This is a genomic window from Streptomyces sp. CC228A (genome assembly GCF_021390935.1).
Taxonomy (GTDB): domain Bacteria; phylum Actinomycetota; class Actinomycetes; order Streptomycetales; family Streptomycetaceae; genus Streptomyces.
This window is the reverse complement of sequence record NZ_JAJPUI010000003.1, coordinates 1-229,583: the sequence shown is the minus strand read 5'-3', so window position 1 is coordinate 229,583 and position 229,583 is coordinate 1. Positions and strand designations below refer to the sequence as shown.

Annotated in this window: 180 protein-coding genes, 1 tRNA gene, 1 other RNA gene, 17 pseudogenes and 1 riboswitch (1 of these 200 running past the window's edge); of the genes and pseudogenes, 85 read left to right on the top strand and 114 right to left on the bottom strand. The window is 73.9% G+C overall.

The window, feature by feature from the left end:
* Both L6E17_RS10960 and L6E17_RS10955 read right to left on the bottom strand, forming a co-directional pair.
* On the bottom strand, positions 1 to 1,248 hold the 5' portion of the coding sequence (locus L6E17_RS10960; protein ID WP_236240589.1) for an acyl-CoA synthetase. The gene continues 306 nt to the left of window position 1, outside the view; only the first 1,248 of its 1,554 coding nucleotides appear in the window; the start codon lies at positions 1,246 to 1,248; its stop codon lies off the left edge, out of view.
* A 198-nt stretch (positions 1,249 to 1,446) separates the two neighbouring features.
* Positions 1,447 to 2,490 (bottom strand): rod shape-determining protein, encoded by a 1,044-nt coding sequence (locus tag L6E17_RS10955; protein WP_236240588.1) that lies wholly within the window; start codon positions 2,488 to 2,490, stop codon positions 1,447 to 1,449.
* A gap of 240 nt (positions 2,491 to 2,730) precedes the next feature.
* Between L6E17_RS10955 and L6E17_RS10950 the strand changes: the two genes are divergently transcribed.
* Complete coding sequence (locus L6E17_RS10950) at positions 2,731 to 2,979, top strand: SCO4226 family nickel-binding protein (RefSeq protein ID WP_236240587.1); 249 nt, start codon at positions 2,731 to 2,733, stop codon at positions 2,977 to 2,979.
* A gap of 313 nt (positions 2,980 to 3,292) precedes the next feature.
* Here the strand turns inward: L6E17_RS10950 and L6E17_RS10945 are convergent, their stop codons facing one another.
* Entirely contained in the window at positions 3,293 to 3,892 is a 600-nt protein-coding gene (locus L6E17_RS10945; RefSeq protein WP_236240586.1) for a hypothetical protein, read from the bottom strand.
* A gap of 1,438 nt (positions 3,893 to 5,330) precedes the next feature.
* Complete coding sequence (locus tag L6E17_RS10940) at positions 5,331 to 5,768, bottom strand: MarR family winged helix-turn-helix transcriptional regulator (RefSeq protein WP_236240585.1); 438 nt, start codon at positions 5,766 to 5,768, stop codon at positions 5,331 to 5,333.
* Positions 5,769 to 5,856: 88 nt separating this feature from the next.
* Here L6E17_RS10940 and L6E17_RS10935 point away from each other — a divergent pair, with 88 nt between their 5' ends.
* Complete coding sequence (locus L6E17_RS10935) at positions 5,857 to 6,876, top strand: NADP-dependent oxidoreductase (RefSeq protein ID WP_236240584.1); 1,020 nt, start codon at positions 5,857 to 5,859, stop codon at positions 6,874 to 6,876.
* A 65-nt stretch (positions 6,877 to 6,941) separates the two neighbouring features.
* Complete coding sequence (locus L6E17_RS10930) at positions 6,942 to 7,364, top strand: organic hydroperoxide resistance protein (RefSeq protein ID WP_236240583.1); 423 nt, start codon at positions 6,942 to 6,944, stop codon at positions 7,362 to 7,364.
* A 150-nt stretch (positions 7,365 to 7,514) separates the two neighbouring features.
* Here the strand turns inward: L6E17_RS10930 and L6E17_RS10925 are convergent, their stop codons facing one another.
* A complete protein-coding gene (locus tag L6E17_RS10925) occupies positions 7,515 to 8,681 on the bottom strand; it encodes a serine hydrolase domain-containing protein (RefSeq protein WP_236240582.1) in 1,167 nt (388 codons plus the stop codon).
* Positions 8,682 to 8,732: 51 nt separating this feature from the next.
* Between L6E17_RS10925 and L6E17_RS10920 the strand changes: the two genes are divergently transcribed.
* Positions 8,733 to 9,674, top strand: a complete 942-nt coding sequence (locus L6E17_RS10920) for an EI24 domain-containing protein (RefSeq protein ID WP_236240581.1) — start codon at positions 8,733 to 8,735, stop codon at positions 9,672 to 9,674.
* Positions 9,675 to 9,739: 65 nt separating this feature from the next.
* Positions 9,740 to 11,320, top strand: coding sequence for an IS1182 family transposase (locus L6E17_RS10915; RefSeq protein ID WP_236239647.1), 1,581 nt, complete (start codon positions 9,740 to 9,742; stop codon positions 11,318 to 11,320).
* A 59-nt stretch (positions 11,321 to 11,379) separates the two neighbouring features.
* Here the strand turns inward: L6E17_RS10915 and L6E17_RS10910 are convergent, their stop codons facing one another.
* Together L6E17_RS10910 and L6E17_RS10905 are read right to left on the bottom strand one after the other, a co-directional pair.
* Positions 11,380 to 11,562, bottom strand: coding sequence for a hypothetical protein (locus tag L6E17_RS10910; RefSeq protein ID WP_308315864.1), 183 nt, complete (start codon positions 11,560 to 11,562; stop codon positions 11,380 to 11,382).
* Between the two features lie 204 nt (positions 11,563 to 11,766).
* Positions 11,767 to 12,369, bottom strand: coding sequence for a TetR/AcrR family transcriptional regulator (locus L6E17_RS10905; RefSeq protein ID WP_236240580.1), 603 nt, complete (start codon positions 12,367 to 12,369; stop codon positions 11,767 to 11,769).
* Positions 12,370 to 12,679: 310 nt separating this feature from the next.
* Between L6E17_RS10905 and L6E17_RS10900 the strand changes: the two are divergent.
* Positions 12,680 to 15,263 (top strand): annotated as a pseudogene (locus tag L6E17_RS10900) (glycoside hydrolase family 3 C-terminal domain-containing protein).
* 112 nt (positions 15,264 to 15,375) lie between these two features.
* On the opposite strand, the gene L6E17_RS10895 reads toward L6E17_RS10900, so the two are convergent.
* A complete protein-coding gene (locus L6E17_RS10895; RefSeq protein ID WP_236240579.1) occupies positions 15,376 to 16,359 on the bottom strand; it encodes an aldose epimerase family protein in 984 nt (327 codons plus the stop codon).
* Positions 16,360 to 16,368: 9 nt separating this feature from the next.
* The gene (locus tag L6E17_RS10890) at positions 16,369 to 17,343 is read right to left on the bottom strand and encodes a GDSL-type esterase/lipase family protein (protein WP_236240578.1); all 975 of its coding nucleotides are present in this window, start codon (positions 17,341 to 17,343) and stop codon (positions 16,369 to 16,371) included.
* Between the two features lie 258 nt (positions 17,344 to 17,601).
* Between L6E17_RS10890 and L6E17_RS10885 the strand changes: the two genes are divergently transcribed.
* Entirely contained in the window at positions 17,602 to 18,096 is a 495-nt protein-coding gene (locus L6E17_RS10885) for a DUF3145 domain-containing protein (RefSeq protein ID WP_236240577.1), read from the top strand.
* A gap of 127 nt (positions 18,097 to 18,223) precedes the next feature.
* On the opposite strand, the gene fabF is transcribed toward L6E17_RS10885, so the two are convergent.
* The 5 genes from fabF to L6E17_RS10860 all read right to left on the bottom strand — a co-directional run bounded on the left by fabF (position 18,224) and on the right by L6E17_RS10860 (position 23,133).
* Positions 18,224 to 19,486, bottom strand: coding sequence for a beta-ketoacyl-ACP synthase II (gene fabF, locus L6E17_RS10880; protein ID WP_236240576.1), 1,263 nt, complete (start codon positions 19,484 to 19,486; stop codon positions 18,224 to 18,226).
* A gap of 64 nt (positions 19,487 to 19,550) precedes the next feature.
* A complete protein-coding gene (locus tag L6E17_RS10875) occupies positions 19,551 to 19,799 on the bottom strand; it encodes an acyl carrier protein (protein WP_236240575.1) in 249 nt (82 codons plus the stop codon).
* A 93-nt stretch (positions 19,800 to 19,892) separates the two neighbouring features.
* Positions 19,893 to 20,894 carry a ketoacyl-ACP synthase III gene (locus L6E17_RS10870; protein ID WP_236240574.1) on the bottom strand — a complete coding sequence of 334 codons (1,002 nt, stop codon included), beginning with the start codon at positions 20,892 to 20,894 and terminating at the stop codon, positions 19,893 to 19,895.
* Between the two features lie 35 nt (positions 20,895 to 20,929).
* The gene (locus L6E17_RS10865; protein WP_236240573.1) at positions 20,930 to 21,859 is read right to left on the bottom strand and encodes an ACP S-malonyltransferase; all 930 of its coding nucleotides are present in this window, start codon (positions 21,857 to 21,859) and stop codon (positions 20,930 to 20,932) included.
* Positions 21,860 to 21,948: 89 nt separating this feature from the next.
* Positions 21,949 to 23,133, bottom strand: a complete 1,185-nt coding sequence (locus L6E17_RS10860; protein ID WP_236240572.1) for a CdaR family transcriptional regulator — start codon at positions 23,131 to 23,133, stop codon at positions 21,949 to 21,951.
* A 138-nt stretch (positions 23,134 to 23,271) separates the two neighbouring features.
* Here L6E17_RS10860 and L6E17_RS10855 point away from each other — a divergent pair, with 138 nt between their 5' ends.
* A complete protein-coding gene (locus L6E17_RS10855) occupies positions 23,272 to 23,931 on the top strand; it encodes a pirin family protein (protein WP_236240881.1) in 660 nt (219 codons plus the stop codon).
* Between the two features lie 367 nt (positions 23,932 to 24,298).
* Here L6E17_RS10855 and L6E17_RS10850 read toward each other — a convergent pair whose 3' ends face one another.
* Positions 24,299 to 25,123, bottom strand: a complete 825-nt coding sequence (locus tag L6E17_RS10850) for a serine hydrolase (RefSeq protein WP_236240571.1) — start codon at positions 25,121 to 25,123, stop codon at positions 24,299 to 24,301.
* 70 nt (positions 25,124 to 25,193) lie between these two features.
* Between L6E17_RS10850 and L6E17_RS10845 the strand changes: the two genes are divergently transcribed.
* Together L6E17_RS10845 and L6E17_RS10840 are read left to right on the top strand one after the other, a co-directional pair.
* Positions 25,194 to 25,664: a MerR family transcriptional regulator gene (locus tag L6E17_RS10845; protein WP_236240570.1), complete on the top strand. Its 471-nt coding sequence runs from the start codon at positions 25,194 to 25,196 to the stop codon at positions 25,662 to 25,664.
* A complete protein-coding gene (locus L6E17_RS10840) occupies positions 25,661 to 26,695 on the top strand; it encodes an aldo/keto reductase (RefSeq protein WP_236240569.1) in 1,035 nt (344 codons plus the stop codon). Before L6E17_RS10845 ends, L6E17_RS10840 begins: the two co-directional genes overlap by 4 nt.
* A gap of 10 nt (positions 26,696 to 26,705) precedes the next feature.
* On the opposite strand, the gene L6E17_RS10835 is transcribed toward L6E17_RS10840, so the two are convergent.
* The 7 genes from L6E17_RS10835 to L6E17_RS10805 all read right to left on the bottom strand — a co-directional run bounded on the left by L6E17_RS10835 (position 26,706) and on the right by L6E17_RS10805 (position 34,409).
* The gene (locus L6E17_RS10835; protein ID WP_236240568.1) at positions 26,706 to 27,899 is read right to left on the bottom strand and encodes an acyltransferase; all 1,194 of its coding nucleotides are present in this window, start codon (positions 27,897 to 27,899) and stop codon (positions 26,706 to 26,708) included.
* Complete coding sequence (locus L6E17_RS10830; protein WP_236240567.1) at positions 27,896 to 28,930, bottom strand: alpha/beta hydrolase; 1,035 nt, start codon at positions 28,928 to 28,930, stop codon at positions 27,896 to 27,898. The genes L6E17_RS10835 and L6E17_RS10830 overlap by 4 nt, the downstream gene beginning before the upstream one ends.
* A gap of 154 nt (positions 28,931 to 29,084) precedes the next feature.
* Positions 29,085 to 29,765 carry a response regulator transcription factor gene (locus L6E17_RS10825; protein WP_236240566.1) on the bottom strand — a complete coding sequence of 227 codons (681 nt, stop codon included), beginning with the start codon at positions 29,763 to 29,765 and terminating at the stop codon, positions 29,085 to 29,087.
* Positions 29,766 to 29,784: 19 nt separating this feature from the next.
* On the bottom strand, positions 29,785 to 31,146 hold the full coding sequence (locus L6E17_RS10820; protein ID WP_236240565.1) for a sensor histidine kinase: 1,362 nt from the start codon (positions 31,144 to 31,146) through the stop codon (positions 29,785 to 29,787).
* A 254-nt stretch (positions 31,147 to 31,400) separates the two neighbouring features.
* Positions 31,401 to 32,267, bottom strand: coding sequence for a DUF4429 domain-containing protein (locus L6E17_RS10815; RefSeq protein ID WP_236240564.1), 867 nt, complete (start codon positions 32,265 to 32,267; stop codon positions 31,401 to 31,403).
* A 76-nt stretch (positions 32,268 to 32,343) separates the two neighbouring features.
* Positions 32,344 to 33,576: an alpha/beta hydrolase gene (locus tag L6E17_RS10810; protein WP_236240563.1), complete on the bottom strand. Its 1,233-nt coding sequence runs from the start codon at positions 33,574 to 33,576 to the stop codon at positions 32,344 to 32,346.
* A 140-nt stretch (positions 33,577 to 33,716) separates the two neighbouring features.
* Positions 33,717 to 34,409 carry a TetR/AcrR family transcriptional regulator gene (locus L6E17_RS10805; RefSeq protein WP_236240562.1) on the bottom strand — a complete coding sequence of 231 codons (693 nt, stop codon included), beginning with the start codon at positions 34,407 to 34,409 and terminating at the stop codon, positions 33,717 to 33,719.
* A gap of 117 nt (positions 34,410 to 34,526) precedes the next feature.
* On the opposite strand from L6E17_RS10805, the gene L6E17_RS10800 reads away from it, so the two are divergent.
* A complete protein-coding gene (locus tag L6E17_RS10800) occupies positions 34,527 to 36,134 on the top strand; it encodes an MFS transporter (RefSeq protein WP_236240561.1) in 1,608 nt (535 codons plus the stop codon).
* Between the two features lie 242 nt (positions 36,135 to 36,376).
* A complete protein-coding gene (locus tag L6E17_RS10795) occupies positions 36,377 to 36,769 on the top strand; it encodes a peptidase inhibitor family I36 protein (RefSeq protein ID WP_236240560.1) in 393 nt (130 codons plus the stop codon).
* Here L6E17_RS10795 and L6E17_RS10790 read toward each other — a convergent pair.
* Both L6E17_RS10790 and aceE (L6E17_RS10785) read right to left on the bottom strand, forming a co-directional pair.
* A complete protein-coding gene (locus L6E17_RS10790) occupies positions 36,750 to 37,586 on the bottom strand; it encodes a potassium channel family protein (protein ID WP_236240559.1) in 837 nt (278 codons plus the stop codon). The two genes, L6E17_RS10795 and L6E17_RS10790, sit on opposite strands and share 20 nt — an antisense overlap.
* Before the next feature lie 93 nt (positions 37,587 to 37,679).
* A complete protein-coding gene (gene aceE / locus L6E17_RS10785) occupies positions 37,680 to 40,427 on the bottom strand; it encodes a pyruvate dehydrogenase (acetyl-transferring), homodimeric type (protein WP_236240558.1) in 2,748 nt (915 codons plus the stop codon).
* 481 nt (positions 40,428 to 40,908) lie between these two features.
* On the opposite strand from aceE (L6E17_RS10785), the gene L6E17_RS10780 reads away from it, so the two are divergent.
* The 6 genes from L6E17_RS10780 to L6E17_RS10755 all read left to right on the top strand — a co-directional run bounded on the left by L6E17_RS10780 (position 40,909) and on the right by L6E17_RS10755 (position 45,668).
* On the top strand, positions 40,909 to 41,340 hold the full coding sequence (locus tag L6E17_RS10780) for a DUF3052 domain-containing protein (protein ID WP_236240557.1): 432 nt from the start codon (positions 40,909 to 40,911) through the stop codon (positions 41,338 to 41,340).
* A gap of 104 nt (positions 41,341 to 41,444) precedes the next feature.
* Positions 41,445 to 41,903: a peroxiredoxin gene (locus L6E17_RS10775; RefSeq protein WP_236240556.1), complete on the top strand. Its 459-nt coding sequence runs from the start codon at positions 41,445 to 41,447 to the stop codon at positions 41,901 to 41,903.
* A gap of 163 nt (positions 41,904 to 42,066) precedes the next feature.
* Positions 42,067 to 42,642, top strand: a complete 576-nt coding sequence (locus tag L6E17_RS10770; RefSeq protein WP_071271031.1) for a TerD family protein — start codon at positions 42,067 to 42,069, stop codon at positions 42,640 to 42,642.
* A gap of 221 nt (positions 42,643 to 42,863) precedes the next feature.
* A complete protein-coding gene (locus L6E17_RS10765; RefSeq protein ID WP_236240880.1) occupies positions 42,864 to 43,439 on the top strand; it encodes a TerD family protein in 576 nt (191 codons plus the stop codon).
* Positions 43,440 to 43,551: 112 nt separating this feature from the next.
* Complete coding sequence (locus L6E17_RS10760) at positions 43,552 to 44,697, top strand: DUF475 domain-containing protein (RefSeq protein ID WP_236240555.1); 1,146 nt, start codon at positions 43,552 to 43,554, stop codon at positions 44,695 to 44,697.
* A 230-nt stretch (positions 44,698 to 44,927) separates the two neighbouring features.
* Positions 44,928 to 45,668, top strand: coding sequence for a Tellurium resistance (locus tag L6E17_RS10755; protein ID WP_236240554.1), 741 nt, complete (start codon positions 44,928 to 44,930; stop codon positions 45,666 to 45,668).
* 347 nt (positions 45,669 to 46,015) lie between these two features.
* On the opposite strand, the gene L6E17_RS10750 is transcribed toward L6E17_RS10755, so the two are convergent.
* The gene (locus L6E17_RS10750) at positions 46,016 to 47,074 is read right to left on the bottom strand and encodes a TerD family protein (protein ID WP_236240553.1); all 1,059 of its coding nucleotides are present in this window, start codon (positions 47,072 to 47,074) and stop codon (positions 46,016 to 46,018) included.
* Between the two features lie 427 nt (positions 47,075 to 47,501).
* Here L6E17_RS10750 and L6E17_RS10745 point away from each other — a divergent pair, with 427 nt between their 5' ends.
* From L6E17_RS10745 to L6E17_RS10735, 3 genes and pseudogenes are all read left to right on the top strand, one after another.
* Positions 47,502 to 48,689 carry an HpcH/HpaI aldolase/citrate lyase family protein gene (locus tag L6E17_RS10745; RefSeq protein WP_236240552.1) on the top strand — a complete coding sequence of 396 codons (1,188 nt, stop codon included), beginning with the start codon at positions 47,502 to 47,504 and terminating at the stop codon, positions 48,687 to 48,689.
* 38 nt (positions 48,690 to 48,727) lie between these two features.
* Complete coding sequence (locus L6E17_RS10740; RefSeq protein WP_236240551.1) at positions 48,728 to 51,319, top strand: phosphoribosyltransferase; 2,592 nt, start codon at positions 48,728 to 48,730, stop codon at positions 51,317 to 51,319.
* Positions 51,316 to 52,152: pseudogene (locus tag L6E17_RS10735) on the top strand (HAD family hydrolase). The gene L6E17_RS10740 and the pseudogene L6E17_RS10735 overlap by 4 nt, the downstream one beginning before the upstream one ends.
* Before the next feature lie 449 nt (positions 52,153 to 52,601).
* On the opposite strand, the gene L6E17_RS10730 reads toward L6E17_RS10735, so the two are convergent.
* Entirely contained in the window at positions 52,602 to 52,823 is a 222-nt protein-coding gene (locus L6E17_RS10730) for a zinc ribbon domain-containing protein (RefSeq protein ID WP_236240550.1), read from the bottom strand.
* Positions 52,824 to 53,105: 282 nt separating this feature from the next.
* Positions 53,106 to 54,356: a hypothetical protein gene (locus tag L6E17_RS10725; protein WP_236240549.1), complete on the bottom strand. Its 1,251-nt coding sequence runs from the start codon at positions 54,354 to 54,356 to the stop codon at positions 53,106 to 53,108.
* Positions 54,357 to 54,520: 164 nt separating this feature from the next.
* Here L6E17_RS10725 and L6E17_RS10720 point away from each other — a divergent pair.
* From L6E17_RS10720 to L6E17_RS31420, 3 genes and pseudogenes are all read left to right on the top strand, one after another.
* Positions 54,521 to 54,592: transfer RNA gene (locus L6E17_RS10720), tRNA-Val, on the top strand.
* Between the two features lie 111 nt (positions 54,593 to 54,703).
* Positions 54,704 to 54,847 (top strand): annotated as a pseudogene (locus L6E17_RS10715) (IS5/IS1182 family transposase); the annotation flags it as partial.
* Positions 54,844 to 55,056: pseudogene (locus tag L6E17_RS31420) on the top strand (IS5/IS1182 family transposase); the annotation flags it as partial. The pseudogenes L6E17_RS10715 and L6E17_RS31420, both read left to right, overlap by 4 nt.
* A gap of 167 nt (positions 55,057 to 55,223) precedes the next feature.
* Here L6E17_RS31420 and L6E17_RS10710 read toward each other — a convergent pair.
* From L6E17_RS10710 to L6E17_RS30930, 5 genes and pseudogenes are all read right to left on the bottom strand, one after another.
* Positions 55,224 to 55,925, bottom strand: coding sequence for a hypothetical protein (locus tag L6E17_RS10710; protein WP_236240548.1), 702 nt, complete (start codon positions 55,923 to 55,925; stop codon positions 55,224 to 55,226).
* Positions 55,926 to 56,485: 560 nt separating this feature from the next.
* Positions 56,486 to 56,881 (bottom strand): hypothetical protein, encoded by a 396-nt coding sequence (locus L6E17_RS10705; protein ID WP_236240879.1) that lies wholly within the window; start codon positions 56,879 to 56,881, stop codon positions 56,486 to 56,488.
* A gap of 949 nt (positions 56,882 to 57,830) precedes the next feature.
* Positions 57,831 to 57,905, bottom strand: a complete 75-nt coding sequence (locus tag L6E17_RS31415; RefSeq protein WP_099048249.1) for a 50S ribosomal protein bL37 — start codon at positions 57,903 to 57,905, stop codon at positions 57,831 to 57,833.
* Positions 57,906 to 57,971: 66 nt separating this feature from the next.
* Positions 57,972 to 58,700: a hypothetical protein gene (locus tag L6E17_RS30935; RefSeq protein WP_236240547.1), complete on the bottom strand. Its 729-nt coding sequence runs from the start codon at positions 58,698 to 58,700 to the stop codon at positions 57,972 to 57,974.
* 571 nt (positions 58,701 to 59,271) lie between these two features.
* Positions 59,272 to 59,454, bottom strand: a pseudogene (locus L6E17_RS30930) (helix-turn-helix domain-containing protein); the annotation flags it as partial.
* A 181-nt stretch (positions 59,455 to 59,635) separates the two neighbouring features.
* On the opposite strand from L6E17_RS30930, the gene L6E17_RS10690 reads away from it, so the two are divergent.
* From L6E17_RS10690 to L6E17_RS10680, 3 genes are all read left to right on the top strand, one after another.
* The gene (locus L6E17_RS10690; RefSeq protein WP_236240546.1) at positions 59,636 to 60,262 is read left to right on the top strand and encodes a hypothetical protein; all 627 of its coding nucleotides are present in this window, start codon (positions 59,636 to 59,638) and stop codon (positions 60,260 to 60,262) included.
* Between the two features lie 110 nt (positions 60,263 to 60,372).
* Complete coding sequence (locus L6E17_RS10685; protein WP_236240545.1) at positions 60,373 to 60,741, top strand: hypothetical protein; 369 nt, start codon at positions 60,373 to 60,375, stop codon at positions 60,739 to 60,741.
* 22 nt (positions 60,742 to 60,763) lie between these two features.
* Positions 60,764 to 61,009 (top strand): DUF2277 domain-containing protein, encoded by a 246-nt coding sequence (locus L6E17_RS10680; RefSeq protein ID WP_236240544.1) that lies wholly within the window; start codon positions 60,764 to 60,766, stop codon positions 61,007 to 61,009.
* Positions 61,010 to 61,277: 268 nt separating this feature from the next.
* Here L6E17_RS10680 and L6E17_RS10675 read toward each other — a convergent pair.
* From L6E17_RS10675 to L6E17_RS10660, 4 genes and pseudogenes are all read right to left on the bottom strand, one after another.
* Positions 61,278 to 61,871: pseudogene (locus tag L6E17_RS10675) on the bottom strand (DedA family protein); the annotation flags it as partial.
* Between the two features lie 413 nt (positions 61,872 to 62,284).
* Positions 62,285 to 62,737, bottom strand: a complete 453-nt coding sequence (locus L6E17_RS10670; RefSeq protein ID WP_236240543.1) for a DoxX family protein — start codon at positions 62,735 to 62,737, stop codon at positions 62,285 to 62,287.
* Positions 62,738 to 63,071: 334 nt separating this feature from the next.
* Positions 63,072 to 64,709: pseudogene (locus L6E17_RS10665) on the bottom strand (alkaline phosphatase D family protein); the annotation flags it as partial.
* Between the two features lie 120 nt (positions 64,710 to 64,829).
* On the bottom strand, positions 64,830 to 65,486 hold the full coding sequence (locus L6E17_RS10660; RefSeq protein ID WP_236240542.1) for an HNH endonuclease family protein: 657 nt from the start codon (positions 65,484 to 65,486) through the stop codon (positions 64,830 to 64,832).
* A 357-nt stretch (positions 65,487 to 65,843) separates the two neighbouring features.
* Here L6E17_RS10660 and L6E17_RS10655 point away from each other — a divergent pair, with 357 nt between their 5' ends.
* From L6E17_RS10655 to L6E17_RS10645, 3 genes and pseudogenes are all read left to right on the top strand, one after another.
* The gene (locus tag L6E17_RS10655) at positions 65,844 to 66,449 is read left to right on the top strand and encodes a hypothetical protein (protein ID WP_268985053.1); all 606 of its coding nucleotides are present in this window, start codon (positions 65,844 to 65,846) and stop codon (positions 66,447 to 66,449) included.
* A gap of 287 nt (positions 66,450 to 66,736) precedes the next feature.
* Positions 66,737 to 67,477: pseudogene (locus tag L6E17_RS10650) on the top strand (ABC transporter permease); the annotation flags it as partial.
* 640 nt (positions 67,478 to 68,117) lie between these two features.
* Positions 68,118 to 68,702, top strand: a complete 585-nt coding sequence (locus L6E17_RS10645; protein WP_236240541.1) for a TMEM165/GDT1 family protein — start codon at positions 68,118 to 68,120, stop codon at positions 68,700 to 68,702.
* Positions 68,703 to 68,743: 41 nt separating this feature from the next.
* Here the strand turns inward: L6E17_RS10645 and L6E17_RS10640 are convergent, their stop codons facing one another.
* On the bottom strand, positions 68,744 to 69,424 hold the full coding sequence (locus L6E17_RS10640; RefSeq protein WP_236240540.1) for an HAD-IA family hydrolase: 681 nt from the start codon (positions 69,422 to 69,424) through the stop codon (positions 68,744 to 68,746).
* A 172-nt stretch (positions 69,425 to 69,596) separates the two neighbouring features.
* Positions 69,597 to 69,923 (bottom strand): peptidoglycan-binding protein, encoded by a 327-nt coding sequence (locus L6E17_RS30925; protein WP_236240539.1) that lies wholly within the window; start codon positions 69,921 to 69,923, stop codon positions 69,597 to 69,599.
* A 1,245-nt stretch (positions 69,924 to 71,168) separates the two neighbouring features.
* Here L6E17_RS30925 and L6E17_RS10630 point away from each other — a divergent pair.
* Complete coding sequence (locus L6E17_RS10630; protein ID WP_236240538.1) at positions 71,169 to 73,214, top strand: MFS transporter; 2,046 nt, start codon at positions 71,169 to 71,171, stop codon at positions 73,212 to 73,214.
* A gap of 277 nt (positions 73,215 to 73,491) precedes the next feature.
* Here the strand turns inward: L6E17_RS10630 and L6E17_RS10625 are convergent, their stop codons facing one another.
* Both L6E17_RS10625 and L6E17_RS10620 read right to left on the bottom strand, forming a co-directional pair.
* Positions 73,492 to 73,977 carry a GNAT family N-acetyltransferase gene (locus L6E17_RS10625; protein WP_236240537.1) on the bottom strand — a complete coding sequence of 162 codons (486 nt, stop codon included), beginning with the start codon at positions 73,975 to 73,977 and terminating at the stop codon, positions 73,492 to 73,494.
* 1 nt (position 73,978) lies between these two features.
* Positions 73,979 to 74,662, bottom strand: coding sequence for an O-methyltransferase (locus tag L6E17_RS10620; RefSeq protein WP_236240536.1), 684 nt, complete (start codon positions 74,660 to 74,662; stop codon positions 73,979 to 73,981).
* Between the two features lie 239 nt (positions 74,663 to 74,901).
* Between L6E17_RS10620 and L6E17_RS10615 the strand changes: the two genes are divergently transcribed.
* Positions 74,902 to 76,062: a steroid 3-ketoacyl-CoA thiolase gene (locus tag L6E17_RS10615; RefSeq protein WP_236240535.1), complete on the top strand. Its 1,161-nt coding sequence runs from the start codon at positions 74,902 to 74,904 to the stop codon at positions 76,060 to 76,062.
* 182 nt (positions 76,063 to 76,244) lie between these two features.
* Here the strand turns inward: L6E17_RS10615 and L6E17_RS10610 are convergent, their stop codons facing one another.
* The 8 genes and pseudogenes from L6E17_RS10610 to L6E17_RS10585 form a co-directional block, all read right to left on the bottom strand.
* Positions 76,245 to 76,652: a transglycosylase SLT domain-containing protein gene (locus L6E17_RS10610; RefSeq protein ID WP_236240877.1), complete on the bottom strand. Its 408-nt coding sequence runs from the start codon at positions 76,650 to 76,652 to the stop codon at positions 76,245 to 76,247.
* A 346-nt stretch (positions 76,653 to 76,998) separates the two neighbouring features.
* Positions 76,999 to 77,823, bottom strand: coding sequence for an ECF transporter S component (locus L6E17_RS10605; protein ID WP_236240534.1), 825 nt, complete (start codon positions 77,821 to 77,823; stop codon positions 76,999 to 77,001).
* Positions 77,820 to 79,693 (bottom strand): annotated as a pseudogene (locus L6E17_RS10600) (ABC transporter ATP-binding protein). Before L6E17_RS10600 ends, L6E17_RS10605 begins: the two are co-directional and overlap by 4 nt.
* Positions 79,690 to 80,801, bottom strand: a pseudogene (locus tag L6E17_RS10595) (energy-coupling factor transporter transmembrane protein EcfT). Before L6E17_RS10595 ends, L6E17_RS10600 begins: the two co-directional pseudogenes overlap by 4 nt.
* Entirely contained in the window at positions 80,798 to 80,989 is a 192-nt protein-coding gene (locus L6E17_RS30455; RefSeq protein ID WP_268985095.1) for a GPS-CTERM domain-containing protein, read from the bottom strand. The pseudogene L6E17_RS10595 and the gene L6E17_RS30455 overlap by 4 nt, the downstream one beginning before the upstream one ends.
* Before the next feature lie 187 nt (positions 80,990 to 81,176).
* Positions 81,177 to 81,518 (bottom strand): annotated as a pseudogene (locus L6E17_RS30920) (SCO2322 family protein); the annotation flags it as partial.
* A 42-nt stretch (positions 81,519 to 81,560) separates the two neighbouring features.
* Positions 81,561 to 82,844 (bottom strand): prenyltransferase/squalene oxidase repeat-containing protein, encoded by a 1,284-nt coding sequence (locus L6E17_RS10590; RefSeq protein ID WP_236240533.1) that lies wholly within the window; start codon positions 82,842 to 82,844, stop codon positions 81,561 to 81,563.
* Between the two features lie 126 nt (positions 82,845 to 82,970).
* Positions 82,971 to 83,040: riboswitch (cobalamin riboswitch) on the bottom strand.
* 447 nt (positions 83,041 to 83,487) lie between these two features.
* On the bottom strand, positions 83,488 to 84,099 hold the full coding sequence (locus L6E17_RS10585) for a TetR family transcriptional regulator (protein WP_236240532.1): 612 nt from the start codon (positions 84,097 to 84,099) through the stop codon (positions 83,488 to 83,490).
* A gap of 232 nt (positions 84,100 to 84,331) precedes the next feature.
* Between L6E17_RS10585 and L6E17_RS10580 the strand changes: the two genes are divergently transcribed.
* The 3 genes from L6E17_RS10580 to L6E17_RS10570 are packed head-to-tail and all read left to right on the top strand — an operon-like array spanning position 84,332 to position 87,522.
* Complete coding sequence (locus tag L6E17_RS10580; protein WP_236240531.1) at positions 84,332 to 85,681, top strand: glycosyltransferase family 4 protein; 1,350 nt, start codon at positions 84,332 to 84,334, stop codon at positions 85,679 to 85,681.
* 30 nt (positions 85,682 to 85,711) lie between these two features.
* A complete protein-coding gene (locus L6E17_RS10575; protein ID WP_236240530.1) occupies positions 85,712 to 86,446 on the top strand; it encodes a class I SAM-dependent methyltransferase in 735 nt (244 codons plus the stop codon).
* Complete coding sequence (locus L6E17_RS10570) at positions 86,443 to 87,522, top strand: prenyltransferase (protein ID WP_236240529.1); 1,080 nt, start codon at positions 86,443 to 86,445, stop codon at positions 87,520 to 87,522. Before L6E17_RS10575 ends, L6E17_RS10570 begins: the two co-directional genes overlap by 4 nt.
* A gap of 78 nt (positions 87,523 to 87,600) precedes the next feature.
* Here L6E17_RS10570 and L6E17_RS10565 read toward each other — a convergent pair.
* The 3 genes and pseudogenes from L6E17_RS10565 to L6E17_RS10555 form a co-directional block, all read right to left on the bottom strand.
* A pseudogene (locus tag L6E17_RS10565) lies at positions 87,601 to 88,460 on the bottom strand (hypothetical protein).
* Positions 88,461 to 88,557: 97 nt separating this feature from the next.
* Positions 88,558 to 89,214, bottom strand: coding sequence for an N-acetylmuramoyl-L-alanine amidase (locus L6E17_RS10560; RefSeq protein WP_374109035.1), 657 nt, complete (start codon positions 89,212 to 89,214; stop codon positions 88,558 to 88,560).
* A gap of 281 nt (positions 89,215 to 89,495) precedes the next feature.
* Positions 89,496 to 90,158 carry a class I SAM-dependent methyltransferase gene (locus tag L6E17_RS10555; RefSeq protein ID WP_236240528.1) on the bottom strand — a complete coding sequence of 221 codons (663 nt, stop codon included), beginning with the start codon at positions 90,156 to 90,158 and terminating at the stop codon, positions 89,496 to 89,498.
* 161 nt (positions 90,159 to 90,319) lie between these two features.
* Here L6E17_RS10555 and L6E17_RS10550 point away from each other — a divergent pair, with 161 nt between their 5' ends.
* Complete coding sequence (locus L6E17_RS10550; protein WP_374109034.1) at positions 90,320 to 91,780, top strand: MFS transporter; 1,461 nt, start codon at positions 90,320 to 90,322, stop codon at positions 91,778 to 91,780.
* Between the two features lie 209 nt (positions 91,781 to 91,989).
* Here L6E17_RS10550 and L6E17_RS10545 read toward each other — a convergent pair whose 3' ends face one another.
* The gene (locus L6E17_RS10545; protein WP_236240526.1) at positions 91,990 to 92,511 is read right to left on the bottom strand and encodes a DUF4188 domain-containing protein; all 522 of its coding nucleotides are present in this window, start codon (positions 92,509 to 92,511) and stop codon (positions 91,990 to 91,992) included.
* 85 nt (positions 92,512 to 92,596) lie between these two features.
* Here L6E17_RS10545 and L6E17_RS10540 point away from each other — a divergent pair, with 85 nt between their 5' ends.
* A complete protein-coding gene (locus tag L6E17_RS10540) occupies positions 92,597 to 93,235 on the top strand; it encodes a MerR family transcriptional regulator (protein ID WP_236240525.1) in 639 nt (212 codons plus the stop codon).
* Between the two features lie 353 nt (positions 93,236 to 93,588).
* Here L6E17_RS10540 and L6E17_RS10535 read toward each other — a convergent pair whose 3' ends face one another.
* Positions 93,589 to 94,761 carry a hypothetical protein gene (locus L6E17_RS10535; RefSeq protein WP_236240524.1) on the bottom strand — a complete coding sequence of 391 codons (1,173 nt, stop codon included), beginning with the start codon at positions 94,759 to 94,761 and terminating at the stop codon, positions 93,589 to 93,591.
* Between the two features lie 769 nt (positions 94,762 to 95,530).
* Between L6E17_RS10535 and L6E17_RS10530 the strand changes: the two genes are divergently transcribed.
* The 4 genes from L6E17_RS10530 to L6E17_RS10515 are packed head-to-tail and all read left to right on the top strand — an operon-like array spanning position 95,531 to position 99,447.
* Positions 95,531 to 96,370, top strand: a complete 840-nt coding sequence (locus L6E17_RS10530) for a Nif3-like dinuclear metal center hexameric protein (RefSeq protein ID WP_236240523.1) — start codon at positions 95,531 to 95,533, stop codon at positions 96,368 to 96,370.
* Positions 96,367 to 97,110, top strand: a complete 744-nt coding sequence (locus L6E17_RS10525) for a zinc ribbon domain-containing protein (protein WP_236240875.1) — start codon at positions 96,367 to 96,369, stop codon at positions 97,108 to 97,110. The genes L6E17_RS10530 and L6E17_RS10525 overlap by 4 nt, the downstream gene beginning before the upstream one ends.
* Positions 97,110 to 98,576, top strand: a complete 1,467-nt coding sequence (locus L6E17_RS10520) for a bifunctional RNase H/acid phosphatase (RefSeq protein WP_236240522.1) — start codon at positions 97,110 to 97,112, stop codon at positions 98,574 to 98,576. Before L6E17_RS10525 ends, L6E17_RS10520 begins: the two co-directional genes overlap by 1 nt.
* A gap of 10 nt (positions 98,577 to 98,586) precedes the next feature.
* Positions 98,587 to 99,447: a GNAT family N-acetyltransferase gene (locus L6E17_RS10515; RefSeq protein ID WP_236240521.1), complete on the top strand. Its 861-nt coding sequence runs from the start codon at positions 98,587 to 98,589 to the stop codon at positions 99,445 to 99,447.
* A gap of 291 nt (positions 99,448 to 99,738) precedes the next feature.
* Here the strand turns inward: L6E17_RS10515 and eda are convergent, their stop codons facing one another.
* Positions 99,739 to 100,383, bottom strand: a complete 645-nt coding sequence (gene eda, locus L6E17_RS10510) for a bifunctional 4-hydroxy-2-oxoglutarate aldolase/2-dehydro-3-deoxy-phosphogluconate aldolase (protein ID WP_236240520.1) — start codon at positions 100,381 to 100,383, stop codon at positions 99,739 to 99,741.
* Between the two features lie 255 nt (positions 100,384 to 100,638).
* The gene (gene yaaA / locus L6E17_RS10505) at positions 100,639 to 101,421 is read right to left on the bottom strand and encodes a peroxide stress protein YaaA (protein WP_236240519.1); all 783 of its coding nucleotides are present in this window, start codon (positions 101,419 to 101,421) and stop codon (positions 100,639 to 100,641) included.
* A gap of 142 nt (positions 101,422 to 101,563) precedes the next feature.
* On the opposite strand from yaaA, the gene L6E17_RS10500 reads away from it, so the two are divergent.
* Together L6E17_RS10500 and rnpB are read left to right on the top strand one after the other, a co-directional pair.
* Complete coding sequence (locus L6E17_RS10500; protein ID WP_236240518.1) at positions 101,564 to 103,009, top strand: RNB domain-containing ribonuclease; 1,446 nt, start codon at positions 101,564 to 101,566, stop codon at positions 103,007 to 103,009.
* 160 nt (positions 103,010 to 103,169) lie between these two features.
* An RNA gene (gene rnpB, locus L6E17_RS10495) (RNase P RNA component class A) lies at positions 103,170 to 103,573 on the top strand.
* 142 nt (positions 103,574 to 103,715) lie between these two features.
* Here the strand turns inward: rnpB and L6E17_RS10490 are convergent.
* The 8 genes from L6E17_RS10490 to L6E17_RS10455 all read right to left on the bottom strand — a co-directional run bounded on the left by L6E17_RS10490 (position 103,716) and on the right by L6E17_RS10455 (position 109,274).
* Positions 103,716 to 104,435 (bottom strand): hypothetical protein, encoded by a 720-nt coding sequence (locus L6E17_RS10490; protein WP_236240517.1) that lies wholly within the window; start codon positions 104,433 to 104,435, stop codon positions 103,716 to 103,718.
* 13 nt (positions 104,436 to 104,448) lie between these two features.
* On the bottom strand, positions 104,449 to 105,123 hold the full coding sequence (locus L6E17_RS10485) for a pentapeptide repeat-containing protein (protein ID WP_236240516.1): 675 nt from the start codon (positions 105,121 to 105,123) through the stop codon (positions 104,449 to 104,451).
* A gap of 68 nt (positions 105,124 to 105,191) precedes the next feature.
* Positions 105,192 to 105,410 (bottom strand): multiple cyclophane-containing RiPP AmcA, encoded by a 219-nt coding sequence (gene amcA, locus L6E17_RS10480; protein ID WP_236240515.1) that lies wholly within the window; start codon positions 105,408 to 105,410, stop codon positions 105,192 to 105,194.
* The gene (locus tag L6E17_RS10475) at positions 105,388 to 106,434 is read right to left on the bottom strand and encodes a radical SAM protein (RefSeq protein WP_236240514.1); all 1,047 of its coding nucleotides are present in this window, start codon (positions 106,432 to 106,434) and stop codon (positions 105,388 to 105,390) included. The genes amcA and L6E17_RS10475 overlap by 23 nt, the downstream gene beginning before the upstream one ends.
* Before the next feature lie 186 nt (positions 106,435 to 106,620).
* Positions 106,621 to 106,803, bottom strand: coding sequence for a hypothetical protein (locus L6E17_RS10470; protein WP_236240513.1), 183 nt, complete (start codon positions 106,801 to 106,803; stop codon positions 106,621 to 106,623).
* 144 nt (positions 106,804 to 106,947) lie between these two features.
* A complete protein-coding gene (locus tag L6E17_RS10465; protein ID WP_236240512.1) occupies positions 106,948 to 107,100 on the bottom strand; it encodes a hypothetical protein in 153 nt (50 codons plus the stop codon).
* A gap of 272 nt (positions 107,101 to 107,372) precedes the next feature.
* Positions 107,373 to 107,738, bottom strand: coding sequence for an ATP-binding protein (locus L6E17_RS10460; protein WP_308315871.1), 366 nt, complete (start codon positions 107,736 to 107,738; stop codon positions 107,373 to 107,375).
* A gap of 534 nt (positions 107,739 to 108,272) precedes the next feature.
* On the bottom strand, positions 108,273 to 109,274 hold the full coding sequence (locus tag L6E17_RS10455; protein WP_236240391.1) for an IS630 family transposase: 1,002 nt from the start codon (positions 109,272 to 109,274) through the stop codon (positions 108,273 to 108,275).
* A 252-nt stretch (positions 109,275 to 109,526) separates the two neighbouring features.
* Here L6E17_RS10455 and L6E17_RS10450 point away from each other — a divergent pair, with 252 nt between their 5' ends.
* Entirely contained in the window at positions 109,527 to 110,441 is a 915-nt protein-coding gene (locus L6E17_RS10450) for a hypothetical protein (RefSeq protein ID WP_308315863.1), read from the top strand.
* 600 nt (positions 110,442 to 111,041) lie between these two features.
* Here L6E17_RS10450 and L6E17_RS30445 read toward each other — a convergent pair.
* A complete protein-coding gene (locus tag L6E17_RS30445) occupies positions 111,042 to 111,173 on the bottom strand; it encodes a hypothetical protein (RefSeq protein WP_268985052.1) in 132 nt (43 codons plus the stop codon).
* A 202-nt stretch (positions 111,174 to 111,375) separates the two neighbouring features.
* Here L6E17_RS30445 and L6E17_RS10445 point away from each other — a divergent pair, with 202 nt between their 5' ends.
* A complete protein-coding gene (locus L6E17_RS10445) occupies positions 111,376 to 112,116 on the top strand; it encodes a class I SAM-dependent methyltransferase (RefSeq protein ID WP_236240510.1) in 741 nt (246 codons plus the stop codon).
* A 310-nt stretch (positions 112,117 to 112,426) separates the two neighbouring features.
* Here the strand turns inward: L6E17_RS10445 and L6E17_RS10440 are convergent, their stop codons facing one another.
* Positions 112,427 to 112,741: a MazG-like family protein gene (locus L6E17_RS10440; RefSeq protein WP_236240509.1), complete on the bottom strand. Its 315-nt coding sequence runs from the start codon at positions 112,739 to 112,741 to the stop codon at positions 112,427 to 112,429.
* Positions 112,742 to 112,839: 98 nt separating this feature from the next.
* Between L6E17_RS10440 and L6E17_RS10435 the strand changes: the two genes are divergently transcribed.
* Positions 112,840 to 113,163: a nuclear transport factor 2 family protein gene (locus L6E17_RS10435; RefSeq protein WP_236240508.1), complete on the top strand. Its 324-nt coding sequence runs from the start codon at positions 112,840 to 112,842 to the stop codon at positions 113,161 to 113,163.
* A gap of 429 nt (positions 113,164 to 113,592) precedes the next feature.
* Here L6E17_RS10435 and L6E17_RS10430 read toward each other — a convergent pair whose 3' ends face one another.
* Complete coding sequence (locus tag L6E17_RS10430) at positions 113,593 to 114,345, bottom strand: SDR family oxidoreductase (protein WP_236240507.1); 753 nt, start codon at positions 114,343 to 114,345, stop codon at positions 113,593 to 113,595.
* A 97-nt stretch (positions 114,346 to 114,442) separates the two neighbouring features.
* Between L6E17_RS10430 and L6E17_RS10425 the strand changes: the two genes are divergently transcribed.
* On the top strand, positions 114,443 to 116,068 hold the full coding sequence (locus L6E17_RS10425; protein ID WP_236240506.1) for an alkaline phosphatase: 1,626 nt from the start codon (positions 114,443 to 114,445) through the stop codon (positions 116,066 to 116,068).
* A gap of 208 nt (positions 116,069 to 116,276) precedes the next feature.
* Here the strand turns inward: L6E17_RS10425 and L6E17_RS10420 are convergent, their stop codons facing one another.
* The gene (locus L6E17_RS10420; protein ID WP_236240505.1) at positions 116,277 to 117,314 is read right to left on the bottom strand and encodes a Gfo/Idh/MocA family protein; all 1,038 of its coding nucleotides are present in this window, start codon (positions 117,312 to 117,314) and stop codon (positions 116,277 to 116,279) included.
* Positions 117,315 to 117,352: 38 nt separating this feature from the next.
* Between L6E17_RS10420 and L6E17_RS10415 the strand changes: the two genes are divergently transcribed.
* Genes L6E17_RS10415 through L6E17_RS10405 form a run of 3 tightly spaced genes read left to right on the top strand, consistent with a single transcriptional unit; the run spans position 117,353 to position 120,296 of the window.
* Positions 117,353 to 118,735: a multidrug effflux MFS transporter gene (locus L6E17_RS10415; RefSeq protein WP_236240504.1), complete on the top strand. Its 1,383-nt coding sequence runs from the start codon at positions 117,353 to 117,355 to the stop codon at positions 118,733 to 118,735.
* Positions 118,732 to 119,757, top strand: a complete 1,026-nt coding sequence (locus L6E17_RS10410; protein ID WP_236240503.1) for a small ribosomal subunit Rsm22 family protein — start codon at positions 118,732 to 118,734, stop codon at positions 119,755 to 119,757. Before L6E17_RS10415 ends, L6E17_RS10410 begins: the two co-directional genes overlap by 4 nt.
* 53 nt (positions 119,758 to 119,810) lie before the next feature.
* A complete protein-coding gene (locus tag L6E17_RS10405; RefSeq protein ID WP_236240502.1) occupies positions 119,811 to 120,296 on the top strand; it encodes a hypothetical protein in 486 nt (161 codons plus the stop codon).
* A 16-nt stretch (positions 120,297 to 120,312) separates the two neighbouring features.
* Here L6E17_RS10405 and ddaH read toward each other — a convergent pair whose 3' ends face one another.
* Positions 120,313 to 121,128, bottom strand: coding sequence for a dimethylargininase (gene ddaH / locus L6E17_RS10400; protein ID WP_236240501.1), 816 nt, complete (start codon positions 121,126 to 121,128; stop codon positions 120,313 to 120,315).
* A gap of 344 nt (positions 121,129 to 121,472) precedes the next feature.
* Here ddaH and L6E17_RS10395 point away from each other — a divergent pair, with 344 nt between their 5' ends.
* Positions 121,473 to 122,243, top strand: a complete 771-nt coding sequence (locus L6E17_RS10395; protein ID WP_236240500.1) for a bifunctional DNA primase/polymerase — start codon at positions 121,473 to 121,475, stop codon at positions 122,241 to 122,243.
* Between the two features lie 333 nt (positions 122,244 to 122,576).
* Here L6E17_RS10395 and L6E17_RS10390 read toward each other — a convergent pair whose 3' ends face one another.
* Positions 122,577 to 123,557: a hypothetical protein gene (locus L6E17_RS10390; protein WP_236240499.1), complete on the bottom strand. Its 981-nt coding sequence runs from the start codon at positions 123,555 to 123,557 to the stop codon at positions 122,577 to 122,579.
* A 122-nt stretch (positions 123,558 to 123,679) separates the two neighbouring features.
* Between L6E17_RS10390 and L6E17_RS10385 the strand changes: the two genes are divergently transcribed.
* Entirely contained in the window at positions 123,680 to 124,348 is a 669-nt protein-coding gene (locus tag L6E17_RS10385; RefSeq protein WP_236240873.1) for a PhzF family phenazine biosynthesis protein, read from the top strand.
* Positions 124,349 to 124,360: 12 nt separating this feature from the next.
* Here L6E17_RS10385 and L6E17_RS10380 read toward each other — a convergent pair whose 3' ends face one another.
* Together L6E17_RS10380 and map are read right to left on the bottom strand one after the other, a co-directional pair.
* Positions 124,361 to 124,963, bottom strand: a complete 603-nt coding sequence (locus tag L6E17_RS10380) for a heme oxygenase (biliverdin-producing) (RefSeq protein ID WP_236240872.1) — start codon at positions 124,961 to 124,963, stop codon at positions 124,361 to 124,363.
* Between the two features lie 221 nt (positions 124,964 to 125,184).
* Positions 125,185 to 126,042, bottom strand: coding sequence for a type I methionyl aminopeptidase (gene map / locus L6E17_RS10375; RefSeq protein WP_236240498.1), 858 nt, complete (start codon positions 126,040 to 126,042; stop codon positions 125,185 to 125,187).
* A gap of 58 nt (positions 126,043 to 126,100) precedes the next feature.
* Between map and L6E17_RS10370 the strand changes: the two genes are divergently transcribed.
* A complete protein-coding gene (locus L6E17_RS10370; protein WP_236240497.1) occupies positions 126,101 to 126,343 on the top strand; it encodes a hypothetical protein in 243 nt (80 codons plus the stop codon).
* A gap of 170 nt (positions 126,344 to 126,513) precedes the next feature.
* Here the strand turns inward: L6E17_RS10370 and L6E17_RS10365 are convergent, their stop codons facing one another.
* On the bottom strand, positions 126,514 to 127,779 hold the full coding sequence (locus L6E17_RS10365) for an MFS transporter (RefSeq protein ID WP_236240871.1): 1,266 nt from the start codon (positions 127,777 to 127,779) through the stop codon (positions 126,514 to 126,516).
* Between the two features lie 866 nt (positions 127,780 to 128,645).
* Here L6E17_RS10365 and npdG point away from each other — a divergent pair.
* Together npdG and L6E17_RS10355 are read left to right on the top strand one after the other, a co-directional pair.
* Positions 128,646 to 129,356 (top strand): NADPH-dependent F420 reductase, encoded by a 711-nt coding sequence (gene npdG / locus L6E17_RS10360; protein WP_236240496.1) that lies wholly within the window; start codon positions 128,646 to 128,648, stop codon positions 129,354 to 129,356.
* Between the two features lie 168 nt (positions 129,357 to 129,524).
* Positions 129,525 to 129,752: a hypothetical protein gene (locus L6E17_RS10355; RefSeq protein ID WP_236240495.1), complete on the top strand. Its 228-nt coding sequence runs from the start codon at positions 129,525 to 129,527 to the stop codon at positions 129,750 to 129,752.
* A 4-nt stretch (positions 129,753 to 129,756) separates the two neighbouring features.
* On the opposite strand, the gene L6E17_RS10350 is transcribed toward L6E17_RS10355, so the two are convergent.
* On the bottom strand, positions 129,757 to 130,581 hold the full coding sequence (locus L6E17_RS10350; RefSeq protein WP_236240494.1) for a site-2 protease family protein: 825 nt from the start codon (positions 130,579 to 130,581) through the stop codon (positions 129,757 to 129,759).
* A 156-nt stretch (positions 130,582 to 130,737) separates the two neighbouring features.
* A complete protein-coding gene (panB, locus tag L6E17_RS10345) occupies positions 130,738 to 131,616 on the bottom strand; it encodes a 3-methyl-2-oxobutanoate hydroxymethyltransferase (RefSeq protein ID WP_236240493.1) in 879 nt (292 codons plus the stop codon).
* 370 nt (positions 131,617 to 131,986) lie between these two features.
* Here panB and L6E17_RS10340 point away from each other — a divergent pair, with 370 nt between their 5' ends.
* Positions 131,987 to 133,522, top strand: a complete 1,536-nt coding sequence (locus L6E17_RS10340; RefSeq protein WP_236240870.1) for an MFS transporter — start codon at positions 131,987 to 131,989, stop codon at positions 133,520 to 133,522.
* Positions 133,523 to 133,740: 218 nt separating this feature from the next.
* Positions 133,741 to 134,766 (top strand): endonuclease/exonuclease/phosphatase family protein, encoded by a 1,026-nt coding sequence (locus L6E17_RS10335; protein ID WP_236240869.1) that lies wholly within the window; start codon positions 133,741 to 133,743, stop codon positions 134,764 to 134,766.
* 332 nt (positions 134,767 to 135,098) lie between these two features.
* On the opposite strand, the gene L6E17_RS10330 is transcribed toward L6E17_RS10335, so the two are convergent.
* From L6E17_RS10330 to L6E17_RS10315, 4 genes and pseudogenes are all read right to left on the bottom strand, one after another.
* Positions 135,099 to 136,853 carry an NAD+ synthase gene (locus L6E17_RS10330; protein ID WP_236240492.1) on the bottom strand — a complete coding sequence of 585 codons (1,755 nt, stop codon included), beginning with the start codon at positions 136,851 to 136,853 and terminating at the stop codon, positions 135,099 to 135,101.
* A gap of 187 nt (positions 136,854 to 137,040) precedes the next feature.
* Entirely contained in the window at positions 137,041 to 138,000 is a 960-nt protein-coding gene (locus tag L6E17_RS10325; protein ID WP_236240491.1) for a DUF4190 domain-containing protein, read from the bottom strand.
* A 312-nt stretch (positions 138,001 to 138,312) separates the two neighbouring features.
* Positions 138,313 to 139,994 (bottom strand): annotated as a pseudogene (locus tag L6E17_RS10320) (multicopper oxidase family protein).
* Positions 139,995 to 140,068: 74 nt separating this feature from the next.
* Complete coding sequence (locus L6E17_RS10315; protein WP_236240490.1) at positions 140,069 to 140,503, bottom strand: DUF6153 family protein; 435 nt, start codon at positions 140,501 to 140,503, stop codon at positions 140,069 to 140,071.
* Between the two features lie 67 nt (positions 140,504 to 140,570).
* On the opposite strand from L6E17_RS10315, the gene L6E17_RS30915 reads away from it, so the two are divergent.
* The gene (locus tag L6E17_RS30915) at positions 140,571 to 141,752 is read left to right on the top strand and encodes a DUF998 domain-containing protein (RefSeq protein WP_308315862.1); all 1,182 of its coding nucleotides are present in this window, start codon (positions 140,571 to 140,573) and stop codon (positions 141,750 to 141,752) included.
* Positions 141,749 to 142,600, top strand: a complete 852-nt coding sequence (locus tag L6E17_RS10305) for an alpha/beta fold hydrolase (protein WP_236240489.1) — start codon at positions 141,749 to 141,751, stop codon at positions 142,598 to 142,600. Before L6E17_RS30915 ends, L6E17_RS10305 begins: the two co-directional genes overlap by 4 nt.
* A gap of 12 nt (positions 142,601 to 142,612) precedes the next feature.
* Here L6E17_RS10305 and L6E17_RS10300 read toward each other — a convergent pair whose 3' ends face one another.
* From L6E17_RS10300 to L6E17_RS10280, 5 genes are all read right to left on the bottom strand, one after another.
* Complete coding sequence (locus tag L6E17_RS10300) at positions 142,613 to 143,032, bottom strand: CBS domain-containing protein (RefSeq protein ID WP_236240488.1); 420 nt, start codon at positions 143,030 to 143,032, stop codon at positions 142,613 to 142,615.
* A 178-nt stretch (positions 143,033 to 143,210) separates the two neighbouring features.
* A complete protein-coding gene (locus L6E17_RS10295; protein WP_236240487.1) occupies positions 143,211 to 143,927 on the bottom strand; it encodes a DUF305 domain-containing protein in 717 nt (238 codons plus the stop codon).
* Entirely contained in the window at positions 143,924 to 144,577 is a 654-nt protein-coding gene (locus tag L6E17_RS10290; protein ID WP_236240486.1) for a DUF3105 domain-containing protein, read from the bottom strand. Before L6E17_RS10290 ends, L6E17_RS10295 begins: the two co-directional genes overlap by 4 nt.
* A 208-nt stretch (positions 144,578 to 144,785) precedes the next feature.
* Positions 144,786 to 145,247: a hypothetical protein gene (locus L6E17_RS10285; protein ID WP_236240485.1), complete on the bottom strand. Its 462-nt coding sequence runs from the start codon at positions 145,245 to 145,247 to the stop codon at positions 144,786 to 144,788.
* A 324-nt stretch (positions 145,248 to 145,571) separates the two neighbouring features.
* On the bottom strand, positions 145,572 to 146,648 hold the full coding sequence (locus tag L6E17_RS10280) for a PP2C family protein-serine/threonine phosphatase (protein ID WP_236240484.1): 1,077 nt from the start codon (positions 146,646 to 146,648) through the stop codon (positions 145,572 to 145,574).
* Positions 146,649 to 146,788: 140 nt separating this feature from the next.
* On the opposite strand from L6E17_RS10280, the gene glnA (L6E17_RS10275) reads away from it, so the two are divergent.
* The 3 genes from glnA (L6E17_RS10275) to L6E17_RS10265 all read left to right on the top strand — a co-directional run bounded on the left by glnA (L6E17_RS10275) (position 146,789) and on the right by L6E17_RS10265 (position 149,232).
* Positions 146,789 to 148,150 carry a type I glutamate--ammonia ligase gene (gene glnA, locus L6E17_RS10275; RefSeq protein WP_236240483.1) on the top strand — a complete coding sequence of 454 codons (1,362 nt, stop codon included), beginning with the start codon at positions 146,789 to 146,791 and terminating at the stop codon, positions 148,148 to 148,150.
* A gap of 156 nt (positions 148,151 to 148,306) precedes the next feature.
* A complete protein-coding gene (locus tag L6E17_RS10270; RefSeq protein WP_236240482.1) occupies positions 148,307 to 148,549 on the top strand; it encodes a type II toxin-antitoxin system Phd/YefM family antitoxin in 243 nt (80 codons plus the stop codon).
* 68 nt (positions 148,550 to 148,617) lie between these two features.
* Entirely contained in the window at positions 148,618 to 149,232 is a 615-nt protein-coding gene (locus tag L6E17_RS10265; protein WP_236240481.1) for a dihydrofolate reductase family protein, read from the top strand.
* 121 nt (positions 149,233 to 149,353) lie between these two features.
* On the opposite strand, the gene L6E17_RS10260 is transcribed toward L6E17_RS10265, so the two are convergent.
* The 3 genes from L6E17_RS10260 to L6E17_RS10250 all read right to left on the bottom strand — a co-directional run bounded on the left by L6E17_RS10260 (position 149,354) and on the right by L6E17_RS10250 (position 161,406).
* The gene (locus L6E17_RS10260) at positions 149,354 to 149,743 is read right to left on the bottom strand and encodes a suppressor of fused domain protein (RefSeq protein WP_236240480.1); all 390 of its coding nucleotides are present in this window, start codon (positions 149,741 to 149,743) and stop codon (positions 149,354 to 149,356) included.
* 176 nt (positions 149,744 to 149,919) lie between these two features.
* Positions 149,920 to 160,563 (bottom strand): LamG-like jellyroll fold domain-containing protein, encoded by a 10,644-nt coding sequence (locus L6E17_RS10255; RefSeq protein ID WP_236240479.1) that lies wholly within the window; start codon positions 160,561 to 160,563, stop codon positions 149,920 to 149,922.
* Positions 160,564 to 160,797: 234 nt separating this feature from the next.
* Positions 160,798 to 161,406 (bottom strand): BMP family ABC transporter substrate-binding protein, encoded by a 609-nt coding sequence (locus tag L6E17_RS10250; RefSeq protein WP_236240478.1) that lies wholly within the window; start codon positions 161,404 to 161,406, stop codon positions 160,798 to 160,800.
* A gap of 260 nt (positions 161,407 to 161,666) precedes the next feature.
* On the opposite strand from L6E17_RS10250, the gene L6E17_RS10245 reads away from it, so the two are divergent.
* Positions 161,667 to 164,663: a bifunctional [glutamine synthetase] adenylyltransferase/[glutamine synthetase]-adenylyl-L-tyrosine phosphorylase gene (locus L6E17_RS10245; protein WP_236240868.1), complete on the top strand. Its 2,997-nt coding sequence runs from the start codon at positions 161,667 to 161,669 to the stop codon at positions 164,661 to 164,663.
* A 120-nt stretch (positions 164,664 to 164,783) separates the two neighbouring features.
* Here the strand turns inward: L6E17_RS10245 and L6E17_RS10240 are convergent, their stop codons facing one another.
* Together L6E17_RS10240 and L6E17_RS10235 are read right to left on the bottom strand one after the other, a co-directional pair.
* Positions 164,784 to 165,695, bottom strand: coding sequence for a phosphatase PAP2 family protein (locus L6E17_RS10240; RefSeq protein ID WP_236240477.1), 912 nt, complete (start codon positions 165,693 to 165,695; stop codon positions 164,784 to 164,786).
* A gap of 36 nt (positions 165,696 to 165,731) precedes the next feature.
* Positions 165,732 to 166,802 carry a LacI family DNA-binding transcriptional regulator gene (locus tag L6E17_RS10235; RefSeq protein ID WP_236240476.1) on the bottom strand — a complete coding sequence of 357 codons (1,071 nt, stop codon included), beginning with the start codon at positions 166,800 to 166,802 and terminating at the stop codon, positions 165,732 to 165,734.
* 740 nt (positions 166,803 to 167,542) lie between these two features.
* Here L6E17_RS10235 and L6E17_RS10230 point away from each other — a divergent pair.
* From L6E17_RS10230 to L6E17_RS10205, 6 genes are all read left to right on the top strand, one after another.
* A complete protein-coding gene (locus L6E17_RS10230; RefSeq protein WP_236240475.1) occupies positions 167,543 to 168,829 on the top strand; it encodes an extracellular solute-binding protein in 1,287 nt (428 codons plus the stop codon).
* Between the two features lie 95 nt (positions 168,830 to 168,924).
* Positions 168,925 to 169,911: a carbohydrate ABC transporter permease gene (locus tag L6E17_RS10225; RefSeq protein WP_236240474.1), complete on the top strand. Its 987-nt coding sequence runs from the start codon at positions 168,925 to 168,927 to the stop codon at positions 169,909 to 169,911.
* A complete protein-coding gene (locus L6E17_RS10220; RefSeq protein ID WP_236240473.1) occupies positions 169,908 to 170,828 on the top strand; it encodes a sugar ABC transporter permease in 921 nt (306 codons plus the stop codon). Before L6E17_RS10225 ends, L6E17_RS10220 begins: the two co-directional genes overlap by 4 nt.
* Positions 170,829 to 170,976: 148 nt before the next feature.
* Positions 170,977 to 172,647, top strand: coding sequence for a glycoside hydrolase family 13 protein (locus L6E17_RS10215; protein ID WP_236240472.1), 1,671 nt, complete (start codon positions 170,977 to 170,979; stop codon positions 172,645 to 172,647).
* Positions 172,632 to 173,708, top strand: coding sequence for a LacI family DNA-binding transcriptional regulator (locus L6E17_RS10210; RefSeq protein WP_236240867.1), 1,077 nt, complete (start codon positions 172,632 to 172,634; stop codon positions 173,706 to 173,708). Before L6E17_RS10215 ends, L6E17_RS10210 begins: the two co-directional genes overlap by 16 nt.
* 514 nt (positions 173,709 to 174,222) lie before the next feature.
* Positions 174,223 to 176,115, top strand: coding sequence for a hypothetical protein (locus L6E17_RS10205; RefSeq protein ID WP_236240471.1), 1,893 nt, complete (start codon positions 174,223 to 174,225; stop codon positions 176,113 to 176,115).
* A 192-nt stretch (positions 176,116 to 176,307) separates the two neighbouring features.
* Here L6E17_RS10205 and L6E17_RS10200 read toward each other — a convergent pair whose 3' ends face one another.
* The gene (locus L6E17_RS10200; RefSeq protein WP_236240470.1) at positions 176,308 to 176,670 is read right to left on the bottom strand and encodes a hypothetical protein; all 363 of its coding nucleotides are present in this window, start codon (positions 176,668 to 176,670) and stop codon (positions 176,308 to 176,310) included.
* A 145-nt stretch (positions 176,671 to 176,815) separates the two neighbouring features.
* Between L6E17_RS10200 and L6E17_RS10195 the strand changes: the two genes are divergently transcribed.
* Positions 176,816 to 178,159, top strand: a complete 1,344-nt coding sequence (locus L6E17_RS10195) for a hypothetical protein (RefSeq protein ID WP_236240469.1) — start codon at positions 176,816 to 176,818, stop codon at positions 178,157 to 178,159.
* Between the two features lie 478 nt (positions 178,160 to 178,637).
* On the opposite strand, the gene L6E17_RS10190 is transcribed toward L6E17_RS10195, so the two are convergent.
* On the bottom strand, positions 178,638 to 179,273 hold the full coding sequence (locus L6E17_RS10190; RefSeq protein ID WP_236240468.1) for a hypothetical protein: 636 nt from the start codon (positions 179,271 to 179,273) through the stop codon (positions 178,638 to 178,640).
* Positions 179,274 to 180,036: 763 nt separating this feature from the next.
* Between L6E17_RS10190 and L6E17_RS10185 the strand changes: the two genes are divergently transcribed.
* The 3 genes from L6E17_RS10185 (at position 180,037) to L6E17_RS10175 (ending at position 187,703) form a co-directional block, all read left to right on the top strand.
* Positions 180,037 to 181,734 (top strand): carbohydrate-binding module family 20 domain-containing protein, encoded by a 1,698-nt coding sequence (locus L6E17_RS10185; protein ID WP_236240467.1) that lies wholly within the window; start codon positions 180,037 to 180,039, stop codon positions 181,732 to 181,734.
* Between the two features lie 76 nt (positions 181,735 to 181,810).
* On the top strand, positions 181,811 to 187,246 hold the full coding sequence (pulA, locus tag L6E17_RS10180; RefSeq protein WP_374109033.1) for a pullulanase-type alpha-1,6-glucosidase: 5,436 nt from the start codon (positions 181,811 to 181,813) through the stop codon (positions 187,244 to 187,246).
* A gap of 106 nt (positions 187,247 to 187,352) precedes the next feature.
* Positions 187,353 to 187,703, top strand: coding sequence for a 5-carboxymethyl-2-hydroxymuconate Delta-isomerase (locus tag L6E17_RS10175; protein ID WP_236240466.1), 351 nt, complete (start codon positions 187,353 to 187,355; stop codon positions 187,701 to 187,703).
* Here L6E17_RS10175 and L6E17_RS10170 read toward each other — a convergent pair.
* A complete protein-coding gene (locus tag L6E17_RS10170; RefSeq protein WP_236240465.1) occupies positions 187,688 to 188,431 on the bottom strand; it encodes a TetR/AcrR family transcriptional regulator in 744 nt (247 codons plus the stop codon). The genes L6E17_RS10175 and L6E17_RS10170 overlap by 16 nt on opposite strands.
* A gap of 62 nt (positions 188,432 to 188,493) precedes the next feature.
* On the opposite strand from L6E17_RS10170, the gene L6E17_RS10165 reads away from it, so the two are divergent.
* Positions 188,494 to 188,820 (top strand): hypothetical protein, encoded by a 327-nt coding sequence (locus tag L6E17_RS10165; protein WP_236240464.1) that lies wholly within the window; start codon positions 188,494 to 188,496, stop codon positions 188,818 to 188,820.
* Positions 188,821 to 188,918: 98 nt separating this feature from the next.
* Here L6E17_RS10165 and L6E17_RS10160 read toward each other — a convergent pair whose 3' ends face one another.
* The 3 genes and pseudogenes from L6E17_RS10160 to L6E17_RS10150 form a co-directional block, all read right to left on the bottom strand.
* Positions 188,919 to 189,986, bottom strand: a complete 1,068-nt coding sequence (locus L6E17_RS10160) for a PDR/VanB family oxidoreductase (RefSeq protein ID WP_236240865.1) — start codon at positions 189,984 to 189,986, stop codon at positions 188,919 to 188,921.
* Positions 189,983 to 190,885, bottom strand: coding sequence for a metal-dependent hydrolase (locus L6E17_RS10155; RefSeq protein ID WP_236240463.1), 903 nt, complete (start codon positions 190,883 to 190,885; stop codon positions 189,983 to 189,985). The genes L6E17_RS10160 and L6E17_RS10155 overlap by 4 nt, the downstream gene beginning before the upstream one ends.
* A gap of 91 nt (positions 190,886 to 190,976) precedes the next feature.
* Positions 190,977 to 192,964 (bottom strand): annotated as a pseudogene (locus L6E17_RS10150) (hypothetical protein).
* A 122-nt stretch (positions 192,965 to 193,086) separates the two neighbouring features.
* On the opposite strand from L6E17_RS10150, the gene L6E17_RS10145 reads away from it, so the two are divergent.
* Positions 193,087 to 193,521 (top strand): hypothetical protein, encoded by a 435-nt coding sequence (locus L6E17_RS10145; RefSeq protein ID WP_374109045.1) that lies wholly within the window; start codon positions 193,087 to 193,089, stop codon positions 193,519 to 193,521.
* A 79-nt stretch (positions 193,522 to 193,600) separates the two neighbouring features.
* On the opposite strand, the gene L6E17_RS10140 is transcribed toward L6E17_RS10145, so the two are convergent.
* Both L6E17_RS10140 and L6E17_RS10135 read right to left on the bottom strand, forming a co-directional pair.
* Positions 193,601 to 195,061, bottom strand: a complete 1,461-nt coding sequence (locus tag L6E17_RS10140; RefSeq protein ID WP_236240461.1) for a DUF1996 domain-containing protein — start codon at positions 195,059 to 195,061, stop codon at positions 193,601 to 193,603.
* Positions 195,062 to 195,419: 358 nt separating this feature from the next.
* Positions 195,420 to 196,412 carry an NAD-dependent epimerase/dehydratase family protein gene (locus tag L6E17_RS10135; RefSeq protein ID WP_236240460.1) on the bottom strand — a complete coding sequence of 331 codons (993 nt, stop codon included), beginning with the start codon at positions 196,410 to 196,412 and terminating at the stop codon, positions 195,420 to 195,422.
* A gap of 212 nt (positions 196,413 to 196,624) precedes the next feature.
* Between L6E17_RS10135 and L6E17_RS10130 the strand changes: the two genes are divergently transcribed.
* A complete protein-coding gene (locus L6E17_RS10130) occupies positions 196,625 to 197,260 on the top strand; it encodes a hypothetical protein (RefSeq protein ID WP_236240459.1) in 636 nt (211 codons plus the stop codon).
* 43 nt (positions 197,261 to 197,303) lie between these two features.
* Positions 197,304 to 198,736 (top strand): annotated as a pseudogene (locus L6E17_RS31410) (PepSY-associated TM helix domain-containing protein).
* Between the two features lie 85 nt (positions 198,737 to 198,821).
* On the opposite strand, the gene glnII reads toward L6E17_RS31410, so the two are convergent.
* The 3 genes and pseudogenes from glnII to L6E17_RS10105 form a co-directional block, all read right to left on the bottom strand.
* Complete coding sequence (glnII, locus tag L6E17_RS10115; protein ID WP_236240457.1) at positions 198,822 to 199,853, bottom strand: glutamine synthetase; 1,032 nt, start codon at positions 199,851 to 199,853, stop codon at positions 198,822 to 198,824.
* 91 nt (positions 199,854 to 199,944) lie between these two features.
* On the bottom strand, positions 199,945 to 201,147 hold the full coding sequence (locus L6E17_RS10110) for a hypothetical protein (RefSeq protein WP_236240456.1): 1,203 nt from the start codon (positions 201,145 to 201,147) through the stop codon (positions 199,945 to 199,947).
* A pseudogene (locus tag L6E17_RS10105) lies at positions 201,144 to 202,552 on the bottom strand (hypothetical protein). Before L6E17_RS10105 ends, L6E17_RS10110 begins: the two are co-directional and overlap by 4 nt.
* A 202-nt stretch (positions 202,553 to 202,754) precedes the next feature.
* Between L6E17_RS10105 and L6E17_RS10100 the strand changes: the two are divergent.
* Positions 202,755 to 203,678, top strand: a complete 924-nt coding sequence (locus tag L6E17_RS10100; protein ID WP_236240455.1) for a Gfo/Idh/MocA family protein — start codon at positions 202,755 to 202,757, stop codon at positions 203,676 to 203,678.
* 117 nt (positions 203,679 to 203,795) lie between these two features.
* Here the strand turns inward: L6E17_RS10100 and L6E17_RS10095 are convergent, their stop codons facing one another.
* The 3 genes from L6E17_RS10095 to L6E17_RS10085 all read right to left on the bottom strand — a co-directional run bounded on the left by L6E17_RS10095 (position 203,796) and on the right by L6E17_RS10085 (position 205,597).
* Entirely contained in the window at positions 203,796 to 204,422 is a 627-nt protein-coding gene (locus tag L6E17_RS10095; RefSeq protein WP_236240454.1) for a septal ring lytic transglycosylase RlpA family protein, read from the bottom strand.
* 106 nt (positions 204,423 to 204,528) lie between these two features.
* Positions 204,529 to 205,095 (bottom strand): hypothetical protein, encoded by a 567-nt coding sequence (locus L6E17_RS10090; protein WP_236240453.1) that lies wholly within the window; start codon positions 205,093 to 205,095, stop codon positions 204,529 to 204,531.
* A gap of 139 nt (positions 205,096 to 205,234) precedes the next feature.
* On the bottom strand, positions 205,235 to 205,597 hold the full coding sequence (locus tag L6E17_RS10085) for an arsenate reductase family protein (RefSeq protein ID WP_236240452.1): 363 nt from the start codon (positions 205,595 to 205,597) through the stop codon (positions 205,235 to 205,237).
* Positions 205,598 to 205,753: 156 nt separating this feature from the next.
* On the opposite strand from L6E17_RS10085, the gene L6E17_RS10080 reads away from it, so the two are divergent.
* The 3 genes from L6E17_RS10080 to L6E17_RS10070 all read left to right on the top strand — a co-directional run bounded on the left by L6E17_RS10080 (position 205,754) and on the right by L6E17_RS10070 (position 208,581).
* On the top strand, positions 205,754 to 206,029 hold the full coding sequence (locus L6E17_RS10080) for a hypothetical protein (protein ID WP_236240451.1): 276 nt from the start codon (positions 205,754 to 205,756) through the stop codon (positions 206,027 to 206,029).
* Between the two features lie 675 nt (positions 206,030 to 206,704).
* Positions 206,705 to 207,976 carry a glycosyltransferase gene (locus L6E17_RS10075; protein ID WP_236240450.1) on the top strand — a complete coding sequence of 424 codons (1,272 nt, stop codon included), beginning with the start codon at positions 206,705 to 206,707 and terminating at the stop codon, positions 207,974 to 207,976.
* Between the two features lie 152 nt (positions 207,977 to 208,128).
* Entirely contained in the window at positions 208,129 to 208,581 is a 453-nt protein-coding gene (locus tag L6E17_RS10070; protein WP_236240449.1) for a hypothetical protein, read from the top strand.
* 390 nt (positions 208,582 to 208,971) lie between these two features.
* Here the strand turns inward: L6E17_RS10070 and L6E17_RS10065 are convergent, their stop codons facing one another.
* Both L6E17_RS10065 and glnA (L6E17_RS10060) read right to left on the bottom strand, forming a co-directional pair.
* Positions 208,972 to 210,672, bottom strand: a complete 1,701-nt coding sequence (locus tag L6E17_RS10065; RefSeq protein ID WP_236240448.1) for a hypothetical protein — start codon at positions 210,670 to 210,672, stop codon at positions 208,972 to 208,974.
* Positions 210,673 to 211,213: 541 nt separating this feature from the next.
* A complete protein-coding gene (gene glnA, locus L6E17_RS10060; RefSeq protein WP_236240447.1) occupies positions 211,214 to 212,623 on the bottom strand; it encodes a type I glutamate--ammonia ligase in 1,410 nt (469 codons plus the stop codon).
* A 265-nt stretch (positions 212,624 to 212,888) separates the two neighbouring features.
* Here glnA (L6E17_RS10060) and L6E17_RS10055 point away from each other — a divergent pair, with 265 nt between their 5' ends.
* Positions 212,889 to 213,359, top strand: coding sequence for an RDD family protein (locus L6E17_RS10055; protein ID WP_236240446.1), 471 nt, complete (start codon positions 212,889 to 212,891; stop codon positions 213,357 to 213,359).
* A gap of 446 nt (positions 213,360 to 213,805) precedes the next feature.
* On the opposite strand, the gene L6E17_RS10050 is transcribed toward L6E17_RS10055, so the two are convergent.
* From L6E17_RS10050 to lipB, 4 genes are all read right to left on the bottom strand, one after another.
* The gene (locus L6E17_RS10050; RefSeq protein WP_236240445.1) at positions 213,806 to 214,513 is read right to left on the bottom strand and encodes a DUF4191 domain-containing protein; all 708 of its coding nucleotides are present in this window, start codon (positions 214,511 to 214,513) and stop codon (positions 213,806 to 213,808) included.
* Between the two features lie 10 nt (positions 214,514 to 214,523).
* Complete coding sequence (locus L6E17_RS10045; RefSeq protein ID WP_236240864.1) at positions 214,524 to 214,739, bottom strand: hypothetical protein; 216 nt, start codon at positions 214,737 to 214,739, stop codon at positions 214,524 to 214,526.
* A gap of 238 nt (positions 214,740 to 214,977) precedes the next feature.
* The gene (lipA, locus tag L6E17_RS10040; protein ID WP_236240444.1) at positions 214,978 to 215,955 is read right to left on the bottom strand and encodes a lipoyl synthase; all 978 of its coding nucleotides are present in this window, start codon (positions 215,953 to 215,955) and stop codon (positions 214,978 to 214,980) included.
* Positions 215,956 to 216,078: 123 nt separating this feature from the next.
* Positions 216,079 to 216,894 carry a lipoyl(octanoyl) transferase LipB gene (gene lipB, locus L6E17_RS10035; protein ID WP_236240443.1) on the bottom strand — a complete coding sequence of 272 codons (816 nt, stop codon included), beginning with the start codon at positions 216,892 to 216,894 and terminating at the stop codon, positions 216,079 to 216,081.
* A 167-nt stretch (positions 216,895 to 217,061) separates the two neighbouring features.
* Here lipB and L6E17_RS10030 point away from each other — a divergent pair, with 167 nt between their 5' ends.
* Complete coding sequence (locus L6E17_RS10030; RefSeq protein ID WP_374109044.1) at positions 217,062 to 218,828, top strand: hypothetical protein; 1,767 nt, start codon at positions 217,062 to 217,064, stop codon at positions 218,826 to 218,828.
* A 216-nt stretch (positions 218,829 to 219,044) separates the two neighbouring features.
* Here the strand turns inward: L6E17_RS10030 and L6E17_RS10025 are convergent.
* Together L6E17_RS10025 and L6E17_RS10020 are read right to left on the bottom strand one after the other, a co-directional pair.
* A pseudogene (locus L6E17_RS10025) lies at positions 219,045 to 220,380 on the bottom strand (NAD(P)/FAD-dependent oxidoreductase).
* Between the two features lie 1,263 nt (positions 220,381 to 221,643).
* Positions 221,644 to 222,576 carry a TIGR01777 family oxidoreductase gene (locus tag L6E17_RS10020; protein ID WP_236240441.1) on the bottom strand — a complete coding sequence of 311 codons (933 nt, stop codon included), beginning with the start codon at positions 222,574 to 222,576 and terminating at the stop codon, positions 221,644 to 221,646.
* A gap of 35 nt (positions 222,577 to 222,611) precedes the next feature.
* On the opposite strand from L6E17_RS10020, the gene L6E17_RS10015 reads away from it, so the two are divergent.
* The gene (locus L6E17_RS10015; protein WP_236240440.1) at positions 222,612 to 223,133 is read left to right on the top strand and encodes a GNAT family N-acetyltransferase; all 522 of its coding nucleotides are present in this window, start codon (positions 222,612 to 222,614) and stop codon (positions 223,131 to 223,133) included.
* Between the two features lie 45 nt (positions 223,134 to 223,178).
* Here the strand turns inward: L6E17_RS10015 and L6E17_RS10010 are convergent, their stop codons facing one another.
* Positions 223,179 to 223,697, bottom strand: coding sequence for a DUF4240 domain-containing protein (locus L6E17_RS10010; RefSeq protein ID WP_236240863.1), 519 nt, complete (start codon positions 223,695 to 223,697; stop codon positions 223,179 to 223,181).
* 238 nt (positions 223,698 to 223,935) lie between these two features.
* Between L6E17_RS10010 and L6E17_RS10005 the strand changes: the two genes are divergently transcribed.
* Entirely contained in the window at positions 223,936 to 224,871 is a 936-nt protein-coding gene (locus L6E17_RS10005; RefSeq protein WP_236240439.1) for an SDR family oxidoreductase, read from the top strand.
* 199 nt (positions 224,872 to 225,070) lie between these two features.
* Here the strand turns inward: L6E17_RS10005 and L6E17_RS10000 are convergent, their stop codons facing one another.
* From L6E17_RS10000 to L6E17_RS09990, 3 genes are all read right to left on the bottom strand, one after another.
* On the bottom strand, positions 225,071 to 226,075 hold the full coding sequence (locus L6E17_RS10000) for a YafY family protein (RefSeq protein WP_236240438.1): 1,005 nt from the start codon (positions 226,073 to 226,075) through the stop codon (positions 225,071 to 225,073).
* A 78-nt stretch (positions 226,076 to 226,153) separates the two neighbouring features.
* On the bottom strand, positions 226,154 to 228,847 hold the full coding sequence (gene aceE / locus L6E17_RS09995; protein ID WP_236240437.1) for a pyruvate dehydrogenase (acetyl-transferring), homodimeric type: 2,694 nt from the start codon (positions 228,845 to 228,847) through the stop codon (positions 226,154 to 226,156).
* A gap of 114 nt (positions 228,848 to 228,961) precedes the next feature.
* Positions 228,962 to 229,531 carry an HD domain-containing protein gene (locus L6E17_RS09990; RefSeq protein ID WP_236240436.1) on the bottom strand — a complete coding sequence of 190 codons (570 nt, stop codon included), beginning with the start codon at positions 229,529 to 229,531 and terminating at the stop codon, positions 228,962 to 228,964.
* Positions 229,532 to 229,583 lie beyond the last annotated feature (52 nt).

Below are 229,583 nucleotides of genomic sequence, written 5' to 3'. Positions count from 1 at the left end.
CCGGCCCACGAGCCGTACGGAGCCGTCCGCCTCCAGCACCGCCATGTCGCCGGTGCGGAACCAGTCCCCGTCGAAGGCCGCTGCCGTGGCGTCCGGCCGGTTCAGGTACGCGGTGAACAGGTTCGGGCCGCGCACCTGCACCTCGCCGATCGTCTCCCCGTCGAGGGCGGTGACCGGCGTCCCGTCGTCGTGGACCAGCCGCAGGTCCACGCCCGGCAGCGGCAGCCCGACGGAGCCGGGGCGGTCCGGTTCGGCGCCCGCCCGGACGCTGGTCAGCATGAGCGTCTCCGTCATCCCGTACCGCTCCACGACCCGCCTGCCGGTCGCCGCGGTGAGCCGCTCGTGGTCGGGCAGCGGCAGCGCGGCCGACCCGGAGACCAGCAGCCGGGCGCCCGCGAGGGCCTTCCGCAGCTCGCGGTCGGTGTCGAGGGCCCGCGCCAGCCGGTGGTACATGGTGGGCACGCCGAAGAGCATCGTCCCACCGGACATGAGCTCCCGGGCGACGCCCTCCGCGGAGAAGCCGCCCAGGTGCCGCAGGCTCCCGCCCCGGCGCAGCGGGCCGAGGACGCCGAGGACGAGGCCGTGCACGTGGAACAGCGGCAGGGCGTGCACGAGGACGTCGTCGGCGGTCCACGCCCAGGCGTCCGCGACCGCGTCCAGCGTGGCGGCGAGGGCCCGCCGGGGGAGGACGGCGCCCTTGGGCGGGCCGGTGGTGCCGGAGGTGTAGATGACGAGGGCGGGAGCCGAGGGGCCGGGTTCCGTCCGTACGTCGGAGCCGGCCCCTGCGACGCCGTGCTCTGCGCGTACGTCGGACTCTGTGCGCACGTCGGACTCTGTGCGCACGTCGGACTCTGTGCTTGCGTCGGAGTCCGTCCGTACGACGCCGTGCTCCGTCCGTACGTCGATACGCGGCAGGTGCGCCAGGGACGCGGGCAGTTCGTCACCGGGGGCGGCGAGCACCGCGTCGGGGGCGCTGTCGGTGACGATGTGGGTCAGCTCGCGCGGTCCGGTCCTCGGATTGAGCGGTACGGCGGGGACTCCCGCGCGCAGCGCGGCGACCACCGCCACTGCCGTCTCCAGGGTGGGCGTCGCCCACACCGCGACACGGCGGGCACCGGCGAACCGGGGCGTCAGCGCGGCGGCGGCCGCATGGAGCTGACCGTACGACAGGGCGCGCTCGCCGAAGCGCAGCGCGGGCCGCGGGTCGTCGTCCGGTCCGGCGGCGAGGGCCGGGAAGAGAGCATCCACGGGTCGTCGTCCTCCTCGTGTCACGGCGGTCACGGCAGGGGCGGTGCGGCCCCCATGGTCGCAGCCGAAGACCCCGGCGGGGCGTGACGCCTACGCCGGGGCCTTGAGAGTCCCGTCACAGCTCCGCGGAGACCGGTGGACGGGCGAACCGCCGGCCCGTAGGCCTTGGGGCCTGGCCGCCTCCGTGAGCGGCGCTGCTCAGTCCGCTTCCGTGAGCGTCGCCATGGCCAGCGGCTCGGTGCGGCCTTCCAGCATCTCGCCCAGCCCGAGGACCGCGCACACGTCGGGCCGCTCCGCGATGGCCACTGGCATGCCGGTGGCGTCCCGCAGCATCTGGTCCAGCCCCGGCAGGCGGGCGCTGCCGCCGACCATGGTGATGCCCCGGTCGGCCAGATCCGCGACCAGGTCGGGCGGGCAGTCGCGCAGCACCTTCCCGATACCGTCGAGCACCGCCGTCAGCGGGGTGTGGATGGCCCGCCGGACGGCCGCCGTGTCCACGTGCACGGAGCGGGCCAGGCCCGTCGCCACGTCCCGGCCGTGGATCTCGGTCGAGGACGGGCCGTGCGAGGTGAGGCCGTTGCCGTGCAGGGCGATCTGGAGCGGCCGCACGGACTGGGACGGCAGCATCAGCTCGTGCTGGTGGCGCAGGTACTGGATGACGGCGTGGTCGATGGCGTTGCCGCCCACGGGGATGCGCTCGGCCGTGACGATGGAGCCGAGCGACAACACCGCGACCTGGGTGGTCGCCGCCCCGCACACCATGATCATGCTGGCGGTCGGCTGGGCCACGGGCAGCCCGCAGCCGACCGCCGCCGCGATCAGGGTGTCCACCAGCTCCACGCGCCGCGCCCCGAGCCCGACGAGCGTCTCGACGGTGGCGCGCTGCGCCAGGGGGTCGCTGTCGTGCGGGGTGCAGGCGGCGGCCCGCAGCACCGGCTTGCGGCGCAGCTGGCGGCGCAGCTTCTCGCCCAGGAGGTGGCGGAGCATCCGCTGGGCCATCTCGATGTCGACGACGGACCCGCCGGACACGGGGCGGGCCACGCGGATGTAGTCCGGGGTGCGACCGGTCATCTTCTCGGCGAAGTCCCCGACGGCGATCAGGGCGCCGGTGTGGGTGTTCACAGCGGCGACGCTCGGTTCGTCGACGACCAGCCCGGCGCCCTTGACGAAGACGCGGGTCCTCGCGGCCCCGAGGTCGACGGCGACATGGCAACGGCGCAACTGCTCAAGACTGACGGTCACGGCGGATCCTCCCGAGTGCGGTGTGTGTCTGCATCGTGCGGTCCGCGCGGGCGTCGCGCGCGCTGGGCTGCGCCGCTCGGGGGCTGCGCCGCTCGGGGGCTTCGGCGCGACGGGGCTTCGGCGCGACGGGGCGGGAGAGCGGGCGGAGCATGGAAGAGGGGGGTGTGGCGGGGGAGGCGCGGTGGGGAGGTCCAGGCCGAACCGAGGACCGGAGGGGGAGGGAACGGAGGTGCAGGCGCCATGGGCACGTTCATGGATGTGCACTACGGGATGAAGGGCATCACAGCGGATCAGCTGCGGGAGGCGCACCAGGCGGATCTGTCCCACGAGAAGGCGGAGGCCGTCCACTTCGAGAAGGCGTGGGCCGACCCGAAGGAGGGGGTCGTGTACTGCCTCTCCACGGCTCCGTCGGCCGAGGCCGTGCAGCGGGTGCACGAGAAGTCGGGGCACCTGGCGGACGAGATCCACGAAGTGCCGATCACGGTGTGACCGCTCATCGTCGCGGCGCGGGCCATCGGAGCCCGCGCCGTCGCCGGTCACGGGCCCAACAGCCCGGCCCCGAGCGCGGCAGGGTCGGGTGCCGCGCTCGGGGCTGGGTGCAGCAGCTTGGTCGGGTGCCGCGCTCGGGGCCGGGTGCCGCAGCTTGGTCGGGTGCCGCGCTCGGGGCTGGGTGCAGCAGCTTGGTCGGGTGCCGCGCTCAGGGTCGGGTGCCGCGGCAGGGCCGGGTGCCGCAGCCAGCGGCCAGCGGCCAGCAGCCGGCAGCCCGCCGCCAGCCGACCGCGCGCGGGCCGGGAGCCCGGCGTCAGCCGTCTGCACGCAGGCCGCCGGGCGGGTCCGCCAGGCGCTGGAACAGGCCCCAGGTGAAGTCCGCGATCCGCTCCCGCCCGCCCGGGGCCGTGAAGGCCAGCCGTGTCCGTGTCGGCGCGTCACCCGGCAGCGGCCGCGCGGGCGGGAAGGCGCGGGCCACCTCCTCGATCGTGCACGCCCAGGGCCGCAGGTCGGCGACGGTACGCAAGGTCGGTGCGGGCGCGCCCGGCGCACGGACCAGCCATTCGTTCCACACCGCACCGCTGCCGGCTGCCGCCAGCACCTCGAAGCGGAGGTCCGGCCACAGTGGCAGCCGCCACGCCAGGGCCTCGCACTCCAGGTCGCCGACGGTGCGCCGCGCCCTGCTCTCGGGCTGGCCCAGCACGGAGCGGTAGCGCGCGAGGGCGCCGCGGGTCCGGCGCGAGCGGACCATGGCCTGCCAGCGGCGGTTGGCCTCCCGCATGTCCCCGGCGGACGCCCCGAGCGCACGGCGGGCGTCATCCGCCAGCGACGGCTGGTGGTCGGCCAGACGGCGCAGCAGGACGAGCTGGAAATCGCGGGGGCCGAACGGGGCGGCGGGGGAGGCGGAGGCCATGACGCCATCCTGCCCCGATCCCGCCGGGGCTTGACTGGGCGGCATGCTCCCTGCTGTCCGTCCCGGAGCCTCGCGGTGACCCCTCGGCAAGGGCCGATCACCGTACGCCACACGCAGCACATGGGTCAGCACGTTTCACACAACACCCTCACATGCTCCCCTGCCGCGCAGGCCCGCGCGCCGCATACTCTGCGGGCGCCATGGATTACTGCCACCCGTGTCAGCGGCACCTGAACGGAGCTCTGGCATGCGCCGGGTGCGGCACGCCGGCCGAGCAGCTCCGACACCACGCCCCCGACACCCTCCCCCACACCCCCCACGCCGACCCCCACGGCGCCGCCCCTGACTCCCGCCCCCGTTTCGCCCCCGGTCTCCCCGACCTGCACACCGCAGCCCACTCCCACGACCCGTACGGCACCCCCACCGCCGAGTCCGCCACCGACGGGGGTGCCGGTGTGCACGGCGGCGCTGCCGGGGCAGCCGCCCACCACGCTGTGGACGCCGTCCCGCACGTACCGCCGGCCCCGACGTCCCCCGCTGCCCCTGAAGGGACCGGCGCCGAGCCGCCCGCCCACGAAGCGGACCAGGTCGTCGAGCTGGCCCGGCACGCGGAGGGGCGGACCGGCGCCTCGCGGAGGGCCGGGGCCTCGCGCGGGGCCGTACCGGCGGGTCCCCGGGGCGGGCGGGCCGCGGCGCGCTCGGCCGACCGGAGGGCGCGGCGGCGGCGCGGCCGGAACGTCCTGCTCGGCGTCGGAGGGCTGGTTCTGGCTCTGGTGGCCCTCGGGCTGGCCGGACTGGCGATGGACCGCTTGCCGTCGGACGGGGGCGCAGCGTCCGCCGTGCGGCAGGAGGACCGGCCGGCCGACCCGGCACCACTGCCCGTGCCGTCGGAGGGCGTGGCGGCGCCGTCGGAACCGGCCGGGGCGTCGCCGTCCTCCGCGGAGTCCGCGGAACCGTCCGACGACGCCTCCGCGACGGGCGGCTACAGCAGCGGCGGCGGGCCCGGCGGACCCGGCGGGGGCGGCCCCGCCTCGGGCGCTCCGCCGTGCCGGCGGACGCGTCGGCGACGTCCGGCGGCGAGGCGGGCGGCCAAGGCGCCGGGACCGGCGCCACGGGCGGTTCCGGGGCGGGCGGTACGGCCGGCGGAGGGCCGGAAGAGGACGGTGACGGGGACCAGGAGCCGGACGCGGGCGGGGAGAGGCCCAGCCGAGCGGCACGCCCCGTCCTTCCGGGTCCGCGTCCGACGGGGCCTCCCCGCCGCCGGGCGATCCCGATCCCTCGGCGACGAGCACGCCGGAGCCTGAGCCCTCGCCCACCGAGACGTGCACGCCGTGGCTGTGGTGGTGCTTCTGACGCGGCTCGGCCGCATGCGCTGGGGCGCTCCCGCTCCGGCGGCGCCGCCCGCTGACGGCGGCGCCGCCCGCTGACGGCGGCGCCGTCAGTCGGGGGCGTCGCCGAGCATGCGGCGCAGCAGGTCCCGCAGCAGGGTGCGCTCCGCGACGGACAGCCCGGCGAGGGGCTCGCGGGCGAAGTCCAGCGCGTCCCGCAGCCGCCGGGCCGTGGCGCGCCCCTCGTCCGTGGGCGCCGCCAGCTTGACGCGGCGGTCCGCTGGATCCGGGCGCCGCTCCACCAGTCCGCGGCCTTCCAGCCGGTCGACGATCCCGGTGATGTTCGAAGGCTCGCACCGCAGGGACACGGCGATGCGCCGCATCGGCATGGGCTCCAGTGCGAGCAGGCTCAGCACCCGTGCCTGCGCGCCGGTCAGCGAGTGCTGTGCGGCGGCCTGCTCGTACTCCTCGTGGTAGCGGGACACGACCGTGCCGATGAGTTCCACGACCTCGCGGGTGAGCGGATCCGTGCGTGTGCTGTGGGCCATGCACACAGCCTACCCGCTTTACTTGACAACCTGAAATATCAAGGAGCATGGTTGTTTCAGGTCATGAAGCATTCTTGGAGGCATCAGCATGTCCGGACTCCCCGCCACCAGCCGTGAATGGCACCTCGTCGCCCGCCCGCAGGGCTGGCCCGCACCGGAGGACTTCGCCCTGCGCGAGGCGCCGGTCTCCGCGCCGGGCGAGGGCCGCATCCTCGTGCGCAACCTGCACTTCTCGGTGGACCCGTACATGCGCGGCCGGATGAACGACGTGAAGTCGTACGTCGATCCGTACGCGCTCGACCGGCCGATGGAAGGCGGCGCCGTGGGCGAGGTCATCGCCTCCGAAGCCGAGGGCTTCGACGTCGGCGACCATGTGCTGCACGGCCTCGGCTGGCGCGAGTACGCGGAGGTGGAGGCCCGGCACGCCGCCAAGGTCGACGCTTGCCTCGCGCCGCTCAGCTATTACCTGGGCGTCCTCGGCATGCCCGGGCTCACGGCCTACGCGGGCCTCCTGGAGGTCGCCTCCTTCAAGGAGGGCGACGCGGTGTTCGTCTCCGGCGCCGCCGGCGCCGTGGGCAGCCTCGTCGGCCAGATCGCCAGGCTCAAGGGCGCCTCCCGCGTCGTCGGCTCGGCCGGGTCCGACGAGAAGGTCCGCAAGCTGGTCGAGGGCTACGGCTTCGACGCCGCCTTCAACTACAAGAGCGGCCCCGTCAAGGACCAGCTGAAGAAGGCCGCACCGGACGGGATCGACGTCTACTTCGACAACGTCGGCGGCGAGCACCTCGAAGCCGCCATCTCCGCGCTCAACGTGCACGGGCGTGCCGCGCTCTGCGGCATGATCGCCCAGTACAACGACACCGAGCCGGCGCCCGGCCCGCGCAACCTCATACAGGCCATCTCCAAGCGGCTGCGCCTCCAGGGCGTGCTGGTCGGCGACCACTACGGCATGCAGCAGCGTTTCGTCGAGGAGGTCTCCGGCTGGCTGCGGTCCGGCGAGATGACGTACGACGAGACCGTCGTCGAGGGCATCGAGAACGGCGTCGAGGCGTTCCTCGGCATGCTGCGCGGCGCCAACACCGGCAAGATGATCGTCTCGCTGACCCGCTAGGCTGCCTCCTGGCCGTCGCGATCGTGGGCGCGAGTCGCGGCGACGACACAGGAGGAAACTCTCACATGTCCATACAGCAGTCCGACGTCCTGTACACCGCCGTCGCCACCGCCGAGAACGGCCGCGACGGGCGCGTCGCCACCGACGACGGCAAGCTCGACGTGGTCGTGAACCCGCCCAAGGAGATGGGCGGCTCCGGGGAGGGCACCAACCCGGAGCAGCTCTTCGCCGCCGGCTACAGCGCCTGCTTCCAGGGCGCGCTCGGCGTCGTCGCCCGCCAGGAGGGCGCCGACATCGCCGGGTCGACCGTCACCGCCGAGGTCGGCATCGGCAAGAACGCCGAGGGCTTCGGCCTCATCGTCAGGATCTCCGCGAGCATCCCGAACGTGAGCACCGCCACCGCCAAGGAACTCATCGAGAAGGCCCACCAGGTCTGCCCGTACTCCAAGGCGACCCGCGGCAACATCACGGTCGAGCTCGCCGTCTGACGGCTGCGGCAGGACGAGGGCCGCACCCCGCGGGGGTGCGGCCCTTCGCCGTACCGCCGGAGCCACGGTGTGCCCCCGTGCGTCCGGCGCCCTGCCGTCCGCGCGCGGCTCCGCGAGGCCGCGTACGCGAGGCTCCGCGCGTACGCGGCCTCAGCGGGTCGCCGCGCGGTGCACCGCCGCCACCAGGTCCACGTTCTCGGGTGCGGCCCCGCCCGGGTAGGCGAACCGCCGCCGGGTGTAGCCGTACGCCAGGCCCGCCCGCGGGTCCGCGAAGGCCTGCGAACCGCCCGCGCCGCTGTGGCCGAAGGAGCCCGCGCCCAGCCACGGGTAGCGCACCGTCGGGTCCTGGAAGCCCAGGACGAACGCCCCGTGCACGCGGGTCACCACGTCGAAGCCGTGCGCGTGGACCTGGCCGAACTCCGCGACCGTGTCCGGTTTCAGCAGCGGCGCGTGGCCCCCGTCCAGGACTCCGACGGCCGCCGCGTACATCCCTGCCAGCCCGCGGGCGGACGCCACCCCGCCCACCGACGCGGGCCCCTTGGCCCGCACGAGACGGCTGTTCGGCAGCGACTCCAGGTCCGTCGGGTGATCGCCGTGCCTGTTGAAGGAGATGGCTTCCAGCGTGGCCGGCCCCTGCGGCCCGGACCCCGGCTCCGCCCGCTGCTCCGGAGTGGTGTCCATCGGCAGCAGCGAGCGGAAGCGGTGCTCCAGCTCCTCCGGCAGCCCGAGGAAGAAGCCGAGCCCGTACGGGGCGCGGATCCGCTCCTCGTACACCTGCTGCAGCGTCCGCCCGGTTGCCCGGAACACCACCTCACCGGTGAGCGCCCCGATCGTCAGCGCGTGGTAGCCGAAGGCCGCACCGGGCCGCCAGTACGGGCGGTGCCCGGCGAGCCGCGCGGCGAGTGCCCGGTCGTCGGCCAGCTCCCCGGGCGTGAAGCCGGTGTCCGTGCCGACCAGTCCGGCCTGGTGGGCAAGCAGCTGCCGCAGGGTGACGTCCTCCTTGCCGCCCGCCGCGAACTCCGGCCAGTACGACGCCACCGGGCGGTCCGGTTCCAGGACCCCGTCCTGCACGAGCAGGGCGACCACCAGGTGCGCGGCGCCCTTGGTGGAGGAGAACACCCCGAACAGCGTGTCACCGTCGACCTCGTCGGACTCCGGACCCGCCCACAGGTCGACGACCTTCCGCCCCCGGACGTACGCCGCGAGCTGGCCCGCGTAGTCGGGACGCTCCTGGGCCACCACGGCGGCGAATGCGTCCCGCACGTCCCCGTACCCCTCCGCCACGCCACCCCGGACTTCGTTCGGCACCCCGGACATACGCGTTCCCCTACTCGTCCGACTCTTCGCGACCCTCGATAGGGTGACCCCATGCGTGATCTTGCCAAGGGTTTCCGCCACCTGCTCGCCGGACAGCGGTGGGTCGCCCGGAACGGCCGCTGGTTCGGCATCGGGCTGCTGCCCGGGCTCATCACCCTCGTCCTCTACGCCGGCGCCCTCGTCGGGCTCGGGTACGGCGCGGGCGACCTGACCGCCTGGGTGACTCCCTTCGCCGACGACTGGGCGTCCCCGTGGCAGGGCCTCTTCCGGGGCTTCCTCACCGCGCTGGTCTTCGCCCTCGGCCTCTTCCTCGCCGTGGTCACGTTCACCGCGGTGACACTGATCGTCGGCCAGCCCTTCTACGAGTCGCTCTCCGAGGAGGTCGACCGCAGCGAGGGCGGGAAGGTGCCCGTCTCCGGGCTGCCGCTGTGGCGGGAACTGTGGATCTCGGCCTGGGACAGCCTGCGCGTGCTGCTGCGGGTGCTCCTGTGGGGCATCCTGCTCTTCGCCCTCGGATTCATCCCCGTCGTCGGCCAGACCGTCGTCCCCGTGGTCGGCTTCTGCGTGTCGGGCTTCTTCCTCGCGGAGGAGCTCACGGCCGTCGCGCTCCAGCGCCGCCGCGTGCGGCTGAAGGACCGCCTCGTCCTCCTGCGGGGCCGCCGCCTGCTGACCCTCGGCTTCGGCGTGCCGCTGGCCCTTGCCTACCTCGTGCCGTTCGCGGCCGTCTTCCTGATGCCGGGCGCGGTGGCCGGCGCCACCCTGCTGGCACGCGAACTGACCGGCGAGGACGGCGGGCCGCTGCCCGGCGTGGCGCCCGGGCAGCCGTCACCGCACGCCCAGCCGCTCCCGCCGCAGGCGCACCCCGACGCCCAGCCGACCCACCAGCAGCCCGCCCACCCGCAGCGGACGCACCAGCAGGACGCCCACCCGCAGCCGCCCGCCCACCCGCCGACACCGCAGGCGCCCGGGGCGTACGGCCTGCCGAAGGACTAGAAGACTGCTGAAAATGTTGGGTTCTGGCCTCGCCGCGTCAGCGGCGGGGCCAGACTCGTCTTGTGGTGCAAGGGGAGTGGGTTGGGGAGACGATCGGGCCGGATGTGTGGGAGACCTGCCGGGAGTTGATCCCGGCTGGGAGTGTCTTCGCGTTCCTGGCCGAGCATCGTGGGCAGCTGTTTCCCGCGGTGATGTTCGAGGACATGTATCCGTCGGCGAACGGCCGTCCGTCGATGCCTCCGCAGGTCCTGGCCGCGGCGATCACGCTGCAGGCCCTGCATGGGATGTCGGACTTCGAGACGGTCCAGGAATTACGCTGTGACCTGCGGTGGAAGGCCGCGTGCGGGCTCGGCTTGCACGATATGGCGTTCGATCCTTCGCTGCTGGCCTACTTCCGCCGTCGTCTGGCCCGCTCGGCTTGCCCGAACCGGGTCTTCGAGGCGGTGCGCGAGGTCGTGAAGGCCACCGGCGTGCTGAAGGGAAAGCACCGGCGGGCACTGGACTCCACCGTCCTCGATGACGCGGTGGCCACCCAGGACACCGTCACCCAGCTGATCTCCGCCGTGCGGGCGGTGATCCGTGAGGTCCCCGGCGCCGGACCTGCCGCGGCCGTGCAGTGCACCGCCCACGACTACAGCGACCCTGGCAAACCGAGGATCGCCTGGAACGACCGGCAGGCCAGGGCGGACCTGGTGGACGCCCTCGTCGGTGACGCACTGCGGCTGCTGGGCCACCTGCCCGAACAGGAACTCGGCGAGAAGGCCGCGAACGCGGCCGGCCTGCTGGCCCTGGTCGCAGGCCAGGACGTCGAACCGGCCCAGGAGTCCGACGGCCGTGACGGACGCTGGCGCATCACCCGGGGGACCGCACCCGACCGCGTGGTTTCCACGGTTGATCCCGAGGCCCGGCACATCCACAAGAACCGGACCCGCCACCAGGAGGGCTTCCGTGCGCATGCCGCGTTCGAGCCCGAGGCGGGACTGTTCACCGAGGTCGCTCTCACCGCCGGCAGCGGAGCCGGCAACCACGAGGCCGCCGTCGCCCAAGACCTCCTCGCCGACGAGGACCAGGACCTGACCGTCCTCGGTGACACCGCCTACGGAACCGGCGAACTCCGCGAAGCCCTCGAAGCCGACGGCCACACCCTCGTGATCAAGCCCCCGCCCCTGCGGCAGGCCATCCCCGGCGGCTTCACGACCGACGACTTCCACGTCGACACCCAGGCCGGCCACGTCACCTGCCCGGCCGGCCACACCAAAGCCCTCGGCCGCCCCCTCTCGGGCGGCAACCGCCAGGCCCAGTTCAAAAAACTCTGCCTCGATTGCCCTTTGCGCGAACGCTGCACCAGGTCCAAGACCGGACGCGTCTTCAGCGTCCATCCCCAGTACGACCTCCTCAAAACCGCCCGGGACCAGGCCGCCACCAGCCAGGAATGGCAGGACGAGTACCGCCGCTGGCGACCACCCGTCGAACGCGCCATCGCCTGGCTCGTCGCCAAAGGCAACCGCCGCGTCCCCTACCGAGGCGTCCTCAAGAACAACACCTGGCTCCACAACCGGGCAGCCGCCCTCAACCTCCGCCGCCTCATCAACCTCGGACTCACCCACACCGGCACCACCTGGACCCTCACCCCCACCACCACATAGACCAAAGGGCCGCCCGGCCTACGGCCGGACAGCCCCCCAACAAGATCTTCATCGGCCTTCTAGGCGGCGAGCGGCAGCCGGGCGCGCCCGACGCCCGGCCGCGTCCCGTCGGCCTCCGCGAGCAGCGCGCCGTCCCGCCCCCGCACCGCGCTGCACCCGCAGCCGGTCCACGGGCCCGCGGGCCCCACGCGGGCGGCGAGGACCACGAAGAGCCCGTGCTCCCGGGCGACCGCCGGGTACACCGCGGCCCGCCTGCCGGGCTGCTGCTACGAGCACGACGGCCCCCTGCCCCCTTGCCGCGACGGTGCCGCTCCTCCCTGCCGGCGGTGCCGCTCCTCCCTGACGGCGGTGCGACCGGCCCGCCCCCTGCGCGCCCCGACGCCCGCGCGCGGAGCGCCGTGCGCGGGCGGCCGCCGAGACCGACGCGGGCCGGCGCCCGTACGGTGCTACCGCCCGCCGGCGGGCGGGGCGGCGCTCCCTGCCGTGAGGAGGGCCAGGAAGTCGCGGAACGCCGCCGCCATGTCCACTGACTCCGGGTCCAGCAGCCACTGGTACTGCAGCCCGTCCAGCACGGCCGTCAGCAGCGGCGCCGCACGCTCGGGGGGCAGGCCGCCCGGCAGCCGGTCGCCGAACTCGGCGCGCAGCACGGCTGCCATGTCCTGCCGCACCTGCGCGTAGCGCCGGGTGAAGAAGTCGCGCGCCGGGTGGTCCTCGGTGACGCTCTCCCCGAGCAGCGCCGAGAAGGTCTGCACGATGCCGGGGCGCATCGCGTTGTACTCGACCAGGGAGGCCAGCAGGTCCAGCCGCCAGCCCTCGCGGCCCCGCGGCCCCGCGCCGCCGGTGTCCCACTGGTCGCGCTCCTCCAGCACCGCGACGAGCAGGGCCTCCTTGCTGGGGTAGTGGTGCAGCAGCCCCTGCTGGGTGAGCCCTGCCCGCTCGGCGACCGCCGCCAGTGACGCCCCCCGGTAGCCGCGCTCCGCGATCACCTCGAAGGCGGCGCGCAGGATGTCCGCGCGCCGCTCCCCGCTTCTGGGCCTGGCCCCCGCCATCCGCCGCTCCCTTCCTTCGCGCCGCGCCCGGCGGCGCCGTTCCCGGTGCCCGGGCGCCCGCCCGTCCGACAGGACCGTACGCCATACCCGCCCCCGCCAGATCACAAAAATGTCACGACACCTACCGTTCACCCGGTCCACGGGCCACGATGGGCGCCAACCGACGGCCGGGAAGCGGGAGGTGGCCATGGCGGCTGACAGGGCGGGCACCGGCGGGCGCGCACCGGGGGCGACCGGGCCCGGAGGATCGGACGCCGGGAAGGCGGGCCGGACCGGACGCGAGGACCCCGCCAACGGCCGGGCGGCGGGCCTGGCCGGAGGCGACGAGGCAGGGACCGGCCGGGCGGCGGGCCGGACCGGAGACGAGGGCGCGAAGACCGGCCGGGCGGCGGGTCGGGCACCGTCCGGAAGGAGGAGCGGCCGGACCGGGCCCCGCGAGACGCCGGCCCGGGGATCGCAGGCCCGCGCGGAGCGGCTCGGCGCGGCGGTCGACGCCGCGCTCCGCACGCTCGACCTGGACACCAAGGCCCGGCTCCTGGCCGGCCAGGACATGTGGAGCCTCCCCGCCGCGCCCGCCGCCGGACTCGCCTCCCTGGTGCTGTCCGACGGGCCCGTCGGTGTGCGGGGCGTGCGCTGGACCCCTGACGACCCCTCCCTCACCCTGCCGTCCCCCACCGCGCTCGCCGCCACCTGGGACCCCGCTCTCGCCCGCCGGGCCGGCCGCGCCCTCGCCGCCGAGGCCCGCCGCAAGGGCGTCCACGTGCTGCTCGCCCCGACGGTGAACCTGCACCGCTCGCCGCTGGGCGGCCGCCACTTCGAGGCGTACAGCGAGGATCCGCACCTCACCGGCGAGATCGGGACCGGCTACGTCCTCGGCGTCCAGGACGGCGGCGTCGCGGCCTGCGTCAAGCACTTCGTCGCCAACGACGCCGAGACCGACCGCTTCACCGTCGACAACGTCATCGCGCCCCGACCGCTGCGCGAGCTCTACCTCGGCCCCTTCGAGCGGATCGTCCGCGACGCCCGCCCCTGGGCCGTCATGGCCGCGTACAACCAGGTCAACGGCGTCACCATGACCGAGCACCGGCACCTCCAGCACGACGTGCTGCGCGGCGAGTGGGGCTTCGACGGCGTCACCGTCTCCGACTGGTTCGCCGCCCGCTCCACCTCCGGCGCGCTGCGCGGCGGACTCGACGTCGCCATGCCGGGCCCGCACACCGTGTACGGGGAGGCGCTGGCCGCCGCCGTACGGGCGGGGGAGGCCGACGAGGAGGCCGTCGACGCGGCCGTACGGCGCCTGCTGCGGCTCGCCGCCCGCGTCGGCGCGCTGCGCGGCGCGGACCCGGCGGTGCCCGAGCCTCCCGAGCCGGAGGACGGGCAGGCCCTCGCCCGCGAGATCGCCCACCGGTCCTTCGTGCTCCTGCGCAACCCCGGCGGGACGCTGCCGCTGGCCCGCGGCTCGCGGATCGCCCTCATCGGGGCGGCCGCGCGCGACGCCCGCATCCTGGGCGGCGGCTCCGCGCACGTCTTCCCCGCACGGACGGTCTCCCCGCTCGACGGCCTCACCGCCGCCCTGCCCGCCGGAACCGCCCTCACCTACGCCGTCGGCGCCGACCCCGACCGGGAACCGGCCCCCGCGGGAGCCGGTTTCACCCTGCGCGCGGTCTGCCGCGACGCCTCCGGCGCGGTGCTCGCCGACGTCCCGCTGCCCACCGGCCAGGTCCAGTGGATCGGCGCCGACCTGCCCGCGGGGGTCGGCCACGGCACCCTGCACAGCGTCGAGATCACCGGGACCTTCCTGCCGCGCGAGAGCGGCGACCACGTCTTCGGCACCCGCGGACTCGGCGCGTTCACCCTCGCCGTCGACGGCCGGGTCCTCTACGACGGGGTCCAGGAGGCGGGCGGGGAGACCGACCCGTTCGAGGCGTTCACCGGCGCCCCCACCGAACGCGGTACCGCGCGCCTCGCCGTCGGCGAGCCCGTCGAGGTGTCCCTGCGCCACACCGCTGACCGCGGCGTCCCGGCGCCGCTGCCCGCGGTCGCGTTCAGCCTCCTCCACCGGCCGCCCCGCCGCGACCCCCGGGAGCTCATCGAGGAGGCCGCCGCCGCAGCGCGGGCCGCCGACACCGCCGTCGTGGTGGTCGCCACCACCGAACGCGTCGAGTCCGAGGGCCACGACCGCGCCGACCTGCGGCTCCCGGGGGCCAGGACGACCTGGTCCGGGCCGTGGCCGCCGCGAACCCGCGCACGGTCGTGGTCGTCAACGCCGGGGCGCCCGTGGAGATGCCGTGGCGCGACGACGTCGCCGCGGTGCTGCTGACGTGGTTCCCCGGCCAGGAGGGCGGCGCCGCCCTCGCCGACGTCCTGCTGGGGGCGCGAGAGCCCGGCGGGCGACTGCCCACCACGTGGCCCGCCGCGCTCGCCGACGCACCCGTCAGCCGCGTCACCCCGTCACCCGACGGGACACTCCCGTACGAGGAGGGGCTGTTCGTCGGCTACCGCGCCTGGGACCGGAGCGGTGCCGCGCCGGCGTACCCCTTCGGCCACGGCCTCGGCTACACGACCTGGGAGTACGAATCCCTGGAGGCCACGCCCACCACGGCCCGCGTCGTCGTCCGCAACACCGGCACGCGGGCCGGCCGCGAGGTCGTCCAGCTGTACGTCGCGCCGCGCGCCGACCTCGTGGAGCGGCCCCGGCGGTGGCTCGCCGGGTTCGCGGCGGTCCGGGCGGAGCCGGGTGAGGCCGTCGAGGCGGTCGTGCGGCTCGCGCCCCGGCTCTTCGACGTGTGGGACGAGGAGGCGGGGAGTGGGCGGCGGTACCGGGGGTGTACGACGTCCACGCCGGCCGCTCCCTCACGGACAGCCGCCTGCGGGTCACCCTGGAACTCGACTGAGCGCCCGCGCGGGAGGCCGGGGTCCGCCCGCCGGGCCGCAGTGCCGCCCGGCGAGCCCGCCGCTTCCGCGGATCGGGCCCGGAGGAGCGGTGCGCGACCGCCCGCGCCCCGCTCAGTCCCGGTCGTCGAGGACGACGCCGAAGCCGTAGCGCGTCATCGAGCGGAACACCTCGCCCGGCCGCAGGACCGTGCTCGGGAACTCCGGCCGGTTCGGCGAGTCCGGGAAGTGCTGGGTCTCCAGCGCGACCCCGTCCAGGTGGTCCGGCGCGTACACCTGAAGCCCCGGCTCGGTGGTCCACACCGTCACCCGGCGCCCCGTCGCCGGCGCGTACAGCTCCGCGGCCGGCGCCGCGCCCGCGCCCGTCCCGGGTGCGTCCAGCACGAAGTTGTGGTCGAGGCCGGTGCCCGCCTCCCGGCGGGTGCGGAAGTCCAGCCGCGTGCCCGCGACGGGGGCGGTCCCGCCGGTGGGCACGCCCGTCGCGTCCAGCGGCGTGTGGTGCGCGGCGGCGACCCGCAGCTCGGGACGCGGGTCGCCGAGGCTCCAGTACGTGTGGTTCGTCAGGTTCACCACCGTCGGGGCGTCCGTCGCCGCCTCGTACGCGATGCACAGCGCGCCCTCGTCGTCGAGCCTGTACGTCGCCGACACCTCCAGGCGCCCGGGGAAGCCCTCCTCCCCGTCGGGGCTCACCCGTGTGAGCCGCACGCCGTCACCCGCCCCCGTCGCGGACGCGCTCCACACCCGTTTGTCGAAGCCGCGCGGGCCGCCGTGCAGGCTGTGCGGCCCGCCGTTGCGGGCCGGCCGGTACGCCCGCCCGTCCAGGGTGAACGCGCCGTGCGCGATCCTGTTCGCGTACCGGCCGACCAGCGCCCCGAAGTACGGCTCGGGGTGCGCCTCGTACCCGGCGGGACCGTCGAAGCCGAGCACCGCGTTCGCCTGCGTCCCGTGGCGGTCCGGGAACTCCACCGACTGCACGATGCCGCCGTAGGTCAGGATCCGCACCCGCACCGGGAGGGGCGCGTCGGTCCGCTCCAGCGTCCAGTGGTGCACCGCGGTGCCGTCGGCCAGCCGGCCCCACTCCTCAACCTTCGTGACCATGCCGCGAGCCTACGCGGGCGGGCGTGCCGCCGTGACGTTCCGGTAGGCGATGTCCGCCAGCCGGGCCTGGCCCTCCAGGCTCGGATGGAACCAGTCCCACGGGCTCAACTGGGCGGCGCCGAAGGGGTGGTCGAAGACGGCGCCGCCGTCGTGCCTGCACCGCTCGTCCCGTACGCACACCTCCTTCAGCACCTCGTTGTACGCGACGACCCGCTCCCGCACCGCGGACCTGCGCCGCTCGGCCGCCGGCCCCGTGTCGAGCGGGTCGGTCAGCATGGACGCGCAGACGCCCAGCGCCCACACCCGGCGGCCTGCGGCGTTGTCCCGCCCCGTCGCCCAGAGCCGCTTCAGGTCGGGCACGCTCGTCACGTAGACCCGTGTCGACGGCGACGCCTCCCACAGCCGGGCCAGGGCCGAGGCGAACGAGGCGCGGAAGTCGGCGACCGGCGTCATCAGCGCGGGGGCGGGGCGGCACGCGTCGTTGGCGCCGGCGGTGACCGTGACCAGACCGGGCCGGTGCTCCGCCGCCCGTGCCATCTGGCCGGGCAGGTCCGCGACGCGGGCCCCGGAGCGGGCGAGGTTCCAGCTGCGCTCGGCGGCCCCGGCCGTGCCCAGCAGCCGCAGCGCCAGGCTGTTCACCCGGGTGTCGGAACCTGTGGCCCAGGACGCCTCGGGGCAGTCCGCCAGCGCACCGCAGGCGTCGAAGGCCCGGGTGATCGAGTCGCCCACCGCCGCGACGGAGTCGGGACGGGCGTTCCACCCCGAGGGGTCCGGTGACGCGGAGGGCGGCGGCGGGGCCGGCGACGGGGCGGTGGTCCGCTGCGGGGCTTCGGCGCGGGTGGTCGGTGCCGGTTCGCCGCTGCTGCTTCCGGGCGACGCGACACACCCGGAGATCACGGCCGCGCAGACCAGCGCGGCGGCGGCCGGACGTCCGGTCGCGCGCCGCCGGGGCGGTTCGCGGAGCGCGGATGCCGCGAGGGGCACCGTACCGCTCGATTCCCTTGCGCGGTCGGCGTCCTGGCGAGTGAAAGCTTCGTGTCGACGGCCCACAGGACCGACCGTACGTCATCCCAATCGCCCCGGCGCACGATAGCTTTGCCCCGTCGAACCAGAGGCGCCTGGCCGACCGGCTCCGGTAAATTACATCACGTCACATGCTGTCCCTTTTGTGGAGTTTCGCTCCCGATGCTGTTTACTGAGGCCGCTGGGAAAGGCGAACCTCGTCCCACACTGGAGGTCCCGGTGACGACACGTGGAGTCCTGTACGTCCACTCCGCGCCGCGCGCGCTGTGCCCACACGTCGAATGGGCGGTGGCGGGAGTGCTCGGCACGAGGGTCCAGCTCGACTGGATCCGCCAGCCGGCCTCCCCGGGGACCTGGAGAGCGGAGTTCTCCTGGCAGGGCGAGCCGGGGACCGCGTCGAAACTCGCCTCGGCGCTCCGCGGCTGGCAGATGCTGCGCTTCGAGGTGACCGCCGAGCCCTGCTCCGCGGCCGAGGGCGAGCGCTACAGCGCCACGCCCGAGCTGGGCATCTTCCACGCGGTCATCGGGATCCACGGCGACATCATGATCCCCGAGGACCGGCTGCGCGCCGCGCTCGCCCGCTCCGCGCAGGGGGAGACGCAGCTGGAGGCGGAGATCGCCAAACTGCTCGGCAAGCCCTGGGACGACGAGCTGGAGCCCTTCCGCTATGCCGGCGAGGGCGCCCCGGTGCGGTGGCTGCACCAGGTGGTCTGAGCGTACGGAAGCGTCGTGTGCGGCCCTGAGCCACGCCCGGGAAGCAGCTCCGGCTGAGGGCATGAGTGAGGCCCCCGCCTTCCGGCGGGGGCCTCACTCATGCCCTGGGAGAGCGCCTGGCGGGCCGTCAGACGGAACGGAACGCCAGCACCACGTTGTGGCCGCCGAAGCCGAACGAGTTGTTCAGCGCCGCGATCGTGCCCTCGGGCAGCGCTCGGGCCTCGCCGCGCACGATGTCGGCGTCGACCTCCTCGTCCAGCTCGTCGACGTTGATGGTCGGCGGAGCCGTGCGGTGGTGCAGCGCCAGGACCGTGGCGACGGTCTCGATGCCGCCGGCGCCGCCCAGCAGGTGACCCGTCATCGACTTCGTGGCGGAGATCGCCACGTGCTCCAGATCGTCGCCGAGCACCTTGCGCAGGGCCTTGATCTCCGCGACGTCGCCCTGCGGGGTCGACGTGGCGTGCGCGTTCAGGTGCACGACCTCCGACGGCTTCAGGTCCGTGCCGTCCAGCAGGTGCTGCAGGGCGGCGGCGATGCCGCGGCCCGTCGGCTCCGGCTGGGCGATGTGGTGGCTGTCGGCGGACAGGCCCTGGCCCAGCGCCTCGCAGTACACGCGGGCGCCGCGCGCGGCGGCGTGCTCGGCCGACTCCAGGACGACCACACCGGCGCCCTCGCCCAGCACGAAGCCGTCACGGGCCTTGTCGTACGGGCGGGAGGCCTTCTCGGGCTCGTCGTTGTTCTTCGACATCGCCATCATGTTGGCGAACGCCGCGATGGGCAGCGGGTGGATGGCCGCCTCGGTGCCGCCCGCCACGACCACGTCGGCCCGGCCGGTGCGGATCATCTCGACGGCGTAGCCGATGGCCTCGGCGCCCGACGCGCACGCCGACACCGGGGTGTGCACGCCCGCCTGGGCGTTCACCTCCAGGCCGACGTTGGCGGAGGGGCTGTTCGGCATGAGCATGGGCACGGTGTGCGGGGAGACCCGGCGCGAGCCCTTCTCCTTCAGCACGTCGTACTGGTCGAGGAGCGTCGTCACGCCGCCGATGCCGGAGGCGATGACGGAGCCGAGCCGCTCGGGGCGCACCGCGGCGTCCTCGCCCGCCGGGGCGGTGAAACCGGCGTCGGCCCACGCCTCGCGTGCGGCGATCAGCGCGAACTGCGCCGACCGGTCCAGCTTGCGGGCCAGCGGCCGCGGCAGGACCTCGGCGGGTTCGACCGCCACCCGGGCGGCGATGCTGACGGGCAGGTCGGCGAAGCGCTCCCCCTCCAGGGGGCGCACGCCGGAGCGTCCCGCCAGCAGACCCTCCCAGGTCGAGGCGGAGTCGCCACCCAGCGGTGTGGTTGCGCCGATACCGGTGACGACCACGGTGCGATTGGTCGAGCTCACAGGAATTCTCTCTCCACGTGTCAGAGGTAAGGCGAGCGGCGCCACCGCCGGGTGGCGAACCGAATCAAGCCTGGTGCTTGAGGATGTAGTCGACAGCGTCGCCCACGGTCTTGAGGTCCTTGACGTCCTCGTCCGGGATCTTCACCTCGAAGCGCTCCTCGGCGGCGACGACGACCTCGACCATGGACAGCGAGTCGACGTCCAGGTCGTCGGTGAAGGACTTGCCCAGCTCGACGTCCTCCGTCGGGATACCGGCGATCTCGTTGACGATCTCGGCGAGACCCTCGAGGATCTCCTGCTGCGTGGCGGCCATGGTGGCGCTCCTTCAATGTGTAGCGGTGTGTAGCTCTGGGTTTCTCAGAGGCTGGACTGTCGGGTCGACCCCGCGGAAGATCCGCACGGTGCCCTAGGGGAGGGTAACGACCGTCGCGGCGTAGACGAGACCCGCCCCGAAGCCGATGACGAGCGCGGTGTCACCGCTCTTCGCCTGCCCGGTCGCCAGGAGCCGCTCCATCGCGAGCGGGATCGAGGCGGCCGAGGTGTTGCCGGTGGTCTCCACGTCACGGGCGACCGTGACGTGCTCCGGCAGCTTGAGGGTCTTCACCATCGAGTCGATGATCCGCATGTTGGCCTGGTGCGGGATGAAGACGTCCAGGTCGGCCGGGCTGATGCCGGCCGCGTCGAGGGCCTGCTGCGCGACCTTCGCCATCTCGAAGACGGCCCAGCGGAAGACCGCCTGGCCCTCCTGCGTGATCGCGGGGAACTTGTCGACGGTGCCGTCGCGGTAGTCCGTCCACGGCACGGTCTGCTTGATGGTCTCCGACTTGTCGCCCTCGGAGCCCCAGACCGTCGGGCCGATGGCCGGCTCCTTCGACGGGCCGACGATCACGGCGCCGGCGCCGTCACCGAACAGGAAGGCCGTCGCGCGGTCCTCCAGGTCGGTGAGGTCGCTGAGCCGCTCCACGCCGATGACCAGCACGTACTCCGCCGAGCCCTCGACGACCATCCCCTTGGCCAGGGTCAGCCCGTAGCCGAAGCCCGCACAGCCCGCCGAGATGTCGAACGCCGCGGGCCTGTGCGCCCCGATGCGGTCCGCGATCTCGGTGGCCACGGCCGGGGTCTGCTTGAAGTGGGACACGGTGGAGACGACGACCGCGCCGATCTGCTCCGGAGTCAGCCCGGCGTCGGCGAGGGCCTTGCCGGCCGCCTCCACCGACATCGCGGTCACCGTCTCCTCGGGGGACGCCCAGTGGCGCGTGGCGATGCCGGAGCGCGAGCGGATCCACTCGTCGGACGAGTCGATCTTCTCCAGGATCACCTCGTTGGGCACGACGCGGGTGGGACGGTAGCCGCCGACACCCATGATGCGCGCGTACGGGGCGCCTTTGCTGGGCCTGATCTTCGCCATGCTCTCTACGGCTCCTTGCTCGGTCGTCCCGGTCGTCACGCGGCGGCGTCGGCGCCGGCGTGCTCGGCGATGAGCTCGCGGGCCGCGTCCAGGTCGTCGGGGGTCTTCAGGGCGAGCGTCCGGACCCCCGGGAGGGCCCGCTTGGCGATACCGGTCAGCGTGCCGCCCGGGCACACCTCGACGAGCGCGGTCGCGCCGAGCCGCTGGAACGTTTCCATGCACAGGTCCCAGCGGACCGGGTTGGCGACCTGCCCCACGAGACGGGTGACGACGTCGGCACCCGAGGCGACGGTCTCGCCGTCCTTGTTGGAGACGTACGGAACCTTCGGGTCGGCCGGGGTGAGGGCCTTCGCGGCCTCCTCCAGCTTCGCCACGGCCGGAGCCATGTGGTGCGTGTGGAACGCGCCGGCCACGGTGAGGGGCACCACGCGGCGGACGCCCTCGGGCTTGTCGGCCTCCAGCGCCGCCAGCTGCTCCAGCGTGCCGGCGGCCACGATCTGACCCGCGCCGTTGACGTTCGCCGGGGTCAGGCCCAGCTTCTCCAGGTGCGGGACGGTGGTCTCGGGCGAGCCGCCGAGCAGCGCCGACATCCCGGTACGGGTGACGGCGGCGGCCTCGGCCATCGCCAGGCCGCGGGCGCGCACCAGGCGGAGCGCGGCCGTGTCGTCCAGGACCCCCGCGAACGCCGCCGCGGTGATCTCGCCGACGCTGTGGCCCGCGACCGCGTCCGGCGCGATGTCACCCAGTGCCGCGGCGGACAGCAGCCCGGCCGCGACCAGCAGCGGCTGCGCGACCGCCGTGTCGCGGATCTCCTCCGCGTCGGCCTTCGTGCCGTAGTGGACGAGGTCCAGGCCCAGCTCCTCGGACCAGGCGCCGAGACGGTCGGCGGCCCCGGGGAGGTCGAGCCAGGGAGTCAGGAAGCCAGGGGTCTGAGCACCCTGGCCGGGAGCGACGAGTACGAGCACCCTCACACTCTCTCTTGTGGACGGTCCGTGGCGCCCGTGGGGACTGGGACGAAGAACCGTCGGACGAATTGTTGATCCCCCACAAAAGACTAGAGCTGGCCGTCCGCGTCGGCCAAGCGCCCCAGAATGAGCGCGATCCGCAGCGTGAAAGCCGAGCGGACATCGGAGGGTGACCAGCCGGTGACGTCGGTCACACGGCGGAGGCGGTAGCGCACGGTGTTGGGGTGGACGAACAACATCCGCGCCGCGCCCTCCAGGCTGCTCGCCTGCTCCAGATACACACTCAGTGTCTCCAGCAGGGCCGAGCCCGCTTCCTTCAGCGGTCTGTAGATCTCCTCCACCAACTGCTCCCGGGCAGTCGGATCGGAGGCGATCGCCCGCTCCGGCAGCAGATCGTCCGCCAGCACCGGGCGCGGCGCGTCCTGCCAGGCGGAACAGGCCTTCAGGCCGGCCGCCGCCGCCTGGGCGGACCGCGTCGCCGTCTGCAGGTCCGAGACCACGGGCCCGGCCACCACCGGGCCGGCGGCGTACGGCCCGATCAGCGCCTTGGCGACCGCCAGCGGGTTGTCGCTGCCGCCCGCGATCACCACGAGGCGGTCCCCCAGCACCCCGGTGAGCACCTGGAGCTTCGCGTGGCGGGCGGCGCGCCGGATCGCCTCCACCGTCAGCTCGCTGTCACCGTCCGGGGCGGTGCCGAGGATCACGCACACGTGCTCCGGCGAGTTCCAACCGAGGGCCGCGGCCCGGCTGACCGCACCCTCGTCCGCCTCGCCCGACAGCACCGCGTTCACCACGAGGGACTCCAGGCGGGCGTCCCACGCGCCGCGCGCCTCGGCGGCCTGGGCGTACACCTGCGCGGTCGCGAAGGCGATCTCGCGGGCGTACACCAGCAGGGCTTCGCGGAGCACCGCCTCGTCGCCCGGCGCGGCGACCTCCTCGATCGCCGACTCCATCACCTCGATGGTGGTGCGCACCATCTCCACGGTCTGCCGCAGCGTGATCGCCCTGGTCAGCTCGCGGGGCGCGGTCCCGAACACGTCGGTGGAGATGGCCTGGGGGGTCTCCGGATGCCGGAACCACTCGGTGAAGGCCGCGATACCGGCCTGCGCCACCAGGCCGATCCAGGACCGGTTCTCCGGAGGCATCGCCCTGTACCACGGCAGTGTCTCGTCCATGCGGGCGATGGCGCTCGCGGCCAGCCGCCCGGAGGACTGCTCCAGGCGCTTCAGGGTCGCCGCGTGCGGGTGGGCGTCGTTTGCTGCGGGATCAGGCACGGAACAAGACTGCCTTATCGGGACGGCAGCCTGCCCAGCCGGTCCACCGTTGTCCCTTCTGCCCTGCTCTGCCCCCGGCGGGCGGAAGGCGGCCGCACCACGTGCGGCGTCTACGGTGGGTCCGTGACGTACACGCAGCTGGCCCTGCACAGGGCGGGGGACCGCTACCCCGGCGGCGACCCGGCAGCCGGGATCGACACCCGGCACGCCTTCTCCTTCGGGCCCCACTACGACCCGGACAACATCCGCTTCGGCGCGCTCATCGCCTGCAACGAGGAGCGGCTCGCGCCAGGCGCGGGCTTCGAGGAGCATCCGCACAGCCACACCGAGATCGTCACCTGGGTGGTGGAGGGCGAGCTGACGCACCGGGACTCCGCGGGGCACGAGACCGTCGTCCGGCCCGGCGGCCTCCAGCACCTGAGCGCCGCCGCGGGCGTGCGGCACGTGGAACGGAACGACGGCACCGTGCCGCTGACCTTCGTTCAGATGTGGCTGGCGCCGCGCGAGCCGGGCGGCGAACCGTCGTACGCCCACGTGCCCGGCCCCGCCGGCACCGCGTCCCACGCCGTGCCCGCCGCGGGAGCCGTCCTGCACGTGCGGCGCCCGGCCGCCGGCGAGCGCACGCCCCTCCCGGACGGCGACTTCCTGTACGTCCACGTCGTACGCGGCCGCGCGGAGCTCGACGGGCGCGGGCTCGGCCCGGGCGACGCGGCCCGGATCACCGGCGCCCGCGGGCTGGAGCTGACCGCGACGGAACCGGCCGAGATCCTCGCGTGGGCGATGGGCTCGCCCGCCTGATCCACTGCGGCGGCGCCCTCCGGGGGCGGGGCGGCGTTCTCTGGTCGCGGGTGGCGGCGGGGCGGCACCGGCCGGGGGCCGGGTGGGATGGTCCCCCCGGCGCGTCCCGGGGGCGGTCCGCCCGCGGAGTGCCGGCGCATCGGTGCGCCCATGCCCCACGGCGGCGGGCGCGCTGCCCGCGGCGGGCAGCGCGGGGGCGCAGGTACGGCGGGCGGAAGGGCGGCGGAGGGCGGCCGCTGCCGCCGACGGCTGCGCTGCCCCAGGGTGGCCCGGGGACGGCTGAAGGGCGGCCGCCCATGCCGAGGGGTTCGGGCTCCCCCGCCGCGCCCGGAGGGGAGCGTCGAGGGGGGACTGCTGCTCGCCGTGTTCAGGCGCCGGCGCCGCGCAGCTCCGCGAGGACCGCGTCCGTGAAGGGCGGCCACGCCTCGACGGCCCAGGGGCCGAACGCCCGGTCCGTCAGGGCCACGCACGCCGCCCCGGCGTCCGGGTCGACCCACAGGAACGTCCCGGACTGGCCGAAGTGGCCGAAGGTGCGCGGGGACGAGGAAACCCCCGTCCAGTGCGGTGACTTGCCATCCCTGATCTCGAAGCCGAGCCCCCAGTCGTTCGGCTTCTGGTGGCCGTATCCGGGCAGGACGCCGGTCAGGCCGGGGTGGACGACCGTCATGGCCTCCAGGACGGTCCGCGGATCCAGCAGCCTCGGCGCCTGGACCTCCGCCGCGAACCGTACGAGGTCGTCGACGGTCGACACCCCGTCCTTCGCCGGAGACCCCTCCAGCGTCGTCTGCGTCATGCCCAGCGGCTCCAGCACCGCCTGGCGCAGATACTCCCCGAACGGGATGTCCGCGGCCTTCGCCACATGGTCCGCCAGTACCTCGAACCCGGTGTTGGAGTAGATCCGCCGGGTACCGGGCGCCGCCATGACCCGCTGCTCGTCGAACGCCAGCCCCGAGGTGTGCGCCAGCAGGTGGCGCACGGTGGAGCCCTCCGGCCCGGCCGGCTCGTCGAGCTCGACCGCGCCCTCCTCGTAGGCGACCAGCACCGCGTACGCCGCCAGCGGCTTCGTCACCGAGGCCAGCGGGAACCGCCGGTCCGTCGGGCCGCGGGACCCGGCCACCGCGCCGTCCGCACGTACGACGGCCGCCGCGGCGGCGGGTACGGGCCAGTTCTCGATCAACGCCAGGCTCTGCATGCCGTCGAGCGTACTTGCTCGCCCGGCGGCCCTTGCCTGGAGTGCACTCCAACCTCCTAGCGTGGAGGACATGACGGTGATCGACAGCACTCCGACGACCACCCCCCGCACCGACGCGTGCGCGGACCGACCACCCGCACACCCCCGGCCCGACGGACAGGACCGCTACACCATCAGCGAGGTCGCGGCCTGGACGGGACTCACCGCCCACACCCTGCGCTGGTACGAGCGCATCGGCCTCATGCCGCACGTCGACCGCTCCGCCACAGGGCAGCGGCGGTTCACCAACCGGGACCTGGACTGGCTCGTCCTCGTCGGAAAGCTGCGGCTGACCGGCATGTCCGTCGCCGCGATGGTGCGCTACGCCGACCTCGTACGCCGGGGCGAGCACACCTTCGACGAACGCCGGGAACTCCTGGAAGCCACCCGCAGGGACGTGCTCTCCCGCATCGCGGAACTGCAGGACACCCTCGCCGTCCTCGACTACAAGATCGGTATCTACTCGGGCGCCGGCCGCGCCCCGGAAAGGCGCGACGCATGACCACGCACACCTCCCGGCCCGCTCAGCGCATCGCTCAGGTCCGCCTCGGCGCCGACGGGCCCCTGGTCGGCGTCCAGGGACTGGGCGCCATGGGGATGAGCGAGTTCTACGGCGACACCGACCAAGCCGCCGCCCGCGACACCCTCGACGCCGCCCTGGAGGCGGGCGTCACCCTCCTGGACACCGCCGACATGTACGGCCGCGGTGCCAACGAGGAGTTCCTCGCCCCGTTCGCCGCCGCCCACCGCGACGAGATCACCCTCGCGACCAAGTTCGGCGTCGTCCGCAGCGACGACCCCCGGGGGCGGGTCATCAGCAACGACCCGGCCTACATCCGGTCCGCCGTCGAAGGCAGCCTGCGCCGCCTCCGCGTCGACGTCATCGATCTCTACTACATGCACCGCCGCGACCCGGCCGTCCCGCTCGCCGAGTCCGTCGGCGCCATGGCCGAGCTGGTCAAGGAGGGCAAGGTGAGGCACCTCGGGCTGAGCGAGGTCACCGGAGCCGAACTGCGCGAGGCCCACGCCGTGCACCCCATCGCGGCCCTGCAGTCCGAATGGTCGCTGTTCTCCCGCGACGTGGAACGCAGCGCGGTGCCCGCCGCCGCCGAACTCGGTGTCGCCTTCGTCCCGTACTCCCCGCTCGGCCGCGGCTTCCTCACCGGAGCCTTCACCGACGCGGCCACGGAGCTGCCGCAGGGGGACTTCCGCCAGAGCCATCCACGCTTCTCCGGCGCCAACGCCCGCCGCAACGCCTCCCTCCTGGACCCCGTGCGCACCGTGGCGGCCGCACACGGCGCCACCCCCGCCCAGATCGCCCTCGCCTGGGTCCACCAGCAGGCCGCCGTCCACGGCCTGACCGTCGTGCCCATCCCCGGCACCCGCAAGCGCCGCCGGCTGCTGGAGAACACCGCCGCGACCCGCATCACCCTCACCGAGGCGGACCTCGCCCTGCTCGAACCGGTCGCCGCCCAGGTGGCCGGCGACCGCTACCCGGACATGTCCTCCACCTCCGCCGCCCGCGAGCTGTGAGGACCCGCGGTCACGCCAGGCCCAGGGCGAAGACCGCGAACGCGGCCGCCAGGATGCCCGCCACCGCCCGGCGGCTCCTGGTGGCCCCCCGCCAGGGCCCCTCCAACCGCCGGGCCGGCCGGGCTATGAGGACGAGCAGCCCGGCGAACACCGGCAGCCACGCCACGCGCGCCAGCAGCCAGCCCACCGAGTCGGGCGCCGTGGTCAGCCCGGGAACCCCGCCGGCGGTCAGCGACGCGGGCACGGCCGCGGCCAGCATCGCCGTCTGGTGCCAGCACAGCACCGTCATCGCCGACAGGTTCACCACCGCCACCGGCGCCCACAGGACGGGCCTGCGCAGCAGGGCCGCGACGCGGTCGCGCAGCAGGATCGCCGCCCCGCACTGCGCCGCGGCCAGGGCCGGCACCAGCAGCGACGGCGGATGCGAGTTGGTGCGGGCCTCACCGGGGACGCCGACCATCGACGCCGGATAGTGGAACACCGCCAGCAGCACCGCGAACAGCGCAGCGCCCCCCGCCAGCAGCGCCCACGCACCCCGTCGGCCGAGCCGCCGCACGGCCCACGCCGCGCCCAGCTGGTACGCGAACAACCAGCCAGGCAGCAGGTTCAGCGCGCCCACCCAGTCCGGCACGGCCGCCGAGTACGGCCCGTAGCGCAGGAAGTCGACCACCGCGACGCAGCCCGGCAGCGGCACCGCGGCCCAGACCCCTGCGGCTTCCGCCGCGCGCACGCAGTACGGGGTGAGTGCCGTCACCACCACGTAGACCCCGACGAACCACAGCGGCTGGACGACGAGCGTCGCCGCCGTGCGCAGCGTGTCCCCCGGCACGCCGACCGCGAAGCCCGCGGCTATGAGTGCGGCCCACACCGCCGTGACCCCCAGGACTGGCCGGCCGAGCCGGACCACCCTGCCGCGCAGCCACCGCCCGGTGCTGCCGGTACGGCGCCGGTAGGAGAGAGCCGACGCGTATCCGCCGACGAGGAAGAAGATCCCGAGCATTTGCAGCACCCAGCTGGCCGGCGCCAGGTACGCCAGTGTCGACAAGGGGCTCGCGTTGTGCAGGGCGCCCTGCTCGTCCAGCGTGAATCCGCCGATCAGCCAGTGCCCGACCGGAACTGCCAGCAGGGCCAGAGCCCTCAGCCCGTCCACGGCCCGGTCCCGGTGCTCCGGGGTCGCCCGCTCGATCCGCTCCACGAGGCTCATGCCGCACCGCCCGATTCCGCGATCGAGGCGAACGTGCGCAGCGATGCCGTGCCCGGGGCGAAGTAGCCGGAGTGGCCCCGGGCGTCGCGCGCCGGGACGTACCGGGCGCCGAACTCCTCCGATGCCGGGTCGGTGCCGTGCCCGAGCCCGAGGAACCGTATGTGCGGCACCTTCCCGATCCAGTCGCTCGGGTCCTTCGCCGCCCACACCCGTGCGGACGTACCCAGCTCCGCGGCGTTGTCGGCGCGCATGCCGGGAGATCCGAACACCACGAGGTCCTTCGCCTTCAGCCGCGCCGCCGCGAGCCCGCACACCACGGAGCCGTAGCTGTGGCAGAACACCGACGGCGTGACGACCCCCTCCGCGGCGAGCCCGTCGGCGAACCGCACGAGCCGGTCCGCCCCCGCCTCGGCCAGACCACCCGTCGCCGCGTCCAGCCCCACCCCCACGGGCGTCGTGTACCCGGCCCAGGCGATGACCGCCGTGCGCCCTCCGGTCGCGGCACGCAGCTGCCGCGCCATACCCGCCGGCGTGCCGTAGGGATTGCGGGGGTTGTCGTAGGAACCGGCGTCGATGTCGGAGCCGGGCACCACGACGGCCACCCGCCCACTGCGCTCCGGGTCCCCGAACACCTCCGCCACCAGGCCCCGCCCTCGGGGGTCGAACGCCAGCAGCCGGCGCCCTGCCAGATGCGCGAACCGGCCGTCGCGGCGCACCGACAGGGCGTTCGCCTCATACCGCAGGGTGAGCGGTACGCCGTCCAGGTTGCCGACCACCCCCGGGTGCCGCCGCAGCAGCGCCCGCTGGCGGGTGGCGGACAGGCCCTGGAAGAACGCCGAGACGTCCGACGGCGAGGCCGACTCCGGGTCCGGCAGCACCAGGCCCAGCGACCGGTCCGCCCGCCACGCCGCGCTGCCCGGCGGAGCATCCGTCATCGGCTGCTGCGCCGTCCCGGAAGCCCACCCCTCGGTGCCGGCCACCACCGCCGCCGCCAGCGCGGCGGCCCCCAGAGTCCTCCTGTAGCGGCGCATGGCGCCCCCCGTTCCTGCCCTCGTCCGGTGTGACGTGGAGGAAGGTAAGGAGCCGGGACCTGAGTGATCGTCACCCTACGGAGCCAACTGCGCGGTGATACCGGGGTAGGGGGTGGGTGAGGCCTTTGGTCCTTCGCGCCGTTCGGCGGCCGGGTCAGGCGGGCTCGCCGGGAGTCACGAGCCCGGACTCGTACGCGAACACCACCGCCTGTGCCCGGTCCCGCAGCCCCAGCTTGGCCAGTACCCGGCCGATGTGGGTCTTCACCGTCTGCTCGGCCAGCACCAGCCGCTCGGCGATCTCCTGGTTCGACAGGCCCCGCGCGACCAGCTCCAGTACCTCGGTCTCACGGGGCGTCAGCCCGTTCAGCCGTACGGACCGCGCACGACGGGAGGCAGGGCGCTGCGCCGCGAAGTCCTCGATCAGGCGCCGTGTCACCGAGGGGGCGAGCAGGGCCTCACCTCCCGCCACCACCCGCACCGCGGAGATCAGGTCGGCCGGCGGCGCGTCCTTCAGCAGGAACCCGGACGCCCCGGCGCGCAGGGCCTCGTACACGTAGTCGTCGACGTCGAACGTGGTCAGCATCAGGACCTTCGGCCGGTGCGTCACGCCCGGCGGCGGATTCAGCAGCTCCCGCGCTGCTGCCAGCCCGTCCATCTCCGGCATGCGCACGTCCATCAGCACCACGTCAGGATGCGCGGACCGGCCGGCTTCGACCCCGGCCCGGCCGTCCGCGGCCTCCCCGACCACGTCGATATCGGACTGGGCGGACAGCAGCGCGGCGAACCCCGCCCGCACCATGGCCTGGTCGTCGACGATGATCACGCGGATGGTCACGGGGCTTCCTCCGTACGGTTCAGGGCAGATGCGGGAACAGCGGAAGTCGCGCTGCCACCCGGAACCCTCCGTCCGGCAGCGGTCCGGTGTCGAGACTGCCGCCGATCAACCGTACGCGCTCCCGCATCCCCACCAGGCCGTGCCCGGTCCCGGAGGTCTCCAGTGGTGAACCCCGCTCAGCGGGCGCCCCGTTGACGACCAGGACGATCAGCCATTCCAGGTTGGGCGAGCGGGACACCGACACCCGCGTCCGCGCACCCGGCGCGTGCCGCACCACGTTGGCCAGCGCCTCCTGCACGATCCGGTACGCGGACAGGTCCACCGCCTGCGGTACGTGGCCCAGCTCCGCCGCGAGCCGCAGTTCGACCGGCACCCCGGCCCGTATGGTCGCCTCCACCAACTGCTGCACCCGGTCGATGCCCGGCTGCGGGGCCCGCTCTCCCTCCGCGTTCTCACTGCGCAGCACCGCGAGCAGCCGGCGCATCTCGGTGAGCGACTCGCGGGCGGACGCGGCGATCGCCGAGAACTCCTCTGAGGCGGCGGGCGGAAGGCCCTCGATCCTGTACGGCGCGGAATCGGCCTGCACCGTGATCACCGACATGTGGTGGGCCACCACGTCGTGCAGTTCCCGCGCGATCCGGGCGCGCTCCTCCAGCAGCGTTCTGCGGGCCCGCTCGGCCTCACTGATCGTCTCCTGCTCCACCAGCCGCCGCTGGGCGTCGCCGTGCTCCCGCAGCATGCCGGTGACGAGCAGGACGACACCGCTCAGTACGAACATCACCAAGTGGGTGCCCTGCCCTGTCGACGGGGGCGCCAACTGGAACGCGAACCCTGCCGCGCCGGTCACCAGCCAGACGCAGAGCAGTGTCCGCCGCTGCTCGCGCAGCCCCACGGCCAGCATCAGCCCGGCGTAGCCGATCACCACCATGGGCGTCCACGGCCACGGAAGGTCGTGGACGTTCCGGGCGTCCATCATCGCCAGCGCACCGAGGACATCGGCGGCGAACACGATCCACCACGCCTGCAGCGGCCGCGACACGGCCATCAGCAGCGGAGCCGTCTGCGCGGTGGCCAGCACCCCGGCGACGGCGCCGTTCACCCCGTAGGTGTGGATGAGGACGACGACGGTGACCGGAAGCAGCGAGGCGACCAGCGCGAGTGCCACGGCGTAGGGCAGCAGCCGCATCCAGCGGGAGCCCGCCTGTCCGAGCAGCGCCGTCCCCGGTTCCGTCGGCGTCGACAGGGCCGCGCCCAGTGAGTTCAGCCCCTGCCGGGCCGAGCGGAGCAGCCCCCGCGCCAGGCCGCCGGCGGCACGGGGGCCGCCCGGCTTGCCCTGGGGATCGGGCGCTGGGCTGCTCGGGGGTGCGGGGAGGCTGCTCATGGTCCCGTCAGCGTAGGCGCGCGGACGACGGCGCCGCGTCATACCGGGGAGCCAGTTCGCCACCCCATACCCCGGTATGACATGCGTGGCGGCCGTACCGTGCGGCCTGTGCCGCCTCGTCCGCCCCGCGGGCGGTGCCGCGCACGTCGGACAGGCGGGCGCCGCGGTGTCCGGACGGCGGGACCGGACGTCGCCGTACCGTCCGGTCCGGCCCGCTCACCGACGCGGAGGCCCCCGTACGGTCCGGTGCCGGCCTACAGCTCCGCGAGCAGCTCCGCCTTCTTCGAGGCGAACTCCTCGTCGGTCACGAGACCCGCCTGGTGCAGGTCACCGAGGTGCCGGATCCGGTCCGCGATGTCCGCGGGGTCCCGGCGCCCCGCGGCCACCCGCGCCGGCACGGGCACCGGTACCGCCGCGCCCGGCCTGCGGGCCGCCTCCAGCACCGCCGCCGCGAAGGGCAGCGACTCGTGTACCGGGCCGTAGCCGCGGCCGAACACGACCGCGGCCGGGTCCTGGTCGGGCTGCGTACCGCCTTCCTCGCGGCCCCGCAGCAGCAGCCGGAGGTGGCCGTCCGCGATGTCCGGCGACCGCCACTCCACCCCGCTCAGCTCGCTCACCGCGAAGCTCTGGTCACCCGCCTTCCACTTCGCGGACGACGCGCCCGTCCAGAACCAGCGGAACGAGACGGTCCTGCCGTCGAACGACGCCTTTCCGTCATACGCCTTGAACTGCACCGGCGCTTCGGGCGCGGGGACCATGAACCGCTCGGCGCGCTCGGCGCGGTCGGGCCCCAGCCGGGCCCGCAGCTCGTCGGCGTAGTGCTCGGCGAGGGGCTCCAGGTCCGCGGGCAGCACCAGGCGGTACGGGTCGCAGCCTTCCTTCAGCTGGCCCGCGGCAGCGTCCATCAGCGGGTCGGCACCCGCGCGCGGTACCGCGTGCAGTACCACGGTGTCCCGCTTGCCAGGGGAGAGGACGACCGACGCCAGGGCTTCGTGGGGGATGCGTCTCTCGCGCAGCGCCTGGTACAGCTTCGGCGCGCGGATCCCCCGTTCGAAGCGGATGAGCACGGCGTCGGGTTCGAACTCCCAGGTGGCATGAATTCCGGCCAGCACATCACCCATGCGGCTCATCGTATGCGGCGTACGCCCGCGCGTCGCCCCTGCAAGAGGTGCGGGAACGCACTACCCTCACCGCCTTCTACGCGGGTCGGGCCGGTCCGGTACCGGAAATTCCGCTTCTACAGGCGTCGTCGGCGTCCGCGCAGCGCAGGAGGCCGTACGCGCCGACCCCTATTCCGGCGAGGTTGCGCACACTGTCGGTGCCCGGCAGGAAGTAGCCGCCGTGCCCGCCGGCCCCGGAGGCGGAAAGCCGCCGGGCGCCGAACTCGGGGGCGTTCGGATCGGGCCCGTGGCCCAGCCCCCCGACGTCCATGTGGGGAACGCCCGCGATCCAGTCCTCGGGGTCCAGCATGGCCCACACGCGCGCGTGGCCGCGGATGTCGGCCGCGCGCTCGGCCCGCATCCCGGGGCTGCCCGCCACGGCGATGTCGCTGACCCTGGACGGCAGCCGGCGGGCCGCCAGGCCGCACACCACGGAACCGTAGCTGTGGCACAGCCAGGCGACACGCGAATCCCCCGGCAGGCCCTCCGTCATGGCGACGAGCCGTTCGGCACCCACCCGGGCGAGCCGTCCGGTGACCGCGTCCATACCCACACCGGTCGGCGCGGTGTAGTCGGCCCAGGCGATCACGGCGGTGCGCACGCCCGGTGCCGCCGCCCGCTCGGCGGCGTACAGCGACTCCGCCATGCCGACCGGTGCCTCGTACCGCCGCACGGTCCTCTGGAAGGTGATCAGCGTCGTGTCCACGCCCGGGACGATCACCGACACCCGTTCCGCCCTTTCGAGATCGCCGATGACCTCGGCGACCCGGCCGGTACCGGACGGGTCGAAGGCGAGGATCCTGCGATCCTCGCTCATGAGCCCGGAGAACCGGTGGACGCGGTGCGCGGCCTCTTGGCGCCCTTCGGCGGAGAGCCTCCGGTCCTCGACACGCATCCGTTCCGCGGCCAGGGCGCGGCCCAGCGAACGCCGGTTCGCCCGGTATCGCAGACCGAGCGGTGCACCGTTGAGGTTGCCCACGACCAGGGGGTGCCGCCGGGCGAGCCGGTTGCGGTCACCGGGCGCCAGGGCGGCGAAGAACGCCGCGACGGCAGCCGGCGAGGCGTCCGGTCCCGGGAGCGCGCGGCCGCGGACGCGGTCGGCGCGCCAGGCCGCCACAGCCTCGGCCCAGGAACCACCCGGACCGCCGCCGGCCCCGCCAGGGCGGTGCGCCGTGGTCCAGCCGGTCGTCGCGAGGAGGACGAAGACCACCGCGAGGGCGAGCAGGGTGCGCCAGAAGGTGAGCGTGGGGGAGGGGAGGAGGGGAGTCACTACGAGACACCCTAGGAGACGTTCGCAGCGGTCCGGGCTCCGGGTGACGGAGATCACGATTCGCGGCGGCGGTCAGGGGAAGGACCGGGCGGCCAGGGGAAGGAGGGGGCGGTCAGGCGAAGGAGGGGGCGCGCACGCGGTCAGCTGCGTGCCCCGGCGGTGCCCCGCGCTCCCGTGTGCCACTCGGAGGCCAGTGCCGGGCCGAGGTGGTCGAGGTAGTCCTCGGTCAGCGCCCGGATCGCCTCCAGGGAGGTGTCCTCGCGGCGCCCCCACAACTGACCGGTGACGCGCATGACCCCGCTGAAGGCGGCGACCGCGACCCGCGGCCGGGGGTCGCGGTCCACGTCGACGCCCTCCCGCTCCGCGATCAGTCCGGCGACGTTCTCCTCCATCTCGAAGGAGCGGCGCAGATGCACGGCGAGGAGTGCCGGTGTCGACTCGATGACCTGCAGCAGCCGCAGGTAGTCCTCGATCGGCACGAACTGCGTGATGGCTTCGCCGATGGTGTCCCAGGCCGCGAGCACGGAGTTGCGGAGCGCGTCGAAGGGCCCCTCGTCAGCTGGGCGCTCGCGGAGGGCGGCGACGAAGTGCTGCTCCACCATGTGCTGGAGGGCGAAGGCCACCTCCTCCTTGCTGGCGAAGTAGCGGAAGAAGGTGCGCTGCGAGACCTCGACCGCGTCGACGATCTCGTCGATCGTCGTCTCCTCGTACCCCTGCGTCGTGAACAGCTCCACCGCGGTGCGCAGCAGAGCGGCGCGGGTGCGCTGCTTCTTGCGCTCGCGCAGCCCCGCGGTGGACGCCTGCGTGTCGGCGGTCGGCGGCTCAGCCGTCACTTCATGACCCTCGTTTCACCGGATTTCGCCTGCTCAGCCTAGCTGTGAGCGAAGTGACAGTCACCGGCGTGTGAATTGCTTTGTCAATTGTCAGTCGCTGACTCTAGCCTCGTCGGTATGACTGGTCAGACCACCATCGAGAAGGCACCGAACAGTCCGGAACCGGTGCCCGTACCGGCCAAGGGGCTGCGCGGCCACCCTTGGGGCACTCTCCTCGCCGTGGCCGTGGGTGTGATGATGGTCGCGCTCGACGGCACCATCGTCGCCATCGCCAACCCGGCGATCCAGCGTGACCTGGGCGCGTCGCTGGCCGACGTCCAGTGGATCACCAACGGCTATCTGCTCGCCCTCGCCGTCGCGCTCATCACCGCGGGGAAGCTCGGCGACCGCTTCGGCCACCGCCAGACGTTCCTCATAGGCATAGCCGGCTTCGCGGCGGCGTCCGCCGCGATCGGCCTCTCGGACACCATCGCCCTGGTGGTCGCCTTCCGTGTGCTGCAGGGCCTGTTCGGCGCGCTGCTGATGCCCGCGGCACTGGGCCTGCTGCGCGCCACCTTCCCGGCCGAGAAGCTCAACATGGCGATCGGTATCTGGGGCATGGTCATCGGCGCCTCGACGGCCGGCGGCCCGATCGTCGGCGGCCTCCTCGTCGAGCACGTGAGCTGGCAGTCCGTCTTCTTCATCAACGTGCCCGTCGGTGTGCTGGCGCTGGTCATGGGCCTGCTCATCCTGAAGGACCACCGGGCGCAGAACGCTCCGCGCTCCTTCGACCTGGTCGGCATCCTGCTGCTGTCCGCCGCGATGGGGTCCCTTATCTGGGGCATCATCAAGGCCGGTGAGAGCTGGGGCTGGGACAGCCTCACCACGTGGGCCTTCCTGCTCGGCGCCCTCGTCCTCTTCGCGCTCTTCGCGCTCTGGCAGACGCGGGTGCGGGAGCCGCTCGTCCCGCTGGGCCTGTTCCGTTCCGTCCCGCTCTCCGCGGGCGTGGTGCTCATGGTCCTCATGGCGTTCGCCTTCATGGGCGGCCTCTTCTTCGTGACGTTCTACCTTCAGGGCGTCAAGGGCCTGAGCCCGGTCGACAGCGGCCTGCGGCTGCTGCCGCTGACGGCCATGATGATCGTGTCCTCTCCGCTGGCCGGTGCCCTGATCACCAGGTTCGGGCCCCGTATCCCGCTGGTCGGCGGCATGGTGTGCACCGCCGCGGCCATGTTCGGCATGCTCACCCTCACGCCGGAGACCGGCACGCTGGCGACGTCGCTGTGGTTCGCCCTGCTGGGTCTGGGGCTCGCCCCGGTGATGGTGGGTGCCACCGAGGTCATCGTCGGCAACGCGCCGCTGGAGCTCTCCGGCGTGGCGGGCGGCCTGCAGCAGGCGGCCATGCAGGTCGGCGGCGCGCTGGGCACCGCCGTCCTGGGCGCCGTGATGTCCTCCAAGGTCAACGCCGAGTTCGGCGGCAACTGGCAGGCGGCGGGCATCCCCGTTCCGCCGGACCCCCGGCTGGAGCAGGCGGCCGAGTTCGGCGTCGTCCCGGACGAACTGGCGCAGGCCCCCGGGATGACGCCGGACGTCCTGGCCGCCATCACCAAGGTCATCCACGACACGTTCATGTCCGGCATGGGCCTGGCCTTCGCGGTCGCCGGCGGCGTCGCGGTCGTGGCCGCCCTCGTCGCTACCCTCACGAAGGCCGGAGCCAACGCGGGGGCGGGCGGCGGGGTCCACATCTGAACCACTGCCCCGACGCACCGCGTACCCGGCGGCCCGCGGGCCCGGCACGCCACACGTGCCGGGCCCGCGGCGCACCGGCCCCCTTCACCCGTACGAGTGGATCCCCGGCTGCCCCCTTCCCTCGCTCCATCACAGAGCGTCAAGCTATGGGAAGACTTCCAGTACGGAGAGTTACACACACGGGGGGTTCCACCACCATGCGCTCAACCACCATGTGCTCGACCGCGATGCGATCCGCCGCGATGCGATCATCCACGATGCGGGCCACCACACGTACGGTCCTCGCCGCAGTCCTCCTCACCGCTGGGGCACTGACCCTCACACCGCCCCCGGCGGGGGCGGCCCAGCCGGCCCTCGGCGCCTGCGGCAGCGGACAGCTCTGCCTCTGGCCCAAGGAGGACTTCAAGGGCAAGCGGCTCACGTACGAACTGGCCGACACCGACATCGACAGCTGCGTCCCGCTCCCCGCCGGCACCAGCGCCGCCGCCGTCGCCAACAGGACCGGCCGGCCCGTCACGACCTACCAGTCAGCGACCTGCGGCGAGACAGGGGAGTTCGAGACCTACCCGGGCGGTGGGACCTGGGTTCCGCACTCGCCGTACCAGGTGCGGGCTTTCAAGATCTGGGAGAACTGACCGCCGCCCCGCTGCCCCGCTCCGCGGCGGATGCGGCCTCCGGCTCCGGCAGCGGAGAACCGGACGGCGCCACGGGCCGGGGCGCGGCGCCCGGTTCCGACGAGAGCCTGGCCACCTCTCCCCGCAGTTCGCGCACCTCGTGGACGAGCGCCTCCAGCAGCGCCGTCCTGTGGCGCTCCTCCATGTCGTCGCGTTCGAAGCGGGCGATGAACCACGCCGCGATGTTCGCGGTGACCACACCGAGCAGTGCGATCCCCGACAGCATCAGGCCCACTGCCAGCAGCCGGCCGAGGCCGGTCGTCGGCGCGTGGTCGCCGTAGCCGACGGTGGTCATGGTCGTGAAGGACCACCAGACCGCGTCACCCAGCGTCTTGATGTTCCCGTCCGGAGCGTCCCGCTCCACCTGGAGCACGGCCAGTGAGCCGAACATCAGCAGCCCCGCCACGGAGCCCACCACATACGTCGTGAGCCTGATCTGCGACGCCATCCGCGCCCGGCGTCCCACGAGCAGCAGCGTCGACACCAGCCGCAGCAGCCGCAACGGCTGGATCAGCGGAAGCATCACAGCGAGGAGGTCGAGCCAGTGCGTCCGAACGAAATGCCACCGCGCGGAGCTCAGCACCAGCCGGATGACGTAGTCGGTGGCGAAGGCACCCCACACCAGCCACTCCACCACGGCGCAGAGCCGGTGCACCCAGGACGCCGCGTCCGTCGCCACGATCGGTACCGAGTACGCCGCGGCGAACGCCAGGGCCAGCCAGAGCAGCGGTCTCTGCGTGCGGGCCTCCCACTGGACCTGCGCAGTCGCTTCCTTCATGCCGCGCATAGTAAAGGGGCGCGGCGAAGTGCCCGGGCGCCCGCCCGCCCGGACTCCCCGCCGCGCCCCGAGACCGCCGCCCCGGCGGACGCGTCAGGCGTCGCCGCCGGCCGGCCCCGGGTCGGCTGCCGTGACGTCGAGCAGCCGGTAGCGGTCCACCGCCTGCTTCAGCACCGGGCGGTCCACCTTGCCCTGCCGCGCCAGCTCCGTGAGCACGGCCAGCACGATCGACTCGGCGTCGATGTGGAAGTAGCGCCGGGCCGCGCCGCGGGTGTCCGCGAACCCGAAGCCGTCCGCGCCGAGGGAGGTGTACGGGCCCGGCACCCAGCGGGAGATCTGGTCGGGAACGGACCGCATCCAGTCGGAGACGGCCACGAACGGGCCCTCGGCCCCCGACAGCTTCCGCGTCACGTACGGAACGCGGGCCTCCTCCTCCGGGTGCAGCAGGTTGTACTCCTCGGCCTGCACCGCGTCGCGGCGCAGCTCGTTCCACGACGTCGCCGACCACACGTCGGCCCGGACGTTCCACTCCTCCGCAAGGATCCGCTGCGCCTCCAGGGCCCACGGCACGGCGACCCCGGAGGCCATGATCTGCGCCGGGATCGCACCCGCCTCGCCCCTGCGGAACCGGTGGATGCCCTTGACGATCCCCTCGACGTCGACGTCGGCGGGCTCCGCCGGGTGCTGGATCGGCTCGTTGTACACAGTCAGGTAGTAGAAGACGTCCTCGCCGTGCGGGTGCTCCTCGGAGGACCCGTACATCCGGCGCAGGCCGTCCTTGACGATGTGCGCGATCTCGAAACCGAACGCCGGGTCGTAGGCGACGCAGGCCGGATTGGTCGACGCCAGGAGCTGCGAGTGCCCGTCGGCGTGCTGCAGCCCCTCACCGGTCAGAGTGGTACGGCCCGCTGTCGCGCCCAGGACGAAACCGCGCGCGAGCTGGTCAGCCATCTGCCAGAACTGGTCGCCGGTGCGCTGGAAACCGAACATCGAGTAGAAGACGTAGACCGGGATCAGAGGCTCGCCGTGCGTGGCGTAGGCGGAGCCGGCCGCGGTCAGCGACGCCGTGCACCCGGCCTCGGAGATGCCGTCGTGCAGCATCTGCCCGGTCGGCGACTCCTTGTACGCCAGCAGCAGCTCGCGGTCCACGGCCTCGTACTGCTGCCCCAGCGGGTTGTAGATCTTGGCGCTCGGGAAGAACGAGTCCATCCCGAAGGTGCGGTACTCATCCGGCGCGATCAGCACGAACCGCTTGCCGATCTCCTTGTCCCGCATCAGGTCCTTCAGCAGCCTGACGAAGGCCATCGTCGTCGCGATCGACTGCTGGCCGGAGCCCTTCTTCACCGCCGCGTACGTCTTGTCGTCCGGCAGCACCAGCGGCTTCGACCGCACGACCCGGGTCGGCACGTACCCGCCCAGCGACGTGCGGCGGTCGTGCATGTACTGGATCTCCTCCGACTCCCTGCCCGGGTGGTAGTACGGCGGAAGGCCGGACTCCAGGGCGCTGTCGGAGATCGGCAGGTGCAGCCGGTCGCGGAACCGCTTGAGGTCGTCGACCGTCAGCTTCTTCATCTGGTGGGTCGCGTTGCGGCCCTCGAAGTTCGGGCCCAGCGTCCAGCCCTTGATGGTCTTGGCGAGGATCACCGTCGGCTGGCCCTTGTGGGCCCGCGCCGCCGCGTACGCGGCATAGATCTTCCGGTGGTCGTGACCGCCGCGGCCCAGGTGCAGGATCTGGTCGTCGGTCATCCCTTCCACCATCGCGCGCAGCCGGTGGTCGCCGCCGAAGAAGTGGTCGCGGATGTAGGCGCCGGTCTCCGTGGCGTACGTCTGGAACTGGCCGTCCGGCGTGGTGTTCATCTTGTTGACCAGGATCCCGTCCCGGTCCTGCGCCAGCAGCGGGTCCCAGGAACGGTCCCAGATCAGCTTGATCACGTTCCAGCCGGCGCCCCGGAAGACCGACTCCAGCTCCTGGATGACCTTGCCGTTGCCGCGCACCGGGCCGTCGAGCCGCTGCAGGTTGCAGTTGACGACGAAGGTCAGGTTGTCCAGACCCTCCCGGGCGGCCAGTGTCAGCTGGCCCAGCGACTCCGGCTCGTCCATCTCGCCGTCGCCGAGGAACGCCCACACATGGGACCGCGAGGTGTCGGCGATGCCGCGGGCCTCCATGTACCGGTTCATCCGGGCCTGGTAGATCGCGCCGATCGGGCCGAGGCCCATGGAGACCGTCGGGAACTCCCAGAAGTCCGGCATCAGCCGCGGATGCGGATACGAGGACAGGCCGTAGGGAGCCTTCGACTTCTCCTGGCGGAAGCCGTCGAGGTGCTGCTCGGACAGCCGGTCGAGGAGGAACGCGCGGGCGTAGATACCCGGCGACGCGTGCCCCTGGAAGAAGATCTGGTCGCCGCCGTCCCCGCCGTCCTTGCCTCGGAAGAAGTGGTTGAAGCCCACGTCGTACAGGGACGCCGAGGACGCGAACGTGGCGATGTGGCCGCCGACGCCGATCCCCGGGCGCTGCGCGCGCGAGACCATGACGGCGGCGTTCCAGCGGGTCGCGTTGAGGATCCTGCGCTCGATCTCCTCGTTGCCGGGGAAGAACGGCTCGTCCTTGGTGGCGATGGTGTTGACGTAGTCCGTGCTGCGCATCTCGGGCACGGCCACGCGCTTCTCGCGGGCCCGCTCGATCAGGCGGAGCATGAGGTAGCGGGCGCGCTCGCGGCCCCGCTCGTCGACTGCGGCGTCGAGGGAGTCGAGCCACTCGCCGGTCTCCTCGGGATCGAAGTCCGGGACCTGGCTGGGAAGGCCGCCAATGATGATCGGGTTGCGATCGGATCCGGAAGCCACGCTGTTCCTTCGCTGCTCGGGTGCCTACGGGGATCGTGGTCCCGGGATGGGCCGGGACGGACGGGGTACGCGGGTGAGGGGTGGGGCGGAGTGTCGGCTTTGCGATCGGTCGCCACCATCGTCTACCCCCGGCGCCCGTACGTCATCTCTACTGATGGGTAACCCGCGGCATACGACCTGGCACGACGGGCCGGAAGGGGTCCTGGAGGCGCGGCGCGGGCGGTACGCGGGAACCCGGACGCGCCACCCGGAGAGCAACGGCCCTACAACGCCCTAAAGTGGGTCAAGAGGTGTGGTGCATGTCACGAGCGCGGAGGGTCGGCTGCTGTGTCTTGCGGCAGGACGGCCCCAAAAGTCACCGTTTCGGCGGTCTACGTCGCCGGGTACTTGCGCGATCCGCCCAGCACGTGTGGACTACGCCCCATGCCACGCGTACGCGCGCGGCTGGATTACTTTCCCATTCATGATCAGGAGGCAAGCCGTGAGCGCGACCGCGGACCACGCGGAGACAAACCTGGCCGTAAGGCTGGGTTTCCAGCCCGACCAGGTGGTCCAGGAGATCGGCTACGACGAGGACGTCGACCAGGAGCTCCGCGAGGCCATCGAAGCGGCTACCGGCACAGAGCTCGTCGACGAGGACTACGACGACGTGGCTGACGCCGTGGTGCTCTGGTTCCGCGAGGACGACGGGGACCTCACCGACGCGCTGGTGGACGCCATCGCGTACATGGAGGAGGGCGGCAGCATCCTGCTGCTCACCCCGAAGACCGGCCGCGACGGGTACGTCGAGCCGAGCGACATCGGTGAGGCCGCCACCACCGCCGGCCTGTCCCAGACCAAGAGCATCAGCGCGGGCAAGGACTGGGTCGGCAGCCGCCTGATCACCCCCAAGGCGGCAGCCAAGAAGCGCTGACCGCCGCATCCTCGAGTCGAGAGGCCCCCGCCGAGTACATCAGCGGGGGCCTGGTGCGTAGGGTGGACCCCACGTGTCAGTCCACTGAAAGGGATGCGTGAGCCATGGCGATCGAGGTCGGCACGAAGGCCCCGGACTTCGAACTGAAGGACAACCACGGGCGCACCGTGCGGCTCGGCGACTACCGCGGTGAGAAGAACGTCGTCCTGATCTTCTACCCCTTCGCCTTCACCGGTGTCTGCACCGGCGAGCTGTGCGCCCTGCGCGACCAGCTGCCGCGGTTCGTCAACGAGGACACCCAGCTCCTCGCCGTGTCCGCCGACTCCATCCACAGCCTCCGCGTCTTCGCCGAGGAGCAGGGCCTGGAGTACCCGCTGCTGTCCGACTTCTGGCCGCACGGCGACGTCTCCCGCGCCTACGGCGTGTTCGACGAGGACAAGGGCTGCGCCGTCCGCGGCACCTTCATCATCGACAAGGACGGCGTCGTCCGGTGGAGCGTCGTCAACGCGCTGCCCGACGCCCGCGACCTCAACGAGTACGTCAAGGCCCTCGAAGCCCTCTGAAACGGCCCGCCGCCGCAGGCCCGCCCGACCCCGCGGAGCCGACACCCCGGCTTTTGCCGGTCAAGAGCCTGCCGGCTGCGGGAACCCGTCACTAGGATCCATTCGTTGATCCGATGCCAACGCACGACGGGGGCGCTGCCCCTGGAAACCAATGGAGGGACTCGTGGGAGTCAGCCTCAGCAAGGGCGGCAACGTCTCGCTGACCAAGGCCGCGCCCAACCTGACCGCCGTCACCGTCGGTCTCGGCTGGGACGTCCGCACCACCACCGGTACGGACTTCGACCTGGACGCCAGCGCCCTGCTGCTCAACGCCCAGGGCAAGGTGGCCGTCGACGGCAACTTCGTCTTCTTCAACAACCTGAAGAGCGCCGACGGCTCGGTGGAGCACACCGGGGACAACCTCACCGGTGAGGGCGAGGGCGACGACGAGCAGATCAAGGTCAGCCTCGCCACCGTCCCGGCCGACGTCGACAAGATCGTCTTCCCGGTCTCGATCTACGACGCAGAGACCCGCCAGCAGTCCTTCGGCCAGGTCCGCAACGCGTTCATCCGCGTCGTGAACCAGGCCAACAACGAGGAGCTGGCGCGCTACGACCTCAGCGAGGACGCCTCGACGGAGACCGCGATGGTCTTCGGCGAGCTGTACCGCCACGGCGCGGAGTGGAAGTTCCGCGCCATCGGCCAGGGCTACGCGTCCGGCCTGCGCGGCATCGCGCAGGACTTCGGCGTCAACGTCTGAGCCGACGTGCTCACCGTCCGGCGCCGCACACCGCGCGGCGCCGGACGAGGCTCTCTCCCCGCCGGCAGTGCAAGAGCGCCGGCAGCGGGGCACGATGAGGGCGAACACCACGCGACGCACCGCACGGGGGGCACCGTACGGGCAACGGGTGCACGCACGCCTTGCGCGCCGGCGTCACATGGATGTACGACATGCAACACGTCATCGGGGAGGAACATCTCATGGGCGTCACGCTCGCCAAGGGAGGCAATGTCTCCCTCTCCAAGGTCGCACCCGATCTGACCCAGGTCATGGTCGGACTCGGCTGGGACGCGCGCTCCACGACCGGAGCGCCCTTCGACCTCGACGCCAGCGCTCTCCTCTGCCAGGCAGGCAGGATCCTCGGCGACGAGTGGTTCGTCTTCTACAACAACCTTGTCAGCCCCGACGGCTCCGTCCAGCACACCGGGGACAACCTCACGGGTGAGGGCGACGGCGACGACGAGTCGCTGATCGTCGACCTCGGCAAGGTCCCGGCCCACTGCGACAAGATCATCTTCCCGGTCTCCATCCACGAGGCCGACAACAGGGGGCAGACGTTCGGGCAGGTCAGCAACGCGTTCATCCGCGTCGTGAACCAGGCCGACGGCCAGGAGCTGGCCCGCTACGACCTCACCGAGGACGCCTCCACGGAGACCGCGATGATCTTCGGTGAGCTCTACCGCTACGGCGGCGAATGGAAGTTCCGGGCGGTGGGCCAGGGATACGCCTCCGGGCTCCGCGGCATCGCCCTGGACTTCGGGGTCAATGTCGGGTAAAGCCAGTTTCAGGGTTCGGTCACGGCCCGGCGAACTCTGCGCGGAGGAGCCCGGTCCAGGGCCCCTCCGCGGAGTCATGTCCGGGAGGACCCCCAACACGATTGGGTAGCCAGTGGTTCTGAAAACCTTCGGGTGGTCGTTCGCCGTCACGGTGGGCGGCCTTGCCTTCGCCGCCTGGGCGTGGGGTTGGGAGGCGTTCGGGATCGTCCTGATCCTGTCCATCCTCGAGATCTCCCTCTCCTTCGACAACGCGGTCGTCAACGCCGGAATCCTCAAGAAGATGAACGCCTTCTGGCAGCGCATCTTCCTGACCATCGGCATTCTGATCGCGGTCTTCGGCATGCGGCTGGTCTTCCCCGTCGTGATCGTCGCCGTCAGCGCGGGCGTCGGCCCGATCGAAGCCGTCCAACTGGCACTGGACAAGCCCGAGCAGTACGAGGATCTCGTCACCGACGCGCACGCGGCCATCGCGGCGTTCGGCGGCATGTTCCTCCTCATGATCTTCCTCGACTTCATCTTCGAGGAGCGCGAGTTCACCTGGCTGACCTGGCTGGAGCGCCCGCTGGCGAAGCTGGGCAAGGTCGACATGCTGTCGGTCTGCATCGCCCTGATCGTCCTGCTGGGCAGCGCGCTCACCTTCGCGACGCACGCCCACACCAGCACCGGCGCCGTGGACAAGTCGGCCACGGTCCTGCTGTCGGGCGTCGCGGGCCTGGTCACGTACCTGATCGTCGGCGGCCTCTCCGGCTTCTTCGAGAACAAGCTGGAGGAGGAAGAGGAGCGCGAGCACGACAAGGAGGAGCAGGCGCAGCGCGAGGGGAAGCCGGTCTCCGCGGTCGGCCTCGCCGGCAAGGCCGCCTTCTTCCTGTTCCTCTACCTGGAAGTCCTGGACGCCTCGTTCTCCTTCGACGGCGTCATCGGCGCCTTCGCCATCACCAACCACATCTTCTGGATGGCGCTCGGCCTCGGTATCGGCGCCATGTACGTCCGCTCGCTCACGGTCTACCTGGTCCGCCAGGGCACCCTCGACGAGTACGTGTACCTGGAGCACGGCGCGCACTACGCGATCGGCGCGCTCGCCGCGATCCTGCTGGTCACCATCCAGTACGAGGTCAACGAGATCATCACCGGCCTCCTGGGCGTCTTCCTCATCGGGGCGTCGTTCCTGTCCTCGGTCCGCCGCAACAGGTCGCTCGCCCTGGCCGAGCGGAAGGCCGAGGGCCCCGAGGACAAGGCCAAGGTCTCCTCCGTGGTCTGAGGCCGCCGACACGGTCCCGCCGGATGTGACGACCGCTGCACCACGCCGGGGTGTGACCACTCCGGCCACCACGCCGGGGTGTGACCACTCCGGCCACCACGCCGGGGTGTGACCACTCCGGCCACCAGGTCGGGGTGTGACCACTCCGGCAATGCGGAACGCTTCTGGGCGGGGCGGCCGGGTGCTCCCGGTCGCCCCGCGGCGTATCCGCTACGGCATGGGGGTGGAACATGGGATTTCTGGACGGTCTCCGACCGAGCCGGGCCGCGCAGTTCGACATGGCCGGCGCGGCGAGCAACACGATCGGCCTCACGAGCCGGCGGCCGACGGTCTCACTGACCAAACAGGGTGCCGCGACCGGCAACCTCCGCGTCAACCTGTCCTGGAAGATGCGGACATCCGACCTGGGAGGCAGGTCCCGGCAGAGCGGCCGCCTGCTGCGGCACCCCCTCAAACTGTTCCAGCCGGAGCCCATCCAGGCGCACACGCAGGCCATGGCGACCGTGGACCTCGACATCGGGTGCCTGTACGAACTCGCCGACGGCAGCAAGGGCGTCGTCCAGCCCCTGGGCGGCTTCTTCGGCGACCTGAACGACCCCCCGTACGTCAAGCTCACCGGCGACGACCGGTTCGGATCGGGGTCCGGTGAGACGATCTTCGTCAACCTCGACCAGCGCGACGCCATCAAACGCCTGCTGTTCTTCGTCTACATCTACGACCAGACCCCGGCGTTCGACCGCACCCAGGCCACGATGACGCTCTACCCGAGCAGCGGGCCCCGCATCGAGATAGCACTCGACGAGCGCGCCCCCGAGGCCCGCTCCTGCGCGGTGTTTCTGCTGGAGAACGTCAAGGGCGACCTGCTGGTGCGGCGTGAGGTGCAGTTCGTCTACGGCTTCCAGGGCGAGCTGGACCGGATGTACGGGTGGGGCATGCAGTGGGGGAGGGGGTTCAAAGCCACCAAGGCGTGAGCGCGGCGGGGGGTCGGCGCGTCCTCCGGGGGCCGGGTGCGGTGCGGCATCGTCGGTACGGTGCGGGCGCTGCCGGTACGGCGCGGGCGCTGCCGGTACGGGGCGGGCGCCGCCTGTACGGCGCGGCACCGCCTGTACGGGAAAGCCCGGACCCACGAGGAAGCCCGGACCATGGGAAAGCCCGGCCCCATGGGAAGCCCCGGTTCAGGGAAGCCCCTGCACGGCCATGGCAGGGCGGCAGCGCGGTGGTGTGCGTGTCGGCTGCGTGCAGTCCGGCCGCGTGCACGACCGGAGCGCGAGCCCCGGCGGCTCGGGCGCCGGCAAGGGGGCTCACCGTCCCGGCTCGCTCAGGGGCGCAGGAACTGCGGTCCCATGGGCGGCAGCTCGAAGTGCGGGTCCGGCACGGGCGCCCCGGTGACCGGACCCGGCCCCGCCGCCGGCTGCGGGTATCCGTAGCCGGGCTGCGGCGAGCCGTGCGGAGGCGCCGAGGAGGGCTGCGGGTAGCCGTACGCGGGTTGGGCCGCCGCGGCGGCGTGGGGGTAGCCGTACGCGGGCGGCGCCGTCGGCATGGGGGGAACGTCCGGCAGCGGGACGGCCGGCGCCGGCGGGCGGGGCGGAAGGGCGGCGGTGGCGTCGTCCGGCGTCGCCGCAGGACCGGCGGCGGCACCACCGGCGGCGCCCCTACCGGCAGCGGACTCGCCGTCGTCGCCGGTGCCGGCGGCAGGGGAGTCGGTGCCCGCCCCGCCCGAGTCCGGGAGGTCCGCGGCGCCTTCGTCACCCGCAGCGGCCGGGGACGGGTTTGTGGAGGCGGCCGCGGTGTCGGCGGCCGCGCCGTCGTCGCCGCTCTCCTCCACGGAGATGCCGAACGCCGTGGCCAGGCCGATCAACCCGCTGGGGTAGCCCTGGCCCACGGCCCTGAACTTCCAGCCCTCGCCCCGGCGGTACAGCTCGCCGCAGATGATGGCCGTCTCCTCGCCGGTCTCCGGCCGCACCTCGAACACCGCGAGCGGCCCCGCGCCCTCGCCGCCGGGCTCGACGGCGGCGTCGAACACCTCGATCCTGAGGTCGGGCACGCGCGCGAAGGTGTCCCCGTCGGAGGAGGCCGCCAGCACGATCTGGTCCACTGACGCGTCCAGACCCGACAGGTCCGCCGCGACCGTGTCGGTCAGGCCGTCCTCCACCCGCTTCTTCGGCAGGTGCCGCACCAGGCCGGACGGGTGGCGCGGCTGGTTGTAGAACACGAAGTCCTCGTCGGAACGCACCCGCCCGTCCGGGCCGAGCAGCAGGGCGGAGGCGTCCACGTCCGGAACCCCCGGGCCGGGTGTCCACCGCAGCACGGCCCGTACGGCCGCGGTGTCGAGCGGGACGTTCGAGCCCTTCAGCATCGTGTGCGTCATGGGCGTCATCCTGCCTGGCCGCCACCCCGGCGGACAACGCGGGGCGGCACCGCGTCCGGTCCGGCTCCCCGCCTGGCCCGGCGCCTCGGCTCCCCGCCGGCCGGCCCCCGGCTCTCCGCTCTGCCCGGCGCCCCGGCTCCCCGCTCTGCCGGCACCCCGGCTCTCCGCCCGACCGCCGCCTGGCCCCGCACGTCGGCTCCCCGCACCGGGTGCAGGAGCCTGCGGCCGCCCCCACCCACTCCGCGGCCCCGGGCCGCTCCCGGTACCGCGCTGCGGCCATACCGCTCCCCGCCTCGTACGTCCGCGCCGGCGACATACGGTGTTCACGTCGTCGGGGAACCGGCGACGCCTCCGCCTACGTACTATTACCGGCCACACGTCATCAGAGCGATCCGGACACCACGACCGGAACGCCACCGCCGTACGGGGACATCACATGCGTCATTTCGGGCATATCTCAGCCGCTGCCCGTGCCGGGCTCTTCCACCAGGAGCCCTGCGTCTTCGACGCCGCCTCCCCGGCGCCGCTGCTGTCGGTGGCCCTCGGGGCGACCCTCTACAGCCCCGCCACCCGCCCCCGCCTGGCCGAGGACATCCTCAAGCAGGTCGCGCGGGGTGTCGTGTCCATGGTCCTGTGCCTGGAGGACTCCATCGGCGACGGCGACGTGGAAGCCGCCGAGGCGAACGTCGTCCACCAGCTCACCGACCTGGCAGCGCACGGCGGGGAACAGCCCCTGATCTTCGTCCGCGTCCGCGACGCCGCACAGATCACCGACCTCAGCCGGCGCCTCGGCCCCGCCGTGCGGCTGCTCTCCGGGTTCGTGCTGCCCAAGTTCACCGAGAAGCACGGCACGCCCTTCCTGGAGGCCCTCGCCGAGGCGGAGGCGCACCCCGCCACGGCCGACGCGCTCGCCGGGCGGCCCCTCTACGCCATGCCCGTGCTGGAGTCCCCCGAACTCCTGCACCTGGAGTCCCGCGCCGACACCCTCGCCGGAATCGCCCGCTCCGTCGCCGCCCACCGCGACCGGGTCCTCGCGGTCCGCCTCGGCGTCACCGACTTCTGCTCCGCGTACGGGCTGCGCCGCTCACCCGACATGACCGCGTACGACGTGCAGATCGTCGCCCATGTCATCGCGGACGTCGTCAACGTCCTCGGGCGCGCCGACGGCACCGGGTTCACCATCACCGGACCGGTCTGGGAGTACTTCCGCCTCCAGGAGCGCATGTTCAAGCCCATGCTGCGCCGCAGCCCCTTCATGGAGGGCCGGGCCGACGAGCTGCGCACCGCGCTCATCCAGCACGACCTGGACGGGCTGCTGCGCGAGATCGAACTCGACCGCGCCAACGGCCTGCTCGGCAAGACCTGCATCCACCCGTCCCACGTCCAGCCCGTGCACGCGCTCTCCGTGGTCAGCCACGAGGAGTACAGCGACGCACGGGACATACTGCGCCCCGACAGGAACGGCGGCGGAGTCATGCGCTCCGCCTACACGAACAAGATGAACGAGGTGAAGCCGCACCGCGCCTGGGCCGAGCGCACGCTCCGCCGCGCGGAGGTGTTCGGCGTCGCCAAGTCGGACGTGGGGTTCGTCGACCTCCTCGCGGCGGGCCTGGCGGTGCCGTGAGCGAGGGGCGACCCGGGCCGAGACGCGGGACGACTGAGATGCGCGAGAACGAGAAGAGGAGACCCGTCATCAAGAGCACGGCGTGGACCGGAACATGGGTGGCCGAACGGCTCGGCGTCGAACTCCGCGGGGAGGACGTCGGACGGCTGACGGATCTCCTGGGGCTGGCCCTGCGTGACAACCCCAAGCGTGCGCATCTGCTGGTCTCCCGCGTGCTCGGCAAGCACGTCCCGCAGAGCCCGGCCGTGGTGCGCCGCTCCGGGTACGAGCTCGGGCGCCGCGTGCGCGCCCTGCTCGGCGACGCCGACGCGCGCCGCGCCGTCGTCCTCGGGTACGCGGAGACGGCGACCGGCCTCGGCCACTGCGTCGCCGACGGGCTGGCCCTCGCCCCCTACCTGCACTCCACCCGGCGTGCCGTACCCGGCGTCGCGCAGGCCGCAGGGTTCGAGGAGTCCCACTCGCACCACACCTCCCACCTCCTCCTGCCCTCCGACCCGGGGCTGCTGTCCCGGCCGGGCCCGCTCGTGCTCGTCGACGACGAGTTCTCGACCGGCAACACCGTGCTGAACACCCTCCGCGCCCTGCACGAGCACCAGCCCCGTGAGCGGTACGTGATCGTGGCGCTGGTCGACATGCGGTCACCCGCCGACCGCGGCCGGCTGGAGGAGTTCGCCGGCACGATCGGGGCACGGGTGGACCTGGTGGCGCTCGCCGCGGGGACGGTGGAGCTGCCGGACGGCGTCCTGGAGAAGGGCCGTGCCCTCGTCGCCGCCCACCGGACCCCGCCGCCCGCGCGGTCCGGCGACCCCGCCGCCGTACGACGGGTGGACCTCGGATGGCCGGACGGGCTGCCCGACGGAGGCCGCCACGGCTTCACCCCGGAGCACCGGGCCGCCCTCGGCGCCGCACTCCCCGGCATGGCCGGCCGCCTGGCGCAGGCGCTCGCACTCGGCCGGGACGCCGCGCCGCGCCGCGTCCTCGTCCTCGGCTGCGAGGAGCTGATGTACGCGCCCCTTATGCTGGCCGGCGCATTGGAGGAGCAGGCCCCGCACGTGGACGTGCGGTTCTCCACGACCACCCGCTCACCGGTCCTGGCCGTCGACGACCCCGGCTACGCCATCCGCACGCGCCTGGTCTTCCCCGCCCACGACGACCCCGCCGACGGGCCGGGCGACCGGTACGCCTACAACGTGGCGGGCGGCGGCTTCGACGCGGTCGCCGTCGTCGTGGACTCGACGGCCGACACCCCCGCCCTGCACGCGCCCGGCAGCGGCCTGCTGGCGCAGCTCGTGGCCCACGTCCCCCATGTCGTCCTCGCGACCGTACCGTCGTACGCGCCGTCGTACGTGCCGTCGTCCACCCCCTCGCCCGCAACCCCGCCCGCTGCGGCCTCCGCACAGCCCCCCGCCGTCCCGCCCGCGCCCCCGCACGTCCCGCCGTACGGGCCGTCCACCGCGCCGGGGGCCGCCACCGAGAGAAGCACCAGCATGCTGCCCGAGCCCCTGCGCGGCCCCGCGTTCTCCTCCTACGCCCCCGACGAGGTCGGCTGGCTCCTCCAGGACCTCTCCGGCGTCGAACTGGAGGCCCCCACGGAGGAACGCGAGGAGGCCGTCCAGCGCGGCGGCGCGCACTACGCGGAATCGCTGCCCATCGAGTACCAGCCCGACGACCGCTATCAAAAGCTGTTCCACGCCGCGCTGGACACCTCGGCCGCCCGCATCGCCCGCGCTGTCGGCGCCGTCACCGAAACGGTGCTGGCCGAGCGGTCCCCGCGCCCCGTGCTGGTGTCCCTGGCGCGCGCGGGCACACCCGTCGGCGTACTCATGCGCCGCTGGGCGCAGCACCGCCACGGCCTGGACCTGCCGCACTACGCCGTGTCCATCGTCCGCGGCCGGGGCATCGACGCCAACGCCCTGCGCTGGCTGCGGGCCCACCACGACCCGGCCGACGTCGTGTTCGTCGACGGCTGGACCGGCAAGGGCGCCATCACCCGGGAACTCGCCGCCGCCCTCGCCGAATTCCCCGGCTTCGACCCCGAGATCGCCGTCCTCGCGGACCCCGGCTCCTGCGTCCGCACGTACGGGACCCGCGAGGACTTCCTCGTCCCGTCCGCCTGCCTCAACTCGACGGTGTCCGGACTGGTCTCCCGCACCGTGCTGCGCGCCGACCTGGTCGGCCCGGACGACTACCACGGCGCCAAGTACTACCGCGAGCTCGCCGCAGCCGACGTCTCCGCGGACTTCCTGGACGCGGTCTCCGACCGCTTCGCCGAGGTCGCGGACGCCGTCGCGCAGGACGCGGCGCGGCTCCTCGCCGCCGACCGCACCCCCACCTGGGACGGCTGGAAGGCCGTCGAACGCATCAGCGAGGAGTACGGCATCCACGACGTGAACCTCGTCAAGCCCGGCGTCGGCGAAACCACCCGGGTGCTGCTGCGCCGCGTCCCCTGGAAGGTCCTCGCCCGGCGCGGCGCGGGCCCGGACCTCGACCATGTGCGGCTCCTCGCCGAGCAGCGCGGCGTACCGGTGGAGGAGGCCGACGGCCTGCCGTACACGTGCGTGGGCCTCATCCACCCGCAGTACACCCGCGGCGCGACCGGCTCCGACGGCAAGGCGGTGACCGCCCCGTGAATCCCGCCGCGCGCACTCCCGCTCCTCCCGTCCTGGTCGCCAGCGACCTGGACCGCACCCTGATCTACTCGGCGGCCGCCCTGGGACTCACCGCGCCCGACCGGCCGGCCCCGCGCCTGCTGTGCGTGGAGGTCTACGACGGCAAGCCGCTGTCGTACGTCACGGAAGCCGCCGCCGCGCTCCTCGGCGAGCTGGCGGGCACCGCCGCGTTCCTGCCGGTGACCACGCGCACCCGCGAGCAGTACCTGCGGGTGCGGCTCCCCGGCCCGCCGCCCCGGTACGCGGTGTGCGCCAACGGCGGCCACCTGCTCGTCGACGGCGTGCCGGACACCGACTGGCGGGCAGCCGTCGACGCACGGATCGCCGCCGACTGCGCCCCCCTCGACGAGGTGCGCACCCACCTGCTGGCCGTCGCCGACCCGGCGTGGCTGCTGAAGGAACGGGTGGCGGAGGACCTCTTCGCCTATCTGGTCGTGGAGCGGGCGCTGCTGCCGGAAGGGTGGCTGGCCGAGCTTGCCGCCTGGGCGGAGGCCCGCGGCTGGACGGTGTCCCTGCAGGGCCGCAAGGTGTACGCGGTGCCGAAGCCGCTGACGAAGAGCGCGGCCGTACGGGAGGTGGCGCGCCGCACGGGTGCGGGCACCGTCCTCGCCGCGGGCGACTCGCTGCTCGACGCCGACCTGCTGCTCGCGGCCGACCGCGGCTGGCGGCCGGGGCACGGCGAAGCTCGCCGACGCGCAGTGGCGCGCCGACCACGTGGAGGCGCTGACGGCCCGCGGGGTGCTGGCGGGGAGGAGATCCTGCGCCGCTTCCTTGCGGCAGCCGCGGCGGGGTGACCGGGGCGGCGATCCCGTGCCGCTTCCTTCCGGCGGGGTGACCGGGGCGGCGATCCCGTGCCGCTTCCTTGGGGCGGCCGCGGCGGGGTGACCGGGGCGGCGTCGCGGCGGCAGCGGCAACCCGCGGCCTGGTGGGCCCCCTGTCGCGGCTGCCCGCAGCCTGTTGGGGCCGCTGTGGCGGCTGCGGCCGCACCCACCTGGGGCTCGGCGGCCGCCGTTCCCGCAGGCACCCGGACCCGGCTGCACGGGGGCGTCGGCTGCTGCTGCCCTGCCACCCGGCGCATCAGCCGCCCCAGCGCGTACCTCCGGCCCATTGGGCATCAGCGGCGGCGGCGCCCGCCTCCGACGCCCGGGCGCTGGCTGCGGCGGCCGCCTCCGACGCCCGGGCGCTGGCTGCGGCGGTCGCTTCCGGCTCCCGTGCACCGGCCGCCGCCGCCGGCCCGCGGGCGTCAGCCGCAGCAGCCGCCTCCGCAGCAGCCGCCCCCGCTTCCACCACCGGACGGCCGAGGCGCCGCGGCGGCGGCCGTACCGCCGACCGCGACCGCGGACAGCAGCTTGACCGTGTCGCCGTGCCCGGAAGGACAGGCGGCGGGTGCGGCGGACTCCGCCATGGGGCGGCTCAGTTCGAACGTGTCGCCGCAGGTGCGGCAGCGGTACTCGTATCGAGGCATACGGAAAGACTAACGAGGGGCAGGGCCGCCCCACTCCCACCGGCGCACTCCGGCGCCCCGCGCCCCCGCGCCCGGCAGGGCCCAGCCGACCGTCCCGCGAGACTCGTCCCCGGTGCGCCGGGCCCGGAGGTCTGGGTGAGCGGCGGCTACCGGACAGGCAAAAGGGGCCACCGGACCACCGAGGCCCACAGACAGCACTCCGCACGGCCCGCCCGCGGCGTCACGCTCCCGACCACACCACACCGCACGCAACCACACCGCACCCCACCGCACCGCGCACGCTCACCCGGCCCGCTCCTCGCGGATCTGCGCCACCACACGTGCGGCCGCGGCCCGCACCGCCTCGGTCTCCACCAGGAAGTGCCAGTAATCCGGATGCCGCCCCTCCAGGTTGCTGATGGCCCGCTCCAGCCGCGCCACCGCGTCGTCGAGCGGCTGCGCGTGCTTCGGGTCGGGCGTGTGGCGCCCGGCCATGGCGAACCGCTGGGCGTCCCGGATCGCGAACCGCGTCCGCTCCACCTCCTGCTGCGGATCCTTCGCCACCGCGTCCAGCCGCCGCAGCCGCTCACCGGCGGCCGACACGTCCTCGTCCGTGGCGTTGAGCAGCGCCCGTACGGTGGACAGCAGCGCGGTCGCATCCGCCCAGCGCTGCTCCTCGCGCGCCCTGGCCGCCTCCGCCAGCTTCTGCTCGGCGCGCCGTACGTTCTCCGCGGCCCGCGTCGGCACGGGCTGGAGGTCCTGCCAGCAGGCGGCGCTGAACCTGCGCCGGAGCTCGCTCAGCACCGGATCGACGGAGGCGGCCCGGTGGGCGAGGGCCTGGGCGCGGGTACGGAGCGAGACGAGGCGCCTGTCGGTCTCGGCAGCACGCTCGGGAAGCCGCTCGGCCTCCGCGCGTATGGCCTCGGCCTCCCGCAGCACCCGGTCCGCGCGGCGCAGCGTCTCCTGCACGCCGTGCTGCCCGGCGCCCTGGTTGAGCTTGGTCAGCTCGGGGCCCAGCGCGGCGAGCCGGGCGGCCAGGTCGTCGGCGCGCAGGCCGCCCGCCCGGGCGTCGTCGAGGGCATTGCTGGCGGCCAGCAGTGCGGCGCGCGCCCGCTCGACCGCCGGGGCCAGGCGGGCGAGCTGGGTCTCCGCCGTGGCGAGCAGCGGCCCGAGCTGCTGCTCGAACCGCTCCAGCTCTCCCTTGACCCGTACGAGCTCGTCCCTCGCCCGGTTCAGGTCGGTGCGTGCCCGGACGGCGACGGCCCCCTCAAGATCCACGCGGTCCAGGTCGTAGGAGTCGACGGCCTCGATGTAGGCATGGCTCACGTCGTCGATACGGCGCCCGAGCGCGGCGAACTGGTCGACGACGCGCAGGGCGTCGGGCGAGCCGTCCACGGCGGTGATGGTCTCGATCGAGATCCGCAGACCCCGTTGGGCGGTGTCCAGCTCGTAGAACGCGGCCGCCGCGGCGTCCTTCGCCGCCTGCGCCTCGGCCCGCTGGTTCTCGGCGCGCCCGCCCCCGAACCAGCGCCGCCCGCCACCGCCCACCGTCACATCCGCTCCCCGTCACCGTACGTGTCCGAGCCGGCCCATCGAGCCCGGTACATTCTCCCACCCGGTACGACGAACAACCGAGCGGTTCCGTTCGCGCGCCCCACCCCCTCACAACGGTTTGCGAACCCCACCGGGGGGCGATGTACGCTGTTGACTCCTTCCACGGGTGCGTAGCTCAGGGGTAGAGCGCTGCTCTTACAAAGCAGATGTCGGCGGTTCGAAACCGTCCGCGCCCACGTGATCGGCGATACGCCGAAGGCCCAGGTCATCCGGGAGTTTCCCGGAGTCCTGGGCCTTGTTCGTTCCCCCGCCGACACGGGGCGGAGGAGGCGCCGTGCCAAGGGGTGATGTGTGCCCGCCCTGCGTCCTGGCTGACCGAGCCGTTGTGGGAGCGGTTCACGGCGTTACTGCCCGAGCGGCCGGTCTGCGATTCGGCTCATCCGCTGGGCTGTCACCGGCCACGCATCAGTGACCGGGTCGTCTTCGACAGAAAGCCCTCATGCAGGCGAGCCGACGGTGGCATGGGGAGCGCACCCATGCCTGGCAGAACGCTTTCCACCGCCTGGCCCGCTGCTTCGAGCGCCGCGCCGTGGCCGTCGACGCGTTCTTCGACCTGCCGATGCCATCATCGGCGTCCGTAGTTCCATCCGTCGGGCGTGGACCGCACCGCTGGCACACCCGACCCCACCGCCGCCCCTGAACTGTCGACGCTGGCACGCCCCCGGTGGTGACGGCCACGTGGGCAGCCCCCAGGGGCGTGCCGTGCGGGACGCGGTCAGCGGGGGCCAGCGCTATGGACGAAGATGGACGCGACCGGGACTTCTGGTAGCGAACAAGCCCGGCCCCATCCGGTTCGGCAGTGAAGGTTCAGTTGTCGCGTGTTTCCGCAGTGTGAAACGGTAGGCCTGCGTAGACGCGCCGCTTCAGTTCGTGGAAGTCGTGGAAACCGTCCACGCAGGTGATCACGTTGCCGTTGTCGTCCACATCCTCGTAGACGTGCAGGAGGTCGCGGTCGAAATGGTCCAGCATGCGGAGGTCGTACATGCCGATCACCGCCGGTGGGGTCGCAATATCGAGTCGCGGCTCATCGATCACCGCCTGGGCGCTGAGCGTGCCACCGATCGTGAAGTGATGGTGTTCGCCGTAGAAGAGCCGGGCATGAACATTGCCGCCGATGTAGGCGCCGCAGGCGTTGTAGTCGCCGATGAGCCGATCGGTGCTCAGGTCGCCATGGACCTCGAGCCAGCCGGCGGTCACGACGTCGCGTGCCCGCATGCTGCCGGTCACCAGCAAGAAGGACTCGGGATGGTCGCTGTCGCCATAGGTGCCGTCGACGACCAGATCACCGAGCACGACCAGGAGGTAGGCGCGCTCTTGTGTCAGCTCGAGGTCGCCGGGTATGTGCAGGTCGTGATCGACGAGCCAAATATCGCTGGTGTAGTCCTCGATGTCACGGAGCGCCGCCGTCACACGCTTGGTCTTCCAGTCGTCGTGGAAGCGGCCGATTGCCGTGATGACCTCGGCATGGGAGACCTGATTCTTCTTGTAGCTACGCGCGTTGGCAATCATGGCCAGGACACTTTCCTCGTGTGATGGGCGCAGAGTTCTGTCGAAGGGCATCTACTCAGACGACAAGCTGCCGAGCTGACCTCTTCAAAGCCGCATCGGCATGCTAAACACCCCCACTGACACGCCCGTTCAGGCCCGACGCCCCACGCCGAAATCCCGTAGCGCACTAGGTACTTCTACCGACCCCACCAATCCGGAGCAGTCACCGTACCTGTAGAGAAAATCACGGTCGGTAACAGCGGCCCCACCTTCACCCTGACCTGACCGGCATACCCAACCGCTCTATCTGTGCGGGTTGTTGCACAGCAGGTGTCGGCGGTTCGAAACCGTCCGCGCCCACCAGCGCGAAAGACCCCCAGCCGATCACGGCTGGGGTATATGTCATCGGTTCTGGTATCAACGGCGGCGACTCCCGCGGTCTGGGCCTGCCTTTTGCCGTGTGGCTGCCTGGCGGGCGCTGCCGGCGGGGCGGCGCTACGCCTGTCCGGGCGGGGGGCGTTTGCTTGCGGCGGGGCCCTGGGGGCCGTCCAGGTGCAGTTCCGGCCGATGCGTGGTGATGGTCAGATAGGAGGGAAGCCTTCTCGACCAGACGGTACGTGAAGAGGCTCGTGGTGGTGCCAGACGAGGTAGCGGTCCTCGCGGCGCAGTTCGGCGGAGCCCCACTCGATGCGCATGACGCCCTGCGTCATGGAACAGGCGTAGGCGACGAGCACGAGCTTGACGTCCTCTGACAGCAGCGCGAGGTCGGGATGGGGCTCTTGCTCGTCCAGCTCGTCGAGGCCCAGGTCGAAGGCTTGCTGCATGGGCTCGGGGCCGTGTCGGCGTATCAGGTCGGCTCGGAAGCCTGTGGCGCGTCGCAGGCGTGCGGCCGTGACGGGGACGTCCTTCTTCGCATAGCGGAGCGGATAGATCACATGGTCGCCGAGGACCATGAGCGTTCGTCCCTGCAAGCGCACAGGCGTGGCGGCAGGGAGGGAGGCGAGGCCCACTTCCAGTTCCTCATACTGCGCGGCGTACAGGCCGTGTCCATATGCCTCCAGGGTCTGGGTCTGTACTCCCTCGTGGCCGTTGCGGGCTCGGGCGTGGGCTCGAACCAGGCTGGTGGGGATCAGATCGGCCAAGGGTCCTGCGGCGTCGCCGAAGGTCTTCTCGGCCCACCCTGTCACGGTTGCCATGGCCTACCGCCCTTCCCCCTTGTGGCACCTGAGTGCCGAGCAGCATTCAACGAAACCGTGCAGGCCGGGTGCGAGCCGCGCAAGGGGGCATACGGCGCATGACGGGGTGCACGGTGTCCGGCATCGGTTGCGTCGGGTGGCAGGTGGCCGTCAGTGGTGGGCCGTACGCTGCCGCCCTGCGCAGAGGAGCGATCGCACAGGGATCCGTGCTCAAGGCCATCGCGGAGTGCGGCGAGCGGAGTGCGACGAGTTGGGGCAGGCTGCGTTCCTGGCGAAGTACGGCTCCGGCGAGGCTCGCTCGTACGTTGTGGTGCACGAGGGGCGGGAGTACGACTCCAAAGCCCCAGCGGGCGTGGCGCATCAGTCGGATCAGGGGCGAGCTGAGGCCGCTCGACTCATTCGGCAGGGCATCGTGACCGGCGAGCTGCAGAGCCTTGCGCCGACCGAGGACGAGGAGTCCGACGACTGCAGCGCTCCTGAGAGACGGCTCCTCATGCGCCGGCCCTGGGGAGCTGCGGGCTTCCATCGAGCGGAAGCGTGCAGCTGGCAGGCGTGCCGCGGAAGTCATCGGACGGCCGCGGCAGGCGGCTGGCGAGCAGGTGCCGAACCTGTGATCTGACATCTGCTGCCGACATCGGCGTCGGCGCGCAGAGGCAGTCCGGCAGGCCCCGAGCCGTTCCCGGTCAGGGCCTGCCGTCGCGGGCGCGGGCCCGGCGTCGGGAGGGAGGTGTCAGGCGTTGGGGCGCTTGCCGTGGTTGGCCTTCTTGCCCTTGCGGGCGCGGCGCTTGTTGCCTCGCTTCGACATGGTGTTTTCTCCCTTTTGGGGGTGTTCGGGGTGGTGTCAGTCTAGGGGCGGTGCCTCACCGGCGCATCAGCGTGCCGCCCAGGCGCCCGTCTCCGCCGCGAAGAAGTGCTCCCGCCCCGGCGCGGTGTGTCCGCTCGTACGGAAGGGGCGTCCTCCGTCGTCGATGCGGAGCGTCCCCCGCTGCCCGCCGCTGCTCCACTCGGCCTCCAGGTACCAGTCGCAGTCGCAGCGGGCGGCCGTCGCCTCCACCCGCACCACCAAGGGGTCGTCCTTCGTCACCCGGTACGGCAGGCGGGGCGCGGGCAGGGTGCGTTCCGTGTCCGCCCCGTCCACCGGACGGGCCAGCGGGCGTGCCGCGTCCAGGTCCACCGCGAAGTGCGCCGGCGACAGGGCCCCGCCGCAGCCGTCGCTCATCGCGTACACCGGCCAGTCGAGGGCGGCCCGGCGCTCCACCACCCGTACGGAGAGCCGTTCGACCACCGCGGAGCCGGACCGCGGCGCGCTCACCGTGGCGCGTACGACCGTCTGACCCGCGTGCACCGCGCCCAGCCCCTGCGCCCACGTGCGGGCGTCCTGCTCCACGGGCGGGGCCGGTACGGCGGAGGGGTCGCGGTCGACGAGGTAGCGGTGGTCGCAGCCCTGGTTCCAGACGTGGGAGTCGGCGCTCCAGGTGGGCGGGTCCGCGGCCTCCGACGGGGAAGCGGTGGCGCCCGGGGCCGCACTGTGCGCCCCCGCGTCGGGGTCCGCGCCGGTCCGGGCGCCCGTCACGTCCGCCGCGATCGCGGCTGCCGCCACCAGCACCGCCGCGGCGCCCGCGGCGACCGCCCAGCGCAGCCGGTGGGGCGTCGCGCCCGCCCGCTGCGGCCCGTCTGCCCGCGGCTGCCGGATGCGGATGCGCTGCTCGGGGGCGGAGGGGCGTCGGAGGACGAGTGGCGGGTGTCGCCGTCGTGGGAGCGGCTGGTGTCGCTGCCGTCGGGTGCGGGGCGGTCCGGCTTCCCGCCGCTGCTGCGGCCGGGGTCTTGCCCTGCGGGGTGGTGCGGGCCGCTGCCGGTGCCGGGCCCGGGGGCGCTGCCCGCGGGGTGCTCGGCGTCGTCGCCGGTGCCGAGTCGAGGGGCGCTTCGCGCCGGGTGCGCCGCGTCGTCTTCGCCGCCGGGCCGCTCGCGGTGCTGCGGGGCGCCGGAGGAGGCGGCGCCCGGGGTGCCGCCGGGGCCTCCTGCGGGCGGGCGGTGCGCGGCTGCTGCTCCGGCTCCGGCGGGCGGGCCGCCGCCCTGGTGCGGGCCTCGTCCGCGAGGACCCAGCGGCGGTGCAGCTCCACCAGTTCCTCGCGGGACGCGCCCGCGAGGCGGGCCAGCCGGTCCACCACCGCGTAGTCGACCGGCACCGTCTCGCCCAGGCAGTACCGGTGAAGCGTCGACCGGCCGATGTGCAGCCGCTCCGCCAGCGCCCCGTAGCTGCGGCCCGTGCGGTCCTTCAGCTCGCGCAGGTGCTCCGCGAAGCGCTCCACCTCCTCCGGCTGCCCTGCCGCGCCGCCCCCCGCACCCTGTCCCATGCGTTCCCCCATCCCGCTCCGCGTCCCGGGCAGTTGACGTTTGCCCAGGCCAGAGTACGCGGGACCGTCCCGGCGTCCCGTTCCGGGCGGTGCCGCTTGCCGGGCCGCTCCGGGGCCGCCGAAGGTGGTGGCACCGGCTCACAGCGAGCCGGACGACCACACCGGAACGGGGTCACTTCTCATGGAATTCCGCAGGTACCGCACCGCCGCCCTCGCCGCCGCAGCCGCCTCCGTCCTCCTCGCGGCGCCGGTCTCCGCCGCCACCGCGTCCCCCGCCAAGGCGCAGCCGAAGGCGCCCGGCTTCCTCGCCGCCGCCGACATCCCGGACGGGTCCGGCACCGAGTGGACCGCCGGCCGGGTCACCAAGGGCACCACCGAGGCCCCGCCCTTCTGCCTGGAGAGCGTCCTGCCCGCGAAGGGCGCCACCTGGCACCGCCAGTACCGCTCGGACCTCGACACGGGAGCGCTGCAGCTGTCCGTCACGTCGCCGAGCACGTCCGCCGCCGCCCGGCTCGCCGCGGCGGCGGAGAAGGCCGTCGCCGCGTGCGCCGGGGACTGGCTGAGCGACACCCCCGGCGCCACCGCCTCGTGGCGGGACCACGGCAGGCTCGCGGTCGAGGAGGGCGCCCACGTGTACGGCATCCAGACCGAGATGCCCGAGGGCGCGGTCGACTCCCACCTCATCGGCATCGGCCGGGACGGGCGCACGGTCACGTTCCTCATGTGGGGGCAGATGGGCGGTCTGGAGCACACGCCGGTGCCGGCGTTCAAGAAGGCCACGGTCAAGGCGGTGCAGAAGCTCCACTGACGTAGGGTCGCCGGTATGCGCGGCGCACGGGGGAGCGGGGCGAAGGGCCGTGGGGCTGCCGGCAGCCCGCCGGGAGACGACCCGGCCGTTACCCGCCGAAGGAGCCCGTCATGGCCCGCACCGCACACCACCGTGCGCGCGCTCACCGCCGGTACGACACCGCTCTCACGACCCTGCACCGCGACCTGCGGTACAGCGCCGCCGTGCTCGCCGCAGCCGGGCGCGGCGGCCGCAGGCCGCTGCCGAGGCCCGTGCGCCGCAGCGTCACCGTCCGCACCTGGGCGCGCACCCTCCAGGACCCGTCCGTCGCCCGCTGGAGCACGCAGCAGGAGCGCCGGGCGCGCCAGGAGCTGCGGGCGCGGGTCCGGCTGCTGCGGGCGTCGGTGAACCGGCCCGCCGGGGCGCTGGACCGGGGCGCCGCCGACGACGTCGACGTACCGCCCGCCCGGCACCGGCGCGACGCGCTCTGGGAGGCGTGAGGGGACGCGGCACACTGAAGGCATGTGCCGCAGCATCAAGACCCTCCGCCCGCCGGTCCTGCCCGAGAAGGCCACCGAGGAGGACATCCGCGCAGCAGCGCTCCAGTACGTGCGCAAGGTCTCCGGTTTCCGCGCGCCCGCGGCCCACAACCGGGAGGTTTTCGAGCAGGCCGTCGCGGATGTCGCGGACGCCACGCGCCGGCTCCTCGACGGCCTCGACGTGCGCGGCGGCGCGCGGCGGTCGGACACCCGCACCGGGACTGCGTGAGCCGTCGGCGGCCCGCACCGGGCGCGCCTGGCCGTGGGGGTCGTCGGTGGCGCCCGCTGTGCAGGCACGCGGGCCCGCAGCGCCTGCCTGCGGGATCCGCCGGTGGCGCCCGCTGCGGTACCTCCCCCGGGGGCCCGCAGCCTCGCGGCGGCCCCGCGTCAAAGTCCTGGTCCGGGGGCCGTACGGCCCCGGGGCCCGCGGCGCTGTCCGCACCCGTACGCCCGCCCGGGCGGCTCGCCCTACGAGGCGGGGACGGCGCCGGGCCGGAGGGCGGGCGGCGCAGGACGTACGCCGCCACGCTGCCCGCCAGGAACAGCGCCACCACCGACACGCCCGCGCTGATCCACGTGGCGCCGAGCCACTGGCCGCCGAAGTAGCCGAGCCCCACGCTGTACGACGCCCACGCGACGCCTGCCAGGACGGACCACGGCACGAACTCGCGGGCCCTGCGGCGCGCCGCGCCGGCGCCCAGCGACACCACGGAGCGGCCTGCCGGGGCGAACCGCGCGATGACCACCAGGGCGCCGCCGCCCCGCCCCAGCGCCGTGCCGAGACGTTCCTGCGCCGTCGTCAGCCGCCGCGACCGGGCGATGGCCCGGTCCAGGCGGGCCCCGCCGCGCCACGCCAGCCGGTAGGCGACCAGGTCCCCCGCGACCGACGCGGAGGCGGCGCACAGCGCGAGGACCAGCAGGGAGACCTCACCGGGCGTGGCCGCGGCGGTCGCGGCGGTCGCCGCGGTCGCGGCCGTGATGACCAGGACGCCACTGGGCAGTACGGGCAGGAACACGTCCAGCAGGACGGAGACGACCACGGCGGCGTACACCCAGGGGCTCGCGGCCAGCCACCCCACGCTCTCCAGCACTCTTGACTCCCGCTCACCCCGGCTGCACCCCTGAGAACGCCGAACAGCGTACGCCTCGTGACGCCGCCATGAGGCAGGCAGGGCGCGAGGTCGCCTCCGGGGCCGTATGAACGGACCGCGCGGCGGGGCTGCGTGAATGGATTGCGCGGCGGGGCTGCACGGACGGACCGCGTGGCGGGGCCGCGTGGATGGATGGCACGGCGGGGCTGCGTGGACGGGCGCACGGCGGGCTGCGTGGGCGGGCGTACGGCGGGCTGCGTGGGCGGGCGTACGGCGCGACCGTGGGGCGGGGCCCTGCGGCGGGCCCCGGCCGGCCGGTTGCGGTGCCGGCCGCCGGTGGCCGGACCGGCGGGGTCGGGGGCGGTGCGGAGCGGGACGCGGCCGGGAGCGGGCGCGGCCGTGCGGGCGGCGGGTCAGAGGGCGGCTGCTGCCTCGCCGCGCGAGCCCTGCGGCGCACGGGAGGCGAAGAGCGCCTCCAGGGCCAGCGCGCCCGGGCCGGTGAAGACCAGCAGCAGCATCGCCCAGCTGAAGAGGGCCGCGGCCTCACCGCCGTTCTGCACGGGGAACAGGCCCTGCGCCTGGTGCACGTCGAAGTAGGCGTACGCCATCGCGCCGGAGGCGACGAACGCCGCGCTGCGGGTGCCGAGGCCCAGCAGCACCAGCGCGCCGCCGACCAGTTCGATCACCCCCGCGTACCAGAACGGCCAGGTGCCGGACGGGACCGAGGCGCCGGCGCCGTCGACGCCGCCGAGCGCGCCGAGGAGCTTCTGCGCCCCGTGCGACAGGAACAGCAGGCCGACGACGATCCGGAAGACGCCCAGCGCGTAGGGCTGGAACTGCGTCAGGCGCGTGCGGACAGCGGACATGTGGGGGCTCCTTCGGCTGGGGACGGCACCGATGACACCCCCACGTTAGGCAAGCCTCACTGGTAGTTGCAAGTTCAACATTCGGCCGTGTCGGCGGCCGGACGGCCCGCCGCGCCCCGGCCCGCACTCCCCCGGGGCCCCGCGGCCGCGTCACTGACCGATCTCCTGGGCGTGCCCGAGGGCGCCTCCTCGTACGGGCTCCCCGGGGGTCCTGCGGGCGCGTCCTCGGCCGCCCTTCCCGGGGGCGCGCGGCCAGGTCCGCTGCCGTTCCCGTCGCGGAGGCCGCGGCCGCTTCGTCGTCCGCTCCGCCCGGCGGCCCCGCGGCGGCCGAGGCGCTGGTCAGGGCGCGCTCGTGCACGGAGGTCAGCACGCCGCCGCCGCGCGCCTGTTCGAGGCGCAGGCGCGCCTCCCGGCCTCGCAGGGTCAGCGTCATCAACTGGTTGCCGAACCACGGCCCGCCCGTGCGCCGCCAGGCCACCGAGGACGGCCCCGTGCGCCCGTGCCGGGCCAGCGCCCGCCCGAGGGTCCGGCCGGCGCGGCTCCAGCCGAACCGGAATCCCAGCCTCAGCGCGTACGGGATGCGCTGGTGCATGGGCGAGCAGGTCAGCTGCACCACCTGCGCGGCGGTCGCCCCCGGGAGCCGCTCCGGCTCCGCCACGTACGCGTGGTGGACGTCACCGGACAGCACGGCCACCGTCGCCGGGGCGTCCCCGCCCGCCGCCGCCTCCGCCAGGAGGCCGGTCAGCCAGTCGAACGACGCCGGGAACGCCGCCCAGTGCTCCAGGTCCGACGCCTGCCGCAGCGTCTCCCCGCGCCGGGCCCAGCGCGCCCCGCGCACACCCCCGCACAGCGCGGCGCTCCACCGCTCGGCGTCGTGCACCAGCGGCGGCAGCAGCCACGGCAGCGAACTGCCGACCAGCAGGTGGTCGCAGTCCGCCCGGCCGCTCAGGAGCTGCTCCTCCAGCCACCGCACGTCCTGCGCGCCGAGCACCGCCCGCTTCTCCTCGTCCAGCACCCGGCCCGCCCGGCTGTCGACCATCACCAGCCGCGTCCGGCCGAAGTCCCGCCGGTAGCTCCACCGGGCCCGCGCCGGATCCGCGTCCGCCTCGGCGGCGAACCCGCGCAGCGCCTCCGTGCCGTCAGGGGTCGCGCGCACCGCCGCGTAGAGAGGGTCGGCGGCCAGCTCGGCGGGGGTGAGGTTCCCCAGGTGCTGGTGGACCCAGTACGACATCAGTCCGCTCAGCAGCCGCTCGCGCCACCACGGCGCGGCCCGCATGCCGTCGAGCCAGGCCGCACTGGTGTTCCAGTCGTCGATCAGGTCGTGGTCGTCGAACATCATCAGAGACGGCACGGTGGACAGCAGCCAGCGCACCTCCGGGTCGCCCCACGACTCGTCGTAGAGGCGGCTGTACTCCTCGTAGTCCCCCACCTGGGCGCCGGGCGGGTCGCTCAGGTCGCGCCGGGCGGCCAGCCACCGCCGGGTGGCCTTGGACGGCTTGTCCGCGTACACCTGGTCGCCCAGCAGGAGCAGCGCGTCGGGCCGCTCGGCACCGGGGTCGGCGGCCAGCCGGGCGGCGAGCGCGCCGAGCGCGTCGGGTCCGGCGGGCGTGCGGCCCTCGGCGCCCGTCGCGGCCCACCGGCAGGAGCCGAACGTCAGCCGCGGGCCCGCGGTGCCGGGCCCGGGGGTGGTGATCGTGCTCGGCGGGAAGGGAGAACCGGCCGGCGGCCACACCCGGCGGCCGTCCAGGAGGACGTCGTACGGGGTGCTCGTGCCGGGCGTCAGACCCGTGACCGGCACGAGGGCGTAGTGGTGTCCGGCGATCTGGAACGTCCTGGTCCGGCCGCCCGCCCCGTCCGCGCAGCGCACCTCGGCGGTGCAGGGGCGGCCGGTCTCCACCCAGACCGTCGCCCGGGTGCCGTGCGGCCACTCGACGTATCTCAGCAGCGGCCCGAGCCGCAGTTCGGCACCCACGTGTGTCGTCCCTCCGTCGTCCGCCCGTACCGTACGGGACCCGTACGGTACGGACCGCCGCGGGGGAGGGCCGGTTCCCGGGGTGGAAACCGGCCGCCCGGGACGGACGGTGACGGAGTGTCAGCAGCCGTTCAGTACCGACTGGAGCGCGCTTTTCTCCGCGGAGTCCACGGACAGGTCCCAGTGGTACTTCACGTGCACCCACATGCGGGCGTAGGTGCAGTGGTACGCGGTCCGGGGCGGCATCCAGTCGCCCGGGTCCTTGTCGCCCTTGGCCTGGTTGACGTTGTCGGTGACGGCGATCAGCTGCGGGCGGGCGAGGTCGTTGGCGAACGCGCGGCGCTCCGTCGTCGTCCAGGAGGCCGCCCCGGAGCGCCATGCCTCGGCGAGCGGGACGACGTGGTCGATGTCGACGTCGGAGGCGGCGTGCCAGGTGGCGCCGTCGTAGGGCGAGTACCAGCTGCCGCTGACGGCGCGGCAGTAGCCGTCCAGGACGACGCCGGAGCCGTCGCGGTCCAGCACGACCTCGCGGGTGTTGCACTGGCCGTACTGGGTGATCCAGTGCGGGAACAGGTCGCGGCTGTAGCCGGAGGTGGAGCCCTCCGCCTTGACGGTGAGCTGACTGAGGTACGAGCGGGCCGTGGAGGCGCTGACAGGGGTGGGCGGGGCCGCCTGCGCCGGCGGTGCGGTGGCGAGCAGGCCGGCCACGGAGAGGGCGGCGGTGGAGGCGAGCACCGCGATGCGGCGCAGTGTGTGACGCGCGTAGACACGGGACATGCGTAACTCCCTGCGGGTGTGGGGGTGTCGACCGCGCCGCCCCGGCGGGCGGGCCCGGCCATCGTGGTGGCGCGAGGTTGCGTGGGGATGGGCGCCAGGCAACAGAGTGGCGACATGGACACGTCACATCAAGATGTCTGTCGTGTGCCTGCCAGGAATGGGGGTGGGTGGGTCGGAAGGCGAGGGAGGGGACCGGGAGGGTCACCATGCGCGTTGCGCGGGACGGGGCCGGGAGGGCGGCAAGGCCGGACAGGGCGGCGGCGAAGCGGGTGGTGGGGGCGAGCCGGATGCGGCGGGTGGGGGAGTGGGAGGTGCTGAGGGCGGGGGTGCGGCGGGGGGTGACGGGGGTGGGCGGCTTTGTGGCGGTGGGGAGCTGACTCGCGGGCCCCCCTCGGTGGCCGCGGCGGAACCGACCGCCGCCCCCGCCTCCGCCTCCCCGAGTCCACCGCCAGTGCCGAACCCGCCGAGGCGCCCCCGTCGCTGCCCTCCTACACCGGCAGGTCCGTCGGCGAGGCCGTCGCGGCAGCCGAACAGCGCGGCCTGGACCACGCCGTCTACCTGGCCCGCTCCGGTGCCACCGTGGCCTCCCCGGGCAAGGAGGCGTCCCGGTACGGCAGCGGGGAGAAGGTCTGCCGTCAACTCCTCGACACCGACGGGCTCAACGCCGACTTCGACGTGGCCTTCCTCGTCGCCGCGGACGGGCATGACTGCGCCGGAGCGCCGCTGCCCCCGCCCGCTCCCGCCCCCGAGTCCACCCGCAGCGCCGACCCGGCGCCCCTGTCCGCCGGCGGCTCCGGCAGCACCGAATGCGGCCCGATCCTGTCCAACGCAGGCAACTGCTACAAGGCCGGCCAGTACTGCCGCAAGGCCGACGTCGGCCGGTCCACCGTCGCCGCCAACGGGCGCACCACCCACTGCCGGTACCTCTCCACCGACCCCGACCGCCCCCACTGGAAGTACTGACCGGCACGGCGGGCGGGCCGGGGCCGCTGCCGCCCCGGCCCCTCCCGACCGAGCAGTCCGCCGATCCCGTCCCCGCCTCCGGCCGACCGGCCCGCACCCGGCGCTGAGCGCTCGGCCCGCTCCGGGACCGGCCGTCCGATCCGCCTCCGCCACCGGTGCGTCCGGCCCGCCGCCGACACCGACCGGCTGCCCCCGCGCTCGCCCGCCCTTCCGGCCGTCCGGGCGGCGCGGGCCCGGTCGGCGGCCGCCTCGGCGGCCCTCCGCGCCGGTGCGCCTAGGGTGAGGGCGTGCTGCTGCCGGTCGATCCCGCCTTCGGTGCCGTCCTGGCCGTCCTGCTGGCCGTCGCCGCCGCCGTCTGCGCGGTCGCCCGGCTGCGCCCGCCACGCGAGGTCGTCCTCGCCGGGCTGCGCGCCGCCCTCCAACTCGCCGCCGTGTCCCTGGTCATCGCCTGGGTCGTCGGAGCCGTACCGCTGCTGCTGCTCTTCCTGCTGCTCATGTACGGCGTGGCCGTCCGCACGGCCGGGCGCCGCGTCACCGGCAACCGGACCTGGTGGTGGGCGGCTGCGCCCATCGCCGCGGGCGTGGGACCCGTGGTGGTCGCGCTGCTGCTGACCGGGCTCGTGCCACCGCGGGGCATCACCCTCGTGCCGGTGACGGGCATCCTCGTCGGCGGCGCCCTCACCGCCACCGTCCTCGCCGGGCGCCGCGCCCTCGACGAGCTCACCTCCCGGCACGGTGAAGTGGAGGCGGGCCTCGCCCTGGGGCTCCCCGCGCGCGACGCGCGGCTGGAAGTGGCGCGGCAGGCGGCGGCGGACGCGCTGCTCCCGGGCCTCGACCAGACCAGGACCGTGGGGCTCGTCACGCTGCCGGGGGCGTTCGTGGGCATGCTGCTGGGCGGGGCGTCGCCCTGGCAGGCGGGCGCGGTGCAGCTGTTCGTGCTGGTCGGCCTCATGGCGGTGCAGGCGGTCGCGGTGGCCGTGGTCCTGGAGCTGGTGGCGCGGGGCAGGCTGCACCGGCAGGAGCCGGCCGGCGCGCGGCCTGAGACCGGCGGGAGTCGGTCGGCGCGGCGGCCTGCGGCCGGCAGCGGCGGGGCGAGGGCGGTGGCTGGGGGCCGCGGGAGCGGGTCGGCGCGGCGGCCTGAGGCCGGCGGGAGTCGGTCGGCGTGGCGGCCTGCGGCCGGCAGGAGCGGGTCAAGGGTGGCGGCTGTGATCGGCAGGGGCGGGTCGAGGGCGGTGGCTGGGGGCCGCGGGAGCGGGTCGGCGCGGCGGCCTGAGGCCGGCGGGAGTCGGTCGGCGTGGCGGCCTGCGGCCGGCAGGAGCGGGTCAAGGGTGGCGGCTGTGATCGGCAGCGGCGGGGCGAGGGCGGTGGCTGGGGGCCGCGGGAGCGGGTCGGGGCGGCGGCCTGGCCGCGTGCGGGCCGCGCGGCGGCGTCGCGTACCCTGGTGGGCGCAGAAGGGGAGTAGCTCTTCGCCGGACCGTCGACATACTGCTGGGCCCTGTGCCCGGCCGGCGCCCGGAGGCGCAGCCCGTGACGGGTTGCCGCCAGCGAGACCTTCGGCACCAGCAGAGTCATGCCTTCATGGCCCTGCCGTGCCGGAGCGACGCCACCCTCCCCTGGCGGTGGAACCCCGGTGCGGCGGAGCCGCCGACCGATTGGGGAACCCCTCCCGTGCTCAGCCTGACGATTACGGCGATCACCTTCGGTGTCGTCTTCCTCGCCGAACTCCCCGACAAGACCGCCCTCGCCGGCCTGATGCTGGGCACCCGCTACCGCGCCTCCTACGTGTTCGCGGGGGTCGCCGCGGCCTTCGCCGTGCACGTCGCGCTGGCCGTCGCCGCCGGCAGCGTGCTCACCCTGCTCCCGCACCGCCTGGTGCAGGCCCTCGTGGGCGTGCTGTTCCTCGCGGGCGCGGCCGTGCTGCTGCTGAAGAAGGACGACGGGGACGAGGAGCAGCTCAAGGCCCCGGCCGACCAGTCCTTCTGGAAGGTGTCCGGAGCCGGCTTCATGCTGATCCTCGTCGCCGAGTTCGGCGACCTGACGCAGATCATGACCGCGAACCTCGCGGCACGCTACGACGACCCGCTGTCGGTGGGCCTCGGCGCGGTCCTCGCCCTGTGGGCGGTCGCGGGCATCGGCATCCTCGGCGGGCGGACGCTGATGAAGTACGTGCCGCTGCGGATCATCACCAAGGTGGCGGCCGGGCTGATGCTGACGCTGGCCGGGTTCAGCCTGTACGAGGCGCTGGCGGGCTGAGGCGGGCCGCCGTCACGGGCCGGTGCCCGGGCGGGCCGCCGTCACGGCGCGGTGCGGAGGCGGACCGTCCCGTCGGGCGCCGCCTCCACCCGTATCCGCGTGAGGTCCGGGACGTGGACGTCCGGGGCGAAGGCCGCGGCGCGCGGGCCGACGCCGACCACGCGCATCCCGGCGGCCCGGCCGGCCGCGATGCCGGCCTCGGAGTCCTCGAACACCACGCAGTCCTCCGGGGCGAAGCCCAGCTCCGCCGCGCCCTTCAGGAAGCCCTCCGGGTCGGGCTTGCTGGCGCCGACGCATTCGGCGGTCACCCGCACGGCGGGCATCGGCAGCCCCGCCGCGCCCATCCGGGCGGCCGCGAGCGCCGCGTCGGCCGAGGTCACCAGGGCGTGCGGGAGCGAGGCGAGCGCCGCCAGGAACGCCGGGGCGCCGGGCACGGCCACGACGCCGTCGACGTCGGCGGTCTCCTCCGCGAGCAGTTCGCGGTTCTCGGCGTGGTTCTCCTCCATGGGCCGGCCGGGCAGCAGGACGGCCATCGTGGCGTAGCCCTGGCGGCCGTGCACCACCTTCAGCGCCTCGTCCGGGTCCAACCCGTGCCGCGCCGCCCAGCGGCGCCACACGCGCTCCACCACGGCGTCCGAGTTGACGAGCGTGCCGTCCATGTCGAGGAGCAGGGCCCCCGCGGTCAGGGTGGCGGGGGCGGGCGTGGCAGCGGCTGCCGTCATGGGGAGGTCTCCAGCGGTCTTCGGGGCGGTGAGGAGCGTGAGAAGCGTACGAAGAGGGCGCGAAGAAGGACGAAGCGGGCCCGCCCGCCGGTCAGGGAGTACGGGCGGGCTCCACTTTGTTTCTGCAATATACAAAACGAGGAGGGGTTCGCGCCAATCGCTGCGGCGCCCGTCAGCCCCGCGCGGCCGTTTCCCCCTCCAACGCCGCGCGCGTGGCCGGTCCGTACACCCCGCTCGGGTCCCCCGTGACCCCCTCGCGCTGCTGGTACGCGGCGACGGCGCGCTCCACGTCCCGGTCGTACCGGTCGTGCATGGGACCGTCGTACGCCCCGGCCTGCCGCAGCCGGTGCTTGAGCTCCGACACCTCCTGGCCCCGGTCACCCAGGCGCAGGGTGGGCCCCTCGGCGGTAGGCGTCTGCTGTCCGGGCGCGTCCGAGGTCTCCCGCGACGGCTCGGGGCGCGCGGGTGCCGCATCCGGCTGCCCGGCGGGCGCCGGCACGGGAGCGGCTTCACGGGCGGACGCCGAAGCGGAGGCCGGCCCTGACGCGGCGGTCTGCGCGGGGAGGACGCTGCCGAGGGCGACGGCGACGCCGATCCGTCGGGCCCGCCGTCCTCCGCGGAGGGCTCGGCGGAGGGCGCGCCGGAGCCGTCGACCGGCCACTGGTCCACACTCAGGCTGGGCACGGGCGCCACCCGGTCGGCGGTGCCGTCGTCCGCGTCGAACACACCGCTCACGAAGGCGGCCGTGCCGATCACCGCCAGGACCGCCGCGACGCCCGCGGCGGCGACCGGTCCGCGCCGGCCCGCCGAGGGGCGGCGGCGCACGTCGTCGCGCCGCCGCGACCGGCGGGGCCCCGGAGTGACGTCCGGCCCCGCCCCGGGGCCGCCGTCCCACTCCGCGACGCGGAGCGGCACGGTGCCGCCGTCGTCGTACGCCGCCGCGGCCGGGTCCCCGTACGGGGAAGGCGAGGGCGCGTACGCGGCCACCGGTGGCGCGGGCGGCACCCGCGGCAGCGGCTCGGTGAGCGCCTCGGGCGGCAGCGGCTCCCCGGGCGCCTCGGCGGCAGCGGCCCGGGCCCGGATCCGTGCGGGCCCTCCGCCGCGGTGTCCGCCCGGCCGTGCCCGCCGCGGGAGCCGCGGCGGTGTGCGGGGCGGTGTGCGGGGCGGTGTGCGGGGCAGGCGCCGACGGCGCCGACCCCGCGCCCTGCACCACCTGGCCCTGCGTCTGCGGGGCGGCGTCTCCGGCGGGTGCACCGCCGGGCCCCCGGGCGGCGTCTCCGACGGGCGTCCCGTCCCGGCTCCAGGTGCCGTCTCCGAGGGGCTCGCCTTCCCGGCTCCAGGCGCCGCCCTGCACCGGCGCCGCGCCCTGCGCCACGTGGGCGTCCTCCGGCCCGGGAGCGCCGCCCGGGGCGGGCCCCATGTCCTGGAGGTTCACGTACGGGCGTATCCGCAAGGGATCGAAGACCCTGCCGGCCGGCGGGCCGGCCCACGCCGCCGCCCCGGTGCACGCACAGCCCGCGCCCTGCGGAGGCGCGGGCATGCCGCACTCAGGACAGACCTTTTCGGCCACGTGTGGGTCCCTCCCCTTGAGGTCCTGCTGCTGTTCGCCGGTGTTCCGCCCCCGGAAACTGGCAGCGATTATGCAGGGCCGACGTGACCTGCCCAACACCCGACGCCTCACTCAACAGGCCATAACCGGCCGAAACCTCCACGATGGGTTCGGGAAACAGCGAGGGAGGCGCCCATGTCGCGGCCCGTGAGGGATCCGGCCACCACACCCGCCCCCGGCGAGGCGCCGAGCCGCCGCGCGCTGATGCTCGCCATCGGGGCGCTGCTCCTCGGCATGCTGCTCGCCGCACTCGACCAGACCATCGTCTCGACCGCCCTGCCCACCATCGTCAGCGAGCTGGGCGGCATGGAGCACCTGTCGTGGGTGGTGACCGCCTACCTGCTGGCCTCCACGGCCGCGACCCCCCTGTGGGGCAAGCTGGGCGACCAGTACGGCCGCAAGAAGCTGTTCCAGACCGCCATCGTCATCTTCCTCGCCGGCTCCGCCCTGTGCGGCGTCGCACAGGACATGCCCCAGCTCATCGCGTACCGCGCGGTCCAGGGCCTGGGCGGCGGCGGCCTCATGGTGCTGTCGATGGCGATCGTGGGCGATCTGGTGTCCCCCCGCGACCGCGGTCGCTACCAGGGGCTCTTCGGGGCGGTGTTCGGTGCGACCAGTGTCCTGGGCCCGCTCCTCGGCGGACTCTTCACCGACCACCTGTCCTGGCGCTGGGTGTTCTACATCAACCTGCCCGTCGGCATCGTCGCGCTGTTCGTGATCGCCGCGGTGCTGCACCTGCCGGGCCGCGGCACCCGCCACACCATCGACTACCTCGGCACGTTCCTCATCGCGTCCGTCGCCACCTGCCTGGTCCTCGTGGCGTCCCTCGGCGGCACCACCTGGCCGTGGGCGTCCGTCCCCGTCATCGGTCTGGCCGTCCTCGGCGCCGTCCTCCTCGCGGTCTTCGTCGTCGTGGAAGGGCGCGCCGCGGAGCCCGTGCTGCCGCTGAACCTGTTCCGGAACCGCACCTTCAGCCTGGTCTCCGCCATCAGCTTCGTCATCGGCTTCGCCATGTTCGGCGCGATGACCTACCTGCCGACGTTCCTCCAGGTCGTCCAGGGCGTCAGCCCCACCCTGTCCGGTGTGCACCTGCTGCCCATGGTGGCCGGCATCCTCCTGACGTCGACCGCCTCCGGGCAGATCGTCAGCCGCACCGGCCGGTGGAAGGTGTTCCCCGTCGCCGGCACCGCCCTGACCACCGTCGGCCTGCTGCTCCTGCACCTGATGGAGCGGGACAGCGGCGTGTGGGAGGTCAGCGCCTACTTCTTCGTCTTCGGTGCGGGACTCGGCCTGGTCATGCAGGTCCTCATCCTGGTCGCGCAGAACTCCGTCGGGTACGCGGACCTCGGCGTGGCCACCTCCGGGGTGACCTTCTTCCGCTCCATCGGCGCGGCCTTCGGCGTCGCCGTCTTCGGGACCCTCTTCACCAACCGCCTCACCGGCGAACTCGCCGCCGCCCTCGCCGGCCAGGAGGTGCCGCCGGACGCGGACGCGCAGGCCATCGCCGCGGACCCGCGCGCCATCGGGCTGCTGCCCGCCGGGCTCCGGGCGGCCGCGCTCACCGCGTACTCCACCTCCATCACGGACGTCTTCCTCTACGCGTCGCCCGTGGTCGTGCTGGCCTTCGCCCTCTCGTTCCTCCTGAAGGAGGACCGGCTGCGGGCCTCCGTCACCGCGCCCGACCCGAGCGAGACGTACGCCTCCAACCCGGTGGAGCGCTCGTCGTACGACGAGTGCGCCCGCGCCCTGTCGGTGCTGGGCTCGCGCGAGGGGCGCAAGGCGGTGTACGAGAAGATCACCGCCCGGGCCGGGCTCGATCTGGCGCCGGCGGCGAGCTGGCTGCTGCTGCGGATCCGCCGGCACGGCACCGTCGAGCCGGCGCGGCTCGCCGAGACCACGCCGGTGCCGCTGCGGATCGTCATCGAGGCGTCCCGGCAGGTGGAGGAGCGCGGCCTGGCCCGCAGGGAGGGCCTGGACCTGATGCTGACCGACCGGGGAGTGGAGGCGGCGACCCTGCTGGCCAGGGCCCGGGAGGAGTCGCTGGCGGAGCTGCTCGGCGACTGGTGGGGCCCCGACCGGCCGACGGACCTGATCCAGCTCGTCGAGGAGCTGACCGCGGAGCTGAACGGCTCGGTCCGGGAGCGGCCCGGTCAGGAGCCGCCCCCGGACCACCGCCTGTGATCCCGGGGCGGGTCCGCCCTCTGGGGGCTGTCGCGGTGGACCATCGCCCGTGACCCTCGCGGCGGGGCTGTCGCGGTGGACCACCGCCCGTGAACCCGCGGCGGGGCCGTCCGCTCCGGGGCGGTCGCGGCGGACCGCCGCGACCCGGTCGGCCCGTACCTGCGTGAGCGCTTCGCGGAAGCCCCGCCGCCGGGCACGTCGCGGCCCCCGACCGGCCGTTCCCGTTCCCAAGGTCCGGGGATGAGGGACGGGTGCCGGGGGCCGGGGGCCGGGGGTGTCAGTCCAGCGTCTTGCCGAGCCAGACCTGGGCGTACGGGTCGTCGCCGAACGGCGGGATCTCCCCGTATCCGTGCCGCGCGTACAGCGCCCGCGCCTCCACGAGGTCGAGGCGGGTGTTGAGGACGGCCCGCCGGGCGCCGAGCCGCCGGGCCTCCCGCTCCAGCGCCGCCACCAGCAGCGCCGCGCCGCCCGTGCCGCGGAAGGCCGGCCGCACGAACACCCGGGTCAGCTCCGCGCGCTCCGCGTCCAGGAGCAGGACGCCGCCGCACGCGGCCGGGGCGCCGTCGCTGCGGCCGACGACGAACCGCCCGGTCGGCGGGGCCAGGGCCTCGACGCCGTCGTCCGCCAGCCCCTCGTCGATCTCCGCCCGGGTCGCGGGCCGGCCCCAGTACCGGCCGGCCACCTCCCCGTAGTAGTCGCGGCGCAGCTCCGTCGCGTCGGGCGTGTCGTACGGCTCGGGACGTATGTCCCAGTGCGCGGTCACCTCAGGACACCACCCGGGCCACCAGCAGCCCGTCGTGGCCCTTGGCCCCGACCGTCTGCACCGCCGTCGCGTCCAGCCGGGGCTCGCGCGCGACCAGGTCGAACAGCTCGCGCGTGCCGCGCACGGCCTCGTCGCCGTCCGCGTCGAGGACGGCGCCGCCCCGCACCACGTTGTCGACCACGACGACGCTGCCCGGCCGGGCCAGCCTCAGGGCCCACTCCACATAGCGCGGGTTGTTCTTCTTGTCGGCGTCGATGAAGAACAGGTCGAAGGGGCCGGCGCCCTCCTCCGCCAGCCGCGGCAGCGTGTCGAGCGCCGCCCCCGTCCTGACCTCAGCGACCTTGTCGAGCCCGGCCCGCGCGAGGTTGCCGCGGGCCACGTCGGCGTGGCGCGCGTCGTACTCCAGCGAGACCAGCCGGCCGTCCTCCGGCAGGGCGCGGGCCAGCCAGATGGTGCTGTAGCCGCCGAGCGTGCCGATCTCCAGGATGCGGCGGGCCCCGGTCATGCGGACCAGCAGGTGGAGCAGCTTGCCCTGGTTCGCCGCCACGGCGATCTGCGGCAGCCCGGCCGCGTCGCTCGCCGCGAGCGCCCCGGTCAGCGCCTCGTCCTCCGGGGCGAGCAGCCCGGAGACGTAGGTGTCGACGGCGGTCCACAGGTCCTGCGGGTCATCGTGCTTCTGAGTCATGGTCAGCAACGTAGTCGACCCCGCGCTCCGGCTGTCGGTGTTTTCGCTGGTACGCGCCCCGGAGGACCGGCGCCGCGGCGCCGCGCGGCCGCCGCGGGGTCTCACCGCCCCCTTGCGTACCGGCGGTAGCCGTCCGCAGACTGGACGGTAACTTAGCGAGAGCGCGTACCAGTCCGGTCGACCCACACGCGCGCCCGCCCGGGCCGGGACGCCCGCGGGTGCGAGGAGAGGACCCGCCCATGGCCGCGGAACCCGTGATCGTCGAAGCCGTGCGCACCCCCGTGGGCCTGCGCGGCGGCGCGCTCGCCGCCCTCCACCCGGCCCAGCTGCTCGCCGCCACCTGCCGGGAGCTCCTCGACCGCGCGGGCATCCCCGCCGACTGCGTCGAGCAGGTCGTGGGCGGCACGGTCACCCAGGCCGGCGAGCAGGCCGCGAACCCCGCCCGCACCGCCTGGCTCGCCGCGGGGCTGCCGTACGAGACGGCCGCGACCACCGTCGACTGCCAGGGCGGCTCCTCGCAGCAGGCCGCCCACATGGTGGCCAACATGATCTCCGCGGGAGCCGTCGACGTCGGCGTCAGCTGCGGCGCCGAGTCGGCCTCCCGGGTGCCGCCCGGGAGCGACAGCCGCAGCGCCCCCGGCAGGCCCCTGCCCGACGAGTGGCACGTCGACCTCCCGCACCCCGTGCGGGCCGCCGAGCGGCTGGCCCGCCGCCGGGGGCTGAGCCGCGGCCACACCGACGCCTACGCGCTGCGCTCCCGGCAGCGCGCCGCCACCGCGTGGGCGGAGGAGCGCTTCAAACGGGAGACCTTCCCCGTGCAGGTCCCCGCGGGTGACCACGAGCTGTGGCGGCCCGTCGACCGGGACGAGGGCGTCGGCGCGGGTCCCGCGACGGAGGCCCTCGCCGAGCTCACCCCGCTCATGCCGGACGCCGTCCACACCACCGGCACGCGCGCCCCGGCGGCTGACGGGGCCGCCGCGCTCCTGTGGGCGTCCCGGCGCATGGCCCGCGCCCTCGGGCTGCGGCCGCGCGCCCGGATCGTCGCCCAGGCGGCGGTGGGCACCGACCCCCGCCAGCCGCTCGACGGGCCCGTCGACGCCACCCGGGCGGTCCTCGGCAAGGCCGGCATGTCCGTACGGGACCTCGACCTGATCGAGGTGGACGAGACCTTCGGGGCGGTGGTCCTCAGCTGGGCGCTGGCCCTCGGCCAGGACGAGGGGCTCGACCGGGTGAACGTCAACGGCGGCGCCCTCGCCCTCGGCCACCCGGGCGGCGCGGCGGGCGCCCGCCTCCTCACCACCGCGCTGCACGAACTGGAGCGCCGCGACGGGGACGTGGCGCTCGTCACCATGGGCGCAGCCGGCGCGCTCGCCACCGCGACGATCCTGCAGCGGCTCTAGGGGGCGACGTCACGGCGGCGTCCGCCCGGAGGGCCGGTGGCAGGCGGACCCGGCGGCGCGGACGCGGCCGGCGCCCTGCGGTCCCGCGGTCCGCGCCGCGGGCGGCACCTGCCGCGGCGCACGGGAAGGGCCCGGTGAGTGCGGGTGCACTCACCGGGCCCTTGGGCTCATGGCCTGTCGGCTCAGTACCAGTGGTTGGCCTGCCAGAACTTCCAGGCGCCGCAGGGGCTGCCGTAGCGGTCGTTCATGTAGTCCAGGCCCCACTCGATCTGGGTGGCCGGGTTGGTCTTCCAGTCGGAGCCGGCCGACGCCATCTTCGACGCGGGCAGGGCCTGCACCAGGCCGTACGCGCCGGAGGACGCGTTGGTCGCGGTGTGGTCCCAGCCCGACTCGCGCTCGATGATCTTGCTGAAGCACGTGTACTGGCCGGCGGGGACCATCTTCTTGGCGATCGCCTGAGCGTCGGTCGGGGCGGCCGAGGCCGGGGCCGTCATGCCCATCACCGCGCCCGAGGCGCCGAGCAGCACGGTCGCTGCGGCGATGGCGGACTTGTTGCGGGCGGTGAGACGGCTGGCGATGGAGCGGAACACGTAGGAGAACCTCACGTCGGGGACAGGGGTGTCGCAGGCATGCCGGAACCAGGGCCCGGGGTCACCCGGATCTCTCGGGAGCGGCTGCCAGGAGCGCTGTGGTCTCGCCTCGGTGAACCCTTCGGCGTGCCGTCGGCGCCCGGCGACATCACCAATGAACCAGGCCCGCAGGCCCGATGCAAAGCCCCCCCAGTACGAGGCGGGACCGGAGAACACCCCTTCCGGCACCGCGGCGCGACGGCGCAGCAGTGCAGGTCGCCACGGGCGACCCGGCCCCCGCCCACCGCCTCCTACCGGCCTTCGTATGTGACGTGGGTCGCGTGGGGCGCCTCACCCCGAACGGGCCCTAAAGCGGCTTTTCCGGGCCTTCGAATGTGACCTGGGCCTCGAAAGCGGCCCGCCTGGTGGCCCGCCTCAGGGCCTTCAGCGCCGTCGATCCGATGGTCAGCGTCAGCACCACCGTCAGCACCGCCCGGCCCGCGTCCCACCCCATGGAGGTCGCCAGGCAGTACGCCGCGAAGCGCACCAGGTTCTCCCCGAGCGGCTCGCCCGGCTGGAACGCGATCCCGCTCGCCGTGCCCTGCAGCGTGACCCAGCCGTACAGGTTCATGACCGTCCCGTACGCGAACGCCGCCACCGCCCCGTATCCGGCCAGCATCAGCAGCTCGCCCCGGCCCCGCAGCCGGTCCGCGCCGGGCAGCAGCCCCGCCCCCATCGCGAACCAGCCCATCGACAGCATCTGGAACGGCATCCACGGCCCCACCCCGCCCGTCAGCAGCGCGGACGCGAAGATCGTCACCGCCCCGAGGACGAACCCGAAACCTGGGCCCAGGACCCGGCCGCTCAGCAGCATCAGGAAGAACATGGGCTCCAGGCCCGCCGTGCCCGCGCCCAGCGGCCGCAGAGCCGCGCCGACCGCGGCCAGCACCCCCAGCATCGCGACGGCCTTCGCGTCCACGCCGCCGTCCGACAGGGTCGCCACCACCACCGCGACCAGCAGCGGCAGCAGCAGCGCCAGCAGCCACGGGGCGTCCTGCGCGTGCGACGCGTGCGCCCGCGCCACCTCCGGGTCCGCCAGCAGCGGCCAGCCGAACGCCACCACCCCGATGGCGCCCACCAGCACCAGAGCCGCCACCGACCGGGGCCCGAGCCGTACCGGCCGCGCGCTCATCGGACCGCACCCGCCGCCGCGAGCGCCGCCTCGACCTGGGCGACGGTCAGCCACGGCTGCGGCGCCAGCACCTTGCCGACCTGCGGGGCGAACGCCGGGGACGACACCACGACCTCGTGCGTCGGCCCGTCGGCGACCACCTCGCCGTCCGCGAGGATCACCACCCGGTGCGCCAGCTCCGCCGCCAGCTCCACGTCGTGCGTGGCCATCAGGATGCCGTGGCCGCGCGCGGCGAGCCCCCTGAGCACCGCGACCAGCCGCGCCTTCGCCGCGTAGTCCAGGCCGCGGGTCGGTTCGTCGAGCAGCAGCAGCCGGGGCCGCCCCGTCAGCACGACCGCGAGGGCCAGCGCGAGGCGCTGCCCCTCCGACAGGTCGCGCGGATGCGTGCCGTCCGGCACCCCCGGCAGCAGATCGGCCACCAGCGCCCGGCACGTCCCGGCCCCGGCGCCCGCGTCGGCGTCCGCCCCGGCGCACTCGGCGGCCACCGTGTCCGCGTACAGCAGGTCGCGCGGCTCCTGCGGGACCAGCCCGACCTCGCGGACCAGCTCCCGCGGCTGCGTGCGGTGCGGGGTGCGGCCGCCCGCGGCGACCCGGCCGGCGGCCGGCTCCACCATGCCGGCGAGCGCGCCGAGCAGCGTGGACTTGCCCGCGCCGTTGCGCCCCATCAGCGCGACCGCCTCGCCCGGGCCCACGGCCAGGTCCACCCGCCGCAGCGCCTCCACCCGGCCCCGCCGCACGGCGAGCCCCTCGACCAGGGCCAGGCCGTCGTGCGCGGCCTGCGGCGCCTCCCGCCGCGCGAACGGCCACCAGGCGCGCGCCCGCCGCCCACCGGGCCGGTCCTCGCCGGGCCGGTCCTCGCGGGGCCGGTCCTCGGCTTTCCGCCCCGCGGCGACCACGCCCTCCGCGACCGTGACCTCAGCGCCCGCGCCCGCGCCGACCGTGACCTCAGCGCCCGCGCCCACCGTGCCTGCACCGACCGTGCCGGTGTCGGCCCGTCGGCCCCGCCCTGCGGCACCGCCGCGCCGCCCTGCGGCCGGACCGGCACCGGAGCCGCGGCGGCCAGCCGCTGCCGCAGCGGCTCCGCCCGGCGCCGCGCGTCGCGGACCGTGAGCGCCGGCGGCGTCCATCCCGCCACCCGGGACAGCCCCACCACCGGCGGGTACACAGGGGACACGCGCATGACCTCGGCGGGCGGGCCCACCACGACCGGAGCCCCGCGCCGCTCCAGCAGCGCCACCCGGTCCGCGTACTGCACGACCCGCTCCAGCCGGTGCTCCGCCATCAGCACCGTCGTGCCCAGGTCGTGCACCAGCCGCTGCAGCACCGCCAGGACCTCCTCCGCCGCGCCCGGGTCCAGCGCCGACGTCGGCTCGTCCAGCACCAGCACCTTCGGGTGCGCCGCCAGCACGGACCCGATCGCCACCCGCTGCCGCTGCCCGCCGGACAGCGTCGCGATGGGCCGGTCCCGCAGCTCCGCCAGGCCCAGCAGGTCGAGGGTCTCCTCGACCCGCCGGCGCATCACGGCGGCGGGCAGCCCCAGCGACTCCATGCCGTACGCGAGCTCGTCCTCCACCACGTCCGTCACGAAGTGCGCCAGCGGGTCCTGCCCCACCGTGCCCACCAGATCGGCCAGTTCACGCGGTCGGTGAGTGCGCGTGTCCCGCCCGCCCACCGTCACCCTTCCCCGCAGCGTGCCTCCCGTGAAGTGCGGCACCAGCCCCGACACGGCCTGCAGCAGCGTCGACTTGCCGACCCCCGACGGGCCGACCAGCAGCACCAGCTCGCCCTCCGGCACGGTCAGGTCCACGTGCTCCAGCGCCGGTGCGGCGGCGTCCGCGTACGTCACCGACACGTCCTCGAAGCGGATCACCGCACAGGCTCCTTCACTTCCCCCGGCACGGGGGCCACGAACGCGGGCACCAGGCCCACCAGTACCGACAGCGCCGGCCACACCGGCAGCTCCGGCGCCACCAGCGGCGCCACCCCCGGACGCAGCGCCTCCGCCGCCGGGCCGGTCGCCGCCCAGACCACCAGCCCCGCGACGGCGGCCCCGACCCCGCGACCAGCCAGGCGCGCGGCCCCCACCGGTCGGGCCGGTAGCGGGTGCGCACCGAGCGGCGGCCGCCCAGCCGCAGCCCCGCCACCGCCGCGGCGAGGCCGGCCGCCACCAGCGGCAGCCCGTACCCGGCGCCCTCCACCGCGACCAGCCCGTACGCCCCGGCGCAGATGCCCAGCAGTCCGCCGAGCGTCAGGACGTTCGTCAGCGTCCGCACCCGCGCGGGCACCGCGGCGGTCCGGCCGTACCCGCGCGCGTCCATCGACGCGGCCAGCGCCACCGACCGCTCCAACGCCCCCTCCAGAACCGGCAGTCCGATCTGGAGCACCGCCTTCACCCCGCTCGTCGGGCGCCCCCGCAGCCGCCGCGCCGTCCGCAGCCGCGCCACGTCCGCGACCATGCTCGGCGCGAACGTCATGGCCACGACGACGGCGACGCCCGCCTCGTACAGCGCGCCCGGCAGGGACTTCAGCAGCCGCGCCGGGTTGGCCAGCGCGTTCGCCGCACCCACGCAGATCAGCAGCGCGGCGAGCTTCGCCCCGTCGTACAGCGCGAACACGATCTGCTCGGCCGTCACCCGGCCGCCGAGGCGCAGCCCCTGCGCCCATGCGGGCAGCGGCACCTCGGGCAGGGTGACCAGGACGTGCGTGCCCGGGATCGGGGAGCCGAGCACGACCGAGAACACCACCCGGAGCGCCACGACGAACAGGCCCAGCCTCACGAACATGCCGTACGAGCGGGCCCACGGGGCACCGGGCACATGGCGGGCCGCCACGACGTACCCGGCCACGCCGACCAGCAGACCCAGCAGCAGCGGGTTCGTGGTGCGGGACGCGGCGACGGCGAGCCCCAGCGCCCACAGCCACCAGGCGCCCGCGGGCACGGCGTTCGAGCGGTGCGCCTCGGGCGCGCGCAGCCTCACCGGTGCCCGCGTCGCCGGGCCCGCACGACGGCGGCGGCGCCCAGCAGGAGGACGGCGGCGAGTCCGGCGGCGAGGCCGACGGAGGGGCCGCCGCCGCTGTCCGCCGCCTCGGGGCCGCAGGCTCGGGCGCCGCGGGCTCGTCCGCCGCGGGGGAGGGGGCCGGGGCGGCCGCGACCTGCTCGCCGCATCCCCGCTGCGGGTAGCCCGCGATGGCGCACAGCAGCGCCTGGCTGTCGTAGCGCAGCGGAGGGGCGACCGCGGCGAGCGCGTCCGCGCTGCTGGCGTCCGGCGGGACCTGGGCGCAGGCGGTCCGCGGGGCGGGGGCGCCTCGCCGTCGGGCGCGTCGGCGGGGACGCCGAAGTCGAGCACCAGGCCGACCCGTTTGGTGCCGTCCTTCGCCGGCGTGTCCGCGCAGACGGCGGCGAAGTCGGGTGCCCGCCGGGGGCGGTGGGCGTCCTGGCTGTCGGCGCTCACCGCGAACCGGAAGCCGTGGACGTCGCCGTCGGCGGGCCTGAGCGTGGCCGGGCCCTGCGTGGCGTATGTCCAGGTCCCGGCGTCACCGGCCTCCCAGAACGACCAGTACCGGTATCCGCCGGACCGGCCGGACGCGGCCGGTGAGGCGGAGGCGCCGGATGCGACCGTCGCGGCGGAGGTGCCCGACGCTGCGGACGCGGCGGCGGCGTGCGCCGGGGTCCCCCCGGCGCATGCGGCGAGCACCGCCGCGGAGGCGGCGGCGAGGCGTATACGGCTCACTGGCTGCTACCGCTTCTTGCCGCGCCCGCTCAGCAGGAAGCCGATGCCCACGCCGGCGAGGGCGAACGCCCCGATCACCAGCCAGAAGCCGACGCCGTAGCCCTCCTCCTCCTGCGCCTTCTTCTCGGCCTCCGCCTTCTCCTGCGCCCGCTCCTCGGGCGTGGACGCGGGCTTCGGGCCGGTCGCGTTCAGCTCCCGTACGAGGTCGGTGCCGCCGAAGTCGCGGGGGTCGGCGCCGGCGGCGCGGGCGGCGAGCACGAGCTGCGCGTAGGCGGCGGGCCCTGCCTCCTTCGCCCAGGCGGGCCCGTCCTTCTTCAGCAGCTCCACCGCCTTGGCGGCCTTGTCCCCGTGCCCGGCGGCGTACAGCGCGACGACCGCGTCCGCCGTGTTGCCCAGGTCGGGCCGGTCCGCGGGGGCCTCGGTGGCGCCGGGCACGGGCGGCAGCGGGATGTGGCCCTTGGACTCCAGGACGGAGGCCAGGTACGCGGCGCCGTTGCGGGCGGCCCGCTCGGCGGACGGCTTGGCGGGGTCCTCGCAGCTCGGCTGCTGCCCCGGCTCGATGCCCTTGGCCAGCAGGTGCTTGCCGAGGCCGCCGAGAACGGCGGCGGCCGTCGCGTCGTCGTTCGGCACCAGCTCGCCGCCCTTGCCGGGCTGGTAGGCGAAGGCCCCCGGGCCCTTGCCCGCGGTGCAGGGCACGGCGAAGGCGAGCAGCGCGTCGTAGGGGCTCTTGCCGTCGGCGGAGAGCACGTCACCGGGCCGCTCGCCGGTCGAGGCGAGGGCGCCGATCGCGAGGGAGGTGGAGTTGGCGTCGCTGGGGAAGCCGGGGTTGAAGCCCCAGCCGCCGTCCTTGTTCTGGTTGCCCCGCAGCCAGCCCTTGGCCTTCTCCCTGGCCTTGGCGGGCTCGTCCCCGTGGCTGTCGACGCCCTTCAGGGCCTGGAGGGCGAGGGCGGTCGCGTTGCTGTCGAGCGGCTGGTCGGCGGGGCACGGCGCGGAGGTGTCGGCGCGGTACGAGGGGAAGCCGCCGTTGTCGCACTGCTGCGCCAGCAGCCAGCCGACGGCCTCCTCCGCGGGCTCGACCCCCGTCGCCTGCTGGGCCAGGAAGGCCAGCGACTGGCGGAAGACGCCGTCCCACTGCGGGTCCTTGGTGCCGTAGAGCCCGGTGCCGGGCGGTGCGGCGGCAGGCGACGGGGCCGCGTGGGCGGCGGGCGCGAGCGCCCCGGCGGCGCCCGTGAGGAGCACGGTGCCGGCGGCGAACGCCGCGGCGGCGCGGCGGCGGCGGACGGTGGTCATGGCGGGTGCCTCTCCTCCGGGGGCCGGGCCCCGGCGCGCGGCGGCACCAGGCTCGGCTCCGCAGTTCCTCGACGGTGCCGGTCCCCGGGCGGTTCCCGGAGACGCGAGCCGGTCAGACCCGGACGAGGCATTCCGGCTCACCACCGGGCGGTGGTTCACGGTTGCGGGATCAGCGCCGGATTTGCACCGGCTTCCCCCCGTACGGGCATGAAGCGACGGGCTCACTTTACCCGCGGGTCAGGTCGGCGTCGGGAGGGGCCGGACGCTTCCCCCGGACGCCCGCTGCCTTCCTCGGATGCCGGACGCTCCCCTCGGGTGCCGGGTGCCGGGTGCCGGGTGCCGGGTGCCGGGTGCCGGGTGCCGGGTGCCGGTGCCGGGTGCCGGGTGCCGGACGCCGAACGCAGGATGGAGGGCGTCTGCTGCTTCCTCGGCCGTCTGCTGCTTCCCTCGGACGCCCGCAGTGCGCTCGCTGACCGGGCCGTCCGCAGTGCGCTCGCTGACCGGGCCGTCCGCAGTGCGCTCGCTGACCGGGCCGTCCGCAGTGCGCTCGCCGACCGGGCCGCCCGCAGTGCCCTCGCCGAGACCGGGCCGCCCGCCGCGCCCTCGCCGGCCCTGCCCCCTGTCGCCCTTGCCGGGCGGCGCCTCAGTCCAGCAGGCGGCAGGCCGTCTCGATGTCCGCCCTGACCTGGGCGAGGGAGGCACGTCCCGAGAGCCAGGCCACCAGCGCCGCGTACCAGGTGTGCTCCACCACCCGCACCGCCGCGAGCTGCTCCCCGGTCGGCTGCTCCACCCGCATCGCGTCCAGGATGATCGCGGTCGTCCGCCGGGACACGGTGTCCACCTCGGTGCTCGCGCTGCGGTCGGCGAAGGTCAGTGCCCGCAGCATCGCCTCCGCGAGCCGGGGTTCCCGCTGGAGGGCGCGGAAGGCCCGCATGAGGGTCCGGCTCACCCGCTCGCCGGGGCCGGCGCCGCCCGGAGGCCGCTTGCGCAGCGTCGCGTGCAGGGCGTCCAACTGGTCCTGCATCGTGGCGACCAGGAGGTGCACCTTGGAGGGGAAGTAGCGGTACAGGGTGCCCAGGGCCACCCCCGCCTCCTCCGCGACCTCCCGCATCTGCACCGCGTCGAAGCCGCCGCGCGCCGCGAGCCCGGCGCTGGCCTGGAGGATCCGGCGGCGCCGCGCGGCCTGCCGCTCCGTGCGTGCGGCCGCCGGTGCCGCCGCGGCGCCGGGCGGCGCCGTCCGGCTGTCCGCTGTCATGGAGCCCCCGTCGATCCTGCGTCGTGCCGTCCGTGCTGTCCGTTCCCGTGGCGGCGTGATCACGCCGCCCGGCGCCGTGGCGGGAATCACCTGATCCAGCCCTTACAGCGGCGCTACCTGCCGGTAGATTCAATGCTCCGCGAGAGATCACCAGCGCCCGACTCTGTAACTTGTTCCAGATTAGCGCCACCGGTTACGCTCCGCCGAAACGTTCAGCCGAAGGGGGCCGCGAGTGACCGCTGAGGCCATGGAAGCAGGCCCCCGCACGGGCCCGGCGACGGCCGGCGAGCGCCCGCTGCGCATCGCCCTCCTCACCTACAAGGGCAACCCGTTCTGCGGCGGCCAGGGCGTCTACGTACGCCACCTCGCCCGCGAGCTCGCGCACCTCGGCCACCACGTCGAGGTGGTCGGCGCCCAGCCGTACCCCGTGCTCGACCCCGTCGCCGACGCCCCCGGCAGCGCGACCCTCACCGCGCTGCCCAGCCTCGACCTCTACCGGCAGCCCGACCCGTTCCGCACCCCCGGGCGCGATGAGTACCGCGACTGGATCGACGCGCTCGAAGTCGCCACCATGTGGACCGGCGGCTTCCCCGAACCGCTCACGTTCAGCCTCCGCGCCCGCCGCCTCCTGGCCGCCCGCCGCGGCGACTTCGACGTCGTCCACGACAACCAGACCCTCGGCTACGGCCTCCTCGGCGGCCCGAAGGCGCTCGGCGCGCCCCTCGTCACCACCATCCACCACCCGATCACCGTCGACCGGCAACTGGAGCTGGACGCCGCCCGGGACTGGAAGCGCCGCGCCTCGGTCCGCCGCTGGTACGCCTTCACCCGCATGCAGAAGCGGGTCGCCCGACGCCTCCCGTCCGTCCTCACCGTCTCCGGCTCCTCCCGCCAGGAGATCGTCGACCACCTCGGGGTGCGCCCGGACCGCGTCCACGTCGTGCACATCGGCGCCGACACCGACCTCTGGAAGCCGGACCCGTCCGTCCCCGAGGTGCCGGGCCGGATCGTCACCACGTCCAGCGCCGACGTCCCCCTCAAGGGGCTGGTGTTCCTCGTCGAGGCCCTCGCCAAGCTCCGGGCGGACGTCCCCGAGGCGCACCTCGTCGTCGTCGGCCGGCGCGCGGAGGAGGGGCCCGTCGCCCGGGCCGTCGAGCAGTACGGCCTCGAAGGCGCCGTCCGGTTCGTCAAGGGCATCAGCGACGCCGAGCTCGTCGACCTCGTGCGGGGCGCCCAGGTCGCCTGCGTGCCCTCCCTCTACGAGGGCTTCTCCCTGCCGGCCGCCGAGGCCATGGCCACCGGCACCCCGCTGGTCGCCACGACCGGCGGCGCCATCCCGGAGGTCGCGGGACCGGACGGCGAGACCTGCCTGGCCGTCCCGCCCGGCGACGCCGGAGCCCTGGCCGCCGCCCTCGGCCGGCTCCTCGGCCCCGGCGGCGCGGACCTGCGCGCCCGCCTCGGCGCGGCCGGGCGCGCCCGCGTGCTGGAGCGGTTCACCTGGGCGCGCGCGGCCCAGGGCACCGCCGAGCAGTACCGCGCGGCCGTCGCCGCGGCGTGCCACGGCGCCGTCCGCACCCCGTAACCCCACCCACCCCGAAAGCAGGCCGTCCCCGTGCTGACCGTCGACTTCACCCGCTTCCCGCTCGCCCCCGGCGACCGTGTCCTCGACCTGGGCTGCGGAGCCGGACGGCACGCCTTCGAGTGCTACCGGCGCGGCGCGCAGGTCGTGGCCCTCGACCGCAACGGCGACGAGATCCGCGAGGTCGCCACGTGGTTCGCGGCCATGAAGGAGGCGGGCGAGGCCCCCGCGGGCGCCACCGCCACGGCCATGGAGGGCGACGCCCTCAGCCTGCCCTTCCCCGACGCCTCCTTCGACGTCGTGATCATCTCCGAGGTGATGGAGCACATCCCTGACGACAAGGGCGTCCTCGCCGAGATGGTCCGCGTCCTCAAGCCCGGCGGCCGCATCGCCGTCACCGTCCCCCGCTACGGACCGGAGAAGGTCTGCTGGGCGCTGTCCGACGCGTACCACGAGGTGGAGGGCGGGCACATCCGCATCTACAAGGCGGACGAACTCCTCGGCCGGATCCGCGAGGCCGGCCTGCGCCCGTACGGCAGCCACCACGCGCACGCGCTGCACTCGCCGTACTGGTGGTTGAAGTGCGCCTTCGGCGTCGACAACGACAAGGCCCTGCCGGTCCGCGCCTACCACAAGCTGCTCGTCTGGGACATCATGAAGAAGCCGCTGCTCACCCGGCTCGCCGAGAACGCGCTCAACCCCGTCATGGGCAAGAGCTTCGTGGTGTACGCGACCAAGCCGCACCTCCCGTCGGGCGCCGCGCAGTGACGTCGCAGGAGCAGCGCACCGAACACCTCACCCTGCCCGGCGTCCTGACGGCCGAGCAGGCCGCCCTGACCGTCCAGGGCATCCTCGCCGTCCAGCGGGACAGCGGCGCCATCCCCTGGTTCCGCGGCCACCACCTCGACCCGTGGGACCACGTCGAGGCCGCCATGGCGCTCGACGCGGCCGGGGAGCACGAGGCCGCCGCCCGCGCCTACGCGTGGCTGGCCCGCCACCAGAACGACGACGGCTCCTGGTACGCCGCCTACCACGACGGCGACGCCGACCGGCCGACGGACCGCTCACGCGAGACCAACTTCTGCGGGTACGTAGCCGCCGGCGTCTGGCACCACTACCTCTCCACGGGCGACGACGCGTTCCTCGACCGCATGTGGCCCACCGTCTACGCGGCCGTCGAGTTCGTCCTGCGCCTCCAGCAGCCGGGCGGCCAGATCGGCTGGAAGCGGGAGCCCGACGGCACCCCCGTCACGGACGCCCTGCTGACCGGCTCCTCCTCCCTGCACCAGGCGCTGCGCTGCGCCCTCGCCATCGCGGAGACCCGCGAGGACCCGCAGCCGGACTGGGAGCTGGCGACCGGCGCCCTCGCGCACGCGATCCGGCACCACGAGGACCGCTTCCTGGACAAGAGCCGCTACTCGATGGACTGGTACTACCCGGTCCTCGGCGGCGCCGTGACCGGCGCGGCGGCGAAGGAGCGCATCGAGTCCCGCTGGGACGAGTTCGTGGTCCCGGGGCTCGGCGTGCGCTGCGTCGTCCCGAACCCCTGGGTCACCGGCGGGGAGAGCTGCGAACTCGCGCTGGCGCTGTGGGCGATGGGCGAGTCCGACCGGGCCGTGGAGATCCTCCGCTCCATCACCCATCTGCGGGCCGAGAACGGCATGTACTGGACGGGGTACGTCTTCGAGGGCGACCGGGCCGTGTGGCCGGAGGAGCTCACCGCCTGGACGGCGGGCTCCCTGCTGCTGGCCGTCGCCGCGCTCGGCGGCCACGAGGCGACGACGACCGTGTTCGGCGGGACGGGCCTCCCCGAGGGCCTGCCCCCCGACTGCTGCCCCGCCTGAACGGCACGGCGAAGGGCCCGCCTCCCCGGTCACCGACCCGGGAGGCGGGCCCTTCGCCGTGTGCTCTCCGGCGGGGGGTCAGCCGCGCTGGATGCCCGTGGTGTCCTGGAGGACGCCGCGGCGGCCGTCCTGCGTCTGGGCGACCAGGGCCGCGCCCCGCTGCTCGACCGCCAGGTACCAGGTGCCCGGGGCGAGGTCCGCGACCGGCGTGCCCGAGCCGTCCTCCGCGTACAGCGGGCGCGCCACCGGCACGGCGAACCAGAACGGCGCGAAGTCGGCGGCCGGGGCGGGCTCCGGCGCGGCCGCGGCCTGCGCCTGACCGCCCTGGGAGGCGCCCTGCGCGGCCGGGTCCGGGGCGGCCTGCCCGCCGGGGTACCCGTACCCGCCGCCGGAGGTGCCGGCGCCGGGGTACGGCTGGGGGCGGCGCCGCCCGGGTACCCGTAGCCGCCGGCCGCCGGGGCGCCCGGCTGGCCGCCGTACGGCGGCGGCGCGGCTGCGGCGCCCTGCGGCTTCGGCGTCGCGCTGACGAGCGGCGCCTTCAGCGCGCCCACCATCGGGGAGGCGACGGCGCCGGCGGCCAGGGCGATCGCGGCGAGCAGGCCCAGGATGAGGCCGGCGCCGGCGGAGGGCGCGTCGATGATGGTCCAGAACGCCGTCCACAGCGAGAAGACGGTGAGGGCGACACCGAACTGGCCGAGGTCGAGGTTCACCACCTTGCGCCCGGGCAGGGCCCGGGAGACCACGATGAGGGCCGCGCCGGCGATGCCGGCGATGTGGATGCTCATCACCAGGCCCAGGCTGTCCCATGCGTTGGCCTTCTCGCAGGGGAACCCGGCCTGGCACTCGTAGCTGTACAAGCTGAGGAACGAGGCGATGAACAGCACCACCGCTGCTCCGATCACCACGCCGTCGCCTCGAGTGAGGGAGCGGATGTTCACGTGATAAGTCCTTCGTCAGTCAGTGTCGTCGTCATCAGGGGTGGCGCGATGTACGGGGGCGGCCCCATCGTACGGACGAATGTATCGTCCGGTCGGTCTACCCGAGCAGGTAGGTCGTGATGCCGTCCGCGATCCCGCGCGCCGCCTTCTGGCGCCACGCCGGGTCCTCCAGTGACGCGGCGTCATCCGGGTCGCGCATGTTGCCGCATTCGACGAACACCTTGGGGACGGTGGACAGGTTCAGTCCGCCGAGGTCCTTCCGTACGTCCAGACCGGTCCCGCCGCCGAGGTAGTTGGCCGGGGAGGAGCCCGTCGCCCGGGCGAACTCCGCCGCGATGCGCTCCCCGAGAGTACGGGACGGGCCGACGATCGGCGCGGTGTCCGCCGAACCCGCCTTCACCAGGGCGGGCAGGATGACGTGGTGGCCGCGGTGGCCGGCGGCGGAGCCGTCGGCGTGGACGGACACCGCGGCGTCGGCGCGGGCCTCGTTGCCGATCCGGGCGCGCTCGTCGATGCACGGGCCGAACGGGCGGTCGGCGTCGTGGGTCAGGACGACGGTGGCGCCCCGCTCCCGCAGCAGCGCGCGCAGCCGGTGCGAGACGTCGAGCGTGAACGCCGCCTCGGTGTAGCCGCTCGCGGCGGCCGTCCCGGTCGTGTCGCACTCCTTGCGGTGGGTGCCGACGTCGACCTTCTCGTTGATCTCGCTGGTGTGCCGGAAGTTGCCCGGGTTGTGCCCCGGGTCGATGACGACCACCTTGCCGGCGAGGGGCGCGGGGGACGCGTCCGGCGTCCCCGGCGCGGAGGCTGAAGCCGAAGCGGATGCGGATGCGGAGGCGGACGGGCCGGCGGCGGGCGGGGGCGCGCGGCGCCCGCCCGGTGGTGCGCGGTGCCGCCGGGCGCCGCCCAGACGAGCCAGCCGGTGACCGCGGCGGCGGCCAGCGGCACGGCGGCGGCGCAGACCGCGAGCACGGGGCGGACGCGGCGGCCGGACTTGTTCACGTGGTCGGACACGGGCCCGAGCCTAAGGTCTCGCCCTCAGATCCCCGGGCCGGTGCGGCGCAGGACACGCAGCGAGTCCGTCGCGGAGACCTCCGTGAACGCCCCGGACTCCAGCGCCCGCAGGTAGACCCGGTACGGGGCCTGGCCGGTGAACTCGTCCGCCGGGTCCGGGAAGACGTCGTGCACGACCAGCAGCCCGCCCTGCGCCACCCGCGGCGCCCAGCCCTCGTAGTCGCCGGTGGCGTGCTCGTCGGTGTGCCCGCCGTCGATGAAGACGAGGCCGAGCTCGCCCGCCCACACCTTCGCCACCTGCGGGGAGCGGCCCACGACGGCGACGACGTACGGCTCCAGCCCCGCGGCGTGCAGGGTGCGCCGGAACGTCGGCAGCGTGTCCATCAGCCCCACCTGCGGGTCCACCACCTCCGGGTCGTGGTACTCCCAGCCGGGCTGCTGCTCCTCGCTGCCCCGGTGGTGGTCGACGGTGACCGCGACCGTCCCGGCCGCCCGCGCCGCGTCCGCCAGCAGGATCGCGGAACGCCCGCAGTACGTGCCGATCTCCAACAGCGGCAGCCCCAGCCGCCCGGCCTCCACGGCCGCCGCGTACAGCGCGAGCCCCTCGTGCACGGGCATGAACCCCTTCGCGGCCTCGAAGGCGGCGAGCGTCTCGGGCGACGGCTGCGGGACGGTCGGTGCGGCCATGGGGAGGGTCCTCCGGGTCACGGGTCTGCGGGGCGGTCCATCGTAGGCGCAGCCCGCAGCCCGCAGCCCGCAGCCGGCCACTTTGCTTGCGTGCCGGCGCGTGTGCTGCGTCACGGGAAACGGGATGTACGGGTCACCGGTCGGCTGCGACCATGACACGCATGGCCGCACCCTCCTTCCGCACCGGCAGCCCGTCCGACTGCCCCTCCGCGCCGCCGTCCACCCGCCCGCCCGGCACCGGCCGCCCGTGGGCGGTGGTGCTGGTCGCCTGCGCCGGGACGTTCCTCGTCGTGCTCGACGTGTCCGTGGTGAACGTCGCCCTGCCGTCGATGCGGTCCGACCTCGGCATGTCCGCCGCGGCGCTGCAATGGGTGGTGAACGCCTACTCGATCGCCTTCTCCGGGTTCATGCTGCTGGGCGGCCGCGCCGCCGACCTGTACGGGCAGAAGCGGATGTTCCTGCTGGGGCTCGGCGTCTTCACCGCCGCGTCCGTCGCCGGAGGGCTGGCGCAGGAGGGCTGGCAGCTGCTGGCCGCCCGCGCCGTGCAGGGCCTCGGCGCGGCCGTCCTCTCACCGGCCACCCTCACGCTCGTCACCAGCGCCGTGCCGGAGGGCCAGGCCCGGACGCGGGCCATCGGCACGTGGGCGGCCGTCGGCGCGGGCGGCGGCGCCGCGGGCGGCTTCGTCGGCGGCGTCCTCACCGACTTCCTGGGCTGGCGCTGGGTGCTCCTCGTCAACGTCCCGGTCGGCGCCCTGGTCCTCCTCGCCGCCGCCCTGTGGGTGCGGGAGGTCCGCACGGGCCGGCGCCGCCGCCTGGACCTGCCGGGCGCGGTCCTCGTCACCGGAGGGCTGGCGTCCTTCTCGTACGGTGTCGTGCAGACCGAGCAGACCGGCTGGACCGACCCGCGGACCGCCGTGCCGCTCCTCGCCGGGCTGCTCCTGCTGGCGGTGTTCGCGGTGGTGGAGGCCCGCACCCGCGACCCCCTGATGCCGCTCAAGGTGTTCCGCTCCCGCGCGGTCGCGGCCGCCAACGCCGCCCTGTTCGTGACGAGTTCGGCCACCTTCACGATGTGGTTCTTCATGACCATGTACGCCCAGAACGTGCTGGGCTACGGCCCGCTCCAGGCGGGGCTCGCCCTCGTGCCGAGCTCGGTCAGCGTCATCGTCGGCTCCAAGCTGGGCCCGCGGCTCATCCCGCTGGTGGGGGCCCGGCGGCTCGCGGTGGCGGGCGCGCTGACGGCCGCGGCGGGCTTCGCCTGGCAGTCGGCGATGGAGCCGCACGGCGCCTACGCCACCGCCGTCCTGGGCCCGGGCATCCTGATGATGACCGGGGTCGGGCTGGCGATCACCCCGCTCGCGTCCCTCGCCACGGCGGGCGCCGCACCGGGGGACGCGGGCCTTGTGTCGGGGCTGACCAACACCTCCCGCACGATGGGCGGCGCGGTGGGCCTCGCCGTCCTGGCGACGGTCGCCGCGTCCCGCACGGCCGGCGCCACCACCCCGGAGGCCCTGACGGCGGGCTACGCCCTGGCGTTCCGCACCGGCACCGGCATCCTGCTCGCGGCGGCCCTGCTGATGCTGCTGTGGCTCCCGCGGCCCGAGCCGGAACCCGCGGCGGCGTAGTCCCGCCACCAGGTGCGAGGCCCCCGGGCTGCGGGCCCCCGGCTGCGGGCTCCCGGGTGCGGGCGCCGGGGCCGGCACGGGGCAGGGCGGGAGGCGCGGCGGCATCAGCAGGCCGATGGCCGTGATCAGCGGTCCGGCGACGAGGGCCGGCACGAGGCGGTGGCGCAGCCGCGGCGGCACCGATCCGCTCGGTCAGGGCCGCGTCCTCGTCATGCCCCCTCCGGACGCGGAGCGGGGCGGTGCGCGAACCGGTCGGCCGCGCGCCTGCCGCGCTGTGCGAGCGGCAGCACGCCGGTGGCCGCCGCGAGGCCGAAGGGCGGCATGTCGAGGTAGATCGACTCGTACGAGCCCTGGGGTGCGATGTACGCCTCGTGCCACAGCCCGACGTGCCCCCGCGCCCCGGAGCCGCTGCGCTCGCGGCGGTTGAAGGCGGCCCACACGGCGTGGTGCGCCATGTCCGGCGCGGAGGCGTAGGCGTAGAGCTTCTCCTTGGACTCCCAGTACTGGACGACGTAGTACGTCCGCGGCGACGCGGTCAGCAGGACGTGGCCGAGCAGTCCGCGGCTGCGGTCCCTGCCCAGCTCGCGCAGCATGCGCGGCATGGCGAGGAAGACGGGCAGCCAGTGGCGGACCGCCCGGAAGCGGTTGATGCGCATCCCGATCAGCAGCACCACGGCAGCGCCCTCTGCGGCGGCCGTGGTGGCGCCCGGGATCGGTCGGTGACGGGCCACGGGGGCCTCCGATCGCATGTTGGATAGCGGTGCTCTCCAAGAGTGGTGGTGGGATAGTGGCACTCTCCGGTGAAGGGTTCAAGGGATGCGGCTGGCCGAACTGAGCGAACGGAGCGGCGTCTCCACCGCGACGATCAAGTACTACCTGCGCGAGCGGCTGCTGCCGCCGGGCCGGCGGATCAGCGCGACGACCGCCGACTACGGCGAGGACCACCTGCGGCGCCTGCGCCTCGTGCGGGCGCTGATCCAGGTGGGCGGCCTGCCCGTGGCGAAGGTGCGGGAGGTGCTGGGCCACGTCGACGACGACTCCCTGGGCCGCACCATCCGGCTCGGCGCCGCCCTGTGGGCCCTGCCGCAGGGCCCGGAGCCGCAGGAGGGGGAGGCGGCGGCCGCCGCGCGGACCGAGGTCGACCGGCTGCTCGCCGCCCTGGGCTGGGCGTCCGCCCGCGAGCTGGGCGAGCTGTCGCCGGTGCACCGCTCCCTCGTGGCGCTGGTGGCCGTGCTGCTCCGGCTCGGCTACCCCTGCGGCGCGGAACTGATGGAGCCCTACGCCCGGTTGATGCACCAGGTGGCCGTGCACGACATGGACCGGCTCGACGCGTACCCGACGGAGACGGAGGGCGTGGAGGCCGCGGTCGTGTCGGCTGTCCTCTTCGAACCCGTCCTGAGGGCCCTGCACCGCCTGGCCCAGGAAGAGGAGGCCGCCCGCCGCTACGGCCTCTGACACCGCCCCGCCGCCGGCTCCCGCGGCGGGGCCCGCCTCCCTGCCCGCAGGGGGTGCCGGACGCCGGGGGCAGCGGAAGGGGGGCCGCCCGGGGATCTCCCGGGCGGCCCCCCTCACCGGAGCTGCCGGCTCATGGCCGTCAGGCCGCGGCACCACTCTGTTCGGGCTGCCTGCGATGCCGGCCGTGCGGCTGGACCGAGGCCTCCTCCGAGGCCGCAGGGCCGCCGCGGTGCTTTCCGGAGCCGCCGGCGTCCCCCTGCGGCGGATGCGTCGCCCGGGTCGTGTCGGTGCTGGCTTCAGACATGTGGTGAAGTCACCCCATACGTATCGCTGTTCACGTGCGGCCCGTGAGTCTAACCGGGCGCCGCACGGCCGGTGAGCGGTGCCTGCTGCAAGGGCACCGGCCGGCACACGGCGGGTGCCGCCGGTTCACCGGAAGGCCCCCCAGCTGCGGGTTCCTCCCGGCGCGCAGCCGCCGCCGGCTTCGGCACGTCCGGCACGAGGGCCTCCGGTACGCCCTCGACGCGGGCCAGTCCGCACGGCGCGGCCGCCGTCGCGTACGGCAGCAGCAGCACGCCGTCCGGCGTCCACGTCCCCGCACCCGCGAACCACCCCTCCGGCGCCGGGAGTTGCACCAGCCGCCGGGCGGCCGGGCGCCACACCCCGATCCACCGGCCCGCCGCCGCGTCCATGCGCAGCGCCACCGCACACCCCTCCGGGGTCAGCACCTGCCCCGGCTGCACCGCGAACGGCGTGAGCGACGCGTCCCCCGCCCGCAGGCACTCCGGGAACCGCACCGGACGGGTGCTGCCCAGCACGCCCCAGCCCAGCCGGGGCCGGCCCGGTGACGGCGCGTCCGAGCGGATCAGCAGCAGCCCGCTGTCCGGGTCGGCGAGCAGCAGCCGGTCATGGCTCTCGTCGGTGATCTGCAGCAGCGGCGTGACCTCGCCGCCGCGCTCCAGGTCGACGGCGACCGCCTTGACCGGCCCCCCGCCGTCCTGCTCCCGGTCCAGCGCGAGCAGCCGTCCGGAGCGGTCCAGCCACACCCCGCCCGTGCAGCGCCCCCGCACCTCCGCGACGTGCTCGGGCCCGAACGCGCCGCCCGCCACCTGCCAGACCCCGCTGGAGTGCTCGCCCGCCACGAGCGCGTAGGCGCTCAGACCGTCCGGTGGGGGCGGCAGCAGCCGCACGGACTGCGCCTCTACGGCGCCCAGCGGCAGCTCGCCCGTGCCGGGGCCCGTCGGGTACAGCAGCGAGAACGCGCACCTCCCCGCCACCCGCCGCGCGACCAGCACCCGGCCGTCCGCGAGCGGCAGCAGCTGCGTGTCGCGCTCCTCCGGCTGCTCCAGCGGCAGCGGCACCGCGTAGGGCTCAGGCCCGTCCAGGGTCCAGCGCTCGGGGTACAGGGCCTCGCCCTCCCCGGCCAGCCGGGCGGCGTAGGAGCCGTCCGCCGCGATCGTCAGCTGCGGTGGGCCGGCCGCGCCGTCCTCGTTCTGCGCGGCGGCCTCGATGGCACAGGCGGTCATCGCTCGTCACCTCCGGCTCCCGAAGCTAGTTTTCGCACTTCCTCCCGAACAACGCGAGCCACCTCGCTTCACACATAAGGGTGGCCGTGTTCGAGTTACGCCGAGCGGGAGGGGGCGGGTGTGCTGGCGCGGACCCGCGGGGCCGGGACGGACGGCCCCCGGGGCCGCGCGTACGGGGCCGTGCCCGCGTCCGAGGGGCCGGCCGGGGGCGGGTCGCCCGGTCCGAAAGCCGCCTACGGCGGCGCCGCGGTGGCCGCCATGCACCCGTCCCGCATCCGGGAGACCCCTGCCGCCCTCCATCCGAGCGGTCGGCCGGGGGCAGGGCCGCCCGACCTGAAGGCCGTCACGGCCCTCCGCCGAAGGGGCCGCGTAGGCGCGCCCGGCAGGCCGGCGGCCCGGCCGACCCGGGACGGGCCCCCGCGCCGCACCTTCCGTTCCGGTGGTGGTCGCACCCCCTGCACGGGCGCGGGGGCCGGCGTGGTCACCGCACCCCTCCCCGTACCCGCCCGCCGGGGGCGGGCAGCGCACCGCGCCCCTCGGCGGGGGTGCGCCCGGCGGGCGCCGCTGGGCGGAGCGGCCACGTCCGGTCTGCGGGCGGGCACGCCCGCCGTCCGTGCGCGGTGGGGAGGCAGGCGGCGGCCGCGTGCAGCCGGTCCGTTCGGCGGGGTGGGGGCGGGTCCGCGGCGCGGGCGGCCGGGGCGGGAGCGCGGGTCCGGCGCCTTGGGGTGGGGCCGGGTGGGGCGGGCCCCCTCCCAGGTAGCCTTGTCGCGTGCCCCGTCTGTCTGAAGTCCTCGCCGAGCTCGACGCCCTCTGGCCCCCCGAGCGGGCCGAGCAGTGGGACGCCGTCGGCACCGTGTGCGGCGACCCCGACGCCGAGGTGACCCGCGTCCTGTTCGCCGTCGACCCCGTCCAGGAGGTCGCCGACGAGGCGGTCGCGCTCGGCGCCCAGCTCGTCGTCACCCACCACCCCCTCTACCTGCGGGGCACGACCACCGTCGCGGCCTCCACGTTCAAGGGCCGCGTCGTGCACGGCCTGATCAAGCACGACATCGCCCTGCACGTCGCGCACACCAACGCCGACACCGCCGACCCCGGCGTCTCCGACGCGCTCGCGGGCGCCCTCGACCTGCGGGTCGTCGGCCCCCTCGTACCGGAGAACGGCCTCGGCCGGATCTGCGAGCTGGACGTCCCCGAGACGCTGCGCGACTTCGCCGCACGGGCGGCCCGGCGGCTGCCCGCCACCGCGCAGGGCATCCGCGTCGCGGGCGACCTCGACGCGCCCGTCCGCCGCGTCGCCGTCAGCGGCGGCTCCGGCGACAGCCTGTTCGACGCGGTCCGCGCGGCCGGAGTGGACGCGTTCCTCACCGCCGACCTGCGCCACCACCCGGCCTCCGAGGCCACCCAGCACACCCCGCTCGGCCTCGTCGACGCCGCCCACTGGGCCACCGAGTGGCCCTGGTGCGAGCTGGCCGCCGCACAACTCGACGAGATCTCCGACCGCAACGGCTGGAACCTGCGGGTGCACGTCTCCACGACGGTCACCGACCCGTGGGCCGCCCACGAACCGTCCACCTCCGCTCACGACACCTCCCCTGGAGCCCCCAACTGAACGCCGCGCCCGCCGACCAGATCCGCCTCCTCGACGTCCAGGCCCTCGACACCCGCCTGTCGCAGCTGGCCCACAAGCGCCGCACGCTGCCCGAGCACGCCGAGATCGAGTCGCTGACCAAGGACCTGACGCAGCTGCGCGACCTGCTCGTCGCCGCGCAGACCGAGGAGAGCGACTGCGCCCGCGAGCAGACCAAGGCGGAGCAGGACGTCGACCAGGTCCGCCAGCGCGCCGCCCGCGACCAGCAGCGGCTCGACTCGGGCGCCGTCACGTCCCCGAAGGACCTGGAGAGCCTCCAGAGGGAGATCGTCTCCCTGTCCAAGCGCCAGGGCGACCTGGAGGACATCGTCCTGGAGGTCATGGAGCGCCGCGAGTCCGCCCAGGAGCGGGTGGCCGAGCTGACCGAGCGCGTCGCCTCCGTGCAGGCGAAGGTCGACGACGCGACGGGCCGCCGCGACCGGCAGCAGCAGGAGCTGGACGCCGAGGCGGCGTCCGTCTCCAAGGAGCGCGGCCTGGTGGCCGATGCGGTCCCCGCGGACCTGATGAAGCTGTACGAGAAGATCCGCGAGCAGCAGGGCGGCGTGGGCGCGGCCCGCCTGTACCAGCGGCGCTGCGAGGGCTGCCACATCGAACTGAACATCACCGAGGTGAACGAGGTGCGGGCCGCGGCCGCCGACACCGTCGTGCGGTGCGAGAACTGCCGCCGCATCCTGGTCCGTACGCCGGAGTCCGGCCTGTAATGACGGGGACGCAGCAGCCGCAGGAACTGGTCGTCGAGGCCGACGGCGGCTCACGGGGCAACCCGGGGCCCGCCGGGTACGGCGCGGTCGTCCTGGACCCGGTCTCGGGGGAGCCCCTCGCGGAGACGGCCGAGTACATCGGTGTCGCCACGAACAACGTGGCGGAGTACAAGGGCCTGCTCGCCGGGTTGCGCGCCGCCCGCGAGCTCGCCCCTGACGCGTCGGTGCGCGTCCGTATGGACTCCAAGCTCGTCGTCGAGCAGATGTCCGGCCGCTGGAAGATCAAGCACCCGGACATGAAGCCGCTGGCCGCCGAAGCCGCCCGGGTGTTCCCGCCGGGCCGGGTCACGTACGAGTGGATCCCGCGCGAGCGCAACAAGCACGCGGACCGGCTCGCGAACGAGGCGATGGACGCGGGCAGGCGGGGCGCCCAGTGGCAGCCCTCCGCCTCGCGCGCGGCGCTCGACGCGGGTGCCGCGCGGGTGGTCGGCGACGCGGCGGCGGGCGCGGCGAAGGCCCGCGCGGCGCTGGCCGGGGCGGCTGCGGCGTCCGCCCCCGCGCACCCGGCGGAGACGGCCGCGGCCCCGGCGGCGGGAAGGCCCGCGGAGACGGCGGAGTACGGGACCGCGGAGACGGCGGAGCACGGGCCCGCGGAGACGGCGGAGCACGGGCCCGCGGAGACGGCGGCGGACACGGCCGCGGGCGCGCTGCCGGAGCCCACCGGCCAGGCCGCGCCGAGCGCTCCCCAGCCCGCTGGCACGGCCGCCGTCCCCGACCGCACGGCCGCCGCCTCCGACGGCACGGCCAAGGCTCCCACCGTCGGGTGGGGCTCCTCCGCCGACCTCGGCGCCCCCGCCCTGTTCGTACTGCTCCGCCACGGCGAGACCGCGCTCACGCCCGAGAAGCGGTTCTCCGGCAGCGGCGGCAGCGACCCCGAGCTGTCGCCCGCGGGCCTCCGGCAGGCGGAGGCGGCAGCCGCCCTGCTCGCCGCCCGCGGCACCGTCCAGGACATCGTGGCCTCGCCCCTGCTCCGCTGCCGCCAGACCGCGGCGGCCATCGCCGACCGCCTCGGCCTCGACCTACGGATCGACGACGGGCTGCGGGAAGCCGACTTCGGTGCCTGGGAGGGGCTGACCTTCGCCGAGGTCCAGGAGCGCTACCCCGACGACCTCGCCGCCTGGCTCGCCTCACCGAAGGCCGCGCCCACCGGCGGCGAGTCCTTCGCGGCCGTCTCCCGCCGGGTCGCCGCCACCCGCGACCGGCTGACGGAGCGTCACGCGGGCCGCACGGTACTGCTGGTCACCCACGTCACGCCGATCAAGACCCTCGTCCGGCTCGCCCTGGGAGCACCGCCCGAGTCGCTGTTCCGCATGGAGCTGTCCGCAGCCTCGTTCTCGGCCATCGCGTACTACCGGGACGGGAACACGTCGGTGCGGCTCCTCAACGACACCTCGCACCTCAGGTGAGGCGCCCCACGTGACAGGTCCGGCGGGCTGGGAACTCGCGTACGGCACCGAGGCGTTCCACCGCGAGGCCGGGACGCACCTGCGAGCCGAAGCGGCCCGCTGCACCGTCCTCCTCACGACCGCGGAGACCCTGCGGCTCCACGGGCCCGGTGCGTACGGCGGCGCGGCGCCGGTCTTCGGCTGGTGGCGGGCGGCGGCGGGCGGGCCCGTGGAGGGGGCCTTCGTCCACGCGCCGCCCTTCCCGCCCGCGCTGGGGCCCATGCCCCGGCGCGCGGCCCGCGAGCTGGCCGCCGCCCTGCGGCCCACGGGGACGGATCTTCCGGGCGTACAGGGCACCGAAAGCTCCGCCGTCCCCTTCGCCCTGGCGTGGGCGGGCGGCGGCTGGACCGCCACCCGCCGCCTCCGCCTGCTGGCCCTGGCGGAACCGGCCGCGCCGCACCCCGCCCCGCCGGGCTCAGACCGCCCCGCCACCCCCGCCGACGTACCGCTGGTGGCCGCCTGGCTGCGGGGCTTCACCACCGACACGGGTCTCCCGCGGAGCACCGACGCGGACCTCACCGCGCAGGCGCGCCGCCGGATCGCTGACGGCGCCCTGCACCTGTGGGAGGACGGAGGGCGGCCCGTGGCGATGGCGGCGCGCTCCGCCACCGTGGCCGGGCAGGCCCGGATCGGACCCGTGTACACCCCGCCGCGGGACCGGGGCCGCGGCTACGGCGGGGCGGTGACCAGCGCGGCCGCCAGGGCCGCGCAGAGCGCCGGAGCCCGGCGGGTCCTGCTTTTCGCCGACGCGGCGAACCCCACGAGCAACGACCTGTACGCACGGCTCGGCTACCGTCTGCTCGACCACCACACGGACATCGACTTCACCTGAGGCCACGCGCGCATCGACTTCACCTGAGGTCACGCGCGGCTCGCCGCCTGCCACGCACCCCGGCCGCCGGCCCCCATTGCCGGTGCGCGCGGCCGATGCCATGGCCGGTGCAGGCGGCTGATGTCGCCGCCGGTGCGTGCGGGCGACTCCCACTGCCGGTGCGTGCGGCCGACGCCCCCTGCCGGGGCGCGCGACCGGCAGCACGGGCGCTTCCACACGGCGGATGCCCCGGCCGCCGCTGAGCCGGGCCCGAGGGGACCGCGCCCAGGGCCCCGGCGCCGGGGCCGCCCGTCACCCGGAAGCGTCCGCGCCCCGGCGGCCCAGCCGTGCCGCCTCCCGGGCCAGCCGCTCCACCCGCTGCCAGTCCCGCGCCGCCACGGCACCGGGCGGCACCATCCACGTCCCGCCCACGCAGCCCACGTTGGGCAGCGCCAGATACGCGGGCGCGGTCGCCGCCGTGACCCCGCCCGTCGGGCAGAACCGGGCCTGCGGCAGCGGACCCGCCAGCGCCGACAGGTACGGGGCCCCGCCCGCCGCCTGCGCCGGGAAGAACTTCATGTCCCGCACGCCCCGCTCCAGCAGCGCCACCACCTCGGACGCCGTCGACACCCCCGGCAGGTACGGCACGCCCGCCGCGTCCATCGCGTCGAGCAGCGAGCCCGTCCACCCCGGACTCACCAGAAACCGCGCCCCCGCGGCCACCGCGTCCGCCGCGGACCGCGCCGAGACGACCGTGCCCGCGCCCACCACCGCCTCCGGCACCTCGCCGGCCACGGCCCGCACCGCGTCCAGGGCCGCCGGCGTCCGCAGGGTCACCTCGATGGCGGGGAGCCCGCCCGCCACCAGCGCCCGCGCGAGCGGCACCGCCTCGCTTGCGTCCTCCACGACGACCACGGGCAGCACGGGCCCGCGGACCAGGTCCAGCGCAGCAGCCATGGGCGCATCGTGCCCGCCGCCGTGCGCACCCCGCAATCACCGTTGCACGCAGTGCAACGACACTGCCCGCGCCGGCGGCAGAGGCACCGGCCTCCGCGCGATCCCGGCGGGCCCCGCCGGCCACGGGTCAGTGCACTGGCTCCGATCCGGCGGCCCCGCCGGGCACGGGTCAGTGCACCTGCTCCGATCCCGGCGGCCCCGCCCGGCACGGGTCAGTGCACCTGCTCCGATCCCGGCGGCCCCGCCCGGCACGGATCAGTGCACCTGCTCCACCAGCACGTCCAGCGCCCAGGGCTTCCCGGCCTTCCCCGGAGCCTCGGCCTCCACCACGTACCCCAGGTCCCGCAGCGCCTCCACCAGCTCGCCGGGGGAGCCGGGCGCGGACCCCGACTCCAGCAGGCTCCGGACGATGCGGCCCTTCGTCGCCTTGTTGAAGTGGCTGACCACCTTCCGCGTCGGCGCGTGCAGCACCCGCACGGTCGCCGTCCGCCCGGCCACCTCGCCCTTCGGCCTCCACGCCGCCGCGTACGCCGCCGACCGCAGGTCCAGCACCAGGCCGTCCCCGGCCGCCTCGGGCATCACCTGCGCCATGGGCGCCCGCCAGAACGCCCCCAGCGCACCGAGCCCCGGCAGCTTCACCCCCATGGAGCAGCGGTACGACGGGATCCGGTCGTCGATCCGCACCGCACCCCACAGCCCGGAGAACACCAGGAGCGACCTCCGGGCCCGCTCCCGCGCCACCGCGTCGAGCGCCGCCAGGCCCAGGGCGTCGTACAGCACTCCGGTGTAGACCTCACCGGCGGGCCGCGCACCGGCCGTCCGCAGCGCGGCGTTCTTCGCGACCTCGCCGCGCAGCCCCTCGCTCAGCCCCAGCACCTCCCGCGCCTTGTCCTCGTCGGCCGCGCACAGCTCGACGAGTTCCTCCAACACGGCCGCCCGCGCTCCGGCGAGCCCCGGCAGCGACAGCCCCTCCGGCTCCAGCGGCGACCCGCTCCCCGAGGCGGCCTTGCCCTCCGAGGGCGGCAACAGCACGAGCACGATGCGTCTCCTTCGTCTCCGTACGTACGGCAGCGGGGGCGCGGCCCCACCGCCGGCGCGGGCACCACGGCCGACCGGGCCGGGCACCGCGCCGACCAGCGTACAAAGTGCCGCCCGCCCCGCCCCGGCCTACGCTCGCCGTATGCCCCGTCGCCACCTCCGCGTGAGCGGCGCCGCCGAGGCACCGCTCACGGCCGCCCTGCGGGCGCTGCGCACCGAGCTGGACCTGCCGCACGGCTTCCCGCCCGCCGTGCTCGCCGAGGCCGAGGCCGCCGCGAAGTCCCCGCGCCTGCCCGGCAGGGACGCCACCGACCTGCCGCTGTTCACCATCGACCCGCCCGGCTCCACCGACCTCGACCAGGCCATGCACCTGGCCCGCCGCGCCGACGGCGGCTACCGCGTGCACTACGCGATCGCCGACGTCTCCGCCTTCGTGGAGCCCGGCGGCGCCGTCGACGCGGAGGCGCACCGCCGCGTCACGACCCTGTACCTCCCCGACGGGCGGATCCCCCTGCACCCTTCCGTGCTGTCCGAGGGCGCCGCCGGCCTGCTGCCCGCCCAGACCGCACCGGCCCTCCTGTGGCGCATCGACCTCGACGCGTACGGCCGAAGGGTCGCCACCGACGTGCACCGCGCACTGGTCCGCTCCCGCGCACGGCTCGACTACGCGACCGTGCAGGGGCAGATCGACACGGGCACCGCGGAGGAACCCGTCGCCCTGCTGCGCGACATCGGCCGGCTCCGCGAGGAACGGGAAGCCGAGCGCGGCGGGATCTCCCTCAACGTCCCCGAACAGCAGATCACCCCGACCGACGGCGGCTACCGCCTCACCTACCGGCCGCCCCGCCCCGCCGACGCCTGGAACGCCCAGATCTCCCTGCTGGCGGGCACGGCCGCCGCCGACCTGATGACGGCCGCGGGCACCGGCGTCCTGCGCACCCTGCCGACCGCCCCCGACGGCGCCGTGGCCAGGCTGCGCCGCTCGGCGCACGCCCTCGGCGTCGACTGGCCGCACCACGTGCCGTACGCGGCGCTCCTGCGCACCCTGGACCCGCGCGACCCGCGGCAGGCGGCCTTCCTCCAGGACTGCACGACCCTGCTGCGCGGCGCCGGGTACACGGTCTTCACGGACGGCAGCCTTCCGGCGCACGCGGCGCACGCCGCCGTCGCCGACGAGTACACGCACTGCACGGCCCCGCTGCGCCGCCTCGTCGACCGGTACGCGGGCGAGCTGTGCGTCGCCGCCGTCGCGGGCCACGAGCCGCCCGAGTGGGTGCGGGCCGCACTGCCCGCCCTGCCCCAGGAGATGGCGGACGGCACGAGCCTGGCCCACCGCGTCGAGCGGGAGTGCGTGGACCTCGTGGAGGCCGCCCTGCTCATGGACCGGGTCGGCGAGGTTTTCACCGGCGTCGTCGTGGACGTCCGCGACGAGGACCCGACCGTCGGCACCGTGCACCTCCGGGACCCCGCCGTGGTCGCCCGCATCGACAGCGCCGACCCGGAACCCCTGCCGCTCGGGGAACGCCTCGCGGTCCGCCTCACCCGGGCATACCCGGGCCGGGACAAAGCGCACTTCGTGCCCGCGTGACCGCCGCGACCGGCCCGTCGGCGTCATCGGCGCGGCACCGCACGGCCCGCACCTCCCGCCGCCGCCCGAGCAGCCCGACGAGCGGCACGGGAACCACCAGGCCGGGCCGCACCGACGTCTGCCCGCCCACCGCAGCGGGTACGATGACCAGCACGGCAGACGAGCCGGGCGGGCGGCCGCGTGGGGACCCTTCGGGATCCCCCCGAGGAACGTCCGGGCTCCACAGGGCAGGGTGGTGGGTAACGCCCACCCGGGGTGACCCGCGGGACAGTGCCACAGAAAGCAGACCGCCGGGGGCCTCGGCCCCCGGTAAGGGTGAAACGGTGGTGTAAGAGACCACCAGCGCCTGAGGTGACTCAGGCGGCTCGGTAAACCCCACCCGGAGCAAGGTCAAGAGGGACCGCCTCGCGGTGGTCCTGCGCGGACGATCGAGGGCTGCCCGCCCGAGTCCGCGGGTAGACCGCACGAGACCGGCGGCAACGCCGGTCCTAGATGGATGGCCGTCGCCGTGGGGCCCGCGAGGACCCCACGGAACAGAACCCGGCGTATAGCTTGGCTCGTCTGTCGGCCTGCTGAGGAGAGGCCTCTGACCTGGCGTTTTGCCTGGTCAGGGGCCTTTTCGATCTGCGGGAACTCGGTGAGTGCTGTTCACTCTTTGTGACTGGTGCGGGGTGTTTCTCGGTGCTGTGTGGCGATCGTGTGGCGGTCAGACCAGGGACGGGAGGGTTCGGGCAGGCCATCGTCCGAGCCAGAAAGCCATGGTCGAGCCGGCCCCCTGCTCCTCCGTGGAGCCGTCGTGCAGCAGGTATTCGGTGGGGGCGATGTAGCCCTCGCCGGGCAGGAGGCGTATGCGGACACATCGGGCGGGGTGACCCGCTGCGACGTAGGCGCGACAGTCGTCCGTGTGCGGATAGCGGTACTCGTGATCCTCCGGATACAGGGCGCGGCATACCGCCTGGGCGTCCAAGGTGCCCAGGACGATGTACCGGGCGCCTGGGCCCAGGTTCAAGGCGAGTCGACGCCGCCCGGTGTGCTTCCGGCCGGAGATGAGCTTGTCCCAGTTGTCCAGGTGCAGTCCGATGCGCCGACCGTTCTGGTGGTTCACTGTGGTGGTGAGCATGTCGGGCGTGGCCCGTGCCTGACCCAGGTAATGAGCCTGGTCGTCACCCAATGAGGTGCCCAGCCGCGAAAGATCGGCGCCGCTCGGCATCGGTGGCCGGACGAGCTCCACAAGAGTGCTCGGGGCCAGGCTCGCGGGGGCGATCAGCTCCGCGCTGTCCACCTCCGCGAGGGGCAGCCACGGCCCGGAGGGAACGACGGCCCCTTCCTCATAACGCGGGTCGTCGCCCCTCGTCGTGCGGACAGCCGTGAAGTCGCACCGCTCGCCGAGTGCGGAGTGGCTGTCGAAGGCTATGTACAGGGGCACGGAGTCTCCCGGTTCAGTTGTCTCCGAGCGTGATGTCCAGCTCGGCCATGAGGGCTTCGGTGAGGTCCGCCTGCTGGCCGGGGTCGATACGGACCTTGGTGAGGTTCGAGATCCCGCGGAGGGCCGACAAGTCGTTCTCACGGAGGTCGGTGTCGCGGTAGCGGCCGGTGCCGAATTCGGTGAGCCGGAGCGTGCAGCCCCTGAACACGGCGGCGGAGAGGTCGCAGTCGGTGAACGTGGCCTCGGTGAGGACGCAGCCGACGAAGGCCAGGGGCCCGGTCGCGCGAACCTTTCGGAAGGTGGCGAAGTCGAGCTTGCAGTTCTCGAACAGCACGTCGTCCAGGACCACACCGTCCAGGGCGGCGCCCATCAGCTTGTTGTCGCGGAGGTGGACGCGGGTCAGCTTGCTTCCGCTCCAGCGGGCAGTGCCGAGGTGGGCCCCGGAGATCTCGACTCCGTGGAGGGTGACCGCTTCCAATTCGACGTGCTTGGCCTGGACGCCGGTGATACGGCCGGTGATGAGCTGGGCGTCGCGCAGGTTCAGAGCCCGCAGGTCGGCGTTCCCGTAGCTGAAGTCCTGGACGATGCCTCGCGGGCTGTCGAGCGTGTCGACCTGGGACAGGTACAGGCCCGGCTCATCCAGGTCGGGGGTGGTGACGGTGACGTGGCCGAAGGTTCGGCTGGCCATGGGTGCTCCTTGGTGCTGCCGGGGACGGCCCCGCGTGGGGGCGGGGCCGTCCTGATTGGGGCGCTGGTCTACTTGTTCTTCCAGTTGTCCCAGGACGGTCGGTTGTCGAACGCGGGGGTCGGGTTGTCCCACGTGGGGCGGTTGTCGAACCCGGCCGCGAGGGGCGGGGTGAGGACGTTCTGCCACCGGGGGAGGGCCGCCGCGCCGGCGGCCTCCAGGAGGGACGTGAACCCCGGGGCCGAGTCCATCACGAGTGCGGTGGCGTCAGGGGCGGTGTTCGCGGACATGTCGCGTCACTCCTTCAAGTAGGGCGATCTTGGAGGTGGTGCAGTACCGGGTCCTGGTGCCATCCATCCGGCCCTCGTGCTCGAAGTACCGGTTGGCCGCATGGGCACCTCCGCAGAAGGCGAAGGTGGGACAGGTGGAGCGGCAGGCGTCCACGCCGGACCAGAACTCGGAGATCCAGGGGGTGCGCTCTTCGGCTTGGGCCACAAGCACGTCGAGGTTCGTGTGCAGCACGTTGCCGGTGGTGAAGTCGCCGAAGCGCTTGTCAGTGAACCCGGCGAGCTCGGGAGAGAGCATGACGACGCCGCCGTCGTAGGCGACGGTGGGCATCGGGTCCCAAGGTGCTGAAGCGGGGCTCGGGACAAGGTTTTGGCCGCCGATGACGGCGCTGGCGAAGTTCAGGACGCGCTGCACCTCCCTGACCCGAATGACCGGGTTGGCTCGCCAGGCGTCCGTCAGGGCGGCCCAGAAGTCCGTCGCTCGCGCAGGGGCGGTGTGCGTCGCGTTGTGATTGACGCCTTCCTCCTCCTCGACGTTGACGCCGAGGGTGGTCACGCCCTGCTCGGCGAAAAACTCGTAGAGGCGAGGAGCGTCGGCCGGGTCCGGGTCGGAGACGACGGCGATGGCGGAGAACGGGATGCCGTGGCGGCGCAGGCGTTCGATGCCGCGCATGATGACTCGGAAGCCGGGGTGGCCGGCGCGGGTCACGCGATGGGTGTTCATGTCTTCGGGGCCGTCGATGCTGACCCCGATATGCATCTCGTGCTCGATGAAGAACTGGCACCAGGCGTCGTCCAGTAAGGCGGCGTTCGTTTGGACTGAGTGCTTGACGCCTACGAAGGTGGCCATGAGGGTGGCCAGGTACTCGCGGCCGGCGGCCAGGGGCTCACCTCCGTGCCAGACCACCTCGAACCCAGGCTGCTCGGCGGCCCAGCCGTTGACCGCCTTCGCCACGGCCTCGGCGACCTCGCGGGCCATGAGATGGTTGGACTTTCGGAACGGCAGGTAGCAATAAGTGCAGTCCATCGGCTGACACAGCGTCGTCGGTTGCATGATCACCGAACGCGGGGCCGAGGCGAGTCGGCGGCTTGTGCTGGGCATCGTGCTCCTCTCGCTGTCGTTGTGGTGCTGGGTGGCGCCGCGCCCAGCCAGGACGCGGCGCCTCATCCGTCCGCGCTGACCGCGGAGAGGGCGGGCGGTTGCTGGGAAGACTTACGCCGTGAGGACGGCGTGGGCGCTGAGCTTCGCGGCGCCGACCGGCAGCGTGTGCCGTCCGGACCGGGCCGCGGTGCTGCTGCTCTGGTCCTCGTCCTCGTCCGGCTGCTCGGCGAGCTGGGTGTCGCTCTCGATGACCACCGGCTCATCGGTCTCGGCCGGCTCGGGGATCTCGGGCACCAGGTGCCTCCTTTCTCTCGTCGGTCCAGCCCGGTCGGGCTGGCGGTGCTTGGCCCGCCCGTTACGTCGAGACCAAGCCCACCGCCGGGTAGCGCCAGGGGAGATGGCTGGCACCCTCCTTTGGGCGGTGGAAGTTGCGTTCCCCTACGGAAGGTCCACGACGGTGACCTTGCGCAACTCGCGGATGAGCTGCGAGGCGAGCACGAAGGCCAGGCGCTCGTCCCCGTACCTCAACCAGGGGATGGAGGAGTCGCTTCGCCAACCGCCTTCGGTCAGCTGGTAGGCAGCTCCAGACACCCCCCATACTCGGTAGTGCGGAGTGCCGTCTCCCGCGTGATCGGCACGGGCTCGCCCCCGTCCTCCACTTGCCAACGCCGGAGTGCTTCGAGGAACCGGCGGAGCGCGTCGTCATCGGGCCCGTCCGGGGGCGACGCCTGCCGGGTCTACCGATGGGTGCCTCCAGGTGGCGCCGGGTTCACGGCGGGTCGCCGGGACGGCCGCGTTGCCTCGTGTGGACGGCAGGGGGCGGAGGGTGAGGAGGAAGCGGCTGCGCTTCGCGTGGCGCCCCATCACGTGGACTTACCAGTCGACAGTTCGGCCCACACGATCTTTCCCCAGCGGCGCAGATCGGTGCCCCAGCGATCGGCAACGTGGCTCACGAGAACGAGTCCTCGTTCTGCCTCCGCTTCGTCTGTGGGTTCGCGGCGGATGGGTACCTTGCGGGACCTGTCGGCGACGGCCAATCGGACCCGGTTCGGAGCAGGCCGGGACACGCGAACGCGCAAGGAGGTGTACTGGCCGTGTTGCACGGCATTGGTCACAAGCTCGGAGACGACCAGCACACCGTCTTCGGCAAGGTTGCCGAGGCCCCAACTGTGGAGAGCCGCGCCTACGAGCTGACGGGCTCGCTGCGCAGACTCGGGCTGGCGAGGCATTGTTTCGGAGTAGCCGGGCACTCCGGTCGCTGCGGCTCGGGTAGCACTCATGGTCACGGGGTCTTCCCTCCGGGATGGACGCCCGCCCCCACGACGGGACGCAGAGGCGGGCTCTCCTCCATGCCGCCGAGCCGGGGGAGACACTGCGGATAGGGACCCGATCCCGTCTGGCGGCTGATAACCAGTCAACGCGTCACGGGTAACAACAGGTAGGGCGATCAGGCCCCGCGAACAGGGCGCTGCCTAGGGCGATTTGACCGTTCCTTTGCGTGCGAGAGGCCGGAGGGAGGCTCTAACGTGACCATGTGGACAAGCCGAACAGCGCGTTCGTGGACTGGATGGAAGAGGCGGGCTTATCAGCCCGAGAGGTCGCTGAGCAGGTCAATCAGGCCGTTGGGGAGCTCACAGGCAGAATGGGTGGCCTGGAGGGCTCCAACATTCGCGACTGGCGGTCAGGCCGCGTCAGGTACCCGAACGGCCCGCAACTCCGAGCGATCGAGCTCGTATCGGGGCGAAGTGCTCTGGAACTATTGATCAGAAACTCATGGGGTTCTCGTCCATGACGTAGCGGACGTGTGGGCCACCGAAGTAGCCGCGGACGATGTGCGGCTGACGCTGACGCCTGCGGAAGAAGCGGCGGGTTTCGGCAGCGAGTTCGGCCTGGTCGCGGGCCCGGTGCTGCTTGGGCAGGCTGTGCTTGAGGTCGGCGTTGACCAGTTCGTCGGGGTTCAGCTCGGGCGAGTACGGGGGCAGGAAGTGCAGCTCTACATCATCGGGGTGGGCGGCGAGCCAGTCGCGGACCTTCTTCGAGCGGTGCGCGGAGTGACCGTCGACCACGAGGTGGACCTTGTGGTCGAAGTGGCCGGCGAGCCGGCCCAGGAAGCGGCACATCACTTCGGCGGTGAAGGACTCGGTGAAGACCATGAAGTGCATCCGGCCCTTGGTGCTGATCGCCGACATCGCGTTCACGGAGAACCGGTTCCCGCTCCGCCGCACGACGGGCGTCTTCCCCTTCTCACCCCAGGTGCGGCCGGTGACCTGGTCGGATCGGATGCCGACCTGGTCGGCGAAGAGGATCTCGCCGCCGTCTTTCTTCGCCTGCACGCGGATCTTCGGCCAGGTCTCTTCATGCCAGCGCCGGACGGCCTCGGGGTCCTGCTCGACGGCCCGCTTGTCCGGGCGCTGGAAGGACAGCCCCCATCGCTTCAAATACTTGCCCACCCCCACCTCGGTCAGCCGCACCCGGTACAGCTTCGCGATCAGCTCGCCCACCAGCCGCCGTGTCCACAGCTGACCGGAAAGCCCCACGTCACACGGCCGGTGGTCCAGGACCGCCTGCCGCACCGCGGCCTGCTCGGCCTCCCCGAGCACCTGGTGCACACCGACCGGCTTACCCCGAGGACGCATGACCAGGGCCTCCCGACCACCGGCCTGCCACTTCGCCCACCAGCCGTCGACCGCCTTCAGCGACACCCCGAACACTGCCGCCACGTCCTCGCGGTCCCGCCCCGCCATCAGAGCGGCCACCGCCCGCAGCCGCAGGGCCTCCTGCGCCGACGGCGACAGATGCCGCGCGTCCCCCACCAGATCGCTCACACCCACCCAACGACCCAGAACCCAAACCGTTTCTGATCAATAGGGTTCAGGCGTCGGAGACGCACCACCGCCAGAAAGTCTGAGGAGCCGCCAGTGGACCGCCGGGACTTCTCCATGGGCACAGTCGCCATCGCAGCCGCCACCGCGATCGGCAGTGCTTCCCCCGCAGTCGGCGCCCCTCGAAGAGTCGGCATGTCCGACGTGGCGCGGGTTCGGCAGAGATTTGACGACATCATCGCCTCGGATCACAGGCACGGAGGCCAACTCAGGATCGAAGAGGCGTCGGAACGGCTCGCCGACGAGGCCATGGCCTTGCAAGGCGCCGGGACGGCCTCCCAGCGGGTACGAGGAGCCTTGTATGGAGCGGCTGCCGCCTTCAGGTCTTCCGCAATGTGGGCGGCCATCGACGGCCACCGCTTTGATGCCGCTGAGGATCACCTGCGGAAGGCCGCCAAGGTTGCGAGCATGAGCGGCGACCAAATGATTCAGTTCCGAATCTGGTCGCACGCCGGAACGATGTATAGACACATGGGTAAACCGGGGGAAGCCGACGCGGCTAATCACGTCGCGAGGCGTCTCGGGGTGGTACGCCGCGATCCTGTTTTCGCTTCCCTCGGACTGGCCCGACACGGTGCTATTTACGCTGCATCCGGAGACCGTAGTGCGGCGCTGCGCGCCTTCAAGCAAGCTGAAGAAGCCTGGCACCGATCGAAGCGGTGCGACGATGCAGGGCGTCCTTCGTGGCTCCTCGCCTTCTACGATGAGGCTGAAATCAACTCCTTGGCCATGTCGGCTTGTCTCAGCCTCGGAATGTGGGCCGAGGCTGAGGCACATGGCCACCGCTGTCTTGCCTCCCTGCGTGGGCACATGCACCGCTCGCGAGCCATTGCGACCGCCCGCCTTGCCCGAGCCCAGCTCGAACAGAGAGAAGTGGAGGCGGCCATCACGACCGTCATGTCGGTCCCCGAGGATTCCGCGGTCAACCATCCCCGAGTGGTCGGAATGCTGGCCGGCTTTGGTGCTCGGATCTCCGAGATCGCTCCTCACAGCCCATACTCCGCAATGTGGTACGACCATGACCGAGCAATCAAGGAGAAGCGCCGGTGACCACGCGTACAGCTCGCCTACAGCACCACACTGCCTACACGTCCCACGTGCGGGCCGTGCTCGGAGAGCTGTACGCGCAGGTGCGTGCCGACCGTCTGGACCACCCGAATTACCGACTCGACGTGTTCCTGGAGCGACTGGATCGGCATGGTGTCGAACCCGGTTGGGCAGCCGTAATCGGACATGATTCGGCCGATGGCAGGGCTGTCGGATATGTCTACGGAAACACAGTGGCGCCCGAAGATCGATGGTGGAAGCGAATGAGCACCCCGCCTCCCGCTAAGTACAGATCCAAGGACGCCATCGCCGTCAAGGAAATCGGTGTAATTCCCAAGTGGCGAGGGGTAGGACTTTCTCGGCAAATGCATGATGAGCTCATGAGGCACCGCGACGAGCCCTACACGACCCTCATGGTTAATCCCGCCGCAGGCGATGGAAAGGTCATGAGGCTATACGAAGGGTGGGGATATGAGGAGATCGGGGTTGTTCAGCCTTCCCCGGAATCCCCCTGGCTTGTCTGTATGGCACGAAGCGTGCAGTAGCGGGCGTATGTGAAACGGCGGCGCCCCGCCTCCCGACGGAAGCGAAGCCGCTGTGCGGTCAGGACGCGTGGTCCAGCTCGTCGTACCCGTCAATCTTGGACCCGGTCTCTGCCGGGGTGAGCTCCTGCGGGCCGAGGGTCACGTCCTCGGTGAGGTGCAGACGCATGCGGGCGGTGTCACCGAGGGGCATGGCGTACTGGTCCTCCCGCGGCCCCCGGCCGCCGCCATCCTCGGGGTGCCTTGTGCGGGGAGCCGGGGCGGTGTCCGCATCTTCGTGGTTTCCGCCAGTACGGTCCTTCGCCGGCGTGCCGGAAGACTGCCCGACAGAGGCCGGGCCCAGGGCAACTGCGGCCCGGGACAGACGACTTGACGGCACAAGAGAGGGCGGCACGATGGCCAGTCAGCTGTATGACCAGATCGGTGAGGCGTTCGAGGGCTTCAAGTCCCTTCCGCTGGCGCGCTACGGGGAGGTACCCGCCTTCCTGGGAATGGTCGGCGACGTACGCGGCAAGGCCGTGCTCGACCTGGCGTCGGGTACCGGCTTCTACAGCCGGGAGTTCATGCGGCGCGGCGCCGCCGAGGTCCTGGGGATCGACATCTCCGGTGAGATGGTCGCCGTGGCGCGCGCCATGGAGGAGCGCGAACCGCTCGGGGTGCGCTACGAGGTGGGCGACATCGCCGAACTGCGGCCCCTGGAGCGGCGCTTCGACATCGCCACGGCGGTACAGCTGCTCAACTACGCGCCGGACGCCGCCGCCATGGAGCGGATGTGCCGCAACGTGCACCGGAGCCTCGCACCCGGCGCCGAGTTCTTCGTGCTCGCCCAGAACCCCGACTACCGCTTCGACGGGCCGCCGCTGGACAAGTACGGGTTCCGCTGCGAGGCGACCGGGAAGGAAGGCGGCACCGGCCCGGGTATCCGGCTCACCGCCCTGCTCGACCCGCCGGTCTCGTTCGAATCCACCTGCCCGCGCCGCGAGGTCTACGAGCAGAGTCTGCGGGCCGCCGGATTCCGCGACCTGACCTGGGTGCCCGTGCGGGTGTCCGACAGCGGTCTGGAGGAGTTCGGCGCCGACTTCTGGGCCGACTTCCTCGCCAACCCGCCGCTTGAGATGCTGCGCTGCCGGGCCTGACGCCCCCGCGGCCCCGGTGGCGCCCCGCACGGCGCACCGGCGGCCCGCGGCGGGCACCGCGGCGGGATTCCGCACCCGGTGCCCGCGGCCGGGCGCACCCCGGAGCGGGGGAGTGGCCGGCGCGGCCGCCCGGGGGTGGTCGTCCGGATACCGGCCGCGGCTGCCCCGCACGGTCATGCTGTCGCTGTCGCTGTCGCTGTCGCTGTCGCTGTCGCTGTCGCTGTCGCTGTCGCTGTCGCTGTCGCCGTCGCCATCGGCTCCGGGCTCTTGGCCGCCTGCACACTTGCCCTGCCAGGAGCGGTTGCGGGTGTCAGGAGGGCAGGGCCCGGTCGCGGACGCGGGCCAGGTGGTCGGCGAAGACCCGAGGCGCGTCCGGGGTCAGCGTCCGCAGGGCCACCAGCGCCGTGAGCACCACGTCGCAGAGCTCCGCGCGGACGTCGTCCCACGTGTGCGTGGTGCCTTTGCGGGGGTTCTGGCCGTACGCGCCGATCACCGCCTGCGCGACCTCGCCGACCTCCTCCGACAGCTTCAGTACGCGCAGCAGGGTGGTCCGCTCGGGCGGTCCCTCCGCGTGGCCGTCGAGCCAGGCGTGCAGCTCGTCGATGGTCTTCCACATGTGGTCCATGGGGGTGAGCCTCCCCCGTGGCAGCCGCGGGGACGCCCCGGAGGCGGTGTATCCGGTGGGGCGACGAGTCCGTTTCGCCTCTCCCCTCGGAGCCTGCCGTGCCGATCCCCGTGGACAAGCTGACCGACCCCGCCGTACGCGCCTTCGTCGCCGCGCTCAACGCCCACGACCGTGAGGCGTTCGTCGCGACGCTCGCCCCCGACGCCACCATGTCCGACGACGGTTCCGACCGCGACCTCGACCAGTGGGTGGAGAACGAGGTCTTCGCCACGCGCGGCCACCTGGACGTGGAGTCGGAGAAGGGCGGCGGCCGCGACCTCGTCGCCCGCTACCGCAACGACACGTGGGGCGAGATGCGCACGCAGTGGCACTTCGTCGTCGACGACGGCAAGATCAGCCGCTTCGAAACGGGCCAGGCGTAGCGGCCCCGCTGCCAGGCCCCGCACCGGCAGCGCTCCCCGCACCGGCTCCCGGCCGCCTGCGGATCCGCACCGGCCCTCAGCCGCCTGCGGATCCGCGCCGCACCGGCACCTGCCCCGGCGACCCGCAGGACCTCGGTCGACCGACCTCCGGGGGCCCTGGCAACCCGCGGGACCGTGGCCGCCCGGCCCGTCGAGGCCCCGCCGACCCGCGGGTACGGGGTGTACCGGCCCGTCGAAGCCGCCGTCCCGCGGGTACGGGGTGTACCGGCCCGTCGAAGCCGCCGTCCCGCGGGTACGGGGTGCACCAGCCCGTCGAAGCCGCCGCCGTCCCGCGGGTCCGTGGCCGACCGGTCCCTCCGGGCCCGCCGCCGACCGGCGGGTCCGTGGCGGACCGGCCGGCTGGAGCCCCGCCGACCGGACGCCCCCGCGCTACCCCCGCCCGATGTACGGCATCGTCGTCGCCATCACCGTCGCGAACTGCACGTTCGCCTCCAGCGGCAGCGACGCCATGTGCACCACCGTGCGCGCCACGTCCGCCGCGTCCATCACCGGCTCGGCGGCGACGGTGCCGTCCGCCTGGAGGGTGCCGGTCTGCATGCGGGCCGTCATCTCCGTGGCCGCGTTGCCGATGTCGATCTGCCCGCAGGCGATCCGGTACGGGCGGCCGTCCAGCGACAGCGACTTCGTGAGGCCCGTGACCGCGTGCTTCGTCGCCGTGTACGCCACCGAGTGCGGGCGCGGCACGTGCGCCGAGATGGAGCCGTTGTTGATGATCCGGCCGCCCTGCGGCGCCTGCTCCCGCATCTGGCGGAACGCGGCCTGGGCGCACAGGAAGGCACCTGTCAGGTTGACGTCCACCACCTGCCGCCACGTCTCGTACGGGAGGTCCTCCAGCGGTGTGCCGCCGCCCGCGAACGAGCCGGCGTTGTTGAACAGCAGGTCCACCCGGCCGTACCGGTCCCGCACCGCCGCGAACAGCGCGCGCACCGCCTCCGGCGACGTCACGTCCGTCGGGACGCACAGGGCGTCCCCGCCCGCCAGCGCCGCCGTCTCCGCCAGTGCGGTCTTCCGGCGGCCGGCGAGCGCGACCGACCAGCCCGCTTCCGCCAGCGCCGCGGCCACGCTCCGGCCGACGCCCGAGCCGGCGCCGGTCACCACCGCGATCCTCCGTGCACCGTCCATGGGGGCGCAGCGTACGGGACGGTCCGGCACCCGGACATCATGCGACCGCCATGTGGATGTCGTGTTCCGGACGACCCGGCCGCCTGCACTGGATCCCATGGCCTTCGACGCAGTCCAACTCCGGGCAGCCGCACAGCAGTTCGGTCGCCGTCGGTTCCTCGGCGCGACCGGCGCCGCCGCCGCCCTCGCCTTCGCCGTCCACCTCCCGGCCGCCGGAGCCGCCCAGGCAGCCGAACTCGACGCCAGGAAGATCACCGAGGACCCCTTCACGCTGGGCGTCGCCTCCGGCGATCCGCTGCCCGGCTCCGTCCTGCTCTGGACCCGCCTCGCGCCCCGCCCGTACGAGCCCGGCGGCGGACTGCCCGCCGTCCGCGTCCCGGTGCAGTGGGAGCTCGCCCACGACGAGCGCTTCACCCGGGTCGTGCGGCGCGGCAGCGCCCTCGCGCACCCCGAGTTCGACCACAGCGTCCACGTCGAGGTACGGCACCTCGAACCCGGCCGCGCCTACCACTACCGCTTCCGCGCCGGCGCCTGGACCAGCCCGGCCGGCCGCACCCGCACCGCACCGCACCCGCACGCCCGCCCCGCCGCGCTGAAGCTCGCCGCGGTGTCCTGCCAGGCGTACCACGACGGCTACTTCACCGCGTACCGCCACCTCGCGCCAGAGGACGACCTCTCCGCCGTCTTCCACCTGGGCGACTACCTCTACGAGTACGCCGTCGACGCCGTGGGCGGCGCCCGCCGCTACACCGACCGCACGCTGCCCGCCCACTTCGCCCGGGAGACCGTCACGCTGGAGGACTACCGGCTGCGGTACGCCCTCTACAAGACCGATCCGGACCTGATGGCCGCGCACGCGGCGCACCCCTTCGTCGTGTCCTGGGACGATCACGAGACGGAGAACAACTACGCGGGCGGCGTCCCGGAGAACGGCGTGCCGCCCGAGGAGTTCCTGCTGCGCCGCGCCGCCGCGTACCGCGCGTACTGGGAGAACCAGCCGCTGCGCAGGCCGCAGCGGCCGGACGGGCCCGACATGCGCCTCTACCGGCGGCTGCGCTTCGGCACGCTCGCCCAGTTCGACGTGCTCGACACCCGGCAGTACCGCTCCGACCAGGCGTACGGCGACGGCTGGCGGGTGCCGGGCCCCGAGTCGGAGGACCCGTCCCGCACCATGCTCGGCGCCGCTCAGGAGCGCTGGCTGCTCGACGGCTGGCGGCGCTCCCGCCCCGTCTGGAACGTGCTGCCGCAGCAGGTCGTCCTCGCCCGCCGGCGCAACGTCCCGGGCCCCGGACACAAGGTGTCCATGGACGCCTGGGACGGCTACCCGGCCGCCCGCACCCGGCTGCTCGACGGGGCGTGGAACGCCGGCGTCGACAACCTCGTCGTCCTCACCGGCGACGTCCACGTCGGCTACGCGCTCGACCTCAAGGCCGACTTCGACGATCCGGACTCCCGCACCATCGGCACCGAGCTCGTCGCCACCTCCGTCAGCAGCGGCAGGGACGGCGTGGCGCGGCCCGCCAACTGGGAGAACCTGACCCGGGCCAACCCGCACATGAAGTACTACGACGGCCGCCGCGGCTACCTCCGCGTCACCCTCGCCGAGGACGCGGCCCGCGCCGACTTCCGCACCGTGTCCGCCGTGACGACACCGGGCTCACCGGTCACCACGGCGGCGTCGTTCGTCACGGAAGCCGGCAACCCCGGGCTCCGGCCCGCCTGACCGGCCCGCCTGCCCGCCTGCCCGCCTGCCCGCCTGCCCGCCTGACCGGTCGGCCCGCCTGACCGGCCTGCCTGGCCAGCCCGCCCGCCTAGCCAGCCCGCCTGACCGGTCGGCCCGCCTGACCGGTGTCGGCCCGGCGCCGTCGCCGCCCGCCCCGCTCCGGAAGCCCGGGCGCCGGGCTCCACCGGTCTCGTGGCCCCGCGGCCCGTCACTCGCCGGGATAGCGGACGCCGACGCGGTCCCGTACCGCGTCGAGCGTCCGCATCACCGCCAGCGTCCCATCCAGCGGCACCAGCGGCGACTCCGTCTCGCCGGCCCGCAGGCAGCGCATGACCTCCGCCGCCTCGTGCTGCATGCTGTCGCGCCGGCCCTCCACCCGGAACTCCTCCGGGTCCCGGCCGTCCCGGAACAGCGTGAAGCCCTCCGGGTAGAAGAAGCCGCGGGGGAACTCGATCCGGCCGGCCGTCCCCGTCACCGACGCCGTCAACGGCGTGTCCGCCACGATCGAGCAGGACAGCAGGGCCGTCGCCCCCGAGTCCCAGCCCAGCAGCATGCCGGTGTTCAGGTCGACGCCCTCCGGCGACAGCAGCGCGTCCGCCTGCACCCGGTCCGGCTCGCCGAGCAGCAGCTGCGCGAACGCCACCGGGTACACGCCCAGGTCGAGCAGCGCGCCGCCGCCCGCCGCCGGGTCGCGCAGCCGGTGCCCCGGGTCGTCCGGGCCGACGAGGCCGAAGTCGGCGTGGACCGTCCGCACCTCGCCGATCGCCCCCTCCGCGACCACCTCCACCAGGCGCCGCACGACGGGGCTGCAGTACGTCCACATGGCCTCCATCAGGAAGACCCCGCGCTGCCGGGCCAGGGCGACCAGCTCCTGCGCCTCCCGCGCGTTCAGGGTGAACGGCTTCTCGCACAGCACCGGCTTCCCCGCCTCCAGGCACAGCCCGGCCGCCGCGCGGTGCGCCGCGTGCGGCGTGGCGACGTACACCACGTCGACGTCGCCGTCCTCCGCCAGCTCGGCCCACGACCCGTACGCCCCGGGGATCCCGAACCGCTCGGCGAAGCCCTTCGCCCCCTCCAGCGTGCGGGACGCCACCGCCACCACCTCGGCGTCCTCCGGCATGCCCAGCAGGTCCTGCGTGAACGACGCCGCGATGCCGCCCGTCGCCAGCACACCCCAGCGGATCTTCCGCTCCACGCCCGCCCCCTCCGCTTTAGGTTTCAACCACTCCGGTCGAGCTGAGAGCATAGGCCGGGCGCACCCCCCAGAACAGGAGACGAGACCCCATGCCGGAGAGCGGCCCGAGCACGCAGGGACAGCCACCGACGGACACACCGGGACACATACCGGCGGAGCAGACCGCCGCCGCCCCCGCGCCCCCACCGCGCGCCGCCGCCCCCGCGGCCCCGCCGCACGCGGCCTCCGCGTCCCCGCCCCGCGCCGCAGCCCGCCGGGTCGGCCTCCTCGTCACCCTCGTCCTCGGCGGTCTCACCGCCCTGCCGCCGCTGTCCATGGACATGTACCTCCCGGCCCTGCCCGAGGTCACCCGGTCCCTGCACGCGCCCGCCGCCACCGTCCAGCTCACCCTGACCGCCTGCCTCGCCGGCATGGCCGCGGGGCAGCTCGTCGTCGGCCCCATGAGCGACCGGTGGGGACGCCGCCGCCCGCTGCTCGCCGGCATGCTCGTGTACGTGGCGGCCACCGCGGTCTGCGCGCTCGCCCCCACCGCGGGCCTGCTCATCGGCTTCCGCCTGCTCCAGGGCCTCGCCGGGGCCGCCGGCATCGTCATCGCCCGCGCCGTGGTCCGCGACCTGTACGACGGCGTGGAGATGGCCCGCTTCTTCTCCACGCTCATGCTGATCTCCGGCGTCGCCCCGGTCGTCGCCCCGCTCATCGGCGGCCAGATCCTGCGGCTCACCGACTGGCGGGGCGTCTTCCATGTCCTCGCCGCCATCGGTGCCGTCCTGACGTTCGTGGTGTGGAGGTGGCTCCACGAGACCCTGCCGCCCGAGCGCCGCCACGGCGGCGGCGTCGGCACCGCGCTGCGCACCATGCGGGGACTGCTCGCCGACCGCGTCTTCACCGGCTACATGCTGGCGGGCGGCCTCGCCTTCGCCGCACTCTTCGCCTACATCTCCGCGTCCCCGTTCGTCGTGCAGGAGATCTACGGCGCCTCCCCGCAGACCTTCGCCCTCCTCTTCGGTGTCAACTCCGTCGGCCTCGTCGCCGTCGGCCAGGTCAACGGCAAGCTGCTGGTCGGCCGGGTGTCCCTCGACAAGGTGCTGGCGGTCGGCCTGGCCGCCGTCACCCTGGCCGCGCTCGCGCTGCTGCTGATGACCACCGGCGTCTTCGGACCCGTCGGGCTCGTGCCGGTCGCCGCCGGGCTGTTCGTGCTGATGTCCGCGATGGGCCTCACCCTGCCGACCACCAACGCGCAGGCGCTGATGCGCACCCAGCACGCCGCCGGATCGGCGTCGGCGCTGCTCGGCACCGCGTCGTTCCTGGTCGGGGCCGTCGCCTCGCCGCTCGTCGGCATCGCGGGCGAGACGACCGCCGTGCCCATGGCCGTGGTCCAGCTCGCCTGCGCCGTCGCCGCACTGGGCTGCTTCCTCGGCCTGTGCCGCCCGTGGCGGGCGGAGCGCGGACCCGCACCTACCATGGATCGGTGAACGCCTCCCTCCCCATCCCGGACGCCCTGCGCGCCGCCCTCGCCGGGCTGCTCGACGGGCTGCCCCCGACCAGGGCGGCGCAGGCCGTCGACCGGCTGATCGCCAGCTACCGCGGCACCACCCCGACCGACGCGCCCGTCCTGCGGGACCGCGCCGACGTCGCCGCCTACGCGGCGTACCGGATGCCCGCCACGTTCGAGGCGGCACGGGCCGCGCTGGCCGCGCTGCGGGAGGCGGCCCCCGAGTGGACGCCCACCGGGCACACCGACGTCGGCGGCGGCACCGGCGCGGCGACCTGGGCGGTCGCGGAGGCATGGGACGGCGCACCCCGCAGCACGGTGCTGGACTGGGCGGAGCCCGCCCTCGCCCTGGGCCGCGAACTGGCCGCCGGAGCCGGACCGGACGCCCGGTGGCAGCGGGCCCGCATCGGCGCCGGGCTCACCCTGGAGGCCACCGACCTGGTGACGGTCTCCTACGTCCTCAAGGAGCTCACCCCCGAGGACCGCCGCTCCCTGGTGGCCGAGGCCGCGCGCGCCGGGCAGGCCGTCGTCATCGTCGAACCCGGCACCCCCGACGGGTACGAGCGGATCCTCGCCGCCCGGGAGCAGCTCGTCGCCGCCGGGCTGACCGTCGCCGCGCCGTGCCCGCACAGCGGGGCCTGCCCCATCGTGCCGGGCACCGACTGGTGCCACTTCTCGGCGCGGGTGGCCCGGTCGTCGCTGCACCGGCAGGTGAAGGGCGGCTCGCTGCCGTACGAGGACGAGAAGTTCGGCTACGTGGCGGCGACGCGGTTCCCCTCCGCCGCGGCGGAGGGACGGATCGTCCGCAGGCCGCAGACCCGCAAGGGCCAGGTCCTACTGGACCTGTGCACCGAGGGCGGGGCGCTGCGCCGCGACACCGTCACCAAGCGGCACGGGACCCGGTACAAGGCGGCGCGGGACGCCGAGTGGGGCGACCCCTGGCCGCCGGACCGACCGCCGCCGGGCGGCCCGGCGGGTGAGCCGGGGCGCCCGGCCGGGTGAGCCGCCCCGCGCGCCCCTTGCCGCCGCCCCGCGCGGCGCGCTGGTCTGAGGGCATGGCGAAGAACCGACACCTGACGGCGGCCGCCGCGCTGGCCGCCGCCCTGCTGATCAGCCCGGCGACCGCCCGCGCCGCCGCTGCCGAACCGGAAGCCGAGAGCCCGGTGCTCGACTGGGTCGTCACCCTGAAGTCCGGCACCCGGCCGCTCTTCATGCACCAGGGCGACACGTGGAGCCTGTACGGGCACCTCCACGAGCGCACCGCGGACCGCGGGCCCGGTGCGAAGATCGGCGACATGACCGCCCGCTGCACCGCCGTCCTCGTGCACGCGCGCGGCCACGTCCAGCAGTGCGAGCGCGTCCTGCGCACCGACGCCGGGCACCTGTCCCTCAGCGACGCCATGGACGTGGAGGGCCCCGGCCCGCACGGGGCGCCCGCCGCCGTCACCGGCGGGACGGGCGCCTACGCCGACGCGGAGGGCGAGGCCAGGATCACCGCGCGCGGCGGAACGATCGAGTTCCGCATCACGCTCGACGACTGACCCCGCCCCCTGCCGGTCAGGGACGGAGCTCCTGGGTACAGCACTTCACGCTGCCGCCGCCCTTCAGGAGCTCGCCCAGGTCCATGCCGATCGGCTCGAATCCGCGCCGCCTGAGCGGCCCGAACAGGCCCACCGCCGCCTGCGGCAGCAGCACGTGGCGGCCGTCGCTCACCGCGTTCAGCCCGAGGGCGGCCGCGTCGGCCTCCTCCGCCAGCAGGGCGTCGGGGAAGAGCCGGGCCAGCACCGCGCGGCTACCCGCCGAGAACGCACCCGGGTAGTACATGATCTCGTCCGCCGCCGTGTCCAGCACGCACAGCGCCGTGTCCAGGTGGTAGTAGCGCGGGTCCACCAGGTCCAGGCCGATCACCGGCCGGCCGAAGAACTCCTGCGCCTCGTCGCCCGCCAGCGACGTGGAGCGGAACCCGCGGCCCGCCAGGATGTACGACGCGGTGACGGCGAAGTCCCCCTCGCCCTCGTTGACGTGCTCGGGCTCGTGGACGTCGGGGAAGCCGTGGGCGCGGAACCAGGCGCGGTGCGCCTCCGCCTCCGCGGCCCTCTCCGGATACAGGAAGCGGGCGCCGAGCACCCGGCCGTCCACGACCGTGGCGCCGTTCGCGGCGAAGACCATGTCCGGGAGGTCCGGGTGCGGCTCCAGGAGGTCCACGGTGTGCCCGAGGGCGCGGTAGCGGTCCCTCAGGTCCTCCCACTGCGCGAGGGCGAGCGGCAGGTCGACCGGTTTCGCCGGGTCCATCCACGGGTTGATGGAGTACGTCACCCTGAAGTGCGCGGGTGGGCACATCAGGTAACGGCGCGGTGTTGCGTCACGAGGCAACGAAGGCTCCTCACAGACGTCAGGCGCACGCGGGGTGCGTGCGACGCAGCCATGGTGCGCCCGCGGCCCCGCTTCGCGCATCGCACCGTACGGGTGGTTACCGGCGTTCACGTGTGCTTCACGCGGGGGCGGCGTGGGTCTCCTCACGGTGAACGGAACTCCACCACCGGGCATATCCCGACAAAAAGCGGTAACTCCATCCCCCTGGCCGTGTGTCGGGGCGCCTCTGCCTACCCGCTGGAGCACTCCCGCACACCCCGGTTGCCCGGTCCGGTCACCTGCGGCGCAGGATGGTGGGACCATGGCAGGGACCGCAGGGGCTCGCATCAGGTGTGAGGGGATAGATGGGCGACGGTATCGGCCGCTACCGCGGCACGGGGGAGAGCAGACTCGCGAACTGGCTGCGCCGCAGGCCGAAGGACCCGGGGAAGTCGTCCGCCGCCCCGAGCCGCGAGGAACTCCTGCTGGCCACCGCCGCGGCCGGACTGCCGCTCGCCCCCGCCGCGTACCCCTCCGGCTACCGCTGCTCCTGCGAGCGCATCGGCTGTCCGACGCCCGCCCGGCATCCCGTCTCCTTCGCCTGGCAGACGCAGTGCAGCACCGACCCCGCCCAGATCGAGCGCTGGGCGCAGAGCCAGCCACAGGCCAACTTCATCACCGCGACCGGCATGGTCCACGACGTCCTGGACGTGCCCGTGGAGGCCGGTCGCGCCGCGTTGGAGCGGCTGCTCGCCGACGGCGTGGACGTCGGCCCGGTCGCCGAGGCCGGGGACGCCCTCGGTGAGGGCCGCATGCTGTTCTTCACCGCCACCCGCGGCACCCCGGAGGACGAGGACGAGTGGTGGCCGTGCGAGCTCGACTGCCACCCCGAGACCATGGACGAGCACCCCGGTCTGCGCTGGCACTGCCGCGGCAGCTACGTGCTGGTGCCGCCCGCCCGGCTGCCCGGCGACCACGCCGTGGAATGGGTCCGGGGACCGGAGCACCCGCTGCCGGACCCGCTGACCCTGCTGGAGAGGCTCACCGACGCCTGCGCCCGGCACGCCGACCGGTACGCCGACGAGTACGGCGAGGCCGGCGGGCACCCGGCGGTCGCCTGGCCCATCGGCCGCTGACGGCCCCCGCGGCCGTCGGGCCTCGCGGTCGTCCGGCCCCGCGGTCCTCAAGCCCCGCCGGGCGTGCGCGCCCGCCGGGGCTCGCGCGGCTCATCCCGGCACGTAAGGCCGTACGGCCCGTAGAGCCCGCGGATCGCCGCGGCCCCCGGCGACGGCGTGCGGCTCAGGGGGAGGGGACCCGCGCCCGCCTGCCCGGCGCGTAGGGCCCGCGGACCGCCGCGGCCCCCAGCCAGGGCGTCCGGTTCACAGGGGAAAAGGGGCTGCGCCCTCCCCTGCACGTCCACGGCCCGCGCGCGGGCCCGCGGCAGTACGCCCCGCCCGCCGCGCCCGCCGCTAGGAACCGGTCACCGCGGTCACGCCCTGGGAGCGGGTCACGATCGTGACCCGCTCGCCGCCCGAGCCGTCGGCGCCCGGTTCCAGCCGGGCGGCCACGCTCAGCACCCAGTCCTTCGTGACCGTGTCCCGCACCCGGCCGGTCAGCAGCGGCTTCTCGCTGTCGCTGACCTTGGGCCGGTACCCCTCCGCGGCGGTGCGCCGCTCGTAGAGCCGGGTGGCGAAGAAGACCAGCGCGCCGCCGTCCTCGGTGGCGAGTGCCAGCGGCCGGAACGTCCCGGTGTCCAGGGCCTGGTCCGCGAACTGGACGGCGAGCCCCGGCCGGTTGGCGATCTTGCTGCGTTCCTCCCGCCACGCCCTGGTGTGCTGCCCTGGCGTGAACACGGCGGGCCGCCCGGAGGTCAGGTAGGAGGCGTAGTCCTTGCTGATGCCGGCCACCCGGCCGTCCGCCACCGGCTCGGCGAACCCGTCCGCGTCGGTGCGGAACGCGGGAACCGCCTGCTCCGCCAGGACGGCGAGGTGCGAGGCCTCCCAGAGCTGGTCGTTGCCGTTCCTGATGAAGACCAGCAGCCAGCGGTTGTCGCCCGGTCCCTTGTCGTCCACGTCCCGGTTGGAGTCGGTGTCGGCGACGAACCAGCGGGGCCAGCCCGCCTTCTTCGGTATCACGAACCGCGCGTCCGTCAGCTCCAGCGGCGTGTGCTTCGGGTTGCCCTGAGGGTGCGTCACCGACCTGGCCTTCAGCCCGGCCTGGTGGATCGCGCCCAGCGACCCGGTCACCCGGTGCGCGTCGAGCGACGGGTCGTACGCCTTGTCGGCCGCGTTGTACGCCTCGACGAACTCCTCCAGCGCCCGCGCCGCCTCGTCCCGGGTGACCGTGGGCACGATCTCCGACTCGCCGTGCACCGTCACGCATCCGCTCGCCGTCGACGCCAGCACGGCCACTGCCGTGAGGACGCCCAGCGCCCGACCCAGCCTCGTCATCGGTTGCCTACTGCTCCTCACGCCCTCGCCCGTACCCGCATCGACCGACCGAACCCTACCCGGACGGGCCCCCGGGCCCGGCGGCGGCCGGTGGGCACGGGCCGTGCTTGAATGCCCGCGTGATGAGCCCGCACGGCGCGAACGGCGCACCCGAGGTCCTGTCCGTCTTCTGCGGCGCCGACGGGCGGCACGGCAACCGGCTCGGCGTCGTACGCGACGGACGCTCCTGCCCCGACCCGGCTGCCCGCCAGGAGCTCGCGCGCAGGCTCGGGCACAGCGAGACGGTGTTCGTCGACGACCCGGAGCGCGGTGCCCTGGACATCTACACGCCCAGCGTGCGGCTGCCCTTCGCGGGCCACCCCGTCGTCGGCGCCGCGTGGCTGCTTGACCTGGAGGTGCTCGACCTGCCCGTCGGCGAGGTGTGGGCCCGCCAGGACGGCGAGTTCACCTGGATCGAGGCCCGCGCCGAGTGGGCGCCGCCCCGCACCCTGCGCCGGTACGCATCCGCCGCCGAGGTCGACGCGCTGCCGGTGCCGCCGGTGGGGGAGTGGACCTATGCGTGGGCCTGGGAGGACGAGGCGGCGGGCCGGGTCCGCGCACGGGCGTTCCCCGGGCGGGGCGACGGCGTCGACGAGGACGAGGCGACGGGCGCGGCGGCCCTGCTGCTGACGGCGGAGCTGGGGCGCGCCCTGAACATCATCCAGGGCCGGGGCTCGCAGATCATGACGGCTCCCGGCCCGGACGGGGTCATCGAACTGGGCGGCAGGGTGCGGCGCCTCGCCCTCGCCTGAGCCCCCGCGGCGTCACGCGCTGAGCGGGAACTCCCGTCCCAGCTCGTGGAAGACGGCGGTGTTGAGGGCGAAGGCCCGCTTGCACTCGTCGACGATCCGCTGCCGCTCCAGGTCGTCGGCGCGCACCCCGTCGAGCAGCTCGCGGTAGGTGCGCTTGAACGCGGCCGGGTTCGGGATGCCCTCGAACACGTAGAACCGCACCCCGTCGCCCTTGCGCGGAAAGCCCCAGGTGCGCTCCGCCTTGTCGCGGATGATCTGACCGCCCGACAGGTCGCCCAGGTAGCGGGTGTAGTGGTGGGCGACGTACCCGCCGGGCCAGGTGCGGGCGCACTCCTCGACGCGCTCGGCGTACGCGGCGGTGGCGGGCAGCGGCGCCGCCCCGGCGCGCCAGTCCGGACCGCGCAGGTGGGCGAGGTCCCGCTCCAGCGCGGCGGTCCGCAGCAGTTCGGGCCGCAGGAACGGCCCGGCGACCGGGTCGTCCGCCAGCCGCCGGGCGGCGGCGCCCTCCAGGGCCCGGTACACGAACCAGAGCTGTTCCGTGTACCGGGCGAAGGCGTCCACACCCAGGCGGCCGCCGAGCAGGTCGCCCATGAACGTCGACGTCTCGGCCTCCATGTGCGCTTCGTGCGACGCGGTGCGGATGAGCGTCGAGAAGGGCGTGGCGGCGGTTGCGGCGCTGGCGCGTGCGGTCAAGGCGGGCCTCCGGGGGCCGAGGGGACCGATGGGTGCGGGAAGAGCTCGGGGCAGGGCGTGACAACGCCGATCCTGCAACTTAGGCTTACCTAAGTCAACCTCTTTCCGACGGCCTGTCGGTAAAACGGTACCCCGCGGAGGCGTCAGGGCAACGTGAGGATGTCGGCCCCGGTGTCCGTCACCACGAGGGTGTGCTCGAACTGCGCGGTCCGCTTGCGGTCCTTCGTCACCACCGTCCAGCCGTCGTCCCACATGTCGTACTCGTGGGTGCCCAGCGTCAGCATCGGCTCGATGGTGAAGGTCATGCCGGGCTGCATGACGGTGGTGTGGTGCGGCGAGTCGTAGTGGGGGATGATCAGCCCCGAGTGGAACGACGAGTTGATGCCGTGGCCCGTGAAGTCCCGCACCACCCCGTACCCGAACCGCTTCGCGTACGACTCGATGACCCGCCCGATGACGTTGATCTGCCGCCCCGGCCGGACCGCCTTGACGGCCCGGTTCAGCGCCTCCCGGGTCCGCTCGACCAGCAGCCGCGACTCCTCGTCGACGTCCCCGCAGAGATAGGTGGCGTTGTTGTCGCCGTGGACGCCGTGGATGTAGGCGGTGACGTCCAGGTTCACGATGTCGCCGTCACGCAGGACGGTCGAGTCGGGGATGCCGTGGCAGATCACCTCGTTGACCGAGGCGCACAGCGACTTGGGGAAGCCCCGGTACCCGAGGGTCGACGGATAGGCCCCGTGGTCGCACATGTACGTGTGCGCGATCCGGTCCAGCTCGTCCGTCGTGACGCCGGGAGCGATGTGCTTGGCGGCCTCCTCCATGGCCTGCGCGGCGATGCGCCCCGCGATGCGCATGCGCTCGACGGTGTCGGCGTCCTGCACCTCGGGGCCGTCGTACGGCTTCGGGGCGGGCTTCCCGACGTACTCGGGGCGGGGGATGGAGCCGGGGACGGGACGGGTGGGGGACAGGACCCCTGGGACGAGCAGTGACTGGCCAGACATGCCAGCGAGTCTAACCAGGGTGCGCGGGGCACCATGGCGACAGAGAAAGGAGCCGGACATGGCCCTGTTCAAGAAGCGCACGGCGGGAAAGCCGGGCGAGTGGTACTACTGCCTGCAGCACAAGAAGGTCGAGGAAGGCCCCGAGTGCCCCGCGCGCAACCGCTTCGGCCCGTACGCGACAGCCGCCGAGGCCTCCCATGCGATGGAGACCGCGCAGGCCCGCAACCTCGACTGGGAGACCGACCCCCGCTGGCACGACCGGGACCCGGACGGCGGCGCCCCCGACCGCCCCGGCGAATAGGCCGCCCCCGCCCCGCGGGCCCGTCAGGCCGTCCCGCCCCGCGCACCGTACGGGCCCCGCGGCCCGGCAGCCCCCGCCCGCCCGGCAGCCCTGCCGTACGGGCCGCGCCGAACCGGCCCGCAGGGCAGCCGCGGGCGCCGCGCGAGCGGGCCACGCCGCCGCGGGCCGCGCTACCGGGACAGCTCCCGGCGGCGCCGCGCGTCCTCGTCGGTGGAGGCGTCGTACGAGACCAGCTTCGGCAGCGCCGCCGCCAGCAGCGCCACCGCCCCCACGCAGGCCGCGCCGCCCACCCAGATCGCGCTCCGCGTCCCCGTCCAGCCCGCCATGGCGCCCGCCCGCACCTGGCCGAGCTGCGGGCCCACGCTGTACGACAGCACCTCGATGCCCGCCAGCCGCCCCCGCAGCTCGTCCGGGATCGTCTGGTTCCAGATCGTGGACCTGCCGAGACCGCTCAGCATGTCGCCCGCCCCCGCCGCCGCCAGGCACAGCAGCACCAGCCACACGTTCTCCAGCAGCCCGGCGGCCGCGACCGCCAGGCCCCACCCGGCCGCGCCGCACACCACCAACAGCCCGTGCCGCCGCACCCGGCCCGTCCAGCCGCTGGTCAGACTCACCAGCACCGCCCCCGCGGACCCCGCCGCGTACATCAGCCCGAGCGCCCACGGGGCGCCCAGGTCGTCCGCGAGGAACGGGAACAGCGTGTGCGGGAAGGCGAGCAGCATCGCGGCGAGGTCGACGGCGTACGTGCCCAGCAGCACCGGCCGCGACCACGCGTACCGCGCGCCCTCCACGATGCCCCGCAGCGACGGCTTCTCAGCGCCGTGCGCGGGCGGCGCGGGCGACAGCCGCAGGCACAGCAGCACGGAGAACGCGAAGCAGCAGGCCGTCGTCGCGTACGCGGTCGCGTGACCGGCGTACGCCACGACCAGCCCCGCCACCGCGGGCCCGGCGATCGCGCCGAGCTGCCAGCGCAGCGCGTTCAGCGCGGCCGCGGCGGTGAGCTGGTCGTGCGGCACGATCCGCGCGATGAGGGCGTCCAGCGCCGGACGCTGGAGCCCCGCGCACGCGGACACCCCCGCGGCGACGAGGTACAGCGGCCACAGCAGCGGCTCCGGCAGCAGCGCGTTCACCAGCAGGACCGCCGCCAGCAGGCCCAGGCACACCTCCGTGCCGAGGATCACCCGGCGCCGGTCCACCGCGTCGGCCAGCGCCCCGCCGTACAGCCCGCACACCACCAGCGGCACCAGCTCGACCGCTCCCATGGCGCCCACGGCGAGCGGCGAGCCCGTCAGCTCCTTGATCTGGAGCGGCAGGGCGACCATGGCCGTGAAGCTGCCGAAGTACGCGACGAGCCCCTGCACCCACAGCAGCCGGAAATCCCGGGAAGACCGCCACGGCGAAAGGTCGGGCAGCAGTGCGGAGAGCTTCTGGATCACGAGGCGCCATGCTCCGCAACGCACCGGCACCCGGCAACAGGTTTTCGGCCCGCCGGACCGCCCCGCACCGCACGGCCCCCGCACGGCACCGCCCCGCCCGCGCACGGCCGCGGCGGCGCGCGCACACGGGACGTTGCGTCCCCAGCCCGCCTCCCGGCAGCAGCCCGCGCTACCAGCGGGCCGGGGCGGCGCCGTCATGTGGTCGGCCAGCCGGGCCAGCCGGTCGCGGAGACGGCGCCGGCCGCGCGGCGCGGGCAGGCTGTTCTCCCCGGCCGCCGCGCTCACCAGATGCTGCACGAGGTCCAGGTCGACGCCCTCGTCCCGCTCGGCGTCCACCGACAGCGCCTCGTGGGCGAGGCCGCGCACCTCCGGGTCCCCGCCGTCCAGCGACAGCACCGCCGCCCCCGCGCGCCGGGCGTCGTGCACCCGCTCCAGCAACCCCCCGTCCGGCCGGTCCGGCGCCACCACCAGCAGCGTCGACCCCCGACCCGCCGCCTCCAGCCGCCCGAGCCCCACCGACAGGTGCGCGGGCTCCTCCGGGCGCACCCGGTGGCGCACCAGCGTCGGCGCCAGCTCCGGCTGCCCCGACCACATCGCCTCGTCCGCCAGGTGCGCCGCCAGGTGCCACGGCTCGTACCGCTCCGTGCCCACCAGCAGCAGCCCACCGCCCTGCGGCACCACGGACGAGCGCAGCGCCCCGGCGAAGCGGCGGGCGGCGGCGGGCCAGGCGGTCCCGGCGAGGACCTCGCGCAGCAGCGCTACTCGTACGGCGTCCATGGCGCCGCATCCTGCCGGGCCGCCGCCCGCCGCACGCGCGTTCCGCGCCGCGTCACCCGTACGGGGCCGTGGCACGTAGTGTCACCTCCATGACAGACACGGAGACCAAGAAGACCCCCGGCCCCTGGGAGCTGCCCGACGTGTCCGGCCTCGTCGTCGGCGTGCTCGGCGGCACCGGCGACCAGGGCCGCGGCCTCGCCTACCGGTTCGCCCGCGCCGGGCAGAAGGTGGTCATCGGCTCCCGCGCGGCGGAGCGCGCCCGCGCGGCCGCCGCCGAGCTGGGCCTCGGCATCGAGGGCGCCGACAACGCCGAATGCGCCCGCCGCAGCGACGTCGTCATCGTCGCCGTGCCCTGGGAGGGGCACGCCAGGACCCTGGAGGCGCTCCGCACCGAACTGCGCGGCAAGCTCGTCGTGGACTGCGTGAACCCGCTCGGCTTCGACAAGCAGGGCGCCTACGCCCTGAAGCCGGAGGAGGGCAGCGCCGCCCAGCAGGCCGCCGCGCTGCTGCCGGAGTCCCGGGTGACGGCGGCGTTCCACCACCTCTCCGCGGTGCTGCTCCAGGACACGTCCGTCGAGGAGATCGACACGGATGTGATGGTCCTCGGCGAGAAGCGCGCCGACACCGACATCGTGCAGGCCCTCACCGCGCGCATCCCGGGCATGCGCGGCGTCTTCGCGGGACGGCTGCGCGGCGCCCACCAGGTCGAGGCGCTCGTCGCGAACCTGATCTCCGTGAACCGCCGGTACAAGGCCCACGCGGGGCTGCGCCTCACCGACGTCGACCCCGACCGCCGGTAAGGGCCCGAGCCCGCCCTGCTCCGGCTCGTCCCCGCCCGGCCGCCGCCCCGCCGCTGCCCCGCCCGACCGCCGCACCGCCCGGCCGCCGCCCCGCCCCGGGCGCGGAGCGGCGCGGGGCCGGGCGGTGCGTCGCGCGGGGCCGTGCCCTGACGCGGGGCACCGGCGGCCATGGGGGACACTGGACGGGCACCACCGCCAGCCCACCCCGGACAGGAGCCGACCCCCATGTCCCGCCTCGCGCTCTACAGCCTCGTCGTCTGCGTGCTCGCCACCTCCGCGGCCGTGGTCTCCTTCGTCCAGGGCATGTGGCTCGGCGTCGTCTGGGTCCTGCTGGCCGGTGTGTCGTCCAACATGTGCTGGTACTACTGGCGCCGGGACCGGCAGACCGCGGGCTGACCGGTCACCGGGCGGGCGCAGCCGCCGCTGCCGCGCAGAGCGCGTCGGCGTCCTCCCAGAACCGGTAGGCGCCCCAGCCGCAGTACGTGTCGGTCCCGGCGACGCCCAAACCCTCCAGGACACCGTCGACCAGCCCGAAGAACGCCTGGTTCACGCTCGGCTCGAAGAGCAGGACGAACACGGCGATCAGACCGAACGGCGCGAACGGCTCCACCTGGCGCCGCACCCGGTCCGACAGCCACGGCTCCACGACGCCGTACCCGTCCAGGCCCGGCACCGGCAGCAGGTTCAGCAGCGCCGCCCCCACCTGGAGCAGCGCGAGGAACGCCAGCGCGAAGCGGAACCCGGCCGGCATCGCGTCCGCACCCCCCAGCCAGAACGGCGCCGTGCACACCACCGCCAGCACCACGTTCACCGCGGGTCCCGCCGCCGAGACCGCGCTGTGCTTCCAGCGGCCGCGGATCCGGTCCCGCTCGATGAAGACCGCGCCGCCCGGCAGGCCGATACCCCCCATGATCACGAACACCACCGGCAGCACGATGCTCAGCAGGGGGTGCGTGTACGTGAGCGGGTTCAGCGTCAGATAGCCCTTCGCCCCCACCGTCAGGTCCCCGCCGTGCAGGGCCGTCCTGGCGTGCGCGTACTCGTGCAGGCACAGCGAGACGATCCACGCCGACGTCACGAAGAGGAACACCGCCAGCCCGGGAAGGGCCGCGAACCCCGTCCACACCGCCCCGCCGGTGACCGCGGTCACCGCCGCGATGCCGAGGAAGACCGGGCTGACGCGCCCGTGGCCCTCGCGGTCGCGGCGGAAGGCGGCGGATGTCATGGGCGGGCTCCTCGTCCTCGGGTGCCGGGTCCGCGGTCCGCGGACCCGGTCGACCGTACAGGGCACCCGGCCGCGGACGCCCGACAGCCCGCCGACGGGGGAAGATCGGCGGGCTGTCGTCCGTGCCGCAGTGGTCGGTGGGCGCGGGGGCGGAGGTCAGTGGAAGGTGTGCTCCTCCGCGGGGAAGGCCCCGCCCGCGACGTCCTCCGCGAACGCCTGCGCGGCGTCGCCGAGGGTCCTGCGGAGGTCCGCGTACTGCTTGGTGAAGCGCGGCACCCTGCCGCCGGTCATGCCGGCCATGTCGGTCCACACCAGGACCTGCGCGTCGGTGCCCCCGCCCGCGCCGATGCCGATGGTCGGGATGTGCAGCGACCGCGTCACCTCGGCGGCCAGCTCGGCCGGCACGAGCTCCAGCACCACCGCGAACGCGCCGGCGTCCTGCGCCGCCTTGGCGTCCCGCAGCAGCCGGTGGGCGTCCTCGTCGCCGCGGCCCTGCACCCGGTAGCCCATGGTGTTCACGGACTGCGGCGTCAGGCCGAGGTGGGACATCACCGGGATGCCGGCGTCGACCAGCATCCGCGTCTGGGGCAGCGAGCGCTCGCCGCCCTCCAGCTTGACCGCGCCCACCCCGGCCTCCTTCACCAGCCGGGTCGCCGACCGCAGGGCCTGCACGGGGCCCTCCTGGTACGAGCCGAACGGCAGGTCGCCGACGACCATGGCGCGCCGGGTGCCCCGCACGACGGCGGCGGACAGGATGGCGACCTCGTCGAGCGTGACCGGCACGGTGGTGTCGTAGCCGAGGTGGCAGTTGCCCATGGAGTCGCCGACGAGCAGCACCGGGATCCCGGCCTCGTCGAAGACGGACGCCGTCATCGCGTCGTACGCGGTGAGCATGGGCCACTTCTCGCCCCGCTCCTTGGCGGAGGCGATGTCGTGGACGGTGATGCGGCGCGTGCCCTTGCCGCCGTACAGCGCCTTGGGGTGCTTGGCCCCGCTGCTGTCGCCGGTCTGCTCGCGGGCAGGCTGAAGCGTCATTGGAACGGCTCCTTCGTCATCTTGAGGCGCCCTGACGGCGTCCCCAGACCACATCCATGGTGGCACTACGTGCCGCGCGGCGGAAGTCGCCCGGCGAACTGGTGGACGAGCCTCCGCGGCGCCGCCCCGGATCCGGGCCGGCCGGCACCGGGACACCGGCGGGAGGCGGGCGGGAGGCCGGCGGGACGGCGTGTGGGGCGAATGGAGTAGCGCGGGACGACGCCGCACCGCGGCCTCCCTACGGTCGAGGCATGCCCCCGTCCACCGGCGCCCCGCCGCCCCCGAGCCCGCGCCCGCGCCCGCGTCCGGGCCCCGCCCCGCCGTCCCCCCGGACGTGCACCGCAGGCGCTGGGCGGTGCTCGGTGTGCTCATGCTCAGCCTGCTGATCGTGGTGCTGGACAACTCCATCCTGAACGTGGCCGTGAAGACCATCGCGCTCCCCCCGCCCGCGGGCCTCGGCGCCAGCCAGGGGCAGCTGGAGTGGGCGATCAACGCGTACGCCCTGGTCTTCGCCGGGCTGCTGTTCACCGCCGGGCTGCTCGGCGACCGGCTGGGCCGCCGCCGGGTCCTGCTCTGCGGCACCGCACTCTTCGGTGTCGCCTCGGCGCTGGCCGCACTGTCGGACTCGCCGGTCGAACTGGTCGTGTGGCGCGCGGTCATGGGTCTCGGCGCGGCCTTCGTGATGCCGGCCACGCTCGCCGTCCTGATGAACGTCTTCGAACGGGACGAGCAGCCGCGGGCCATCGGCATCTGGGTGGGCGCGGTCGGTGTGGCCATCGCGGTCGGCCCGGTCACCGGCGGGCTGCTGCTCGAACACTTCTGGTGGGGCTCCATCTTCCTGGTGAACGTGCCGGTGGTGGCGGTGTCCCTGGCGGCCACCGCGCTGGTGGTCCCGGAGTCCCGCGACCCGGCGCCCGGCCGCCTCGACCCGGGCGGGGTCGCGCTGTCCGTCGTCGGCCTCGTGCTGCTGGTGTACGGCATCATCCGCGGCGGCGAGCAGGCCGACTTCACGGACTGGGGCGTGGTGCTGCCCGTCGCGGGAGGACTGCTGGTGCTGACCGGTTTCGTGCTGCACGAGCGGCGCACCGCGCACCCGGCCCTCGACATGGGGTGGTTCCGCGTCCCGGCGTTCTCCGCCGCCGTCTGCGGCATCGCGCTGGTCTTCTTCGCGCTGATGGGCGTGACCTTCTTCACCGCGTTCTACCTGCAGAGCGTGCGCGGCTTCACCCCGCTGGAGACGGGACTGCTGCTGCTGCCGCTGGCGGTGACGCAACTGGTGTTCGCACCGCGGTCGCGGCTGGTGGTGCGGCGGTTCGGGGCCCGGGCGGTGTGCGCCGCCGGGCTGCTGCTGGTGGCGGCCTGCATGGCCGCGTTCACCGCCTTCGACGACGCGACGCCGATCTGGGCGGTCGAACTGGTGCTGTTCGCGCAGGGCACCGGCATGGCCCACGTCATGCCGCCGGTGACGGTCACCGTGATGCAGTCGCTCCCCCGGGAGAAGGCCGGCTCCGGCTCCGCGGTCAACAACACGTTCCGGCAGGTCGGCGGCGCCCTCGGGGTGGCCGTGCTCGGCTCGGTGCTGTCCGCCGCCTACCGGAGCCGCATCGAGGGGCACCTCGGCATGCTGCCGCCGGGGGACCGCGCGGCGGCGGGGGAGTCCGTCGAGGCGACGCTCGCCGCGGCGGACCGGCTGGGCGCGGCGGGGGAGGCCCTGGTGGCGCCCGCCCACGCCGCTTTCCTGCACGGCATGCACGTGACGGCGCTGTGCTCGGCGGCCGTCGCGGCGGCCGGGGCGGCGGTCGTCGCCCTGTTCCTGCCGGGCCGCCCCGCACGCCCCGGCGGCGGCCGGGACCGTCCGCCCCGCGTCGGCGGGGAGGACCGCCCCCGGGCGGTGCGGACGCCCTGACACCCGCCGCCGTACCGCCCGCGCGGTGCACGGCACGCGTGAAGAGCAGGAAAACCCCTGGCCAGAAGTGTGCGGGTTCTGTCACAACCCGCGCTCCGGCCGCACCCTCAGGAACTCGTCCCCGCCCCGGCTCGTCCTCGTGGCCGTACGGCCGTTCCGTGATCGCCTACTGTCGTGACCGGGACGGGACAGGCAGCACAGCACGTGAGGGCGGCAGGATGGCGTGGGGCGGACGACATGACCAGGACCGGGACGGGGCGGCGGAGCCGCGGCGCCCGCAGACCCGGTCGCGGTCGCTGGCCGACCGCCTGCGCGGCGACCCGGGCCTCTGGCGCCGCGGTGTCGTCCTCGCCGTCTGCTCGGTGCTGCTCGCCCTCCTCATGGCGCTGCACGCGCACATCCCCAACGCGGTCGGCAACCTGGGCAGCCTCACGGAGACGTTCCTGCCGTGGTTCGGGCTCCTCGTGCCCGTCCTGCTCGTGCTGGCCGTGCTGCGCCGCTCCGCCACCGCGGTGGTCGCGGCGCTCGTCCCGGCGCTGGTGTGGGCCAACGCCTTCGGCGGGCTGGTGACGGACAAGGCCGGCGACGGCGGCGACCTGACGGTCGTGTCCCACAACGTCAACGCCGACAACCCGGACCCCCAGGGCACCGCCGACACGGTCGCCGGGTCCGGCGCCGACGTGGTGGCCCTGGTGGAGCTCAAGGCGTCGATGGTGCCCGTGTACGAGCGGGCGCTGGCCGACGCGTACCCGTACCACTCGGTGCAGGGCACCGTCGGCGTGTGGAGCAAGCACCCCGTGGCTGACAGCCGCCCGGTCGACATCCGCATGGGCTGGACCCGGGCCATGCGCGCCACGGTGGCCTCCCCGCGGGGCGACGTCGCCGTGTACGTGGCGCACCTGCCGTCGGTGCGGGTCAAGTTGAAGGCCGGGTTCACCGCCAGCCAGCGGGACGCCAGCGCCGACGAGCTCGGCGAGGCCATCGCGCGGGAGCCCAACCGGCGGGTGATCCTGCTCGGCGACCTCAACGGCACGATGAACGACCGCGCCCTGCGGGCCGTCACCTCGCAGATGCGCTCCACGCAGGGGGCGGCGGGCGACGGCATGGGCTTCAGCTGGCCGGCCGCCTTCCCCATGGCCCGTATCGACCAGATCCTCGTCAAGGGCGTGGAACCGGTCGCCTCCTGGTCCCTGCCCCGCACCCCGAGCGACCACCTGCCGATCGCGGCGAGGGTCACGCTCTGACGGCAGCGGCGGCGTGCCCGCTCGGCGCGGCAGCGGCGCGGCGGCCCTGCTCGGCGGCCAGGCGAGGCGACCCGTTGCGGCGGCCCGGCCCGGCCCGGCGCGGCGGGGGCGGGGAGGGCCCGGCCCTGCACCGCGCCGGAGGGCCGGGGCGGCGGACCGCTGCCGCCGCGAGGGCGGCGGCAGCTCCCGGACGCCTCCGCACCGGTGGGCGCTCCGCGGCCGCGGACGGCGTGAGGGGGCCACCGATCCGGGAAGCCCCCTCATCCGGGGCCACCGATCCGGGAAGCCCCCTCATCCGGGCTCCCCATCCGGGAAGCCCCCTCGTCCGGGCGTCAGCCGGTCTCGCGCCAGCGGTTCGTGATCGGCAGGCGCCGGTCCTTGCCGAAGCCCTTCGCGGAGATCTTGGTGCCCGGCGGGTACTGGCGCCGCTTGTACTCGGCCGCGTCCACCATCCGCAGCGTCCGCGCCACCAGTTCCGCGTCGAAGCCCGCCGCCACGATGGCCTCCAGGCCCTGGTCCTGGTCGACGTACAGCTCCAGGATCCGGTCGAGCACGTCGTAGTCCGGCAGGGAGTCCGTGTCGACCTGTCCCGGGCGCAGCTCCGCGCTCGGCGGCTTCACGATGGAGTTCTCCGGGATCGGCGGGGTCTGCCCGCGCTCCTCCGCAGCCCGGTTGCGCCACTTGGCCAGCCGGAAGACCTGCGACTTGTACACGTCCTTGATCGGGCCGTACGCGCCCACCGAGTCGCCGTACAGCGTCGAGTAGCCCACCGCGAGCTCGGACTTGTTGCCCGGCGCGAGCACGATGTGGCCCTCCTGGTTGGACAGCGCCATCAGCAGCGTGCCGCGCAGCCGGGACTGCAGGTTCTCCTCCGCCAGCCCCGTCAGCCCCAGCGACCCCATGTACGCGTCGAACATCGGCTCGATCGGCACGGTGCGCAGGTGCAGCCCCGTCCTGCGGGCCAGCTCCGCCGCGTCCGCCTTGGAGTGCTCGGACGAGTACTTCGACGGCATCGACACCCCGTACACGTGCTGGGCGCCCAGGGCGTCGCACGCGATCGCGGCGACCAGCGCCGAGTCGATACCGCCGGACAGGCCGACCAGGACCGAGCGGAAGCCGTTCTTCGCGACGTACGCCCGCAGGCCCACCACCAGCGCGGTGTAGATCTCCTCGTCGTCGTCGAGCCGGTCCGCGTAGCCGCCGGTCAGCTCCGGCTCGTACGGGGGCAGCGGCTCCTCCGACAGGACGACGCGCTCGACGCGCATCCCGTCGTCCACGACGCCCTCGACCGGCTCGGCGGCCGCCGCCGGCAGGTCGAGGTCCAGGACGACGCTGCCCTCCGCGAACTGCGGCGCCCGCGCGATCACCTCGCCGTTCCCGTCCACGACGATCGTGTCGCCGTCGAAGACCAGCTCGTCCTGCCCGCCGATCATGGCCAGGTAGGCGGTGGTGCAGCCGGCCTCCTGGGCGCGCTTGCGGACCAGCTCCAGCCGGGTGTCGTCCTTGTTCCGCTCGTACGGGGAGGCGTTGACCGACAGCAGCAGCCCCGCGCCGGCGCTGCGCGCCGCGGGCACCCGGCCGCCGTCCTGCCAGAGGTCCTCGCAGATCGCCAGCGCCACGTCGACGCCGCGGACCCGGACGACCGGCAGGGTGTCGCCGGGCACGAAGTAGCGGAACTCGTCGAAGACCCCGTAGTTCGGCAGGTGGTGCTTGGCGAAGGTGAGCACCACCTGCCCGCGGTGCAGCACCGCCGCGGCGTTCTGCGGGGCGCCGGCCGGCTGGCCGTACCGCGGCTGGGCCTTCTCGGCGCGGTCGAGGTAGCCGACGACCACCGGCACCTCGCCGAGGTCCTCGGAGGCCAGCCGCTCGGCGAGCGTGCGGAGCGCGGCCCGCGACGCCTCCACGAACGACGGCCGCAGGGCCAGGTCCTCGACGGGGTAGCCGGTCAGCACCATCTCGGGGAACGCGACGAGGTGCGCTCCCTGCTCGGCGGCGTGCCGGGTCCAGTGGACGACCGACTCCGCGTTGCCGGCGAGGTCGCCGACGGTGGAGTCGATCTGATTCAGGGCGAGGCGAAGTTGAGGCACGCCGCCCAGTGTAATCGTCAGTCCGACGCGATGTCCCTGCGGGAGGGTAGGGGCCGCCCCGCTCCCCGCCCCACCGCACTCGGGGCACCGCGCGGCCGGGACCGGCACGCCTGGGACCGTGCGGCGTGCCGCCTCCGGGCCCCGTTCCGCACGGCCGGCAGGCAGGGGGCAGGGGCCGTGCCGGTGCTCACACGCCGGGACCCCTCCAGAGGGTCTCCCCGTACACCGAGACGGACGGGGTGAGCGACACCTCCAGGGTTCCCGCGGCCTCGGCCGGCACCGTGAACGAGAACGTGCCGTCGACCCGCTCGCCGGGCGCCAGCCGCTCCTTGACCATGATCCGCAGACCGGTGTCCTTGTAGTTCCCGGCGTGCTCCGCTTCGCTCCCGTCGGCGTCCTTGAGGAGGGGCAGCGCGTGCCGGATGTCCGCCGACTCCTTGCCGCCGTTGGCGAGGCCGAGCTTCACGCGCAGGGTGACGGCGCCCTCGGGGACGGAGTCGGCCATGTACGCGGGCGGCGTGTACCGCTCCGGCTTGCCGACCGTGACCTCAAGGCCGTCCGCGTACGTGTGGGTCCGCCCCCAAGCGAGGGGTTCCGCACTGCCGGGGTGGCTCGTGTCGGGCTCGGCGCTGCTGCCGTCCGGTCCGCCGTCCAGCCCGTCGTCCGGGCCGCGGTCCCCGCTGCCGCCCGGAACCGCCGGTGCGGAGGCCGAGGGGCCGTGCTCGGCGAACTCGTCCAGCTCCTCCTGCACGTGCGACACCAGCAGCCCCATGACCACCCCCCACGTGATCGCGGCCGCGATCGCCAGGGCACCGAGGACCGCACCCGCGAGCGCCATGCCCTGGTTGGTGGCCTCCCCGCGGCGGGCCCGCGCCCGCCCCAGCAGACCGAAGACCAGCGCCAGCACCCCCAGCACCCCGCCGAGCACGAAGACGAAGGGGAACACCCCGAAGACCAGGCCCACGATGCCCAGCACGAGACCGGCGGTGCCGAAGCCGTTGCGCGGGACGGCGTACGGAGGCGGGAACGGCATGCCGTACGGGCCGGGGGCGCCCGGCATGCCCGGTGCCCCGGCCCACGGCGGCCCGGCGGGTGCACCGAAACCGACGAAGCCCGGCTGGCCCTGCGCCTCCGGCTGGTCCGGCATCTCTGGCTGGCCCGGTGCCTCTGGCTGCCCCGGCGCCTCCGGCTGGTCCGGCTGCCCCGGCGCCCCGGTTCGCTGCCCCTGATCGCGCGACTGTCCCGGTTCCTCCGCAGGCCCCTGCCGGTCAGCCGCACCGGGCCCGGCGGGCCGCGCCGGCGCCCCCGGCTGCTCCCGGCCCCCGGCCTCCGTGGTCAGCGGCGACGGCGACGGCGGCGCCCAAACCTTCCGGAACGGGTCGTCGTCCGGCTCGGACATGCTCATGCGGGCCCTCCCCCGAGTGAAAACCTCACCCTAACGCGGGAGGACCCGCACCCTTCAGGAGCCTTCGGGGGCCGTCCGGCGCCGGTAGCCGAGCACCGTCATCATCCCGGCCTCCGCGTGGTAGACGTTGTGGCAGTGCAGCATCCACAGGCCCGGGTTGTCCGCGTCGAAGTCCACCGCTAGCGACGCCTTCGGCAGGATCACGGCCGTGTCCTTGCGGGGCCCGCCCGCCTTGCCGGCCAGGGCGAACGTGTGGCCGTGCAGGTGCAGCGGATGCCACATCGCCGTCGTGTTCGTGAAGACCAGCCGGACCCGCTCACCCTCCTCCACCGGATGCCGCCGGTCCGCGCTGTACGGCTTGCCGTCGAACGCCCAGTCGTACGCCGCCATGCCTCCGGTGAGCCGGATCCTGATCGTCCGGTCGGGCTCCCGCGACGGCAGGGCCACGGACGGGTCCGCCGAGAGCCGGTCCGCGGTCAGCACCGGCCCGCGGGTCAGCTCCGCCGGCCGCACGGACGCCGCGGGCACCGCACCGGCACCCGTGCGCAGCACGGCGAGAGCGGTCGCCCCCTTCCCCTCGGCGGCGGCGACCAGCGGAAACACCCCGTCGCCTGCGGTCACCAGCACGTCGTACCGCTCGCCCATGCCCACCAGCAGCGCGCCCGTCTCCACGTGCCGTACGGGGAAGCCGTCCGTGTGCGTCACCGTCATGCGGTGGCCGCCGAGCGCGACCCGGAACGCGGTGTCGCCGCCCGCGTTGACGATCCGCAGCCGGATCCGGTCGCCCGGCTTGGCGCGGAACTCCGAAGGCGTTTCCGGGACGTGGCCGTTGACGAGGTAGTACGGGTACGCCACATCCCCGGCGTCGCCCCCCAGGAGGTCGCTGGCCGCGCCCATCACCACCCTGGACGGACCGGACGGAACGGACGGACCAGATGTTCCGGATGTTTCGGATGTACCGGACGGCGACGGCGGCGGTGCGCCCGCCCCCGCGTCCCCGTGCCCGCCGCCGTGGCCGGGCCCGTGCCCGCCGCCGTGGCCCCCGTGCCCCGCGCCCATGCCCCGGCGCAGTTCGGCGAGCACGGCGTCGGGCGTCGACCCGTCGACACCGTCCAGCCAGTCGTCGAGGACGACCACCCACTCCCGGTCGTATGCCAGGGGTTCCTTCGGGTCCTCCACGACCAGCGGGGCGTACAGCCCCCGGTCCAGCTGGGCGCCCGAGTGCGGATGGAACCAGTACGTGCCCGGATGCGGCACCGTGAAGCGGTACGGGAACTCCGCGCCGGGCGCGACGTCCCGCTGCGTCAGGCCCGGCACGCCGTCCATGTCGTTGCGCAGGGCCAGCCCGTGCCAGTGCAGCGACGTGGCCTGCGGCAGGTGGTTGGTGAGGGTCAGGGCCAGGGTGTCGCCCGCGGCGACCCGCACCTCCTTGCCGGGCAGCTCGTCGCCGTACGCCCAGGACCTGACGGTCCGTCCGGCGCCGAGGTCCAGGGTCGCGGCCGTCGCGGTGAGCCGGACGGTGCGGACGGGGCCGGAGCCGCGCGCCGCCTCGGCGGCCCTGACCTCCGGCCCGTCCGGCGCGACGAAGCCGCCGGGGCCTGCCCGGCCCCGGCGGACCCGGGTCCGGGGCGGCCCCGGTCGGGCCCCGTGCAGGCGGTGAGCGCCGCCGAACCGGCGGCGGCGAGCCCGGCGCCGAGCAGGGAGCGCCGGGATGGGGGCATGCGGAACGTACGCATGTGTCGTGCACCTCGTGTCGGTGTGAGGGAAGGAGGACGTGCGTGAGCGCCGCACGGGCGGCGCGCCCGCCGTCCTAGATCCGCAGCACCGAGAGCTCCGCGAGGGCCACCCGCAGCGGCGGTGGCCGCCGCCGGCGGGTCCGCGCCACCGGCCCGCGTCCACCGGGCCGCCCCGACCGCTCGCCGTACGGCCGCGTCCGCCGCCGCAGCCGGCGCAGGGCGAGACCGCCCAGGAGGCCGGCCCCGGCCGAGCCCAGCAGGAAGAGGCACGCCGTGGTGGGATCCATCCCGGTCGCGGGCGCGTCTTCAGGGGCGTGCTGTGCCGGTGCGTCATGCGCCGGGGCACCGTGCGAGGACGCCGCAGCCGAGTGAGCACCCGCACCCGCATGCTCCGGAGGATGGCCCCAGGTGTGCATCGTGACGAAACCGAGCAGCAGAGCGGCGAGCAGCAGCAGCCGCCCGTACCGCGCGGCTCCCCGCGCGCTCCGTCTCCCCGCCCTGGCCTCCATACGCGGCAGCCTACCCCCGTGGGGTACCCGCCTTGCGGAGGGCCGGTCGCGCGCCGATCATGGGGCCATGACACCGCCGCCCCGCGGCAGGGGCCCCGTGCGGTGGCCCCTCGCCGTCCTCCTCGCCCTGGGTGCGGTCACGTACAGCGCGTGGCTCCTCGAAACCGTCCTCGGCACGGGACTCGACCCCGTCCAGTCGTACGTCAGTGAGCTCGCCGCCACCGACCAGCGCCTCGGCGGGCTCTTCCGCACCACCGACCTCGTGTCCGGCGTGCTCGTGCTCACCGCCGCGCTGGGGGCGCTCGCCGGGTCGGAGCGGCGCCCGCTGACGGTCGCGGGCTGGGTGGCGCTCGCGCTGTTCGGCGCCGCCACCGCCGCCGACTCGCGCCTGCCGCTGAGCTGCACGCCGACCGCCGACGCGGCCTGCGCCGCCCGCGAGGACGCCGGGGACGTGCCCTTCACCCACCTCGCGCACGCCGTCAGCTCCAGCCTCGCGATGGCGGGGGCCCTCGCGGGCGTCGCCGCCCTCACGCTGGCCGCGCGCCGCTACGGCCACTGGCCCGCGGTGGCCCGCACGGGCAGCGTGCTGGCCGTGGCGGCGGCCGCGGCCACGGTGTGGACGCTGGCCGGGGTCGCCGCGTTCGAGGCGGAGCGCGGCCACTGGGGCCTGGGCGCCGGACAGCGCCTCCAGGTGCTGCTGGTCGCGGCGTGGCTGCTGGTCCTGGCCTGGTCCCTGACGAGGAGGCCCCCGGGGCCCGACAGAGCCCCCGGCACCGGGCGCGGCAGGGGAGCCGCCGGCACCGGAGGCCCCGGGCGCGGCAGGGGAGCGCGAAGTGCCCCGGGCGGTCGGAGCGCCGGGCGCGCCGGGGACGCCGGAAGCCCCGGCTTCCGCCGGGCCGTCGGTATCCACGGCCGCCGGGCCGCCGTCGCCCGCCCAGGCCCGCGAACCCGCCGGGCCGTCTGCTTCCGTGTCCGCCGGGGGCCCGCGCCCGGATCCGCCTGGAGGCCGACGGCGGTCGAGGCGAAGGGCGCGCCGGGAACCGCGGAAGCCACCGCGGCCGTCGAGCCGCCCCCGCCCGCCCAGGTCCGCGGACCCGCCGGGCCGCCGGTATCCGCGGCCGCCGAGCCCGCCGAGACACCCGCCGAGGGCCGCGCCGGGCCGCCCGCTACCTCCTCCCCCAGCCCCAGGAGGCCCTCCGGCCCCCGAGGCGCCCGCCTCCGCCGACCCGCCGGGGCGGGGCTGCCGTGACGGGCCGGCGCGGGTTCCTGCGGGTCGGCGGCGTCCCGCACCACGTCGCCGTCGAAGGGGACGGGCCCGTCTGCGTGCTCAGCGCCGGGCTCGCGCTGAGCTGGTTCGACTGGGACCCGGTCATGCCGCTCCTCACCCCCCACCGGACCGTCGTCCGCTTCGACCGGCCCGGCCACGGCCTGAGCGCCGCCGCCCGCACCGCCCCCACCGCCGCCGGAGAGGCCCACCGGATCGCCGGAGTCCTCGACGCCCTGCGCCTCACCGGCGCCCCGGTCACCGTGGTCGGCCACTCCATCGCGGGCTTCCACGCGGAGGCGTTCGCCCGCCTTCACCCCGGCCGCACCGCCGGGCTCGTCCTCGTCGACGCCTCCGTGGAGGAGCACGCCCGCCCGCCCGCCGCACCCGCCGCCCGCACCGCCCTGGCCCGCGCGCTCGGCGCGGCGCTGGCCGCCGCGGGCGCACCCGCCGCGCTCGGCCCCGCGGCCCGCCGCACGGCGGTGCGCCTGTCCCGGGCGCGCCGCGCACCCGATCCGGCGCCCGCGGCCCTGGTCCGCCGCTGCTACGCCACCCGCAGGGTCCTGGAGGGCGCCCTGCTGGAGAACGCCCACTACACGGCCGTCGCCGCCGGACTGCTGGCGCTGCGCGGCCGCCATCCGCTGCGGCCCGCCCTGCCCGTCACCGTCCTCGCGGCGCCCGGCTCCCCGGACGGCACCGACCGGTGGACGTCACGCCAGCGCGCCCTGGCGGAGCTCCTCGGCGGCCGCTTCACCGCCGTACCGGACGCGGGGCACCTCATCATGCTGGACCGCCCCGGCGCGGTGGCCGAGGCGGTCCTCACGACAGCATGACGGGCGGGGCGCTCAGGACCTGCCGTACACCGCCTGCGCGAACTCGCCGACCTTCTCGTCCGGCAGGTTCCGGGCCAGGTCGGCCTCGCTGATGATGCCGACGAGACGCTTGTTCTCGATGACCGGCAGGCGCTTGATCTGGTGGCTCTGCATCTCGCGCAGCACGTCGCGGATGTCGGCGCCCGCGTCGATCCACCGCGGTGTGCCCTCTGCGACGTCCCCGCAGGTGACCTGTGACGGGTCGTGGCCGGTGGCCACGCACTTGAGCACGATGTCGCGGTCGGTGACGATGCCGCAGAGGCGCTCGTTCTCGTCGGCGATGGGCAGCGCGCCGACATTGTGTTCGCGCATCAGCTGCGCGGCCCGGTCGAGGGTCTCGTGCCGGGGGATCCAGTGGGCCCCGGGGTGCATGATGTCTCGGGCGGTGGTCATGAAGTGCCTACCTCCGTAGAACGCCTTACGTCGTCGTCCCCGAGTTCCTCCATTCTCGCCGCCCACACCTGCCCCCGCACGTGCGAGGCCGCCACCCGTGGTGACGGGCGGCGGCCTCGGCCCCGGGCCCCGGGGCGGCCGCGCCGTCCGGGGCCCGGGACGGCACGGCGGGACGCGCTCAGCCGCGCGGCTCGGCGCCCCGCTCCCTGAGCATGTCCGTCATCAGGCCGATCTCGGACTCCTGGACGTCGACCATGCCCTGGGCGAGCGCCTTCTGCACCGGCACCGCGCAGGCGTCGACGCAGCCCTGCGCCATGTGCACCCCGCCCACGTGGTGGTCGATCATCAGCTGGAGGAAGAACACCTCCGCCTCCTTGCCGCTGAGCGTGCCCAGCCGCTGCATCTCGGCCCGGGTGGCCATACCCGCCATGATCGGCTGGTCGTCACCGCTGCCGGTGGAGGCTTCCGCGGAACCGCCGTGGCTCCCGCCGTGGCCGCCGCCGTGTGCAGCGCCGCCCTTTCCGTGCTCCATCCACGACATCGGCTCGCGGTCCGCCACCGTCTTCGGCAGCCCCCACAGGTCCAGCCAGCCCAGCATCATGCCGCGCTGGTTGGCCTGCGTGTTCGCGATGTCGTACGCGAGCCGGCGCACCTCCTCGTCCTGCGTGCGGTCCCGCACGACGAACGACATCTCGACGGCCTGCTGGTGGTGCACCGCCATGTCCCGCGCGAACCCGGCGTCCGCCGACGTGTCGGAGGGTGTCGCCGCGGCGCTGCCGGAGGCGTCACCGCCCTCCCGGCCCAGGGCCGTGAACGCGGCCCATCCGGCGAAGACCAGCGCGAGCAGGACGGCGCCGGCCGCCAGACCGATCGTGCGGACCAGTGAGCGGCTCACTGGTCCATCCCCGCCAGGCCGCCGGTGCACGCCGCACCCGGCTCGGGGGTCTGCGGGCCCTGCACGTACTTCGTGAAGAACTGGTTGACGCGCTCGTCGTCGGCGCCGTCGACGGTGACCTGCTTGCCCCAGGCGGACAGCATGATCGCGCCCGCCTGGTCCTTGACCGGGCTCATCAGCGAGTACGGCGTCTTGGAGACCTTCTCCGCCAGCTTCTTCACGTCCTCGGCGGGGGCCTTGTCGTTGTACGTGACCCAGACCGCGCCGTGCTCCAGGGAGTGCACGGCGTTCTCCTTGGGGATCTCCTCCTCGTAGACGTTGCCGTTGCAGTCCATCCACGCCCGGTGGTGGTCACCGCCGACCGGCGGGTTCATCGGGTAGGAGACCGGCTTCGGGTCCACGTGGTTCTGGGTGAGCTTGTCCCAGGTCTTCTCCTCGCCGACGGGCGCCGCGGCGAGGGCCTCCTGCTGCTCCTTCTTGTCCTGCTCGCGGCTCAGCACATAGCCGCCGAAGCCGACGAGACCGGCGACGACGGCGACGCTGACGGAGATGGTGATGATCCTGATCCGGCGCTCTCGGGCCCGCTCGGCCTGCCGCATCTGCTCTATTCGGGCGCGGCGCTCGGCGGACTGGGAGGTGTGGGAAGTCATGGTGATCCGAGGTCCTTCTGTGGGTCGGCGGAAGTACGACGAGGTACGAGGTACGGGTACGACGGGCACCCTGTGCGGCGGCCGGTACGGCCGGGCACGGAGTGCGGGTACTTCGAGGAACCTGGTACGGCGAGGTACGGAGGACGGGCCCGCGCGGTGCGGACCCGGGGCGAGCGGGCGGCCCGGACGAGGGGCCGCGGGCGTCGGCCTAGGTCCGCAACACCTGAAGGACGTGCAGGTCCGGCGCGCGCGGAACGCTCCACGCGGCGGACGGCGGCTCCGGGGCCGGGGCGCGCGCGGGCGCCGCGGCGCTGTGGGCGTGCAGCGGCGGGTCCAGCGGCGGCGCGGTCAGCACCGCGGGCGTCAGCGACGGCAGCAGCCCGCAGTGCCGCCCGTCGAGGGGGCACGCGTACCGCCCTCCGGTCCCGTCGTGGACCGCTCGGTACGCCTCGAACGGCCGCACCGCCCCGGAGGCCGGGAGGGACAGCGAGACCGCGCCCCCGGCGCGGGCGGACACCGCGCCGCGGTGGCCGTCGGCGTCCGCGGCGTGGCCCGACGGGCCGAGGCAGAGGAAGAGCGCGGCGAGGAGCGTCGCCACGGCACCCAGCAGGGCCATGGGACGCGAGGCACGCGCGGGGCGCGCGAGGCGTACGAGCCGCAGGCCCTCCATGGGCGCTGATCGTAGTGCAGGGGTCACCCGCGCCGGGAGGCACTCGGCGCCGGCAGCGCCGCACCGTCCTCCGTCGTGTGCGGGTCATTCCCCTCGGGAGACGCTCACCGCCGCCAGCGCCGCACCGGTGGCCGCGTGCATGGGCCACTTGTCCTGCGAGACGCTCACCGCCGCCAGCGCCGCACCGTCGGCCGGGCGCATGGGTCGTTCGCTACGGGGCGCTCGGTGCCGGCACCGCCGCATCGCCGGCCGGCGTGCGGGCGCCTTTCGCCCCGGGCGGCGCTGAGCGCCGGCAGCGCCGCGCCGTCGGCCAGGGATCGGGGGTCACTCGCCCGGGGAGACGCTCAGCGCCAGCAGCGCCACATCGTCGACCACCTCGCCCGCGTACGAGGACACGTCCCGCCACACGGCCTGCACCAGCGCCATCGGATCCCGCTCCGACGGGACGCGGGAGGTCAGCGGGTAGAACGCCCCGCTGCCGTCCCGGGCCTCCGTCACCCCGTCGGTGTGCGCGAGCAGCACCTCGGACGGCCCGAGCGGCACGGTGACGGGCTCCGGCGCCCGGAACGCCGCGAGCCCCAGGCCCAGCGGCGGCCCCGGCTCCAGGGCGACCTCACGGCCGCCGTGCCCGTCCACCACCACCGGCGGCGGATGCCCGCAGCTCACCACCCGTACGCACGGCTCGTCCCCGCCGGTCTCCGGGAACTCCAGCAGCACGGCCGTCGCGAACAGCTCCGCCGCCTCCTCGGCCCGCTCCGCGTCCACCACCAGCCGCCGGTCCAGCCGCGCCGCCACCCCCGCCAGCTCCCGCTCGTCCAGCACCGCCTCCCGGAACGTCCCCAGCAGCGACGCCACCGTCGCGACCGCCGACAGCCCGTGGCCCTGCACGTCCGCCACCACCGCCCGCACCCCGTACGGCCCGCTCTGCACGTCGTACAGGTCCCCGCCCACCAGCGCGCCCCGCTCCGCCGCCCGGTACAGCGCCCCGCACCGCACCCGCCCCACCCGCTCCGGCAGCGGCGGCAGCACCGCGAGCTGCGCCGCCTCCGCCACCGTCCGCACCGACACCAGCTGGGCGTCGCGCCGCGCCCGCGCCCACGCCAGGAACGCGCTCACCCCGCCGATCAGCCCGAACGCCACCAGGTCGCCGTCCGACAGGTGCTCCGCGCGCACCCCGGGCACGGCCAGCACCGTCGCCACGGCCACCGCGATCAGGGACGTCCCCAGCACCCCGTAGACCAGCGACGTCAGCGGCGCGACGACGGCGAACGCGAAGCCCAGCTGCACCGTCTCCGGGGTCGCGAGCTGCGCGACGACCGCGGCGAGGAGCAGCGCCCACGGCAGCAGCCGCACCCACAGCCGCGGCCGCGTCCCGGCGAACTCCAGCCCGGCACGGTCCATGGCCCCAGTCTGCGCGAACCGGCGTCCGCGCGCCTTCCCCGCGTTACGTGCGCCACACCCCGGCATGCAGTATGGATCCGCAACGCGCACGAAACCGTGTGGTGGCATGCTGGCCTTGATCAGCGAGGATGGGTGTGGATATGGACAAGCAGCAGGAATTCGTGCTCCGGACCCTGGAGGAGCGCGACATCCGCTTCGTGCGCCTGTGGTTCACCGACGTGCTCGGCTTCCTCAAGTCGGTGGCCGTGGCCCCCGCCGAACTGGAGCAGGCGTTCGACGAGGGCATCGGCTTCGACGGCTCCGCGATCGAAGGCTTCGCCCGCGTGTACGAGTCCGACATGATCGCCAAGCCCGACCCGGCGACGTTCCAGATCCTGCCGTGGCGCGCCGAGGCCCCGGGCACCGCCCGCATGTTCTGCGACATCCTCATGCCGGACGGCTCGCCCTCCTTCGCGGACCCCCGCTACGTCCTCAAGCGCACCCTCACCAAGACCTCCGACCTCGGCTTCACCTGCTACACCCACCCGGAGATCGAGTTCTTCCTGCTGAAGGACAAGCCGGTCGACGGCACCCCGCCGGTGCCCGCCGACAGCTCCGGCTACTTCGACCACACCCCGCAGAACGTCGGCATGGACTTCCGCCGCCAGGCCATCACCATGCTGGAGAACATGGGCATCTCGGTGGAGTTCTCCCACCACGAGGGCGCCCCCGGCCAGCAGGAGATCGACCTGCGCTACGCCGACGCCCTGTCCACCGCCGACAACATCATGACCTTCCGCCTGGTCATGAAGCAGGTCGCGCTGGAGCAGGGCGTCCAGGCGACCTTCATGCCGAAGCCGTTCTCCCAGCACCCCGGCTCCGGCATGCACACCCACCTCTCCCTCTTCGAGGGCGACCGGAACGCCTTCTACGAGTCGGGCGCCGAGTACCAGCTCTCCAAGGTCGGCCGTTCCTTCATCGCGGGCCTGCTGCGCCACGCCGCGGAGATCTCCGCGGTCACCAACCAGTGGGTCAACTCGTACAAGCGCATCTGGGGCGGCTCCACCCGCAGCGCGGGCGCCGGCGGCGAGGCCCCCTCCTACATCTGCTGGGGCCACAACAACCGCTCCGCGCTGATCCGCGTCCCCATGTACAAGCCCGGCAAGACCGGCTCCTCCCGCATCGAGGTCCGTTCCCTGGACTCCGGCTGCAACCCCTACCTCGCGTACGCCCTCCTGCTGGCCGCCGGCCTCAAGGGCATCGATGAGGACTACGAGCTCGGCCCCGGCGCCGACGACGATGTGTGGGCCCTCTCCGACGCGGAACGCCGCGCCATGGGCATCGAGCCGCTGCCGCAGAACCTCGGCGAGGCGATCTCCCTGATGGAGCGCAGCGAACTCGTCGCGGAGACGCTGGGCGAGCACGTCTTCGACTTCTTCCTCCGCAACAAGAAGCAGGAGTGGGAGGAGTACAGGTCGGAGGTCACCGCCTTCGAGCTGCGGAAGAACCTGCCGGTGCTGTAAGCGCAGGTCAGCGCAGCTCTCGCCGTTGCACGGCGTCCCGGGGTGGCGGTCGACGACCGCCACCCCGGACCCGTATCACCCGCCCCGGCCCGTCTGCGGGCCGCCCGGGGTGCGGGCACGGGTGGCCCTGCCCGTGCCACTGAAGGGAGCGCACCCATGGCGATGAGCGCCTCGGACGCCCGGCGGGACCTGCTCGGGCTGATCAAGCGGGTCAACGACGACCACGTGCCGGTGCGCATCAGCTCCGAGAGCGGCGATGCGGTGCTGATGTCCGCCGCGGACTACGCGTCCTGGCAGGAGACTGTCCACCTCCTGCGTTCCCCCGCCAACGCCCGGCGGCTCACGGAGGCCGTCGCCCGCGACAGGGCGGGTGACGGGCCGGCCCCCGGCGGCGGCTGACCGCGCCTTGCCGCGTCCCGGGGTGCACCCGGGTGCGCGCTGCACCCGGCGGCGCCAGCATGGGGAACATGAGCAAGGTCTTCGCGAACCTGGCCATGTCCCTGGACGGCTACGTCGCCGGCCCCCACGCCCGCCCAGGGAACCCGCTGGGCGACGGCGGCAGCCGCCTCCACGAGTGGATGTACCGCATCCGGCCGTGGCGGGAGCGGCACGCCATGGAGGGCGGCGAGGAGAGCCGGTCCGCGCTGCTGATGGCGGAGACGTTCGACCGCACGGGCGCGTACGTCATGGGCCGCCGCATGTTCGACGAGGGCGAGGCGGCCTGGCCGGACCCGCCGCCGTTCCGGGCCCCGGTGTACGTCCTGACGACCACCGCGCGGGAGCCGTGGGTCCGGGCCGGGGGGACGGTCTTCACGTACGTGACGGTGGGCGTCGAGGCGGCTGTGGCCCAGGCGAGCCGCTCGGCCGGCGACAAGGACGTCCAGATCTGCGGCGGCGCCCACACGGTCCGCGAGGCCCTGAACGCGGGCCTGGTGGACGAACTCCAGCTCCACGTGGCCCCCGTCCTGCTGGGCGCCGGCATCCGCCTCCTGGACGGCGTGGACCCGTCCGTGCACCTGGAGATCGCGCAGGTGGTCGACGCCCCTGATGTCACGCATCTGCGTTACGGGGTGGTGCGGTGAGACTTTTTCAGCGCCGAACGTACCGCAATGCAAGTGTCCTGCCGAGGTTGAACCTCGGCAGGACACTTGTGCTGCTGTTTCACCTGCGTGAGCTACGCGTCGGCGTTATGAGGGCGCCCGCCTACACGGTGGACACGCGTGCTGGATCGACCAGGTTGACACCAGATCCTTCCAGACGATCCTCCAACGCCTCAGTTCCTTTGCGTCGGGCGAAATCCGCCTCATCTGCGGAGATAGGGACCAGCCAGAGATAGGTGACCTCCTCCTTTCCGGATGCATAGGTAGCGGCTCTCGGATCCAGGGCGTACGGCCATGAAACGAGGAGGTGCTGGTGCTCTGAGCCCTCGATCCAAGGGCGCCCGATGTCCATCACAGATCCGTGGCCCAGGTGGTGCTGGGGGAAGCTGTGGAAATGGGCCACCATGGCGAGCGTCTCAACATGCCGCGGAGACTCCACGGGGGACATGATGAAGAACTCGCGCATCGGGTCGGCAACGCTGAACGCACCCACGGTGAGGTAGATGTACGAATCTCCAGGTCCCAAGGACGAGACTCTCCGCACACTGAAGTCGGGGATTACTTCCTCGATCGGCCCGAGCGTCCACCGAATGTCATCGTGCTGGCGGTCAGGCCAACTATCGTGCAGGTGTCGCCTTAGTGATTCATTTTGCACTTTCGAACCTTCCATCAGCGTCGCCGCATGCCGAAGGCTTGGGCGATCTTTCGGGAGACCCTCGCCATGACGGCACCCTGACTTCTCTGGCAAGCCCAGCACGCTGCGCCGTTGATTCCGACCTGCGCATGCGCGCGTCGCTGCGCATCGGTCATCTGCCATCCACCATGGAAATAATAGTGGAGTACGAGCGGCGGATCGTGTTCGGGGACGGGCCGAGTGGGGGTCCCTGACTGCATGATGTTGCCGCATTCGGGACACGGCTGTCCTTCTGCCGCAGCGCGGGCGGCACGACCTGCCGGCGTGTCCGTCTGGGCTCCGCCGTAGTCTCGCTGGCGGTTGTAGCGCACCGTCGGCATCGCGGTCTGGGCGTCAGTGACCACTCCCTGGCTGTCGACCGTGAAGCGGGCGCCGCCCGTGGTGCAATTGTGGACCAGGACGTTGGTGTCGTCCCCGGCTGCCACGTGGTACGTGTGCAAACCGTCGACGCTCAGGTCGTATGTGATGCGTTCAGCTGTGTACGACGTGACCTCAATGATCGAGGTCGACTCGCCGCCTGCCGTCTGGAGCTTGTGGCCGCTCTTGAGGTTGGCCGCCTGAGTCCAGGCATTGGCGGTGGCCTCGTAGAACTGGTGGTGCTTCGTGGTCTGGATCGTCTTGGGGCCGGACTTCGTAGCGACGACGATATCGACGTAGTTGCGGTCCGTAGTGGTGACGATCACCTCCTTGACCCTGCGCTTCTCCTTCTCCTTCTTGCCTGGCTCGGCTGCGAGGATATAGTCCCCGGCCTTGACCTCAGAGATCGGCTTGGTCGAGCCGTTGGCCATCAGAACGCCGGTCAGGCCGGTGAAACTGTGTGGCGTCGGGCAGGATGCACGACCTTGGCTCGTCGAAGGGGAGGAGTTGTTTCCTGGTTGCGGCTTGGACTTCGGGCCGAACTTGCTGCCTGCGGCTCCGAAGATGCCGCCACTGACGGCCCCCACGGCTGTGGCCGTCGCCGCGCCCTTGGCGCTGCAGCCTTCCTCGCTGGCCGCGCAGGTCACGCCGTAGCCGACCGCGCCTTCGGCGGCGCCGCCGGCCGCGCCCATGGCCGCGCCCTGGGCGACCCTGCCGCCGGTGTTGGCGAGCAGGCGGCCCACCGCACCGGAGACCGCACCGCCGGCCGCGCCACCGAGCGCGCCCGTCAGCGCACCGACGCCCACGGCTCCCAGGAATCCGCCGACGGACTTGGGTCCGTCGCTCATCATGTAGCCGACGCCGTTGGCGGCCGCGCCTGCCAGGGCGGCGCAGCCGATGGCTCCGACACCTGCTGTCAACGCGGTACAGCCGGCGAACACCGCCACACCCACCGCCACTGAGGCGATGGTTCCGGCGTGTTTCTTGACGAAGTTGGCGGTTGCCTTGGCTGCCTTCTTGACGGCTCTGCCGACCTTTTTGGCTGCCTTGACCACCTTCTTGGCGACGCTCTTGGCGGCCTTGGCCACCTTTCTGACGGCCTTCTTTACCTTCTTGACGACCTTGTGAGCGTACTTCTTGACGCGCTTATAGGTCCGTTTGACGTATCTCTTTACCTTCTTGACGCTGTCCTTGACATAGCGCACCGTCTTCCGAACGGCCCGCTTCGCCCGCTTGACGACCTTCTTGACGACCCTCTTGACCTTCTTGGCCGCCTTCTTGACGACCTTGGCGGCCTTCTTGACCACCTTCTTGGTCTTCTTGTAGGCCGACTTGGCGACCTTCTTGACCTTCTTGGTGACCTTCTTGAAGAAGCCGCCGATCGACCAGTGGCCGGTCGGGTCGGTCATCGTCATCGGGTTCTGGTCCGCGTAGGCGTACCGGTTCGCCGTGACGGAGCTCGGCAGCGGGCTCAGGTTCGCCGTGTCGCGGCTGTTGAACTGGCCGGTCTCGGGCGAGTACCAGCGCGCGGCCATGTTGACCTTGGCGGTCTGCGGGTCGGTCCAGCCGGACTGGTAGCCGAGGTTGCCCACCATGCCGGTGGTCTGGGTGACCTTGCCGAACGGCGTGTACGTCGTGGACCCGGTGAGGGTCTCGCCACTGTCGGTGAACTGCGCCACCACGTCGGTGTGCAGGTCCGTCATGTACAGCGCCGACGACGTCGGGGTCTTCACGCCGATCAGGCTGCCGTCGGCGTTGCGGCTGTAGACCGCGCTGCCGTCGGACGCCACGTCGTTGCCCATGCCGCTGTACTTGAAGTCGTACAGGGGTCCGCTGCCGCCGGCGACGCTCGCCGACAGGACACGGTCGAAGCCGTCGTACTGGTAGGTGCGGTCGCCTTCGTTGATCACGCGGTTGAAGGCGTCGGCCTTGACCACCGTGGTGGTGCCGCTCTCGTCCACGATGGAGCTCATCGTGCCGCGGGCGGTGTAGCCGTAGGTGTTGTGCCCGTCCGAGGTGAGGCGGTTGCGGGCGTCGTAGGTGTAGGTGTCGCCGCCGACGCGGGTGCGGTTGCCGGACGCGTCGTAGCCGTAGACCTCCGTGGTGGTTCCGTTGTTCCAGGACGTGATGCGGTTCGCCCAGTCGTACGTGTACGTGTTCGTGGACGCGCCGATCACCCCCGCGGTCGTCTTCGACGTCTCGTTGCCGTTCGCGTCGAAGGCGTAGGTGATCTGCGAGAGCACCGTGCCCGATGGGGCGGTCAGCTTGTCGCTCGTCAGGCGCTTCAAGGCGTCGTAGCCGAAGCTGCGCTTGGCCTTGCCCGCGCCGTAGTCGATCGACGTGACGTTGCTGTTGACGTCGTAGCCGTAGGTCATCGACGCGCCGGTGGCACCGTCGTTGACCGTCTTCAGCCGGCCGGCCGAGTCGTACCCGAAGGTCGACGTGCCGGAGGCGTCCGTGCGGGACGTCAGCGCGCCGTCGCCGTTGTAGGCGAAGGAGGCCGCACCCGACGGGCCGGACGTCGACAGCAGCAGACCGCGGTCGTCGTAGCTGAAGGTGTTGGTGGTGTCACCCACACCGGCTGCCGCGACCAGGCGGTCGTCGGAGTCGTACGTGTAGGTGTGGTCGACCGTCTCCACCTCGGCGCCGGTGCCGGTCTGGCGGACCAGGCGGCTCTTGGCATCGTAGACATGGGACACGGTCACGTTGCCGGGGGCGCGCTGCTCCGCCACGCGGCCGTTCGCGTCGTACACCGTGGTGAAGGTGCGGTCGGCGAGGTCCGGGTGGGACGGAGTGGAGGGCTCGATGAGTTTCTCCGGCATCCCCCAGCTGTTGTAGGTGGTCAGGAACTTGTTGCCGCGGCCGTCGGTGAAACGCGTGCGGTTGCCCGCCGCGTCGTAGCCGAAGGTCGTGGTGATCGACTCGCCGGCCGAGACGGGCTGCACCGCCTTCGTCACCAGACCCGTCGGGTCCAGCGTGAAGGTGGTGGTGTGGCCCCGGTAGTCCGTCGACGCGATCGGGTTGCCCGCACGGTCGAACGTGGCCCGCGCGGTGCGGATGACCGTGCCGTCGGCCGCCAGGTCGCTGGTGGACACCGGCAGGCCGAAGCCGTCGTACTCCACCGTGGTGCTGGTGCCGTCCGGCTCGATGGTCTTGGTGACCTCGCCGTCCATGTTGTAGACGAACTTCGTCACCTGGCCGGCCGAGTCGGTCAGCTCGGTCATCTCACCCAGCACGTCGTACTTGTACGACTCCGAGATCCCGGTCGGGCTCACGGTCCGGGACAGTTCGCCGCCCGGGGCGTCGTACTCGTTGATCGCCGTGTAGGCGCGCTGCGTCGGCTGGCGCACGATCGTGGTGTCGGTCAGCTGACGGCCCAGGTAGTCCCAGGTCATCTCCTGCCGTGCACCGTTCGGGCGGGTCGCCGAGAGCTGGTCACCGCTGCGGGAGTACGTGTACTGCGTCGTACCGCCGCCCGGCTCGGTGACCGAGGCCACGGCTCCCAGCTGCGTGTAGGTGTACGTGGTGCGGTTGCCCATCGGGTCCACCTCGGCCGTGACCTGGCCCAGGCTGTTGTACTCCGTCCAGGCCGTGGCCGTGATCGGGGTCGTGGAACCCGGCGGGGTGTAGTTCGGCATCGTCACCGAGGACTCCTGGCCCTCGGCGTCGTACGCGACGACTGTCACGTTGCCCAGGGGGTCCGAGACCTCGGTCTGCTCACCGAAGGTGTTGTAGCCCATCATCGTGACCGGGCGGACGGTGACCGGGGCCCCGCCCTCCTGCTCCGCCTGGACGGCGGGCTCGGTGACCGTGGACTGCTGGCCTCCCTCGTCGTAGCCGTAGTCGGTGGTCTGTCCGTTCGGGTCCGTCATCGACACGGGCAGGCCGCGCTGGTCCAGCTTCCATGTGGTGGAGCGGACCGAGCTGCCTGAGGCCGGCAGGGTGCCGCCCTTGACCGCCGAGACCTGTGCTGCGGTCAGTGCCTCGCTGTAGACCTGGACATCGTCGAGGCCGCCGGTGAACTCGCCGTCGTAGCCGGTGCCGATCTGCCAGCGGCCGAGCTGCAGCGGGCCGGTGGACTCCCACGGGGTGGTGAACGGCGTCTCCTGCGCGAGGGTGCCGTTGACGTAGAGGCGGAGCATGGCCGCTTCGGCGTCGTAGACACCCGTCAGGTGCGCCCAGGTGTTCGCGGTGACCGCGGCCGTGCCGGAGGACGCCTTCACGTACGAGGCGCTCGTGCTGTCCGCGACCCGTCGCAGGAACGTCCAGCCGGAGCCCCGGGAGTAGTACAGGACGAAGCCGTAGACGTTCTCGCTGTTCTGCGAGACCAGGCCGTGGTCGATGGTCTTGTCGGAGATCTTCGCCCAGGTGGAGACGGTGAAGCTGCCGTTGGTGTTGACCACCGGCCCGTCCGTCTGCGCGTACGCCTCGGCGGTGCCGTCGAAGGCGGCGCTGCCGCCGCGGTCGGTGTTCCAGTGGAATCCGGTGCCGTGGGTGCCCGTGTGGTTCGCGCCGGAGGAGTCGCCGACCGAGTAGCCGGTGGTCTCGTCCAGCTTGTAGCGGGCCACCGGGGCGACCGTGCCGTCGTGGACGGTGGTGCCGGTGATGTTGCCCAGGTTGTCGTAGAGCCGGTCGACCGTGCTGCGGTCACCCGTGGCCGGGTCGTACTCGGACTCCGTCACCACGTTGTCGTCCGGGTCGTAGGACACGGTCGTCGTGTGGCGCAGGCCGTTCGGGTCGAGGATCGAGGAGATCACGCGGTCGGAGGCGTCCACCGTGAAGGTGTGCGTCGTCTGACCGTCGTTCGTGACCTGCTTGATCAGGTTCCCGGCGGCGTCGTAGGTGTTCGCCTGCTCGGTGAAGGACTTGCCGTTCGCCGGGTCCTTGCGGACCACCGACGCCGACAGGCCGTCGTCCGTGTAGGTGTACTCCGTGACCCAGCCCATCGCGTCGGTGATCGACGCGAGCCGGCCCGCCGGGTCGTACGCGCGCGATTCCGTCACCAGGGTGGTGGGGGAGGAGGGGTTGTTCGGGTCGCCCACGAAGTCCAGCAGGTTCGTGGTGAGCGGCCTGCTCTCCCCGTCGTACGTGAAGGTCATGACCGAGCCGTCGGGGTCGGTCTCCTTGACCTTGTTGCCGTAGCCGTCGTACTCGAATGACGTGGTGTCGCCGCCCGGGTCCGTCCGCGAGGCCATGCGGTTGTACGCGTCGTACGTCATCGACGTGGTGCGCGCCGCGTCGCCGCCGCTCAGGTCGGACACCGTCTGCGACAGGATGTTGCCGTCCGCGTCGTAGCCGGTCGTCGTCCGGGCCTGGTGCACCGCGCCGGTCACCCGGTTGGTGACCTTCTCACCGGTCTCCGTGACGATCTGGTCGTTCTTGTCGTACGTGTACGTCGTCGTCAGACCGTCCGGCGTCGCGTCGGAGACCTCCTTCTTCGCCACCTGGCGGCCCAGGTTGTCGTAGGTGTAGGTCACCTTGGCGCCGTTGGCGTCGACGACCTCCGCGAGGTCGCCGTTGGCGTAGTAGACGTGCCTCGTCTTCTTGCCGCCCGCCGTCGTCACCGTGTCCAGCAGTCCGGCCGGGGCCGTCGCCGTGCCGCCCTCCGCCGCGGGGGTGGAGGCCGTGGTGTACGTCGTCGTCGCCGTGCGCCCGTTCGGGTGCCCGGCCACCGGCGGCGTCGTCACCGACGTGAGCTGACCGGAGGCGTCGTACGTGTACGACGTGAGGTACCGGTTGTCCGTCGGTCCGGACGAGCGCCCGTCACGCTCGGTGAGGAGCAGGTCGTTGCGCAGGTCCATCGGCGGGAATGCCGTGGTGGCGTCCGGGTAGTACGTGTAGTACTCGGTGGAGCACTTGTTGGCCGCGGTGTCCTGGCAGGTGGTCGTGGAGACCGTGTTGCCGCGGACGTCGTGGCCGTTGATGCTGCGGTTGCCGTTGGCGTCGGTCACCGTGTGCAGGAAGCCGCCGGTGTCGTAGCCGTACGTGGTGCGCTTGCCGTTGGTGTCGATCGCGGCGAGCAGGCGGTTGCCCATCTCCGCGTCGTACATGTAGGTGAGCGTCTTGTTGCCGGGGTCGGTCAGCTTGACCGTCTTGACCGGTGCGACACCGGAGGACGCCTTGTACGCCTTCCAGTGCGCCTCCACGTCCTCGGCGGACAGCGGGTGGCCGTAGGCGGCGAACTCGGCGATGGAGCCGTTGAAGAAGCTCACGTCACCGGGCGACTGGTACCAGTACTTGCCGAAGCCCGCGCCGAGGAAGGTGCGGGTGTTGACCTGGTCCTTCGCCTCGCCGCTGTACTCGCCCTGCTTGACGCCGTCGAGGTACAGCGTCTGCTTGGTGCCGGACGCCGACAGGACCGCGTGGTGCCACTTGTTGTCGTTGACCGTCTTGGCCGAGCCGAAGGCGGTGCTCCCGGAGCCCGACACGCTCCACCAGTGGCCGTGCAGCTTGCCGTCGGCTCCCACGTACAGCAGCGGGTTCCACGAGCCGGTCGGCGTGGTGCCGGTCGGCGGCTGCGACTGGTCCGACAGGATCACACCGGGCGACCCCGTCTTGAACCACAGCTCCACCGCGCGCTCGGACGAGCCGTGCCACGGTGTGAAGGGCACCTCCGCGTATGAGGAGGTGCCGTTGAACGAGACGGCGGTGGCGTCGCCGGTGCCGAAGGGGCCGGCTACGCCCTGGGTGACGGAGTTGTAGGTGCCGAAGCCGGTGTTGACCTGGTTCGCGGCCTGCGGGGCGGCGCCGGTGTCGTCCAGGCGCCAGTAGCCGGTCGGGGCGGAGCCCATGACGGCCGAGCGGTACACCTCGGAGGAGCCGGTGATGGTCGGCGTGTGGAGCTTCCACGTGCCGCCGTCGCCGTCGGTGGCCTGCAGGACCTGGTCGTCGGTGGTGCCGTAGACGACCGAGGCGCGGACCTTGCCCTCCGGCGTGGTGACCTTGTTCAGCAGTCCGGCCGGGTTCTTGGCGGCCTTGTACTGGGCGGTGATCACGGCCGGGGTGAGCGGCTCGGAGTAGATGGCGACCTCGGCGAGGTCGCCTGTGTAGTGGCCGAGCTTGTCGTTGGGGTCCATGGCGGGCCAGCCGTCGTGGTTCACGCCCGCGCCCAGGGTGATGTAGGGCTGGTTCCAGTCGTTGATGGTGCCCGTCAGGGAGCCGACGACCGCGCCGTCCAGGTACAGCGTCTGGCTGTTGGCCTGGCCGGTCAGCACCGCCTGGTGCCACTTGCCGTCGGTGACGGTGGCCGCGGAGGTGATGGTGGACATGCAGCCCGGCGACATCGCCAGGCAGCCGCGCAGCTTGCCGTCGGTGCCCACGTACACCGCGGGGGTGTTCTTCGTGGTGTTCTTCACCGGGTCGGGGTCGCTGAGCGGCTTGTCGCCGTAGTAGAACAGCACACCGCCCGCGTCGGTGGTCTTGAACCACAGCGACACCGACATGTACGACGGGGTCGCACCCGGCGCCGACGGCATCTCCACGTAGGAGCTGGTGCCGTTGAACGCGGCCGCTTTCTGCGTCGACCCGGCCAGCGGACCGGCCGCGCCCAGCGTCACATCGCGGTACAGGCCGTTGTACTTGCCCTGGTTGATGTCGACGCTGTCCTTGGCCGCCGTGGCACCCGCCGCCTCACCCAGGCGCCAGTACGCGAACGGGTCCGCGTCCAGCACCGTGGTGCGGTAGTGGTTGCCGGTCGTGTAGCCGTAGGTGGTGCACTTCAGCGGGTCGGCCGGGGTGCACACCTTGGTCAGCTGGTCGCCGGCGTACCCGTACGTCCACGTCTGGGCCGTGGCGGCGTCACCGGCGGTCGCCGGGTCGGTCGTCACGGTCGCCACGTGCGCGGCGGTGGCGCCGGCCGGGGTCGACCACGTCAGGGTCAGCGACCGCTTGGAGACCACGTTCGTGATCTTCGTGAGCTTGCCGGAGGTGTACGTGAACGTCTCCGTGCGGCCCGCGTAGTCCTTGATGGCGCTGATCGCGTACGTCCCGGCCTTCCCCGACACCGCCTGCGTGAAGCGGTACTCGGTGAAGTCCTTGTCCGTGAGCGTGTAGCCGCCGGTGACCGCCTGGAGGCGGGCGTAGCGGCCCAGCGGCGGCACGAACGTGCCGTCGGAGTTGCGGCCGAAGGCGACCTGCTCACCGCCGGGGTAGGTGATCTCGACGTGCGTGACCGCGCCGGAGGGGTCCTTGAACTCGGCGGCCTTCATGTCCACGACCGTCGACCAGCCCGCACCGAACGCGTTGTCGATGCGCGGGTCGAGGCTGTTGTAGGACCGGTCGATCTCCAGCGACGGGCCGACCACCGACACCTCGGCGTCGGTGTCCTCGGTGGTGTAGTTGCCGTCCGACGGGTCGAACTCGTGCCCGTCGGTGTTCTGCGCCAGCCCCGAGGTGATCGGCGGCTGCGGCACGGCGGTGGTGAACCGGCTGGAGTGGACGACCTCCGCGTAGCCGTCGGACACCGCCACATACCAGGCGTAGTTCTTGCTCCACTTCAGCTTGCCCGAGGGGATCTTCCACGCCCCGCGCGTCAGCGCGCCCGAGGTGGCCACCGGCGTGGTGCTGGAGCTGTCCGCGTCGTACACCTCGAAGGTGTAGCTGAGCGCGGACGGCCACTTGTCGGAGTCGTAGGCGTAGACCAGCAGCTCCGGCTGGAGCGTGTTCGCCTGGAAGTTCACCGGCGGGTACTGCGCGGTGACCTGCGGCTTGGTGTTCGCCGTGTAGGTCAGCTCCAGCGCCGGGCGCCACGTGGAGGTCGTGGAGTTGTCGGAGTGGAACTTCTTCCAGTGCAGGTTGTCGTTCGTCGGCGCGGTCAGGGCGAGGCCGTAGTTGGCGCCGCCCGTGGCCACCCAGTCGAACCAGCCGGTGTCCAGGGTGACCGGCATCTTCACACCGACGCTCGTGGACCCGCTGGTGTTCGTGCAGGACGAACCCGGGTTGACCTTGGCCGAGCCGATGGCCGCGCCGCGCGACGGACCCGGGTAGGTGGTCGTCGTCGACGGCGACCAGGACTGGGTCACCGGGTGGGCGTAGAACACCGTGGCGCTGCAGGTGGAGGACCAGGAGGCGTACACGTTCAGCTTGGCCGAGGTGACGCGCTGGCCCTTCAGGGTCGTGCTGAGCGAGGAGAACTGCAGGAAGGAGTTCGCCTTGTTCGTGCCCGCGTCGTACGAGCCGACCTTCAGGGTGTTCTCGGTGGACCGGTCCGCGCTGTAGTTGGACTGGACGTAGGTGGTGTTGCTCGCGGTGACGGTGGGGTCGACGGTGACCGGGTAGACCCGCTCGGGGTCCTTCAGCCACTTCTCGTCCGCCGTCATCCGCAGCGCCGGCTTGCCGTCCTCCTCCACCAGCTCGTAGCTGACGGCCTGCGAGCGGGTCGCGTCACCGGACCGCGGGTCGATCTTGGAGTCCTCCATGAAGGCATGGGGGATCCGGGCGGCGACCTTCCCGTCGCCGTCGGTGAACTCCACGTCCCCGGCGTCGGTGAGGCGCGGGGTCAGGCCCTTCAGCTCCAGCGGGAACAGCCAGGAGTTCGGCGCGTCCGGCGAGTGCAGGACCAGCAGCTCCTTGAAGCCCTCCGCCAGCGGCACCAGCCGCAGGTCGGTGTCGGGGAGCACCGCGGGGTAGGTGACGATCCTCTGCTCGTCGACCGTCGGCTCGGCCTTCGCCGTGCCCCGCAGCGAGTACGCCAGAGAGCGGCCGTCGCCGAAGTCCACCGAGGCCAGCTGCTGGTCGGCGGCGTCGCCGGCGAACTCCACGTCCAGGGAGTTGGCCCGCTGGGACAGGCGCCCGTCGGACTCCTCCACCAGGCGGGTGTCGATCGGCTTCCAGGTGCCGTCCTCGGCCTTGAAGTTGGCCGGGCCGGTGTAGTGCTTGACGGTGGTCGAACCGTCGGCGTTGACGAAGAAGTCCGAGGTCTCCGTGGACTTCTTCGCATCGCGCCGGCTGGTCTTGGGGTCGAAACTGTCGGCGTTCCCGGGCGCCTTGCCCGTCGTCGCCTTCTCGACCTCGTCGACGGGCCGCTCGAAGGGGTCGAGCTCGCCCTTGCCCTTACCGGGCTTGCGGCCGACACCCCCCTCGGCGCTGGTGTCGTCCGCGGACGCCTTGTGGCTCTTGCCGCGAGCGGTGCCGCCCTCCTGGTCAGGAGTGTCCAGCGGCTTGGTGTTCAGCCACTCCCACACCCCCGACAGGGACATCTTCGGCATCGACAGTGGCGGCAGTGACACCCCGTTGGCCATGGCCTGCTCGGTACTGAGCAGCAAGGACAGGGATATCAGCGTGGTGACCGCGGTCGCCCTCACTCTGCGTCTGCCGGTACGACCCGGTGGAAACAGGCGAGAGCCGCGGACCCAACGATTATCCATGGGTCAGGCCTCAACTTTACACGTTGCTTACAGAAGCCTCGTGAGCCTGCCCGATGGCCGTACGTCAGTTCCACTCGGGTACGGGTACTTTGCCGTGCCTTTACCCGCTGTCGGGAACTGTCTGCCCGGCCGTCACATGCCGGCCGCTTCGACGACGTCCCGAAGGGTGTCGGCGACGGTGTCCTTCAGCCCGTCGCCGGTGCGGGCGGCGGTGATGTTGGCCGCTTTCTTCGTGCCGTCAACAGTGACGAAACGTATCTTCTGGTGCGTGTCCGCCTGCTGCTCGGCCGCCTTCACCTGCGGCTCGCCCACCGCGAGGACGACCGCGCACTTGCGCTGGAGCAGCCCGTTCATGAACGGCAGGGCGTTGTCGACGGTCTGCGGCCCCGTCACGGGCACGTAGGTGACCCGCACCCGGGTGTCGCCCGACGCCTCCTGCATGCCCTCCCACACGGTGGCCGCGGTCGTGCCGGACGTGACGCCCTTGTCGTCCGTCAGCAGGCAGGCGTTGAAGTCCTTGTACTGGCGGGCCCGCGGGTCCGGCGGCGTCGGCTTCCCGTCGCCGGCCAGCAGCCACGCCGCCAGCAGGCCGAGCACCAGCACGCCCGTGCTGCCCGCCACCCACGCCCACCGCCCCCGGAACGCCCCCGGTGCCTTCAGCAGCCGGGCCACCCGGGTGGCCACCGCACCGCCGGTCTCCGACTTCCTCGGCGCATTGCGCCACGTACGCCGGGTCTTCATGCCGCCGCCGCTCCTCTTCTCATGTCCGTGCCGAACCGGGCACAGGGTCGACGTACGGTACATCCCCCGCCGGAACACCCCGCTCCGGGGGTCGCCGCCACGCAGCCCCGCCGCTGCGGCCCGCCCCGCCCGGCGGCGCCCCCGGCACCCCGCCCGGGCCCGCGGCGCGCCGCCCGCCCCACCGGTGCGCCGCCCGCGGCGGTGCCGTACGCCCGGCCGTTAAGCTCGGGGAAGGTACGGACGTGGAAGGGGAGCTGGGCATGGCGGTGCCGGCGCCTGGGCGGCGGAGCAGTACCTTCACGCGGCTGCTGCGGCACGGGTTCACCGACCCGTCCGACGCCGAGCGGCTGCTCGGCGCCCCCGCGATGGCCTCCGTCCGTACCGACCCCGTGCTCCTCGACGCCCTGGGCGCCACCGCCGACCCGGACCTCGCGCTGCGCAGCCTGGTACGGATCGCCGAGGCGCAGCCCGCCGACCCGGGCCCGCAGGCCCTGCTGTCCACGCTGCTGCACGCCAAGCCGCTGCGGGACCGGCTCCTCGGGGTGCTCGGCGCGTCCGAGGCGCTCGGCGACCATCTGGCACGCCACCCCCTGGACTGGCAAGCCCTCGTCACGTACGAGGCGGACGACCTCCACCCCGGCGTGGCGGAGTTCGAGCGGGACCTCGCCTCCGCCACCGACCCGGGCGCGCTGCGCGTCGCCTACCGGCGGTGCCTGATCGCCATAGCGGCCCGCGACGTGTGCGGCACCACCGACGTCGCCGAGACCGCGGCGGAGCTCGCCGACCTCGCCACCGCCACCCTCCGCGCCGCCCTCGCCATCGCCCGCGCCGCCGCCCCCGACGACGCCGCCCTGTGCCGGCTCGCCGTGATCGGCATGGGCAAGTGCGGCGGCCACGAGCTGAACTACGTCTCCGACGTGGACGTCATCTTCGTCGCGGAGGCGGTCGACGGCACGGAGGAGCGGCGGGCGCTGCAGGCCGCCACCCGGCTCGCCTCCCACCTGATGCGGATCTGCTCCGAGACCACCGTCGAGGGCACCATCTGGCCCGTCGACGCGAACCTGCGGCCGGAGGGCCGCAACGGGCCGCTGGTCCGCACCCTCGCCTCCCACGTCGCCTACTACCAGCGGTGGGCGAAGACCTGGGAGTTCCAGGCCCTGCTGAAGGCCCGCCCCGTGGCGGGCGACCCCGAGCTGGGCGCCGCCTACGTCGACGCGCTCGCCCCGCTCGTCTGGCAGGCCGCAGAACGCGAGAACTTCGTCGCCGACGTCCAGAAGATGCGCCGCCGCGTCGTCGACAACATCCCCGTCGCCCACGTCGACCGGGAGCTCAAGCTGGGCCCCGGAGGCCTGCGCGACGTCGAGTTCGCCGTGCAGCTCCTCCAGCTCGTGCACGGCCGCACCGACCCCGCCCTGCGCAGCGGCACCACCCTGGACGCCCTGGACGCCCTCGCCGCAGGCGGGTACGTGGGCCGCGCCGACGCCGCCCAGCTCGCCGACGCGTACCGCTTCCTGCGGGCCATGGAGCACCGCATCCAGCTGTACCGGCTGCGCCGCACCCACCTCGTACCGGAGGGGGAGGCGGACCTGCGGCGGCTCGGCCGGTCCCTGGGCCTGCGCACCGACCCGGTCGCGGAGCTCGGCCGCGAGTGGCGCCGGCACGCCTCCGTGGTCCGCCGGCTCCACGAGAAGCTGTTCTACCGGCCGCTCCTCGACGCCGCCGCCCGGCTCGCCCCCGGCGAGGCCCGGCTCAGCGCCGAGGCCGCCGGCGAGCGCCTCGAAGCGCTCGGGTACCGCGACCCCGCCGCCGCCCTGCGCCACCTGGAGGCCCTGGCCTCCGGCGTCACCCGCAAGGCCGCCATCCAGCGCACCCTGCTGCCCGTGCTGCTCGGCTGGTTCGCCGACTCCGCCGACCCCGACGCCGGCCTGCTCGGCTTCCGCAAGGTGTCCGACGCGCTCGGCAAGACCCCCTGGTACCTGCGGCTGCTGCGCGACGAGGGCGCCGCCGCGCAGAACCTGGCCCGCGTCCTGTCCGCCGGCCGGCTCGCCCCGGACCTGCTGCTGCGCGCCCCGGAGGCGGTCGCCATCCTGGGCGCCGCGGAGGGGCTCACCCCGCGCGACCGCGCCCAGCTGGAACCGGAGATCATCGCCGCCGTCAACCGCGCGGGGAACGCCGAGCAGGCGGTCGCGGCGGCCCGCGGCGTACGGCGCCGGGAACTGTTCCGCACGGCGGCGGCGGACCTCATCGACTCGTACGGGACGGAGGACGCGCCCACCCCCATGGACGCAGGGGCGCTCGTCGACCGGGTCGGGCAGGCCGTTACCGACCTGAACGCCGCCACCCTCGCCGGGGCCCTGCGGGCCGCCGTCCGCGCGGAGTGGGGCGACACCCTGCCCACCCGGTTCGCCGTCATCGGCATGGGCCGCTTCGGCGGGCACGAACTCGGCTACGGCTCCGACGCCGACGTCCTCTTCGTCCACGAGCCGCGCGACGGCGTCGACGAGCAGGAGGCCGCCCGCGCCGCGAACCGGGTCGTCGCGGAGATGCGGCGGCTGCTGCAGCTGCCCACCGCCGACCCGCCGCTCCTCATCGACGCCGACCTGCGCCCGGAGGGCCGCAACGGCCCCCTCGTGCGCACCCTCACCTCCTACGCGGCCTACTACCGGCGCTGGTCCCGCGTGTGGGAGAGCCACGCCCTGCTGCGGGCCGAGCCGATGGCGGGCGACGAGGACCTCGGGCGGCGCTTCGTCGAGCTGATCGACCCGCTGCGCTACCCCGCCAAGGGCCTCGACGACGCCGCCGTGCTGGAGATCCGCCGCCTCAAGGCCCGCATGGAGAACGAGCGGCTGCCGCGCGGCGCCGACCCGTCCCTGCACGCCAAGCTGGGGCGCGGGGGCCTGTCGGACGTGGAGTGGACCGTGCAGCTCCTCCAGCTGCGGCACGGCCACGAGGTGCCGGGGCTGCGCACCACGCGCACCCGCGCGGCCCTCGCCGCGGCCCGGGAGGCGGGCCTGATCAGCGAGCGGTACGCGCGGACGCTGGACGAGGCGTGGGTGCTGGCGACCCGGGTCCGCAACGGCGTGATGCTGGTCCGGGGACGGGCCGGGGACACCTTCCCGTCGGACACCCGCGAGCTGGCCGCCGTGGGCCGCTACCTCGGCTACGGCCCCGGGCACGTCGGGGAGATGGTCGACGGCTACCGCCGCACCACCCGCCGGGCCCGCGCCGTCATGGAGGACCTGTTCTACGGGTCCTGACGCCCGGGTGCGGCGGTACGGAGCAGGCGCGGGCGGTACGCGCCGAGCGGCCGCGCCCGGCAGGGGCGCCAGGGGAGTGGGCCACCGCCGACCGCGCCTCTCGCCGCTGCCTGCGGGGCGCTACGCCTCCAGCGAGCTGCGCGGAGCCAGCCGCATCGCCGTGGCCCCGCCCCCGCCGGAGGGCCCCCGCGGCGGCTCCACGTCGCGCGGCAGCCGCTGCGGGAGCGCGCCGTACCAGGCGTAGGCCATGCCGACACCGAAGCCCAGGCACAGGACGCCGCCGACGGCGTCCATCCAGAAGTGGTTGGCGGTCGCGACGATGACGACCAGCGTCAGCACCGGGTACAGCAGCCCGAGGATCCGCGCCCACGGGGCCTTCGCCAGGGCGAAGAGCGCCAGCCCGCACCACAGCGACCAGCCGATGTGCATCGACGGCATCGCGGCGAACTGGTTCGACATGTTCTTCAGGTCGCCGGAGGCCATCGACCCCCACGTGCCGTGCTTGATCACGGTGTCGACGAAGTTCTCGCCCTCCATGAGGCGGGGCGGCGCCAGCGGGTACAGGTAGTAGCCGAGCAGGGCCACCGCCGTCATGCAGAACAGCACCGCCCGCACCGCCGCGTAGCGGCCCGGGTGCCGGCGGTAGAGCCACACCAGCACACCGATGGTCACCACGAAGTGCAGGGTGGCGTAGTAGTAGTTCATCGACACGATGAGCCACGTCACGGAGTCCACCGCGTGGTTGACGGACTTCTCGAAGGCCAGCCCCAGGCTGCGCTCGAACTCCCAGATCCAGTCGGCGTTCCGCATGGCCTGGGCCTTCTGCTCCGGAACGGCGTTGCGGATCAGCGAGTACACGGCGTAACTGGCTCCGAGGAGGAGGATCTCGAACCAGATGGTCGGGCGGCGGGGTGCGCGCAGCCGCTGCCAAGCGGTCGGCTGCTCCTCCGGGCGGCCTGTCCGGGCCTCCTCCACAGGGGTTGTCGGGGCCGCCGTGCGGCCGTCCAACGTCGTCAATGTCCCGTCACCCATGGGGGAAGAGTCTGCCAGAAAGCTCCATCTGTTCGATCATCCTTCAAACGGATTTCCGTCGCCAGCCGTACGCCTCTCGGGGGACCTCTGTCCCTGGGGGCCGGAGGCGGTTGAACCGCGAACGACCAGCTCGGGCATGAAGACGAACTCCCCGTGCGGCGCCGGGGTGCCGCCGATCTCCTCCAGCAGCGCCCTGACCGCCGCCTGCCCCATGGCCTGCACGGGCTGCCGGATCGTGGTGAGCGGCGGGTCGGTGAACGCTATGAGGGGGGAGTCGTCGAAGCCCACCACGGACACGTCGCGGGGCACGTGCAGCCCCTTCTGCCGGGCGGCCCGGATCGCGCCGAGCGCCATCATGTCGCTGGCGCACACCACCGCCGTGCAGCCGCGGTCGATGAGCGCCGCCGCTGCTGCCTGTCCGCCTTCGAGCGTGTACAGGGAGTGCTGGACGAGCTCCTCGGTCTGTTCGGGGGTCAGCCCGAGCCGCTCGCGCATGCCGGTGTGGAAGCCCTCGATCTTGCGCAGCACCGGCACGAACCGCTTCGGGCCGACGGCCAGCCCGATGTGGCTGTGGCCGAGGGACGCGAGGTGGGTGACGGCCAGCTTCATCGCCGCCCGGTCGTCGGGCGAGACGAACGCCGCCTGGATGTGCGGGGAGAAGCCGTTGAGGAGGACGAACGGGACGCCCTTGCCGCGCAGCTGGTCGTAGCGCTGGGTGTCGGCGGTGGTGTCGGCGTGCAGTCCGGACACGAAGATGATCCCGGCCACGCCCCGGTCCACGAGCATCTCGGTGAGCTCGTCCTCGGTGGAGCCGCCCGGCGTCTGCGTGGCCAGCACCGGCGTGTACCCCTGCCGGGTCAGCGCCTGGCCGATGACCTGCGCCAGCGCGGGGAAGATCGGGTTCTCCAACTCGGGGGTGATCAGGCCCACGAGGCCGGCGCTGCGCTGCCGCAGCCGCACGGGCCGTTCGTAGCCGAGCACGTCCAGTGCGGCCAGCACGGACTGGCGGGTGGCCGAGGCCACGCCGGGCTTGCCGTTGAGCACGCGGCTGACTGTGGCCTCACTGACCCCCGCCTGGGCTGCGATGTCGGCAAGCCGCGCGGTCATGTGGTGCGACTGTACCGGGCGCGCGTCGGATTGCCCACCAGGTGCGGGAATCCGCCGGTACGAGCGCCCGTGGCCCGCGCCCCGGGCGCCTGAAGCGGTGCTGCCGTGCCACTCGCGCCCGTACCCGGGGCGCCCGCGGCCCGGCCGCCCCGCACGGCTCGCCGCCGTGCGCGAGCCGCCCCGCCCACGGGTGCCCGGTCGCGCGGTGCGGTCGTGCGGCCACCGGGAGTTGCGGCGCCGGTGCGGTCCGGCCACCGGGGGTGTGGTGCCGGTGCGGTGCGGTGCGGTGCGGGGGCGGGCCGGAGTGGTGCCTGCGGGGCCGCGGGCCCCTTCGCCGGCGCCCCGAACCGCTGCATGCCGTACGGAGCGGGTCTCAGGGATGCCGTCCACCCCCCGAGGCGGGGCCGCGGCGCGGTGCTCCGGCCCGTCGCCGGCCGCCGTCCGGCGGCAGGCCGGTATGCGACGCTTCTGCAAGAGCCGTGCAAAGGCTTGCAGAGCCGGACAGCGCGGTGCAAGAGCCCTTGCCGAGGCGGGTGGAAGCGGTCGGGAGGCGGCTGCGCCTGGGGTGTCAAGCGATGCGACGGCAACTGTAGGGACACGTGGATGTAACGATCCCCGGGCCTTGCAGAAATTTGCCGCAAGGTCTTTCGGCGCGTTTTCATCCCTGTTACGTTCCTGGCAACCCGGCGCCCCCGCGAAGGAGCGGTCTGCAGCAACCGGGATCGTTCGAAGGAGTTCACATGCGGCGTGGCATAGCAGCCACCGCGCTCGTCGCGAGCCTGGCCCTCGCGGCCACGGCGTGCGGCGGCGGAAGTGGCGACGGGGACAAGAAGGCGGCCGACGGTCCGGTCACCATCACCTGGTGGGACACGTCGGACGCCACGAACGAGGCGCCGACGTACAAGAAGCTGATCGAGAAGTTCGAGGCGGCCAACAAGGACATCAAGGTCAAGTACCAGAACGTCCCGTTCGCCGAGGCCGAGCAGAAGTACAAGACCGCCGCCCAGGCCGGCAACGCCCCGGACGTGCTGCGCGCCGACGTCGGCTGGACCGCCGGCCTCGCCGAGCTCCAGTACCTCGCCCCGCTCGACGGCACCCCCGCCGTCAAGGAGATCGGCTCCTTCAACCAGGGCCTGGTCGACGGCGCCAAGGTCGACGGCAAGCTCTACGGCGTCCCGCAGGTCACCGACGCCCTCGCCCTCCTCTACAACAAGGAGGTCTTCGCGAAGGCCGGCGTGCAGCCGCCGAAGACCTGGGCCGAGCTGTCCACGGCCGCGAAGACCATCAAGGACAAGACCGGCGTCGACGGCATCTACCTCAACCCGGACAGCTACTTCGCCCTGCCGTTCCTGTACGGCGAGGGCGGCCTGATGGTCGACACCGACAACAAGAAGATCACCGTCAACGACGAGCGCGGCAAGAAGGCCGTCCAGACCGTCGTCGACATGATCAAGAGCGGTGTCGCGGTCAAGCCGGACTACACCGACGGCTACAACAACATGCAGGCCGCCTTCAAGGACGGCAAGGTCGCCATGGTCGTCAACGGCCCGTGGTCCACGGCCGACGACCTGACCGGCAAGGCCTTCAAGAACAAGGACAACCTCGGTGTCGCCGCCGTGCCGGCCGGCTCCTCCGGCCAGGCGGGCACGCCCACCGGCGGCCACAACCTGGTCGTCTACAACGGCGCCGACGCCCCCCGCAAGGACGCGGCCCAGAAGTTCGTCGCCTTCATGACCTCCGCCGAGTCGCAGGAGTTCGCCTCCCTCCAGACCGGCGTCCTGCCGACCCGTGACGACGCCTACACCGTCAAGGTCGTCGCGGACCCGATCCGGGCCGCCTTCAAGAACGTCCTCGCCGACTCCACCCCGCGCCCCGCGGTCGCCGGCGTCAGCGACATGTTCGCCGAGTGGACCAAGCAGTACGTCGAGATCCTCAAGGGCAACGCCTCCGTCGAGCAGGGCCTCGACACGACCGCCGAGAAGTGGAAGACCAACATCAACTCCCTCAAGGAGTACTCGGTCGAGTAAGCACCCTTCGGCCCGGACCGGCAGCCCTCCCCGACAGGCGCGCCGGTCCGGGCCGGACCCGTACGCACTGAGGGACCCGAGGGAAAAGAACGCCCATGAACACAGCCACCGCAGACCCCGCCAAGGCCCAGCGGCCTGCCCGGGCCGGGCTGCTCACGCGCATGAAGCGCTCCTACGACCGGCACTGGTACGCCTGGGCCATGGTGCTGCCGGTGGTCCTGGTCATCGGCGTGCTCGTCGCCTACCCCCTGGGCCGCGGCGTCTACCTGTCGTTCACCGACGCCAACGAGCTCAACGTCGCCAAGCAGCTCGGCGCCGCCGAGATCCCCGCCACCTACCAGTTCGTCGGCTTCGACAACTACTGGCGGGTGCTGTCGGGTGCCGACGGAGAGTTCTACCCCAAGCTGTGGTGGACCGTGGTGTGGACCGCGTCCTGCGTGTTCTTCCACTACACCATCGGCCTGGGCCTCGCCCTCCTGCTCAACCGCAAGCTCAAGGGCCGCTCCCTCTACCGGGTGCTGCTCATCCTGCCGTGGGCCGTACCCGCGTTCGTCGCCACCTACATCTGGCGCATGATGTACAACTCCGAGTCCGGCGTCTTCAACGCCGTGCTCGGCTCGCTCGGTTTCGCCCCCGTCGACTGGCTCGGCGACACCTTCATGCAGAAGGTCGCCGTCATCGGCGTCAACGTCTGGCTCGGCGTGCCCTTCATGATGGTCGCCGTCCTCGGCGGCCTCCAGTCCATCTCCAGCGAGCAGTACGAGGCCGCCGAGATGGACGGGGCCAGCGCCTGGCAGCGCTTCCGCCACGTCACCCTGCCGGGACTGCGCCCGGTCAGCGCCACGGTGATCCTGCTCGGCACCATCTGGACGTTCAACATGTTCCCGATCATCTACCTGATGCTCGGTGAGGCCAACGCCCTGAACAGCGAGATCCTCGTGACGTACGCCTACCGGCTGGCCTTCGGGTCCGTGCGCGACTACGCCGGCGCCGCCACCTACGGGATCATCATCCTCTCCATGCTCCTCGTCTTCGCCGCCTTCTACCGGCGCATGCTCAACCGTCAGGAGACCGCCCGATGAGCACGGTCACCGCCCCCCGGAACAAGCCCGCCGGCGCGGCCCCCGCCCACGCCGCGACCGGCACCCGCAGGGCCCGCAAGGTCCGGGGCCGCGAGGAGCGCTCCCCGCTCGCGTCCCTCGGGCTGCACGCCGGGCTCGTCACGGCCAGCGTCGTCGCGGTCTTCCCGATCGTCTACATGGTCTTCATCTCGCTGCGCGGCCGGAGCGGCTGGACCAAGCCGACCAGCGCCGAAGGCGGCCTGGAGATCACCAACTACACGTACGTCCTGACGGAGACCGAGTTCCCCCGCTGGTTCGCCAACTCCGTCCTCGTGGCCGCCGGCACCACCCTGGTCGGCGTGTTCGTCGCCGCCTCCACCGGCTACGCCATCTCCCGGATGCGCTTCCCCGGCCACAAGTCGCTGATGTGGGTGCTGCTCATCACCCAGATGTTCCCCGTGGCGGTGCTCATCGTCGCCCTCTACAACATCCTCGGCGGCCTCGGCCTGCTCGACTCGTACCTCGGCCTCATCCTCACCTACTGCTCGGTGTCGGTGCCGTTCTGCGCGTGGATGATGAAGGGCTACTTCGACACGATCCCGCACGAGATCGACGAGGCGGGCCGCGTCGACGGGCTCACCCCCTTCGGCACCTTCTACCGGCTGATCCTGCCGCTGGCCAAGCCCGGCCTCGCGGTCACCGCGTTCTACTCGTTCCTCACCGCGTGGGGCGAGGTCGCCTTCGCCCGCGCCTTCCTGTCCAGCGACTCGATGCTCACCCTCTCCGTCGGCCTCCAGAGCTTCATCGGCCAGCACAAGGCGGAGTGGGGCTACCTCACCGCCTGCGCGGTGATCATCACGGTCCCCGCGGGACTGGTGTTCCTCCTGGTCCAGCGGAACCTCGTCGCCGGCCTCACCGCGGGCGGCACGAAGGGCTGACCCCCCTCGCACCCCCCGCAGGCCCGTGACGCCGAGCGGGCCCGGCGCCCCGGCGCCCGGACCCCACGCGCCCACGACGGCGGTGCCGAACCGGCCTGTCCCCGGCTCGGCACCGCCCCTCCATCCCCTAATCCACATCAGGGAAGACATGACCCAGCACCTTGCCGCCGCCCCCGCCGCCCCGACCACCGGCACGGACACCGGCTGGTGGAGAGACGCGGTGATCTACCAGGTGTACCCGCGCAGCTTCGCCGACGGCAACGGCGACGGCATGGGCGACCTGGAAGGCATCCGCAGCCGCCTCCCGTACCTGCGGGACCTCGGCGTCGACGCCGTGTGGCTCAGCCCGTTCTACGCCTCACCGCAGGCCGACGCCGGCTACGACGTCGCCGACTACCGCGCCATCGACCCGATGTTCGGCACCCTCCTCGACGCCGACGCCCTCGTCCGCGAGGCCCACGAACTGGGCCTGCGGATCATCGTCGACCTGGTGCCCAACCACTCCTCGGACCAGCACGAGTGGTTCCAGCGCGCCCTGAAGGAGGGCCCCGGCTCCCCGCTGCGCGACCGCTACCACTTCCGCCCCGGAAAGGGCGCCCACGGCGAACTCCCGCCCAACGACTGGGAGTCCATCTTCGGCGGCCCGGCGTGGACCCGCGTCACCGAGCCCGACGGCACCCCCGGCGAGTGGTACCTGCACCTCTTCGCCCCGGAGCAGCCCGACTTCAACTGGGAGCACCCCGCCGTACGGGACGAGTTCCGCTCCATCCTGCGCTTCTGGCTCGACATGGGCGTGGACGGCTTCCGCGTCGACGTCGCCCACGGCCTCATCAAGGCGGACGGCCTGCCCGACATCGGCGGCCACGACCAGCTGAAGCTGCTCGGCAACGACGTCATGCCGTTCTTCGACCAGGACGGCGTCCACGAGATCTACCGCAGCTGGCGCAAGGTGCTCGCCGAGTACGACGGCGAGCGCATCCTCGTCGCCGAGGCGTGGACCCCGACCGTCGAGCGCACCGCGAACTACGTGCGCGCCGACGAGATGCACCAGGCGTTCAACTTCCAGTACCTCGGCACCCACTGGAACGCCGCCGAGCTCCGCAAGGTCATCGACGCCTCGCTCGCCGCGATGGCCCCGGTCGCCGCCCCCACCACCTGGGTCCTGTCGAACCACGACGTCACCCGCCACGCCACCCGGTTCGCCAACCCGCCGGGCCTCGGCACGCAGCTGCGGGAGGCCGGCGACCGCGAGCTGGGCCTGCGCCGCGCCCGCGCCGCGACCCTGCTGATGCTGGCGCTGCCCGGCTCGGCGTACGTCTACCAGGGCGAGGAGCTCGGCCTGCCGGACGTCACCGACCTGCCCGACGAGGTGCGCCAGGACCCGTCGTTCTTCCGCGCCAGCGGACAGGACGGCTTCCGCGACGGCTGCCGGGTGCCGATCCCGTGGACCGTGGAGGGGACGTCGTACGGCTTCGGCTCCGGCGGCAGCTGGCTGCCGCAGCCCGCCACGTGGGGCGCCCTGTCGGTCGAGGCCCAGACGGGCGTGGCCGGCTCCACCCTGGAGCTGTACCGCGCGGCCCTGCGCATCCGCCGCGAGCAGCCGGACCTCGGTGCGGGGGAGTCGGTGCAGTGGCTGGACGCCGCGGACGGCGTCCTGGCGTTCCGCCGGGGCGGCTTCGTCTGCACGGCCAACACCACGTCCGAGCCGGTCCGCGTCGACATCCCCGGCCGCATGCTGCTCGCCAGCGAGCAGGTCCGCACCAGCGTCGACGGCACGGCCGAGCTGCCCGCCGACACGACGGTCTGGTGGGCGGTGTGACCCTCCCGCAGGCGGTGCCGCCACCGCGGGGCGACCTGGCCGCAGGCGCCCCGCGGCTGGCGGACATCGCCGCACAGGCCGGGGTCAGCGAGGCGACGGTCAGCCGGGTGCTGAACGGCAAGGCGGGCGTGGCGGCGGCGACCCGCCACCGCGTGCTGGCCGCGCTCGACCTGCTCGGCTACGAGCGTCCCGTACGGCTGCGCCAGCGCAGCGCGGGCCTCGTCGGCCTCGTCATCCCGGAGCTGACCAACCCCATCTTCCCCGCGTTCGCCCAGGTCATCGAGCAGACCCTGGCCGGGCACGGCTACACCCCGGTCCTGTGCACCCAGATGCCGGGCGGCGCGACCGAGGACGAGCTCGTCGAGCAGCTGGAGGAGCGGGGCGTCACCGGCATCGTCTTCCTGTCCGGTCTGCACGCCGACGCGACGGCGGACCCGTCGCGTTACGAGCGGCTGGCGGCGCGGGGCGTGCCGTACGTCCTCATCAACGGCTACAACGACCGCATCGACGCCCCCTTCGTGTCCCCGGACGACCGGGCCGCCGCCCGCATGGCGGTGGGCCACCTGGCCGACCTCGGCCACGAGCGGATCGGTCTCGCGATCGGCCCGACCCGCTACGTCCCGTCCCGCCGCAAGGCGGAGGGCTTCGTGTCGGCGCTGCACCGCACCCTGGACGTGCCGCGCGAGGAGGGCGCGGCGTACATCCAGTCCACGCTGTTCGGCGTGGAGGGCGGCTACGCGGCGGCCGGCACCCTGCTGGACCAGGGCTGCACGGCCGTCATCTGCGGCAGCGACCTGATGGCCCTGGGCGCGGTCCGCGCGGTCCGGGCGCGGGGCCTGGACGTGCCGCGGGACGCCTCCGTCGTCGGCTTCGACGACTCCCCGCTCATCCCCTTCACCGACCCGCCGCTGACGACGGTCCGGCAGCCGGTGCGGGCGATGGCGACGGCGGCGGTCGACGCCCTGCTGGAGGAGATCGACGGCAACCCGGTGCAGCGCACCGAGTACGTCTTCCAGCCGGAACTGGTCGTCCGGGGCTCCACGGCGGCCCCACCGCGGTAGCCGCCCCCGCGGCCGGGACCCCCGGCACCGCGACGCCCCCCGCCCTTCCCGGACGGGGGCGTCGCTGCCTCGCCCGCCTGCCCCGGTGCTCGCTGCCCTGCGGTGGCGCGCTGTCCGGTGCGGGCGGTCCCGCGGCGCCGCGCCTCGGCGTGGACCGTCCGCCCTCGGCGGGGGCGGGCCCTTGCCACGGGGGCGGCCAGGGTCGACTGTTCGGGCGCGGGCGGGTCGCACGGGTCGAGGATCTCCAGCGCACGGGCGACGCGGGCGCCGGTCGCGGCGGCGGCGCGGGCCGAACGGCGCAGGTCCGCGTCGTCGCCGGCCCGCCGGACCGGGATCCGCCGCCGCCGCCCGGAAGCCCGCCGCCCCGCGCACCCTGCGGCGGATGGCGCAGCGGCCTCACCTCATCGGGCGCAGCTGTCCCGCCCACCGCCGCGCCGGTGTGCGAGGCCACGCGGCCGCGCCCAGCGTGGAGGGGCAGGCCGGGACCTGCCCGGCCCCTACCGACGAGGTCTCCATGCGGGAACCGCACCTGCTGTCGGGCCCCCGGGGAGCCCCCGCCGCCGGCCCGGCCCCGGCCGGAACGCCGCGCACCGCGGCCGCGGACGGCGGGCCGGGCCGCGCGGCGCTGTGGCCGGCGGCCGTCGCCGCGGCCTTCACCCTGGCCCAGCTGACCCTGGTCGCCCCCGGCCTGGGACTCGGCTGGGACGAGACGGTGTACGTGAGCCAGGTCGGCCGGCAGGGACCGGCCGCGTTCCTCAGCGCCCCCCGCGCCCGGGGCGTCTCCTTCCTCGCCGCGCCCGTCGCGGCCCTCACGACCTCCGTCACGGCACTGCGGGTCTGGCTGGCCCTGCTGTCCGGGCTCGGTCTGTTCCTCGCCCTGCGCACCTGGCGGCCCCTGCTGCCGCCGCGGGTGCTCGCCCTGGCGGGCGCCCTGTTCGCGACCCTGTGGACGGTGCTGTACTACGGGCCGCAGGTCATGCCCAACCTGTGGGTGGCGTACGGCGCTTTCGCCGCCGTCGGCTTCTTCCTGCGCGCCGCCCGCGCCCCCGGCGAGCCCCGACCCCTGCTGGGCCTCGGGGCGGCCGTCGCGTTCGTCGCGCTGATGCGGCCGTCCGACGCGGTGCCGCTCTTCCTGGTGCTGGCCGCGGCGTCGCTGCTGGTGCCGGCGTGGCGGCGCCCGGTGCTGTGGGGCGCGCTTGCCGCGGGGGCCGCCGCCGGCAGCGCCGAGTGGGTGATCGAGGCGTACGTCCGCTACGGCGGTCTGGCCGCCCGGCTGGACCGGGCCAGCGAGATCCAGGGCGAACTCGGCCTGTACATCGCGGTCGACGACCACGTCCGGGCCCTGGGCGGCCGCACGCTGTGCCGCCCCTGCGACGTGCCGTGGCGCAACCCGGTCACCGGACTGTGGTTCCTCGTCCTGCCGCTGTGCGTGGCCGGCGGCGTACGGGCCGCCGCGGGGACCCCGCACCGCACGCCCGCGGTCCTGGCCACCGCGGCCGGGTGCGCACTCGCGCTCCCCTACCTGTTCACCGTCGACTACGCCGCCCCGCGCTTCCTGTTCCCGGCGTACGTCCTGCTCGCCGTGCCGGTCGCGCTGCTCCTCCTGCGCGTGGCGGACGCCCGCACCCGGCGCCGCCGCGCCCTGCTCGGCGTGTGCGCGCTCGCGCTGCTCGCGCACCTGGCGATCCAGTACAAGGTCCTCGACTCGGTGACGCGGCGGGTGCGCACCGACACCGTCACGCTCACGCGGATCGCCGAGCAGCTCCACGCCCACGGGGTGCGCCCGCCGTGCGTCGTCAGCGGGGAGGACGCCGTCCGCATCGCGTACCGGGCGGGCTGCGCCTCCCGCCAGCCCGGCGGCCACGACGCCAGCATCACCCCGGACGCCCTGGCGCGGCTGGGGAGCGCCGCCCGGTCGCGGTCCTGCTGTCCGGGGGAGGCCCGCGCCCGCGTTCGCCCGCGGCTGGGCGGCGCACCCGCTCCCCGAACTGCCGAACCGGCCCGGTTTCCACATGCTGGTGTCCCCCTCGGCGGGCTGACCGACCGGCACCCCTGCGCCCCGCCCCGGCACCTCGCCCGGCGCGGGGCCGCCCGCCCGCTTTCCCGGCCCGATGGAGGAAGGGCCGGGCGCCGTGCGTCTCGGGGGATAACGGCACGGCGCCCTCATCCCCTCCTTCCGGTGCCGGGTGAGGCCCGGATGCAGGGCGCGGCTCGGACCGGCCTTCACCCTGTCCACCCCGCCACAGCCCGCTGGAGCACAGCCACATGTCCGGGTCAGGGCGTGTCCGCTCTGTCCTGCGGGGGCGTGCCCGTCAGAGACGCAGCCGGCGACCGCGGCTGCGTGCCACGAGCAGGACCTCTTCCAGGTGGTCGGCCAGGTGGTGTACGTATCTGCGCAGGTCAGTGACGGACGCGAACGGAGGCAGGCTGCGGGCGCGCGCGAGCGTGTGCGCCGCGTGGTCGAGCCGGATGGTCTCCACCGCGTCGGCGTGACGGGAGAGCGGCCCGCTGCCGCCGTCGGTGATCAGGATGCACGTCTTGTCCTCGGGTCCGGCCCCGAGGAGGACACGCACGTCGGTACCGGATCCCGCGGTTTCCGTCATGCGACCTCCACCCTCAGGACTGCGGTGCACCGGAGCAGCATCTGCGCCCCGCGGGCGAGGAGGCGGAGGTTCGCCGCCGGGTCGTGGACGGGGTCGGCGGCCACGGCACGGGCATGGGCCGAGACGCTGAGGGCGATGCCTCGGGCCCTCCCGTCGGAGAGCCCCCGGGCGTGGGTGGCGACGCGGTCTGCGTGGGTGCGGAGGACGCTGCGGAGCCGTTCCCGGACTGCGTCGGCCGCCTCGCCGGTCGGCCGCAGGGAGGCCAAGCGCAAGGCCAGGTCGACATCCTGAAGGACGTGCAGGCCCTCGGAGTCGTCTGCCGGCGGTGGCGCCGCATGCCGGCGCTGGACGGATGCCATGGTCGTTCACCTCGGATGGGTGGGGGAAGGTCTCGCCACGCGGCTGTTCCGTGCGGCTGACATTCATCCAACGCGGATACACGCCGGTGGAGAACCAGGCACTCTGGGGGTCCGGTTGAACGCGTTGAACGCTTGGGGGTGCCCCATGGCGGCACAGGTACGGACACGGAGGCCCAACGAGGCGCTGACCCGGCTGATGGCCGAGGCCGGGGTCGGCAACGCACAGCTCGCGCGCCGGGTGAACGCGGTGGGTGGTGAGCTGGGGCTGCGGTTGCACTACGACAAGTCCACCGTCTCGCACTGGTTGCGGGGCAGCGTGCCGAAGGCCGAGGCGCGTCCGGCGGTCGCGGAGGCGTTGTCGCGGCTGGCGGGCCGACCCGTGACGGTGGCCGAGCTCGGCTGGCCCGCCGCACGTGCCGGGGCGCAGGACGTCGCGTCGGGGGTGGTCGAGCTCAGCCGGGCCGACATGGACCCGTCCCGCCGTCGGGTGCTGGGAGCGGGGTTGTACAGCGCGACACTGCTGGTGCCGTCGTTCCAGGAGGTGCTGGCGGGCCGGGCGGAGGCGGCGCAGGCGGCGCGTACCGTGCGGATCGGCGCGAGCGATGTCGCGACCGTCCGGCGGATGACGGACAAGGTCGCGGAGATCCTCGACGAGATCGGCGCGGGCCATGCCCGGCCGATGGCCGCCGCGTTCCTGGCCAACACGGTCGGTCCGTACCTGAGGGCGTCGGGACCGGAGCGGGTGCGGCAGCAGATGAGGGGCGCCGCAGCCGATCTGGTGTACCTGACGGGCTGGATGGCCATGTACGAGGAGCAGCAGGGGCTCGGCCAGCGGTACTACCTGAAGGCGCTCGCACTGGCCGGGGAGGCGGGGGACCACGTCACGTACTGCCGCACACTGCGCGGCATGAGCCTTCAGGCATCGCATCTGGGCTACGGCGCACGGGCCCTGGACCTGGCGGACGCGGCGGCAGAGGCAGCCCCTGCGGCCGGGCCGCGCCTGGTGGCGTTCCTGCGCGGCCAGCAGGCGCACGCCTCGGCCATGACCGGCGACCGGCGGGCGGCGCTGGTACGGCTCCGGGAGACCGAGGCGGCGCTGGAGCGGGCGGACAACCGGCGGGACGCGGTGGGCGGCTACGACGAGGCGGCGTATTTCTTCCACGAGGCACATGTCCGCTGGTGCCTGGGCGACGGTGAGGGCTCGGTCAGGAGTCTGCGCCGGTCCAACGCGGCCCGGTCGCCGCAGGAGCGCCAGGGACGGCTGCACTGCCTGGGGGTGATCGCCGAGCGCCAGTTCCGGATGCGCCATGTGGAAGCCGCCTGCGCCACCTGGCACGCCTTCCTGGACGGGCACGCGGGGCTGTCCTCGGCCCGCGGCGACGCCCACCTGGCGGCCATGCTGCGCGCGTTGCCCGCCTACCGGGGCCTGGGAGCCGTACGGGAGTTGGAGGAGCGGGCACGGCAGGTCGCCGCGGCCAAGGCGGCGTGAGGCCGTCGTCGGATCACGGGGGCGAGTGGTCCCCTGGAAGAAGGCGCCTGCCGGCGGTCTGGCGTCACGCTCAGCGCCCGTACCGTCGCCTTGTAGTCGTCGGACGGACAGGGAGAGGAGGACGCTGTGCCAGCGCAGCCCGTCGGATACGGCCCTGGTGACCGTGGCCCCCGCCGAGAGCGCGGCGTCCTGCGCGCCGTGTCCGCCCGCGCACGCAGATGAGCCCGGAGCAGTTCGAGCGCGTCGCTGATGCTGGTGTCCCCCTCGGCGGGCTGACCGACCCGGCACCCCTGCGCCCCGCCCCGGCACCTCGCCCGGCACGGGGCCGCGCGCCGGGCCTGGTGCCCTCCGGAAGGAGGCCGGGCGCCGTGCGTCTCGGGGGACAACGGCACGGCGCCCTCACCCCCTCCTTCCGGTGCCGGGTGAGGCCCGGATGCAGGGCGGCCCCTGACCCCGGGCCCCGCGCCGGCGGCCCGGGTCAGTACCAATTGCTGAACGCGGCGACACCGGATCCGGTCGCCGCGGCGTGGCGCACCACCCGGAGGGGGCCGTCGACGAGTTCGGCCGCGTCGGCGTCGGGCGCGTCGCCCATCGCCGTCATCCAGTCGGTGATGCCGGAGAGGACGGCGGCCCGCTCCCCGTCGGGCAGGAGCAGGGCCTCCTCGTACCGGGGCAGAGCGGCCCGTACCTCGTCGGCGGAGAGGAGGACGTGCCCGAACCAGCCGGGGAGCAGTGCCGAGCGCCGCGGGCCGAGGCCGTGGAACAGGGCCGCGACCGGGTTGGCCTTCCGGGCGGTCGCCACGAAGAGTCCTGCGCCGATCGTCTCGGGCATCACGGCCGTGCTCGCGTCCTGCATCGCGTCCGCGTCCGCGGAGTCGGAGGAGGCGTGGGCGGCCTCGACGAGGTCGGCGAACCGGTAGGCGGCCGGCGTGGGCTCCAAGGGCCCGGACGGGCCCGCGGGCCGTGCGAAGAAGGTCTCCTCCCCGCCGCCGTTGTGCCACCACGCCAGAGCCAGGCGGACCTCTCGCGGCGGGTACCCGTCGAGGGGCCGTACGGGGCGGCCGTATCGGCGCGCGAGGTCCCGAGCCGCCGCGTCAGGAAGGGCACCGACCACCCACGCCCCCGTCGCCCCCACCGTCACTCCCCTCGTTGACTGCGGGGCGACTCTATCCACCTGGCTGACGCGGCCGCGCCGTCCCGTCGCCGCGACCTGCGGGACGCGGTGGTGCGCCGACCCGCCCTGCGTCACGATGTGCGCCGGTATGTCCGATTGACGCTGTCAGGGGCGCGGGAAGGGCGGGCCGTTGCGGGCGAGTGGCTTTTCGGAAGGGGGCGGCCGCGCACCTGCGCGACTGCGCGCGTTGTCGTAGGCGCCCGGCAGGGCTGTCGCCCCGGTTCACGCCACGCGTACGCGCACACGCCTGCGCGACGCGTGCGCGCGCTCGTTCGCCAAGGGGGTGGCTGGCGGGGAGGCCCGGGGCCTGCCCTGGTGTCAGGGGCGGCGGGGTCTTCTTCGAGCCCCGGGCCTCCCGGTTGGCGACCGGCCCGGCCGACCGGGCGCGTGGGGTCGGCTGGCGCAGCCGATACCCTCGGCCGACCGGACCGGAGTCGTCGTTGAACGTAGCACCACTGCAATTCCTTGCGAAAGAGCTTGCAACCCCTTTGTTGCCGGGGTTTCCGGGATGTGACCCGCGCGTAAGGGGAGTGTGTCGCAGGGGTTGACCTCCCGCGCCGGCGGCTCGTACGGTCACGTCCGAAAACCTTTGCTGCCTTCTTGCAGCAAGAGGCTTCACCCCCACATCGGCCTTGCGGGCACGGCGCGTTGTCGTACGAGGCTGCCTCCACTGCATCCGCACCTCCCCTCCCCAGGAGGAAACATGGCCAGAAGAACCGTGGCCGCCGCACTCGCCGTCGTGGCGGGAGCCGCAGTCGGCGTCACGGCGCCCGTCACCCAGGCGCAGGCCGCCGCGCCGGGCGACAAGGACGTCACCGCGGTGATGTTCGAGTGGAAGTTCGACTCCGTCGCCAAGGCCTGCACGGACACGCTCGGACCCGCCGGGTACGGCTACGTGCAGGTCTCGCCCCCGCAGGAGCACATCCAGGGCTCCCAGTGGTGGACCTCGTACCAGCCCGTCAGCTACAAGATCGCCGGCCGCCTCGGTGACCGCGCCGCCTTCAAGAGCATGATCGACACCTGCCACGCGGCAGGCGTCAAGGTCGTCGCCGACACCGTCATCAACCACATGGCCGCGGGCGACGGCGTCGGCACCGGCGGGTCCTCGTACACCAAGTACGACTACCCGGGCATCTACTCCGCCGCCGACTTCGACAACTGCACCACCAACGTCACCGACTACCAGGACCGCTGGAACGTCCAGCAGTGCGAGCTCGTCGGGCTCTCCGACCTGGACACGCAGGAGTCGTGGCCGCGCCAGCGCATCGCCGCGTACATGAACGACCTGCTGTCGCTCGGCGTCGACGGCTTCCGCATCGACGCGGCCAAGCACATGCCGACCGACGACCTCGCCGCCATCAAGGCCCAGCTCACCGACCCGAACGCGTACTGGAAGCAGGAGGCCATCCACGGGGCAGGCGAGGCCGTCGACCCCGGCGAGTACCTCCAGAACGGCGACGTGCAGGAGTTCCGCTACGCCCGCGGGCTGAAGCAGGCGTTCCAGAACGACAAGCTCGCCCACCTGAACAACTTCGGCGAGGGCTGGGGCTTCATGTCCTCCGGCCAGTCCGGCGTCTTCGTCGACAACCACGACACCGAGCGGGTCGGCGACACCCTCAGCTACAAGAGCGGCTCCGCCTACACCCTCGCCAGCGTGTTCATGCTCGCCTGGCCGTACGGCTCCCCGGACGTCCACTCCGGCTACGAGTGGTCCGACAAGGACGCAGGCCCGCCCAACGGCGGCCAGGTGAACGCCTGCTACAGCGACGGCTGGAAGTGCCAGCACGACTGGCGCGAGATCAAGTCCATGGTCGCCTTCCGGAACGTGGCCCGCGGTCAGGGCGTCACGAACTGGTGGGACAACGGCAACGACGCCATCGCCTTCGGGCGCGGCGACAAGGCGTTCGTGGCCATCAACCACGAGGGCGGCGCGATCACGCAGACCTTCCAGACGTCCCTCGCCGCCGGCAGCTACTGCAACGTGCAGAACGGCACCGCCGTCACCGTCGACTCCGCGGGCCGGTTCACCGCCACCCTCGGCGCCGGCACGGCCCTCGCCCTGCACGTCGGCGCCAAGGACTGCGGCGACACCCCGCCGCCCAGCAGCACCACGGGTGCCTCCTTCAACGTCGAGGCCACCACCAGCTGGGGAGAGGACATCTACGTCACCGGCAACCGGACCGAGCTGGGGAACTGGAGCACCGGCAGCGCCCTCAAGCTCGACCCCGCCGCGTACCCCGTCTGGAAGCTCGACGTCGACCTGCCCGCCGGCACCGCCTTCGAGTACAAGTACATCCGCAAGGACGCCGCCGGGAACGTCACCTGGGAGGGCGGCGCCAACCGCACCGCCACCGTCCCCGCCGACGGCAAGGTCGTCCTGAACGACACCTGGCGCAACTGACCCCCGCACCCACCGGGCCCCGCACCCGCCCGGGTGCGGGGCCTCCTCCCGTAGGACCCTCAACGAGGAGAACGTCTTGACACGCCCTCGCCTTCCGCGGCTCCAGCCCCCGCGGCTGCGCGCCACGCGGCGCAGATCGGCGGCCGTCCTCGCCGCCGCGACCGTGACGGCGCTCGTCGTCCCGGCCGTCGTCCCGGCGAACGCCGCGCCCCGGCCGCCCGCCCCGCCGTCGGACCGGAAGCTGGCCGCCGAGCCCGCCCGGCACGACCTGACCCGCGAGCAGTTCTACTTCGTGCTGCCCGACCGGTTCGCCAACGGCGACCGCGGCAACGACCGCGGCGGACTCACCGGCACCCGGCTCCGGCACGGGTACGACCCCACCGACAAGGGCTTCTACCAGGGCGGCGACCTCAAGGGGCTCACGGAGCGGCTCGACTACATCAAGGGCCTCGGCACCACCGCCATCTGGCTCGCCCCGATCTTCAAGAACCAGCCCGTGCAGGGCGAGGGCGAGAACGCCTCCGCCGGCTACCACGGCTACTGGATCACCGACTTCACCCAGGTCGACCCGCACTTCGGCACCAACGACGACCTGAAGAAGCTCATCAGGCAGGCCCACGCCAAGGGCATGAAGGTCTTCTTCGACGTCATCACCAACCACACCGCCGACGTCGTCGACTACGAGGAGCAGTCCTACGAGTACCTCTCGAAGGGCGCCTTCCCCTACCTGACCAAGGACGGGAAGCCCTTCGACGACGCGGACTACGCCGACGGGACCCGCCGCTTCCCGAAGACGGACCCGGACTCCTTCCCCCGCAAGCCGGTCGTCCCGCCGGACAAGAAGGACCTGAAGGTCCCGGCGTGGCTCAACGACCCCGCGATGTACCACAACCGCGGAGACTCCACCTTCGCCGGCGAGTCCTCCACCCACGGCGACTTCGTGGGCCTGGACGACCTGTGGACCGAGCGTCCCGAGGTCGTCGAGGGCATGGAGAAGATCTACCAGCGGTGGGTGCGCGACTTCGACATCGACGGCTTCCGCATCGACACCGTCAAGCACGTCAACACCGAGTTCTGGACCCAGTGGGCCACCGCGCTCGACGCGTACGCGAAGAAGCGGGGCAGGCCGGACTTCTTCATGTTCGGCGAGGTGTACTCCGCCGACACCTCCGTCACCTCCCACTACGTGCGCGAGGGACGGCTCGACGCCACCCTCGACTTCCCGTTCCAGGACGCCGCCCGGAACTTCGCGTCCCAGGGCGGGTCGGCGCAGAGGCTCGCCCGGCTCTTCGCCGACGACTACAAGTACACGACCGGCAAGGCCAACGCCTACGAGTCGGTCACCTTCCTCGGCAACCACGACATGGGCCGCTTCGGCACGTTCCTCAAGCAGGACAACGCCAAGGCCGGCGACGCCGAGCTGCTCAAGCGGTACGGCCTCGCCAACGAGCTGATGTTCCTCAGCCGCGGCAACACCGTCGTGTACTACGGCGACGAGCAGGGCTTCACCGGCGCCGGCGGCGACAAGGACGCCCGCCAGACCCTGTTCGCCTCCCAGACCGCGGACTACCTGGACGACGACCAGCTCGGCACCGGACGCGGCCACGACCGGGACGCCTACGACCCGACGCACCCGCTCTACCGGCAGATCGCCGCGCTCGCCGCACTCCGCGAGGACCACCCGGCGCTCGCCGACGGCGTCCAGATCGAGCGGCACGCCGACGACGGCGCGGGCGTGTACGCCTTCTCCCGCATCGACACCCGGACCAAGACCGAGTACGTCGCCGCCGTCAACAACGCCACCGAGGCCCGCACCGTCGAGCTCGCCACCGACACCCCCGCCGGCACCGCCTTCCGCCCCGTCTACGGCGAGGCGACCGCCGCCACCAGCGGCGCCGACGGCAAGGTCACCGTCACCGTGCCCGCCCTGTCGTCCGTGGTGCTGAAAGCCGGCCGGGCCGTCGCCGCGCCCGCCTCCGCGCCCTCCGTCGCGCTGAAGGCCCCCGCCGCGGGCGCCTCCGGCACCGTCGAGGTCACCGCCGACGTCACCGGCGGCGGCCCCCTCAACCGGGTCGTCTTCGCCGCCCAGCAGGGCAGCGGCAGGTGGCAGGTCCTCGGCTCCGCCGACCGCGCCCCCTACCGGGTCAGCCACACGATCACCGCCCCGGCGGGCGCCACCGTCCGCTACAAGGCCGTCGCCGTCGACGCCCGCGGCCGCACCGCGAGCGACCTGGCGCAGACCACCGCGGGCCAGGCACTCCCGCCCGAGGTGCCCACCGCCACCCAGCGGGACCACGCCGTCGTCCACTACAAGCGCCCCGACGGGGACTACGACGGCTGGCGCCTCTACGCCTGGGGCGACATCGCCGAGGGCGAGGCCACCCCGTGGCCCGAAGGCCACGCCTTCACCGGCCGCGACGCCTACGGTGCCTTCGCCCACGTCAAGCTGAAGCCGGGCGCCTCCAGCGTCGGCTACCTCGTCATCGACGAGAACGGCAACAAGGACGTCGCCGCCGACCGCACCATCGACCTGTCCAAGACGGGCGAGGTGTGGGTCGAGCAGGGCAAGGAGCAGGCCCTCGACCAGGCGCCCGGCGGCGCCTACCCGCCGCAGGACACCAGCAAGGCCGTCCTGCACTACCAGCGCGCCGACGGCGACTACGACGGCTGGGGCCTGCACGTGTGGACCGGCGCCGCCGAGCCCACCGACTGGTCCAGGCCGCTCATGCCGGTCCGCACCGACCCGTACGGCGCGGTCTACGAGGTGCCGCTCGCCGAGGGCGCCACGTCCCTCAGCTACATCATCCACAAGGGCGACGAGAAGGACCTGCCCGCCGACCAGTCCCTGGACCTGAAGGCGACCGGCCACGAGGTGTGGCTGCTCGGCGGCCAGGAGAAGCACCTGCTGCCGCAGCCCGAGGGCGGCGGCGCGGCCCTGGACCTCACGCAGTCCGCGGCCGTCTGGATCGACGGGACCACCCTCGCCTGGAACGGCTCGGCCGCCGCCGCGTCCAGCCAGCTCCAGTACTCCCCGTCCGGCTCCCTCGCCGTCAAGGACGGCGCGCTGACCGGCGGCTCCGACACCGCCTGGCTGCGGCTGCACCGCACGAGCCTCACCGACGCGCAGAAGGAGCGGTTCCCGCACCTCGCGCAGTACACCGCGTACTCGATCGACCCGCGCGACCGCGACCGCGTCCGCACCGCCCTGCGCGGCCAGGTCGTCGCCACCCAGTACGCCGCCAACGGCGCCCTGCTGAGCGCCACCGGCGTCCAGATCGCCGGCGTCCTCGACGACCTGTACGGCGAGAAGGCGAAGACCAGGGCGCTCGGCCCGGTCTTCCACAAGGGCCGGCCCACCCTGTCCGTGTGGGCCCCCACCGCCCAGTCCGTCGCCCTCGAGCTCGACGGCCGCACCGTCCGCATGAAGCGGGACGACGCCACCGGCGTCTGGTCCGCCAGGGGCGCCAGGTCGTGGAAGGGCAAGCCCTACCGGTACGTGGTGAAGGTGTGGGCGCCCAGCGTCCGGAAGATCGTCACCAACAAGGTCACCGACCCCTACTCCACCGCCCTCACCACCGACTCCGCCCGCAGCCTCGTCGTCGACCTCACCGACCCGAAGCTGGCCCCCAAGGGCTGGAAGGCCCTGAAGAAGCCGGACGCCGTCCCGCTGCGCGACGCGCAGATCCAGGAACTGCACATCCGCGACTTCTCCGCCTCCGACCCGACGAACCGGCACCCCGGCGGATACCTCGCCTTCACCGACCGCGAAGCGGACGGCATGAAGCACCTCGGGAAGCTCGCGGACAGCGGCACCTCCTACGTCCACCTGCTCCCGGCCTTCGACATCGGCACCATCCCCGAGAAGAAGTCCGACCAGGCCGCCCCCGGCTGCGACCTGCCCTCCCACGCCCCGGACTCCGAGGCGCAGGCGGAGTGCGTCGCGGCCGTCGCCGGCAAGGACGCCTTCAACTGGGGCTACGACCCGCTGCACTACACCGTGCCCGAGGGCTCGTACGCCTCCGACCCCGAAGGGACCCGCCGCACCGTCGAGTTCCGGCAGATGGTCAAGGCGCTGAACGACTCCGGCCTGCGCACCGTCATGGACGTGGTCTACAACCACACCGTGGCGAGCGGTCAGGACGACAAGTCCGTCCTGGACCGGATCGTGCCCGGCTACTACCAGCGGCTCCTCGCCGACGGCTCCGTGGCCACCTCCACCTGCTGCGCCAACACCGCGCCCGAGAACACCATGATGGGCAAGCTCGTCGTGGACTCGGTCGTCACCTGGGCCAAGGAGTACAAGGTCGACGGCTTCCGCTTCGACCTCATGGGCCACCACCCCAAGGCCAACATGCTCGCCGTCCGCGAGGCGCTCGACGCCCTCACCGTCGCGAAGGACGGCGTGGACGGCAAGAAGATCATCCTGTACGGCGAGGGCTGGAACTTCGGCGAGGTCGCCGACGACGCCCGCTTCGTCCAGGCCACGCAGGAGAACATGGCGGGCACCGGCATCGCCACCTTCTCCGACCGGGCCCGCGACGCGGTGCGCGGCGGCGGCCCCTTCGACGCCGACCCCGGCGTGCAGGGTTTCGCCTCCGGCCTGTACACCGAGCCCAACGGCTCCGCCGCCAACGGCACCCCGGCCGAGCAGAAGGCCCGCCTCCTGCACTACCAGGACCTGATCAAGGTCGGCCTGTCGGGGAACCTCGCGGACTTCACCTTCACGGACACGTCCGGCAAGCAGGTGAAGGGCGCGCAGGTCGACTACAACGGCCGGCCCGCAGGCTACGCCGCCGCCCCCGGCGAGGCCCTCGCCTACGCCGACGCCCACGACAACGAGACCCTGTACGACGCGCTGGCCTTCAAGCTGCCCGCCGCCACGTCCCCGGACGACCGGGCCAGGATGCAGGTCCTCGCCATGGCGACCGCCGCGCTCTCCCAGGGCCCCGCCCTGTCGCAGGCCGGCTCGGACCTGCTGCGGTCGAAGTCCCTCGACCGCAACTCGTACGACAGCGGCGACTGGTTCAACGCCCTGCACTGGGACTGCCGCCTCGGTAACGGCTTCGGCCGCGGCCTGCCGCCCGCGGCCGACAACCGGGACAAGTGGCCGTACGCGAAGCCGCTGCTCACCGCCCCGACCCTGAACGCGGGCTGCGCGCAGATCGACGGCGCCTCGGCCGCCTACCGGGACCTGCTGAAGATCCGGACGACGGAGAAGGCGTTCAGCCTGGCCACCTCCGGCCAGGTGCAGGAGAAGCTGTCCTTCCCGCTGTCCGGCAGGGACGAGACGCCCGGCGTGATCACCATGCGCCTCGGCGACCTCGTCGTGGTCTTCAACGCCACCCCGGAGCAGCAGAAGCAGACCGTCCCGGCGCTGTCCGGCACCGGCTACGCCCTGCACCCCGTGCAGGCGTCCGGCTCCGACGCCGCGGTGAAGGCCGCCGCGTACGACGCGGACTCCGGCACCTTCACGGTGCCGGCCCGCACGGTGGCGGTGTTCTCCGCCCGCTGACGCGGCCCCGCCCCGCGCACGCCCCCGCCCGGTCCCACCGGAGCGGGGGCGTCCGCCATCCGGTCGCGGTTTGTGCGCCCGCGCGGCCGCGGGTGAGAGTGGGCGCATGCCGCAGATCACCATCGACTACTCGGACTCCCTCGGCGGTGCTTTCGACCGCCGCGGCTACGCCGCCGCCCTGCACCCGGTCGTGGCCGAGACCGTGTCCGCCCGCCTCGCCGCCTGCACGACCCGTACCCGCGCGACCGGTGACACCACCGTCGGCGACGGCACCGGCTCCGACGCCGCCGTCCACGTCGAGATCGCCCTGCTGCCCGGCCGCACACCGGAGGCGAAGGCACGGCTGAGCGAGGCCGCGGCCGCGCTCGTACGGGACTTCCTCACCCCGGTGGACGGCCTGGCCGTCCACGTCTCCGCGGAGGTGCGGGACCTCGACGTGTCCTACCGCACCGGCTGAGCCGGCACCGCCGGCACCCGCGCCAGCAGAGTGCCGAGCCGGTCGACGAGCGTGCCGAACGGCCCGTCGGCGGGCTCCTCCGCCAGCATCCGCACGACCAGCGCGGCCATCTCGTCGTCGTACGCGGCGCTCACCGCCGCCAGCGCCGCGAAATCGTGCACGAGCTGGACCTCCAGCTCGGCGCGCGGCACGCGGCGGCCGTCCAGCCAGATCAGCGCCGTCGACTCGGCGAGCGCCACCCACGACCGCACCACCAGGTCGAGCCGGGCGGGCGGCGGCACGGGCACCCCCAGGTGGCTGAGGATCTGCTCGTACGCCGCCTGCCGCACCTCGTCGATCATCACGTTCGTCGCCGACGGCGTCCCCTCCGGCGCGGACCCGGCCGCCGGGCCGCCCCGCATCAGCGCGGAGAAGCCCGGCCCGTGGTCCTCGACGAAGTCGAAGAACCGGTGCATCACCCGCAGCAGCCGGGCGCCCAGCGGCCCCTCGTGCGGCTCGACGAACCGCGCTCGCAACTCCTCGGCGGCGCGCCGCAGCGCCGCCTCGTACAGGCTCTGCTTGCCGGGGAAGTAGTGGTAGACGAGCGGCCGGGAGATGCCCGCGGCGGCGGCGATCTCGTCGATCGACACCTCGTCGGGGGAGCGGTGGCTGAACAACTCCAGAGCCACGCCGATGAGCTGCTGCCTGCGCTCCTCGACGCCCATCCGTCTGCGCACCCCGGTCGTCATGCGGACAGCCTAACCGCCTCCCTCGAACGGCCGCGGGCGTGCCGGTCCGTTACGCTCCGGGCATGACCACAGCCGACGACCGCGACATCCGGGACCGCGTCGAGCCGGAGGCGGACGCCCCCGAGCAGGACAGCGGCCTGACTCCCCGTCAGGCGCGTCGGCTGGGAGCCGCGGTCGCGACCGTGCTGCTGGTCGCGCTGGCGGTCGTCCTGGCGCTGCGGCTGGCGAGCCGGGGTTCCGTGCTGGTCGTCGGCGTGTACGGGCTGGCCATGATCCTGTGCGGCGTCGTCATCGAGCTGAGCCGCCACGGCCGCACCCGCCTCGGCATCTGCCTCCTCGGGACCGGCCTGGCCGCGGCGCTCGCGGCGGACTGGCTGCTGCTGCCGTAGGGGTGCGGCCAGAGCCGGACGGCGAGCCCGCACCCGGCCCGCCGACCCGAACACCGACCCGGGCGCTCTGCCGCGGGACGCCGGTGCGCGGGCGCCGCCTACAGGTCCAGCACCAGCCGGTCGCCCCGGCAGCGGGACACGCAGATCAACATCGAGTCGTGCCGCTCGTCGTCGGTGAGCAGCTCGTCCCGGTGGTCGATCTCGCCCTCCAGCACCCGCTGCTGGCACGTGCCGCAGAAGCCCTGTTCGCACGAGTACGACACATGGGGCACCTCGGCGCGCACCGCCGCCAGCACCGACTGCCCGGCCGCCACGTCCACGGTGGCGCCGGTGCGGCGCAGCTCCACCCGGAACGCACCGCCCTCCTGCGCGGCCGCCGTGAACCGCTCCAGGCGGGGTGCGCGGCCCAGAGCCCGGGTCACCGCCTCCATCAGCCCGTCGGGCCCGCAGCAGTACACCTCCGCGGTGTCCGGCAGGTCCGCGAGGAAGGACAGGTCGGGGCGCCCGTCGGTGTCCTCCGCGACGACCGCCGTGCGGCTGCCGTGCGGACCGCCGGCGCCGAGCTCCTCCAGCTCGTCGACGAACGGCATGGACGCCCGGTCGCGCCCGCAGTACAGCAGCCGCCAGTCGGCGCCCGCCGCGTGGACGGCCCGCACCATCGGCAGGACGGGAGTGATGCCGATGCCGCCGGCGACGAACACGTACGTCTCCGCGTCCACCAGCGGGAACCGGTTGCGCGGCCCCCGGATCTCCACCTCCGTGCCTTCGTGGAGCTGGTCGCGCACCTCCAGGGACCCGCCGCGCCCGTCCGCCAGCACCCGGGCGGCGACGGTGTACGCGTCGGTGTCGGCCGGGTCGCCGCACAGCGAGTACTGCCGTACGAGCCCGGAGGGCAGCACCAGGTCGAGGTGGGCGCCCGGCGACCAGGGCGGCAGCCCGACGCCCTCCAGCCGGAGCCGGACGACGCCCGCGGCGGGCTCGGTCCGCTCGGTGACCAGCACGCGGCGCGGGGTGGTGGAGGAGCGCCGGCCGCGCCCCGACACGGGTTCCTCCAGGGCGGGCAGGGGCCACAGGGGCGCCTGCCGGATGCGGCGGCGCAGGGCCCGCCGGGCGAGGACGGCGGCTGCGGCGGCGAGCAGGAGGGTGCGGGTTCCGGGCATGCTCAGGCACCTCCGCGTGCGCCGGGGGACGAGGCGAGGTAGGCGACCGCCTGGGCGGTGCAGCCTTCCTGCGACGGGTGGTAGGAGCGGCTCAGGTAGCGGGGGATGGACCGCAGCATGGCCGGGGTGGACGGCAGGACGCCCTCCCTGCCCTTGCGGACGAACCGGGTGAACGTCGGCTTGTCGCCGAGCAGGGTGGGGTCGTTCTCCATGAAGAACCGCACCCCGCGCTGCCACAGGAACACCAGCGCGGTGAAGGCCGCCGCCCAGGTCCGCACCCGCCGCCGGTAGCCGCCGTCGAGGTGCACGAACAGGTCGAACGCCACCGACCTGTGCTCGACCTCCTCGGCGCCGTGCCAGCGCAGCAGGTCCAGCATCACCGGGTCGGCGCCCCTGCGGTCCAGCTCCTCGGCGTTGAGCACCCAGTCGCCGAGGAACGCGGTGTAGTGCTCGATGGCGGCGATCAGCGCGACCCGCTCCATGAGCCACCACTGCCGCGGCCGCCCGGGCGGCAGCGTCCGGTCGCCGAGCAGCTTCTCGAAGAACCAGTCGACCTGCGCCGTGTACGGGGTCGGGTCGAGGCCCAGCTCCCTCAGCCGCGGCAGGACGTCGTCGTGGGCCTGGGAGTGCACGGCCTCCTGCCCGATGAACCCGATGACGTCCGCACGCAGCCGGTCGTCCCGGATGTACGGCAGCACCTGCCGGTACACGTGGATGAACCAGCGCTCGCCCGCGGGGAGCAGCAGGTGCAGGACGTTGATGGTGTGGGTGGTGAACGGGTCGCCGGGGACCCAGTGGAGAGGGGTCTGCTTCCAGTCGAAGGAGACCTTCCTCGCCTTCAGTTCGATCCGCTCTGGGGGTGCCTGCTCTGCGGGAGGCAACGCAACCGGCCGCGTATTAGACATGGCGTCAATGTACTGACGGGTACGCCCGGGGGACAGAGCCGTGCACGGGAAAAGTCGCGGGGACCCGACCGGGCCGGGCCCCCGCCAGGGATCACCGCAGCGCGCTGATCTCCGTGCCGTCCTCCAGCTTCCCGTCCAGCTCCACCTTGGCGCCCTTGTCCGCCTCGACCGCGAGCAGCCGACCCCGCTCACGGGCGTCGACCCCGCCCGACACCGTCACGGACGCCACGTCGGGACTGCCGGCCGCCAGGACGTACCACTGGTCGCCGGGGCCCTTCCACAGCACGCCCGCCAGCACCTGCGGCACCCGCGCCCCGCACGCCGGGGAGTCCTCCGCCTTCGCCGCGACCGCACCAGGCGTCGCCGGCGCCCCCGGCGTCACGGCGGTGACCGGCGCCTGGAACTGGGCCAGCGCCCTGCTGCCCGTGCCCCGCCAGGTCTCCGCGCGGGTGCACAGCCACGACGCCGTGCCCGTGCCCTCACCCGGCAGGTCCTGCTCGGCGAACCGCCACGAGTTCACCGACCGCACCCCCGTCGCCCGCATCGACGGCAGCAGGCACGCCGTGCGCGCCCACTCGGCCCGCGCCGTCTGCCCGGACACGTCGACCGGCGCCGACGGCGCACCCGACGTCAGCCGGACCGGCACCAGCTCACCCAGGTCCGTCAGCACCCGGGTCGCGATCCCGTCCCGCACCTCCAGCACGTCCCAGGACGTGCAGCTGCTGGCCGCCGCGGGGCTCTGCATCGAGGACGTCACCCCGTGCCCGTCCCGCTCCAGCGGCCGGGCCTCCCCGCCTGCCTGCAGCAGGTCCCGCACCCGCACGTCCCGCACCCACGGGGCCGTCAGATAGCGCACGTTCGCATGCGTGCGGCTCACCACCAGCGCCGCGGACGACGCCGTGTCGGCCCCGTCGGTCCGCGCGAAGTCCAGGGCCGCCACGTCCGTGCCGTCCTTCGGCTCCGCGTACCGCACCGCCCGCAGTCCGTCGTGGAACAGCACCACCCGGGCGCCGTCCACGTCGCCCGCGAACAGCAGCTGCGGCGGGCCCGCCGGCGGCCCCGGCATCGTGCCGGGCGTCGCCGACGCCTGCACCTTCGCCCCCGGCCGCGCCCACACCGCGAGCGCCCGCCGCAGCAGCTCCTCGTCCCGGACCAGGTCGCCCCGCGCCGCCACACGGAGAAGTCCGTGCGGGACGACCGCTGCCACGCCGCCGGGGAGACCCGCAGCACCTTGCCCGGGTCCAGCGCCGCCTCCGCCGCCGCGTTCCGCGCGTACGGCGGCGCCGCCGCGCCGTCCCGGCCCCAGCCGTCACCCGGCAGGGCCAGCAGCACCCCGCACACCACCGCCGCCGCGCCCGCGGCGAGCGCCGCCCGCGTGTGCTGGCGCCGCCGCATCAGGTCCGTCGGCCGGGCCTGCAAGGAGCAGGGGTCGAACTCCGGCGACTCCAGCAGCGCCGCCCCGCCCGCCGCGTCCTTCCCGTCCACGCCGTCCGCCTCGGCGAGCGCCGCCGCCGGGTCCGCCACGCCCGCCGCGGCGAGCACCCGCCGCACCTCCGCGTCCCCCTGCCGTTCGAGGCCGCGCAGCACGTACGCGGCCCGGCCGGCCGCCGACACGGACGACAGCCGCTGGTCCAGGGCCAGTTCGTCGGCGCCCCCGGAGCGCGGGAACAACCGCAGGCCCCACACCTGCGGCAGCAGCGGCGGGAGCTGGGCCCGCTTCGGCCACGCCGTCCGCCGCAGCGGCGCGGCACCGTCGAGTGCCTGCCGCAGCACCCGGAGCCGTACGTAGGCGTAGCCCGGGTCGACGGCGTCCTCGGGGCGGCGCCGCTGCACCGGCATCGCCGCGTCCTCGCCGGCGAGGCGCCGCCGGGGCAGCGACCGCTGCACCAGCGCGTGCGCGGTCAGCACCCGGCGGTTGCGGCCGAGGGACGGCGGCAGCACCAGGTAGGCGATGCGGACCAGCCGTGGATAGTGCTCGACGAGCGCGGCCTCGGCCTGCTCGACGTCGACGGGGGCGGCGGCGGAGCCGGAGCGGGACTCGGGGGCTCTCTGGGCGTGCTGCGCTTCCTGGGTGCTCACGTTCAGCAGAACGAGCGATCATGGTGATGGTCACCTCGAGGCCCTCTCGTCGTTTGCGCCGCGGATCTCCCCGTTCGGGCCCGCACAGCCGTCCCGGACGGCACTATGGCCTCATGCGTACCATGCGAACCTCCCGTATCCCGAAGGACGTTGCGCTCGCCCTGGCCGCGGCGGCGCTGGGAGCGGCGGCCCTGGCGGGCTGCACGGGGGAGGACGGCCACGGGTCCGGGCACGGGGACGGCGGCGACCCCCCGCCCGTGGCCGAGGGCACCCTTGAGGAGCTGGCGGAGCGCGCCGAGTGCGAGCCCCGCGTCCAGACGGACGCGGACGAGCTCCGGCAGGCCAACTGCACCACCGCGTACGGCACGTACGTGCTGGCGACCTTCGCCACCGACCGCGGCCAGCGCGAGTGGATCAACAGCGCCAAGGACTACGGGGGTTCCTACCTCGTGGGGCGCAAGTGGGTGGCGGTCGCGGAGCCTGCGGTGATCACGGAACTGCGCGGCCGGCTCGGCGGTGAGGTCGAGGCCGGGGAGCAGCACTCGGGTCACCACTAGAGCCGACCGCGCAGGTGGGGGGAGCGGGTGGGGGGATCTCGGGGGACGGGGGCCCCGGGGGCGCGGGCCCCCGGGGAGGTCAGGCGCAGCGCCGACCGGAGTTGATGCAGTCGACCATCCGGGCCATCAGGCGGCTGTCGAAGACGTTGATGAAGTCCCCGTGGTCGGTGATCGGCTTGTGCAGCTGCTCGGGGAACGAGTCCACCGCGAAGTTCGCCTGCGGCGGCACGTCGTAGACGACCCGCTGGACGAGCTGCGGGATGGCGCGGAAGCCGCGCGGGCAGCGCCCCGACCCGTCGGCGAAGGCCACGTGGGTGCGGTGGTTGGCGCTGTCGACGTTGCGGCCGTCCCAGCAGCTCTGGAACTTGAAGGTGCGCACCACCTTGCTGCCCTGCGGGCAGAGCGGGTACTTGTCCTTCAACTGCACCCGGTTCTCGAAGCCGGTGCAGCTCCACGAGGCGTTGGCGTTCGCGTCGCCGTTGGTGAACGCCTTGGCGTCACCCGTGATGATGCGCAGGAAGCGCGGCATGGCCGTCACCCGCGACACCGGGCTGCCGACGAAGTCCAGCGTCACCTGCGACGGGGTCTGGATCTGTCCGACGTTCTGGTCCTTGCCGCCGCCGTCCTCGTTGGCGTCCTCCTCGTTCTGGCCGTTCTGCACGCGGAGCACCGGCCAGTAGTACGTGGAGCGGTCCCCTTGGTTCCGGCAGGTCGTACGGCCCCGGGCCAGTGTGCGGTTGTCGGCGAACGCGTCGTTCGCCTGGTTGCCCACGTAGTCGTGCATGTGGTGGGCGCCGTTGCTGACGCCGGGCGCCACGATGACGTTGTCGGAGTTGAACTTCCGGTTCTCGTTGCGGCCGCAGTCCGTGGTGAAGCTGCCCCGGGAGGCGCCGCGCTGCTGGCGCGGCACGCGGACGTTGGGCGCGACCGTGCGGATGTCGACGAAGTCCGACGCGACCGGCCCGTTGCCGGCCTGGCCCTGGCCCTGCCCCTGCCCTTGGCCGCCTTGCCCCTGGCCGCCGTCCTGCCCTTGGCCGCCGCCCTGGTCCTGGCCCCCGGCGGCGGTGCGCAGGGTGCAGGACGCCAGCGACTCCATCCCGTCAGGGCGCTGCCCGAAGCGTTCGATCGCGGTGGCGATCCGCTTGATGCCCGCCAGCCGCTCGTCCTTCAGGGGGGTGAGGATGACGTTGTCCGCGAACGCCGGGTCCTGCCGCATCTGCTGCTGCGACTGGGCCAGGCGCTGGTACGCGTCGGTGATCCGGTTGTCGATTCTGGCGAGCTCCAGGTCCACCTCTCCCCGCGCCTGGTCGGGGATCGACTCGGGCAGCCCGTTCGCCACCTCGGGGCAGTCGATGGTCGACAGGTTCACCGACGTGGCCGCCTTCGTCTGGGGCTGCTGCTCCCGGGACCATCCTGACCACCCCTCTCCCGCGGAGGCGTAGACATTGGCCGCGAGCAGTCCGCCCCCGCCCAGTACCAGGGCGGCGGACGCCGCGATGGCGCGGTTGGCCAGCGTGGAGCGTTTTCGTGAACGGCGCATGGAACTCCAATCCCTGCGGGGGAACAGCTCCTCTCCATACGGATGCGACGCGTGGGGCGTTCAGCGTCCCCCGGAACGGGCGGGACCGGCCCGAGCCGCGGCGCGAACCCCCGCGGCAGGTGCACGGCCCCGTGACCGCGCCCGGCAGGGACGCGGCCGCGGGGCCCCGGCCGGTGCGTACCCGGAGCACCCCGCCGGCCCGACCCGGTGCCGTCCCGGCGGCGTCCCGCGGGGCCCGTTGCGGCGCCGTACCCGGCACCACCCCGCAGGGCTCGACCCGGCCGTGCCCGGCGACATTCCGCGGGACCCGGTGCTTCGGCACCGCCCGGCACCGCGCGGCTCGGCCGTACCCGGCGGGTCAGGCCGCCAGCAGCTTCGCCTCCACGTCCGGGCTCAGCCCCACCGTGCCGCGGTCGGCGCGCAGCGGCGGCCGGCCGCCGACCGCCCGCAGCCACGCCCAGGTGTCCTCCACCGTCTCGGCGACCGGGCGGCAGCGCAGGCCCGCCGCGACCGCCTTCGACACGTCCGCGCCGTGCATGGCGTCGTGCAGCTCGCCCGGCGGCAGCCAGACCGGCAGGTCCGTCCACGGCTCGACCCCGGCGTCGAGGATCCGCTGCGGCTCCGTCCAGCGCAGCTCCGCGTCCGACCCCGTGGCCCGCACGCAGCTGTCGAGCAGCCCGCCCATGGTGGTGTGGCCCGGCGGGCTCACGACGTTGTACGGCCCGGACAGCCCCGCCTCCGCGGCGTCGAGCGCCCACGCGGCCAGGTCCCGCACGTCGACGTACTGGAGCGGCAGGTCGCGCGGGCCCGGCGCGAGGACCGGGCCGCCGCGCGCCACGCGGTTCAGCCACCACGGCAGCCGCCCGATGTTCTCCCACGGGCCCAGCACCAGGCCCGCCCTGACCAGCAGCGTGCGGGCCTCGCCGAACGCCCCGAGCGCCGCGAGTTCGCCGCCGCGCTTCGCCTGCGCGTACGGCACGTCGTCCCAGTCGTCCTCCGACGCCTCCACCAGCGGCCCGTCCTCGGCCAGCCCGGCCGCCACCGGCCACGCGTACACCGAGCGGCTCGACACGTACACGTACCGCCCCGCCCGCCCGGCGAGCAGCCGGGCCGCGTCCCGCACCGCCGACGGCGCCGACGACCACGTGTCGACGACCACGTCCCACGAGCCGCCGCGCAGCGCCTCCAGCCCCGCCGCGCCCTCCGTCCGGTCGCCGTGCAGCGCCGCCACGCCCTCCGGCGGCGCATGGACGCCCCGGTGGAACACCGTCACATCGGCCTCGCGGGCCAGCGCCTCCCCCACGACGGCGCGGCCCACGAACTCCGTACCACCCAGAACGAGAAGTCTCATACCGCCGACTCTGCCCCCTCGCGCGCCGGTCGCGCACCCATGCCGCACACGGCCCGCGTCCGCTCTCAGAGGAACGCCCCGCGGCCGCCTCCCGGCGCGGCAGCTGCACGGGGCCCGGCCTCCCCGGGGTACGTGCAGCGAAAAGGCCGGACGTGCGGTGAGACGCAGGCGCCTGCCGTCCGTATGCAGGGGAGTGGCATCATGTTCTGGCCATGACCAGGTCCCGTTCCCCCCTGCGCGCGCTGCGCGCCGCGCTCTTTGCCGCGGTGTGCGTCGTGCTGTCAGGGACCGGTCACGCCGCGCAGTCCGACCACCACGTGCCCGTCTCCGCGCTGCTGCTCGCCTTCGTCCTGATCCTCCCGCTCGCCTGGGCGGCCGGCCGCCGCCGCCGGGGCGCGTGCCCCCTCGCCGGAGGACTGCTCGCCCTGCAGGCGGTGCTGCACGCCGTCTTCGCGGCCGCGCAGCTCCACCCGCCGGCCCGCACCGCCGGCGCCCACGCGCACGGGGCGGCGCACCACGTCCCCGCGGGCCCCGCCCCCGGTCTGGCCGAAGCGCTGCTGCCCACCCCCGGCATGCTCGGCGCCCACCTGCTCGCCGCCGTCGTCTGCGGCGTGTGGCTGGCCCGCGGCGAAGCCGCGCTGTTCCGCCTCGCCCGCACCGTCTTCACCCCGCTGCGGCCGCCGCTCACCGCCGTACGCCTCCCGGCCGCGCCGCGCCCGCCGCTGCCCCGCCGCCGCCCCGCCGACCAGCCGCTGCGCGGGGCCGTCCTCGCCCGTGCCGCCACCCGACGCGGTCCACCCGTCCTCGCCGCACCCCGCGCCAGCACACCCCCCGGAGCGCACGTCTGATCCGGGGGCTCCCCACCCTGCGATCACGCATCGAGGACTCACCATGCTCACCGAGCACACACCGGCGGCGGATAACACCGCCGCACCCGCCACCGCCGCACCCGCCACGACCGGCGCCCCCGCACGCCCCGGCACCTGGAGCGCGCTGCGCCCCCTGGTGCTCCGCATGCACTTCTACGCCGGCATCCTCATCGCCCCCTTCCTGCTCGTCGCTGCCGCCAGCGGCCTGCTGTACGCCCTGTCCTTCCAGGCCGAGAAGATCGTCTACCGGCACGAACTGGAGGTGCCCGTCGGGGACCGCGCCGTACCGCTGTCCCAGCAGGTGGACGCCGCACGCCGCGCCCACCCCGACAACACGGTGACCGCCGTGTGGCCCGCCCACGAGGAGGGCACCACCACCCGCGTGCTCATGAGCGGGCCCGACGTCGAGGAAGGCCGCTCCCTCGCCGTCTTCGTCGACCCGTACACCGCGCAGATACGCGGCGCCCTGCCCAGCTACGGCAGCTCCGGCGCGCTGCCGCTGCGCACCTGGCTGTCGGAGCTACACCGCGACCTGCACCTGGGCGAGCCCGGCCGGGTCTACAGCGAACTGGCCGCCAGCTGGATGGGGGTCGTGGCGCTCGGCGGCCTCGCCCTGTGGCTCGGCCGCAGGCGCGCCTCCAAGCGGGCCCTCTTCCTGCCGGAGGGCGGCCCGCGCTCCCGGCGCCGCACCCTGTCCTGGCACGGCACCGTCGGCCTGTGGGCGACCGCCGGCCTGCTCGGCCTCTCCGCCACCGGCCTGACCTGGTCCACGTACGCGGGCGAGAACATCGGCGCCCTGCGCGAGCAGCTCGGCGGCGCCACCCCGCCGTCTCCGCCGCCCTGGACCGCGTGGCGACGGCGGGCGGCGGCCACGAGGACCACGACGGCCACGGCTCCGGCCACGCCGAGGCCCCCGGCGCACCCGCACAGGACATCGGCATCGACCGCGCCGTCCGGGCGGCCGCCGAGGCGGGCGTCAGCGGCGAGATCGCCGTCGCCATGCCCACCGACGTCACCGGGTACACCGTCAAGGAGACCGACCGGCAGTACCCGGTCAACCTGGACGCGGTCGCCCTCGACCCGGCGGACGGCACCGTCCTCGACACCGTGCGGTACGCGGACTACCCGCTGCTCGCCAAGCTGACCAGCATCGGCATCGCCTTGCACATGGGCACCTACCTGGGCCTCGCCAACCAGCTCGCCCTGGCCCTGCTCGGTCTCGCGCTGATCCTGCTCGTGCTGTGGGGCTACCGCATGTGGTGGCTGCGCCGCCCCGGCAAGCCGGTCCCGGCCGGGGCCTGGCGGAAGGTGCCGGTCACCATGCTGCTGCCGCTGGCGGCGCTGGTCGCCCTGACGGGCTGGTTCGTGCCGCTCCTCGGGCTGAGCCTGCTGGCGTTCCTCGCGATCGACGGCACCCGCTCGCTGCTGGCGCGCCGCCGGACCCGCACCGCGTAGCACCCGCGCCACGACGAGGGGCGCCCCCGCCGGAAAGACTCCGGCGGGGGCGCCCCTCGCGTCGCGGGCCGTGCCCGCGCGCGGATCAGACCTGGCCGGCCTTCTCCAGCGCCTCGCAGCAGGTGTCCACCAGCAGGCGGGTCACCACGTACGGGTCGACGTTCGCGTTCGGGCGGCGGTCCTCGATGTAGCCCTTGCCGTCCTTCTCCACCTGCCACGGGATGCGGACCGACGCGCCGCGGTCCGACACGCCGTAGCTGTACTGGTCCCACGGCGCGGTCTCGTGCAGACCGGTCAGGCGCTCGTCGACGCCCGCACCGTAGTTCTTCACGTGGTCCAGCGGCTTGGAGCCCTCACCGAGCGACTCGCACGCGGTGATGATCGCGGCATAGCCCTCGCGCATCGCCTTCGTGGAGAAGTTCGTGTGCGCGCCCGCGCCGTTCCAGTCGCCCTTCACCGGCTTCGGGTGCAGGGTCGCCGAGACCTCGTAGTCCTCGGCGGTGCGGTACAGCAGCCAGCGGGCGATCCACAGCTGGTCCGCCACCGTGACCGGGTCGAGCGGGCCCACCTGGAACTCCCACTGGCCCGGCATGACCTCGGCGTTGATGCCGGAGATGCCCAGGCCCGCCGCGAGGCAGTTGTCCAGGTGCGCCTCCACGATGTCCCGGCCGTGGATCTCGTCCGCGCCGACACCGCAGTAGTAGCCGCCCTGCGGCGCCGGGAAGCCGCCGTCGGGGAAGCCGAGCGGGCGGTGGCCCTTGAAGAACGTGTACTCCTGCTCGATGCCGAAGATCGGCTCCTGCGCGGCGTACTTCTCCGCGACCTCCACCAGCTGCGCCCGCGTGTTGGTGGAGTGCGGCGTCATGTCCGTGTTCAGCACCTCGCACAGCACGAGGAGGTGCTCGCCGCCGCGGATCGGGTCCGGGCAGGAGAACACCGGCTTCAGCACGCAGTCGGAGGAGTGCCCCTCGGCCTGGTTCGTGCTGGACCCGTCGAAGCCCCAGATCGGCAGCTCGGCGACGTCGGAGACGGGGGCCGCCAGTATCCTCGTCTTCGAACGGAGCTTGGCGGTCGGCTCGGTGCCGTCGATCCAGATGTACTCAGCCTTGATGCTCACGGGCCTCATCCTTTGCGGGTGCAGCGGTATGCCGCGCAGCCTCGCAACAGGGGATTACCCGACCGTTGCCCGTGTGTGAACCCCGTGTTACTCAGCCTTCCCGCGCTCCCCGCTCCCCGTGTGCGGTGCCGCGCGTCCGCTGCGCGACGGCGTGCGCGTTCAGCAGCGGCCCGAACCCGGCCCGCTCGATCCGCGCCACCACCTCCCGGTAGTCCGTGCCGAGCGCCTCCGCCGTCCGCCCGATGTGCCAGTCGCAGTCCGCGAGCCGCCGCAGCAGGTAGCCCCGCCGCACCTGGCCCTCGGACAGCCGGAACGTCTTCAGATACGCCGTCCGGCCCTTGTGGTCGGTGATCAGCTCGCCGATGTGCTGCCCGGGGCGGCTCCGGTCGAACGGCGGCAGGAAGCGGTGCAGCGCGAAGGACCCGAGCCGCTGCACCCGCTCGAAGGCGTACGGGGTCTCCAGCAGGTCGCCGGCCATGAGCGCGCCGTGGTCCGCCTGCCACGCCCGCTCCTGCTCCCGCGCCGCCCGGCGCAGGTCGGACAGCGTGCGGACCGTGCCCCGCGCGTCGTCGATGCGCGCGGTGAAGTCCGGCACGGGCGCGCCGTAGCGGGCGTACTGGTGCACCAGCTCCCCGAACAGGTCCAGGACCAGCGACGGGTGCAGCGCCCGGTAGTCGTCCGGGTGGGGCACCGCGAAGGCCGAGGCCAGGGCGTCCGCCGCGTACACCATCACCCCGCACTGCCCCGGGTGGATCTCGAACACCCGCAGCGCCTCCGCGAGGCCCCGCACCTGCCGGCCGGCGTACGCGTCCTCCGCACGCGGCGACAACCCTCGGCGTACCGCCTGCCGGGACCACTCGTCCCACACCGTGGACGGGCCGCCGAAGTGCAGCGCCAGATACCCCTCCAGGGCGAGGTGCAGCGGCAGGAAGCGTAGCCGCCGCGACGGCCCGTCCGCCCCCCGCTCCCGCTTCGCGAGCCGGTGGTGGTGGCGGACCGGCATGCACTCGGGCGCCTGCGCGCCGAGCCGCGTGCCGTACGCGGCGCCCCGGCCGCCCCCGTCGCCCGACCAGTCGGCGACGAAGCCGTGCGGGACGTACGACGCGTAGGTGTGCCGCTCGTCGAGGCGGACGACGCCGTGCGCGGGGCCGTCCGGGTCCCCGGGGTCCCCGTACAGCCGCCGGTGCAGCCGCAGGCCCTCCACCGGCCGGTCACGCAGCAGCGGCACCAGCCGGATGCCGCCCCACGCCTGCGCGGGGCCCGCCGTCAGGCCGGCGAGGTCGATTCTCGTCACACGTCCCCCAGGAAGAGAGCCACCCGCCGGTCCAGGTACGCCTTCAGCTCCGCGGCACCCGTGCGGCCCTCCGCGAACCGCGCGATCTCCACCAGCGACGCCAGGTCCTCCGCGTCCCGGATCCCGGCCGTCGGCACTCCTGGGGCCAGTCGGCGCACGTCGAAGCCGTCCGCGTCGTACACGGGGTTCAGGTGGACCACGCCGGTGCGGCGGCCGGGGTCCAGCCGCGTGCGCCACACCCGCAGCACCTCGCCGGCCAGGCCCGGCGGCGCGTTGTCCCAGCCGTCGGAGACGATCACCAGCCGGTCCGGGCCCGTCTCCAGCGCGTCCAGCACGCGCGCGCCGAGCGGCGTCGGACCCCAGGGCCGCACGAGCAGTGCGTCGGCGGCGCCCGAGGTCCACCGCGGGGCGTACGCCCCGGGCGCGGCCAGCGCCTCCAGCAGGAAGTGGCAGCCCAGGGCCACGGCCAGCGGGCGGCGCCGCTTCTCGCCCGAGCCGGAGGACGAGAAGCTGTCGTCCAGCACCGCCGCCACCCGCCCCCACGTCCCGGCGTGCGCCCCGCGGCGCGCCGCGCTGCGGACCGCAGCGCACTGGTCAACTCGCCCCGCCGCGCCGCCCGCTCCCCGTACGGCAGGGACAGCACGTACAGCGCGAGCCTGGTCAGCGGCATGGCCGACAGGTCGGTGCGCCCGGCCGCGGCACGCAGCCGCTCCAGGTGCGTCATCCGGGGGGCGATGCGCCCCAGGAACACCTCCCGAGGCACCTTGTGGCGGGCGGTGAAGCCCTCCGCGACCGTGAACGGCAGCTCGTACAGCGCCGCCTGGTCGTACCGCGCCCGGCGGTGCGCGTCGAGCAGCGCGTGCTCGTAGCGGGCCCGGCGGCGCGGCGCGAAGAGGAAGTCGCCCACCTCGGCCGCGGGCGGCGGCAGATGGGCGTGGCGCGCGGTCTCCTTCAGCCCCGCCCGGTACTTGACGGCGTCGTGCCCCAGGTCGGGGCGCGCGGCCAGCCAGTCCCGCATGATGGCCCGCGTCCGGCGGTTGTTGACCTTCGCGGCGCGCAGCGCGCGGAACAGCCGGTAGACGCGCTGCGGCGGCAGCGCCGCCAGCCGGGCCGCGATCAGCCGCCCCTCCAGCCGCTTGTGCGCGGCGTCGGCGTCGTGCGGGTGGCGCAGCAGGCCCTCCACCACGAGGGCGGCGTTGTGGTCGTTGAGGTCGAGGGCGAGCGACGCGGCGTACAGGGGGCGGTAGTTGACCCGGACGTACGCGTGGAGGAAGCCGAGGGACAGCTGCTGCGCGCCGGCGGCGGACCGGAACTCGCGCTGGCCGGTCGCCGTCATGGCGGCGTTGACGAAGAGCAGCACGTCCTCGGCCGCCACGAGGTCGGCGGGCGTCTCGGCCCCCGTCATGGTCCCCCCCGGATCCCTGGTGCGTCGACGAGCGGTGCCGGCCGGGGAATGGGGGCGCGAACAGCGAAAGCGTTGCTTTACAGAGCAGGTCCCGGAAGTCGCGCCGGAGTCCCGCGGCCGGCCACGGCAACCTAGCACCGCCGCAGGCACCGGCCCGACCCCTTTTTCGAACAGAGGCGGGGAGCAGGGCACACTGGCGGGCATGTCCCACGCGCTCACCCGCACGCCCCGTATCGGCCTCCTCGGCACCGGCCCCTGGGCCGCCCGCACCCACGCACCGGCACTGGCCGCGCACCCCGGCGCGGAGTTCAGCGGGGTGTGGGGCAGGCGCCCCGAGGCGGCGGCCGAACTGGCGGGCGCGTACGGCACGCGCGCCTACGACGACGTGGACGCGCTCTTCGCGGCGAGCGACGCCGTGGCGTGCGCCCTGCCGCCGGACGTGCAGGCGCCGCTGGCGGCGCGGGCCGCGGCGGCGGGCTGCCACCTGCTGCTCGACAAACCGGTCGCGACGACCCCGGCCGCCGCGCGGGACGTGGCCCTGGCGGCGGAGAAGGCGGGCGTCGCGTCGGTGGTCTTCTGCACCCTGCGGTTCGCGCAGGCCACGGCGCGGTGGGTGGACGAGCAGGCGGCCGCGGGCGGCTGGTACCTGGCGCGGGCCCACTGGCTGGGCGCCCTCTTCTCACCCGGCGCCACCAGCGCGTACGCCGCGTCCCCGTGGCGGCGGGAGAAGGGTGCGCTGTGGGACGTGGGTCCGCACGTGCTGTCGGTGCTGCTGCCGGTGCTGGGCGACGTGACGGAGCTGCGCGCGGCGGCGGGCCCCGACGACACCCGGCACCTGCTGCTGCGGCACGCCTCCGGCGCGGACAGCACGGCGACGCTGAGCCTGAGCGCCCCGGTGGCGGCGGCGGACGCGGGCGTCACCCTCCACGGCGCCGCGGGCCGGGCGGTGATGCCGTACTGGCAGGACGCGGCCGGCGCGTTCGGCGCGGCGGTGGACGCGCTGCTGGAGTCGGTGAGGACGGGGGTGCCGCACGCGTGCGACGCCCGGTTCGGGCAGCGCCTCACGGAACTCCTGGCGGAGGCGGAGGCCCAGATCCCGGCGGGGCCGCCCGCCCGGCGGGGCTGAGCGGAGGAATTCGCGCCGGGGGCCGGGCGAGCGCACGGGGCACCGGCCCGCGCCGGGGGCCGGGCGAGCGGGCCTGGACGCCGGGCCCCGGTCCGGGACCCGGCCGCCCCCGGCGGGCTAGCCGACCCGCTCGATGCGCGCCTGCCGGATCAGGAACTTGCCCGGCTCGCGGACCTGTTCGAACGCGGCGTTGTTGAGCAGCACGCAGCTACCGGACGCCGACGTGACCTCCACGGTGGTCGACTTGCCGTTGTCGAGGTTGGTGACCTTCAGGCGCGTACCGGCCGGGAACTGGTTGCTGGACGCGGCCGGCGCGCCGCCCTCCCCGGAGAGCGTGACGGTCGACCCGGCGCACACGACCTCACCCGCGCCGCCGCCTCCACCGCCGGCCGGGGGCGCGGCCTGCTCCGGGGGCGCGGCCTGCTCGGGCGGCGCGCCCTGCGCCGGGGGCTGCCCGCCCTGGGCGCCGCCGCCGACCTCGCATCCGCTCGCGGCCTGCTTCCGCTTGATCTCCTCGATGACCGCCAGCCGGTTGGCGATCCGCGCCTCCGACTGCGCGTCGGGGTTGGCCCGCTGACCGGCGATGAACTGCTCGTTGTTGGCCAGTGCGGTGGCCAGGCCGTCGCAGGCCACGGACGCCTGGCTGGTCCCGGTCGTCACCACCGCGGCACCTCCGGCCAGCACGGCGGTGCCGGCGAGCAGGGCGAGCTTCTTGCCGCGGCTGAGGGTCTTCCTGCGTGACACGTGGGGCTCCTGTCCCCGGCCGGCGCACGGGGGAACGCGGCGGCCGGATCGGTTTCGCTGTGCCCCTACGTACGGGTAACGACCCGGCCCCGACTCAGTCCCCCGCTCAGATCAGCCGCTCCCGCAGCTCCTCCCACGCGGCCAGCTCGGCCCGCAGCTCCGGGTCGCTCACGTGCCCGAGCAGTGGCGCGGCGGCGTTCACCAGCGTCTTCGTGTGCCGCGACACGAGGATGGCCTCGAAGTTCTCGGTACGCAGCTCGGTGTCGTCACGCGTCGGCACCGTCTCGCGGGTGGCGGGCAGCGCGGCGAGGCAGCCGCGGACCGCCTCGTCCGGGTCGACGAGGCCCCGCAGCCCGCCGTCGAGCAGCCGCCGGCACAGGAGCGCGAGCCGCACGGCGCTCTTGTGCGCGCTGAACGCCCCGCAGCGCGCGCTCTCCCGGGTCAGCCACACCAGCAGCCCCGCCCACGCGGCCCGGTCGGCGGGCCCGCCGCCCTCCCGCTCCACGAGCGAGCCGCAGCGCGCCTCCAGCGCCTCCCACACGGCAGCGGCCCGGGCGTCCCCCGCATAGGCGGCGGGCTCGCGCCGTGCGAGCAGCGCCGTACGCGCCGCCTCGCCGGCGGGCAGCAGCTCCGCCAGGACCGCCCCGCCCCGCGCCTCACCCTCACCGGTCATGATCGCCGTTCCCTCGGTTTCCTGGTGCCTGTCGTCCTGCGCCGTGCTCCCACCGCGGTCCGCCCATCCGCCGCGCCAACCTGCCCTGAGGGCGGGCGGCGCGCCTCGACGGCACACCCTCACCCGTGCGGGCCCCGCGCTATCCGCGGGACAGGGCGTCCCGCACGGCCTCCTCCGAGCGGGCCACGACCGCCGTGCCGTCGTCGGCGGTGATGATCGGCCGCTGGATCAGCCGCGGGTGCGCGGCGAGTGCCTCGATCCAGCGGTCGCGCGCCGCCTCGTCACGCGGCCAGTCCCGCATGCCGAGCTGCCCGGCCGCGGCCTCCTGGGTGCGGGTGATGTCCCACGGCTCCAGGCCGAGCCGGGCGAGCACGTCGCGGATCTCGTCGGCGGACGGCACGTCCTCCAGGTAGCGCCGCACCGTGTACTGCGCGCCTTCCTCGTCGAGCAGCGTGAGCGCGCCGCGGCACTTGGAGCATGCGGGGTTGATCCAGATCTGCATGCCGCACACGGTACCGCCCGCCATGCGCCCCCGACCCCGCCCGGCACGCCCAAATACCGCCTGACCAGGGCCGATTGTCAGTGCCCGCCGGTAGAATGGAGGCAGTCAGCGAGGGTCCGGGGGAGGACTCCCGCGCCGCGCTTCTGGAGGTCGCCGATGGCTGTCGCCACCGTCACGCCCCTGCCCGCCGACGTCTGCAAGCCCCTGCGGAAGAAGCCGCTCCCGGCCGGCCGGCCGCGGGAGTGGTACGTGCGCCACAACCGCCGTCTGAAGGCCATGCGCCTGGCCATAGCCCTGCTCGACTCGGGTGTGTACGTCCCGTCGAGGGCCGACGACGCGACGATACGGAACGCCGCCCACCGCATCGGCGTGCACCCGCCGTCGGAGGCGACGTGCCGCATGGTCAGGTCCCTGATCCGCTCGGGCCGCTGACCGGCCGCACCACCCGCGCGCCGTGCCCGCCGCCGTACGCACCACCTCGGCGGCGGGCACCCGCACGCCCCGCCCACGGCCCACGGCCGCCCCCTGACGGCCCTCCGCCCCCGTCCCGGCACTCGCGCTTGTACCCGCCCTGGCGCCTGCGCTGGTACCCGCCCCGGCTCCCACGCCCACCCCGGCTCTCGCACCAGCCCCGGCTCTCGCACCAGCCCCGGCTCCCGCCTCCGCCTCGGCTCCCGCGCCTGCCCCTCGGCTCCCGCCTCCGCCCCTCGGCTCTGGCCTCCGCCCCGGCTCCCGCACCAGCTTCGGCGCCGGGGCCCGCGCCTGCCCCTGGGCCGGTCCGGCACCTGCCCCGCCGCCCGAGCGCCGCACCGTCGACCGGATGCCGCCCCGGCCCGATCCGCCCGCCCGTACGAGCCCACCCCGGGCGACAGTCGCCCCCGGGACACATCCGGGACGCCCCCCAACCCCCACCCGTGGCGCACCCCCGAACGCTCACCCGGGACGCACTCCACCCTCACCCGTGGCGTACCCCACCCTCAGGACACACCCCACCCTCACCCGGGACGCACCCCCACCCTCACCCTGGGCGCACCGCGCCCCCGCGGGTGGCCACCCGTACGGTGGACCCGCGCCTGACGCCGGCCGAGGCCGGGAAGACTGGGCTGCATGCGCATCCTGATGGTCACGGCGGGTTCGACCGGCGACGTCCTGCCCTACACCGGGCTCGGTGTCCGGCTGAGTGAGGCCGGCCACGAGGTGGTGCTGGCCACCCACGAGCGGTTCGCCGCCACCGTCAGCGACCGCGGCCTGGGCTTCCGCTCCCTGCCGGTCGACCCCTTCACCGAGCTGTCCTCGGCGGGAGGGCGGCGGCTGGTCCGGGCGAGCTCCGGTCCGCTGGCCATGGCGCAGCTGATGAGCATGGGACGGTCGTTCATGCCGGAGCTGGGCCGGGGTGTGCTCGCGGCCGTCGAGCGCGGCGCGGACGTGCTGCTGCTGTCGACCACCGCCGCCCGGCTGGGCCACCTGGTGGCCCGCGCCCTGGACGTGCCGAGCATGGGCGTGTTCCTCCAACCCTGGTCGCCCACAGCGGAGTTCGCCCCCGCCGTGCTGGGCGCCCGTTCGCTGGGCCGCTGGGGCAACCGTGCCGCGGGGCGGGCGGCGCTCGCGCTGATCGACCGCATGTACGCCGAGAGCGTCCGCGACCTGCGGGCCCTCCTCGGCCTGCCGAGGAGGGCGGACAGCAGCTCCCTGCGCCGCGAGACCGAGGGCTGGCCGGTCGGCTACGCGTACAGCCCGGCGGTCCTGCCGCGCCCCGCGGACTGGCGGCCCGAGGCCCAAGTGGTCGGCTACCTGTGGCCGTCCCGCCCTCGCGACTGGCGGCCGCCGGCCGAGCTCACCGACTTCCTCGCGGCGGGCCCGCCGCCCGTGTACGTCGGCTTCGGCAGCGCGGTGGCCCCCGACCCGGAGGCCCTGAGCCGACTCGCGGTGCGGGCCCTGCGCTCCGCGGGCCTTCGCGGCGTCCTCCAGTCCGGCTGGAGCGGCCTCCAGGCGGACGGCGACGACATCCTCACCATCGGCGAGGTCCCGCACGACTGGCTGTTCCCCCGCATGGCGGCGCTCGTCCACGCCTGCGGCGCCGGCACGACCGCGGCGGGGCTGCGCGCCGGCGTGCCGTGCGTCCCGGTCCCCGTCCAACTGGACCAGCCCTTCTGGGCCCACCGCCTCACCGCCCTGGGCGTCGCCCCCGGCCCCATCCCCTTCCGCCACCTCACCCCCCACCGCCTGGCCGCCGCCCTCCGCCACACCACCCGCACCCCCGCCTACCGCGCCCGGGCCCGCGCCCTCGCCCACCGCCTGTCCACGGAGGACGCCACCCCCCGCATCCTGTCCGTGATCGACGACCTGACCACCCGCGCCGGCCGCCCAACCCGTCACTGAGGAAAGGCGGGCCACCGACACCCCGGTCCCGCGGGCGGCGGCAGTCGCCTTCGTGGACACCTGCTGAGCGGTGCGGCGATCCGAGCCGGCGGGGAAGCCGGTCGGTCCTCCGGACTCGCACCCGCCGACCGCAGTCCTGGCATCATGCCGAGGTGGCTCACGACATCGTGTTCTTCCTCGCAGCCGGCGACGCCGCTGCCGCCGCCACGCGCCTGCGTGGACCTGGTCAGGGCTACGACTCTGTGACCTGCCGCTTCATTGAGCCGGACACGGCGATCGCCGAGTGGGACATGTACTTCGAGGAGCCCTCGGCCGAGGCACCGCCGCTTGAGCGGCTCCTTCGGTGGCCGGGGCCGGCGTGGGTCACCGCCCCGTCGAACGACGGCACCGAGGTCTTCGCCCTGCCGCCACGCCTGACGCGCGCGTTGGCACACGCCGCTCCCGCCGACCTGGAAGCACTCGCGGACCGCTGGGCCGCGAGGCTCAGGAGCACCGACGGGGACGAGATGACCGACGACGACCTGCTCGCGGTCCTCCAGGGAGTCGCCGGGCTCGCGAAGTCCGCGGTGAGCACCGGTGGCGGCCTCTACAGCTGGAGCTGGTGACCGCCCCACGGCACCTCTGCGGGCCCTCGGATCGCCTGCACGGCGCCAAACGAGCCCGGTCCCTGCCGCGTCGTCGGACGCGGCAGGGACCGGGCCCGTTCCGGACGGACCATCGGTCAAGCCATGGCCCAGCCCGCTTTTTTAGAGGTCGAAGTACCGTAGGGAACGGCTTCTGACGTGCATCAACGCCCTTTCCCAGAGGTGCTCGGTGCACAACCGGTGCCCCTGGCGAACAACCAGCGACTGTTCCTGGCCGGACCCTCCATCCTGGATGCACGGCTGACTTTGGACACCTGGGACGAGGTGCCGGAGGAGGCACATCACATGGTCTGCATATGGGGGAGCGGAGGGGACGGCGCTTCGTCCTGGCGGCGCCCGGCGCCGAGCCGGTCACCGAACCATCGGACTCGGCTGGTGACCCGCTGAGTCGGCCACGGAACAGTCGAGGATCCGCCCGTCCACCGTGCCGATCAGCAGCCGCCCCGCCTCGGTACGTGTGAGTGACAGCGGCACGACGGGTTGGCCGCCTACCACCAGTTGCTGCCGCCACCGCACGGCCCCGTCCGAGGTGCGCAGGGCCACCAGCTCGCCGGAGTTGAAGGCGACGTAAACCGTGTCGTCGTCCCCGTCCAGGGCGGTGGCCGGGAAGTCGGCGGTGAACGTCCAGCGCGCAGCTCCGTCCCCGAGACTCCGCCGTACGACGAAGGCGTTGCCGGGCAACAGGCCGGCACCGTCATGCACGGCCCCCGCGTGCACCAGGTCGCGGTTCTCCGCATGGCCGATCTCGATGCCGGGCCCGCCGAAGAGGTGCCTGGCGCGCTTGGCGTCCCAGTCGAGGGGGAACAGCTGTCGCACCGAGGGCTCACCGTCCGGGCAGGCCGGATCGACGGCGACCACCCACTTGTCCCGCCATGGCTCGCGCTCCTTGCCCTGGAGGAAGAGCAGTTGCCTGCTGTGGCGGATCGGAAAAGCGTGGTTGAAGAGGTCGAATCCCCCCAGCGGCACCCGCACCTCGGGGCCTTCGCCTGCAGGGCTGATCAGGGCGGTCGGCTCCGGGTGGCGGTCCCAGGCCGTGGAGCGGAGCGCCAGCCAGCCGTCGTCGCGCGAGGTGAGTGCGACGGAAGTGTCGACACGGAGGGAGTCGAGCACCTTCCCGTCCTCGAGGGAGACCCGGGCGACGAGCGGTGGCTCGGTCACCCGTTCCCGGCCCACCCAGCGCACTCGCCGCCGTTCCACATTGACCCAGGCGTCGCGCTGACCGGCCCGGATCGCGAATTGCCGCCCGCCCTCCTCGTCCGGGACGCGCCACTCCAGACGCCCGTCGGGCAGCCATGCCTCGGCCAGCACACCGTCCGAGCAGGCCAGTACCCGCCCGTCCCGCAGCCCCTGTACGTCCCAAACCTGTCGGCGCGGCTCCCACCACGGGTTTCCGGCCAACCCTGCAAGCGACTCTGTGCCCCGATCGGCCGCCGCCTCCATCCTGGGCCGCTCGCACTCGACCCACTGTCCGCTCAGCTCTTCCTGCCGTACCGAGCCGGGCGCGACATCGCTCCAGTCGGACCGCTCGACGACCGCGGCGAATCCATGGGTGTGCGCCTCGTCGTAGTCGCAGTCGTCGGGCGGAGCCACCACGACGCGCAGAGTCCGCTTGCTCTCCCAACCGACGTGCAGCACCTCGCGTGCCCCATGTATGACCGAGGTCGAGCGTTCCGACTCCAGATCGAGGATCAGCAGCTCACCCTCGAAGAAGTAGCCCCCGTCATACGCCCCGGTCCCCACAGCCACGACCGGCAGCGTCGGATGGAAGGCAAAGGAATGTACGGGCCACCGGGATTCCAGGACCCACCGGCACCGCAGATCCCCCGTGTCATAGATTCCCACCCGGTACGGCCGCCACCGGTCCTTGGCGGTCCCGCACCCGGACCATTGCAGATACCCCAGGTTGCCACCCACAGCGACGAGGCCGCGCTCCTCGTCGACAGCCACGGCCGAGGGCGTGCCGATCTCGGCGAAGGGGCGGTCCCCGAGTATGCGACGGATGGTGAGCGAACCGGACATATGGATGGAGCCCCCCAGGTAGTGGAGGATCATCCTCGCATCAGCCCCACCTGGCGAGCCTGCGAGTGTGCCCGACCAGCAGCGGCCCGAACGATGAGGAACCGCCCTGCGGGAGCCGTCACCAGCCGAGCGCCGGCATCCCGCAGGGCCGCCACCGTCTCGGGGGGCGGTCCCGTTCGGGGCGATGACGAGACTTCCGGGCCGGGCCCCGGCAAGGGCCACCGGTGCGCGCCTGGCGTGGACGGCGTGGGACTCCGCCAGTCATCACCGGAAGGCCCAGGTCGGCGCCCTGGTGCAGTCAAAGCCGCAGGTCGTCGGCCTGGCCGGTTACCAGGAGGCCAGGAAATGCTGCCGCCGTACATAAGGAGCAAAGCCGACGAGGGCTGCCACCCCGACTGTGGGTAGCAGCCCTCGCGGTTGCTCCTGACATCAAGTCAGTGAATCGGCCGGGCGGTGCACACTCGGTGCACAAGGGGGCGGGAAGCAAGCGGTGGCAGCGAGAACTACTGAGAAAAGTTTTCGCAGGTCACAGCCTGTTTTCAGGGCTTCAGCCCAGGTCGCCCGACCATGCCTCTCAGAGGTCGAAGTACAGCTCGAACTCGTGCGGGTGCGGCCGCAGCTGGATCGGCTCGATCTCCTTGGTGCGCTTGTAGTCGATCCACGTCTCGATCAGGTCGGACGTGAAGACGCCGCCGGCCTGGAGGTACTCGTTGTCCTCCTCCAGGGCGTCGAGGACCGCGGAGAGGTTGGTCGGGACCTGCGGGACGCCCGCGTGCTCCTCGGGGGCGAGCTCGTAGAGGTCCTTGTCGATCGGCTCGGCCGGCTCGATCTTGTTCTTGATGCCGTCCAGGCCCGCGAGGAGCAGCGCCGAGAAGGCCAGGTACGGGTTGGAGGACGGGTCCGGGGCGCGGAACTCGACGCGCTTGGCCTTCGGGTTCGAGCCGGTGATCGGGATGCGCATCGCGGCGGAGCGGTTGCGCTGCGAGTAGACCAGGTTGACCGGGGCCTCGAAGCCGGGGACCAGGCGGTGGTAGGAGTTCACCGTCGGGTTGGTGAAGGCGAGCAGCGACGGGGCGTGCTTCAGGATGCCGCCGATGTAGTAGCGGGCGGTGTCCGACAGGCCCGCGTAGCCGGCCTCGTCGTAGAACAGCGGCTCGCCGCCCATCCACAGGGACTGGTGGACGTGCATGCCGGAGCCGTTGTCGCCGAAGATCGGCTTCGGCATGAAGGTCGCGGTCTTGCCGTTGCGCCACGCGACGTTCTTCACGATGTACTTGAAGAGCATCAGGTCGTCGGCGGCGGCCAGCAGGGTGTTGAACTTGTAGTTGATCTCCGCCTGGCCGGCGGTGCCCACCTCGTGGTGCTGGCGCTCGACCTGGAGGCCGGACTTCTCCAGCTCCAGGGAGATCTCGGCGCGCAGGTCGGCGAAGTGGTCGACCGGCGGGGCCGGGAAGTAGCCGCCCTTGTAGCGGACCTTGTAGCCGCGGTTGTCCTCGACCGCACCGGTGTTCCAGGCGCCCGCCTCGGAGTCGATGTGGTAGAAGCCCTCGTTCGCGGAGGTGCTGAAGCGGACCGAGTCGAAGACGTAGAACTCCGCCTCGGGCCCGAAGAACGCGGTGTCCGCGATGCCGGTGGAGGCGAGGTACGCCTCCGCCTTCTTCGCGATGTTGCGCGGGTCGCGGCTGTACTGCTCGCCCGTGATCGGGTCGTGGATGAAGAAGTTGACGTTCAGCGTCTTGTCGCGGCGGAACGGGTCCAGGCGGGCCGTGGACAGGTCCGGGCGCAGCGCCATGTCGGACTCGTGGATGGCCTGGAAGCCGCGGATCGACGAGCCGTCGAAGGCCAGCTCCTCGTCCGGGTCGAAGACCGAGGCCGGGATCGTGAAGTGCTGCATCACGCCCGGCAGGTCGCAGAACCGGACGTCGACGAACTTGACGTCCTCGTCCTTGATGAACTTCTGGACTTCCTCGGCGTTCTGGAACATCCCACTCCTCCTCATTCCCACCCGGAGGAGGGCGGGGTTGCAGCTGGGTCGTGCGGCCAGTGCGGTGGCACACGCTGGACCTGACCATAGGGACGGGGCATTTCTCAAGCATGACCCATTTGTTTCGCCTGCGTTAACCGGCTTGGCCGCGGTGCGTCCGGCCCCGCGGCGCCCGCACCCGGCCCGTAGTGCCGCGGTGCGGCCGACCGCCCGGCACCCGCACCCGGTCCGTAGTGATCCAAAGGAGCCGCAGTACCGTGTACGGGTGGACAACAGGCAAGCAATCGGATCGTGGCTGTCCGGGCCGCGCGCGGCGGCCGAGCAGATGGGTGTCGACTTCGGCTACCAGGGCGAGCGGCTCGGGCTGCCGGAGCACGGGCCGGGATCCATCGCCCCCCTCGGGCGGCGGTTCGGCGCCCTCTTCATCGACTGGTCCCTGTGCATGATGATCGCATACGGTCTCATCACGCGCGGTGACACCGGGGCGGCGGGGAACTGGGCGCTCGGCGTGCTCTTCGTGCTGAGCGTCCTCACCGTCGGCACCATCGGCTCCACGCCGGGCAAGCGGCTGCTGGGGCTGCGGGTCATCTCCGTCGACGGGGAGCGGCTGGGCCTGGTGCGGGTGGTGCTGCGGACCGCGCTGCTGTGCCTCGCCCTTCCGGCCCTCGTATGGGACCGGGACGGCCGCGGGCTCCACGACCGGCTGTCCCACGCCGTGCAGGTGCGCACCCACTGACCCCGCCGCACCTACTGACCCCGTTGAACCTACTGACGCCGCCGCTCCTACTGGCGGCGCTCATGGGCTGACTGCGCTCATGCGCCGGCCTCACGCACCCAGGACGTCGTTCACGCGCTGACGTCGTTCACGCGCTGACGCCGCTCACGCGCTGACGCTGCACACCCACTGACGCCGCACACGCGCTGATGCGAGCACGCGACGGACGCCGTGCACCCGCGACGTCGCTCATGCGCTGACGCCGCGCACCACATGCCCCACCCGCGCTGCCGCCGCGCACTACTGGCCCGCACACGCGCTGATGCGAGCACGCGACGGACGCCGCGCATCCCCCGGCTGCCGCGCACCGCTGACGCGCCCACCCACTGACGCCGCGCACGCGGACGGGCGAGGGGCGCCCCGGGAGAACCGGGGCGCCCCTCGCCCGTGTGCTGTGCGGTGAGGCCTCAGCGGAGGCGGCCGCCGCGCGGCATGCGCATACCCTTCGGGAGCGGCCCCTTTGGCACGGGCATGTTGCTCAGCATGTCGCCCATCGCACGCAGCCGGTCGTTCGCGACCGTGACCTGCGCGGCCGTGAGGACGCGCGGCAGCTTCAGCATGGTCGTGCGGAGCTTCTTCAGCGGCACCTGGTCCTCGCCGTTGCCGACGACGAAGTCGTGCACCGGGACGTCCAGCACGATCCTGGCCATCCGCTTCTTCTCCGCCGCGAGCAGGCCCTTCAGCCGGTTCGGGTTGCCCTCGCCGATCAGCACGATGCCGGGGCGGCCCACCGCCCGGTGCACCACGTCCTGGTTGCGGTTCATCGCCACGGCCGGGGTGGTCGTCCAGCCGCGCCCGATGTTCTGCAGGACGGCCGCGGCGGCCCCCGGCTGGCCCTCCATCTGCCCGAACGCCGCCCGCTCCGCGCGCCGCCCGAAGATGATCGCCATCGCCAGGAAGGCCAGCAGGAAGCCCAGGATGCCCAGGTAGACCGGGTGGCCGATCAGGAAGCCGAGCGCGAGGAGGGCGCCGAAGACGACGATCCCCACGCCCGCGATGACAAGCCCGATCTTCGGATCGGCCCGACGGGTCATCTTGTACGTCAGGGCGATCTGCTTCAGTCGCCCGGGGTTCGCAGCAGCGTCACCGCTGTCTGAATGTGCCTTCCTCGCCATGCTCAGAAGTTTACGTGGCCGACGACGAGCGGCTCGCCGCGGCCTCCAGTACGTGCTGCGCCTCGATCCGGTCCTTGGCCCTGCGGCGGTCCTCCAGTACGGAGGTCCAGGCGTTGCGGCGCGCGACGCGCTGGCCGCGGCCCAGCAGCAGGGCCTCGACGGCGCGCAGTGCGCCCGTCACGGACGGCGCGGTGTGGGCGCGGACGGGCTGACTCGCTGCCTGCATGTCGGTGTCCCCCTCGGCGGGTGAGCGGATGGTCGTCGTGTGCTGGGATGCGCGGGCGGTGCGGTGGGGGAGCCGGGCGCTGCGGCGGCGTCCCATGTGCGGTGCGTGGGCCCAGTGTCACTCCCTGGTGTTACCAAGGCATGTCCGGCGGGTCAAACGCCGGACAACACGCCGACGGCCCGTCCGCCTCCGCTGCCTGCGGGGCGGTACGGGCCGTCGGTCGTCCGTGTGCGCGACCTCACACCGCGGGGGCGGCGGGCACCTCCGCGGACGCGGCGCCGCGGGCCTCCATGGCCTGCTGGAAGAGCCGGCCCGCGCGGTAGGAGGAGCGGACCAGGGGGCCGGACATGACACCGGAGAAGCCGATCTCCTCAGCCTCCTCCTTCAGCTCCACGAACTCCTGCGGCTTCACCCAGCGCTCCACCGGGTGGTGGCGCACGGACGGGCGCAGGTACTGGGTGATGGTGATCAGCTCGCAGCCGGCCTCGTGCAGGTCCTGGAGCGCCTCGCTGACCTCCTCGCGGGTCTCGCCCATGCCGAGGATGAGGTTCGACTTCGTCACCAGGCCCGCCGCGCGGGCCTCCGTGATGACCTTGAGCGAACGCTCGTAGCGGAACGCCGGGCGGATCCGCTTGAAGATCCGCGGCACCGTCTCCACGTTGTGCGCCAGCACCTCGGGGCGGGACGAGAAGACCTCCGCGAGCTGCTCGGGCACCGCGTTGAAGTCGGGGATCAGCAGCTCGACCTTGGTGTGGCCGGCCTCGCGGTCCGCGGTCATCGCGTGGATCTGCCGCACCGTCTCCGCGTACAGCCAGGCGCCGCCGTCCTCCAGGTCGTCGCGGGCGACGCCCGTGATCGTGGCGTAGTTCAGGTCCATCGCGACCACGGACTCGCCCACGCGGCGCGGCTCGTCCCGGTCGAGGGCCTGCGGCTTGCCCGTGTCGATCTGGCAGAAGTCGCAGCGCCGGGTGCACTGGTCGCCGCCGATGAGGAAGGTCGCCTCGCGGTCCTCCCAGCACTCGAAGATGTTGGGGCAGCCCGCTTCCTGGCACACCGTGTGCAGCCCCTCGCTCTTCACGAGCTTCTGCAGCTGGTTGTACTCGGGGCCCATCTTCGCCCGGGTCTTGATCCACTCGGGCTTGCGCTCGATGGGGGTCTGGCTGTTCCGGACCTCCAGGCGCAGCATCTTGCGTCCGTCGGGTGCGACTGCGGACACGGCTGGCACCCCTTTCTGCTCACGCGACTTTCGATTCTTCGGCGAACCCCAGGGTACGCCCGTCAAATGTGCGGTCCTCCGTCCGGCCAACCTCCGGCCGGGGGACGCATTCCCCCCTGGCCGTCAGGCGTTGGCCGGCTCCGCCTCCCCGTCACGCATGACCTCGCGGGGCCGCAGGTCAGCGCCCGCCATGACGTCCCGCAGGTGCCGCTCGACCACCGGCACGACCTCCTGCACGGTCACGTCCCGGCCGAGCTCGTTCGCCAGCGACGTCACCCCGGCGTCCCGGATCCCGCACGGCACGATCCGGTCGAACCAGGTGTTGTCCGGGTTCACGTTCAGGGCGAAGCCGTGCATGGTGACGCCCTTCGCGACCCGGATGCCGATGGCCGCCAGCTTGCGGTCCTCGCGGCGCTGGCCCGCGTTCGACGGGGCGTACTCGGGGCCGTTGAGGCGCGGGTCGAACTCGTCGTCGAGCATCCGCGGGTCCAGGTCCAGGGACAGCCCGCCGAGGGAAGGGGGCTGCTGCACCGGGTCGCCCAGCACCCACACGCCGCTGCGGCCCTCCACCCGGCTCGTCTCCAGGCCGAACTCCGCCGCCGTGCGGATCAGCGCCTCCTCCAGGCGGCGCACGTGCGCCACGACGTCCACGGGACGCGGCAGCTTCATGATCGGGTAGCCGACCAGCTGCCCGGGTCCGTGCCAGGTGATCTTGCCGCCGCGGTCCACGTCCACGACGGGCGTGCCGTCGAGCGGGCGCTCGTTGTCGGCGGTGCGCCGCCCCGCCGTGTAGACGGGCGGGTGCTCCAGCAGCAGGCAGGTGTCGGGGATCTCGTCCGCGAAGCGGGCGGCGTGGACGTCGCGCTGCCGGTCCCAGGCTTCCTGGTACTCCATCCGGGCGTCCCCGAAGCCCAGGTGGACGAATCGCAGCTCACTCACGGCACCGTCTCCCAACGTAGGCAAAAGCGCCTGACACGCCCTGCCACTGTACGGCGGGGCCGGTCGGTCGGGTCGGCCAGGTCCGACCCGTCAGCGCCGGGGTCAATCCTCACACGATCGGATGAATGTGGGGCGAAGGTGGCGGTACGGGCGTCGGCGGCGGCTAAATTCGCGCCGTTCCAAGGGGGCCGCACCCGGCCCGGAAGGCAGGAGACCGCACAGCTGATGACGGATCGACCCCCGCAGCGCACCCCGAACCGCCAGCTCGCCGCCTTGATCGCCGAGGCAGGCTTCTCCAACGCGGGACTCGCCAGACGGGTGGATCAGCTGGGCCTGGAGCACGGACTCGACCTCCGCTACGACAAGACCTCCGTCACCCGGTGGCTGCGCGGCCAGCAGCCGCGCGGCACCACGCCCGCGCTGATCGCCGAGGTGTTCACACGGCGCCTCGGGCGGCGGCTGTCGGCGCAGGACCTCGGCCTCGACGCGTGCGCCCCCGTCTACGCGGGCCTGGAGTTCGCCGCCACGCCCGAGGAGGCCGTCGACATCGTCAGCGGCCTGTGGCGCAAGGACTCCGGCAGCCACACCGAGCTCCGGAAGATCGCCTTCACCCCGGCGGGGCTCGTCGTGCCCAGCCGGGACTGGCTGATCGGCCGCGCCGACGAGCGGGTCGGCCGGGCCGAGCCCGCCCACTGCACCCCCGCGGGCGGCCCGCCGGGGCGCGTACCGGCGCAGGGTCGCGGCGCACCGGGGCGCGCGGGCACCGAGCAGCCCGGCCAGGGCGGCACCGCCGCACCCGGCGGGGCCCCGCCCCGAGGGGGCACGACCGGGCCGGCGGCCCCGCGCGGCGGCCACACGGGCCTGCCGGGCCCCGCCGGACCCGGCGCCCGCACCGGCCCGTACGGCCCGTCCGCGGGTCTCGGCGCGGCGCCGGGCGTCGCCACCGGGCCGGCCGGCGCCCCGGCGGCCCGGGCCGCGGCGCCACGGCGCTCGCGGTGCCCCGGCAGCGCGGCACGGAACGCGGCCCCGGCCAGCGGGTGACCGGCGGCGACATCGCCGCCCTGCGTTCCGTCAGCGAACTCTTCCGCACCCTCGACCACGCCTACGGCGGCGGCCACGCCCGGCAGGCCCTCGTCCGGTACCTGGAGCACGAGGCCGAGCCGATGCTGCGCGGCTGCTACGGCGAAGCCGTCGGGCGGCGGCTCTTCGGCGCGACCGCCGACCTGACCCGGCTGGCCGGCTGGACCTCCTACGACATCGCCGCGCACGGCCTGGCCCAGCGGTACTTCGTCCAGGCCCTGCGGCTGTCGCAGGCGGCGGGGGACCGGGCGTACGGCTCGTACGTCCTGCTCACCATGAGCCGCCAGGCCGTCTACCTCGGCCACGGGCGGGAGGCCGTGCAGCTCGCCCGCGTCGCCCAGCAGGGCATCGGGTCCTCCGCGCCGCCCGTCGTCCTGGCCCTGCTGCACGCGGTGGAGGCGCGCGGGCACGCGGTGCTGGGCGAGGTGCGGGCCTGCACCTCCTCCCTGGTGCGCGCCGAGCGGTCGCTCGACGCGTCCCGGCCCGGGGACGAGGTGCCGTACTGGGCGCGGCCCTTCGACGAGGCGCAGCTCGCCGACGAGTTCGCGCACTGCCACCGGGACCTCCAGCAGTACCGGGCCGCCGCCCAGCACGCCGAGCGGGCGCTGCGGCTGTACGGGCCGGGCTACACGCGCAGCCGCACGTTCTGCCGCGTCGTGCTGGCCGCGTCCCGGCTGGGCCTCGGCGAGCTCGACCAGGCCTGCGCGCTGGGCGCGGAGGCGGCGCAGCAGGCGTCCGAGATGCGGTCCGCGCGGGCCACCGAGTACGTACGCGACTTCGAGCGGCGGCTGGAGCCCTACCGGGAGGCCGCGGCCGTACGGACGTACCGCGACCGGGTGGCGGCCCTGGCCTGAGCCCGCCGCCCGGCGCGCGGGCCCGGGGCCGGCGCCCGCCGCCCGCCGCCCGCCGCCCAGCGCGCGGCCCCGGGGTCGGCCCGTCGCCCGGGCGCGCGGGTCCGGGGACGCCCCCGTGCCGTCCCCGGGACCCTCCCCCGCGCGCCGGCCCTTCCTCCCTCCGCCGGGCGGCGCGCCCGCCGCGGCCGGTCGGATGCCGCCGCGGCGCCCCGTGCGTCAGGCGGCCTCCTCCAGGCCGGAGGTCGGATGCGCCGGGGGCAGTCCCAGGTCGCGGAGGATCGCCTGCGCCGCGCGGTGGCCCGAGTGCAGCGCCCCCTGCGGGGTGCTCACGTCCCGGTGGTCGCCGCACACGTACAGGCCGGCCAGCAGGCGCACCGGGCGCAGCAGGTCGTGCGGCGGCGGCATGGCCGGGACGGCCTCCGGGTCGTGCCGCACCGCCAGCAGCTCCCAGCCGCCGGTGTCCGTGCCGTACAGCGACGCCAGATGGCGCCGGACCCGGCGGTCGAGGTCGTCCGGCGGCGTGCCGAGCACCGTCGACGTGACCAGCGTGCGGCCCTTCGGCGCGCGGGACGGGTCGACCTCGCTCATCACCGCCGTGTGCGACACGGGCCCGGCCCGGTCCGCGTCCAGGACCAGCGACGCCGCGGTGGCGGCGGTTCGGGAGCCGTGTGGTGCAGGACCGTCATCGGGTGGAAGCCGGGCACGCGCAGGCCGGGCAGCAGCTCGGCCGCCGCCCGGGCACCCGTCGCCACCACCAGGGAGCGGCAGCGGAACTCGCCGTGCTCCGCGGTCAGCACCCGGTTGATCGACGCGTCCTTGACCCGCACCCCGGTCCGCACCGTGCCGTCCGGCAGCGCCGCCGCCATCCGCTGCGGCAGCGTGGCAGCGCCGCCGCCCGGCACGCACAGCCGCCCCCGGGCGAAGCCGCGCAGCGCCAGGTCCGCGCAGCGGCTGGAGGTGACCAGCTCCGGGTCGCTGAGCAGCGCCGCGAGCAGCGGCCGCAGGAACGTTCCGACAGTGCGCGGCGGCAGTCCCCGCGCCAGCAGCGCCTCCATCGCGGGGCGTTCCCGCCGGGCCATGAGCCGCTCCGTCGGGGTGCCCGCGAGGCGGGCCAGCGAGGCGCCGAGCCGTGCGTGGTCCAGCGGCCGCGGAGCGCTCGCCAGCGCGCGGGCCCGGGTCAGCGCCGCACGGGCGCCGCCCCGCACCTCGCCCGTGCGGTGCAGCCGCCGCCGCTGTGCACCAGTACGCCCGGGAGGAAGCGGCGCAGCAGGCCGGGGTCGACTCCCGGGGCGCGCTGGAGCTCCGCGGACGAGGTGGTGAGCAGGTGCCAGAGCCGGTCCAGCCGGTACCCGTCGACGTGGTCGGTCGCCATGCGGCCGCCGACCTGCGGAGCGGCTTCCAGGACGCGTACGGCGAGGCCGGCGCCGGTGAGGTGGTGGGCCGCGGACAGCCCCGCGAGCCCCGCTCCGACGATGACGACGTCCGCGTGCTGATCTGTGGTACTGAGCACGTGACCCTCCCCGGGTGACGGTTCGGTGCGTGGGTGGCTCATGCCCTGGACAGGCCCCCGGAATGCTCGGGTTCGGGACCCGAGCGTCTCTGGCGGCACCAGAGCGTAGGGGGCCGCGACGGGTGTTGGGCAGTCGCGCGCGGAGGGGGTCACCGATGCACGGAGGTCGCACAGGCGTGCAGTCGCACGGGCCCGCGTCGCGCGGGCCCGCCACGGGCAGCGGTCGGGTGCGAGGGGGCCGCGCAGGGGGCGTCACTGGACGCGGGGGCGATCGCAACGTACGGCAGACGCAGGGCCCGCCGTCCCCCCGGCGGCGGACACCACGGACCCCACCGGCCCCACCGCCGGGACCGCACCGGCCCATGGGCGGAGCCCCGCCGTCCCCACCGGCCGGACGCACCGGGCCCATCGCCAGACCGAACCGGCCTCACCGGCCGGGCCGCACTGGGCCCACGGGTGGGGCCGTACCGGTCTCACCGGCCGGGCCGTACCGGGGCCACGGGTGGGGCCGTACCGGTCTCACCGGCCGAGCCGTACCGGGGCCACGGGTGGGGCCGCAGCGGCCTCACGGGCCGGGCCGTACCGGGCCCACGGGCGGGGCCCGCCGGCCCCACCGGCCGGACGCACCGGCCCCACCGCCCGGACCGAACCGGCCTCACCGCCCGGACCGAACCGGCCTCACCGGCCGGGCCGCACCGGTCTCACCGGCCGGGGCGGCGCGCTTTCGTCGGGTGAGGTGCGGGGATGGGCCGGTGGCGGGCGCTCGGGCGTTCTCTGCGCCGGTCCGGCCTGGGATGCGGCCGCGGACAACGGGGCGCGTCCGCCGCGCGCAGGCGGCTGAGGCGGACCCGTGGCGGTGGACCACGGTGGCGGGAGGCCGCGGGTGGGGCACGGGTGGGAGGTGTCGCCCCGGGCATGGGGCTTCTGCCTTCTGCCTTCCGCCTTCCCCGGCGCGGAGCCGGTGGCGGTGGGCGCCGGCGGCCGGGGCGTGCCGGTGCCCGCGGGGAGGGCGCTGCTTCTGGTCGCCGCGTCGCGCCCCGTCTTGTGCGGCGCGCCGCAGGTGGGCAGGAGGGTCTGCGGCCGGCGCTGGTGGCCGCGTGCGGGCGTCGGCCCGGAACCCGGCCCGGGCAACCGGCCCGCCCGGGCCGCCGGCCCTCGCCCGGACGCGGATGCGCCGCAGCGTCCCCGGCGGAGCCGCGGCGCGTCCGCCGCACCGGCGGCGCCCGCCGCCCCGCGCCGGAGGGGCGCCCGACCGGTGCGGCGGGTCCGCTACGCGGCAGCTACGCGGCGGTTGCGGCGGGGCCGCTACGCGGCGGCCGCGCGGATGGCCGCGTCCACCGTGGGGAAGGCGAAGCGGAAGCCGGACTCCAGCAGACGGGCCGGCAGCACCCGCTGGCTGCCCACCACGTCGTCCGCGAAGTCGCCGAGCACCAGGCGCAGCACCGGCGCGGGCACCGGGAACGGCGTGGGGCGGCGCAGGACGCTGCCCATCGCCGCCGTCACCTCCCGGTTCGTGACCGGCTCGGGGGCCGTCAGGTTCACCGGGCCCGACAGCGCCGGGGTGTCGATGATGTGCCGCAGCGCCGCCACCTCGTCGTGCAGGGCGATGAAGCTCCAGTACTGGCGGCCGTCCCCGAGGCGCCCCCCGAGACCCGCGCGGAACACCGGGAACAGCCGCCCCCATGCGCCCCCCTCGCGGGCGACCACCAGGCCGGTGCGGGCGTAGGCCACGCGGATGCCGGCCTCCTCCGCCGCGGCGGCGGCCTCCTCCCACTCCACGCACACCGACGGGAGGAACCCGTCCCCCGCCGGGGCCGACTCGTCCACCGCCCGCGCGCCCGTGTCGCCGTAGTAGCCGAGCGCCGTCCCGCACACCAGCACCTCCGGCGGCACGTCCAGCGACGCCACTGCCCCCGCGATCGCCGCGGTGCCCAGGACCCGGCTGTCCCGGATCTCCCGCTTGTACGCTTCCGTCCACCGCCGGTCGCCCACCCCCGCGCCGGCCAGATGGACGACGGCGTCGCAGCCGGCGAGCCCTGCCGCGTCCACGTACTGCCGCTTCGGGTCCCACTCCACCTCGTGCGCCGTCCGCGGGGGGCGCCGCACGAGCCGGACGACCTCGTGGCCGTCGGCGCGCAGCGACCGCACGAGGGCGGCGCCGATCAGTCCGTGGGAGCCGGTCACGGCCACCCGCCGGACGGGTCCCCGGGGGGCGGAGGAGCGCTCGGGAAAAGTCATGGGCCCATCCTGCCCCGCGTGGCACAGTGGCGGCCATGAGCACCTCACCGGCACCCGAGCCCTCCCTCATACGGCCTGCTCGCGCGGCGGACGGCGACGCCCTGAGCGCCCTCGACCACGCCACCTGGTCCACGCTGCACGCCGTCATGCCCCGCTCCGAACCGCCGTTCGGCCCGTTCTTCGGCGACCGCAACGTCCCCGAGGACCACCTCGTCGCGGACCTGGGCGACGGGCGCCCGGTCGGCTACGTGCGGTTCGTGCCGCCCACCCCCCTGGGGTGCAACGCGCACGTGCGCCAGATCCAGGGCCTCGCCGTCGCCGAGCCGGCGCGGGGCCGCGGGCTCGCGCGGGCCCTGCTGCGGGCCGCGTGCGCGGAGGCGCGGCGCCGGGGAGCCGTCCGGATGACGCTGCGCGTGCTCGCGCACAACACGCCCGCCCGCCGCCTCTACGAGTCGGAGGGCTTCACCGTGGAGGGCGTGCTGCCGGGCGAGTTCCTCCTCGACGGGGCGTACGTGGACGACGTGCTCATGGGGCGTCCGCTCGTCGACCCGGCGTGACGACACGCCCACGGGGCGCCCGCTCGTCTGCCCGGTGCGAGCGGCTCAGCCCCCGAAGCGGTCCCACAGCCGGGGCAGCCGCTCGGCCAGGGCCTCGTCGTCGTCCACGTCCAGCGGGGCCCCGGCGGGGCGGTCGGGCGGCGGGGAAAGGCCCAGGTCGGGCGTCTCAAGGCCGGTGAGCTGCTCGTACGCCTCGTCCGCCGCGTACCCCAGCTCCTCCCCGTCCCCGTCGACCGCCGGGTCGAAGTCCTCCAGCAGCTCGGCGAGCGACTCCGCGTCGTGCACGGCGCCCTCGAACACCTCCCTGCCCTGTCCGATGAGCCAGCAGCGGAAGGAGTCGAACGCGTCGTCGCCCGCCCCGCCGAGCAGGATCACCGCGGCGGCCAGCAGGTCCCAGGACCAGGCCCGGTTGTAGCGCGCCTCGAAGTGCCGCGCGAAGTCCAGGACCGCTTCCGGATCGAGCTGCACCAGCCGCTCCACCAGCAGCTCGGCGTGATCGTCGGGGTCGCCCTCGGCGGCCTCGCGGGTGCTGTCGACGATCTCCCAGAACTCCGTCTCGTCCATCACGGGACCAGCATCGAGCCGGACGGGCGCCCGCGCACGCGGAGTGAGCCGGCGGGGGCGCCGGGCGGGAAGCCCGGGTCCGGCGCGAACGGGCCGGGGGTGCAGGGGGCCTTCCGGCCGCCGAGCGTCGTTCCGCTCGCGTGCGCCGGACGGCCGCGGAGGGCCCGACGGGGGAAGCCGCGGAGAGCCGCCGGAATACCCGACAGAAGGTGTCGCCTTTCGGTGGCAGGTTTCCCCCATGACCATCGAAACCACCACCACGCCCCGCCCCCTCGCCGGCACCGTCGCCCTCGTCGCCGGAGCCACCCGGGGCGCCGGCCGGGCCATCGCCGTGCAGCTCGGCGCCGCCGGCGCCACGGTCTACGTCACGGGGCGCACCACCCGTACGCACACCAGCGAGGTCGGCCGGCCCACCGAGACCGTCGAGGAGACCGCCGAGCTCGTCACCGCCGCCGGAGGCCGGGGCGTCGCCGTCCCCACCGACCACCTCGCCCCCGACCAGGTGCGCGCGCTCGTGGACCGCGTGGACCGCGAGCAGGGGCGTCTCGACGTCCTCGTCAACAGCCTCTGGGGCGGCGACCACCTGCTGGAGTTCGGCGTCAAGATGTGGGACACCGACCTGGACGTGGGCCTGCGCATGCTCGACCTCGGCATCCGCAGCCACGCCATCACCAGCCACATCGCGCTGCCGCTGCTCGTCCGGCGTCCCGGCGGCCTGGTGGTCGAGATGACCGACGGCACCGCCGAGTACAACCGCCGCTTCCGGGAGAACTTCTTCTTCGACCTCGCCAAGAACGCCCCGATCCGCATGGCCTTCGCCCTCGCGCACGACCTGGAGGACGTCGGCGGCACGGCGGTCGCCCTCACGCCCGGCTTCCTGCGCTCCGAGGAGATGCTCGACCACTTCGGCGTACGGGAGGAGAACTGGCGCGACGCCTGCGCGAAGGAGCCGCACTTCGCCATCGCCGAGTCGCCGGTGTACGTCGGCCGCGGCGTCGCCGCACTCGCCGCCGACCCCGACAAGGCCCGCTGGAGCGGCCGGTCGCTGAACAGCGCCCAGCTCGCCGCGGAGTACGGCTTCACCGACGCGGACGGCTCCCGGCCGGACGCCTGGGCCTACTTCCGTGACGTCGTCCACGGCGGCAGGCAGGCGTCGGCGGACGAGTACCGCTAGCGGGCGCCTGCGCAGCAGCTTCGTCCGAAGGGGCGGGCGCGGGTCCGGCACGGGTCCGGTGTGGCGCCGCCCGCCGCTACCGCCCGCCGCCCCGTGGCCGCTCAGCTGCCGTGCGGCCCGCCACCCCCGTGGCCGTTCAGCTGCCGTACCGCTCGTCGCCCCCGTGGCCGCCCAGCCGCCGTACGGCCCGCCGCCCCGCTCAGCCGCCGTCCGGACCGGTGCCCGTGCCGCCGCCGGGGGCATACAGCTGCCGCAGCCGCGCCGCGGCCTCGGTGAACCTGGCCCGCAGGGACGCCGGCTCCAGCACCTCGGCCTCCGGGCCGAGGGCCAGCAGCTGGCCGTACGCGACGTCGTCGGACTCCACCGGAAGGGTGACGGTCACCCGGCCGGCGGAGTCCGGCGGGTCCGCCGCCGCCAGCGCCTCCCGGGCCGCCGCCCGGTCCGTCACGTACGGCAGGCTCCGTGCGCCCGCCTCCGACAGCCGCACCACGACCTGCGTGCGCAGCAGGGCGCGGGCGAACGCCTCCGCCCGCTCCTCCCAGAACGCCGGCAGATCGAAGCCCCCGTCCCGCACGAACGCCTCCCCGGACGGTTCCACGGCGACGAAGCGGTCCACCCGGTACACCCGGAAGGAGCCCCCGTCCGCTCGCGCGCACAGGTACCAGACGCCCGCCTTCAGCACGAGTCCGTACGGGGCGAGCTCCCGCTCCACCTCGCGGTCGCCCCGCCGGTAGCGGGCCCGCACCGTCCGGTCCGCCCACACCGCCTCGGCGACCGCCGGGAGCAGCTCCGGGGTCTCGGGCTCCTGGTACCAGGCGGGCGCGTCCAGGTGGAAGCGCTGCGCCGCGGACGCCGGGGCGTCCCGCAGGGAGGGCAGCAGCGCGGCGGACACCTTCAGCCGGGCCGCCGACGCGGCGTCGTCCAGGCCCATCTCCCGCAGGGCGCCCGGCACGCCCGAGAGGAACAGCGCCTCCGCCTCGCTGCGGGCCAGCCCGGTCAGCCGCGTGCGGTAGCCGCCGACCAGCCGGTAGCCGCCGGCCCGGCCCCGGTCCGCGTACACCGGGACGCCCGCCTCGGACAGGGCCTGCGCGTCCCGCTGCACGGTGCGCTCCGACACCTCCAGCTCCCGCGCCAGCTCGGCGGCGGTCATGGAGGGCCGGGACTGGAGCAGCAGCACCATCGTGATCAGCCGGGCGGCACGCATACCGCCATGATCCCGCCAGATGCCCGTGCCCCCGGACGCGGGGAGGCGGACCGGGGGCACGGGCAGGGGCGCGGGGCGTCAGAGGCCGTAGCGCTCCCGGGCGTCCTTCACCGCGGAGGCCGCGATCTCGCCGCGCCGGGCGAGCTGGGCCAGGGCGGCGACGACGACCGACTGGGCGTCGACCCCGAAGTGGCGGCGGGCCGCCTCGCGGGTGTCGGACAGGCCGAAGCCGTCGGCACCCAGCGAGGTGTAGTCCTGCTCCACCCACTGCGCGATCTGGTCCGGGACCTGCCGCATGTAGTCGCTGACGGCCAGCACCGGGCCCTGTGCGTCGGCCAGCGCCTGGCGCACGTACGGCACCCGCTCCTCGCCGCGCAGCAGCGCCGCGTCGGCCTCCAGCGCGTCGCGCCGCAGCTCGGTCCACGAGGTCGCGGACCACACGTCGGCGGTCACGCCCCACTCCTCGGCCAGCAGCCTCTGGGCCTCCAGCGCCCAGTGGATCGCCGTGCCGGAGGCCAGCAGCTGGATGCGCGGCGTACCCTCGGCGCCCTGGCCCTCCTTGAACCGGTAGAGGCCCTTGACGATGCCCTCGTCGATGCCGGGGGCGTCCGGCTTCGCCGGCTGCGGCATCGGCTCGTTGTAGACCGTCAGGTAGTAGAAGACGTTCGGGTCCTCGCCCGGGGCGGCCTCGCCGTACATGCGGCGCAGACCGTCCTTGACGATGGCGGCGACCTCGTACGCGAACGCCGGGTCGTAGGTCAGCGCGGCCGGGTTGGTGGCGGCGATGACGGGGGAGTGGCCGTCGGCGTGCTGGAGGCCCTCACCGGTCAGCGTGGTGCGGCCCGCGGTGGCGCCGACGAGGAAGCCGCGGCCGAGCTGGTCGCCGAGCTGCCACATCTGGTCGGCGGTGCGCTGCCAGCCGAACATCGAGTAGAAGATGTAGAACGGGATCATCGCTTCGCCGTGCGTGGAGTACGCGGTGGCGGCGGCGATGAAGTCGGCCATCGAACCGGCCTCGGTGATCCCCTCGTTGAGGATCTGGCCGTTCTCGGCCTCCTTGTAGTACATCAGCTGGTCGCGGTCGACCGGCTCGTACGTCTGGCCCTTCGGCGAGTAGATGCCGAGGGAGGGGAAGAGGCTCTCCATGCCGAAGGTGCGGGCCTCGTCGGGGACGATCGGCACCCAGCGCTTGCCGGTCTCCTTGTCCCGTACCAGGTCCTTGACCAGCCGGACGAACGCCATGGTGGTGGCGACCGCCTGGGAGCCGGAGCCCTTGTCGAACGCGGCGAACGCCTTGTCGGCCGGGGCCGGCAGCGGCGCGACCGGGTGGACGCGGCGGGCCGGGGCGGGGCCGCCGAGGGCGGCGCGGCGCTCCTGGAGGTAGCGGACCTCGGGGGAGTCGGCGCCCGGGTGGCCGTAGGGCACCTGGCCGCCGTCGAAGGCGCTGTCCGGGATCGGCAGCCCGAGGAGGTCGCGCATCTCCTTGAACTCGGCGTCGGACAGCTTCTTCATCTGGTGGTTGGCGTTCTTCGACGCGAAGCCCTTGCCGAGGGTGTGGCCCTTGACGGTCTGCGCGAGGATCACCGTCGGGGCGCCCTTGAAGGTCACCGCGGCCTTGTACGCGGCGAAGACCTTGCGGGACTCGTGGCCGCCGCGCGAGAAGTGGAAGCACTCGATGATCTTGTCGTCGGACAGCAGCTTCGCCATCTCGGCGAGCGCGGGGTCCTTCCCGAAGAAGTCCTCGCGGATGTAGGCGGCGTCGCGGGTCTGGTACGTCTGGACCTGCGCGTCCGGTACCTCGCGCAGGCGGCGTACCAGCGCGCCGGTGGTGTCGAGCGCGAACAGCTCGTCCCAGGCGGAGCCCCACAGCGTCTTGACGACGTTCCAGCCGGCGCCGCGGAACTGGGCCTCCAGCTCCTGCACGATCTTGAAGTTGGCGCGGACGGGGCCGTCGAGGCGCTGCAGGTTGCAGTTGATGACGAAGGTCAGGTTGTCGAGGCCCTCGCGGGCCGCGAGCGCGAGCGCCGCGGTCGACTCGGGCTCGTCCATCTCGCCGTCGCCGAGGAACGCCCACACGTGCGAGGCGGAGACGTCCTTGATGCCGCGGTTGGTCAGGTACCGGTTGAACCGGGCCTGGTAGATCGCGGAGAGCGGGCCGAGGCCCATGGAGACGGTGGGGAACTCCCACAGCCAGGGCAGGCGGCGCGGGTGCGGGTAGGACGGCAGGCCGTTGCCGCCGGCCTCCTGCCGGAAGTTGTCGAGGTGCGCCTCGGTGAGGCGGCCGTCGAGGAAGGCGCGGGCGTAGATGCCGGGGGAGGCGTGGCCCTGGATGAAGAGCTGGTCGCCGGAGCCGTCCCGCTCCTTGCCCTGGAAGAAGTGGTTGAAGCCGGTCTCGTAGAGCCAGGCGGCGGAGGCGAAGGTGGCGATGTGGCCGCCGACGCCGTACTTCGAGCCGCGGGTCACCATGGCGGCGGCGTTCCACCGGTTCCACGCGGTGATCCGGGCCTCCATCTCCTCGTCGCCGTCGAAGCCGGAGGAGCCCTCGGCGGCGGTCGGGATGGTGTTGACGTAGTCGGTCTCCAGCAGCTTGGGCAGCGCGACACCCGCGCCCTCGGCCCGCTCCAGGGTGCGGCGCATCAGGTAGGCGGCGCGGTGCGGCCCCGCGGCGGCGGCCACGGCGTCGAGCGACGCCTGCCACTCGGCGGTCTCCTCGGGGTCCCGGTCCGGGAGCTGGTCGAGCTCGCTCGGCTGGATGCGGTGGGGGTCGGTCATATGCGCCGCCTTCCGGAGTCGAAGGGGGGTGGGGGTGCCCTTGGTCTTGGCAGGACAGGGCGGCGGACTCTGGTGTAGTCCGCCGACGACTGTACGACCGTGATCGATGATCGATCAAAGGGGGTATCGCAATTTCCTATGCCTGGGGCCAAAGTAGGCATCGGGTGCCAGAGAAATAGGCACCCGGTGCCGTGTTTTCGCAGGTTTCAGCGCCCGTATGAGCGGCCGATCCGGAGCGCGGGTCTCGTCCGACACGTCGTGGTAGCCGATGCCGAGGACGTCCAGCTCCACGCCCGCCGTCACCAGGGCGATCTCCGGGGCCATCCGGGTGGGGATCTCCGGGGTGGTGTGCAGCGCGATGGCCTCCCACACGACCCGCGCGCGCTCCGCGTCGATCCCGCGGGAGACGAGGAACTTGCGGGCCTCGTCGGCGCCGTCGATCTCGAAGCGGGTGCCGTTGTCGCGGTACGGCTCGGTGAGCCCCAGGTCGTGGAACATGGCCCCGACGTAGAGCAGTTCCGCGTCGAAGGACAGCCCGCGGTTCTGCCCCTGGAGCGCGCCCCAGATGAAGACCCGGCGGGAGTGGTGGTAGATCAGCTCATCCGTGGCGTCGCGGATCAGCTCGGTCGCCTCCTTGGCGATCGTGCTGTCGGGAATGGCGACACCGGCGATGATTTCGGACATGAAGTGACACCTCACGGGGAGTTGCGCGGTCGGAAGCGCGAAAGTGAGCAGC

Bases quoted from the DNA above. Each gene is read 5' to 3' on its own strand.
- L6E17_RS10950 (WP_236240587.1), top strand. From the start codon at position 2,731: ATGGGCACGTTCATGGATGTGCACTACGGGATGAAGGGCATCACAGCG.
- L6E17_RS10945 (WP_236240586.1), bottom strand. From the start codon at position 3,892: ATGGCCTCCGCCTCCCCCGCCGCCCCGTTCGGCCCCCGCGATTTCCAG.
- L6E17_RS10940 (WP_236240585.1), bottom strand. From the start codon at position 5,768: ATGGCCCACAGCACACGCACGGATCCGCTCACCCGCGAGGTCGTGGAA.
- L6E17_RS10935 (WP_236240584.1), top strand. From the start codon at position 5,857: ATGTCCGGACTCCCCGCCACCAGCCGTGAATGGCACCTCGTCGCCCGC.
- L6E17_RS10930 (WP_236240583.1), top strand. From the start codon at position 6,942: ATGTCCATACAGCAGTCCGACGTCCTGTACACCGCCGTCGCCACCGCC.
- L6E17_RS10925 (WP_236240582.1), bottom strand. From the start codon at position 8,681: ATGTCCGGGGTGCCGAACGAAGTCCGGGGTGGCGTGGCGGAGGGGTAC.
- L6E17_RS10920 (WP_236240581.1), top strand. From the start codon at position 8,733: ATGCGTGATCTTGCCAAGGGTTTCCGCCACCTGCTCGCCGGACAGCGG.
- L6E17_RS10905 (WP_236240580.1), bottom strand. From the start codon at position 12,369: ATGGCGGGGGCCAGGCCCAGAAGCGGGGAGCGGCGCGCGGACATCCTG.
- L6E17_RS10895 (WP_236240579.1), bottom strand. From the start codon at position 16,359: ATGGTCACGAAGGTTGAGGAGTGGGGCCGGCTGGCCGACGGCACCGCG.
- L6E17_RS10875 (WP_236240575.1), bottom strand. From the start codon at position 19,799: ATGGCCGCCACGCAGCAGGAGATCCTCGAGGGTCTCGCCGAGATCGTC.
- L6E17_RS10870 (WP_236240574.1), bottom strand. From the start codon at position 20,894: ATGGCGAAGATCAGGCCCAGCAAAGGCGCCCCGTACGCGCGCATCATG.
- L6E17_RS10850 (WP_236240571.1), bottom strand. From the start codon at position 25,123: ATGCAGAGCCTGGCGTTGATCGAGAACTGGCCCGTACCCGCCGCCGCG.
- L6E17_RS10845 (WP_236240570.1), top strand. From the start codon at position 25,194: ATGACGGTGATCGACAGCACTCCGACGACCACCCCCCGCACCGACGCG.
- L6E17_RS10840 (WP_236240569.1), top strand. From the start codon at position 25,661: ATGACCACGCACACCTCCCGGCCCGCTCAGCGCATCGCTCAGGTCCGC.
- L6E17_RS10835 (WP_236240568.1), bottom strand. From the start codon at position 27,899: ATGAGCCTCGTGGAGCGGATCGAGCGGGCGACCCCGGAGCACCGGGAC.
- L6E17_RS10830 (WP_236240567.1), bottom strand. From the start codon at position 28,930: ATGCGCCGCTACAGGAGGACTCTGGGGGCCGCCGCGCTGGCGGCGGCG.
- L6E17_RS10820 (WP_236240565.1), bottom strand. From the start codon at position 31,146: ATGAGCAGCCTCCCCGCACCCCCGAGCAGCCCAGCGCCCGATCCCCAG.
- L6E17_RS10815 (WP_236240564.1), bottom strand. From the start codon at position 32,267: ATGGGTGATGTGCTGGCCGGAATTCATGCCACCTGGGAGTTCGAACCC.
- L6E17_RS10800 (WP_236240561.1), top strand. From the start codon at position 34,527: ATGACTGGTCAGACCACCATCGAGAAGGCACCGAACAGTCCGGAACCG.
- L6E17_RS10795 (WP_236240560.1), top strand. From the start codon at position 36,377: ATGCGATCATCCACGATGCGGGCCACCACACGTACGGTCCTCGCCGCA.
- L6E17_RS10790 (WP_236240559.1), bottom strand. From the start codon at position 37,586: ATGAAGGAAGCGACTGCGCAGGTCCAGTGGGAGGCCCGCACGCAGAGA.
- L6E17_RS10775 (WP_236240556.1), top strand. From the start codon at position 41,445: ATGGCGATCGAGGTCGGCACGAAGGCCCCGGACTTCGAACTGAAGGAC.
- L6E17_RS10765 (WP_236240880.1), top strand. From the start codon at position 42,864: ATGGGCGTCACGCTCGCCAAGGGAGGCAATGTCTCCCTCTCCAAGGTC.
- L6E17_RS10755 (WP_236240554.1), top strand. From the start codon at position 44,928: ATGGGATTTCTGGACGGTCTCCGACCGAGCCGGGCCGCGCAGTTCGAC.
- L6E17_RS10750 (WP_236240553.1), bottom strand. From the start codon at position 47,074: ATGACGCCCATGACGCACACGATGCTGAAGGGCTCGAACGTCCCGCTC.
- L6E17_RS10745 (WP_236240552.1), top strand. From the start codon at position 47,502: ATGCGTCATTTCGGGCATATCTCAGCCGCTGCCCGTGCCGGGCTCTTC.
- L6E17_RS10740 (WP_236240551.1), top strand. From the start codon at position 48,728: ATGCGCGAGAACGAGAAGAGGAGACCCGTCATCAAGAGCACGGCGTGG.
- L6E17_RS10730 (WP_236240550.1), bottom strand. From the start codon at position 52,823: ATGCCTCGATACGAGTACCGCTGCCGCACCTGCGGCGACACGTTCGAA.
- L6E17_RS10710 (WP_236240548.1), bottom strand. From the start codon at position 55,925: ATGATTGCCAACGCGCGTAGCTACAAGAAGAATCAGGTCTCCCATGCC.
- L6E17_RS10690 (WP_236240546.1), top strand. From the start codon at position 59,636: ATGGAATTCCGCAGGTACCGCACCGCCGCCCTCGCCGCCGCAGCCGCC.
- L6E17_RS10685 (WP_236240545.1), top strand. From the start codon at position 60,373: ATGGCCCGCACCGCACACCACCGTGCGCGCGCTCACCGCCGGTACGAC.
- L6E17_RS10680 (WP_236240544.1), top strand. From the start codon at position 60,764: ATGTGCCGCAGCATCAAGACCCTCCGCCCGCCGGTCCTGCCCGAGAAG.
- L6E17_RS10670 (WP_236240543.1), bottom strand. From the start codon at position 62,737: ATGTCCGCTGTCCGCACGCGCCTGACGCAGTTCCAGCCCTACGCGCTG.
- L6E17_RS10660 (WP_236240542.1), bottom strand. From the start codon at position 65,486: ATGTCCCGTGTCTACGCGCGTCACACACTGCGCCGCATCGCGGTGCTC.
- L6E17_RS10640 (WP_236240540.1), bottom strand. From the start codon at position 69,424: ATGACGGCAGCCGCTGCCACGCCCGCCCCCGCCACCCTGACCGCGGGG.
- L6E17_RS10630 (WP_236240538.1), top strand. From the start codon at position 71,169: ATGTCGCGGCCCGTGAGGGATCCGGCCACCACACCCGCCCCCGGCGAG.
- L6E17_RS10620 (WP_236240536.1), bottom strand. From the start codon at position 74,662: ATGACTCAGAAGCACGATGACCCGCAGGACCTGTGGACCGCCGTCGAC.
- L6E17_RS10615 (WP_236240535.1), top strand. From the start codon at position 74,902: ATGGCCGCGGAACCCGTGATCGTCGAAGCCGTGCGCACCCCCGTGGGC.
- L6E17_RS10605 (WP_236240534.1), bottom strand. From the start codon at position 77,823: ATGAGCGCGCGGCCGGTACGGCTCGGGCCCCGGTCGGTGGCGGCTCTG.
- L6E17_RS30455 (WP_268985095.1), bottom strand. From the start codon at position 80,989: ATGCGGCGAGCAGGTCGCGGCCGCCCCGGCCCCCTCCCCCGCGGCGGA.
- L6E17_RS10590 (WP_236240533.1), bottom strand. From the start codon at position 82,844: ATGACCACCGTCCGCCGCCGCCGCGCCGCCGCGGCGTTCGCCGCCGGC.
- L6E17_RS10585 (WP_236240532.1), bottom strand. From the start codon at position 84,099: ATGACAGCGGACAGCCGGACGGCGCCGCCCGGCGCCGCGGCGGCACCG.
- L6E17_RS10555 (WP_236240528.1), bottom strand. From the start codon at position 90,158: ATGGCCGCACCGACCGTCCCGCAGCCGTCGCCCGAGACGCTCGCCGCC.
- L6E17_RS10550 (WP_374109034.1), top strand. From the start codon at position 90,320: ATGGCCGCACCCTCCTTCCGCACCGGCAGCCCGTCCGACTGCCCCTCC.
- L6E17_RS10540 (WP_236240525.1), top strand. From the start codon at position 92,597: ATGCGGCTGGCCGAACTGAGCGAACGGAGCGGCGTCTCCACCGCGACG.
- L6E17_RS10535 (WP_236240524.1), bottom strand. From the start codon at position 94,761: ATGACCGCCTGTGCCATCGAGGCCGCCGCGCAGAACGAGGACGGCGCG.
- L6E17_RS10520 (WP_236240522.1), top strand. From the start codon at position 97,110: ATGACGGGGACGCAGCAGCCGCAGGAACTGGTCGTCGAGGCCGACGGC.
- eda (WP_236240520.1), bottom strand. From the start codon at position 100,383: ATGGCTGCTGCGCTGGACCTGGTCCGCGGGCCCGTGCTGCCCGTGGTC.
- L6E17_RS10500 (WP_236240518.1), top strand. From the start codon at position 101,564: ATGCCCCGTCGCCACCTCCGCGTGAGCGGCGCCGCCGAGGCACCGCTC.
- L6E17_RS10485 (WP_236240516.1), bottom strand. From the start codon at position 105,123: ATGGCCAGCCGAACCTTCGGCCACGTCACCGTCACCACCCCCGACCTG.
- amcA (WP_236240515.1), bottom strand. From the start codon at position 105,410: ATGTCCGCGAACACCGCCCCTGACGCCACCGCACTCGTGATGGACTCG.
- L6E17_RS10475 (WP_236240514.1), bottom strand. From the start codon at position 106,434: ATGGACTGCACTTATTGCTACCTGCCGTTCCGAAAGTCCAACCATCTC.
- L6E17_RS10460 (WP_308315871.1), bottom strand. From the start codon at position 107,738: ATGCCTCGCCAGCCCGAGTCTGCGCAGCGAGCCCGTCAGCTCGTAGGC.
- L6E17_RS10450 (WP_308315863.1), top strand. From the start codon at position 109,527: ATGTCCGACGTGGCGCGGGTTCGGCAGAGATTTGACGACATCATCGCC.
- L6E17_RS30445 (WP_268985052.1), bottom strand. From the start codon at position 111,173: ATGCCCCTCGGTGACACCGCCCGCATGCGTCTGCACCTCACCGAGGAC.
- L6E17_RS10445 (WP_236240510.1), top strand. From the start codon at position 111,376: ATGGCCAGTCAGCTGTATGACCAGATCGGTGAGGCGTTCGAGGGCTTC.
- L6E17_RS10440 (WP_236240509.1), bottom strand. From the start codon at position 112,741: ATGGACCACATGTGGAAGACCATCGACGAGCTGCACGCCTGGCTCGAC.
- L6E17_RS10430 (WP_236240507.1), bottom strand. From the start codon at position 114,345: ATGGACGGTGCACGGAGGATCGCGGTGGTGACCGGCGCCGGCTCGGGC.
- L6E17_RS10425 (WP_236240506.1), top strand. From the start codon at position 114,443: ATGGCCTTCGACGCAGTCCAACTCCGGGCAGCCGCACAGCAGTTCGGT.
- L6E17_RS10420 (WP_236240505.1), bottom strand. From the start codon at position 117,314: ATGCTCTCAGCTCGACCGGAGTGGTTGAAACCTAAAGCGGAGGGGGCG.
- L6E17_RS10415 (WP_236240504.1), top strand. From the start codon at position 117,353: ATGCCGGAGAGCGGCCCGAGCACGCAGGGACAGCCACCGACGGACACA.
- L6E17_RS10405 (WP_236240502.1), top strand. From the start codon at position 119,811: ATGGCGAAGAACCGACACCTGACGGCGGCCGCCGCGCTGGCCGCCGCC.
- L6E17_RS10395 (WP_236240500.1), top strand. From the start codon at position 121,473: ATGGGCGACGGTATCGGCCGCTACCGCGGCACGGGGGAGAGCAGACTC.
- L6E17_RS10390 (WP_236240499.1), bottom strand. From the start codon at position 123,557: ATGACGAGGCTGGGTCGGGCGCTGGGCGTCCTCACGGCAGTGGCCGTG.
- L6E17_RS10385 (WP_236240873.1), top strand. From the start codon at position 123,680: ATGAGCCCGCACGGCGCGAACGGCGCACCCGAGGTCCTGTCCGTCTTC.
- L6E17_RS10380 (WP_236240872.1), bottom strand. From the start codon at position 124,963: ATGGAGGCCGAGACGTCGACGTTCATGGGCGACCTGCTCGGCGGCCGC.
- map (WP_236240498.1), bottom strand. From the start codon at position 126,042: ATGTCTGGCCAGTCACTGCTCGTCCCAGGGGTCCTGTCCCCCACCCGT.
- L6E17_RS10370 (WP_236240497.1), top strand. From the start codon at position 126,101: ATGGCCCTGTTCAAGAAGCGCACGGCGGGAAAGCCGGGCGAGTGGTAC.
- npdG (WP_236240496.1), top strand. From the start codon at position 128,646: ATGACAGACACGGAGACCAAGAAGACCCCCGGCCCCTGGGAGCTGCCC.
- L6E17_RS10355 (WP_236240495.1), top strand. From the start codon at position 129,525: ATGGGGGACACTGGACGGGCACCACCGCCAGCCCACCCCGGACAGGAG.
- L6E17_RS10350 (WP_236240494.1), bottom strand. From the start codon at position 130,581: ATGACATCCGCCGCCTTCCGCCGCGACCGCGAGGGCCACGGGCGCGTC.
- panB (WP_236240493.1), bottom strand. From the start codon at position 131,616: ATGACGCTTCAGCCTGCCCGCGAGCAGACCGGCGACAGCAGCGGGGCC.
- L6E17_RS10340 (WP_236240870.1), top strand. From the start codon at position 131,987: ATGCTCAGCCTGCTGATCGTGGTGCTGGACAACTCCATCCTGAACGTG.
- L6E17_RS10335 (WP_236240869.1), top strand. From the start codon at position 133,741: ATGGCGTGGGGCGGACGACATGACCAGGACCGGGACGGGGCGGCGGAG.
- L6E17_RS10325 (WP_236240491.1), bottom strand. From the start codon at position 138,000: ATGCCGGACCAGCCGGAGGCGCAGGGCCAGCCGGGCTTCGTCGGTTTC.
- L6E17_RS10315 (WP_236240490.1), bottom strand. From the start codon at position 140,503: ATGGAGGCCAGGGCGGGGAGACGGAGCGCGCGGGGAGCCGCGCGGTAC.
- L6E17_RS30915 (WP_308315862.1), top strand. From the start codon at position 140,571: ATGACACCGCCGCCCCGCGGCAGGGGCCCCGTGCGGTGGCCCCTCGCC.
- L6E17_RS10300 (WP_236240488.1), bottom strand. From the start codon at position 143,032: ATGACCACCGCCCGAGACATCATGCACCCCGGGGCCCACTGGATCCCC.
- L6E17_RS10290 (WP_236240486.1), bottom strand. From the start codon at position 144,577: ATGACTTCCCACACCTCCCAGTCCGCCGAGCGCCGCGCCCGAATAGAG.
- L6E17_RS10285 (WP_236240485.1), bottom strand. From the start codon at position 145,247: ATGGAGGGCCTGCGGCTCGTACGCCTCGCGCGCCCCGCGCGTGCCTCG.
- L6E17_RS10280 (WP_236240484.1), bottom strand. From the start codon at position 146,648: ATGGACCGTGCCGGGCTGGAGTTCGCCGGGACGCGGCCGCGGCTGTGG.
- glnA (WP_236240483.1), top strand. From the start codon at position 146,789: ATGGACAAGCAGCAGGAATTCGTGCTCCGGACCCTGGAGGAGCGCGAC.
- L6E17_RS10270 (WP_236240482.1), top strand. From the start codon at position 148,307: ATGGCGATGAGCGCCTCGGACGCCCGGCGGGACCTGCTCGGGCTGATC.
- L6E17_RS10265 (WP_236240481.1), top strand. From the start codon at position 148,618: ATGAGCAAGGTCTTCGCGAACCTGGCCATGTCCCTGGACGGCTACGTC.
- L6E17_RS10250 (WP_236240478.1), bottom strand. From the start codon at position 161,406: ATGAAGACCCGGCGTACGTGGCGCAATGCGCCGAGGAAGTCGGAGACC.
- L6E17_RS10245 (WP_236240868.1), top strand. From the start codon at position 161,667: ATGGCGGTGCCGGCGCCTGGGCGGCGGAGCAGTACCTTCACGCGGCTG.
- L6E17_RS10240 (WP_236240477.1), bottom strand. From the start codon at position 165,695: ATGGGTGACGGGACATTGACGACGTTGGACGGCCGCACGGCGGCCCCG.
- L6E17_RS10235 (WP_236240476.1), bottom strand. From the start codon at position 166,802: ATGACCGCGCGGCTTGCCGACATCGCAGCCCAGGCGGGGGTCAGTGAG.
- L6E17_RS10230 (WP_236240475.1), top strand. From the start codon at position 167,543: ATGCGGCGTGGCATAGCAGCCACCGCGCTCGTCGCGAGCCTGGCCCTC.
- L6E17_RS10225 (WP_236240474.1), top strand. From the start codon at position 168,925: ATGAACACAGCCACCGCAGACCCCGCCAAGGCCCAGCGGCCTGCCCGG.
- L6E17_RS10220 (WP_236240473.1), top strand. From the start codon at position 169,908: ATGAGCACGGTCACCGCCCCCCGGAACAAGCCCGCCGGCGCGGCCCCC.
- L6E17_RS10215 (WP_236240472.1), top strand. From the start codon at position 170,977: ATGACCCAGCACCTTGCCGCCGCCCCCGCCGCCCCGACCACCGGCACG.
- L6E17_RS10205 (WP_236240471.1), top strand. From the start codon at position 174,223: ATGCGGGAACCGCACCTGCTGTCGGGCCCCCGGGGAGCCCCCGCCGCC.
- L6E17_RS10200 (WP_236240470.1), bottom strand. From the start codon at position 176,670: ATGGCATCCGTCCAGCGCCGGCATGCGGCGCCACCGCCGGCAGACGAC.
- L6E17_RS10195 (WP_236240469.1), top strand. From the start codon at position 176,816: ATGGCGGCACAGGTACGGACACGGAGGCCCAACGAGGCGCTGACCCGG.
- L6E17_RS10185 (WP_236240467.1), top strand. From the start codon at position 180,037: ATGGCCAGAAGAACCGTGGCCGCCGCACTCGCCGTCGTGGCGGGAGCC.
- L6E17_RS10175 (WP_236240466.1), top strand. From the start codon at position 187,353: ATGCCGCAGATCACCATCGACTACTCGGACTCCCTCGGCGGTGCTTTC.
- L6E17_RS10170 (WP_236240465.1), bottom strand. From the start codon at position 188,431: ATGACGACCGGGGTGCGCAGACGGATGGGCGTCGAGGAGCGCAGGCAG.
- L6E17_RS10165 (WP_236240464.1), top strand. From the start codon at position 188,494: ATGACCACAGCCGACGACCGCGACATCCGGGACCGCGTCGAGCCGGAG.
- L6E17_RS10155 (WP_236240463.1), bottom strand. From the start codon at position 190,885: ATGTCTAATACGCGGCCGGTTGCGTTGCCTCCCGCAGAGCAGGCACCC.
- L6E17_RS10145 (WP_374109045.1), top strand. From the start codon at position 193,087: ATGCGAACCTCCCGTATCCCGAAGGACGTTGCGCTCGCCCTGGCCGCG.
- L6E17_RS10140 (WP_236240461.1), bottom strand. From the start codon at position 195,061: ATGCGCCGTTCACGAAAACGCTCCACGCTGGCCAACCGCGCCATCGCG.
- L6E17_RS10135 (WP_236240460.1), bottom strand. From the start codon at position 196,412: ATGAGACTTCTCGTTCTGGGTGGTACGGAGTTCGTGGGCCGCGCCGTC.
- L6E17_RS10130 (WP_236240459.1), top strand. From the start codon at position 196,625: ATGACCAGGTCCCGTTCCCCCCTGCGCGCGCTGCGCGCCGCGCTCTTT.
- L6E17_RS10100 (WP_236240455.1), top strand. From the start codon at position 202,755: ATGTCCCACGCGCTCACCCGCACGCCCCGTATCGGCCTCCTCGGCACC.
- L6E17_RS10090 (WP_236240453.1), bottom strand. From the start codon at position 205,095: ATGACCGGTGAGGGTGAGGCGCGGGGCGGGGCGGTCCTGGCGGAGCTG.
- L6E17_RS10085 (WP_236240452.1), bottom strand. From the start codon at position 205,597: ATGCAGATCTGGATCAACCCCGCATGCTCCAAGTGCCGCGGCGCGCTC.
- L6E17_RS10080 (WP_236240451.1), top strand. From the start codon at position 205,754: ATGGCTGTCGCCACCGTCACGCCCCTGCCCGCCGACGTCTGCAAGCCC.
- L6E17_RS10075 (WP_236240450.1), top strand. From the start codon at position 206,705: ATGCGCATCCTGATGGTCACGGCGGGTTCGACCGGCGACGTCCTGCCC.
- L6E17_RS10065 (WP_236240448.1), bottom strand. From the start codon at position 210,672: ATGATCCTCCACTACCTGGGGGGCTCCATCCATATGTCCGGTTCGCTC.
- glnA (WP_236240447.1), bottom strand. From the start codon at position 212,623: ATGTTCCAGAACGCCGAGGAAGTCCAGAAGTTCATCAAGGACGAGGAC.
- L6E17_RS10050 (WP_236240445.1), bottom strand. From the start codon at position 214,513: ATGGCGAGGAAGGCACATTCAGACAGCGGTGACGCTGCTGCGAACCCC.
- L6E17_RS10045 (WP_236240864.1), bottom strand. From the start codon at position 214,739: ATGCAGGCAGCGAGTCAGCCCGTCCGCGCCCACACCGCGCCGTCCGTG.
- L6E17_RS10020 (WP_236240441.1), bottom strand. From the start codon at position 222,576: ATGACTTTTCCCGAGCGCTCCTCCGCCCCCCGGGGACCCGTCCGGCGG.
- L6E17_RS10015 (WP_236240440.1), top strand. From the start codon at position 222,612: ATGAGCACCTCACCGGCACCCGAGCCCTCCCTCATACGGCCTGCTCGC.
- L6E17_RS10010 (WP_236240863.1), bottom strand. From the start codon at position 223,697: ATGGACGAGACGGAGTTCTGGGAGATCGTCGACAGCACCCGCGAGGCC.
- L6E17_RS10005 (WP_236240439.1), top strand. From the start codon at position 223,936: ATGACCATCGAAACCACCACCACGCCCCGCCCCCTCGCCGGCACCGTC.
- L6E17_RS10000 (WP_236240438.1), bottom strand. From the start codon at position 226,075: ATGCGTGCCGCCCGGCTGATCACGATGGTGCTGCTGCTCCAGTCCCGG.
- aceE (WP_236240437.1), bottom strand. From the start codon at position 228,847: ATGACCGACCCCCACCGCATCCAGCCGAGCGAGCTCGACCAGCTCCCG.
- L6E17_RS09990 (WP_236240436.1), bottom strand. From the start codon at position 229,531: ATGTCCGAAATCATCGCCGGTGTCGCCATTCCCGACAGCACGATCGCC.